This is a genomic window from Glaciihabitans sp. UYNi722, from assembly GCF_040549465.1.
GTDB lineage: Bacteria > Actinomycetota > Actinomycetes > Actinomycetales > Microbacteriaceae > Lacisediminihabitans.
This window is the reverse complement of sequence record NZ_JBEPTL010000001.1, coordinates 57,413-288,098: the sequence shown is the minus strand read 5'-3', so window position 1 is coordinate 288,098 and position 230,686 is coordinate 57,413. Positions and strand designations below refer to the sequence as shown.

The 230,686-nt window shown below is 63.8% G+C and carries 215 protein-coding genes, 6 tRNA genes, 1 other RNA gene and 1 pseudogene (2 of these 223 cut by a window edge); 72 read left to right on the top strand and 151 right to left on the bottom strand.

What is annotated here, in order from left to right; genetic code table 11:
* Positions 1–891 carry the 5' end (the start) of a DEAD/DEAH box helicase gene (locus ABIB56_RS01385; RefSeq protein WP_354566988.1) on the bottom strand. Its footprint begins 912 nt before the window's first position, so only the first 891 of its 1,803 coding nucleotides appear in the window; it begins with the start codon at positions 889–891; its stop codon lies beyond the left edge, outside the window.
* Between the two features lie 191 nt (positions 892–1,082).
* Here ABIB56_RS01385 and ABIB56_RS01380 point away from each other — a divergent pair.
* Both ABIB56_RS01380 and ABIB56_RS01375 read left to right on the top strand, forming a co-directional pair.
* Positions 1,083–1,409, top strand: a pseudogene (locus ABIB56_RS01380) (DNA glycosylase AlkZ-like family protein); the annotation flags it as partial.
* 64 nt (positions 1,410–1,473) lie between these two features.
* Positions 1,474–2,250 carry an SGNH/GDSL hydrolase family protein gene (locus tag ABIB56_RS01375; RefSeq protein ID WP_354566986.1) on the top strand — a complete coding sequence of 259 codons (777 nt, stop codon included), beginning with the start codon at positions 1,474–1,476 and terminating at the stop codon, positions 2,248–2,250.
* A gap of 6 nt (positions 2,251–2,256) precedes the next feature.
* On the opposite strand, the gene ABIB56_RS01370 is transcribed toward ABIB56_RS01375, so the two are convergent.
* From ABIB56_RS01370 to ABIB56_RS01360, 3 genes are all read right to left on the bottom strand, one after another.
* On the bottom strand, positions 2,257–3,357 hold the full coding sequence (locus tag ABIB56_RS01370; RefSeq protein WP_502917521.1) for a fatty acid desaturase family protein: 1,101 nt from the start codon (positions 3,355–3,357) through the stop codon (positions 2,257–2,259).
* Positions 3,358–3,482: 125 nt separating this feature from the next.
* The gene (locus ABIB56_RS01365) at positions 3,483–4,718 is read right to left on the bottom strand and encodes a D-alanyl-D-alanine carboxypeptidase family protein (protein WP_354566985.1); all 1,236 of its coding nucleotides are present in this window, start codon (positions 4,716–4,718) and stop codon (positions 3,483–3,485) included.
* A gap of 51 nt (positions 4,719–4,769) precedes the next feature.
* Entirely contained in the window at positions 4,770–5,573 is an 804-nt protein-coding gene (locus ABIB56_RS01360) for a TrmH family RNA methyltransferase (protein WP_354566983.1), read from the bottom strand.
* Positions 5,574–5,722: 149 nt separating this feature from the next.
* Between ABIB56_RS01360 and ABIB56_RS01355 the strand changes: the two genes are divergently transcribed.
* A complete protein-coding gene (locus ABIB56_RS01355; protein ID WP_354566982.1) occupies positions 5,723–6,577 on the top strand; it encodes a Sir2 family NAD-dependent protein deacetylase in 855 nt (284 codons plus the stop codon).
* Positions 6,578–6,665: 88 nt separating this feature from the next.
* Positions 6,666–7,307, top strand: a complete 642-nt coding sequence (locus ABIB56_RS01350; protein WP_354566981.1) for a histidine phosphatase family protein — start codon at positions 6,666–6,668, stop codon at positions 7,305–7,307.
* On the opposite strand, the gene ABIB56_RS01345 is transcribed toward ABIB56_RS01350, so the two are convergent.
* Positions 7,304–8,377 carry a glycosyltransferase family 4 protein gene (locus ABIB56_RS01345; RefSeq protein WP_354566979.1) on the bottom strand — a complete coding sequence of 358 codons (1,074 nt, stop codon included), beginning with the start codon at positions 8,375–8,377 and terminating at the stop codon, positions 7,304–7,306. The two genes, ABIB56_RS01350 and ABIB56_RS01345, sit on opposite strands and share 4 nt — an antisense overlap.
* Positions 8,374–9,303, bottom strand: a complete 930-nt coding sequence (locus tag ABIB56_RS01340; RefSeq protein WP_354566977.1) for an alpha/beta fold hydrolase — start codon at positions 9,301–9,303, stop codon at positions 8,374–8,376. The genes ABIB56_RS01345 and ABIB56_RS01340 overlap by 4 nt, the downstream gene beginning before the upstream one ends.
* 123 nt (positions 9,304–9,426) lie before the next feature.
* On the opposite strand from ABIB56_RS01340, the gene treS reads away from it, so the two are divergent.
* Genes treS through ABIB56_RS01325 form a run of 3 tightly spaced genes read left to right on the top strand, consistent with a single transcriptional unit; the run spans position 9,427 to position 12,263 of the window.
* A complete protein-coding gene (gene treS / locus ABIB56_RS01335) occupies positions 9,427–11,151 on the top strand; it encodes a maltose alpha-D-glucosyltransferase (protein ID WP_354566976.1) in 1,725 nt (574 codons plus the stop codon).
* Positions 11,152–11,160: 9 nt separating this feature from the next.
* Positions 11,161–11,847: an exonuclease domain-containing protein gene (locus ABIB56_RS01330; protein ID WP_354566975.1), complete on the top strand. Its 687-nt coding sequence runs from the start codon at positions 11,161–11,163 to the stop codon at positions 11,845–11,847.
* Positions 11,847–12,263 (top strand): NUDIX hydrolase, encoded by a 417-nt coding sequence (locus tag ABIB56_RS01325; RefSeq protein ID WP_354566974.1) that lies wholly within the window; start codon positions 11,847–11,849, stop codon positions 12,261–12,263. Before ABIB56_RS01330 ends, ABIB56_RS01325 begins: the two co-directional genes overlap by 1 nt.
* A gap of 81 nt (positions 12,264–12,344) precedes the next feature.
* Here ABIB56_RS01325 and ABIB56_RS01320 read toward each other — a convergent pair whose 3' ends face one another.
* From ABIB56_RS01320 to glgA, 3 genes are all read right to left on the bottom strand, one after another.
* On the bottom strand, positions 12,345–12,593 hold the full coding sequence (locus ABIB56_RS01320; protein WP_354566973.1) for a type B 50S ribosomal protein L31: 249 nt from the start codon (positions 12,591–12,593) through the stop codon (positions 12,345–12,347).
* 205 nt (positions 12,594–12,798) lie between these two features.
* Positions 12,799–13,581: an ABC transporter ATP-binding protein gene (locus ABIB56_RS01315; protein ID WP_354566972.1), complete on the bottom strand. Its 783-nt coding sequence runs from the start codon at positions 13,579–13,581 to the stop codon at positions 12,799–12,801.
* A gap of 44 nt (positions 13,582–13,625) precedes the next feature.
* Positions 13,626–14,810, bottom strand: coding sequence for a glycogen synthase (glgA, locus tag ABIB56_RS01310; RefSeq protein WP_354566971.1), 1,185 nt, complete (start codon positions 14,808–14,810; stop codon positions 13,626–13,628).
* Between the two features lie 45 nt (positions 14,811–14,855).
* Between glgA and ABIB56_RS01305 the strand changes: the two genes are divergently transcribed.
* On the top strand, positions 14,856–16,094 hold the full coding sequence (locus ABIB56_RS01305) for a glucose-1-phosphate adenylyltransferase (protein WP_354566970.1): 1,239 nt from the start codon (positions 14,856–14,858) through the stop codon (positions 16,092–16,094).
* Positions 16,095–16,156: 62 nt separating this feature from the next.
* A complete protein-coding gene (serB, locus tag ABIB56_RS01300; RefSeq protein ID WP_354566969.1) occupies positions 16,157–16,795 on the top strand; it encodes a phosphoserine phosphatase SerB in 639 nt (212 codons plus the stop codon).
* A gap of 18 nt (positions 16,796–16,813) precedes the next feature.
* Here the strand turns inward: serB and fabG are convergent, their stop codons facing one another.
* Entirely contained in the window at positions 16,814–17,524 is a 711-nt protein-coding gene (fabG, locus tag ABIB56_RS01295) for a 3-oxoacyl-ACP reductase FabG (RefSeq protein WP_354566968.1), read from the bottom strand.
* Positions 17,525–17,593: 69 nt separating this feature from the next.
* On the opposite strand from fabG, the gene ABIB56_RS01290 reads away from it, so the two are divergent.
* From ABIB56_RS01290 to ABIB56_RS01280, 3 genes are read left to right on the top strand one after another with little or no spacing between them, the layout of a single operon-like run.
* Positions 17,594–17,908, top strand: a complete 315-nt coding sequence (locus ABIB56_RS01290) for a DUF3099 domain-containing protein (RefSeq protein WP_354566967.1) — start codon at positions 17,594–17,596, stop codon at positions 17,906–17,908.
* Positions 17,905–18,144, top strand: a complete 240-nt coding sequence (locus ABIB56_RS01285; protein WP_354566966.1) for a hypothetical protein — start codon at positions 17,905–17,907, stop codon at positions 18,142–18,144. The genes ABIB56_RS01290 and ABIB56_RS01285 overlap by 4 nt, the downstream gene beginning before the upstream one ends.
* Positions 18,141–18,986 (top strand): SURF1 family cytochrome oxidase biogenesis protein, encoded by an 846-nt coding sequence (locus ABIB56_RS01280; protein ID WP_354566965.1) that lies wholly within the window; start codon positions 18,141–18,143, stop codon positions 18,984–18,986. The genes ABIB56_RS01285 and ABIB56_RS01280 overlap by 4 nt, the downstream gene beginning before the upstream one ends.
* Positions 18,987–18,995: 9 nt before the next feature.
* On the opposite strand, the gene ABIB56_RS01275 is transcribed toward ABIB56_RS01280, so the two are convergent.
* Complete coding sequence (locus ABIB56_RS01275) at positions 18,996–20,594, bottom strand: ABC-F family ATP-binding cassette domain-containing protein (protein WP_354567003.1); 1,599 nt, start codon at positions 20,592–20,594, stop codon at positions 18,996–18,998.
* Positions 20,595–20,704: 110 nt separating this feature from the next.
* On the opposite strand from ABIB56_RS01275, the gene ABIB56_RS01270 reads away from it, so the two are divergent.
* Positions 20,705–21,316 (top strand): biotin transporter BioY, encoded by a 612-nt coding sequence (locus ABIB56_RS01270; RefSeq protein ID WP_354566964.1) that lies wholly within the window; start codon positions 20,705–20,707, stop codon positions 21,314–21,316.
* A gap of 88 nt (positions 21,317–21,404) precedes the next feature.
* Here the strand turns inward: ABIB56_RS01270 and ABIB56_RS01265 are convergent, their stop codons facing one another.
* The 7 genes from ABIB56_RS01265 to ABIB56_RS01235 all read right to left on the bottom strand — a co-directional run bounded on the left by ABIB56_RS01265 (position 21,405) and on the right by ABIB56_RS01235 (position 27,743).
* Positions 21,405–21,734, bottom strand: coding sequence for a metal-sulfur cluster assembly factor (locus tag ABIB56_RS01265; protein ID WP_354566963.1), 330 nt, complete (start codon positions 21,732–21,734; stop codon positions 21,405–21,407).
* Positions 21,735–21,743: 9 nt separating this feature from the next.
* Positions 21,744–22,547 carry a Fe-S cluster assembly ATPase SufC gene (gene sufC, locus ABIB56_RS01260; protein ID WP_354566962.1) on the bottom strand — a complete coding sequence of 268 codons (804 nt, stop codon included), beginning with the start codon at positions 22,545–22,547 and terminating at the stop codon, positions 21,744–21,746.
* Between the two features lie 42 nt (positions 22,548–22,589).
* The gene (locus ABIB56_RS01255) at positions 22,590–22,913 is read right to left on the bottom strand and encodes a non-heme iron oxygenase ferredoxin subunit (protein WP_354566960.1); all 324 of its coding nucleotides are present in this window, start codon (positions 22,911–22,913) and stop codon (positions 22,590–22,592) included.
* Entirely contained in the window at positions 22,910–24,130 is a 1,221-nt protein-coding gene (gene sufD, locus ABIB56_RS01250; protein ID WP_354566959.1) for a Fe-S cluster assembly protein SufD, read from the bottom strand. Before sufD ends, ABIB56_RS01255 begins: the two co-directional genes overlap by 4 nt.
* Positions 24,131–24,165: 35 nt before the next feature.
* A complete protein-coding gene (gene sufB / locus ABIB56_RS01245; RefSeq protein WP_354566957.1) occupies positions 24,166–25,584 on the bottom strand; it encodes a Fe-S cluster assembly protein SufB in 1,419 nt (472 codons plus the stop codon).
* 250 nt (positions 25,585–25,834) lie between these two features.
* The gene (locus ABIB56_RS01240; RefSeq protein WP_354567002.1) at positions 25,835–26,740 is read right to left on the bottom strand and encodes a COX15/CtaA family protein; all 906 of its coding nucleotides are present in this window, start codon (positions 26,738–26,740) and stop codon (positions 25,835–25,837) included.
* Between the two features lie 82 nt (positions 26,741–26,822).
* Entirely contained in the window at positions 26,823–27,743 is a 921-nt protein-coding gene (locus ABIB56_RS01235; RefSeq protein ID WP_354566955.1) for a heme o synthase, read from the bottom strand.
* Between the two features lie 265 nt (positions 27,744–28,008).
* Here ABIB56_RS01235 and tkt point away from each other — a divergent pair, with 265 nt between their 5' ends.
* From tkt to pgl, 6 genes are read left to right on the top strand one after another with little or no spacing between them, the layout of a single operon-like run.
* Positions 28,009–30,102 (top strand): transketolase, encoded by a 2,094-nt coding sequence (gene tkt, locus ABIB56_RS01230; protein ID WP_354566952.1) that lies wholly within the window; start codon positions 28,009–28,011, stop codon positions 30,100–30,102.
* 29 nt (positions 30,103–30,131) lie between these two features.
* Positions 30,132–31,259 (top strand): transaldolase, encoded by a 1,128-nt coding sequence (gene tal, locus ABIB56_RS01225; protein ID WP_354566950.1) that lies wholly within the window; start codon positions 30,132–30,134, stop codon positions 31,257–31,259.
* On the top strand, positions 31,256–32,854 hold the full coding sequence (locus tag ABIB56_RS01220; protein WP_354566948.1) for a phosphoglucose isomerase-related protein: 1,599 nt from the start codon (positions 31,256–31,258) through the stop codon (positions 32,852–32,854). The genes tal and ABIB56_RS01220 overlap by 4 nt, the downstream gene beginning before the upstream one ends.
* 16 nt (positions 32,855–32,870) lie before the next feature.
* Positions 32,871–34,412: a glucose-6-phosphate dehydrogenase gene (gene zwf, locus ABIB56_RS01215; protein ID WP_354566946.1), complete on the top strand. Its 1,542-nt coding sequence runs from the start codon at positions 32,871–32,873 to the stop codon at positions 34,410–34,412.
* Positions 34,409–35,389, top strand: coding sequence for a glucose-6-phosphate dehydrogenase assembly protein OpcA (locus ABIB56_RS01210; protein ID WP_354566944.1), 981 nt, complete (start codon positions 34,409–34,411; stop codon positions 35,387–35,389). Before zwf ends, ABIB56_RS01210 begins: the two co-directional genes overlap by 4 nt.
* Complete coding sequence (pgl, locus tag ABIB56_RS01205) at positions 35,386–36,156, top strand: 6-phosphogluconolactonase (protein ID WP_354566942.1); 771 nt, start codon at positions 35,386–35,388, stop codon at positions 36,154–36,156. Before ABIB56_RS01210 ends, pgl begins: the two co-directional genes overlap by 4 nt.
* 43 nt (positions 36,157–36,199) lie before the next feature.
* Here the strand turns inward: pgl and ABIB56_RS01200 are convergent, their stop codons facing one another.
* From ABIB56_RS01200 to ABIB56_RS01135, 14 genes are all read right to left on the bottom strand, one after another.
* Positions 36,200–36,565 (bottom strand): RNA polymerase-binding protein RbpA, encoded by a 366-nt coding sequence (locus ABIB56_RS01200; RefSeq protein ID WP_354566940.1) that lies wholly within the window; start codon positions 36,563–36,565, stop codon positions 36,200–36,202.
* A gap of 14 nt (positions 36,566–36,579) precedes the next feature.
* A complete protein-coding gene (gene secG, locus ABIB56_RS01195) occupies positions 36,580–36,825 on the bottom strand; it encodes a preprotein translocase subunit SecG (protein WP_354566938.1) in 246 nt (81 codons plus the stop codon).
* 86 nt (positions 36,826–36,911) lie between these two features.
* Positions 36,912–37,709: a triose-phosphate isomerase gene (gene tpiA, locus ABIB56_RS01190; RefSeq protein ID WP_354566936.1), complete on the bottom strand. Its 798-nt coding sequence runs from the start codon at positions 37,707–37,709 to the stop codon at positions 36,912–36,914.
* Complete coding sequence (locus ABIB56_RS01185) at positions 37,697–38,914, bottom strand: phosphoglycerate kinase (RefSeq protein WP_354566934.1); 1,218 nt, start codon at positions 38,912–38,914, stop codon at positions 37,697–37,699. The genes tpiA and ABIB56_RS01185 overlap by 13 nt, the downstream gene beginning before the upstream one ends.
* Positions 38,915–38,927: 13 nt before the next feature.
* Positions 38,928–39,935 (bottom strand): type I glyceraldehyde-3-phosphate dehydrogenase, encoded by a 1,008-nt coding sequence (gene gap / locus ABIB56_RS01180; RefSeq protein ID WP_354566932.1) that lies wholly within the window; start codon positions 39,933–39,935, stop codon positions 38,928–38,930.
* Positions 39,936–40,045: 110 nt separating this feature from the next.
* Positions 40,046–40,672 (bottom strand): superoxide dismutase, encoded by a 627-nt coding sequence (locus ABIB56_RS01175; RefSeq protein WP_354566930.1) that lies wholly within the window; start codon positions 40,670–40,672, stop codon positions 40,046–40,048.
* 121 nt (positions 40,673–40,793) lie between these two features.
* Entirely contained in the window at positions 40,794–41,774 is a 981-nt protein-coding gene (gene whiA / locus ABIB56_RS01170) for a DNA-binding protein WhiA (RefSeq protein WP_354566928.1), read from the bottom strand.
* Between the two features lie 72 nt (positions 41,775–41,846).
* Positions 41,847–42,722: an RNase adapter RapZ gene (rapZ, locus tag ABIB56_RS01165; RefSeq protein ID WP_354566926.1), complete on the bottom strand. Its 876-nt coding sequence runs from the start codon at positions 42,720–42,722 to the stop codon at positions 41,847–41,849.
* 74 nt (positions 42,723–42,796) lie between these two features.
* The gene (gene uvrC / locus ABIB56_RS01160; protein WP_354566924.1) at positions 42,797–44,701 is read right to left on the bottom strand and encodes an excinuclease ABC subunit UvrC; all 1,905 of its coding nucleotides are present in this window, start codon (positions 44,699–44,701) and stop codon (positions 42,797–42,799) included.
* 3 nt (positions 44,702–44,704) lie between these two features.
* Complete coding sequence (gene uvrA, locus ABIB56_RS01155) at positions 44,705–47,647, bottom strand: excinuclease ABC subunit UvrA (RefSeq protein ID WP_354566922.1); 2,943 nt, start codon at positions 47,645–47,647, stop codon at positions 44,705–44,707.
* A 127-nt stretch (positions 47,648–47,774) separates the two neighbouring features.
* Positions 47,775–49,856: an excinuclease ABC subunit UvrB gene (gene uvrB / locus ABIB56_RS01150; RefSeq protein ID WP_354566921.1), complete on the bottom strand. Its 2,082-nt coding sequence runs from the start codon at positions 49,854–49,856 to the stop codon at positions 47,775–47,777.
* A gap of 9 nt (positions 49,857–49,865) precedes the next feature.
* Positions 49,866–53,213, bottom strand: coding sequence for a thiol reductant ABC exporter subunit CydC (gene cydC / locus ABIB56_RS01145; RefSeq protein ID WP_354566919.1), 3,348 nt, complete (start codon positions 53,211–53,213; stop codon positions 49,866–49,868).
* Positions 53,210–54,241, bottom strand: coding sequence for a cytochrome d ubiquinol oxidase subunit II (gene cydB / locus ABIB56_RS01140; RefSeq protein WP_354566917.1), 1,032 nt, complete (start codon positions 54,239–54,241; stop codon positions 53,210–53,212). Before cydB ends, cydC begins: the two co-directional genes overlap by 4 nt.
* A 16-nt stretch (positions 54,242–54,257) precedes the next feature.
* Positions 54,258–55,769, bottom strand: coding sequence for a cytochrome ubiquinol oxidase subunit I (locus ABIB56_RS01135; RefSeq protein ID WP_502917526.1), 1,512 nt, complete (start codon positions 55,767–55,769; stop codon positions 54,258–54,260).
* 159 nt (positions 55,770–55,928) lie between these two features.
* Here ABIB56_RS01135 and ABIB56_RS01130 point away from each other — a divergent pair, with 159 nt between their 5' ends.
* Both ABIB56_RS01130 and ABIB56_RS01125 read left to right on the top strand, forming a co-directional pair.
* Positions 55,929–56,297, top strand: coding sequence for a BlaI/MecI/CopY family transcriptional regulator (locus tag ABIB56_RS01130; protein WP_354566913.1), 369 nt, complete (start codon positions 55,929–55,931; stop codon positions 56,295–56,297).
* A 10-nt stretch (positions 56,298–56,307) separates the two neighbouring features.
* A complete protein-coding gene (locus ABIB56_RS01125) occupies positions 56,308–57,276 on the top strand; it encodes a M56 family metallopeptidase (protein ID WP_354566911.1) in 969 nt (322 codons plus the stop codon).
* Positions 57,277–57,454: 178 nt separating this feature from the next.
* Here the strand turns inward: ABIB56_RS01125 and ABIB56_RS01120 are convergent, their stop codons facing one another.
* The 9 genes from ABIB56_RS01120 to polA form a co-directional block, all read right to left on the bottom strand.
* Entirely contained in the window at positions 57,455–57,799 is a 345-nt protein-coding gene (locus ABIB56_RS01120) for a type II toxin-antitoxin system PemK/MazF family toxin (protein WP_354566909.1), read from the bottom strand.
* On the bottom strand, positions 57,796–58,032 hold the full coding sequence (locus ABIB56_RS01115) for a hypothetical protein (RefSeq protein ID WP_354566907.1): 237 nt from the start codon (positions 58,030–58,032) through the stop codon (positions 57,796–57,798). The genes ABIB56_RS01120 and ABIB56_RS01115 overlap by 4 nt, the downstream gene beginning before the upstream one ends.
* 78 nt (positions 58,033–58,110) lie before the next feature.
* Complete coding sequence (coaE, locus tag ABIB56_RS01110) at positions 58,111–58,722, bottom strand: dephospho-CoA kinase (protein ID WP_354566905.1); 612 nt, start codon at positions 58,720–58,722, stop codon at positions 58,111–58,113.
* 114 nt (positions 58,723–58,836) lie between these two features.
* Positions 58,837–60,288: a 30S ribosomal protein S1 gene (rpsA, locus tag ABIB56_RS01105; protein WP_354566903.1), complete on the bottom strand. Its 1,452-nt coding sequence runs from the start codon at positions 60,286–60,288 to the stop codon at positions 58,837–58,839.
* A 211-nt stretch (positions 60,289–60,499) separates the two neighbouring features.
* The gene (locus ABIB56_RS01100) at positions 60,500–61,468 is read right to left on the bottom strand and encodes an epimerase (RefSeq protein ID WP_354566901.1); all 969 of its coding nucleotides are present in this window, start codon (positions 61,466–61,468) and stop codon (positions 60,500–60,502) included.
* Entirely contained in the window at positions 61,465–62,109 is a 645-nt protein-coding gene (locus ABIB56_RS01095) for a DUF4166 domain-containing protein (protein ID WP_354566899.1), read from the bottom strand. The genes ABIB56_RS01100 and ABIB56_RS01095 overlap by 4 nt, the downstream gene beginning before the upstream one ends.
* Positions 62,110–62,117: 8 nt before the next feature.
* Entirely contained in the window at positions 62,118–63,803 is a 1,686-nt protein-coding gene (locus ABIB56_RS01090) for a DUF885 domain-containing protein (RefSeq protein WP_354566897.1), read from the bottom strand.
* A gap of 62 nt (positions 63,804–63,865) precedes the next feature.
* Entirely contained in the window at positions 63,866–64,135 is a 270-nt protein-coding gene (locus ABIB56_RS01085) for an HPr family phosphocarrier protein (RefSeq protein WP_354566896.1), read from the bottom strand.
* Between the two features lie 75 nt (positions 64,136–64,210).
* On the bottom strand, positions 64,211–66,883 hold the full coding sequence (gene polA / locus ABIB56_RS01080; RefSeq protein ID WP_354566894.1) for a DNA polymerase I: 2,673 nt from the start codon (positions 66,881–66,883) through the stop codon (positions 64,211–64,213).
* Between the two features lie 55 nt (positions 66,884–66,938).
* Here polA and ABIB56_RS01075 point away from each other — a divergent pair, with 55 nt between their 5' ends.
* Entirely contained in the window at positions 66,939–67,364 is a 426-nt protein-coding gene (locus tag ABIB56_RS01075) for a PaaI family thioesterase (protein WP_354566892.1), read from the top strand.
* A gap of 24 nt (positions 67,365–67,388) precedes the next feature.
* Here the strand turns inward: ABIB56_RS01075 and ABIB56_RS01070 are convergent, their stop codons facing one another.
* Positions 67,389–67,994, bottom strand: coding sequence for an ANTAR domain-containing response regulator (locus ABIB56_RS01070; protein ID WP_354566890.1), 606 nt, complete (start codon positions 67,992–67,994; stop codon positions 67,389–67,391).
* Between the two features lie 39 nt (positions 67,995–68,033).
* Here ABIB56_RS01070 and ABIB56_RS01065 point away from each other — a divergent pair.
* The 3 genes from ABIB56_RS01065 to ABIB56_RS01055 all read left to right on the top strand — a co-directional run bounded on the left by ABIB56_RS01065 (position 68,034) and on the right by ABIB56_RS01055 (position 70,370).
* A tRNA-Leu gene (locus tag ABIB56_RS01065) sits at positions 68,034–68,116 on the top strand.
* A 162-nt stretch (positions 68,117–68,278) separates the two neighbouring features.
* Positions 68,279–69,640, top strand: coding sequence for a hypothetical protein (locus tag ABIB56_RS01060; protein WP_354566889.1), 1,362 nt, complete (start codon positions 68,279–68,281; stop codon positions 69,638–69,640).
* 100 nt (positions 69,641–69,740) lie between these two features.
* Positions 69,741–70,370: a DUF2510 domain-containing protein gene (locus tag ABIB56_RS01055; protein WP_354566888.1), complete on the top strand. Its 630-nt coding sequence runs from the start codon at positions 69,741–69,743 to the stop codon at positions 70,368–70,370.
* A 56-nt stretch (positions 70,371–70,426) separates the two neighbouring features.
* Here ABIB56_RS01055 and pyk read toward each other — a convergent pair whose 3' ends face one another.
* The 47 genes from pyk to ABIB56_RS00820 form a co-directional block, all read right to left on the bottom strand.
* Positions 70,427–71,872: a pyruvate kinase gene (gene pyk, locus ABIB56_RS01050; RefSeq protein WP_354566887.1), complete on the bottom strand. Its 1,446-nt coding sequence runs from the start codon at positions 71,870–71,872 to the stop codon at positions 70,427–70,429.
* A 68-nt stretch (positions 71,873–71,940) separates the two neighbouring features.
* Entirely contained in the window at positions 71,941–73,395 is a 1,455-nt protein-coding gene (locus tag ABIB56_RS01045; protein ID WP_354566886.1) for a glutamate synthase subunit beta, read from the bottom strand.
* Complete coding sequence (gene gltB / locus ABIB56_RS01040; RefSeq protein ID WP_354566884.1) at positions 73,388–77,962, bottom strand: glutamate synthase large subunit; 4,575 nt, start codon at positions 77,960–77,962, stop codon at positions 73,388–73,390. Before gltB ends, ABIB56_RS01045 begins: the two co-directional genes overlap by 8 nt.
* Positions 77,963–78,073: 111 nt before the next feature.
* Entirely contained in the window at positions 78,074–79,105 is a 1,032-nt protein-coding gene (gene lgt, locus ABIB56_RS01035) for a prolipoprotein diacylglyceryl transferase (RefSeq protein WP_354566883.1), read from the bottom strand.
* A gap of 37 nt (positions 79,106–79,142) precedes the next feature.
* A complete protein-coding gene (gene trpA / locus ABIB56_RS01030; RefSeq protein WP_354566882.1) occupies positions 79,143–79,928 on the bottom strand; it encodes a tryptophan synthase subunit alpha in 786 nt (261 codons plus the stop codon).
* Positions 79,925–81,136, bottom strand: a complete 1,212-nt coding sequence (trpB, locus tag ABIB56_RS01025; RefSeq protein ID WP_354566881.1) for a tryptophan synthase subunit beta — start codon at positions 81,134–81,136, stop codon at positions 79,925–79,927. The genes trpA and trpB overlap by 4 nt, the downstream gene beginning before the upstream one ends.
* Positions 81,136–81,906: an indole-3-glycerol phosphate synthase TrpC gene (gene trpC / locus ABIB56_RS01020; RefSeq protein ID WP_354566880.1), complete on the bottom strand. Its 771-nt coding sequence runs from the start codon at positions 81,904–81,906 to the stop codon at positions 81,136–81,138. The genes trpB and trpC overlap by 1 nt, the downstream gene beginning before the upstream one ends.
* A gap of 4 nt (positions 81,907–81,910) precedes the next feature.
* Positions 81,911–82,141 carry a DUF6704 family protein gene (locus ABIB56_RS01015; protein ID WP_354566879.1) on the bottom strand — a complete coding sequence of 77 codons (231 nt, stop codon included), beginning with the start codon at positions 82,139–82,141 and terminating at the stop codon, positions 81,911–81,913.
* A 31-nt stretch (positions 82,142–82,172) separates the two neighbouring features.
* A complete protein-coding gene (locus ABIB56_RS01010) occupies positions 82,173–82,766 on the bottom strand; it encodes a Trp biosynthesis-associated membrane protein (RefSeq protein ID WP_354566877.1) in 594 nt (197 codons plus the stop codon).
* 39 nt (positions 82,767–82,805) lie between these two features.
* A complete protein-coding gene (gene hisI, locus ABIB56_RS01005; RefSeq protein ID WP_354566876.1) occupies positions 82,806–83,198 on the bottom strand; it encodes a phosphoribosyl-AMP cyclohydrolase in 393 nt (130 codons plus the stop codon).
* A gap of 2 nt (positions 83,199–83,200) precedes the next feature.
* A complete protein-coding gene (gene hisF / locus ABIB56_RS01000) occupies positions 83,201–83,962 on the bottom strand; it encodes an imidazole glycerol phosphate synthase subunit HisF (RefSeq protein ID WP_354566874.1) in 762 nt (253 codons plus the stop codon).
* A 2-nt stretch (positions 83,963–83,964) separates the two neighbouring features.
* On the bottom strand, positions 83,965–84,804 hold the full coding sequence (gene hisG, locus ABIB56_RS00995; RefSeq protein ID WP_354566872.1) for an ATP phosphoribosyltransferase: 840 nt from the start codon (positions 84,802–84,804) through the stop codon (positions 83,965–83,967).
* Between the two features lie 81 nt (positions 84,805–84,885).
* A complete protein-coding gene (locus ABIB56_RS00990) occupies positions 84,886–85,149 on the bottom strand; it encodes a phosphoribosyl-ATP diphosphatase (RefSeq protein WP_354566871.1) in 264 nt (87 codons plus the stop codon).
* Positions 85,150–85,218: 69 nt separating this feature from the next.
* Positions 85,219–85,593 (bottom strand): FKBP-type peptidyl-prolyl cis-trans isomerase, encoded by a 375-nt coding sequence (locus ABIB56_RS00985; RefSeq protein WP_354566870.1) that lies wholly within the window; start codon positions 85,591–85,593, stop codon positions 85,219–85,221.
* 34 nt (positions 85,594–85,627) lie between these two features.
* The gene (gene rpe / locus ABIB56_RS00980) at positions 85,628–86,290 is read right to left on the bottom strand and encodes a ribulose-phosphate 3-epimerase (protein WP_354566869.1); all 663 of its coding nucleotides are present in this window, start codon (positions 86,288–86,290) and stop codon (positions 85,628–85,630) included.
* 9 nt (positions 86,291–86,299) lie between these two features.
* Positions 86,300–87,712: a transcription antitermination factor NusB gene (locus ABIB56_RS00975; RefSeq protein ID WP_354566867.1), complete on the bottom strand. Its 1,413-nt coding sequence runs from the start codon at positions 87,710–87,712 to the stop codon at positions 86,300–86,302.
* Complete coding sequence (fmt, locus tag ABIB56_RS00970; RefSeq protein ID WP_354566866.1) at positions 87,709–88,638, bottom strand: methionyl-tRNA formyltransferase; 930 nt, start codon at positions 88,636–88,638, stop codon at positions 87,709–87,711. Before fmt ends, ABIB56_RS00975 begins: the two co-directional genes overlap by 4 nt.
* Before the next feature lie 50 nt (positions 88,639–88,688).
* The gene (locus ABIB56_RS00965) at positions 88,689–90,710 is read right to left on the bottom strand and encodes a primosomal protein N' family DNA-binding protein (protein WP_354566865.1); all 2,022 of its coding nucleotides are present in this window, start codon (positions 90,708–90,710) and stop codon (positions 88,689–88,691) included.
* A gap of 2 nt (positions 90,711–90,712) precedes the next feature.
* Entirely contained in the window at positions 90,713–91,921 is a 1,209-nt protein-coding gene (gene metK / locus ABIB56_RS00960; protein ID WP_354566863.1) for a methionine adenosyltransferase, read from the bottom strand.
* Between the two features lie 115 nt (positions 91,922–92,036).
* Positions 92,037–93,221 (bottom strand): bifunctional phosphopantothenoylcysteine decarboxylase/phosphopantothenate--cysteine ligase CoaBC, encoded by a 1,185-nt coding sequence (gene coaBC, locus ABIB56_RS00955; RefSeq protein WP_502917525.1) that lies wholly within the window; start codon positions 93,219–93,221, stop codon positions 92,037–92,039.
* Between the two features lie 53 nt (positions 93,222–93,274).
* Complete coding sequence (gene rpoZ, locus ABIB56_RS00950) at positions 93,275–93,541, bottom strand: DNA-directed RNA polymerase subunit omega (RefSeq protein WP_147782328.1); 267 nt, start codon at positions 93,539–93,541, stop codon at positions 93,275–93,277.
* Positions 93,542–93,578: 37 nt separating this feature from the next.
* The gene (gene gmk / locus ABIB56_RS00945) at positions 93,579–94,511 is read right to left on the bottom strand and encodes a guanylate kinase (RefSeq protein WP_354566860.1); all 933 of its coding nucleotides are present in this window, start codon (positions 94,509–94,511) and stop codon (positions 93,579–93,581) included.
* The gene (gene pyrF, locus ABIB56_RS00940) at positions 94,499–95,392 is read right to left on the bottom strand and encodes an orotidine-5'-phosphate decarboxylase (RefSeq protein ID WP_354566859.1); all 894 of its coding nucleotides are present in this window, start codon (positions 95,390–95,392) and stop codon (positions 94,499–94,501) included. The genes gmk and pyrF overlap by 13 nt, the downstream gene beginning before the upstream one ends.
* On the bottom strand, positions 95,385–98,693 hold the full coding sequence (gene carB, locus ABIB56_RS00935) for a carbamoyl-phosphate synthase large subunit (protein WP_354566858.1): 3,309 nt from the start codon (positions 98,691–98,693) through the stop codon (positions 95,385–95,387). The genes pyrF and carB overlap by 8 nt, the downstream gene beginning before the upstream one ends.
* Entirely contained in the window at positions 98,693–99,880 is a 1,188-nt protein-coding gene (carA, locus tag ABIB56_RS00930; protein ID WP_354566857.1) for a glutamine-hydrolyzing carbamoyl-phosphate synthase small subunit, read from the bottom strand. Before carA ends, carB begins: the two co-directional genes overlap by 1 nt.
* Complete coding sequence (locus tag ABIB56_RS00925) at positions 99,877–100,392, bottom strand: PH-like domain-containing protein (RefSeq protein WP_354566856.1); 516 nt, start codon at positions 100,390–100,392, stop codon at positions 99,877–99,879. The genes carA and ABIB56_RS00925 overlap by 4 nt, the downstream gene beginning before the upstream one ends.
* A complete protein-coding gene (locus ABIB56_RS00920; RefSeq protein ID WP_354566854.1) occupies positions 100,385–101,716 on the bottom strand; it encodes a dihydroorotase in 1,332 nt (443 codons plus the stop codon). The genes ABIB56_RS00925 and ABIB56_RS00920 overlap by 8 nt, the downstream gene beginning before the upstream one ends.
* Positions 101,713–102,696, bottom strand: coding sequence for an aspartate carbamoyltransferase catalytic subunit (locus ABIB56_RS00915; RefSeq protein WP_354566853.1), 984 nt, complete (start codon positions 102,694–102,696; stop codon positions 101,713–101,715). The genes ABIB56_RS00920 and ABIB56_RS00915 overlap by 4 nt, the downstream gene beginning before the upstream one ends.
* Complete coding sequence (gene pyrR, locus ABIB56_RS00910; protein WP_354566852.1) at positions 102,693–103,262, bottom strand: bifunctional pyr operon transcriptional regulator/uracil phosphoribosyltransferase PyrR; 570 nt, start codon at positions 103,260–103,262, stop codon at positions 102,693–102,695. The genes ABIB56_RS00915 and pyrR overlap by 4 nt, the downstream gene beginning before the upstream one ends.
* Before the next feature lie 69 nt (positions 103,263–103,331).
* Positions 103,332–104,066, bottom strand: coding sequence for an ABC transporter permease (locus tag ABIB56_RS00905; protein ID WP_502917524.1), 735 nt, complete (start codon positions 104,064–104,066; stop codon positions 103,332–103,334).
* A 164-nt stretch (positions 104,067–104,230) separates the two neighbouring features.
* Positions 104,231–105,265 (bottom strand): aliphatic sulfonate ABC transporter substrate-binding protein, encoded by a 1,035-nt coding sequence (locus ABIB56_RS00900; protein WP_354566850.1) that lies wholly within the window; start codon positions 105,263–105,265, stop codon positions 104,231–104,233.
* Between the two features lie 20 nt (positions 105,266–105,285).
* Positions 105,286–106,128, bottom strand: coding sequence for an ABC transporter ATP-binding protein (locus ABIB56_RS00895; protein WP_354566849.1), 843 nt, complete (start codon positions 106,126–106,128; stop codon positions 105,286–105,288).
* Between the two features lie 86 nt (positions 106,129–106,214).
* Entirely contained in the window at positions 106,215–106,628 is a 414-nt protein-coding gene (gene nusB, locus ABIB56_RS00890; RefSeq protein ID WP_354566848.1) for a transcription antitermination factor NusB, read from the bottom strand.
* Positions 106,629–106,631: 3 nt separating this feature from the next.
* The gene (efp, locus tag ABIB56_RS00885; protein WP_354566847.1) at positions 106,632–107,192 is read right to left on the bottom strand and encodes an elongation factor P; all 561 of its coding nucleotides are present in this window, start codon (positions 107,190–107,192) and stop codon (positions 106,632–106,634) included.
* 96 nt (positions 107,193–107,288) lie between these two features.
* Positions 107,289–107,726, bottom strand: coding sequence for a type II 3-dehydroquinate dehydratase (locus tag ABIB56_RS00880; protein ID WP_354566846.1), 438 nt, complete (start codon positions 107,724–107,726; stop codon positions 107,289–107,291).
* Between the two features lie 43 nt (positions 107,727–107,769).
* A complete protein-coding gene (locus tag ABIB56_RS00875; protein ID WP_354566844.1) occupies positions 107,770–108,528 on the bottom strand; it encodes an SDR family oxidoreductase in 759 nt (252 codons plus the stop codon).
* Between the two features lie 32 nt (positions 108,529–108,560).
* Positions 108,561–109,634 (bottom strand): 3-dehydroquinate synthase, encoded by a 1,074-nt coding sequence (gene aroB, locus ABIB56_RS00870; protein WP_354566843.1) that lies wholly within the window; start codon positions 109,632–109,634, stop codon positions 108,561–108,563.
* A complete protein-coding gene (locus ABIB56_RS00865) occupies positions 109,631–110,137 on the bottom strand; it encodes a shikimate kinase (protein WP_354566842.1) in 507 nt (168 codons plus the stop codon). Before ABIB56_RS00865 ends, aroB begins: the two co-directional genes overlap by 4 nt.
* A 9-nt stretch (positions 110,138–110,146) precedes the next feature.
* Complete coding sequence (gene aroC / locus ABIB56_RS00860) at positions 110,147–111,361, bottom strand: chorismate synthase (protein WP_354566841.1); 1,215 nt, start codon at positions 111,359–111,361, stop codon at positions 110,147–110,149.
* 36 nt (positions 111,362–111,397) lie between these two features.
* The gene (locus tag ABIB56_RS00855; protein ID WP_354566840.1) at positions 111,398–112,264 is read right to left on the bottom strand and encodes a shikimate dehydrogenase family protein; all 867 of its coding nucleotides are present in this window, start codon (positions 112,262–112,264) and stop codon (positions 111,398–111,400) included.
* Positions 112,231–113,469: an endolytic transglycosylase MltG gene (mltG, locus tag ABIB56_RS00850; RefSeq protein ID WP_354566839.1), complete on the bottom strand. Its 1,239-nt coding sequence runs from the start codon at positions 113,467–113,469 to the stop codon at positions 112,231–112,233. The genes ABIB56_RS00855 and mltG overlap by 34 nt, the downstream gene beginning before the upstream one ends.
* 3 nt (positions 113,470–113,472) lie before the next feature.
* A complete protein-coding gene (ruvX, locus tag ABIB56_RS00845) occupies positions 113,473–113,934 on the bottom strand; it encodes a Holliday junction resolvase RuvX (protein ID WP_354566838.1) in 462 nt (153 codons plus the stop codon).
* 2 nt (positions 113,935–113,936) lie between these two features.
* Positions 113,937–116,591, bottom strand: coding sequence for an alanine--tRNA ligase (alaS, locus tag ABIB56_RS00840; RefSeq protein ID WP_354566837.1), 2,655 nt, complete (start codon positions 116,589–116,591; stop codon positions 113,937–113,939).
* Positions 116,592–116,641: 50 nt separating this feature from the next.
* Complete coding sequence (locus tag ABIB56_RS00835) at positions 116,642–116,866, bottom strand: hypothetical protein (protein ID WP_354566836.1); 225 nt, start codon at positions 116,864–116,866, stop codon at positions 116,642–116,644.
* 58 nt (positions 116,867–116,924) lie between these two features.
* On the bottom strand, positions 116,925–117,290 hold the full coding sequence (locus ABIB56_RS00830) for a DUF948 domain-containing protein (RefSeq protein ID WP_354567001.1): 366 nt from the start codon (positions 117,288–117,290) through the stop codon (positions 116,925–116,927).
* Positions 117,291–117,427: 137 nt separating this feature from the next.
* Entirely contained in the window at positions 117,428–118,057 is a 630-nt protein-coding gene (gene rpsD, locus ABIB56_RS00825; protein WP_354566835.1) for a 30S ribosomal protein S4, read from the bottom strand.
* Between the two features lie 139 nt (positions 118,058–118,196).
* The gene (locus ABIB56_RS00820) at positions 118,197–119,528 is read right to left on the bottom strand and encodes a replication-associated recombination protein A (protein WP_354566834.1); all 1,332 of its coding nucleotides are present in this window, start codon (positions 119,526–119,528) and stop codon (positions 118,197–118,199) included.
* Positions 119,529–119,614: 86 nt separating this feature from the next.
* Here ABIB56_RS00820 and ABIB56_RS00815 point away from each other — a divergent pair, with 86 nt between their 5' ends.
* The 4 genes from ABIB56_RS00815 to ABIB56_RS00800 all read left to right on the top strand — a co-directional run bounded on the left by ABIB56_RS00815 (position 119,615) and on the right by ABIB56_RS00800 (position 122,371).
* Positions 119,615–120,265 (top strand): peptidylprolyl isomerase, encoded by a 651-nt coding sequence (locus tag ABIB56_RS00815; RefSeq protein ID WP_354566832.1) that lies wholly within the window; start codon positions 119,615–119,617, stop codon positions 120,263–120,265.
* On the top strand, positions 120,162–120,425 hold the full coding sequence (locus ABIB56_RS00810) for a peptidylprolyl isomerase (protein ID WP_354566831.1): 264 nt from the start codon (positions 120,162–120,164) through the stop codon (positions 120,423–120,425). Before ABIB56_RS00815 ends, ABIB56_RS00810 begins: the two co-directional genes overlap by 104 nt.
* Positions 120,426–120,476: 51 nt before the next feature.
* Positions 120,477–121,706 (top strand): DUF349 domain-containing protein, encoded by a 1,230-nt coding sequence (locus ABIB56_RS00805; protein ID WP_354566830.1) that lies wholly within the window; start codon positions 120,477–120,479, stop codon positions 121,704–121,706.
* Positions 121,707–121,789: 83 nt separating this feature from the next.
* Positions 121,790–122,371: a type IV toxin-antitoxin system AbiEi family antitoxin gene (locus ABIB56_RS00800; RefSeq protein WP_354566828.1), complete on the top strand. Its 582-nt coding sequence runs from the start codon at positions 121,790–121,792 to the stop codon at positions 122,369–122,371.
* Here the strand turns inward: ABIB56_RS00800 and ABIB56_RS00795 are convergent.
* The 15 genes from ABIB56_RS00795 to ABIB56_RS00725 all read right to left on the bottom strand — a co-directional run bounded on the left by ABIB56_RS00795 (position 122,341) and on the right by ABIB56_RS00725 (position 136,701).
* The gene (locus ABIB56_RS00795; protein ID WP_354566827.1) at positions 122,341–124,605 is read right to left on the bottom strand and encodes a RelA/SpoT family protein; all 2,265 of its coding nucleotides are present in this window, start codon (positions 124,603–124,605) and stop codon (positions 122,341–122,343) included. The genes ABIB56_RS00800 and ABIB56_RS00795 overlap by 31 nt on opposite strands.
* 81 nt (positions 124,606–124,686) lie before the next feature.
* Complete coding sequence (locus ABIB56_RS00790) at positions 124,687–125,025, bottom strand: rhodanese-like domain-containing protein (RefSeq protein WP_354566825.1); 339 nt, start codon at positions 125,023–125,025, stop codon at positions 124,687–124,689.
* Positions 125,022–126,035 carry a protein translocase subunit SecF gene (secF, locus tag ABIB56_RS00785; protein WP_354566824.1) on the bottom strand — a complete coding sequence of 338 codons (1,014 nt, stop codon included), beginning with the start codon at positions 126,033–126,035 and terminating at the stop codon, positions 125,022–125,024. Before secF ends, ABIB56_RS00790 begins: the two co-directional genes overlap by 4 nt.
* Complete coding sequence (secD, locus tag ABIB56_RS00780; protein WP_354566823.1) at positions 126,035–127,762, bottom strand: protein translocase subunit SecD; 1,728 nt, start codon at positions 127,760–127,762, stop codon at positions 126,035–126,037. The genes secF and secD overlap by 1 nt, the downstream gene beginning before the upstream one ends.
* A gap of 105 nt (positions 127,763–127,867) precedes the next feature.
* Complete coding sequence (yajC, locus tag ABIB56_RS00775) at positions 127,868–128,287, bottom strand: preprotein translocase subunit YajC (RefSeq protein WP_354566822.1); 420 nt, start codon at positions 128,285–128,287, stop codon at positions 127,868–127,870.
* Positions 128,288–128,365: 78 nt separating this feature from the next.
* Positions 128,366–129,403: a Holliday junction branch migration DNA helicase RuvB gene (ruvB, locus tag ABIB56_RS00770; RefSeq protein WP_354566821.1), complete on the bottom strand. Its 1,038-nt coding sequence runs from the start codon at positions 129,401–129,403 to the stop codon at positions 128,366–128,368.
* Positions 129,400–130,020, bottom strand: coding sequence for a Holliday junction branch migration protein RuvA (gene ruvA / locus ABIB56_RS00765; protein ID WP_354566820.1), 621 nt, complete (start codon positions 130,018–130,020; stop codon positions 129,400–129,402). Before ruvA ends, ruvB begins: the two co-directional genes overlap by 4 nt.
* Positions 130,017–130,595: a crossover junction endodeoxyribonuclease RuvC gene (gene ruvC / locus ABIB56_RS00760; RefSeq protein ID WP_354567000.1), complete on the bottom strand. Its 579-nt coding sequence runs from the start codon at positions 130,593–130,595 to the stop codon at positions 130,017–130,019. Before ruvC ends, ruvA begins: the two co-directional genes overlap by 4 nt.
* Positions 130,596–130,636: 41 nt before the next feature.
* Positions 130,637–131,401 (bottom strand): YebC/PmpR family DNA-binding transcriptional regulator, encoded by a 765-nt coding sequence (locus ABIB56_RS00755; protein ID WP_354566818.1) that lies wholly within the window; start codon positions 131,399–131,401, stop codon positions 130,637–130,639.
* 54 nt (positions 131,402–131,455) lie between these two features.
* Positions 131,456–132,073, bottom strand: a complete 618-nt coding sequence (pdxT, locus tag ABIB56_RS00750) for a pyridoxal 5'-phosphate synthase glutaminase subunit PdxT (protein WP_354566817.1) — start codon at positions 132,071–132,073, stop codon at positions 131,456–131,458.
* Entirely contained in the window at positions 132,063–132,980 is a 918-nt protein-coding gene (pdxS, locus tag ABIB56_RS00745) for a pyridoxal 5'-phosphate synthase lyase subunit PdxS (protein ID WP_354566816.1), read from the bottom strand. The genes pdxT and pdxS overlap by 11 nt, the downstream gene beginning before the upstream one ends.
* Positions 132,981–133,026: 46 nt before the next feature.
* The gene (locus tag ABIB56_RS00740) at positions 133,027–133,605 is read right to left on the bottom strand and encodes an HIT family protein (RefSeq protein ID WP_354566815.1); all 579 of its coding nucleotides are present in this window, start codon (positions 133,603–133,605) and stop codon (positions 133,027–133,029) included.
* On the bottom strand, positions 133,605–135,581 hold the full coding sequence (gene thrS / locus ABIB56_RS00735) for a threonine--tRNA ligase (RefSeq protein ID WP_354566999.1): 1,977 nt from the start codon (positions 135,579–135,581) through the stop codon (positions 133,605–133,607). Before thrS ends, ABIB56_RS00740 begins: the two co-directional genes overlap by 1 nt.
* A 109-nt stretch (positions 135,582–135,690) precedes the next feature.
* A complete protein-coding gene (locus ABIB56_RS00730) occupies positions 135,691–136,221 on the bottom strand; it encodes a GspE/PulE/PilB domain-containing protein (protein WP_354566814.1) in 531 nt (176 codons plus the stop codon).
* Positions 136,222–136,398: 177 nt separating this feature from the next.
* A complete protein-coding gene (locus ABIB56_RS00725; RefSeq protein WP_354566813.1) occupies positions 136,399–136,701 on the bottom strand; it encodes a hypothetical protein in 303 nt (100 codons plus the stop codon).
* A 370-nt stretch (positions 136,702–137,071) separates the two neighbouring features.
* Here ABIB56_RS00725 and ABIB56_RS00720 point away from each other — a divergent pair, with 370 nt between their 5' ends.
* The 4 genes from ABIB56_RS00720 to ABIB56_RS00705 all read left to right on the top strand — a co-directional run bounded on the left by ABIB56_RS00720 (position 137,072) and on the right by ABIB56_RS00705 (position 139,635).
* Positions 137,072–137,476 carry a hypothetical protein gene (locus tag ABIB56_RS00720; RefSeq protein WP_354566812.1) on the top strand — a complete coding sequence of 135 codons (405 nt, stop codon included), beginning with the start codon at positions 137,072–137,074 and terminating at the stop codon, positions 137,474–137,476.
* Positions 137,473–138,372 carry a sugar transferase gene (locus ABIB56_RS00715; protein WP_354566811.1) on the top strand — a complete coding sequence of 300 codons (900 nt, stop codon included), beginning with the start codon at positions 137,473–137,475 and terminating at the stop codon, positions 138,370–138,372. The genes ABIB56_RS00720 and ABIB56_RS00715 overlap by 4 nt, the downstream gene beginning before the upstream one ends.
* Before the next feature lie 514 nt (positions 138,373–138,886).
* The gene (locus ABIB56_RS00710) at positions 138,887–139,264 is read left to right on the top strand and encodes an ATP-binding protein (protein WP_354566810.1); all 378 of its coding nucleotides are present in this window, start codon (positions 138,887–138,889) and stop codon (positions 139,262–139,264) included.
* A 44-nt stretch (positions 139,265–139,308) separates the two neighbouring features.
* Entirely contained in the window at positions 139,309–139,635 is a 327-nt protein-coding gene (locus ABIB56_RS00705; RefSeq protein ID WP_354566809.1) for a hypothetical protein, read from the top strand.
* A 51-nt stretch (positions 139,636–139,686) separates the two neighbouring features.
* On the opposite strand, the gene ABIB56_RS00700 is transcribed toward ABIB56_RS00705, so the two are convergent.
* The 5 genes from ABIB56_RS00700 to ABIB56_RS00680 form a co-directional block, all read right to left on the bottom strand.
* Entirely contained in the window at positions 139,687–139,956 is a 270-nt protein-coding gene (locus ABIB56_RS00700; protein WP_354566808.1) for a hypothetical protein, read from the bottom strand.
* 246 nt (positions 139,957–140,202) lie between these two features.
* On the bottom strand, positions 140,203–140,988 hold the full coding sequence (locus ABIB56_RS00695) for an Ltp family lipoprotein (protein ID WP_354566807.1): 786 nt from the start codon (positions 140,986–140,988) through the stop codon (positions 140,203–140,205).
* A gap of 647 nt (positions 140,989–141,635) precedes the next feature.
* Positions 141,636–141,707: transfer RNA gene (locus ABIB56_RS00690), tRNA-Val, on the bottom strand.
* Between the two features lie 39 nt (positions 141,708–141,746).
* Positions 141,747–141,817 (bottom strand) — tRNA-Cys (locus ABIB56_RS00685).
* Positions 141,818–141,873: 56 nt separating this feature from the next.
* Positions 141,874–141,945 (bottom strand) — tRNA-Gly (locus tag ABIB56_RS00680).
* 103 nt (positions 141,946–142,048) lie between these two features.
* Here ABIB56_RS00680 and ABIB56_RS00675 point away from each other — a divergent pair.
* The 3 genes from ABIB56_RS00675 (at position 142,049) to ABIB56_RS00665 (ending at position 143,294) form a co-directional block, all read left to right on the top strand.
* Positions 142,049–142,121: transfer RNA gene (locus ABIB56_RS00675), tRNA-Val, on the top strand.
* A 34-nt stretch (positions 142,122–142,155) separates the two neighbouring features.
* Positions 142,156–143,058 carry an alpha/beta hydrolase fold domain-containing protein gene (locus ABIB56_RS00670; RefSeq protein WP_354566806.1) on the top strand — a complete coding sequence of 301 codons (903 nt, stop codon included), beginning with the start codon at positions 142,156–142,158 and terminating at the stop codon, positions 143,056–143,058.
* A gap of 2 nt (positions 143,059–143,060) precedes the next feature.
* Positions 143,061–143,294, top strand: coding sequence for a hypothetical protein (locus tag ABIB56_RS00665; protein ID WP_354566804.1), 234 nt, complete (start codon positions 143,061–143,063; stop codon positions 143,292–143,294).
* Here the strand turns inward: ABIB56_RS00665 and ABIB56_RS00660 are convergent.
* Both ABIB56_RS00660 and ABIB56_RS00655 read right to left on the bottom strand, forming a co-directional pair.
* Complete coding sequence (locus tag ABIB56_RS00660; RefSeq protein WP_354566803.1) at positions 143,270–144,313, bottom strand: hypothetical protein; 1,044 nt, start codon at positions 144,311–144,313, stop codon at positions 143,270–143,272. The two genes, ABIB56_RS00665 and ABIB56_RS00660, sit on opposite strands and share 25 nt — an antisense overlap.
* A gap of 71 nt (positions 144,314–144,384) precedes the next feature.
* Complete coding sequence (locus ABIB56_RS00655) at positions 144,385–145,560, bottom strand: ammonium transporter (protein ID WP_502917522.1); 1,176 nt, start codon at positions 145,558–145,560, stop codon at positions 144,385–144,387.
* A 367-nt stretch (positions 145,561–145,927) separates the two neighbouring features.
* Here ABIB56_RS00655 and ABIB56_RS00650 point away from each other — a divergent pair, with 367 nt between their 5' ends.
* On the top strand, positions 145,928–147,064 hold the full coding sequence (locus ABIB56_RS00650; protein WP_354566801.1) for a Na+/H+ antiporter NhaA: 1,137 nt from the start codon (positions 145,928–145,930) through the stop codon (positions 147,062–147,064).
* Here the strand turns inward: ABIB56_RS00650 and zapE are convergent.
* Positions 147,061–148,083 (bottom strand): cell division protein ZapE, encoded by a 1,023-nt coding sequence (gene zapE, locus ABIB56_RS00645; protein ID WP_354566800.1) that lies wholly within the window; start codon positions 148,081–148,083, stop codon positions 147,061–147,063. The two genes, ABIB56_RS00650 and zapE, sit on opposite strands and share 4 nt — an antisense overlap.
* A 169-nt stretch (positions 148,084–148,252) precedes the next feature.
* Between zapE and ABIB56_RS00640 the strand changes: the two genes are divergently transcribed.
* Together ABIB56_RS00640 and ABIB56_RS00635 are read left to right on the top strand one after the other, a co-directional pair.
* A complete protein-coding gene (locus tag ABIB56_RS00640; protein WP_354566799.1) occupies positions 148,253–149,155 on the top strand; it encodes a sulfurtransferase in 903 nt (300 codons plus the stop codon).
* Positions 149,156–149,238: 83 nt separating this feature from the next.
* Positions 149,239–149,679 (top strand): SufE family protein, encoded by a 441-nt coding sequence (locus tag ABIB56_RS00635; protein WP_354566798.1) that lies wholly within the window; start codon positions 149,239–149,241, stop codon positions 149,677–149,679.
* On the opposite strand, the gene ABIB56_RS00630 is transcribed toward ABIB56_RS00635, so the two are convergent.
* Entirely contained in the window at positions 149,676–150,860 is a 1,185-nt protein-coding gene (locus ABIB56_RS00630; protein WP_354566797.1) for an alpha/beta hydrolase family protein, read from the bottom strand. The genes ABIB56_RS00635 and ABIB56_RS00630 overlap by 4 nt on opposite strands.
* A gap of 22 nt (positions 150,861–150,882) precedes the next feature.
* Here ABIB56_RS00630 and ABIB56_RS00625 point away from each other — a divergent pair, with 22 nt between their 5' ends.
* The 4 genes from ABIB56_RS00625 (at position 150,883) to ABIB56_RS00610 (ending at position 156,118) form a co-directional block, all read left to right on the top strand.
* On the top strand, positions 150,883–151,479 hold the full coding sequence (locus ABIB56_RS00625; RefSeq protein ID WP_354566796.1) for a DUF3000 domain-containing protein: 597 nt from the start codon (positions 150,883–150,885) through the stop codon (positions 151,477–151,479).
* Positions 151,472–152,728, top strand: a complete 1,257-nt coding sequence (locus ABIB56_RS00620; protein ID WP_502917518.1) for a ribonuclease D — start codon at positions 151,472–151,474, stop codon at positions 152,726–152,728. The genes ABIB56_RS00625 and ABIB56_RS00620 overlap by 8 nt, the downstream gene beginning before the upstream one ends.
* 73 nt (positions 152,729–152,801) lie before the next feature.
* On the top strand, positions 152,802–154,001 hold the full coding sequence (locus tag ABIB56_RS00615) for a thiolase family protein (protein WP_354566795.1): 1,200 nt from the start codon (positions 152,802–152,804) through the stop codon (positions 153,999–154,001).
* A complete protein-coding gene (locus ABIB56_RS00610; protein ID WP_354566794.1) occupies positions 154,001–156,118 on the top strand; it encodes a 3-hydroxyacyl-CoA dehydrogenase NAD-binding domain-containing protein in 2,118 nt (705 codons plus the stop codon). The genes ABIB56_RS00615 and ABIB56_RS00610 overlap by 1 nt, the downstream gene beginning before the upstream one ends.
* A 56-nt stretch (positions 156,119–156,174) precedes the next feature.
* On the opposite strand, the gene ABIB56_RS00605 is transcribed toward ABIB56_RS00610, so the two are convergent.
* From ABIB56_RS00605 to dut, 7 genes are all read right to left on the bottom strand, one after another.
* Positions 156,175–157,152, bottom strand: a complete 978-nt coding sequence (locus ABIB56_RS00605) for an aldo/keto reductase (protein WP_354566793.1) — start codon at positions 157,150–157,152, stop codon at positions 156,175–156,177.
* Complete coding sequence (locus ABIB56_RS00600; RefSeq protein WP_354566792.1) at positions 157,149–157,547, bottom strand: MerR family transcriptional regulator; 399 nt, start codon at positions 157,545–157,547, stop codon at positions 157,149–157,151. Before ABIB56_RS00600 ends, ABIB56_RS00605 begins: the two co-directional genes overlap by 4 nt.
* A gap of 48 nt (positions 157,548–157,595) precedes the next feature.
* Positions 157,596–159,542 (bottom strand): 1-deoxy-D-xylulose-5-phosphate synthase, encoded by a 1,947-nt coding sequence (gene dxs, locus ABIB56_RS00595; RefSeq protein WP_354566790.1) that lies wholly within the window; start codon positions 159,540–159,542, stop codon positions 157,596–157,598.
* A 9-nt stretch (positions 159,543–159,551) separates the two neighbouring features.
* Entirely contained in the window at positions 159,552–162,362 is a 2,811-nt protein-coding gene (acnA, locus tag ABIB56_RS00590; protein ID WP_354566789.1) for an aconitate hydratase AcnA, read from the bottom strand.
* A 188-nt stretch (positions 162,363–162,550) separates the two neighbouring features.
* Positions 162,551–163,270, bottom strand: coding sequence for a DUF3159 domain-containing protein (locus tag ABIB56_RS00585; RefSeq protein WP_354566788.1), 720 nt, complete (start codon positions 163,268–163,270; stop codon positions 162,551–162,553).
* Positions 163,270–163,905, bottom strand: a complete 636-nt coding sequence (locus ABIB56_RS00580; RefSeq protein ID WP_354566787.1) for a DUF3710 domain-containing protein — start codon at positions 163,903–163,905, stop codon at positions 163,270–163,272. The genes ABIB56_RS00585 and ABIB56_RS00580 overlap by 1 nt, the downstream gene beginning before the upstream one ends.
* Entirely contained in the window at positions 163,902–164,360 is a 459-nt protein-coding gene (dut, locus tag ABIB56_RS00575) for a dUTP diphosphatase (protein ID WP_354566786.1), read from the bottom strand. Before dut ends, ABIB56_RS00580 begins: the two co-directional genes overlap by 4 nt.
* Before the next feature lie 74 nt (positions 164,361–164,434).
* Here dut and ABIB56_RS00570 point away from each other — a divergent pair, with 74 nt between their 5' ends.
* On the top strand, positions 164,435–164,881 hold the full coding sequence (locus tag ABIB56_RS00570; RefSeq protein WP_354566785.1) for a DUF3093 domain-containing protein: 447 nt from the start codon (positions 164,435–164,437) through the stop codon (positions 164,879–164,881).
* A gap of 4 nt (positions 164,882–164,885) precedes the next feature.
* Here the strand turns inward: ABIB56_RS00570 and ABIB56_RS00565 are convergent, their stop codons facing one another.
* Complete coding sequence (locus ABIB56_RS00565) at positions 164,886–165,179, bottom strand: DUF4193 domain-containing protein (protein WP_147782392.1); 294 nt, start codon at positions 165,177–165,179, stop codon at positions 164,886–164,888.
* A 200-nt stretch (positions 165,180–165,379) separates the two neighbouring features.
* Between ABIB56_RS00565 and sepH the strand changes: the two genes are divergently transcribed.
* The gene (gene sepH, locus ABIB56_RS00560; RefSeq protein ID WP_354566784.1) at positions 165,380–166,429 is read left to right on the top strand and encodes a septation protein SepH; all 1,050 of its coding nucleotides are present in this window, start codon (positions 165,380–165,382) and stop codon (positions 166,427–166,429) included.
* On the opposite strand, the gene ABIB56_RS00555 is transcribed toward sepH, so the two are convergent.
* The gene (locus ABIB56_RS00555; protein ID WP_354566783.1) at positions 166,426–167,517 is read right to left on the bottom strand and encodes an alkaline phosphatase family protein; all 1,092 of its coding nucleotides are present in this window, start codon (positions 167,515–167,517) and stop codon (positions 166,426–166,428) included. The two genes, sepH and ABIB56_RS00555, sit on opposite strands and share 4 nt — an antisense overlap.
* Before the next feature lie 57 nt (positions 167,518–167,574).
* On the opposite strand from ABIB56_RS00555, the gene ABIB56_RS00550 reads away from it, so the two are divergent.
* Both ABIB56_RS00550 and ABIB56_RS00545 read left to right on the top strand, forming a co-directional pair.
* Positions 167,575–170,034 carry a DNA gyrase/topoisomerase IV subunit A gene (locus ABIB56_RS00550; RefSeq protein ID WP_354566782.1) on the top strand — a complete coding sequence of 820 codons (2,460 nt, stop codon included), beginning with the start codon at positions 167,575–167,577 and terminating at the stop codon, positions 170,032–170,034.
* Between the two features lie 57 nt (positions 170,035–170,091).
* Positions 170,092–171,351 (top strand): APC family permease, encoded by a 1,260-nt coding sequence (locus tag ABIB56_RS00545; protein WP_354566780.1) that lies wholly within the window; start codon positions 170,092–170,094, stop codon positions 171,349–171,351.
* Here ABIB56_RS00545 and ABIB56_RS00540 read toward each other — a convergent pair.
* Together ABIB56_RS00540 and ABIB56_RS00535 are read right to left on the bottom strand one after the other, a co-directional pair.
* Positions 171,342–172,889, bottom strand: a complete 1,548-nt coding sequence (locus ABIB56_RS00540) for a carboxylesterase/lipase family protein (protein ID WP_354566779.1) — start codon at positions 172,887–172,889, stop codon at positions 171,342–171,344. The two genes, ABIB56_RS00545 and ABIB56_RS00540, sit on opposite strands and share 10 nt — an antisense overlap.
* Before the next feature lie 50 nt (positions 172,890–172,939).
* Complete coding sequence (locus tag ABIB56_RS00535; RefSeq protein ID WP_354566778.1) at positions 172,940–175,021, bottom strand: DNA gyrase/topoisomerase IV subunit B; 2,082 nt, start codon at positions 175,019–175,021, stop codon at positions 172,940–172,942.
* Positions 175,022–175,246: 225 nt separating this feature from the next.
* Here ABIB56_RS00535 and ABIB56_RS00530 point away from each other — a divergent pair, with 225 nt between their 5' ends.
* Positions 175,247–175,480: a DUF7455 domain-containing protein gene (locus ABIB56_RS00530; protein WP_354566777.1), complete on the top strand. Its 234-nt coding sequence runs from the start codon at positions 175,247–175,249 to the stop codon at positions 175,478–175,480.
* A 55-nt stretch (positions 175,481–175,535) separates the two neighbouring features.
* Here ABIB56_RS00530 and ABIB56_RS00525 read toward each other — a convergent pair whose 3' ends face one another.
* The 7 genes from ABIB56_RS00525 to ABIB56_RS00495 form a co-directional block, all read right to left on the bottom strand.
* A complete protein-coding gene (locus tag ABIB56_RS00525) occupies positions 175,536–176,618 on the bottom strand; it encodes an alanine racemase (RefSeq protein ID WP_354566776.1) in 1,083 nt (360 codons plus the stop codon).
* Entirely contained in the window at positions 176,615–177,334 is a 720-nt protein-coding gene (locus ABIB56_RS00520; RefSeq protein ID WP_354566775.1) for an alanine racemase C-terminal domain-containing protein, read from the bottom strand. Before ABIB56_RS00520 ends, ABIB56_RS00525 begins: the two co-directional genes overlap by 4 nt.
* A gap of 25 nt (positions 177,335–177,359) precedes the next feature.
* A complete protein-coding gene (locus tag ABIB56_RS00515; protein WP_354566773.1) occupies positions 177,360–178,100 on the bottom strand; it encodes a type 1 glutamine amidotransferase in 741 nt (246 codons plus the stop codon).
* Positions 178,097–179,416, bottom strand: coding sequence for a MurT ligase domain-containing protein (locus ABIB56_RS00510; protein ID WP_354566772.1), 1,320 nt, complete (start codon positions 179,414–179,416; stop codon positions 178,097–178,099). Before ABIB56_RS00510 ends, ABIB56_RS00515 begins: the two co-directional genes overlap by 4 nt.
* A gap of 10 nt (positions 179,417–179,426) precedes the next feature.
* Positions 179,427–180,731 (bottom strand): RNA polymerase sigma factor, encoded by a 1,305-nt coding sequence (locus ABIB56_RS00505; protein ID WP_354566771.1) that lies wholly within the window; start codon positions 180,729–180,731, stop codon positions 179,427–179,429.
* A gap of 274 nt (positions 180,732–181,005) precedes the next feature.
* A complete protein-coding gene (locus tag ABIB56_RS00500; protein WP_354566770.1) occupies positions 181,006–182,334 on the bottom strand; it encodes an MFS transporter in 1,329 nt (442 codons plus the stop codon).
* Between the two features lie 40 nt (positions 182,335–182,374).
* The gene (locus ABIB56_RS00495) at positions 182,375–183,304 is read right to left on the bottom strand and encodes a proteasome assembly chaperone family protein (protein WP_354566769.1); all 930 of its coding nucleotides are present in this window, start codon (positions 183,302–183,304) and stop codon (positions 182,375–182,377) included.
* 102 nt (positions 183,305–183,406) lie between these two features.
* Between ABIB56_RS00495 and ABIB56_RS00490 the strand changes: the two genes are divergently transcribed.
* From ABIB56_RS00490 to sucB, 3 genes are all read left to right on the top strand, one after another.
* On the top strand, positions 183,407–184,897 hold the full coding sequence (locus tag ABIB56_RS00490; protein ID WP_354566768.1) for a leucyl aminopeptidase: 1,491 nt from the start codon (positions 183,407–183,409) through the stop codon (positions 184,895–184,897).
* Between the two features lie 102 nt (positions 184,898–184,999).
* Positions 185,000–186,373, top strand: a complete 1,374-nt coding sequence (gene lpdA / locus ABIB56_RS00485; protein ID WP_354566767.1) for a dihydrolipoyl dehydrogenase — start codon at positions 185,000–185,002, stop codon at positions 186,371–186,373.
* Positions 186,374–186,430: 57 nt separating this feature from the next.
* The gene (sucB, locus tag ABIB56_RS00480) at positions 186,431–188,074 is read left to right on the top strand and encodes a 2-oxoglutarate dehydrogenase, E2 component, dihydrolipoamide succinyltransferase (RefSeq protein WP_354566766.1); all 1,644 of its coding nucleotides are present in this window, start codon (positions 186,431–186,433) and stop codon (positions 188,072–188,074) included.
* A 7-nt stretch (positions 188,075–188,081) separates the two neighbouring features.
* Here sucB and ABIB56_RS00475 read toward each other — a convergent pair whose 3' ends face one another.
* The gene (locus ABIB56_RS00475; protein ID WP_354566765.1) at positions 188,082–189,524 is read right to left on the bottom strand and encodes a protein kinase domain-containing protein; all 1,443 of its coding nucleotides are present in this window, start codon (positions 189,522–189,524) and stop codon (positions 188,082–188,084) included.
* Positions 189,525–189,641: 117 nt separating this feature from the next.
* Between ABIB56_RS00475 and lipB the strand changes: the two genes are divergently transcribed.
* From lipB to ABIB56_RS00460, 3 genes are read left to right on the top strand one after another with little or no spacing between them, the layout of a single operon-like run.
* Positions 189,642–190,268 carry a lipoyl(octanoyl) transferase LipB gene (gene lipB, locus ABIB56_RS00470; RefSeq protein ID WP_354566763.1) on the top strand — a complete coding sequence of 209 codons (627 nt, stop codon included), beginning with the start codon at positions 189,642–189,644 and terminating at the stop codon, positions 190,266–190,268.
* Positions 190,265–191,254, top strand: a complete 990-nt coding sequence (gene lipA / locus ABIB56_RS00465) for a lipoyl synthase (RefSeq protein WP_354566762.1) — start codon at positions 190,265–190,267, stop codon at positions 191,252–191,254. The genes lipB and lipA overlap by 4 nt, the downstream gene beginning before the upstream one ends.
* A 4-nt stretch (positions 191,255–191,258) precedes the next feature.
* Positions 191,259–191,972 (top strand): DUF4191 domain-containing protein, encoded by a 714-nt coding sequence (locus ABIB56_RS00460; RefSeq protein ID WP_354566761.1) that lies wholly within the window; start codon positions 191,259–191,261, stop codon positions 191,970–191,972.
* Here the strand turns inward: ABIB56_RS00460 and ABIB56_RS00455 are convergent.
* Positions 191,969–192,397: an RDD family protein gene (locus tag ABIB56_RS00455; RefSeq protein ID WP_354566760.1), complete on the bottom strand. Its 429-nt coding sequence runs from the start codon at positions 192,395–192,397 to the stop codon at positions 191,969–191,971. The two genes, ABIB56_RS00460 and ABIB56_RS00455, sit on opposite strands and share 4 nt — an antisense overlap.
* 135 nt (positions 192,398–192,532) lie before the next feature.
* On the opposite strand from ABIB56_RS00455, the gene glnA reads away from it, so the two are divergent.
* Positions 192,533–193,957, top strand: a complete 1,425-nt coding sequence (glnA, locus tag ABIB56_RS00450; RefSeq protein ID WP_354566759.1) for a type I glutamate--ammonia ligase — start codon at positions 192,533–192,535, stop codon at positions 193,955–193,957.
* A gap of 49 nt (positions 193,958–194,006) precedes the next feature.
* Here glnA and ABIB56_RS00445 read toward each other — a convergent pair whose 3' ends face one another.
* Both ABIB56_RS00445 and ABIB56_RS00440 read right to left on the bottom strand, forming a co-directional pair.
* The gene (locus ABIB56_RS00445; protein WP_354566757.1) at positions 194,007–194,306 is read right to left on the bottom strand and encodes a transcriptional regulator; all 300 of its coding nucleotides are present in this window, start codon (positions 194,304–194,306) and stop codon (positions 194,007–194,009) included.
* Positions 194,299–194,943, bottom strand: a complete 645-nt coding sequence (locus ABIB56_RS00440) for a hypothetical protein (protein ID WP_354566755.1) — start codon at positions 194,941–194,943, stop codon at positions 194,299–194,301. Before ABIB56_RS00440 ends, ABIB56_RS00445 begins: the two co-directional genes overlap by 8 nt.
* Positions 194,944–194,993: 50 nt before the next feature.
* Here ABIB56_RS00440 and ABIB56_RS00435 point away from each other — a divergent pair, with 50 nt between their 5' ends.
* Positions 194,994–195,581 carry an RDD family protein gene (locus tag ABIB56_RS00435; RefSeq protein ID WP_354566754.1) on the top strand — a complete coding sequence of 196 codons (588 nt, stop codon included), beginning with the start codon at positions 194,994–194,996 and terminating at the stop codon, positions 195,579–195,581.
* Here the strand turns inward: ABIB56_RS00435 and ABIB56_RS00430 are convergent.
* The 5 genes from ABIB56_RS00430 to ABIB56_RS00410 all read right to left on the bottom strand — a co-directional run bounded on the left by ABIB56_RS00430 (position 195,575) and on the right by ABIB56_RS00410 (position 204,813).
* Entirely contained in the window at positions 195,575–197,017 is a 1,443-nt protein-coding gene (locus ABIB56_RS00430; RefSeq protein WP_354566752.1) for a UDP-glucose dehydrogenase family protein, read from the bottom strand. The two genes, ABIB56_RS00435 and ABIB56_RS00430, sit on opposite strands and share 7 nt — an antisense overlap.
* Before the next feature lie 32 nt (positions 197,018–197,049).
* On the bottom strand, positions 197,050–198,462 hold the full coding sequence (locus ABIB56_RS00425; RefSeq protein WP_354566751.1) for a glycosyl hydrolase: 1,413 nt from the start codon (positions 198,460–198,462) through the stop codon (positions 197,050–197,052).
* Positions 198,449–199,972, bottom strand: coding sequence for a glycosyltransferase (locus ABIB56_RS00420; RefSeq protein WP_354566750.1), 1,524 nt, complete (start codon positions 199,970–199,972; stop codon positions 198,449–198,451). Before ABIB56_RS00420 ends, ABIB56_RS00425 begins: the two co-directional genes overlap by 14 nt.
* Positions 199,973–200,481: 509 nt before the next feature.
* On the bottom strand, positions 200,482–203,439 hold the full coding sequence (locus ABIB56_RS00415) for a bifunctional [glutamine synthetase] adenylyltransferase/[glutamine synthetase]-adenylyl-L-tyrosine phosphorylase (RefSeq protein WP_354566749.1): 2,958 nt from the start codon (positions 203,437–203,439) through the stop codon (positions 200,482–200,484).
* Positions 203,440–203,457: 18 nt separating this feature from the next.
* The gene (locus ABIB56_RS00410; RefSeq protein ID WP_354566748.1) at positions 203,458–204,813 is read right to left on the bottom strand and encodes a glutamine synthetase family protein; all 1,356 of its coding nucleotides are present in this window, start codon (positions 204,811–204,813) and stop codon (positions 203,458–203,460) included.
* 108 nt (positions 204,814–204,921) lie between these two features.
* On the opposite strand from ABIB56_RS00410, the gene panB reads away from it, so the two are divergent.
* Positions 204,922–205,773, top strand: a complete 852-nt coding sequence (panB, locus tag ABIB56_RS00405) for a 3-methyl-2-oxobutanoate hydroxymethyltransferase (protein ID WP_354566747.1) — start codon at positions 204,922–204,924, stop codon at positions 205,771–205,773.
* A gap of 4 nt (positions 205,774–205,777) precedes the next feature.
* Here panB and ABIB56_RS00400 read toward each other — a convergent pair whose 3' ends face one another.
* The gene (locus ABIB56_RS00400) at positions 205,778–205,948 is read right to left on the bottom strand and encodes a methionine aminopeptidase (RefSeq protein WP_354566746.1); all 171 of its coding nucleotides are present in this window, start codon (positions 205,946–205,948) and stop codon (positions 205,778–205,780) included.
* A 32-nt stretch (positions 205,949–205,980) separates the two neighbouring features.
* On the opposite strand from ABIB56_RS00400, the gene map reads away from it, so the two are divergent.
* The 8 genes from map (at position 205,981) to ABIB56_RS00360 (ending at position 215,645) form a co-directional block, all read left to right on the top strand.
* A complete protein-coding gene (gene map / locus ABIB56_RS00395; protein WP_354566745.1) occupies positions 205,981–206,847 on the top strand; it encodes a type I methionyl aminopeptidase in 867 nt (288 codons plus the stop codon).
* 46 nt (positions 206,848–206,893) lie between these two features.
* Positions 206,894–207,643 (top strand): polyphosphate--glucose phosphotransferase, encoded by a 750-nt coding sequence (gene ppgK, locus ABIB56_RS00390; protein ID WP_354566744.1) that lies wholly within the window; start codon positions 206,894–206,896, stop codon positions 207,641–207,643.
* A 240-nt stretch (positions 207,644–207,883) separates the two neighbouring features.
* Positions 207,884–207,973 (top strand): K(+)-transporting ATPase subunit F, encoded by a 90-nt coding sequence (kdpF, locus tag ABIB56_RS00385; RefSeq protein ID WP_354566743.1) that lies wholly within the window; start codon positions 207,884–207,886, stop codon positions 207,971–207,973.
* Entirely contained in the window at positions 207,973–209,649 is a 1,677-nt protein-coding gene (kdpA, locus tag ABIB56_RS00380; RefSeq protein ID WP_354566742.1) for a potassium-transporting ATPase subunit KdpA, read from the top strand. Before kdpF ends, kdpA begins: the two co-directional genes overlap by 1 nt.
* Positions 209,650–209,651: 2 nt before the next feature.
* Entirely contained in the window at positions 209,652–211,808 is a 2,157-nt protein-coding gene (gene kdpB, locus ABIB56_RS00375) for a potassium-transporting ATPase subunit KdpB (RefSeq protein WP_354566741.1), read from the top strand.
* Between the two features lie 28 nt (positions 211,809–211,836).
* Entirely contained in the window at positions 211,837–212,448 is a 612-nt protein-coding gene (kdpC, locus tag ABIB56_RS00370) for a potassium-transporting ATPase subunit KdpC (RefSeq protein ID WP_354566740.1), read from the top strand.
* Positions 212,449–212,451: 3 nt separating this feature from the next.
* A complete protein-coding gene (locus ABIB56_RS00365) occupies positions 212,452–214,953 on the top strand; it encodes a DUF4118 domain-containing protein (protein WP_354566738.1) in 2,502 nt (833 codons plus the stop codon).
* Entirely contained in the window at positions 214,953–215,645 is a 693-nt protein-coding gene (locus ABIB56_RS00360; RefSeq protein WP_354566737.1) for a response regulator, read from the top strand. Before ABIB56_RS00365 ends, ABIB56_RS00360 begins: the two co-directional genes overlap by 1 nt.
* Positions 215,646–215,670: 25 nt before the next feature.
* On the opposite strand, the gene rnpB is transcribed toward ABIB56_RS00360, so the two are convergent.
* The 5 genes from rnpB to ku form a co-directional block, all read right to left on the bottom strand.
* Positions 215,671–216,052, bottom strand: an RNA gene (gene rnpB, locus ABIB56_RS00355) — RNase P RNA component class A.
* A 22-nt stretch (positions 216,053–216,074) separates the two neighbouring features.
* Entirely contained in the window at positions 216,075–216,815 is a 741-nt protein-coding gene (locus ABIB56_RS00350) for a zinc ribbon domain-containing protein (protein WP_354566736.1), read from the bottom strand.
* A gap of 18 nt (positions 216,816–216,833) precedes the next feature.
* A complete protein-coding gene (locus ABIB56_RS00345) occupies positions 216,834–217,652 on the bottom strand; it encodes a Nif3-like dinuclear metal center hexameric protein (RefSeq protein WP_354566735.1) in 819 nt (272 codons plus the stop codon).
* A gap of 16 nt (positions 217,653–217,668) precedes the next feature.
* Positions 217,669–219,999: a purine-cytosine permease family protein gene (locus ABIB56_RS00340; RefSeq protein WP_354566734.1), complete on the bottom strand. Its 2,331-nt coding sequence runs from the start codon at positions 219,997–219,999 to the stop codon at positions 217,669–217,671.
* A gap of 189 nt (positions 220,000–220,188) precedes the next feature.
* Positions 220,189–221,016: a non-homologous end joining protein Ku gene (gene ku / locus ABIB56_RS00335; protein WP_354566732.1), complete on the bottom strand. Its 828-nt coding sequence runs from the start codon at positions 221,014–221,016 to the stop codon at positions 220,189–220,191.
* 117 nt (positions 221,017–221,133) lie between these two features.
* Here ku and ABIB56_RS00330 point away from each other — a divergent pair, with 117 nt between their 5' ends.
* The 3 genes from ABIB56_RS00330 to ABIB56_RS00320 all read left to right on the top strand — a co-directional run bounded on the left by ABIB56_RS00330 (position 221,134) and on the right by ABIB56_RS00320 (position 224,281).
* Positions 221,134–223,587, top strand: a complete 2,454-nt coding sequence (locus tag ABIB56_RS00330) for an ATP-dependent DNA ligase (protein WP_354566731.1) — start codon at positions 221,134–221,136, stop codon at positions 223,585–223,587.
* A gap of 66 nt (positions 223,588–223,653) precedes the next feature.
* Positions 223,654–223,974, top strand: coding sequence for a DUF7882 family protein (locus tag ABIB56_RS00325; protein ID WP_354566730.1), 321 nt, complete (start codon positions 223,654–223,656; stop codon positions 223,972–223,974).
* A 118-nt stretch (positions 223,975–224,092) separates the two neighbouring features.
* Entirely contained in the window at positions 224,093–224,281 is a 189-nt protein-coding gene (locus ABIB56_RS00320) for a hypothetical protein (protein WP_354566729.1), read from the top strand.
* 20 nt (positions 224,282–224,301) lie between these two features.
* Here the strand turns inward: ABIB56_RS00320 and ABIB56_RS00315 are convergent, their stop codons facing one another.
* Positions 224,302–225,261, bottom strand: a complete 960-nt coding sequence (locus ABIB56_RS00315) for a sigma-70 family RNA polymerase sigma factor (protein ID WP_354566727.1) — start codon at positions 225,259–225,261, stop codon at positions 224,302–224,304.
* A 272-nt stretch (positions 225,262–225,533) separates the two neighbouring features.
* Positions 225,534–226,148, bottom strand: coding sequence for a flavodoxin family protein (locus ABIB56_RS00310; RefSeq protein WP_354566725.1), 615 nt, complete (start codon positions 226,146–226,148; stop codon positions 225,534–225,536).
* Positions 226,149–226,279: 131 nt separating this feature from the next.
* Between ABIB56_RS00310 and ABIB56_RS00305 the strand changes: the two genes are divergently transcribed.
* From ABIB56_RS00305 to ABIB56_RS00295, 3 genes are all read left to right on the top strand, one after another.
* Positions 226,280–226,786 (top strand): hypothetical protein, encoded by a 507-nt coding sequence (locus tag ABIB56_RS00305; RefSeq protein WP_354566724.1) that lies wholly within the window; start codon positions 226,280–226,282, stop codon positions 226,784–226,786.
* Between the two features lie 189 nt (positions 226,787–226,975).
* Positions 226,976–227,659: a hypothetical protein gene (locus ABIB56_RS00300; RefSeq protein WP_354566722.1), complete on the top strand. Its 684-nt coding sequence runs from the start codon at positions 226,976–226,978 to the stop codon at positions 227,657–227,659.
* A 453-nt stretch (positions 227,660–228,112) separates the two neighbouring features.
* A complete protein-coding gene (locus ABIB56_RS00295; RefSeq protein ID WP_354566720.1) occupies positions 228,113–228,598 on the top strand; it encodes a hypothetical protein in 486 nt (161 codons plus the stop codon).
* Between the two features lie 61 nt (positions 228,599–228,659).
* Here ABIB56_RS00295 and ABIB56_RS00290 read toward each other — a convergent pair.
* The 3 genes from ABIB56_RS00290 to ABIB56_RS00280 all read right to left on the bottom strand — a co-directional run bounded on the left by ABIB56_RS00290 (position 228,660) and on the right by ABIB56_RS00280 (position 230,466).
* Positions 228,660–228,735, bottom strand: a tRNA-Val gene (locus ABIB56_RS00290).
* A 304-nt stretch (positions 228,736–229,039) separates the two neighbouring features.
* Positions 229,040–229,513 (bottom strand): peroxiredoxin, encoded by a 474-nt coding sequence (locus ABIB56_RS00285; RefSeq protein ID WP_354566718.1) that lies wholly within the window; start codon positions 229,511–229,513, stop codon positions 229,040–229,042.
* Between the two features lie 83 nt (positions 229,514–229,596).
* Positions 229,597–230,466, bottom strand: a complete 870-nt coding sequence (locus tag ABIB56_RS00280) for an aldose 1-epimerase family protein (protein ID WP_354566717.1) — start codon at positions 230,464–230,466, stop codon at positions 229,597–229,599.
* 161 nt (positions 230,467–230,627) lie between these two features.
* Here ABIB56_RS00280 and aceE point away from each other — a divergent pair, with 161 nt between their 5' ends.
* Positions 230,628–230,686 carry the beginning of a pyruvate dehydrogenase (acetyl-transferring), homodimeric type gene (gene aceE / locus ABIB56_RS00275; protein WP_354566716.1) on the top strand. It continues 2,668 nt past the right edge of the window, so only the first 59 of its 2,727 coding nucleotides appear in the window; the start codon lies at positions 230,628–230,630; its stop codon lies beyond the right edge, outside the window.

The window sequence follows — 230,686 nt, the reverse complement described above, 5'->3', positions numbered from 1 at the left end:
GGCATCCGGGATACCGTGTCGAACCTCGGTGAGCCGACGATTGGCCGCCTTGAGCACCGCCGGCACCCATTCGCCCTCCGGGTCGAGCGCCGTGCGCCAGGCCTGCGCGGTGACATCCTTCGTATCGCCTTCGCCGAGGCGCGCCTCCATCTCGTCGCCGGTGCGGGTGCGCCAGCGCATCTTGCCCGCGTAGGCCATGAAGATGACGGGACGCACCACGCCATCGGCTAGCGCGCGACCGTAGCCATAGGCGTAGTCGGCTTGTGAGGTTCGCACGCCGTGCTCGTCGGGGTAGTAGGTGACGAAAGGGATCGGCGAGGTGTCTGAGCGGAACGGCGTACCGGTGAGCGAGAGGCGGCGCACTGCCGGTTCGAAGGCTTCGCGGATCGCGTCACCCCAGCTGAGCGCATCGCCTCCGTGGTGTACCTCGTCGAGGATGACCAGCGAACGACCGCCCTCCGTCAGGTGCTTGTGCAGGGCGGGCCTGGTGGCGACCTGGGCGTAGGTGACGGCGATGCCGTGGAAGTGCTTGCCATGCCAGCCGTGGCTGTTCTTGAAGCTCGGGTCGAGCCGCACGCCGACCCGATGCGCGGCGTCCGCCCACTGGCGCTTCAGATGCTCCGTCGGTGCGACCACCGTCACCCTGTCGATCTTCTTCTGGGCGAGAAGTTCGGTGACCAGTCGCAGGGCGAAAGTGGTCTTGCCTGCTCCCGGCGTCGCGGCGACCAGGAAGTCTCGCGGCTCCGAGACGAAGTAGGCGTCGAGCGCCTCCGCCTGCCAGGCCCGGAGCTTGTCGGCGGTTCCCCTGGCAGCGCGCTCGGGGAAGGACGGCGAGAGATGTTCGGCTGCCGAGGTGCCAACGGGGTGGCCGAACGACAGGGGGATGCTCATCGCCTTCGACATTACCTGCAACGACCGACCTGACCGCACAGCATGACGGATGTTGTCGCTAGCCAGAGGCCCATCACCTTCGCGGCGCTCGGTCTGCGACTGAAAGAACGTTGGCCTGATCACGACCCCGCTTCGCTCTCCCAGGTGGCCCGCTATTACCTTCCGCTGGTACAGACACCGCCGAGGGTGTCTGGCGTTTGAGCGGCCAGGCGAAGCACAGCACTGTCGAGACCTGGCTCGGCGCATCCGTGGAGGCGACACCGTCGGTCGACGCCATGGTGCTGCGCTATCTCGCGGCCTTCGGTCCGGCATCCGTGATGGATGTCCAGGCCTGGTGCGGCCTGACCCGCCTCGGCGAGGTTGTGGAGCGGCTGCGCTCCCAGCTGATGGTGACCGCCCTGGAGAAGCTGACCGCTCCCGAAAAACGTGCGGTCGAGAAGGAGGCCCTCGCACTGCTGGGCTTCCTGGATACTGATGGGACAGACACGGACATCCGCATCGAGCAGCGACCAGAGTGAGGGCCTCACCGAAAGTGCAACAGGCGCGTTGGCGCGCCGTGAATCTTTGGGGCAGGCTGGAACCATGATTCAGCAACATCCGTGGTCCCGCTATGTCGCGATCGGCGACTCCTTCACCGAAGGAATCGGCGACCCGGAGCCGAAGAGCCCCGGCGGCAGCCGTGGTTGGGCGGATCGTGTCGCCGAGGTGCTGAGCACGCAGACCGACGACTTCGCCTACGCGAACCTGGCGATCCGCGGTCGCCTACTGCGTCAGATCCTCGATGAGCAGGTGGAACCGGCCATGGAACTTCGCCCGGACCTCATCACAATTTCTGCGGGCGGCAACGACATCATCCGCCCCAACACCGACCCGGATGACGTGGCCGAGCGCCTGGAGAAGGGCATCGCTCGCCTGCGCTCCAACGACGCGACCGTCGTGCTCTTTAACGGACCTGACATCGGGATGACCCCCATGCTCGGCCGGATGCGCGGCAAAGTCGCGATCTACAACGAGAACCTGAGAGCCATCGCCCTTCGCCACGACCTCGTCGTCGCCGACATGTGGGCGCTGAGAGAGCTGAAGGATTCACGGATGTGGGCTCCGGACCGCCTGCACTTCTCACCGATCGGCCACAACACGATCGCGCGGATGGTGCTGCTCGCCCTGAACGTGGAGAACGACCTCAAGCCTTACAACCCCGACCAACTCCCGCCACGACCATGGCGCCAGGCGCGCGTGGAAGACATCGGGTGGGCTCGCGAATACCTGGTGCCGTGGGTGCTGCGCCGGGTGCGCCACCAGTCGTCAGGCGACGGGATCACGGCCAAGCGCCCTGCCGCGGGGCCGTACCAGCCCTAGCGGCTTTTAGCGACCGAACTGCACGGCTGCCGGGCAGTCGAATGGATCGCCGCCGGCGGCAAGTCCCACCCTGTTGAGGTATTCGATGACGATGCCGTAGGACTCTGTCAAGGACGTCTCGGTGTAGAGGATGTTGTGGGTGTTGCAGTACTCCCTGGCGATCTCCCGAGCTTTGGCGAGGTGCGGGCGAGGCATGTTCGGAAAGAGATGGTGCTCGATCTGGTAGTTGAGGCCGCCCATGAACGCGGTGGTGCCGAAACCCGTGATGTTGCGCGAGGTGAGCACCTGTCGACGCAGAAAGTCGACCTTGCTGTCGTGGGGCAGCACGGGCATCCCTTTATGGTTCGGGGCGAATGACGCCCCCATGTAGAGGCCGAAGACTGCGAGTTGCACACCGAGGAAGGCGAAAGCCATTCCGACGGGAAGGAACAGGAAGATGGCCGCGACGTACAGGGTAACGCGGGGAATCAGCATCCCGATCTCGAGCCAGCGGCGGTCGACGGGTCCACGGCCGAACACCGTCTTGAAGCCGAGAATGTGCAGGTTGATGCCTTCGAGCGTCAGCGCGGGGAAGAACAGATAACCCTGGCGGCGGGTGGCCCAGGCGTAGAGGCCTGTGGTCGCCGCGGCATCCGCTTCCTGGAAGGAGATGAAGTCCTGTTCGATGTCGGGGTCTTTGCCGATCACATTGGGGTTGGCATGGTGGCGGCTGTGCTTGGTCATCCACCATGAGTAGCTGATGCCGACGAAGAGGTTGGCCAGGGTGCGTCCGACGAGGTCGTTCACCCTGCCGGAGGTGAAGATCTGCCGGTGGGATGCCTCGTGGGCGAGGAAGGCGAACTGGGTCAGGATGACGCCGAGAGCGCCTGCGATAAGCAGCTGGAACCAGCTGTCTTCGAGGAGGATGAAGCCGGTGACCGCTCCGCCGAGGGCCACGACGAGGATCGAGAAGACCATCACGTAAAAACCGGTGCGACGACGCAGCAGTCCGGCATCCCGCACCGTTCGCAGCAGGGCCGAATACTCGGTCGTGGGATTGCTGCGGTTGCCACCGGGCCTTGTCTTCGTAAAAGTCACGACGGGGGCAACGGATACGGAATCGGGCACAATACCTCGCTTAGGTGACTTCCCAGTCGGGGTAGAGAGAGCAGGCGCTCGATGGATGCACTCACTCTAAAGGCTAAAGACCCGTAACCGCATGCATCTATGCGCATACCGGTATACGCGTGTCATCATGGCCGGGTGAGCAGGGGCGCGGGATTGAACAGTCGCCACCACGGACCCGGATCCGTGATCGAGTGATTCAGCACCAGTGGCACCGTCACGGTGGCTTCTCCAGCAGTGAAGGTGACGCTTCCGGCGGAACCGCCCTTTCTCACGAGGCCGACCTCTGTCGTGGGTTCGATCTTCACGGTCACCGGCGTGTCGCTCCAGACGACTGTCGACACGTCTTTCTGGGCGACGGCCTTGACGACGTGCTCCCACGGCGTCGAATAGGAGGCGAAGACCTGGCCCTTCTTCGCAAGAGTGATCTCGGAGAACCCCGATTTCACTGTCGACAGCAGCGACTTGACCGCGCCATACAGGGCATCGTGATCGGACGCTCCGATCACCGCGCCGATCAATCTCACCTCTGTGCCGCCCACCCGGTAGTCCGCAGCAAAGAGCAGCGAGGTGCCGAAGTCCTCGAGGGTGCCCGACTTGATCCCGTCGACCCCGTCCCGCCCGAGCAGCCCGTTGGTGTTGTGGAAATCCCCCACCCCTGGCACCGACACAGTCTTGGTGGACACGATCGTGGAGAGTACCGGGTTGTCCAGCGCGAGTTTGCCGAGGATCAGCAGGTCGGTCGCAGTGCTGGTGTTCTGCGGGTTGATGCCGGTCGGCTCGACGATGGTCGTGTGGTTCATGCCGTGGGCGGACAACCAGGTGCGGGTGGCATCGAGGAAGGCGGGTTGGTTGCCATATGCCCAGGTTGCCAGGGCATCCGCATAGTTGTTCGCGGATGCCACCAGCACGACCCGGAGCAGGTCCAGTTCGCTGAGGGTTGACCCGGTCTTCATCGGCTTGGCCGTGCCGTTCATCGCCGTGTACTTGGCGAACAGGGTGCTGTCGGCGGCGCTGAAGGTGACGGTAGGCCCAGGCTCCCCCACAGCGAGTGGTTTGGCTTCGAGGGCCACCAGCACGGTCACGATCTTGCTGATACTGGCGATCGGAAGCGGGCCGGCAGTGCCGTTCGATGCCAGGGTCTCGGGAAAGCCGACGGCGCTGATCGCGCTCGCGCCGTATCCGGGCCAGCTGAGCGAAGCAGCCACCCGGGTGGGGCTGCTGTACCCAGACACCTCGGCCTGTGCGGGATTGAGCGGCGCCAACAGCGTGAGCGGCAGGTAGATGCCAAGCGCCACGATGACGATCGAGCCGGCGACGATCGCCGAAATCCGACGGATCTTCTGACGACGGTTCACTGGCACCCGCTCATGATACTTACCCGCGCTCGACCCCTCGCGCAGTTGGTCGGTGCGTCAACGAGCACGGAGCGCCCAGAGAGCCACGGCACTGGCGGAGGCGACATTGAGGGAGTCGACGCCGTGCATCATCGGGATCGTCACCACGGAGTCGGCGCCCGCGAGCGCCTCGCGGCTGAGTCCGTCTCCTTCCGCACCGAGCAGGATGGCCAGTTTCTCCGGTGGATCGCTGGCGAGCTGGTCCAGGGTGATGGCATCATCGGCGAGGGCGAGGGCCGCAAGGTGGAAACCGGCGGACTTCAGAATGTCGGCCCCCTCCGGCCACTCCGGCAGCCGAGTCCACGGCACCTGCAGCACTGTGCCCATACTCACGCGCACGCTTCGACGGTAGAGCGGATCGGCGCAGTGCGGAGTCACGAGTACGGCATCGGCGCCGATGCCGGCTACGGCTCGGAAGATCGCCCCGACATTGGTGTGGTCGACGACATCTTCGATCACCACGATGCGAGTGGCACCGTCTATCACCTCCTCGACCGGCGCCAATATCGGGCGATGCATGGCGGCGAGAGCCCCACGATGCAGGTTGTACCCGGTGAGCTTCTCGAGCAGTTCGGCATGACCGACGTAGACCGGAATGTCGAAGTCCGTCAGAAGCTCTTCGACGTCGGGAAGCCACTGTTCCTGTAGCAGCACCGACCGAGGCTGGTGTCCGGCCGCGATCGCCCGGCGCATGACCTTGGTCGATTCGGCGATGTAGAGGCCGCCGGCCGGCTCGCTCAGACGACGGAGCGCGACATCCGTGAGTCCTGAATAGTCGGCGAGCCCCGGGAGGTCGAGCGTGTCGATGGGCACGGTATGCATGAGCTGCTCTTTCCTGCCGACAACGAACAAAAGCTGCCGACAGCGAACAAATGCCAGATTGTGCCCGACACTGACAGCATTTGGAAACATATCCGAAAACTCCGTTGTTTACTCTGTGAGAGCACGACCGATAGTGAGGAGGGTGGTCCATGGCTTCTGTCGCTGCCCTGCGTGAGTGGCCCGCGGCCACATCGAGCGAGCTGGATGCCGCGGCCGACGCACTGCGAGGCCGAAGGGTCGCGGTGCTGACCGGTGCCGGCGTCAGTACCGATTCCGGCATCCCCGACTATCGGGGAGACGGTGCGCCGCCGCGCAATCCGATGACGTTCCAGCAGTTCCTGAGCGATGCGGAATACCGCAAGCGCTACTGGGCCGGTAGTCACCTGGGATGGCGTCGCTTCGACGGTGCACGGCCGAACGACGGCCATCGCGTGCTGGCGTCCCTGGAAAGGGCCGGCGCCATCAACGGAGTCATCACCCAGAACGTCGACGGGCTCCACCTGCGTGCCGGCTCACAGCGTGTGGTCGACCTGCACGGAACCATGGATCGCGTGCGCTGCCTCACCTGCGGCCAGATCTTCGCCCGTGCCGACATCGCAGAGCGCATGACCGATGCGAACCCATGGCTCGATGAGCCCGACTCTTTCGAACTCGGCCCTGACGGCGACGTCGCCTTCACGCAGATCTCCGAGTTCGTCACGCCGTCCTGCACCAACTGCGGCGGCATCCTGAAGCCAGAGGTCGTGTTCTTCGGCGAATTCGTGCCCACCGAGAAGTTCGCCGAGGCCCGTGCGCTCCTGCTGGGCGCGGAGGCACTGCTGATCGCCGGATCGTCGCTCGCGGTCAACTCCGGCATCCGACTGCTTGACCAGGCGACGAAGAAGCGCATGCCCGTGGTGATCATCAATCGCGGAGTCACCAAGGGCGATTCGAGGGCGACCATTAAGATTGACGCTGGTACCTCGGAAACCCTCACGGAACTGGCCGGCCGACTCACCAGCTGACCGGTTTCGCGGGCGCGAGGTGCTCCTTCGCGTGGCGCAGTTCTGCTGTCAGCGCAGGCCTGTCGACCGCTGTGAGGATGCCCAGACCATGACCCTGCTCTACCTGGTTCGCCACGGCGAAACCGACTGGAATCGTGCGCGCAGGATCCAGGGCAGCACCGACATCCCGCTCAACGACACGGGCAGGATGCAGGCCGCGCGAACTGGGGAGCTTCTGAGCCGTCGCAGCTGGGACGGCATCGCCTCCAGCCCCCTGTCCCGTGCCTTCGAAACAGCACAGATCATCGGTCGAACGGTCGAGATCTACCAGATCAAGGTGATCGACGATCTCGTCGAGCGCCGGTACGGCGAGGCCGAGGGTCTCGAGGATCGGGAACTCGCCCGACGGTTTCCCGGCGACACCCCGGTGCCCGGCCGCGAGACCCGTGAGGCTGTGATCGCCAGGGTGATTCCGGCGCTGATCGCTCTCGCCGAGCGCCACCCCGACAGCAACCTGATCATCACGACGCACGGTGGAGTCATCCGTACCGTCCTCAACGCCGTCGCGCCGGAGTTGGCCGGCCATCGCGGAGTGCCGATCACCAACGGATCGGTGCACAGCTTCCGGCATGTCGACGGCGGCCTCGAACTGGTGGCATTCGACGATCCGATCGAAGAAGACTCCATCGCCGATGACTGCGGAGACATCGTCGACCAGAACGCGATCGAGCAGCGAGAGAGCGCCGGTTAGGCTGATTTCTCGCCGACCACCCCGGTCAGAAGCGCCAGCAGTCGCCTGGCCGATTCGTCCCAGCTGAACTCTGCCGCCTGTGTGCGCGAGGCTGCGCTGAGGCGTTTCCACTCCTCGGGGGTGTCGGAATCGAGTACCGTCTTCGCGAAGGCACGAGGGTCCTCGTGGTCGAAGAACACCGCGGCGTCTCCCCCGACCTCGTGATAAAGCGGGATGTCGCTAATGATGAGAGGCGTGCCGACGACCTCGGCTTCGATAAGCGGGATGCCGAACCCCTCGTCGCGGCAGGCGGTCACCATCGCCGTCGCCTCCAGCAGTGCCTCCTGATATTCCTCGTCGGTGACGCCGTTGTCGAAGACGATCGAACCGTCGGGTGCGAGGGCGGCGATCCTGGCACGATCCTCGTCGCTGATGCGGCTGAGAAGGCGAAGCGTGTAGCCGGGCAGATGGTGCATCCCCCTGGCCAGCGTCTCAACGTTCTTGTTCGGCTGGAAGGTGCCCATGTAGAGGAGGATTTTCGACGCCGGATATTCGCGAGGCGGGGTGCCGAGGTCGTCGACTCCCGGGCGGATGACGGTGAGTGGACGGCTGGTGAGCCGCGCTGCCTTCATCTCGCTCTCGCAGTTTTCGGATCCGGTGACCACCGCATCCGCCCGGTGAAGCACCGCTCGCTGCGGCCAGTAGGTCAGATAGAAGCTGCGCCAGATCGCGCGAACGTACCAGCTGTATCCAGCCGGAATCTGGCGGATCCGGTAGAACACCATGTCGTGCACGGTCATCACGAGTTTGTATCTGCGTCCGGTTGCCCCCATGGTCTGCATCGGGCTGAACACGATATCCGGGTTGTGTTTGTTGATCGAGAGCATGCCGATGAACGGTTCGAGCGCGCTGGTTCCCGGTCGTCCCATCACCCATGGCAGGTCAGGCAGCATCGGCAGCTGCCGGGCATCGCTGATCAGCATCGTGACAGGGTGCAGCTTCGAGAAGGCGCCGACCAGGCCCGCGGTGTAACGGCTGATGCCATCGTGGCGTTCGAAACGCGTATAGCGACAGTCGAAAATCACTTTCACGTCGCGCGTGGCTCCTCGATCGCTCCGATGTCGTAGCCCTGGCGTTCGAGAAACTCGCCGATCGCCTTCGCGGCGAGTTCTGGAACCTCGTAGTGGATGAGATGGCCAACGCCCTCGAGAACGGTGAGCGAGACATCCGGCATCTGCTTCACCAGCTCGTGGTGGGCTTGCACGGGCGTGATGTCGTCGAGTTCGGCCGCGACCAGCAGCGTCGGAATGGTGATCTTCGCCGCGAAGTCGCTCACATCGTTGCCGACGGATGCTTCGAAGGCCTCGACGACGGAGTCGCGGCTGGCGAAGTTGTTGAAATAGGTGTGGTGTTCAGCGTGGATCCACTTCCTCAGCTGCTTGTCCTTGGTCTTCGCGAGGGTCGAACTCATGAACTGCACAATGATCCAGCGGCTGAGGAGGAAGTGGCCGACGCGGTTCGGCAGCTTCGCGGCGAGGCGATAGAACGCGACGGTGATCCAGGTCGCGAAGCGGCTCGGTCCGTTGTGGGCGGAGGCGGAGATCGGGTTGACCAGAATCAGCGTGGGCGTCGGCAGGCCGCCCGCGACGGCGTGTGAGGAGATGATCGTGCCGAAGGAGTGGCCGAGCGTGACCGCTGTACCGGTGAGGCCGAGCAGGTCAATGAAGGTCGTGAGCCACTGGGAGAAGCCCGCGACGCTGTGCGGCACTTCGGTGAGAGGTGTCGACTCGCCGAAGCCGGGCATGTCGGGGCCGATCCAGCGGATTCCCGGCAACTGCGCAATGACCGGCTCGAGCCCGTGGTGGTCGCCCCGATAGCCGTGGGCGATCACGATCGTCGTCGCCGCATCCTCCGGGCCGTAGACCCAGTAACGCGTGCTGCTTCCGAGTACGGAGATCTCATGCCGCTCGACGGGAATTCTGTCGAGAAGCGCGGCATAGGGCGAGTATCTGGTCATCGAGTGCAATTCTACGGATGCCACAGTGCCACGGTGTTTCCACCGCACACCTAAACTCAGAGGAGCCATGCGTTTCATCGCCGATCGCTCTTCGAACGAGCACAGGCTCTCGAAAGGAGCACAGTGAGCTTTACCGCACCGATCCAACTGCCCGGTCTCACCCTCGACCCGCAGTGGTACAGACGCTCCGTGTTCTACGAAGTGATGGTGCGATCCTTCGTGGACAGCAACGGCGACGGTTCTGGAGACCTCCAGGGTCTGCTCTCGAAGCTCGACTACCTGCAGTGGCTCGGCGTCGATGCCCTGTGGCTTCCGCCGTTCTACCAGTCGCCGCTTCGTGATGGCGGCTACGACGTCTCCGATTTCAAGAGCATCCTGCCGGAGTTTGGAACCCTCGACGAGTTCAAAGACCTGGTGACGAAGGCGCACGAGCGCAACATGCGCATCGTGATCGACTTCCCGCTCAACCACACCTCCGACCAGCACGAGTGGTTCCAGCTGTCCCGCCAGGAGCCTGATGGCCCCTACGGGAATTTCTATGTCTGGAGCGACACCGACGAGAAGTACCCGAACATCCGCATCATTTTCGTGGACACCGAAGAGTCCAACTGGGCCTTCGACCCTGTGCGCCGCCAGTTCTTCTTCCACCGCTTCTTCTCGCACCAACCAGACCTCAACTTCGAGAATCCTGCCGTGCAGGAGGCCATCCTCGACATCATGCGGTTCTGGCTCGACCTCGGCGTCGACGGCATCCGGCTGGATGCGATCCCGTACCTCTTCGAATCGGAGGAGGGCAACGGCGAGGGCGAAGCACCGACCCACGAATACATCAAGCGCGTCAGGGAGATGTTCGACAGCGAGTACCCCGGTCGCATCATGATCGCCGAGGCGAACCAGTGGCCACGAGAGGTCGCGGCCTTCCTCGGAACAGAGGAGGAGCCGGAGTGCCACATGGCATTCGACTTCCCGGTGATGCCACGCATCTTCTACTCGCTCCGCTCACAGAACGCAGCTGAGCTCACCCGCATCCTCTCGGAGACGACGGACATCCCGAATGCCGCGGGCTGGGGCGTCTTCCTCCGCAACCACGATGAGCTGACCCTGGAGATGGTCTCGGAGGAGTACCGCCAGGCCATGTACGGCTGGTACGCCTACGATCCGCGGATGCGGTCCAACGTTGGCATCCGTCGCAGGCTCGCTCCCCTGCTTGACAACTCGCGCGCCGAACTCGAACTCGCTCACGCCCTGCTGTTCAGCCTTCCTGGCAGTCCGTTCCTGTACTACGGGGATGAGATCGGCATGGGCGACAACATCTGGCTGCCCGATCGGGATTCCTCGCGCACACCGATGCAGTGGACGCCTGATCGTAATGCCGGATTCTCCTCGGCCGATCCTGGCAAGCTCTATTTGCCGGTCGTGCAGTCGCTGGTCTATAACTACAACCTCACGAACGTCGAGTCGCAGTTGGCGCAGTCGCGCTCCCTGCTGCACTGGGTGCGCAACGTCATCCATGTGCGGAAGGCGCATCCGACCTTCGGGCTCGGGGCTCTCATGGTGCTGGAGACGACGCACGAATCGGTGCTCGCCTTCGTGCGCTCCTACGAAGGCGCTGGAACCCAGTTCGGTGACTCCGCGGAGGACGTGCTCTGCGTCTTCAGTTTCGCGCACAATCCGGTGGCCGTCACGATCAGGGCGGAACAGTTCGCAGGTTCCGCGCTCTACGACCTGTTCGGCGGTGGAGAGTTTCCGGCCTTCGACGAGAAAGGCGAGGTCACCCTCACCCTCGCCACCCAGAGTTTCTATTGGTTGCACGTCGGGTCGCCAACCTATGCCGGTGGCAGATCGTAGAGTCACCACGTGGACAAGATCTGGTACGAGACCCTCGGGGTTTTCGACCTCGAAACGACGGGTATCGACACCGAGACGAGCAGGATCGTCTCCGCCTACGTCGGCGTCGTCGACGCGGCAGGCGAAGCGAAGGGAGTCTCCTGGCTGGCTGACCCCGGGGTGGAGATCCCCGCGCAGGCGGCCGCCGTGCACGGCATCACTACCGAACGTGCGCGTGCCGAGGGTCGCGAGGCCCCTGAGGTGGTTGCCGAGATCGTCGCTGTACTCCGTTCACTGCTTGCTCAGAACGTGCCCGTGGTGATCTACAACGCCGCCTACGACCTCACTCTGCTCAATAGGGAGAGCCTGCGTTACGGCATCGAGCCGCTGGACAAGCCTTCCCCGATCATCGATCCCCTGGTGATCGACCGCGCCATGGACCGCTATCGCAAGGGCAAACGAACCCTCGAAGTCGCTGCCGAGTTCTACGGCGTCGATCTCGCCGACGCGCACGACGCCCAGGCGGATGCCGTAGCAGCCGGGCGGGTGGCGCAGGCGATCTCGCAGCGCTACTTCGAGCAGCTCGGCCACGACGTGCACGCTCTGCACGCCCTACAGGTGGTCTGGGCCGCGGAGAGCGCACAGAGTTTCCAGGAGTACATGCGACGTAGCAAGGATCCGGATTTCGTGGCCGATGGCCTGTGGCCGGAGCGTTAGTGACTGGCTCTCCCGCCGTACTGCGGATCGTCGCTGCGCTGCTCGTCGATACCGAAGGTCGTGCGCTGCTGGTGCGCAAGGCAGGCACGACGCGTTTCATGCAACCGGGCGGCAAGCCGGAGGCGGGCGAATCAGCTGCCGAGGCTCTGTCGCGGGAACTCGCTGAGGAACTCGGACTCGCGATTCGTCCGCAGGAACTTCGCTATGTCGGCCGCTTCGCCGCAGACGCCGCGAACGAGGCCGACACGATAGTGGACGCCGAGATCTTCGACGCTCCCGTCATCCTCGGCCCGGTATCCGTCTTCGAGGAGATCGAGGAACTGATGTGGGTCGACCCTGTCGCGCCCGGCGATATCGAACTCGCACCGCTGAGCCGCGACATCCTGCTGCCGCTGCTCGCTGCGCGGCTCACCTGAGCTGTCCGGGTGACGTGATTGGACCGCTGGCGCGAAAATGGCGACCGGCCGGAGCCGATCGCCATTCCCGAAAGAGTGCTACTACGCGCCGAAGCCCTTGTAGCGCGAGTTGAACTTCTCGACGCGTCCTGCGCTGTCGAGGATGCGCTGCTTACCCGTGTAGAACGGGTGCGAAGCGGAAGAGATCTCGACGTCGATGACCGGGTAGGTCGCGCCATCCAGCTCGATGGTCTTGTCGCTCTTCACTGTCGAACGAGTGAGGAAGGTCTCGCCGCTGGCGAGATCGCGGAAGACGACCGCCGCGTAGTCGGGGTGGATGTCAGACTTCATCGTAATTCCTTGTAGTAATAGCTGATGGGCGTGATAGCTGATTGGTGTAATAGCTGATGGGCGTGATAGCTCGTGGGCGTGATAGCTCGTGGTGATGGTGAGATGAGTTCTAACTCAAAAATTGGGCTGTCGGCCAACCACCGACTTTAGCAGATCAGAGCGGTTGATCCCAACCCAGGTTGGTCGTAACGCTGGTCGGCTGGTACTACGCGGCGCGCGCGCTGTAACGACCGTCCTGCACCGTCACCTGCAGCGGAAGGCCGAAAGTCTCGCTCAGTTTCTCGGAGGTGATGACCTCCTCGATCGCACCGGCTGCGGTGATCGCACCATCAGCGAGCAGCAGGGCGTTGCCGAAACCGAGAGGGATCTCTTCCACGTGATGGGTGACCATGATCATGGCCGGGGCCTCCGGCGCACTCGCATAACCGCCGAGCAGTTGCAGAAGCTCTTCGCGTGCGCCGAGATCGAGGCTTGCAGCCGGCTCGTCGAGCAGCAGCAGCTCAGGGTCGGTCATGATCGAACGCGCGATCTGCACCCGCTTCTGCTCGCCGTCGCTGAGATCACCGAAACGGCGCGTTTCGAGGTGGTCGAGCTTCCACTCGGTAAGCACCCGCTGTGCGCGACGCACATCCACCTCTTCGTAGGCCTCGTTCCAGCGACCGGTCACCGAGTACGCAGCCGTGAGCACAACGTCGAGCACCCGCTCGTTGGCCGGGATGCGGCGTGCCATCGCCGTCGACGCGAATCCGATGCGGGGACGCAGTTCGAACACATCGACCCTGCCGAGAACGCCGTCCAGCAGCTGGGCTCTACCGGAACTCGGGTGGATCATCGCTGCAGCCACCTGGAGCATTGTGGTCTTGCCCGCACCATTCGGTCCGAGGATGACCCATCGCTCGTCGCCCTCGACCGTCCAGTTGACGGATTTCAGAATGGGATTGCCTTCTCGAACGATGGAGACATCGGAAAGCTGGAGAACGCTGGCCATGTGTCAACCCTACCTGCGCGCGCGCGCGATCTGCGCTGCCGCGCTCAGCCGAGCACCGAGCGATAGATCTCCTGCGTGCGCTTCGAGATCTGGTCCCACCCGAAGTCTTTCTCGGCCCGCACTCGCCCGGCGGCGCCCATCCGTCTGGCGGTCTCCGGATCGCTGAGGACCTCCGTGAGGGTGCGTGCCAGGTCATCCACGAACTTCTGCGGATTCACCGGGGTACCCGTGCCGTCATCGGCCTGCTCGATCGGCACGAGCCGACCGGTGACGCCGTCATCGACCACCTCGGGGATGCCTCCGGTGGCCGTACCCACCACGGGAGCGCCACAGGCCATCGCCTCGAGGTTCACGATGCCGAGCGGTTCGTAGACTGAGGGGCAGACAAAAGTGGTGGCAGCGGTGAGCACCGCGGAGAGCTCGTGCTGGTCGAGCAGACGTTCGATCCAGACGACCCCGGTGCGCTCGGCCTGCAGCGCAGCGACGCCCGTCCTGACCTCGTTGAGGATCTCCGGAGTATCGGGGGCTCCGGCGCAGAGCACCAGCTGCACGTCCTTCGGCAGCTGCGCGGCGGCGCTGAGCAGGTAGGGCAGTCCCTTCTGTCGCGTGATCCGGCCGACGAAGACCACTGAAGGCCGGTCGGGATCGATCCCGAGTGAGCGCACAAGCTCGGCGTCGTGCACCGGCTTCCAGCGCTCGAGGTCGATACCGTTGTGCACGACGGAGACGCGCTGCTCGTCGAGGGTCGGGTACGAACGCAGGATGTCTTTGCGCATCCCATGGCTCACCGCGATGACCGCATCGGCCGAAGTGAAGGCATCGCGCTCGATCCAGCTCGACACCCGGTAGCCCCCGCCGAGCTGTTCGGCCTTCCATGGACGCAACGGCTCGAGGCTGTGCGCCGTGACGATGTGCGGGATGCCGTGCAGCAGTTGTGCGAGGCGCCCTGCGGCGTTGGCATACCAGGTGTGCGAATGCACCAGGTCCGCACCCGCGACATCCTGGGCGATCTGCAGGTCGACGCCGAGCGTCGCGATCGACGGGTTGGCCCCGGTCAGCTGTGGCGGCACCAGATAGGAGTACACATTGGCTTCGTCGCGCGGCAGCCCAAAAGCGCGAACGACGACATCGATGTCGAGGCGAAGAGCGCGGACCAGTTCGGCAACATGAACGCCGGCGCCGCCGTAGACCTCTGGTGGATATTCTCGGGATATTAGATCGACTCTCACACGTGAACGCTAGTACAGGTACGGCAGTGCCTTTACTCTGGAGAGATGGCATCGAAGAAGATTTTTGGGATTGTCCTCGCCGGCGGAGAAGGCAAGCGCCTGATGCCCCTCACCGCGGATCGCGCCAAGCCGGCGGTGCCGTTCGGTGGCAACTACCGCCTCGTCGACTTCGCGCTGTCGAATCTCATCAACTCCGGACTCCGTCAGATCGTGGTGCTGACCCAGTACAAATCGCACAGCCTCGATCGCCACGTGTCGCAGACCTGGCGGCTCTCCGGACTCACCAACTCCTACGTAGCATCCGTGCCGGCGCAGCAGCGCCTCGGCAAACGCTGGTTCGCTGGTTCCGCGGATGCCATCCTGCAGAGCCTCAACCTGTTGCGTGACGAGAAGCCGGACATCGTCGTCGTGGTGGGCGCCGACCACGTCTATCGCATGGACTTCAGCCAGATGATCGACGCGCACATCGAGTCCGGCGCCGGTGTGACCGTGGCGGCCATTCGCCAGCCCATCTCGCTGGCCGACCAGTTCGGCGTGATCGAGCTGGACAAGGACGACCCGACGCGCATCGCCCAGTTCCTGGAGAAGCCGAAGGACGCGGTTGGTCTCGTCGACTCCCCTACCGAGGTGCTCGCCTCGATGGGCAACTACGTCTTCGACGCCGATATCCTGATCGACGCCGTGCTGCGCGATGGCGAACTGACGACCTCGAACCATGACATGGGCGGCGACATCGTGCCCGACTTCGTCTCCCGCGGCGACGCTGCGGTCTATGACCTCAACCGCAACGAGATGCCGGGCGCCACTGACCGCGATCGTTACTACTGGCGGGATGTCGGAACCATCGAGTCATTCTTCGACGCCCATCAGGACCTCATCTCCGCCCTGCCGATCTTCAACCTCTACAACAGCTCGTGGCCAATCTTCAGCCAGCAGCTCAACTCGCCGCCGGCCAAGTTCGTACGCGATTCAAAGGGAAATCTGGGAACCACCATCGATTCCATCGTCTCGCTCGGTTCCCTGCTCTCCGGGGCGCACATCGAGCGCAGTGTGCTCGGCCCTTGGGCGACCATCGAGTCGGGGGCCAGGGTGATCGACTCCATCGTCTTCGACCGGGTGCGCATTGGACCGGATGCCATCGTGCGTCGGGCTATTCTTGACAAGGAAGTCGTGGTCACAGCCGGGGCAACCGTCGGTGTGGATGCCGAGGCCGACCGGGCCAGAGGATTCACCGTCACCGAGTCCGGCATCACCGTGGTCGGCAAGGGCGTCACCGTCGCCTGACCGCTGAGGTCCGGCTCCGCCCGCTGAGCTCACCCGCTGACACCGAGGATGGCCTGACCCCGATGCCCCGCTTTCTCGTCGTGCTCGACGTCGACTCAACCCTCATCGAGAACGAGGTCATCGAACTGCTGGCGGATGCCGCTGGCGCAGGCGAGGCCGTGGCGGCGATCACGGCTCGCGCCATGAATGGCGAGGTCGACTTCGAACAGAGCCTGCGCGCCAGAGTCGAGACCCTCGCCGGGCTGCCGGAGAGCGTCTTCGCCGGAGTCGCAGAACTCGTCACCGTGACAAAAGGTGTTTCCGAGATGATCGCCGGAGTCCATGCCGGTGGCGGACGCGTGGCCGTCGTCTCCGGTGGATTCCACGAGATCATCGATCCCCTCGCGAAAGAACTCGGACTCGATTACTGGCGTGCGAATCGTCTCGAAGTCGTCGATGGCAGGCTCACCGGCGGCCTCGTCGGCCCGATCGTCGACGCGAATGCCAAGGCCGACGCCCTCACCGAGTGGGCCGCGGACTTCGACGTGCCCCTTGGTCGTACCGTTGCCGTTGGGGACGGCGCGAACGACCTGCCGATGATGGCGATCACCGGGCTCTCCGTCGGGTTCGACGCGAAGGCGCCCGTGCGTGATGAGGCAGCCGTGTTGATGGACCTGCGCGATCTCAGCCAGCTGCTGTCGCTCCTTGGCCTGCGCGGCTAGACGTACTTGGCCATCAGGTCAGTGACCCATCCCGAGGCCACCGTCCACCGGGATGACCGCACCGGAGATGTAGCCTGCATCGTCGCCGGCGATCCAGCTGATCACCTTCGCGACCTCCTCCGGGCTGGCGAAGCGCCCGGCCGGGATCGACTTCTTGTACTCAGCCTGCTGGGCCTCCGGCAACTCCGCGGTCATGTCCGTTTCGATGAATCCCGGCGCGACGACGTTCGCCGTGATGCCGCGGGAGCCGAGCTCGCGGGTGATCGACCGCGCGATGCCCACCAGGCCGCTCTTGGATGCCGCGTAGTTGACCTGTCCGGCTGAACCGAGAAGGCCCACCACGCTGGAGACCAGGACAATCCGGCCATATCGGGCCTTCAGCATCCCTTTCGAGGCACGCTTGATCACACGGAACGCACCGTTGAGGTTGGTGTCGATCACCGAGGTGAAGTCGTCATCCGTCATCCGGAGCAGGAGGGTGTCTTTGGTGATACCCGCATTGGCGACGAGCACCTCGACCGGACCGAGCTCGGCTTCGATCGCGGTGAAGGCCGCATCGATCGATTCGGAGTCTGTCACGTCGGCCCGCACGGTGAGGCTGCCTGCCGGGCCTTCGCCGGAGCGAGCGGTCACCGCGACGTGGTGTCCTTCTGCGATGAACTGCGCAGCGATCGCGTAGCCGATGCCGCGGTTTCCGCCGGTGACGAGAACTGTTCTGGGGGTGGTCATATGACCCTCACTTTCGGCGGTGGACGACGGCAAACTCTCACAATCTTAGACGTAGGCTTGGAGGAACCCATGGCTAAGCAACAGTCGATCACTTCCCTTCCCCGGTCCCCGCAGGACGACCGGCGCAGCCGCATGATCCAGTACACGGTGGCCATGACCATTCGCGTGATCTGCATCGTGCTCTGCCTCTTCGTGCGGGGTTGGTGGCTGCTTCTTCCGGCCACCGGTGCGATCGTGCTTCCCTACATCGCGGTGGTGCTGGCCAATGCCAGCAGCTCGCGCAGCAATCCGATCGGCATCCTCCGCCCGGGTTCTGTGGTGCGCCGCGCGCCCGATGACGAAAGCGGGCAGTCCGACGATCAGGTAAAGGCCGACCACGAGTGATCGGGTTCGATGACGAGACCGACCTTCCGCCGACCTGCTCGCGGGCCGGATGCCGGCTCCCGGCGGTGTGGAACGTCAACTGGCGCAATCCGCGCATCCATGGGCTGGAGCGCGTGAAGGTCTGGCTCGCCTGCGACGAACACCGCGACTACCTGCATGACTACCTCGCCGCCCGGGACTTTCCGGTGATCGTCACGCCGCTCGACCAGCACGTGCCAGAGGGAGCACTGTCGTGAAGAATTGGCGATTCGCCATCAGCAGTCGCTGGTTCGGTTATCTCGGACTCGCAATCGTTTTCGCGATCGTCTGCATCGGACTGTCGAAGTGGCAGGTCGACCGTACCAACGAGACGCGTGCGGCCAATCAGCTCGTCGACAGCAACTATCACAACACCCCTCGCGCGGTGGGCGACATGCTACCGACGCTCACCTCCTACCGATCTGGCCAGGAATGGACCCAGGTCACCCTCACGGGCACCTATCTGATGTCCGACCAGCTCCTGGTGCGCAACCGTCCGCTGAACGGCCAGCCGGGCTTCGAGGTGCTCACTCCCCTGCTGCTCGACAACGGTTCGGTCTTCGTCGTCGACCGTGGGTATGTTCCGATCGGCAACAAGCAGGACAAGCCGGACAGCGTGCCATCTCCCAGGTCGGGAACCGTCACCGTCGTCGTGCACCTGAAGGCCGGCGAGCCAATCCTGGTCGGCCGCACAGCAGGCTCGGGAGAGATCGCCACTGTGCACCTGCCCACTGTCGCGAAACTGGTCGGTAAACCGACCTACACAGCCGCCTACGGCCTCATGGCCTCCGAGAAGCCCGCGTCGGCAACCCGTCCCACTGCGATGCCCAAGCCGGAACTGGATGAGGGACTACACATCTCCTACGCGATCCAGTGGGTGATCTTTGCGATCATCGCCTTCTTCGGACTCGGCTACGCCATCCGCCAGGAGTACCGGCTGCGCAACGCCGACGACCCCGATGAGCAGGAACGCGAGGAGGATCGTGCTCGCCGCAAAGCCGAACGTCCGCTCACCGACGCCGAGATCGAGGACGAGATCCTCGAGGGCACGCGGCGCTGATCATGCCGCTCAGGCCAGGCTGACCAGCTCGGCGTAGTCACGGTTCCAGTGGTCCTCAGTGCCGTCCGGCAGGATGAGCACCCGCTCGGGGTTGAGTGCCTCGACGGCCCCCTCGTCGTGGCTGACCAGCACCACTGCACCCGAGTAGTTCGCCAGCGCATCGAGGATCTCGAGACGGCTCGCCGGGTCGAGGTTGTTGGTCGGTTCGTCCAGAAGCAGCACGTTCGCGCCGGAGACCACGATCATCGCGAGTGCGAGACGAGTCTTCTCCCCACCGGACAGCACGCCGGCCGGCTTGGTGGCGTCATCCCCGGTGAACAGGAACGAGCCGAGCACCCTTCGTGCCTCGGTCTCGGTGATGTTCGGCGACGAGGAGACCATGTTCTGCAGCACGGAGCGCTTGACGTCGATCGTCTCGTGCTCCTGGGCGTAGTACCCGATCCGCAGTCCGTGTCCCGGCTCGATCTGACCGGTATCTGGCTGGTCGACGCTCGCCAGGATGCGCAGAAGCGTCGTCTTGCCCGCACCGTTGAAGCCGAGGATGACGACCTTCGACCCGCGATCGATGGCCAGGTCCACAGCGGTGAAGATCTCGAGTGAGCCGTAGCTCTTGCTGAGGTTCGACGCCATCAGCGGGGTCCTGCCGCACGGCGCGGGATCGGGGAACCGCAGCTTCGCCACGCGGTCGACGGCGCGCACCTCGTCGAGGCCGGAGAGCATCTTCTCGGCACGGCGCACCATCTGGTGGGCGGCCGCGGCCTTCGACGCCTTCGCGCCGAACTTGGCAGCCTGCATCTGAAGCACGCCGGCCTTCTTCTCGACGTTGACGCGCTCCTTTTTGCGGCGCTCCTCGTCGGCAGCACGCTGGCGCTGGTAGTTCTTCCAGTTCATGTTGTAGATATCGATGACCTGGCGGTTAGCGTCCAGGTAGAAGACGCGGTTGACGGTGTCTTCGACGAGTTCGACATCGTGGCTGATCACGATCAGGCCGCCCTGGAAATTGCGCAGGAACTCACGCAACCAGACGACGGAGTCGGCATCGAGATGGTTGGTCGGCTCGTCGAGCAGCATGGTGTCCGCACCGGAAAACAGGATGCGGGCCAGCTCGATTCGGCGACGCTGCCCGCCGGAAAGAGTCGAGAGAGGTTGGTCGAGGATGCGGTCGGGCAGGCTCAGGTTGCTGGCGATGGATGCCGCCTCCGCCTCGGCCGCGTACCCGCCGAGGGCAGTGAACCGGTCCTGCAGGTTGCCGTAGGTCTTCATCGCGGCGGCGCTGATGGCGGCATCTGAATCCCCCATTTCGGCTGCCGAGCGCTCCATGCCGAGCATGATCTGGCCGAGTCCGCGCGCATCGAGGATGCGCGTTCGTGCGAGGTCTTCCGGGTTGCCGGAGCGCGGGTCCTGCGGCAGATAGCCGATCTCACCGGTGCGCTCGATGGTGCCGCCGGTCGCGAGTTCTTCGCCGGCGAGCACTTTGGTGAGCGTGGTCTTACCCGCTCCATTGCGGCCGACGAGGCCGATCTTGTCGCCGCGCTCCACACGGAAGGTGACGTCCTCCATGAGCATGCGTGCGCCAACACGCAGTTCGAGGTCGTGCACGGAGAGCACAGGCAAAGTCCTATTCTTTGGTCGTCTCGCGACAACGGGAGGGAGGGGTAGGCCTCTAGTATAAATCGTGGGCCCACGGTCCGATTCCGTTGCTAGTCAAGGAGAACGATTTGTCCAACCTGACCCTGGCCCCTGGCCGCCCGACACTCGCGGATCGGCTCTTCAGCCACAGCATCGCTACTGACGCGGTCCTGGTCGTCGCCGGTGCAGCACTCACCGCCATCGCCGCCCAGCTCGCTGTACCGCTCTGGCCGGTGCCGGTCACTGGCCAGACCCTCGCGGTTCTGGTAGTCGGAAGCACCCTCGGCGCAGTTCGCGGATCACTCTCCATGCTGCTCTACGCGGTTCTCGGCATCGTCGGCCTTCCCGTTTTCAGCGACGGATCACACGGCCTTGGCGTGGTCGCAGGTCCGACCGGCGGTTACATCATCGGATTCATCTTCGCCGCTGCGCTGACCGGATGGCTCGCCCAGCGTTCGTGGGACCACAAGATCTTCGGCGCGATCGCCGCCTTCGCTGCGGGAACTCTCGTGACCTTCGCCATCGGGCTCCCCTGGCTCGCCTTCACCCTCGGCCTGAATCTCGAACAGACCCTCGAGGGGGGTCTGTACCCCTTCATCATCGGTGGCGCGGTCAAGGCGCTCCTCGCGGCAGGATTTATCCGGCTCGCCTGGTTCGGCATCACGCGTGCTGACAGGCGCAACCGGGATCTCGAGGCCTGAACTCGAACGCCCTAAACTCGAACGCCCTGAACTCGAACGCACAGTGCCCCCGACCGGTCCGGTCGGGGGCACTGTGCGTGAAGGACAACTACATCGAGAATCCGAGGGCGCGCATCATGTCGCGTCCGTCGTCGGTGATCTTCTCAGGACCCCACGGCGGCATCCATACCCAGTTGATGCGGAACTGCTCGACGACGCCGTCGAGAGCCTCGGCGGTCTGCTCCTCGATCACGTCGGTGAGCGGGCATCCGGCTGACGTGAGGGTCATACTGACGATCAGCGCATTGTTTTCATCGTCCCAGGTGAGGTCGTAGATCAGACCGAGGTCGACGATGTTGACGCCGAGCTCGGGGTCGACGACATCCTTGAGCGATTCCTCGACCTGGTCGAAGAGTTGGGGTGCGAGTGCTACGGCCATGGATCCAGCCTACGCTTGGGACGGCTGAGCCGCATCGGCGAGGCTGCTACCGGTGAGATCCCCGCTCGTCAGAAACCTGTCGTAGCCTTCGTTCTCGAGGCGATCGGCCAGCTCTGCTCCACCCTGCTCTGCAATGCGGCCGTCGACGAAGACATGCACGAAGTCCGGCGTGATGTAGCGAAGGATGCGCGTGTAGTGGGTGATGAGCAGCAGGCCGAGTCCGGTGTTTTCCTTCGCACGGTTCACTCCCTCCGCGACGATCTTCAACGCGTCCACGTCGAGGCCGGAGTCGGTTTCGTCGAGCACGGCGAACTTGGGCTTGAGCAGTTCGAGCTGCAGGATCTCATGGCGCTTCTTCTCGCCGCCGGAGAATCCCTCGTTCACGTTGCGGTCCTTGAAGGATGAATCCATACGGAGATTCTTCATCGCCTCGGTAACCTCTTTGCCCCAGGTGCGGATCGAGGGCTGTGTGCCGTCGATCGCGGTCTTCGCCGTGCGGAGAAAGTTGGTAACAGCGACGCCGGGAATCTCCACCGGATACTGCATCGCCAGGAACAGGCCGGCGCGGGCGCGGGCATCCACGCTCATGGCCAGGAGGTCGTCCCCGTCGAGGGTAATCGATCCGCTCTCGACGTGATACTTCGGATGACCGGCGATCGTGTACGCCAGGGTCGACTTGCCCGAGCCGTTTGGGCCCATGATCGCGTGGATCTCGCCCTCATTGACGACGAGGTCGACGCCCTTGAGGATCGGCTTGGTTCCCTGCTCGGTTTCGACGCTCACGTGGAGGTCTTTGACTTCTAGTACAGACATGGGGTGCGCTTTCTTCTGATCTATACCGTCTGATTGGCGCCGTCAGGCGCTGATGACGGGTGTGGGGTCGATGTAGACGTCGCCATCGACGATGCTGACGGCGAACACGGGAACCGGCTCGTACGCCGGGAGGGTGATGGGTTTGCCAGTCACAAGCGAGAACTTCGAACCGTGGGCCCAGCATTCGAGGGTGTCGTCTTCGACGAAACCTTCAGCGAGCGAGATGTCGCCGTGAGTGCAGGTGTCGCCGATCGCGTGAACGGCGCCCTCCGAGTCGCGCACCAGCGCGATCGGGGTGCCGTCGATGACGACACGCACTGCCGAGCCGAGTTCGATCTCCTCTTCCGCGCAGATTCTGATGGTCATTTCTGGCCTCCGCCTTCTACGAGGAGTTCTGCCTCGATCGCTTCCTGGAGTCGGGCCTCGAGCACGGGCGATCCGATCTTCTGCACGATTTCGGAGAGGAATCCGCGCACCACGAGACGGCGGGCATCCTCTTCCGAAATGCCTCGTGCCTGCAGGTAAAAGAGCTGCTCGTCGTCGAACCGACCGGAGGCACTGGCGTGGCCGGCTCCGGCGATATCGCCGGTCTCGATCTCGAGGTTGGGAATCGAGTCTGCACGTGCGCCGTCGGTGAGTAGCAGGTTACGGTTCTGCTCGTAGCTGTCGGTGCCCGCGGCGCTGGGGCGGATGAGGACGTCGCCCACCCAGACGGTGTGAGCGCCGACTCCCTGAAGCGCACCCTTGTAGCTCACCCGGGACCTAGTGTTCGGTGCGTCGTGGTTGACGAAGACCTGCTGCTCGAGGTGCTGTCCAGTGTCGGCGAAGTAGACGCCGAAGAGTTCCACATCGCCGCCCTCGCTGGAGAGGTGCGTCGACGGATTGATCCGTACGACCGAACCGCCGAGCGAGACCACGACGTGTCTGAGACGGGCATCGCGGCCGATCTCGGAAAAGTGGCTGGCCAGATGGATGGCGTCGTCATTCCATCGCTGCACAGTCACGACAGTCAGCTGGGCGCCGTCCTCGAGCACGATCTCAACGTTCTCGCTGAGGACCGCTTTCCCGGAGTTCTGCAATACGACGGTTCCATGGCTGTGATGCTCGGCGATGATCACCGTGTGCGCCGCCCGCGGCTGGTCGCCGAGACCAGACCGGTTCACCAGCACCTCGACAGGCTCTTCACCGGTTACGGTCACCGCCAGAGCCTTCTCGAAGCTGCTCCAGGCGTTGGCGGATGCCCGTTCCTCCGGCTTTCCGGCGCGACCGATCCGCGGGTCGTCACGATCTATCCATTCGACGCGCGCTCCGGCGACCTCCGCTACCTCGACGGGCAGCGGTGAACCGTCGAGCTCGCCGCTGGTGAGTGGTGCGACCTTGGCGACGGGGGTGTGCTTCCACTCCGCTTCCTGGCCGGTCACCGCCTCGAAGTCGTCGACAGCGAAGGAGCTGAACCGTGCGGAACGAACCTGCACGGGCACAAGACCCCAGCCGCCATCGCTGTGTTGTTTCGATCCGAGCCGGGAGTGGTCCGGTCCGCTCGGCTTATCGGGGGACGTCACGAGTGTTACAGGGGCGGACATCTAGCCGACAATTCCTTTCGACGTGAGGAGGCGGGTCATCCGACGCTGCCTTCCATGCCCATCTCGATGAGCTTGTTGAGTTCGAGCGCGTATTCCATCGGGAGTTCGCGGGCGATCGGTTCGATGAAGCCGCGGACGATCATGGCCATCGCTTCGTCCTCAGGCATTCCCCTGGACTGCAGGTAGAAGAGCTGCTCTGCACTGACGCGGGAGACCGTGGCCTCGTGACCCATCTGCACGTCGTCCTCGCGGACATCCGTGGTCGGATAGGTATCGGAACGCGAGATCGCATCCACGAGCAGGGCGTCGCAGCGCACGGTGTTCGCCGAGTGGTGCGCTCCCTCGGCGATGCGGACCTCGCCGCGGTAGCCTGTGCGCCCCCCGCCGCGGGCGATCGACTTGGAGACGATGGACGACTGCGTGTACGGAGCCATGTGTATCATCTTGGCGCCAGCGTCCTGGTGCTGTCCGGGACCGGCGAAGGCCACGGAGAGCGTCTCACCCTTGGCATGCTCGCCGACCAGGTAGATCGACGGGTACTTCATGGTGACCTTGGAGCCGATATTTCCATCGATCCATTCCATGGTGGCACCCTCGTGGGCAATAGCGCGCTTCGTGACCAGGTTGTAGACGTTGTTCGACCAGTTCTGGATCGTTGTATAGCGAACGCGGGCGTTCTTCTTCACGATGATCTCGACCACGGCCGAGTGCAACGAGTCGCTCTTATAGATCGGTGCCGTGCAGCCCTCGATGTAGTGCACGTAGGAACCCTCGTCGGCAATGATCAGGGTGCGCTCGAACTGGCCCATGTTCTCGGTGTTGATGCGGAAATAGGCCTGCAGCGGGATGGACACGTGCACGCCCTTCGGCACGTAGACGAAAGATCCGCCCGACCATACCGAGGTGTTGAGCGCCGCGAACTTGTTGTCGCCCGCCGGGATCACGGTGCCGAAATACTCCTTGAAGATCTCCGGGTGTTCGCGCAGTGCGGTATCGGTGTCGAGGAAGAGAACGCCCTGCTCCTCGAGCTCCTTGTTGATCGTGTGATAGACCACCTCGGACTCGTACTGGGCGGCGACGCCGGAGACCAGGCGCTGGCGCTCCGCCTCGGGGATGCCCAGCTTCTCATAGGTGTTCTTGATGTCGTCGGGCAGATCGTCCCAGGTCTGCGCTTGCTTCTCAGTGGAGCGCACGAAGTACTTGATGTTGTCGAAATCGATACCGGAAAGGTCAGCGCCCCAGGCTGGCATCGGTTTCTTATAGAAAAGTGCGAGTGCTTTGAGGCGATTCTTCAGCATCCATTCCGGCTCGCTCTTGAGCGCGGAGATATCGGCGACGACCTCGGGTGAAATACCGCGCTTGGCGGAAGCTCCGGCGACGTCGGAGTCTGACCAGCCGAATTCGTAGATGCCGAGGCTCTCGAGTTCCGGGCGGTCGATCAGGATGTCTGACATGTGAATACCTCTTTCCTACCTGCACTAACCCGGCAGTCGGGCCGGTCATTCCCCTACATCCGTTGCGTCCTGTACGGGACCGAATGGCTGGGTGCAAGCTGTATACCGTTGTGATACAACCCGTGTTGATCTAACCCGGCGATTGCCCGTGTGGCCTCGAGAGTGGGCCGCGCCGCCCGTTCGTGCGATTACCGACTATTTTTGTCGCACCTCTCGACCGGATAATTCTACAGGGAGAAGAACTGATCGGTCAGGCTTCCACCGGATTGACAGCCACCGCTGTTCGCGCACCCTGGAGCTTCGGAAACAGTCCGGGATTCACATCGAGCAGCACCCGCACGGCGCCGATCCAGACCAGGGCCGATCCGAGCACATGAATGGCCACGAGGGCGGCAGGGATTCCGGTCAGGGCCTGAATAAGCCCGACGAGAGCCTGGGCCACCGCGACGACGACGAAGAACACCACGCGACGACGGGCGAGCTGAGCCTGGGCCGTACCGCGCAGAGAAAGCCAGAGTGCGATCGCCAGCACGATAGTCGCCGAACCGAGGACGCCGTGGACGGCGGTAACGTCGGCCCAGACAAAGCCCATCCGCGGCACTTCGACCGAATCCCCGGAGTGCGGACCGGAGCCGGAGACGAGTGTTCCGACCACGACGAGCACCAGCGTGCAGGCCAGAAGCGACCAACTGAGTACCGCCGACAATCCGGGCTGTGCGACCGGGATTCGCGGAACCTCCCGCGCGCGATGCCAGGTGAGGGTAGTGGCGGTGAGCAATGCGATCGCCATCAGGAAGTGCAGGGCCACGACGTAGGGGTTCAGGCCGGTCAGCACGCTAATGCCGCCCGCGACGGCGTTGGCGACGACCAGCCAGAACTGCGACCACGCCAGTCGGGTGAGATTGCGGTTGCGCGGCTTCTGCAACCTCGCCGCGACGATGGCCCATCCGACGGCCACGATCAGCAGCCCGGTGAGCGCGCGGTTGGTGAACTCAATCAGGCCGTGGATGCCGAGTTCCGGTGTTGTGGTCAGCGAGCCAGCATCGCAGGCGGGCCAGGTCGGGCAGCCGAGACCCGATCCGGTGACTCGCACGACTCCCCCGCCGAGCACGATGAAGACGCTGACCAGCAGGGCCGCGGTGGTCCCCCAGCGCAGCGCGCGGGTTCCGAGGCTATAGCGGCTGGCAAGATACGAGAACGGCGTGACGATGAGCTTCTCTTCCTAATGCTTTCGTGCTCTAGAAGTGCAGCAGCGGGTCGATTCCGATGGCGACGAACAACACGGTCAGATAGCTGATCGAACTGTGGAACACGCGCATCGGCTTCACCTCAGCGTGGCGTATCGACATCGAATACAGCCGGTGGGACTCATAGATGAACCAACCTCCGGCCACCACGGCCGCCACCGAGTAGATGATGCCCATGTGGGCGACGGGGATCAGCAGCAGCGAGCAGGCGATCGTGGCCCAGGCGTAGAGCACGACCTGCAGGCCGACGACGGTGCGCCCACGGACGACTGCCAGCATCGGCACGTTGACCGAGGCGTAGTCGGCGCGGTAGCGCATCGAAAGAGGCCAGTAGTGCGGCGGCGTCCAGAGGAAGACAATGCCGAAGAGGATGACCGGAACCCAGTTGAGCGAGCCAGTGACAGCTGACCAGCCGATGAGCACTGGCATGCAGCCGGCGGCTCCGCCCCAGACGATGTTCTGTGGGGTACGGCGCTTGAGCAGCAGGGTGTAGACAAACACGTAGAAGAGGATGGCAGCGACCGAGAGCGCAGCGGCCAGCCAGTTGACGAGCAGGCTGAGCATCAGCGTGGAGACCACACCGAGCACCCAGGAGAAGACGAGAGCCTCCCGATCGGTCAACTCGCCGGTAACCAGGGGACGCTTGCTCGTGCGCTTCATCACCCTGTCGATGTCGCGGTCGATGTAGCAGTTGAACGCTCCGGCGGAACCGGCGCTCAGCGCGCCTCCGACAAGGGTCCAGAGCACGAGCCAGAGGTTGGGGATCCCACCCTGCGCCAGGATCATGACCGGCGCCGTCGTCACGAGCAACAACTCCATCACCCGAGGTTTGGTGAGAGCGAAATAAGCCCTCGCCTTGCGGACGAAGCCGATGCGTTCGCCCGGCAGCCGTGTATCTACCGCTACGTCCATTGCTCCTCTAACGACAGTGATGTCCTCCCGAAGATTCTAGGCGATCGTGCGGCTCGTGCACGCGCTGGTATACGAGCAATGATGCCCAGCTTTCTCTATACTTGGATGTGCTTGCCAGCTGCAGGCCCCTCCTCATGCGCCCCCAACATCGCGCTGCGAATCGGGCCGCCTGCCGCAATGCCGATGATGTCAGGTGAGCGTGCAACCTCTACAGCGGTACTGCCCATTCGGGCGAAGACCGCGGCAACAGAAGGGTCATCATCTCGTGGCAGCTCTCCAATGGGATCCCATTGACAACAAGGCCGTCGACACCGCTCGTGTTCTCGCAGCGGATGCCGTGGAGAAGGTGGGAAACGGGCATCCTGGCACAGCCATGAGCCTCGCCCCTGCGGCCTACCTGCTCTTCCAAAAAGTCATGCGCCGTGACCCGAGCGACAGCACCTGGATCGGTCGAGACCGGTTCATCCTCTCGGTCGGCCATAGTTCGCTCACTCAGTACGTGCAGTTCTATTTCGGCGGGTATGGACTCGAACTCGACGACCTCAAGGCGCTTCGCACCTGGGGTTCCAAGACACCGGGCCACCCGGAATACGGCCACACCGACGGGGTTGAGATCACCACGGGGCCTCTCGGCCAGGGCATCTCCTCGTCCGTGGGCTTCGCCTACGCCAGCCGCTACGAGCGTGGCCTGTTCGATCCGGATGCCGATGCCGGCACGAGTCCCTTTGATCACTTCGTCTACTTCATCGCCGGCGACGGGGACCTCCAGGAGGGCGTTTCCAGCGAAGCCTCGTCTCTCGCCGGCCACCAAGAGCTCGGGAACCTCATCGGTATCTACGACAGCAACCAGATCTCCATCGAAGATGACACCAACATCGCCTTCACCGAGGACGTCAAGGCCCGCTACGAGGCCTACCACTGGCACGTTCAGGTCGTCGATTGGAAGAAGACCGGGCAGTACGTCGAAGACGTCGCCGCCCTCAACGACGCGCTCGAGGCGGCGAAGGCCGAAACCTCGAAGCCGTCACTGATCATCCTCAAGACAATCATCGGATGGCCGAGCCCGAAGAAGCAGAACACCGGCAAGATCCATGGCTCTGCTCTCGGTGCCGACGAGTTGAGGTCCGTCAAGGAGGTGCTCGGCTTCGACCCGGAGAAGACTTTCGAGGTCGATCCTGAGGTGCTATCGCACACCCGCAAAGCAGTGGATCGCGGCAAAGCGGCGCATGCCGAATGGAACGAGCAGTTCGACGCCTGGGCGACAGCCAACCCGGAGCGCAAAAAACTCCTCGACCGCATCCTGTCCGGTGAGCTGCCGGATGGGGTCGAAGAAGCGCTTCCCGTTTTCGAGGCAGGTAAAGATGTCTCGACCCGTGCCGCGTCCGGCAAGGTTCTCAACGCGCTCGGTCCGGTCATCCCTGAGTTGTGGGGCGGATCGGCAGACCTGGCAGAGTCCAACAACACGACCATCGAGGGCGCGGCATCATTCGTCCCTGTCGAGCGTTCGACTCACGAGTGGACCGGAAACCCCTACGGTCGCGTGCTGCACTTCGGTATTCGCGAGCATGCCATGGGCGCCATCCTGAGCGGCATCGTGCTGCACGGCAACACGCGACCCTTCGGCGGAACCTTCCTGATCTTCAGCGACTACATGCGGCCGGCGGTGCGTCTTGCCGCGCTGATGAAGGCGCCGGCCATCTACGTCTGGACCCACGACTCGGTGGCCCTCGGCGAAGACGGACCGACCCACCAGCCGGTGGAGCAGCTTGCCGCACTCCGCGCCATCCCGGGGCTCGATATTGTGCGTCCTGGCGATGCCAACGAGGTCGCCTGGGCCTGGAAGACTGTCCTGGAGCGTCGCAAGGGACCAGCCGGTTTCGCCCTGACGCGCCAGAACATCCCGGTGTTCGAGCGCGGTGACGACGTCGCAAGCGGCGAGACCTTCGCCGCGGCGAAGCATGTCGCCAAGGGTGCCTATGTTCTTGCCGAGGCCCCGAACGGAACGCCTGACGTGATCTTCATCGCGACAGGGTCCGAGGTACAGATCGCCGTGGAAGCTCGCGAATTGCTGAAGGCCGAAGGTATCAACGCCCGTGTCGTATCGGCACCATGCCTCGAGTGGTTCGAGGAGCAGAGCGACGAGTACCGCGAATCGGTGTTGCCAAAGTCGGTCAAGGCTCGTGTCTCGATCGAGGCCGGTGTGGATCTCACCTGGCGTTCGTACGTGGGCGACGCTGGTCGTAGCGTCTCCATCGAGCACTTCGGCGCGTCGGCCGATTACAAAACGCTCTTCCGCGAGTTCGGCATCACCACCGAGCACGCCATCGCAGCAGCCAAGGACTCGCTCGCAGCCGTCTAGGCCCGGGCACAGGAAAGAAGACAGAAATAATGACTGAGAACAACCCCACAGAAGCTCTCTCAGAGGTCGGCGTCAGCATCTGGCTCGACGACCTCTCCCGCGAGCGAATCACCTCAGGTGGTCTGGCGACGCTGATCGCCGATCGCAACGTCGTCGGTGTGACGACCAACCCGACCATCTTCGCCAGCGCACTCGCCAAGGGCGAGGCCTACGACGCCCAGGTTGCCGAACTTGCCGCTGCGGGCAAGACCGTCACCGAAGCGGTCTTCGAGATCACGACGAATGACGTCGCCAACGCGAGCGACATCTTCCGCCCGGTCTACGATTCCACCGACGGCAAAGACGGACGGGTGTCCATCGAGGTCGAGCCCGGCCTCGCGCACGATGCGGCGGGTACCATCGCCCAGGCCAAGCAGCTCTGGACCAAAGTGGATCGCCCGAACGTGATGATCAAGATCCCGGCAACAATCGAGGGTCTGGAAGCCATCACCGAGACGATCGCCGCCGGCATCAGCGTCAATGTGACCCTGATCTTCAGCCTCGAGCGTCACCGCGAAGTGATCAACGCCTACCTCACCGGACTCGAGAAGGCCAGGGCCGCCGGTCACGACCTCTCCACGATCCACTCTGTCGCCTCCTTCTTCGTGTCGCGCGTCGACACCGAGATCGACAAGCGCCTCGAAGCGATCGGAACTCCGGAGGCCATCGCGCTGAAGAGCAAAGCGGGCGTCGCCAACGCTCGCCTGGCCTACCAGGTGTTCGAGCAGGCCTTCGACAGTGAGCGTGCCAAGGGACTCATCGCCGTCGGAGCCAACCGCCAGCGACCGCTCTGGGCGTCCACCGGTGTCAAGGATCCGAGTCTTCCCGACACGCTGTATGTGACGGAGCTCGCTGTCAACGACGTCGTGAACACGATGCCGGAGAAGACCCTCGAGGCGACCTTCGACCACGGGGCGATCGCAGGCGACCAGGTCACCGGCAACTACGCCGACGCGAACGCCGTACTCGATGCGCTTGCCGCACAGGGCATTTCCTACGACGAGGTCACCGCGCTGCTCGAGAAGGAGGGCGTGGAGAAATTCATCGTCTCCTGGAATGAGTTGCTCGACACGGTCACCGCCGCCCTCGAATCCGCCCAGGCGGGAGGGGTTAAGTGAGCTTCGACATCGCGGTGAGCGGCGCGGCGGCTGAAGCCGTCGATCGCGTCGTACCGCAACTCGTGAGCGACCTCGTCGCGTCGCGCATCACTGACCTCGATCCGACCCTCTGGGGTCCGGATGCCGAGGAAGAGGCTGCAAAGCGCCTTGGCTGGACCGAATCGGTCGTCATCTCCGAGCCACTGATCGACGACATCCTCGCCCTGCGCGACAAACTCCATGGCGAGGGTGTGAACCACATCGTCCTCGGTGGGATGGGCGGATCGTCGCTCGCCCCGGAGGTCATCACCCGCACCGCAGGTGTCGAACTCACGGTCCTCGACTCGACAGATCCCGGCCAGGTGCTCGCCGCGCTGAACGACAGGCTCGAGACGACCGCGGTCGTCATCTCCTCCAAGTCGGGATCGACCCTCGAGACCGCCAGCCAGCGCAAGGCCTACGAGAAGGCATTCCACGACGCGGGTATCGACCCGATCGAACGCATCGTGATCGTGACCGACCCCGGCTCCCCACTCGACACGGACGCCCGCGAGGCCGGCTACCGCGTCTTCAACGCCGACCCGAACGTCGGTGGACGCTACTCGGCGCTGACCGCCTTCGGTCTCGTGCCGTCCGGGCTCGCCGGTGTCGACATCCGTGCCCTGCTCGCCGAAGCGTCGTCCGTCAGCGGACGGCTCGCCGTCGACAGCCCGGAAAATCCCGGCCTCGTGCTCGGTGCCGCCATCGCCGGTACCAGGCCGCTCAAGAACAAGCTCGGCATCGTCTCGGACGGTACCTACATCGTCGGCTTCGGTGACTGGGTAGAGCAGCTCATCGCGGAGTCCACGGGAAAGCTCGGCAAGGGCATCCTGCCCGTGGTACTCGACGTTCACTCCCCCGAGATCGCCGAGAACCTCGACGACGTGCAGATCGTGCGCCTCGTCGAGAGCGCACGAGCTACCGAAGAGGTCGCAGATGGCGAGATCGAGATCAGCGGTACCCTCGGCGCGCAGATGCTCGTCTGGGAATATGCCGTCGCCGTAGCTGGACGCCTGCTCGGCATCGATCCGTTCGACCAGCCGGACGTCGAGAGCGCCAAGGTCGCGACCCGCGCACTGCTCGACTCCCGCCCCGAGCCTGTCGCTCCCTCGTTCGTCTCTGACGGCATCGAGGTTCGCGGTTCCACCGAGCTGCTCGGCGACGTGGACTCGATCTCGGGTGCCATCGACGCCCTGCTCGCTCAGATCGGCCCCGACGGCTACCTCGCCGTCCAGGCCTATGTGGACCGGCATGCCAACCGCGGCCTCGCCAAGCTGCGCGACACCCTCGCTGCCAAGACCGGCCGACCAGTCACCTTCGGCTGGGGTCCGCGCTTCCTGCACTCGACCGGCCAGTTCCACAAGGGCGGACCCGCTATCGGCGTGTTCCTGCAGATCACGGCCACTGCGCCACAGGATCTCGAGATTCCTGACAGCCCCTTCAGCTTCGGATATCTCATCCAGGCCCAGGCAGCCGGCGACGCGAGCGTACTCGCCGAGCACGGTCGACCCGTTCTTACTCTCACGCTGACCGATCCGGCCGCCAACCTCGCCACGCTGTTCAGCGCTGTCGATTAACATCTCTAGGAGCCGAATGTCACCGGTGGAAATCACGCCGGAGTTCAACCCTTTGCGGTTGGCCTCCGACCGGCGTCTCAACCGTATCGCGGGCCCAAGCGCACTGATCATCTTCGGTGTCACCGGTGACCTCGCGCGCAAGAAGTTGATGCCAGCGGTCTACGACCTCGCGAACCGTGGGTTGTTGCCGCCTGGGTTCGCACTGGTCGGTTTCGCCCGGCGCGACTGGGAAGACCAGGACTTTGCGAAGGTCGTTCACGATGCTGTCGCGCAGTACGCCCGCACCCCATTCGATGAGGATGTCTGGAAGCAGCTGGCTGAGGGCATCCGCTTCGTGCAGGGCGAGTTTGATGACGACAATGCGTTCGCCGAGCTTAAGTCGACCCTAGAGGAGCTCGATGTCTCGCGAGGAACGAATGGCAACCATGCGTTCTACCTCTCGATCCCGCCGAAGTCGTTCCCGCAGGTAACGGAGCAGCTCAGGCGTTCGGGGCTCGCGGACCACGTCGAGGGTCGATGGCGTCGCGTCGTCATCGAGAAGCCGTTCGGAAGCGACCTTAAAACGGCTCGCGAGCTCAACGCGGTCGTCGAGTCGGTCTTTCCGCCGGACTCGGTGTTCCGCATCGACCACTATCTCGGCAAGGAGACGGTGCAGAACATTCTGGCGCTGCGCTTCGCCAACGAGATGTACGAACCGATCTGGAACGCCAACTACGTCGATCACGTGCAGATCACCATGGCCGAGGACATCGGGGTTGGCGGCCGTGCCGGGTACTACGACGGAATCGGCGCTGCGCGCGACGTCATCCAGAACCATCTGCTGCAACTCCTCGCCCTCACCGCGATGGAGGAGCCGATCTCGTTCAATGCTTCCGACCTCCGTGCGGAGAAGGAGAAAGTGCTTTCGGCCGTCAAGCTGCCGGACGACCTCTCCAATTCCACCGCGCGCGGGCAGTATGCGAGCGGTTGGCAGGGCGGTGAGAAGGTCGTCGGCTTCCTCGACGAGGACGGCATGAACCCGAAGTCCCTCACCGAGACTTTCGCGGCCATCCGTCTGGATATCGGAACCCGACGCTGGGCCGGTGTGCCTTTCTACCTCCGTGCGGGCAAGCGTCTCGGTCGCCGCGTCACCGAGATCGCTGTCGTCTTCAAACGAGCACCGCAGAACCTCTTCTCGAAAAGCCAGACCGGCACGCTCGGCCAGAACGCACTCGTCATCCGCGTGCAGCCCGATGAGGGCGTCACCATCCGCTTCGGCTCCAAGGTGCCGGGTGCCGGCATGCAGGTACGTGACGTCACCATGGACTTCGGTTACGGCCACGCTTTCACCGAGGCGAGCCCCGAGGCCTACGAGCGGCTCCTTCTCGACGTGTTGCTCGGTGACCCGCCGCTCTTCCCCCGCCACGAGGAGGTCGAGCTCAGCTGGAAGATCCTCGACCCGATTGAGGAATACTGGGCCACCCAGGGCCAGCCGGAGCAATATCAGCCCGGAACCTGGGGCCCGGCATCCGCCGATCAACTTCTCGCCCGCGATGGCAGAGTCTGGAGACGCCCATGATTGTCGACCTCCCCGACACCACCACCAGCAACATCTCCAAGACGCTGGTCAAAATCCGCGAAGAAGGTGGCGCCGTCGCCCTCGGCCGCGTGCTGACCCTGGTGATCTCCACCAAGCTCGGTCACGAGGAGGAAGCCATCGAGGCGGCGAACGACGCCTCTCGCGAGCATCCGATGCGCGTGATCGTGATCTCGACCGGCACCGACGGGCCGAAGACCAGGGACGACCCACGTCTTGACGCCCAAATCCGGGTCGGCGGAGACGCCGGCGCGAGCGAAGTCATCGTGCTCAAGGCCTATGGAGATACCGCATCCGACGAGGAGGGGTTAGTCACCGGTCTCCTGCTCCCCGACGCTCCAGTGGTTGCCTGGTGGCCCGCCGATGCGCCGAAGATCGTCTCGCAGTCCCCGCTCGGACGCATCGCCCAGCGCCGGATCACGGATGCCGCAGCGCAGTCCGATCCCCGCGGCTTCCTGCATCACCTCTCAGACACCTACGAACCCGGCGACACGGACTTCGCCTGGACGAGACTCACCCTCTGGCGGGCCCAGCTCGCCGCAGTGCTCGACCAGCCGCCCTATGAGTCGATCACCGGGATCGAGGTGCACGGGTCATCTGACTCCCCGTCCACGTCCCTACTCGCGGCCTGGCTGCAAATGCAGCTCGACGTGCCCGCGAAGCATGAACTCGTCACTCCCGCGCACGGCTCCAGTGGCATCCAGGGGGTCAAGCTTCGACGCGCTTCCGGCGCTATCGAACTGGAGCGTACCAGTGGAAGCATCGCGACGCTGACCCAGCCGAACCAGCCGACGCACGACATCTCACTCCCCCGCCGCAGTCTTCGCGACTGCCTGGCAGAGGAGTTGCGCCGTCTCGACCCTGACGACCTGTTCGGCGAGGTGATCCAGCGTGGACTGTCGCAGCTGGACGAGCCATCCAAGATCCACTCCAGCAAGTCGAAGGCGGCCAGCAAATGAGCAACGCACGCAGAGTGTTGGTCCATGCCGACAAACAGGCACTCGCCGGATCCGTCGCCGCACGGTTCATCACCAAGGTCGTCGATCTGCTCGACCAGCAGGCAGAGGTCAACGTGGTGCTGACCGGTGGCACCGTCGGTACCGCTGTGCTCGAGGCGATCAACTCGTCGCCAGCCAGGAACAGCATCGACTGGTCGCGCCTCATCCTCTGGTGGGGCGACGAACGCTGGCTGCCGACCGGTGATGCGGAGCGTAACGACACCCAGGCCAAAGCCGCCCTGCTTGACCACGTTGCGCTGCGTCCGGAGAACATCCACTGGTGCCCTTCGCCGGATGTTGTCGATAGCCTCGACGAGGCCGCCCTCATCTACAGCGCGGAGTTGGCAGCGGCCGCTCCGGATGGCGCGGCCTTCCCGCGCTTCGACGTCACTTTCCTCGGGGTCGGCCCCGACGGACACGTCGCATCCCTGTTTCCAGAGTCGCCGGGGATCCTGGTGACGGATGCAACGGTCATCGCCGTGCGTAACTCACCGAAACCTCCGCCGGATCGACTCAGCCTCAGCCTTCCCGTATTGAACAGCTCTGACCGCATCTGGCTCTCGCTGGCGGGCCCTGATAAGGCCTCGGCCCTCGGCCTTGCATTGGCAGGCGCAAGCACACTCGAAGTGCCCGTTGCCGGCATCGAGGGGCGTCTGAGGACGGTCTTCTTCGTCGACAGTGAAGCCGCTGCTGAAGTTCCGGAAGAACTTATCGCGGTCGAATACTAAGTTTCAAGCTGAATCAGCCTGTGACCGCGCTACCCTGTGGGCGCTACTGGGGTGTGAGACGTGCGCGACGTGCGCGCAACTGCTCGAGCGCCTCCGCGAGAAGTGTCGCCGCCTCTTCCTCGGTGCGACGCTCCTTAACGTAGGCGAGGTGCGTCTTGTAGGGCTCGAGCTTGGTGACCGAGGGAGGATTCTCCTTGTCACGCCCGGCGGGCAGTCCGCAGTTCGGGCAGTCGAGGATCTCGGGGATCTCCTCCGGCTCGATCGTCGCGAGGAAGTACGGGCTCAGTTCGTGACCGTTCGCGCACCAGTAGAACACCTGGAGACGCTCGGCGTGAAAACCACGATCCTGCTCGCCCATCGGGCCGGCCCCGACTCGGGACCCACGAATAGCACTGCCACCTGAAGCCACGGTAACCCCTAAATCTACTGAGCGAACTTGGTAATGAGACCGAGGACCACGATGCTGGCAATCCATACCAGCCCAAGAATCACCGTGATGCGGTTGAGGTTGCGCTCTGCGACACCAGAAGCACCGAGATTGCTGGTGACACCGCCGCCGAACATGTCGGACAGCCCGCCACCACGTCCACGGTGCAACAGGATGAGCAGGGTCAGCAGGAGACTCGTGATACCGAGTATCACCTGCAGGATGACCTGAAGAATTTCCACGAAAGCCTCTCTAAGGCGCATCAGTCGCCGATACCGACTGGGCGCTGTTCAGTATAACTTGCGCGTGAACAACAGTCGAAACGGGTTCAGGTTCCGACGTGCTTCTGGAACTGCACGATGCTGGAGAACTCCGCGAGGTCGAGGCTCGCGCCTCCCACTAGCGCGCCGTCGACGTTCGTCTGGCGCATGAATCCAGCGATGTTCGATGACTTGACCGACCCGCCGTACAGGATACGCGTAGCATCCGCAGCCTCCTGGCCGATCAGCTCGACGAGGGCGAGTCGCAGCTGAGCCGCGACCTGCTCGGCCTGCTCGGGAGTTGCAGCCTGGCCGGATCCGATGGCCCAGACTGGCTCGTACGCGACGACGATATCGGCGCCGACCGTGACACCTGCGAGGGCCGCCTTCAGCTGTGCGACGGGTACCGCACTGGGGCCGTGCTTCTCGAGGTCCTCGGCTGTCTCGCCGACGCACAATACGGGGACGAGTCCGTGCTTGAGAGCCGCGGCAACCTTCGCCGCGATCAGCTCGTCGGTCTCGTTGTGCAGCGTGCGTCGCTCCGAATGGCCGATAATCACGTACTGGCAGTCGAGAGCTTTGAGAAAAGCGCCGGAGATCTCACCGGTGTACGCACCGGAATCGAAAGCCGAGACATCCTGGCCACCGAACTTCAACTCATACTTATCTGCCGAGACCAGCGTCTGCACGGAGCGCAGGTCGGTGAATGGCGGAAAGACGGCGACCTCGACGGTCTCGAAGGTGTGCCTAGCATCCTTGAGGCTCCAGGCAAGCTTCTGCACAAAAGCGATGGACTGCAGGTGGTCGAGGTTCATCTTCCAGTTGCCCGCGATGAACGGGGTCCGCTTGCCGGTCACGCTTGCCATCCGAGAACCTCCAGGCCGGGCAGGCTCTTACCCTCGAGGAATTCGAGGCTGGCACCCCCACCCGTTGAGATATGGCCAAATTGGTCGTCATGGAAACCGAGAGCCCGCACGGCAGCGGCCGAATCGCCACCGCCGACTACGGAGAGCCCGGGTACCTCGGTGAGAGCAGCCGCAACCGTCTTCGTTCCGGCAGCGAATGGGGCGAGTTCGAACACACCCATCGGTCCGTTCCAGAACACCGTCTCGGATGCCCCGATCACCTCGGCGAAGCGGGTCGCGGTGTCCGGACCGATGTCCAGTCCCAGACCATCGGCGCCCCACGGTGAACCCTCGATGTCGTCGGCCGCGCGCACCTCGTGCTCCGCGTCAGCGCCGAATTTCGACGCCACGACGACATCGGTCGGCAGCACGATGTCCACGCCCAACTCCTTCGCCGTGGTCAGGTAGCCACGCACCGTGTCGAGCTGGTCATCCTCGAGCAGGCTCTTGCCGACCTTGTGGCCCTGGGCCGCGAGAAAGGTGAAGAGCATACCGCCACCGATCAGCAGCGAGTCGACTCTGGGCAGCAGGTGGGCGATCACGCCGAGTTTGTCGGAGACCTTGGAGCCGCCGAGAACCACGGTGTAGGGCTTCTTCGGCGATTCGGTGAGGCGGTCGAGTACGTCGAGTTCGGTCGCGATCAGCGTTCCCGCTGCGCTCGGAAGAAGCTCTGCGAGTTCGTAGACGCTGGCCTGCTTGCGGTGCACCACGCCGAATCCGTCGGAGACCAAAGCATCGCCGAAAGCTGCAAGGCGTTCTGCGAACGCCTGACGCTCGCCGGCATCCTTCGCCGTCTCCCCCGCGTTGAATCGCAGGTTCTCGAGCAGCGCGACGTCGCCGTCGCCCAGTTCGTCGACGGCGTCCTTCGCGGCAGAACCAACGGTGTCTATGGCGAAGGTCACTCCCTTGCCCAGCAGTTCGCACAGTCGCTGGGCGACCGGAGCGAGGCTGTACTTGGCATCGGGCGCGCCATCAGGTCGACCGAGGTGCGAGATGACCACGACACGTGCGCCGGCGTGGATGAGGGCGTTGAGCGTGGGCAGGGAAGCACGAATTCGACCGTCATCGGTGATCTGACCGTCCTTGAGAGGAACGTTCAGGTCACAGCGGACGATGACCTTCTTGCCCGCGAGCTGACCGAGACTCTCGATTGTACGAAGCGGCATCGACGTGCGCCGTTTAGAGACGCTCGGCGACGTACTCGGTGAAGTCGACGAGACGGTTGGAGTAACCCCACTCGTTGTCATACCAGCCGGCAATCTTCACCTGGTTACCGATGACCTTGGTGAGACCCGAGTCGAAGATACAGGAGTGCGGGTCACCCTGGATGTCGCTGGAGACGATCGGATCCTCTGTGTAGCTGAGGTAACCGGCGAGCGATCCACTCTCGGCAGCAGCCTTGAATGCAGCGTTGACCTCGGCGACGGTGACGTCGCGGCTGGCCTCGATGGTGAGGTCGGTAATCGAACCGGTCGGCACCGGAACGCGAAGAGCGTAGCCGTCGAGCTTTCCGAGAACCTCCGGCACGACGAGGCCAAGCGCCTTGGCGGCACCTGTCGAAGTGGGGATGATGTTGATCGCGGCGGCACGGGCACGACGCGGGTCGCTGTGCGGGCCGTCCTGCAGGTTCTGGTCGGCGGTGTAGGCGTGCACCGTCGTCATCAGGCCACGCTCGATACCGAAGTTGTCGAGGAAGACCTTGACCAGTGGAGCCAAGCAGTTCGTGGTGCATGACGCGTTGGAGAGGATGTGCTGCGTAGCGGGGTCGTAGAGGCCCTCGTTGACGCCCATGACGAAAGTTCCGTCGTCATCGGTGGCTGGAGCGGAGATGACAACTTTCTTGGCGCCGGCGTCGATGTGCTTCTGCGCATCCTTGGCGTTGGTGAAACGGCCGGTGGATTCGATCACGATGTCGACACCGAGGTCGCCCCATCCGAGGTTGGCGGGATCGCGCTCGGCGAGCACCTTGATGCGCTTGCCAGCAACCACGATGAAATCGCCATCGACCGAGACGTCTTCTGCGAGGCGTCCGGCTACGGAGTCGTACTTCAGCAGGTGGGCGAGCGACTTGGGATCGGTCAGGTCGTTGACGGCGACGATCTCGAGGTCAGCGTCCTGCGCGAGAACCGCGCGGAGGTAATTGCGACCAATGCGGCCAAAGCCATTGATACCGATCTTGACGGTCAAGAGAACTCCTGTTGCTGAGGCGCCGAGGCGCTACTTTGTGGGGGTGGCGGCTGAAACCGCGGTGTGGCCAGGGCAGAACCCCGGCCACACATCGCTGGTATGAGCTGGCGCTACGACAGTACCAGCAGGCCGTTGGTCTTTTCGCGAGCGACCTCGAAGCGCTTCTGAACGTTCGCCCAATTCGCGATGTTCCAGAAAGCCTTCACGTAATCGGCACGCACATTCTTGTAGTCGAGGTAGTACGCGTGCTCCCAGACATCCAGAAGCAGTACCGGCACGGTGCCAGCGGCGAAGTTGCTCTGCTGGTCGAAGAACTGCTGGACGAGCAGCTTCTGACCGATCGAGTCCCAGACCAGTGCGGCCCAACCTGAACCCTGCACACCGAGTGCGGCGGCGGTGAAGTGGGCGGTGAACTTGTCGAAGGAACCGAAGTTGTCGTCGATCGCGGACGCGAGCTCTCCGGTCGGCTTGTCGCCACCATCCGGGGACAGATTGGTCCAGAAGATCGAGTGATTGACGTGGCCACCGAGGTTGAACGCCAGGTCTTTCTCCAGCTTGTTCACGTAGGTCAGGTCGCCATTGTCGCGCGCCTCGGCGAGCTGCGAGAGGGCCGCATTGGCGCCGGTGACATAGGCCTGGTGATGCTTCGAGTGGTGAAGTTCCATGATGGCACCACTGATACTCGGTGCGAGAGCTCCGTAGTCATAACCCAGTTCGGGCAGCGTGTAATCAGCCATGATTCGATCTCCTTGTTGTAGAGTCCGGCCCACCAATCGGTGTGAAAACCGGGAGATATTTTCAGTCTAGTAGCGTCAACTCGGCTGTCACCCAGATGCTTCCCAGCCTTCGAAATCAGTGTCAGGCGTCTTCGTAGTCGGGTGGAAGATTGGCGTCGGTGCCCGGGATTCCGAGCTCGGCTGCGCGCTTGTCGGCCATGGCGAGGAGGCGGCGGATGCGGCCAGCGACGGCATCCTTCGTCATCGGCGGATCGGCGTGGTGGCCGAGCTCGTCGAGACTGGAATCGCGGAAGCGCAGGCGGAGATCGCCGGCGTAACGCAGGTGCTCTGGAACGTTCCCTTCCAGAATCTCCAGAGCACGCTCGACGCGCGCGCAGGCGGCCACGGCGGCCTGCGCGGAGCGGCGGAGATTGGCGTCATCGAAGTTGACGAGACGATTGGCCGTGGCGCGTACCTCTCGGCGCTGGCGCAACTCTTCCCAGTTGAGCACTGTCGAATGTGCACCCATGTGCACGAGCATCGCGCTGATCGCCTCGCCGTCGCGGATGACGACCCGATGCACACCGCGTACCTCGCGCGCCTTGGCCGCGATCTTCAATCGACCGGCTGCGCCGACGAGCGCCATTGCCGACTCGTTGCCTGGACAGGTGATCTCGAGGGCAGCGGATCGACCGGGGTCGGTAAGCGAGCCGTGGGCGAGGAAGGCACCGCGCCAGACCGCTGCGAGCTCCTCCCTGCTGCCAGTGGTGAGCTTGTTCGGGAGACCGCGAATCGGTCGGCGGCGGGCATCAAGGAGACCTGTCTGGCGAGCGAGGGTCTCTCCCCCGTCGAGTACGCGCACGAGATAGTGACTTGTGCGACGCAGGCCTGACGCGGACATCACCGAGATCTCGCTCTTCACACCGTAAAGCTCAGCGAGATCTTTGCGCACGCGCCTGGCGAGTTGGGCCGTGTCGAGCTCGGACTCCACAGCGATCCGCCCGGAGATGAGATGCAGTCCCCCGGAGAATCGGAGGATGGTGGCCAGTTCCGCCGCTCGCACTGTGGTCTTGCTCACGTCGATGCGAGCGAGTTCGTCCTTGACGTCGGCGGTGAGAGCCAATCCGGGTTCCTTACTGTTCTGTTCAACGAAATGTTAGACCGCATCGATGGCATTCGATCGAGATACGGAATGCTATTCGCGACCGAGGTCGCGATGTTTCACGCTGACGACGACGCCCGGCTGGCTGCGCAATATGCCGGCCAGCTTCTCAGCCACCGCGACTGAACGGTGCTTGCCGCCGGTGCATCCAATGGCGATCGTAGCGTGTCTCTTGTTTTCGCGCTGGTACCCGGCGAGCACCGGGCTGAGGGCCACGGCATAGTCCTCGACAAACTCCTTGGCGCCTTCCTGCGCGAGCACATAGTCGCTCACCGCGGGGTCCAATCCGCTCAGGGCGCGAAGCTCTGGCACCCAGAACGGATTGGGCAAAAAGCGCATGTCGGCGACCAGGTCGGCGTCGGCAGGCAGGCCGTACTTGAAGCCGAAGCTCAGGACGGTCACCTGGACGCCGGGGGTGTCTTCGCTGGCAAAGGTGTCCGAAATGGTGGTCGCCAGCTGATGGATGTTGAGATCTGACGTATCGATGATGATGTCGCTCGACTCGCGCATCGGCAGCATCCGCTGGCGCTCGGCGGTGATGCCGTCGAGGAGCGTGCCGTCTTCCTGCAGCGGATGTGGGCGACGCACCTGCTCGAAACGGCGGACCAGCGCGGCATCCGTAGCTTCGAGGAAGAGCACGCGCACGGGGGTTCCGGTGCGCAGCGAATCGACGGACTGCTGCAGATCGGCGAAGAGGCTGCCACCGCGCACATCGACGATGGCTGCGATCTTCGGCAGGTTGTTGCCCGCGCGACCCGCGAGTTCGACCAGGGGGCGCAGCATTTGGGGCGGCAGATTGTCGACGACGTACCAGCCGAGGTCTTCGAGGGCGTTGCCGACGGTCGACCTGCCGGCACCGGACATACCGGTCACGATGAGTACCTCTTGGCTGTAGCTGTCTTCAGCCATGGTGTCTTGTTCTCATGCCGGTAGTGCCGCCTTCATTCGATCCGGAGGTTGCCTGGGTCCAGCCTATCGATAGCTCAGTCGCGCAGACCCTCGAAGATCGACTGCGCGAGGGTGGTTCCCACGCCCTTCACCTCGGCGATCGCTTCCACCTCGGCAGCTCTGAGCTGGGTGACGGAACCGAAATGACGCAGCAGCTCCCTGACGCGGGCCGGACCGAGGCCGGGGATCTCGGCCAGTACCGAGGTGACGTCTTTCTTGCGGCGTTGACGCTGGTAGGTGATGGCGAAGCGGTGGGCTTCGTCACGAATCCGCTGGATGAGGAAGAGCGCGTCGCTGTTGCGCGGAAGGATGACCGGGTAGTCGGAGTCCGGAAGCCAGATCTCCTCGAGACGCTTGGCGATGCCGCACAGCGCGATACCTGTCACTCCGGCGTCGGCCAGGGCCCTCGCCGCGGCGGCCACCTGCGGTTGCCCGCCATCGACGATCAGTAGGTTGGGGCGGTAGGCGAATCTCCTGGTCATGGCCGCAGGCGCTTCGACAGGATCAGCGTCCGTGCTCGCTTGCCCTGAGCTTGTCGAAGAGTCCTCGTCGAGGTGGGCGACCCGCCGACTTATGGTCTGATAGATCGACTCGGTGTCATCGGTGGAGTTCGGGATGCTGAATCGGCGGTACTGGTCTTTGCGTGGTAGCCCGTCTTCGAAGACGACCATCGAGGCGACGATGTTGGTGCCGCTCAGATGCGAGACGTCGTAGCACTCCATGCGCAGCGGGGCGTCGTCCATGCCCAGCGCCTCCTGGATGTCGGCCAGCGCCTGCGAGCGCGCAACGAAGTCCCCACTTCGCCTGGTCTTGTAGAGCACGAGGGCGTTCTTCGCGTTGGTGGTCACCGTCTGGGCGAGGGCGGCGAGATCTCCGCGCTGCGCCACCCTGAGCGCGACCCTGCCTGCGGCGCGACGGTCGGTGCGCAGGGAGGTGAGCCAGAGTTCGAGTTCTGCCGCGTCATCCGGAAGCTCAGGCACCACGATCTGCCGCGGGGGCGCAGCTTCGTCGTCATAGGCGTTGTGAACGACCGTCTCGACGAGTTCGGCGAGTTCCAGGTCGAGTTCCTTGTCGACAACCCAGCTGCGCACGCCACGGATGCGGCCGCTGCGCACCGTGAACTGCTGCACCGCCGCCGCGAGCTCGTCGTGCGCGATGCCGAATACGTCGGCGTCCACGTCTTCTGCGAGCACGATGGTGTTCTTGGAGAGCGCGGTCTCAAGGGCGGCCAACTGGTCGCGGAACTTCGCGGCAGACTCGTAGTCCATTGCCGCCGCCGCCGCTTTCATTTTGCGCGCCACATCTGCAGTGTATTTCGAGTCGTTGCCAGCCATGAAGGAGGCAAAGTCGAGGGCGATCGACTTGTGTTCCTCCTTGGTAACTCGACCGACGCATGGCGCGGCACACTTGCCTATATCCCCGAGAAGGCATGGACGGCCGGTCTGTTCCGCGCGCTTGTACGTCGAGTCGGAGCAGCTGCGCATCGGGAAGGCCTTGAGCATGAGATCGACAGTCTCGCGGATGGCCCAGACCTTGGTGTACGGTCCGAAATAGCGCGCGCCCTTGAGATTGCGGTTGCGCGTCACGAGTACCCGCGGCACCGGATCACCGAGTGTGATCGCCAGATAGGGATAGGACTTATCGTCCCTGAACTGCACGTTGAATGGCGGATCGAACTCCTTGATCCAGGTGAACTCCAGCTGGAGCGCCTCGAACTCGGTTCCGACGACCGTCCACTCGACGGACGCTGCACTGAGCACCATGCGACGAGTGCGCTCATGCAGGCTCGCCAGCGGCGCGAAGTAGTTGCTCAGCCGTGCGCGCAGGTTCTTCGCTTTGCCGACGTAGAGCACGCGCTGCCCGGAATCCCTGAAGCGATAGACGCCCGGTTGGGTGGGGATCTCGCCCGCCTTCGGGCGCCAACTGACGGTGTCGACCATGTGCTAGCCGGCTGCGAGAGCCTTGGCGCCCCTGGCCTTCGATCGGGCGGACTTCGTCGTGATCGGGCTCACGTTGGTGCTCGTATCGCCCAACACCTCGCGCAGGAAGATACCGGTGTGGCTTTCTTCGACAGTCGCGAGGTACTCCGGGGTGCCGACCGCGAGAACCTTGCCACCGCCCGCCCCACCCTCTGGTCCGAGATCGATCAGCCAGTCAGCCGACTTGATCACGTCGAGGTTGTGCTCGATCACGATGACAGTATTGCCCTTGTCGACCAGACCGTTGAGCACGAGCAGGAGTTTGCGCACGTCTTCGAAGTGGAGCCCTGTCGTCGGCTCGTCGAGCACATAGATGCTGCGACCCATCGAGCGCTTCTGCAGTTCGGTGGCGAGCTTGACGCGCTGCGCCTCTCCCCCGGAGAGTGTCGTTGCACTCTGGCCGAGTCTCACGTAACCCAGCCCGACATCGACCAGCGTGTTGAGGAATCGGCTGATCGACGAGATCGCCTCGAAGAACTCCGCGGCCTCACTGATCGGCATGTCGAGCACCTCCGCGATGTTCTTGCCCTTGTAGTGCACACCGAGCGTCTCGCGGTTGTACCGGGCGCCGTTGCAGACCTCGCAGACGACGTAGACGTCGGGTAGGAAGTTCATCTCGATCTTGATCGTGCCGTCGCCCGAGCAGTTCTCGCAGCGACCTCCCTTGACATTGAAGCTGAATCTGCCAGGCAGGTAGCCGCGCGACTTCGCCTCGACGGTTTCGGCGAAGAGGTTGCGGATCTTGTCGAAGACGCCGGTGTAGGTGGCCGGATTCGACCGCGGGGTGCGGCCGATCGGAGCCTGGTCGACGTGCACGACCTTGTCGAGGTTGTCGAGGCCGGTGACCCTGGTGTGCTTCCCGGGAATCTGGCGCGCACCGTTCAGTTCGTTGGCGAGAACCTTATAGAGGATGTCGTTGATGAGCGAGGACTTGCCGGAACCGCTCACGCCGGTGACCGCGGTGAAAGTGCCAAGCGGGAATTCGACCGTGACATTTCGTAGGTTGTTGGCCCGCGCTCCCTCGACGATGAGCTTGCGCTTCTGGTCGATGGGACGCCGGGTGGTCGGGGTATCGATCGAACGCCGACCGGACAGGTAATCCCCCGTCATCGACCGCGTGTTGGCCAGCAGGTTCTCATAGGAGCCAGAGTGCACCACCTCGCCTCCGTGCTCCCCGGCACCCGGTCCGATGTCGACGATCCAGTCGGCCGTGCGGATGGTGTCTTCGTCGTGTTCGACGACGATCAGCGTATTGCCGAGGTTCTTGAGCTTGACAAGCGTCTCGATCAGCCGGCGGTTGTCGCGCTGATGAAGACCGATGCTCGGCTCGTCGAGCACGTAGAGCACCCCGGTGAGCCCGGAGCCGATCTGGGTGGCCAGACGGATGCGCTGGGCCTCTCCGCCGGAGAGCGAACCGGCCGAGCGCGCCAGGTTGAGGTAGCTGAGCCCCACTTCGATGAGGAATTCCAGCCGGAGACGGATCTCACGGAGCACCTGTGCGGCGATCTTCGCCTCACGCTCTGACAGCTCGAGGAGGTTCATGAACTCGTAGGCGTCGACGAGGCTGAGCTCGGAGACATCCGCAATGTTGTGGTCGTGGACGGTGACCGCGAGCACCTCGGGCTTCAGGCGCTTGCCGTCGCAGACCGGGCAGTTGATCTCGCGCAGGTAGGCAGCGTAACGCTGGCGTGCCGAATCTGTCTCGGCCTCGAGGAACTTGCGCTCGATGTAGGGCATGACGCCCTCGAAACCCGTTGAGTACTTCATCTCACGACCGAAGCGGTTCTTCCACTTGACCGTCACCTGGAAGTCGTTGCCCTTGAGGATGGCGTTCCTGACCTCGTCGGAGAGGCCGCGCCACGGTGTCGTGAGAGAGAAGTCGAGATCGTGGGCTAGCCCCTCGAGCAGGCGCTGGAAGTAGTTGAACAGCCCTTTGCCAGACTGGGTCCACGGCAGGATGACGCCGTCAGCCAGGCTCAGTTCTGGGTCGCCGAGCAGCAACTCGGAGTCCACCGACATCTTGGTGCCGAGGCCCGAACACTCTGGACAGGCGCCGAACGGTGCGTTGAAGGAGAAGGTGCGCGGCTCGATCTCGGTGAGCTGCACCGGATGCCCGTTGGGGCAGGACAGCTTCTCGGAGAAGTTGCGCCACGCCCTGTCGCCGGTCTCGTCGACGTAGTTGATGCTGACCAGACCGTCGGTGAGGCGCAGGGCCGTCTCGAGCGAGTCGGTGAGGCGGGTGAGGATGTCGTCTGCAGCAACCAAGCGGTCGACGACCACGGAGATGTCGTGTTTGATCTGCTTCTTCAGGATGGGCGGCTCGCTGAGCTGGATCTGCTCCCCGTCGACGATGGCGCGCGAGTAGCCGCTGGCGGCGAGCTCCTTGAAGAGGTCGACAAACTCACCCTTCTTCTGCGAGATGACAGGGCTGACAATCTGGTAGCGCACGCCGGCTTCGAGCGTCATCAGCTGGTCCGCGATCTGCTGCACGGTCTGTCGCTCGATCGGCTCACCGCAGATGGCGCAGTGCGGGATTCCGATGCGTGCCCAGAGCAGCCGCATGTAGTCGTAGATCTCGGTGATCGTGCCGACAGTCGAACGAGGGTTGCGGTTGGTCGACTTCTGGTCGATCGACACGGCCGGACTCAGACCGTCGATGAAGTCGACATCGGGCCGGTCGACCTGCCCGAGAAACTGGCGGGCATAGGCGGAGAGAGATTCGACGTAACGACGCTGGCCCTCGGCGAAGATCGTGTCGAAGGCGAGCGAAGATTTTCCGGAGCCGGAAAGGCCGGTGAAAACGACAAGCGAATCACGCGGGATTTCGAGGTCGACACCCTTGAGATTGTGCACTCGTGCGCCGTGGACGCTCAGTTTTGAGCCGGACTCTACTGGGGTAATTGACACTCCAGAAGTCTACGCAGTGCCACCGACACTCTCGGTTCCGCAGCCGATGCCCTGAGCGAACGACGAAGCGAGAGCGGCCAAGGCCTGGCATGGCATTTGCACGATCACGCGGCATCGGAGCTCTCGATCAGCTGAGGTGGCCGGCCGCTTCCATCTGCCGCAGTTCCTTCTTGAGGTCGGCGACCTCGTCGCGCAGGCGCCCGGCCAGCTCGAACTTCAATTCGCCGGCAGCCTGCAGCATCTGGTCGTTCAGGTCGCGGATGATCGTCTCCAAGTCGTTCGCACCGCTAGCCGCGAGGCCGCCGTGTTGCTTGAGGTTCGGTGTTGGCGATCGTTTACGACCTTCGCGGCCACCGTTAAGAGAACCAAGCAGCGCCGCGGTATCGGCATCCTCACGGTTGAGCTGGTCGGTGATATCGGCGATCTTCTTCCGCAGCGGCTGCGGATCGACACCTCGCTCCAGGTTGTAGGCCACCTGCTTCGCGCGTCGCCTGGTGGTTTCGCCGATCGCCTGTTTCATCGAATCGGTCATGACATCGGCGTACATGTGCACCGCGCCCGAGACATTTCGTGCGGCACGACCGATGGTCTGGATGAGAGATGTTGACGAGCGCAGGAAGCCTTCCTTATCGGCATCCAGGATCGCGACGAGTGACACCTCAGGCAGGTCGAGGCCTTCGCGCAACAGGTTGATGCCCACCAGCACGTCGTAGACGCCCTGCCGCAGCTCGGTGAGCAGTTCGACCCGCCTCAGGGTGTCGACGTCGGAGTGCAGATATCTCACGCGAACGCCGGCCTCGCCGAGGAATTCGGTGAGCTCCTCCGCCATCTTCTTCGTGAGAGTGGTCACCAGCACGCGTTCGTTGATCGCCACGCGCTTGCGGATCTCCTCGAGGAGGTCGTCGATCTGTCCTTTGGACGGCTTGACGACGATCTCCGGGTCGATCAGGCCGGTCGGGCGGATGATCTGTTCGACCACGCTGTCGGTGATGCCCATCTCGTATTTGCCTGGCGTAGCCGACAGGTAGACCTTCTGGCCCACACGGTCGAGGAACTCGTTCCACTTGAGCGGACGATTGTCGAGGGCGCTCGGCAGCCGGAACCCGTGTTCCACCAGGGTGCGCTTGCGCGACGAGTCGCCCTCGTACATGGCACCGATCTGCGGCACCGTGACGTGCGATTCGTCGATCACGACGAGGAAGTCATCGGGGAAGTAGTCGATCAGGCAGTGCGGAGCTTCCCCCGCCTGGCGCTGGTCGATATGCCGCGAGTAGTTCTCGATGCCACTACAGAATCCGATCTGCTCCATCATCTCGAGGTCAAAGGTGGTGCGCATGCGCAGGCGCTGGGCTTCAAGCAGCTTGCCTTCGCGCTCGAGCTGCTCGAGCCGCTCAGCAAGCTCCACCTTGATGGTTTTAATGGCGGCCTGCATGCGTTCGGTGCCCGCGACGTAGTGCGAGCCGGGGAAGACCGATACGGAATCCATCTTCTTGACAACGTCACCGGTGAGCGGGTGCAAGCTGTACAGGCCCTCGATCTCGTCACCGAACATCTCGATGCGAATGGCTAGCTCTTCGTACATCGGAATGATCTCGATGGTGTCGCCCCGCACGCGGAAGTTTCCGCGCGAGAAATCCACGTCGTTGCGCTGATACTGCATCGAGACGAACTTGCGGATCAGCGTCTCGCGATTGATCTTCATACCGACCTGGAGAGCGATCATGGCATCGAGGTATTCCTCTGAACTGCCGAGACCGTAGATGCAAGACACCGTCGACACCACGATCACGTCGCGCCGGCTCAGCAATGAGTTGGTGGTGGAGTGCCGCAGACGCTCGACCTCGGAGTTGATCGACGAGTCCTTCTCGATGAAGGTATCGGTCTGCGGAACGTAGGCCTCAGGCTGGTAGTAGTCGTAGTAGGAGACGAAGTACTCGACGGCGTTGTTCGGCATCAACTCGCGGAACTCGTTGGCGAGTTGGGCTGCGAGCGTCTTGTTGTGCGCGAGCACCAGCGTCGGACGCTGCACCTGCTCGATCAGCCATGCGGTCGTCGCGGACTTGCCGGTACCGGTAGCGCCGAGCAGTACGACATCTGTCTCACCGGCATTGATGCGTGCCGTCAACTCGGCGATCGCGGCGGGCTGATCACCACTCGGTGTGTACTCGCTGATGACCTCGAAAGGGCGCACAGAGCGTGTCGGTTCCATCCTCCAAGCTTAGGCAGCACCACTGACAACGAGCCCGGATTGTGCCATCGGCATAACCTGCCATGCGCCGCCGAGATCGATCCGGATGTCGTCAGGGCGAAGGCCGTGCTGACTGTGGGTCACAAGCACCGTTATCCGGTCTGCGAGGGCGATCCGCAGGTCGGTCATGAGGGACGCAGCCGACTCCTCGTCCAGGTGCGCTGTCGGTTCGTCGATGAGGATGACGTCCGCCCCGGTAAGCAGCGTGCGGGCGACGGCAACGCGCTGCCGTTCGCCGCCGGAGAGGTGCCCGGCTTCGGCGCCGACGAGCGTGTCGAGTCCGGCCGGTAGTCGGTCGAGAAGCGCACCGAGGCCTACCTGTTCGAGCACCGCCGTCATTTCCGCGTCATCCGGTGCTTCGGCCCTGGAGCGCGCGAGAAGGAGGTTGGCACGCATCGTCGAGTCGAAGAGATGGCCCTCCTGCGGGCACCAGCCGAATCGCCGTGCCGACGAACTGAGGTCGAGGCCTGCGGTGTCCTGACCGTTGACGAGGTAGTGGCCAGCCATTGGATCGAGCCGACCGAGAAGAAGAGCGAGCATGGTCGACTTACCAGAACCAGAGGGTCCGGTCACGATCAGCCATTCGCCGCGCTGTACCACCGCGTTCACGGCCTCGAATACCGGTTCACCTGACGGCGTCCATCGTGCGGCGAGTCCTTCCAAGCCGAGCCGTTCGATGGACTGCTCGGGGAACGCGGGTCGAGGCTCTGTCCCGTCCACCGCCGTGGTCCGCGACACTCGCGTGAGAACTTCGCGCAGCGCAGGCGCGAGCTGCACAGCGCCCACGAAGTCCATCAGCGGATCGATGAGGCCGAGTGGCACAAGAGCGAGGACGGCGACGAGTCCGGGGGCGATGTTCCCTGCGGAAGCAAGCAGCGGCAGCATGAGAATCGCGCTGAGAGCACAGACGGCGACCACGATCGCACCTCCCAGCCCCAGGGCACTCGCGCTCCGCTTAGCCGAAACTCCGGCGGCGCGATCAAGGTCGCCAAGTTCACGGCGGATGCGCCCGTCGACGCCGTTTGCACGCAGTTCGTCGGCGGCACCGAGCATTGCGGCGAACCGTCGGAGAACTGTCGATTTGAGGAACTGCTGGCCACGTGAGGCGCGACGATCGGCCCAGAGCGCCGCCAGCGGAGCAACGACTCCTGCGGCGACTCCGAGGATGACCAGCAGAGGGAGCGCGGCCGGAGCGAGGGATCCCAGGGCTGCGATCGTGACGACGAGGGTCGTCACGCCGACGGAGAGTGGTAGCACCACGCGGATCGCCAGGTCTCGAACCTGGTCGACATCGCGCACCAGGCGGTCGAGCGTGCTGCCACCGGTGAGGAGGTCGCGGCGTGCAAAACCCTTGGTCGCCAGGCTCGACCAGAGCCGCATCCGCAGTTCGGTGAGCGCCCTGAAAACTGCGCTGTGACCGAGCAGCCGTTCCGAGTAGCGCAGAACCGCCCTTCCGATGCCAAAGAACCGCACCCCGACGATGGCGACGAGCAGGTACATGATCGGTGGATGTTCGCTCGCCCGTACGATGAGCCAGCCGGACAGCGCGATGAGCGCCAGTGCGAACAGCGCCGCCAGGGTACCGAGGACGATGGTTCCGATGAGCCGACCAGCGACCGGGCGGAGGAATACCGCCAGTTCCCGAAGGGGACGCGAGCCGCCGACGTTCGCCGGGGACCGTCGCGCGCGCGACGGCATCGCTGAGGGGTGCGCCACCGATATCGGAGATTCGGTGCGAACCTTCGACAGGATCACTCGCCGGTCCGCCAACGCTCGCACCGCTGGGTCGTGCGAGGCGACGATCACGGCGACCCAGGGTTTCATCGCCACCATCTCGTCGATCACCGCGCGGGCGCTTCCCCGGTCCAACTGCGAGGTTGGCTCGTCGAGGAGGACGACATTGGCACCGTCCGCGACGCGCATGAGCACGCGGCCGAAGGCCAGCCGTCGAAGCTCGCCTGGACTGACCAGGCTGGGTGAAACATCCGCGAGGTGCGCGAGTCCGAGACGTTCGAGGACGTCCAGCGCCAGGGCAGCGGAGTCGGCGGCAGCCGAGTTGTCCGCAGCTGAGTTGTCAGCGCCGTAGAGCAGCAGCTCGTCGAGCACCGTATCGGCCACGGTGTGCGGATGCTGAGGCAGCCACGCCATCCGCCCGCTCTCGATTCCGCTCACCCGCCCGTCGACGGTGACGCCCTCGCCGGTGACCAGCCGCCCGGCCAGTACCCGGAAGACCGTGGATTTTCCGGTGCCGCTGCGCCCATCGAGCACTGTGATCTCCCCAGGTAGGGCCTGGAAACCGAGGCAGCTCAGGCTGTTCGCACTCCTATCGGTGTACCGGACGCTCAGGCCGACCACCGTCACAGGACCGATACCGGCTTCGACGATGCTGGCTGGTCGAGCCGCGTCGAGAATGGCTCGGGTGCGCGCAATCGCCTCTTTGCCGTTTTGTGAGGCATGGAAGGCTGTGCCGATCTCCCGGAAGGGCGTCATGCACTCGGGCGCGAGGATGAGCACGAGCAGCCCCACCTCGAGTGAGAGGTCCCCCGCGACGAGTCGGACACCGATGAAGACCGCGACGACCGCGACGGAGATGGTGGCGATGAGTTCCAGGGCGAGCGCGGAGAGGAACGCCGTGCGCAGAGTCTGGATTGTCTTCATCCGGTGGCTCTCCGAGATCTTACGGAGCGCAGTCACCTGCTCTGTGGCTCGGCCCAGGCCGACCAGTACCGGCAGCCCTCGCGCCAGTTCGACGAGATGATCGGAGAGCCGATTGAGGGCAGTCGTCGCTTCGGCAACGCGTTCCTGGGTGTGCAGACCGATCAGGGCCATGAAGACGGGGATCAGCGGTACCGTCAGCACGATGATCAGCGCGCTCACCCAGTCGGCGAACAGGATGCGGGCGCCGACGAGGAGCGGCACGGTACCGGCCGTGACAAGCGCGGGGAGGAAGACGGTGAAGTACTTGTCGAGTTCGTCGAGCCCCTGGGTGGCCAGGGTCGCCACCGAACCCGGCTGCACGCCGTTCTCCACGACGCGTTCGGCCAGCTCAGCGCGCAGCCGTTCTTTGCTGCCGAGAAGTGCTCTCGTCGCTACGACACGATGACCCCAGGTCACCAGCGACCGCAGCATCCCCGAGCCAACGCCGATGCCCACGATGGGCAGCAGATCACCATGTCCATCGATAACTGTCACGATCCCCGTCGACAGCGCGGTGGCCAGGCCGATGATGGCCACGGCTTTCAGCCCGCTCAGGAGCCCAAGCAGATAGAGGGTCGGCCGCTCCATGACGGAGATACCTGCGACAGGGGACGTACTCATGATCGGCGCACCGCGGGCTCAACCGGGCGTGCTTCCGGAATGTGGCTGCCGCTGACCCGTTTGCGGAAGACCCAATAGGTCCAGCCCTGGTACGCGAGTACCAGGGGGATGCCGAAACAGGCCACGACCGACATCACCCCGAGGGTGTAGGGCGACGAGGACGCGTTCGAGACTGTCAGATCGAAGGCGTGATCGATGGTCGACGGCAGCACCACTGGGTAGCTCGCGATGAAGATGGATGCGATGCTGGCGGCGAGGAAGACCCCGAAACCGATGAATGACCAGCCCTCCTGGCGATTGCGGTTGGCGATCGAGGCCCAGACGGCTGCCACGACTGCCACGACCGCGATGGTCCAGGTGAGAGCGGTGCCGCGTGTCACCTGGAGCGAGACCATCCAGATCAGAAGCGGCAGCAGTGCGATCGGAGCCACACGGCGGGCGAAAGCGTTAGCTGCGTGACGTACGTCGCCATCCGTTTTCAGAGCCAGGAAGGCGGCTGCGTGAACGAGCGCGAATCCGACGACCGCGAGGCCGCCGATAAGGGCGTAACCACTGAACCAGGCGAATGCTCCGCCCACCCTGTCACCGTTCGCGTTGATCGGCAGCCCCGTCGTGGTCAGGGCAAGGGCGGCACCGATGCCAAAGGCGGTCACCAGCGAGCCGAGACCCAGTGCGATATCCCAGCCGCGTGCCCACCTCATCGACTTGCCCTTGCCGCGGTACTCGATGGCGACGGCGCGAAAGATCAGTCCGAGCAGTACGAATATCAGGGGCAGGTACAGCGCCGAGAAAAGCGAGGCGTACCAGATCGGGAAGGCCGCGAAGGTCGCGCCAGCTGCGGTCACCAGCCAGACCTCGTTACCGTCCCAGACCGGGCCGATCGCGTTGAGCATCACGCGCCGCTGGTTCTCATTGCGTGTTGAGAACAGTAGGTGCATGCCGACGCCGAGGTCGAATCCCTCCAGGAAGAGGTAGCCGGTCCAGAGCACGGCGATGATCGCGAACCAGAGAGTGGGAAGAAGATCCATCATCGATACCTCGGTTTCAGTAGGCGAAGGCGAGCACGTCGTCGGGGCGTGGTCCGTCATCCGACTCGTCCGGATGGTCGCGCTTGTCGAGTTCGGGGATGGCACTGGCAACTCCTCCGCGCACGTAGCGCACCAGGAGCCGCAGTTCGAAGACCATCAGTACCGCGTAGATGAGGGTGAGGCTCACGACCGAGAACAGAATCTCGCCGAAACTCACCCCGGGTGAGACGGCTGCCGCAGTGAACATGAAGACACCATCGACCCCGCTCGGATTCGGTGCCACGACGAAGGGTTGCCGCCCCATTTCGGTGAAGATCCAGCCCGCGGAGTTCGCCGCGAATGGGGCGAGGATGCCCACCACGGCAAGCTGCATGAGCCAGCGCGGGCGCGGTACGGTTCCGCGTCTGGTCAGCCAGAGCGCCACGAAGGCGGCGAATGCGGCGACGCCACCGAAACCGATCATCAGCCGGAAACCCCAGTACGTCACTTCCATCACGGGCAGGTAGTCGATGGTCTCGCCTGCGCGGGCCCCGTACTTCGGGTCGTCGGGAAGCGTGGTGCCGTATTTCTCCTGGTACTGCGGGATCAGCTGGTTGATGCCCTGGATGTCGGTCGTGAAGTCGCCATGCGCCAGGAATGACAGCAGCCCGGGGATCTCGATGACCGGGGTGACGTCATCACAGTTTTTGGAGCCGAGCTTGCCGACGGAGAGCACGGAGAAACTGGTGCCGTTGTGGCATGCGCCCTCAGCCGCGGCCATCTTGAGCGGCTGCTGCTCGAACATGAGTTTGCCCTGCGCATCACCGCTGATCGCGACACCGGCGAAAGCCACCATGGCCACGACGGCTCCGATGCGCAGCGACATCAGCCAGACACCGTGGTCAGCCTTGTCGCGACCGGGAATGCCAGAGGCTTCGCCCACGATCACCCGCTTGTCGGGCCCTACAGCGTCGATGCCGTCGCGGCGGCGCTGCCAGAGCTGGTACCAGGCGATGCCGAGCAGGAAGGCGCCACCGACCCCTAAGGATCCGAAGATCGCGTGGGTGAACGCCGAGATCGCTGTGTTATTGGTGAAAACGGCGACGACGTCAGCCATCACCGGCCGCCCGTTGACGAGGTCGACGCCCACCGGATGCTGCATCCACGAATTCGCGACGATGATGAAATAGGCCGACACCACTGACCCGGCCACCGCTATCCACAGGCAGGCGAGGTGGATGGCTTTGGGCAGCTTGTTCCAGCCGAAGATCCAGAGCCCGAGGAAGGTGGATTCGACGAAGAAGGCGAGCAGCGCCTCCATCGCCAGCGGAGCCCCGAAGACGTCACCGACGAACCGGGAGTATTCACTCCAGGCCAGACCGAATTGGAACTCCTGCACGAGACCGGTGGCCACGCCCATGATGAAGTTGATCAGGTAGAGCTTTCCCCAGAACTTCACCATGCGGTAGTAACGCTCATTGCCGGTGCGATGCCACATCATCTGCATGACGGCGACGATCGGGCCAAGACCCAGGGTGAGCGGCACCATCCAGAAGTGGTAGACCGTGGTGATTCCGAACTGCCAGCGTGCAATCAGGAGCGGGTCGAGCGCGTCCACGTCAATCTCCGATTCGTCTTCTACTGCGGGTAGAACAATTCCTTTCTACACCACGTAGAACTTTATTTCTACGCCGTGTAGAATACACGTATGGCAACACTCGGTGAACTCGAACGTTCCGTCATGGACCTCCTCTGGGACTCGGCGGAGGCTCTCACCGCCGGCGACATCCGCGACGGCCTCTCGCGGGAGAACGCTGCAGGAGCGGGCAAAGACCTCGCCGTGACGACAGTTCTCACCGTGCTTTCCCGTCTCGAGGCCAAAGACTTCGTCACCAGAGATCGCGATACACGCCCGCACCTGTTTCGCGCCTCGACCAGTCGCGCCGCCCATATGGCGGAGCTCATGCACGAGGTTCTCGGCGCGGCCCCCGACAGGGAAGCGGTGCTCGCCCGCTTCGTCGGACAGGTTGGCGCGGGCGAAGCAGCCACGCTTCGACGCATGCTCGACGGCAAGTAATTCGCAGACCGTGACCATCACCTGGGTGGCGCTTGCTGTGCTGGCGGTGGCGCTGGCCTGGCCGGTTCCGATCCTGTTGGCGCGGTCATCCTGGCCGTCCCGCGCCCCCGCCACCGCCCTGATCGTGTGGCAGGCGATCGCTCTCGCGGGCGGGCTGTCGATGCTCGGCGCGCTATTCTCCTACGGACTCGAACCCTTCGGTCCCGATCTCGCCAGCGGACTGGCGGCGTTCCCTGGCTGGGTGCTCAGCGGGTCACTTCCGCCGGGCGCCGGCTTCCTCCAGATGTTCGCGGTGAGCGGCGGCATCCTGCTCGGAGTGCATCTCCTGCTCACCCTCGGGCTCACCTTCGCCAGGGCGGAACGATCCCGGCAACGCCACCACCAATTGGTGCAGCTGTTGAGCACTCCCATGCCAGAACGCCCTGGCATGCGTTTGCTCGACCATGAGGCGCCTATTGCCTACTGCCTGCCAGGGACCACCCGCTCCGTCACGGTGCTCTCTGCCGGTCTGGTCGACCTTCTCGATGACGAACAGCTCCGGGCCGTGATCGCCCACGAAACGGCACACGCCACTCAGCGTCATCACCTGCTGCTGGTCGCCTTCCGCGCCTGGCGAGGATCCCTCCCCTGGTTTCCCATCGCCACGCGCGCGCTCGATGCCGTCACCGTGCTCGTCGAGATGCTCGCCGATGACCGCGCTCGCCAGCAGGTCCCGGATGCAGCTCTCGCATCCTCGATCGCGCTGGTGGCTTCGGCTTCCAATGCTCCCCCTGCGATGTCCAGCCTGAACAGCGCAGAGTCGGATGCCGCGGCCAGCGCTCTCGCCGCAGACGGTGCCTCAGCCGAACGCCGCCTCGCTCGCCTCATCACCCCTGGCCGGCCATTCGGCGCAGCGGCGCGCGCCTTCGCCCTGGTGTGTGGAATCGCGCTTCTGGCGGTGCCGACGGCCCTGATCCTCGCCCCGGCCATCATCGGATGAGCGCTTGAGCGCCCGTTTCGGGGTCTGACCAGTAATAGAAGGGTGATTGGCGCTCAGCAGTAGCTCGGGGCTATCACTCTGTCGACGATACCGCGCGATTGTCGCCTCTTTGGCCATACCCGCATCGCCGTCCGCTGCCGATACGCCTTCGCCTTCGCCAGCGTGCACGACGTTTGGGTCAGAGGTCGAGGAAGTCGCGCAGCCATACCCGCGCCGAGTTGAAGCATCCTGGGGAGACCGCTCCGGCGATCCCGGTGATCCGATCGCGTGAGAGGGTGCGCGGCTGTTCGCTCATGATCCACGACGGCCGATCGAGGCCACTCGGCCCGTCGATCGCAATGTGGTTCGGCCACCCCCGGTCCACCGTCGAGATCGGAAGGACAATCACGAGCGTTGTGACGGCATCCAGATACCCCGTCGAGGCGACCACGAGGACGGGTCGATGGCCGCCCTGCTCGTGGCCACGCACAGGCTCGAGCGTCGCCCAGGCAACAACGCCCGGCCCTAGGTCCAAATCGCTCACGCTGTCAGGTTAGTGAGTTCGGTACGCTCCCACTCGGCGGTCTCGGCGGCGTAGAACACCGCATCCGCATTCGATGTGCGAACGATCGCAGTCTTGAGAGCACTCAACCGGTGCGCGCGGTCGTCCGCGTCGGCGAGACGGGCCAGATGGGCACCCAAAGTCAGGCCATCCCGAGCAGCCTGGATCTTCAAGCGATCTCGCAGCCCGTCACTGACCTTGATCGTAGTAGTCATACTTTAAGTATACCAACGTCATTGCTGCTGGAGTCCGAACTCCATAGGCGCCACCTTAGCGATCGACTCGCGAAGCGCTCAGGCCCGTGAACGAACCCGTTCCCAGAGCGCGTCAGCCTGCCGCAGGGTGTCGTCGAGGGAACCGTTGCTGTCGATCACCACGTCGGCGATGGCGAGCCTGTCCGTGTCGGTCGCCTGCGAGCTGAGTCGGTGAGTCGCCTCCTCGCGGCTGAGGCCGCGCAGCTCGATGAGCCGGGACATCCGAGTTTCTGTGCTGGCATTCACGACCACGACGAGATCGAACTGGTGATAGCCGTCACCCTTCATCGCCTCGACCAGGAGTGGAACGTCGTAGACCACTACGGCGCGAGGGTCGCGTTCCTCCGCCTCGACGAAGAGTTTTTTCGTAAGCTGCTTGATAGCCGGATGCGTAATGCCGTTGAGATCGAGTCTCGCCTCGGCATCGGAGAAGATTACAGCACCGAGTGCGGCGCGATCGAGGGAACCATCCGCGGCGAGCACGCCCGAACCGAAGCGTTCGGCGATCGCTGCGAGTCCCGGAGTGCCCGGTTCGACCACCTCGCGGGCGAGCTGGTCGGCGTCTACATGAACGGCTCCGCGCTCTGCCAGGCGATGTGCGACGACAGTTTTTCCGGAGGCAATGCCGCCGGTGAGCCCGATGAGATACACGCAGGCAATGCTAGCGGGCGGTCGGCGATGGACAAGGACGCCGAAACGGCCGGACCCAATAGAGGGCCCGGCCGTTTCGTGGTGGAACGTTGATGTCGCTCCCTAGCGCAAAAGCTAGTTGTTGGAGGACAGCTTCTCGCGAAGTGCAGCGAGGGCCTCGTCGTCGGCGAGGGTTCCCGCAGACTCGGAGTCGCTCGAGAAGGAGGAGCCGGCAGCCGCAGCTGCGGGCGCGTCGGTGATGTTCTCATCAGCCGTGGCAACCTGCTTCTTGTGGGCTTCCCAGCGAGCCTGGGCCGCAGCGTAGTCCTGCTCCCACTTCTCGCGCTGGGTCTCGAAGCCTTCCTTCCACTCGTTGGTCTCCGGGTCGAAGCCGTCAGGGTACTTGTAGTTGCCCTGGTCGTCGTACTCGGTGAGCATTCCGTAGAGTGCCGGGTCGAACTCGGTGCCCTCGGGGTCGACGCCCTCGTTCGCCTGCTTCAGCGAGAGAGAGATGCGGCGACGCTCGAGGTCGATGTCGATGACCTTGACGAAGACCTCGTCGCCGACCGAGACGACCTGCTCAGCCAACTCGACGTGCTTGCCGGAGAGCTCGGAGATGTGAACCAGGCCCTCAATGCCCTCTGCGACGCGAACGAACGCGCCGAAGGGAACGAGCTTGGTGACCTTACCCGGCGCAACCTGGCCGATGGCGTGGGTGCGGGCGAAGACCTGCCACGGGTCTTCCTGCGTCGCCTTGAGCGACAGGGAGACACGCTCGCGGTCGAGATCGACTTCGAGGATCTCGACGGTGACCTCCTGGCCAACCTCGACAACCTCTGATGCGTGCTCGATGTGCTTCCAGGAGAGCTCGGAGACGTGAACCAGACCGTCGACGCCGCCCAGGTCCACGAAGGCACCGAAGTTGACGATCGAGGAGACGACACCCTTACGAACCTGGCCCTTAGCGAGGTTGTTGAGGAAGGTCGTGCGGCTTTCGCTTTGCGTCTGCTCGAGCAGCGCGCGGCGGCTCAGGACGACATTGTTGCGGTTCTTGTCGAGCTCGAGGATCTTCGCTTCGATCTCCTGGCCGAGGTACGGCGTGAGGTCGCGAACACGGCGCAGCTCGATGAGCGATGCCGGGAGGAATCCGCGGAGTCCGATATCGACGATGAGGCCGCCCTTGACGACCTCGATGACGGAACCGGTGACGACGCCGTCGGCATCCTTGATCTTCTCGACATCGCCCCACGCACGCTCGTACTGAGCACGCTTCTTGGAGAGGATGAGGCGGCCTTCTTTGTCTTCCTTCTGGAGGACCAGCGCCTCAACGCTGTCGCCGACCTGGACGACCTCTGAGGGGTCGACGTCGTGCTTGATGGAGAGTTCGCGAGAGGGGATGACACCCTCAGTCTTGTAACCGACGTCGAGGAGGACCTCGTCACGATCGATTTTGACGACGACACCTTCGATGAGGTCTCCGTCGTTGAAGAACTTCAGCGTCTTTTCGACCGCGGCGAGAAAATCTTCAGCAGATCCAATGTCATTGATGGCGACCTGCTTGGGGCCAGTGGTCGTTACGATTGTCATGTAGTAGTTGCTCCAGGATGGATGTGCTGTTGACCAGCACCTTTCGGGCCGTCGCAGTGTGGTTTGTTTCAAACCGGTTCTGAGTTTCCGCGACAGGCAGGCGGACAGGATGCCACAAATGTGACGTTCTAGCTTAGCTGTAATCTGTTCGGCTCGGCAATCTGTGAGTTCCGGGTTCGTTGCGAGCGGATTTCGTCAGCGATGCGGGTCATCAGGCGTGCTGGCGTCGACCATCCACGATGTCGCGCAGAGTTTCCTCCAACTCGGGATGCTCGAATGCATATCCCGCCACTTCGAGGCGCTCAGGAACCACCCAACGGCTCTTCAGCACGAGCTCGGTCTCGGTGTGGATGACGGCGGAACCGACCTCGAGCATCCAGCGTGGCGCGGGAATGCCGATAGGCACTCGGAGTACCCGGCGGAGAGTGCTCATCACCGTCCTGTTGTCCGAAGGGTGGGGCGAGCTCGCGTTGATGGTGCCGTCGAGGTCGTCCCGAGTGCGGAGAAACCGGATGATCCCCAGCACGTCCGCGATGTGGATCCAGCTGAACTTTTGCGATCCGTTTCGAGCGCGGAACACGTGAAAGGTACCGGCGGCACGCCGCGCTGCCGTCGAAAACCAGCGTCCGTCGAGCTGGGGACCGCCAAGCCCGAACTGCGCGAGACGGATGAGCGGAAGGAGCGCGCTGCCGTCGCCCAGCACGATAGCCATGCGCAGGGCCACTCTGCGCGTGCCGGGGAGGTCGCCGTCGAAGAGTTCCTTCTCCCATGCCCTGGCGATCTCCACCGAGAAACCCTGGCCAAGCTCGCCTGTCGACTCGGTCATCGTACGGTCCTCGGCATGACGGTAGATCGTCGCCGTCGACGAATTAATCCACAGCGGAGGCGGAGCGGCACAGGCCTGGATCGCCGCCGAGAGCTCTCGCGTCGTCTCGACCCGTGATCGAAGGATCTCAGCACGGTTTGCCGGTGTGTAGCGGCAGTTGACGCTCTTGCCTGCCATGTTGATCAGCAGGTCGGCCCCGTCGAGCAGCGCGGTGATGGCTGCGGTGTCGCCCCAGGCAGCATCCGCACCCCGTCGTCCGATCAGCGACACCGTACTGCCCTCTGCGCGGAAAGCCCTGGCGAGGTACCGCCCGATGAATCCCGAAGCGCCGGCGATCACAATGCTGTCGGTCATAGATACTTCTCCCCCGGCCGGATCTCATAACTGAAGCATCCGGAATATTCGTAGAGCCTACCGACGAGTGGTAGCTCCACGGTCACCGAGACCCGCTGCGAATCGCTCTCGTCGTCGAAGCTCTCGAGCAGTGTGACCTTCGGCGCGATGAAGCGCGGAATCCGGATGTGCCCGTTCCCGATACGGATGGCCAGGATCGTCGATGCGAGCCGGAGCGAACCATCGACGACCGCGCAGTCCAGCCCGGCGACGTAGCGACGGACGACGCCGAGATGGTCGACGAGACCGCCGTGTTCTGCCGTGATCGCGTCGCGCATCCTGCGGTCACCCCTGGAGAAATGGAAGGTGCGGATCGCAACGATTGCCGGGTTGCCTCTGGCATCGACGACGGGATGGTTGAACACCGTGAAGGCCAGGTCGTGCTCCCACGCGGGAAACATCACACCCTGTTTACCGAGTACCCAGAGAATCGGCCACAGCCATCGCCGTGGAGTGCCCGCGACATCGAAGGTTCCCGTGCCGATGCCGGAACTCGCGGAGGGAATCGCGGCGAAATAGGTAGCAAGCCGCGGATGCAGTTTCGAGAGTTCGTCGCCGAGGACCGCCTCGTAGGGAGAGAGACGTTGAGGTGCTGGTGGCATCGGGCGCGCTACTTGAGCAGCGCTGCCTTCAGGGTGTCGAGGCCGACACCCCCGATATCCAGGGCTTTCTTGTGGAAGGCCTTGATGTCGAAGGCCGAACCCTCGCGACGCGCGTACTCGTCGCGGAGCTGCTCCCAGATCCGCTGTCCGATCTTGTATGACGGCGCCTGGCCGGGCCAGCCGAGATAACGGTTCACCTCGAACCGAACGAACCCGTCGTTCATGTTCACGTTCTTCGCGAGGAACCCGAAGACGTAATCGCCGGTCCACCGGCCAGAGCCGTCGGGCAGGGTTTTCTCGAGGTGCACGCCGATGTCGAGCACGACTCGCGCCGCACGCATCCGCTGGCCGTCGAGCATACCGAGGCGATCGGCAGGGTCGTCGAGGTAGCCGAGCTGCTCCATCAGGCGTTCGGCGTAGAGCGCCCAGCCCTCAGCGTGCCCGGACGTACCGGCATTCCGGCGCCAGGTGTTAAGCTGCGCCTTGTTGTATACGGCTTGGCCCAACTGAAGGTGGTGGCCCGGAACGCCCTCGTGATACACCGTGGTCAGTTCGCGCCAGGTGTCGAACTCTGTGACCCCCTCCGGCACGCTCCACCACATCCGGCCGGCGCGCGAAAAATCGTCGGTGGGGGGCGTGTAGTAAATGCCACCCTCCTGGGTTGGGGCGATCATGCATTCGAGCTTCTTCACCTCTGCGGGGATGTCGAAGTGTTCGCGCGACAGCTCCTCGACTGCGCGATCACTGGTCTCCTGCATCCACTTCTGCAGCGCATCCGTACCGTGCAGCTTGCGGCTGTCGTCGGAGCCCAGAAACTCGATAGCCTCCTCGACGGATGCCCCCGGCTTGATCTCGCGGGCGATCGATTCCTGCTCCTCTGTCATCCTGGCGAGCTCTTCGATACCCCATTCGTAGGTCTCATCGAGGTCGACTGTCGCGCCGAGGAAGTCACGCGAGGCGAGCGCGTAGATCTCACGGCCCACCGCGTCCCGTTCCGGCGCGTGCTGCGCAAGCTGGTTCCGGAGGAAATCGGCGAGCACCGCGTACGCCGCAGCGGACTCCCTGGCGCCGGTGGCAAGATCGCTCTTCAGCGACTCCGGCAGCTCGGAATCCCCGGCCTTGGCCTCCTCGGCAAGCTGGAAGAAGAATCCGGTGTCGGCGACCTGCTTGCCTGCCTGGACGATGATCTCCCTGACCTGCCGGATGGCGGGAACATTCCCCGCCACGATCCCGCTTCGCAGGGTCTCGATGTAGCCATCCATCGCGGCAGGGAGGTTGTGCAGCCGTGTGGCGATGTGGGTCCAGTCCTCTTCGGATGCCGTCGGCACGAGATCGAATATCTCACGCAGTCCCTGGGCCGGGCTGGCGATCACGTTCAGGTCCCGCTGGTCGAAGCCGGCCTCGTGCTTGTCGATGGAGAGCTGCAGCTCGCGACTCAGATCCATCTTGGTGACGACGTCGATGTCGTCGACCGGCGTTGCGGCCTCGATCTTGACGAGAGTCTTCCTGACCTCCGCGACCGCGTGCTCCGCGCCAGCCGGTGAGTAGTCGGCGTACTCACCCTCGCGCCCAGGGCGTCCAACATAGACGCGATATTCGGGAAAGAGGTCGAGTTCTGTGTCGACCCATTCCTCGGCGATGCTGTCGATAGCTGTGGGGATACGGACCTCGTCGGCCCTGGCTTCATCAGTCATGACACGAGCCTAGGACAGCGATGGGGCCGCCGCCGGATGACCCCATCGACTTAGCCAGATTTCTACGCCTTGTCGAGATCCGTGTTGAGCAGGTCCGCGAGGCCATCGAGCGCGATGTCGGCGTCGTCGCCCTCCGCGCTGATAGTTACCACTTCCCCATGGCCGATACCGAGTGACAACACCCCGAGGATGCTCGCCGCGTTCACGCTCTTGCCTGCGGCGCTGGTGAGGGTCACTGGAACGCCGACTTTGGCCGCGGCCTGGCTGAACAGCGCGGCGGGTCGAGCGTGCAGGCCGACGCTCGAGGCGACGGTGACAGTGCGTTCTGGCATTTCTGGCTCCTTACGGTTCGGTCGTTCACTGGTGGTGACGAGTCTCTGGCTCGATCAGCCAGGTTGGCCTGGTTGTCAGTGCGCGGCGACGTCCCAGTTTTTGCCAGAACCGACCTGAACCTCGAGCGGAACCTTCAGGTCGGCAGCATGCCCCATTCGGTCGCGCACGATGTCCGTGAGCACATCGAGTTCTCCTTCGGCGACCTCGAACACCAGTTCGTCGTGCACCTGGAGGAGCAGCCGAGAGGACAGCTTCTTGCTCGATAGGTCGTGTGCCACACCCAGCATTGCAATCTTGAGGATGTCGGCTGCTGATCCCTGGATCGGCGCGTTCAGCGCCGCCCGCTCCGCGTTCTCCCGCAGAACGCGGTTCGATGATTTGAGGTCGCCGAAGGGACGTCGACGCCCGAAGATGGTCTCGGTGTAACCGTCCTCTCGAGCCTGCTCGACGACGCCGCGCAGATAGTCGCGCACGGCACCGAAACGGGCGAAGTAGTCTCCCATGAGCTGCTTGGCTTCGGCGGTATCGATGCGAAGCTGCTTCGAGAGTCCGAAGGCGCTGAGACCATAGGCGAGCCCGTAGGACATCGCCTTGACCTTGGTGCGCATGACCGGCGTCACCTCGGCCGGCTCGACATGGAAGATGCGCGAGCCGACGAAACGGTGCAGGTCTTCCCCGGAGTTGAAGGCCTCGATGAGCCCCGCATCGCCGGAGAGATGGGCCATGATCCGCATCTCGATCTGCGAATAGTCGGCGGTGAGCAGGGTGGTGAACTCCGGACCGCTTTCGAAGGCCGAGCGAATCTCCTTGCCCACGGCCGCGCGCACCGGGATGTTCTGCAGGTTCGGGTCGGTCGAGGAGATACGCCCCGTGCTCGTGCCTGTCTGGTCGTAGCGGGTGTGCACACGGTGATCGTCGGCGATGGCCTTCTCGAGGGTCTCCACCATCTGGCGGAGCTTGGTGGCGTCGCGATGCTGCAGCAGCAGGTCGAGGAATGGATGCGGATTCTGCTCCTGCAGGTCGGCCAGAGACGCGGCATCCGTCGAGTATCCGGTCTTGTTGGAGCGGGTCTTCGGCATGCCGAGATCTTCGAACAATGCCTGCTGAAGCTGTTTGGGAGAGCCGAGGTTCACCTCCCGGCCGAGCTCGGTATACGCACGGGAGGCGAGATCGGCAGCGGTCTCCCCCAGTTCACGATTGAGACGACCCAGGATCTCGGCGTTCACCGTGATCCCGGTGTTCTCCATCGTGGAGATGACGGGGATGAGTGGTAGCTCGATGGTGTCGAGAACACTGCGGGATCCGGCATCCAGGCGCTCTGCGAGGTATTCGCTGACCCGCAGCACATACCAGGCTTCCGTGGCCGGAGAGGCGGCTTCGACGTCGGGGACGAGCTGGTTCGGGTCGGCCACGGCGAGCCGATCGCCGAGGAAGTCGTAGACCTGGCCAGCAAGATCCTGCGAGTGGCCGCCAGGCTTGAGCAGCCAACTGGCGATCGTGGTGTCGAAGGTGACCCCGCCGAGACTGAGCCCTGCCCTGTCCAGGAGCTTGATCGCGGCCTTCGAGTCGTAGAGATACTTGGGAGCGTCGCCGGAGAGCCAGCTCTCCAATGCCGCGTAATCCAATCGTCCGGATGCCCACGGCACCCACGCGCTCTCATCGATGGAGGAGATGCCGAAGCCCGACAGCCCATCGGGCCCGATGGCCGGCTGCAGGCCGAGCGGAACCGTGCCCTTGCCTGAGGCGCTGTCGAGCCAGTGGCCGAGTTCCTCGTCGACGAGCGTCCTGACGACGGGTAGTCCGAAGGTCGGATCCGAGACCGCCTGTACGGCATCCGGGGTGAGAGTATCGCCTGCGGCGGCCGCGATCTTCAGCACGCGGTCGAGAAGGGTTCTGAACTGCAGTTTGTCGAAGACCTCGCGCACAGCGGTCTCGTCGATCGGTCGGCGTTCAAGGTCTTTCGGCCCGACCGGGAGCTCCACATCCGTGAGCAGCCGGTTGAGCTTGCGGTTGCGGATAGCGTTGTCTTTCTGCTCCCGCAGCTTCTCGCCCACCACACCTTTGATCTCGTCGGCGTGGGCCAGAACCTCGTCGAGGCCGCCGTACTGGGTGATCCACTTGACCGCCGTCTTCTCGCCGACCTTGTCAATACCGATCAGGTTGTCGCTGGTCTCGCCGACGAGCGCCGCGATCTCCGGATACTGGTGCGGCTCGACGCCGTACCGCTCGAAAACAGCATCGCGGTCGTAGCGTTTGAGCTCCGACACGCCGCGCGCGTTGGGGTAGAGCAGGGTCACGTCGTCGTTGACCATCTGGATGGCGTCACGGTCGCCGGAGACGATGAGCACCCGGAATCCCTGCTGCGCCCCCTCGACGGCGAGGGTTGCCAGAATGTCATCTGCCTCGTAGTCCTCCTTCGCGATGGTGGTGATGCCCATCGCGTGAAGCGCCTCTTCGAGAAGCGGGATCTGGCCGATGAACTCCGGCGGGGTCTCACCACGAGTTCCTTTGTATTCGGGATACTCGCGCGTACGAAAGGAGTATCGCGAGATATCGAAGGCCACGGCGAGATGAGTGGGTTTCTCATTCGCGAGCAGGTTGATGAGCATCGCGATGAAGCCGTGGATCGCGTTGGTGTGTTGCCCATCACGGTTCTGAAAGCTGTCAACGGGGAGGGCGTAGAACGCCCGGAAAGCGAGCGAATGCCCGTCGATTACGAGGAGGGTAGGCTTTTCGTTGTCCGGCACGGAGCCAGCCTATCCGTGGCCGCCGACAGGCCGAAGCCCCCCGAGAAGGATGCCCATGACGACTTTTCCCGAGAATCTCGACCCGGAACTCGTCGAACGGTTGATCTCCAGTGGCGGTGGCGAACTCGCCAGGAAGATGGGTATCGAGTTCCTCGAACTCTCCGCTGAGCATTCCGTTGCGACGATGCCGGTGGAGGGCAACACGCAGGTCGTCGGCATCCTGCACGGTGGCGCGCACGTCGTTCTCGCCGAATCGCTCGGATCGGTGTCATCCGCCATTCACGCCGGCCCCGGTCGCATCGCTGTTGGTATCGAAATCAACGCGAGCCACAGTCGCTCGACAACGTCAGGCACCGTGACGGCCGTCTGCACAGCCATCAATCTCGGGCGAACGCTCGCCACCCACGAAATCGCGATCAGCGATGATCAGGGCCGTCGGCTCTCCACGGTGCGGATGACGAACTTCCTCAAGGACAACTGAGCGAACCGCTGGTTCTGCCTCGAGCTATTTCTTCGCGGAGAGCTGCTCGATGATCGCCTGGGCGACATCGTGCATCGTGAGACGACGGTCCATGGACGCCTTCTGGATCCAGCGGAAAGCCTCAGGCTCGGTGAGCCCCATCTTCTCGTTGAGCAGCCCTTTGGCGCGATCGACGAGCTTGCGTGTCTCGAAACGCTCGACCAGGTCGGTCACCTCGGCCTCGAGAGTGATGATCTGCGCGTAGCGGGCGAGGGCAATCTCGATCGCTGGCAGCAGGTCGTTCGGCGTGAACGGTTTGACGACGTAGGCCAGGGCGCCAGCCTCGGTGGCACGCTCCACGAGCTCCTTCTGGCTGAAAGCCGTGAGAAGGACTACCGGGGCGATGTGATTCTTGGTGAGACGCTCAGCCGCGGAGATTCCGTCGAGAAGCGGCATCTTGACATCCATGATGACCAGGTCAGGACGAAGCTCGGTTGCCAGTGCAACGGCTGTCTCTCCGTCGCCGGCCTCGCCGACGACCTCGAAGCCGTTGTCGCGCAATGTCTCCACGATGTCGAGACGGATGAGCGACTCGTCTTCTGCAACAACTACGCGGCGAGGAGTCTGTGCTGGTGTTTCCTGGTCTGTCACGAGCTAAAGCCTACGGTATTCTTGTGCCCGGTAACGTGCGCCGGATTGGCGGAATGGCAGACGCGGAGCACTCAAAATGCTTTGCTCGAAAGGGCGTGCGGGTTCAAGTCCCGCATCCGGCACGGCTGATTTATCTGAGCGCTTCTGGCGGCCGGGCGGTTCGCGGCACCATCCATTAGCATTCAGCATATGTACGGCCCGCCGAGCCCGGTGGGCAGCGCACCCGAGCGTGAAGCGGTGACACGTTCTTCGATCCCGGAGATCGTTCGAGACAAAGGTGCACCATGAGTTGGCTCCGCTTTCTCTCGCTGACGACACCGTCCCGGCGTCGCGTACTGGCCGGCACCGCAGCTGCGCTCTCGCTGTGTGCCGCCATGCTCGCAGTTGCGTCGCCCGCCGACGCGGATACCGGCGCTCCTGAGCCTGGCGCCGTGCTCGGTTCCATCGCCACGCTCGCGCAGTCAGCGGTGGCGGCCAACAACGCGACCGCCATCGAGCGCGGCCATATCCAGGCGGCCATCGCTTCAGTTCACGCCAACTACCCGGACGACGTGAGTCCTTGGAGCGACACGGCCGGCACCAGTACGCCAGCCACATCGCAGGTGTTCTCGGTGAGATTCGACAACGGCTCGGACGGTCAGAGCGGATTGCCGGAGTCGTTCGGCATGCGTGCCGGCGTCCTCACCCGCTCCCCCGTGGGCGACGGATTCGTGGGAACGGTATTCACCGTCGGAGGGCTGAGAATCGTGTGCGGCCTCGACGCCACGATCAATACCGCAGCATTGCTGCTCGCCGCCATAGGAGACGACATGACCTGTCCGGTTGCGTCACTGCCCGTTGCCTCCTCGGTCACGAGCATGTGGGCCTGGGGAAACTCCGTCGATCCCCTGCTGGACAACCGCGGCCTGGGACAGGAGGCCATGACCCCCGAGGCGATCGCCACATTCGCCCATGAGCGCAACCTGTCGAAGGTCTACCTCGGGACGCCGTGGGCTGCTGATCAGGGCGCGATCGGAGTCTGGGTCCTGGCCACTGTCGATGCCCTGCATGCCGAGGGAATTCAGGTCGCGGCCCTCGGGGGCGACTCATCATGGCTTGAGAGGCCAGCCCTGATCGGACAGTGGATAAGCGCTGCGCGGTCTGCGGCGCCCTTCGACGCGATCGAGTTGGATGTCGAGCCGTGGGCCGGACAGCCGGAACCCGATTTCTCGGTCATCACGCCGAAGTTCGTCACTCTGCTCGGAGCGGCTCATGATGCGGCCGGACCGCTGCCTCTCGGGATCGATCTGCCATGGTGGCTCACGACGAAGAACACCGCAACCGGCAACGTCTTCGACACTCTGCTCGGCCACGTCGACTCCGTCGCCATTGTCGCCTTCTCCAACCACGCATCCGGCACCGACGGCATCATTGCGCTCGCCACCCCGGCTGTGCTGGCAGCTACCGCACAGGGCAAACCGTTCACCATCGGGGTCGAGACCGACACGCCGGAGATTGCCGGCGGTTCGCAGTTCACGTTCTTCGATCGTGGGCAGTCCGCGCTCAACATCGAAACCCGAACGGTCCGCGAGGCGTTCGACTCCACTGTCGGATACGCGGGTGTCACCGTCGAGCACCTGCTCTCGTGGAAGAAGCTCGGAAACTAGCTCCCGTACCGGGGCGTCCTCTCGCGGAGCGGTACATCCACGTCATCGACTGGTCGGCAGACGAAGGTCTAGGCTTTGCCAGATGCCTAAGGAGCAAACGATGACGAATACCTCAGGAACGCCTTCCGCCTCGGCCGGCTGGTATCCCGACGGCGACGGCTCGCCGCAGCTCAGATGGTGGAACGGCACCCAATGGACAGAACACACCCATGATCCCGCCGAGGCGGCCTCACAGACGCCATACTCGTTGAATGCCGCGGCTATCCCGACCGTCGGCACGGACAAGCCGGTGTACAACATCTTCATCTGGCTGATCGTTCTGCTGCCGATACTGTCGCTCATCTCGCTTGCCACCTTCGATTTGACCGACTACATGCGGCAGACCGTATCGAATCCCACGCGACCGGGGCCGGTCTTCACCGGTCCGTATCTGCTGCTGTCTGGCCTCGGAATCGTGATCTACCTGGTCTCCGTACTGTTGGCCTACTTCGATCGAAAAAAGCTCGAGGCCGATGGTTTCGTTCGACCGTTCCACTGGGCGTGGACCTTTCTTGGCGGTGTCGTCTACATCATCGGCCGTTCGGTTGTCGCCTATCGCCGAACGCGAAGTCGCGGACTCTGGCCGATCTGGGCCTTCGCGGTGATCTGGGTGGTCTCGATAGTGATCAACTCGGTGAAGCTGGCCGACTCTCTCTCTTCGGTGTTGCCGCACATCACGTCTCGCTCGTAGCGCACGAGAGACGGCGGAGAACCCAGATGGGTTCTCCGCCGTCTCTCGTTACCCGGTTACTGGGCCGCGTAGGCAGGCGCGACCTGGTTGTGAGCGTCGCCCATGCGATGCACGCGCATGTCGTTCGTGCCACCGGAGATTCCGGGAGGGGAGCCCGCGATGACGACGACCTTCTCGCCGAGCGCCGCCCGCGCGTGGCCGAGCAGCACATCGTCCACCTGTCCGAACAACTCGTCAGTGTGGGTCTTGCGGTCCACCAGGTAGGTTTCGGTGCCCCATACCCACGCCAGGCGATTGCGGATGCCGTTCTCCGGCGTGAAGGCAATGATCGGAATGCCATGGCGCAGTCGGGACATCCGACGCACGGAGTCCCCGCTCTCGGTGAACACGCAGAGATACCTGGCCTCGACGAACTCTGCGACCTCTGCGGCGGCCAGGGTGATCGCGCCGCCCTGGGTGCGCGGCTTCGTGCCGAGTGGGCCGATGCGCTCGAGACCGTGCTCCTCCGTGGAGGTGATGATGCGAGCCATGGTCTGCACGGTGACAACCGGGTACTCGCCGACGCTGGTCTCACCACTCAACATCACGGCATCCGCACCATCCAGAACGGCGTTGGCGACGTCGGAGGTCTCCGCGCGGGTCGGGATGGGACTGGAGATCATGGATTCGAGCATTTGCGTGGCGACGATGACCGGCTTGGCCATGCGGCGGGAAAGCTCGACGGCACGCTTCTGTACGATCGGAACCGCCTCGAGCGGCAGCTCCACGCCGAGGTCGCCCCGCGCGACCATGATGCCGTCGAAGGCATCGATGATTGCCTCGAGGTTGTCAACGGCTTGCGGCTTCTCGATCTTGGCGATGACGGGGAGCTTGACGCCCTCCTCTGCCATGATTTCGTGCACGCGCACGATGTCTTCGGCATCCCGCACGAAGGAGAGCGCGATCAGGTCGGCGCCGAGCCTGAGGCCCCAGCGGAGGTCTGCCTCGTCTTTGTCGGAGAGCGCAGGAACGTTGACCGCAACACCCGGGAGATTGATGCCCTTGTTGTTGCTCACGGCGCCAGCGACGACCACCCTGGTGGTGACCACGGTTCCGTCGGTCGAGATGACCTCGAGCTTGACCTTGCCATCGTCGATGAGCATCGGGTCACCGGCCTTCACGTCGTGGGGAAGACCTTTGAAGGTGGTGCCAGAGATATCTTTGTTGCCGACGATGTCTTCGATGGTGATCTTGAAGATGTCGTCGACCGCGAGATCGTATGGGCCGTTCTCGAACTTGCCGAGCCTGATCTTCGGGCCCTGCAGGTCGACCAGCACCGCGACCGCGCGACCGGAGTCAGTACTCGCCTTACGGACGTTCGCATAGACCTCCTCGTGCACGTCATAGCTGCCGTGGCTGAGGTTCATACGGGCCACATCGACCCCGGCGTCCACGATCGCCCGGATATTCTCATAGCTCGCGGTTGCTGGGCCGAGCGTGGCGACGATTTTTGCGCGTCTCATCTGTTTCTTTCTCTTGGGGTTCGTAGTCGCGGATGACGGGGCCTTGGCACTGTCGTCGCGCGCAGGCTTTAGATGTTGATTGCCCGATCCGTAGGACGAACCGGCGAAGGAAGTTCTGTCTTTCCCTCGAGGTAGCTGTCGACAGCCGCGGCCGCCGCGCGGCCCTCGGCGATCGCCCAGACGATGAGCGACTGGCCGCGTCCGGCGTCACCGGCGACGAATACGCCCGCCTCGCTGGTCTGGTAGTCGGCGTCGCGCTCGACGTTGCCTCGGTCCATGGGAACGCGCAGCTGGTCTTCGAGTTCGTCGCTCTCGGTGCCGGTGAATCCGAGTGCGAGAAGCACGAGGTCCGCAGGGATTTCACGCTCGCTGCCGGCTTTGGGCACACGACGACCGTCGAGGTACTCGGTCTCGGCGACGCGGATGGCGCGCACCTCTCCCACCTCGTTGGCGAGAAATTCGACGGTGGAAGCGAGATAGACCCGCTCGCCGCCCTCCTCATGCGCGCTCGACACCTCGAAGAGTGTCGGCGATATCGGCCATGGCTGATGCTCCGGGCGTTCCGAGGGTGGCTGGATGCCGATGGCGAGGTTGGTGACGGACAGTGCTTGCTGGCGGTGCGCAGTGCCGATGCAGTCTGCTCCGGTGTCGCCGCCGCCGAGAACCACGACATGCTTGCCTTCAGCGGTCAACTGGTCGATGACCGTGTCACCGGCTCCCACGCGGTTCTGCTGCACGAGGTATTCCATGGCGAAGTGCACGCCGGAGAGATCGCGGCCGGGAATCGGGAGGTCGCGCGGCTTGAGAGCACCCGTGGCGACCACGACGGCGTCATAGCGCCCGCGCAGTTCGTCCCAGGCGATATCCACGCCGATGGTGACACCGGCACGGAACCGGGTGCCCTCGGCCTGCATCTGCTTGAGACGCATCTCGAGGTGCTTCTTTTCCATTTTGAAGTCCGGGATGCCGTAGCGCAGCAGCCCGCCGATGCGATCGTCCCGCTCGAAGACGGCGACTGTGTGGCCGGCACGGGTGAGTTGCTGGGCTGCCGCAAGACCTGCAGGTCCGGAACCGACCACAGCGATCGTTTTGCCGGTGAGGCGCTCTGGCGGATGCGGCTCCACCCAGTCGTTCGCAAAGGCCTGGTCGATGATCGACACCTCGACCTGCTTGATGGTGACCGCAGGCTGGTTGATCGCCAGGACACATGAACTCTCGCACGGTGCCGGGCACAGCCTGCCGGTGAACTCAGGAAAGTTGTTGGTGGCGTGCAGTCGGTCGATCGCCTGCCGGCCTTCGCCGCGCCAGGTGAGGTCGTTCCACTCCGGGATCAGGTTGCCGAGAGGGCAGCCGTGATGGCAGAACGGGATGCCGCAGTCCATACAGCGCCCCGCCTGCTTGCGCGTGGTGGCCGCGTCACCCTGCTCGTAGACCTCTTTCCAGTCCATGAGCCGAAGCGCGACCGGGCGACGTGCAGGAAGCTCTCGTTCCCTGGTCTTCAGGAATCCCTTCGGATCAGCCACCGGTCACCTCCATGATTCGATTCCATACGACATCGCCGTCAGGGTCCAGTCCTTCTTCCACCGCAGTCGCACGCGTCGCCAGTACGGCAGCGTAATCGCGTGGCAGCACCTTGACGAATCGAGCGATGGTCGCATCGAAATCGTCGAGCATCCGCCTGGCGACTTCTGAGTCGGTCTGTGCGAGATGCTGCTCCAACAGGTCTTTGACAATCGCGATGTCTCCGGCTCCGAGCGGAAGCAATTCGAGCTCGCCGGTGGCGAGAGAATCGCGGTTGACGCGTTCCGGTTTGAGGTCGTAGATGTAGGCGGTTCCGCCGGACATGCCTGCCCCGAGGTTGCGGCCAGTTCCGCCGAGGATCAGCGCGAGCCCACCGGTCATGTACTCGAGGGCGTGATCCCCCACCCCCTCGACCACCGCGGTCGCACCCGAGTTGCGCACCAGGAAACGCTCACCGACGATGCCACGCAGGTACATACTGCCCTGGGTTGCGCCGTAGCCGATGACGTTGCCTGCAATGACGTTGTGCTCGGCTTCGAAGCCGCTCCTCGCATCCGGGCGGATGATGATCTGCCCACCACAGAGGCCCTTGCCCACGTAGTCGTTGCTATCGCCTTCGAGCCGCAGGGTGATGCCGCTTGGCAGGAATGCGCCGAAGGACTGGCCTGCGGTGCCGGAGAGCTTCACGTCGATGGTGCCGGTAGGCAGGCCGTTCTCGCCGTGCCGGAGTGTCACCTCGTGGCCGAGCATGGTGCCGACGGCCCGTTCGGTGTTGCGGATTGGCAACGAGATCGACACCTGTTCGCCATCCTGCAAGGCGCTGGAGCTCTGACGGATCAGTTCCACATCGAAGTGCTTGTCGAGCTCATGCTCCTGCTTGGTGACGTTGGAACGCGGCTCTTCAGGACCGAATACCGGACCCTGCAGAATCGGTGACAGGTCGAGCCCGTCCGCCTTCCAGTGCTCGATCGCGCGGTTCACATCGAGCAGCTCTGCGTGACCGATGGCCTCTTCGATCGACCGGAATCCCAGTTCTGCCAGGTACTCGCGCACCTCCTGGGCCAGGAACTCGAAGAAGTTGACGACGAATTCCGGCTTGCCGGAGAAACGCTTGCGGAGCTCCGGGTTCTGCGTGGCAACGCCAACAGGGCAGGTGTCGAGGTGGCAGACGCGCATCAGGATGCATCCGGAGACGACGAGAGGCGCCGTGGCGAAACCGAACTCTTCCGCGCCGAGCAGTGCCGCGACAATCACATCGCGACCGGTCTTCATCTGGCCGTCGACCTGCACCACGACCCGACCGCGCATACCGTTCAGCATGAGCGTCTGCTGGGTTTCTGCAAGACCCAACTCCCATGGTGTTCCCGCGTGCTTGAGCGAGTTGAGCGGGCTTGCACCCGTACCACCGTCGTGACCTGAGACGAGCACGACATCAGCGAGAGCCTTCGTCACACCGGCGGCAACCGCACCGATACCCGACTGGCTCACCAGCTTGACGTGCACGCGGGCATCGGGGTTTGCCCTTTTCAGGTCGAAGATAAGTTGCTTGAGGTCTTCGATCGAGTAGATGTCGTGGTGCGGCGGCGGGCTGATGAGTCCGACGCCCGCTGTCGCGTGACGAGTGCGCGCGATCCACGGGTACACCTTGGCCGGGGGCAGCTGACCACCTTCTCCGGGCTTCGCGCCCTGCGCCATCTTGATCTGGATGTCCGTGGCATGGGTGAGGTACATGCTCGTGACGCCGAAACGGCCAGAGGCTACCTGCTTGATCGCGCTGCGACGAGAGGGGTCGAGCAGCCGCGCGGTGTCTTCGCCACCCTCACCCGTGTTGCTCTTGGCGCCGAGCTGGTTCATGGCGATCGCGAGAGTCTCGTGGGCCTCCGCGCTAATCGAGCCGTAGCTCATTGCGCCGGTGGAGAACCGCTTGACGATGGATGCCACCGACTCCACCTCGTCCAGCGGCACAGCCGGCCTCACACCCTCACGCAGCCTGAACAGGCCGCGAACGGTCATCAGCTGTTCGGCCTGGTCGTCCACGAGCCTGGTGTAGTCGCGGAAGATGTCGTAGCGGCGCGACCTGGTCGCGTGCTGCAGTCGGAAGACGGTGTCCGGGTTGAACAGGTGCGGCGGGCCATCTCGCCGCCACTGGTACTCGCCACCGGTAGCGAGGCGCTCGTGGGCGCTGATCGCCTCATCCTCCGGGTACGCGGCAGCATGCCTGGATGCCGACTCCGCAGCTACGACGTCGATGCCGATACCGCCGAGCAGGCTGGATGTTCCGGTGAAATACTGGTCGACGAACTCCTGGCTGAGACCGACAGCTTCGAAGGCCTGGGCGCCGGCATAGGAACCGACGACGGAGATACCCATCTTCGACATGATCTTGAGCACACCCTTGCCGAGGGCCTTGATCAGGTTCTTCACGGCCTTCTCGGGCGTGAGGCTGGTGATCATGCCGCTGCGCACGAGTTCCTCTGCGGATTCCATCGCCAGGTACGGATTGATCGCCGAAGCGCCGTAGCCGATCAGCAGCGCGATGTGGTGCACCTCGCGCACATCGCCAGCCTCGACGATGATGCCGACCTTCATGCGATTCTGCGACCGGATGAGGTGGTGGTGCACCGCAGCGAGCATCAGCAGTGACGGAACGGGTGCCAACTCTTTGTTGGAATCACGGTCGGAGAGCACGATGAAGAGTGCGCCGTCTTCGATGGCGCTGTCGACCTCGACACACATCGCCGCGATCCGCTGCTCCATGGCCTTTGGACCCTGGTCGACGCGGTAGAGACCCCTGATCGTGCGAGTCGGGTTGAATCCCGCCCGCGACGTCTTGGGTGCGATGTGCTGGATCTTGGCGAGTTCATCGTTGTCGATCACCGGGAAGTCGAGGATTACCTGGCGCGCGTGTTCCGGTGTCGCGTCCAGCAGGTTGCGCTCCGGGCCGAGCCCCAGCTTGAGCGAGGTGACGACCTCTTCACGGATGCTGTCCAGTGGCGGATTCGTCACCTGGGCGAACTGCTGGGTGAAGTAGTCGAACAGCAGGCGCGGGCGCTTGCTGAGTACGGCGATCGGAGTGTCGGAGCCCATAGCCCCGAGCGGCTCCGCTCCATTCTCCGCCATCGGCCGCAGCAGGATGCGCACCTCCTCCTCGGTGTAACCGAAGATCCGCTGGCGGCGGGTGACCGACGCCGGCGTGTGCACGATGTGTTCACGCTCAGGAAGATCCTTGAGGTTGATGCGACCCTTGTCGAGCCACTCGCCCCACGGCTCCGCAGCAGCGAGTTCGCCCTTGATCTCGTCGTCTTCGATGAGGCGACCGGCCTCGGTGTCGACGAGGAACATCTTGCCGGGGCGGAGACGGCCCTTGCGGACCACCTTGCTCGGGTCGATGTCGAGCACGCCGATCTCGCTGGCGAGCACGACCAGGCCGTCGTCTGTGACCAGGTAGCGTCCCGGGCGCAGACCGTTGCGGTCGAGCGTCGCACCGACGAGTGTGCCGTCGGTGAAGACGAGGGCGGCCGGGCCGTCCCACGGCTCCATCATCATCGCGTGGTACTCGTAGAAGTCGCGGCGGGCATGGTCGATGTCGACCTGGTTCTCGTAGGCCTCGGGAACCATCATCATCATCGCGTGAGGCAGCGAGCGTCCGCCGAGGTTGAGGAGTTCCACGACCTCGTCGAAGGAGGCGGAATCGCTGGCACCGGGGGTAACGATCGGGAAGATCGGCGTCAGATCGCCGAGCAGGTCGGATTCGAGCTGCGACTGGCGCGCCCGCATCCAGTTGCGATTGCCCTGAACGGTATTGATCTCACCGTTGTGCGCGATCATGCGGAACGGTTGAGCGAGAGGCCACGATGGGAAGGTGTTGGTGGAGTAGCGCGAGTGCACCAGGGCCAGTCGTGAAGCGAAGCGCTCGTCGGAGAGGTCGGGGTAGAACGGCTCGAGTTGCAGCGTGGTGACCATGCCCTTGTAGACCAGAGTGCGGCTCGAGAGCGAGGGGAAATAAGCGTTGAGTTCGCGTTCAGCTCGCTTGCGCAGCCGGAAAGACTGCCGGTCGAGGGCGATTCCGGCGACGTCGTCACCGTGGGTGCTCTTCAGGAAAACCTGCTCGAAGAACGGCATGGCCTCGCGAGCCAGGTTGCCGAGTCCTTCCGGGCGCACCGGAACCTCACGCCAGCCGAGAACCTCGAGATGTTCCTCGGTGGCGAGGGCCTCGATACCGTCCTTGATGGCTGCGCGCTCGGCGTCGTGGGTCGGCAGGAAGGCGGTGCCAACGACGTAATGCCCGACGGCGGGCAACTCGAAGTCCACGACAGCGCGGAAGAAGTCGTCGGGAATCTGCGTGACGATGCCTGCGCCGTCGCCGGTACCGGCATCCGAGCCGATAGCGCCGCGGTGCTCGAGGTTGCGAAGAGCGCCGAGGGCGGCGTCGATGATGTCGTGACCTGCCGTGCCACGCAGGGTGGCGACCATGGCGAGACCACAGGCGTCGCGTTCACGGCGCGGGTCGTACATGCCTGAGGCAGCGGGAACCGCGCTGAAGCGGGAAAAGGTTGGCGTGAGAGCCATTGTCAACCGTCCTCACGAAGAAAATGGTGCGTGGGGGACTACGGCGGCCCGGAAGGATGAAGGCAGGTGAGCTTCGGATCCGGCCCGCTACCTATTGTGATGTCGCTTTCGCTACGACTGTGGGCCTGCCCCGCTTGTGACGGACTTCTCGGCTTTCTTCGATCCGGACATGGTTGTGGTGACGAGTTCAGCGTCATTGCCGTCATCATCGATGTCCGAATACGTGTCGTCAGAGTCTACCTCAGCCGTCGGCGACCATTCACGTCCGGGAAGATAGACGCTCGGTTCGAGGCCGGGGTGACGACGCGTCTGCACGATGAAGATGATGAGTCCGATCACGATCGCTGCCCAGGCTGCCCAGACGTTGGTGCGCACCCCGAGGAAAATCAGGCTCGGGTCGATGCGCACGGATTCGAAGTAACTGCGGCCGAGTCCGTACCAGATCAGGTAGACCGCGAATACCTTGCCCCACTGGAGTTTGAACCTGCGCTCGAGGAACAGGATCACGGCGACGCCGACGACATCCCAGATGATCTCGTAGAGAAAAGTCGGCAGGAAGAGCGTGTCCGATGGCAGTCCGGCCGGAAAGGCCGGGTTGGACGACGCGATCTTGAGACCCCACGGAAGATTGGTCGGCACCCCGAAGAGTTCGTGGTTGAAGTAGTTGCCGAAGCGTCCGAAAGCCTGCGCGAGCAGAAGACCGGGCGCGAGAGTGTCGGCGAAACTCCAGAAGCGCACCCCGGCGAGCTTGCAGCCGATATAGGCCCCGATCGCCCCTCCGATGAGCGAGCCGAAGATGGCGATGCCGCCCTCCCAGACGTAGAGGACCTTCAGCAGGTCTTTACCGGGCCCGAAATAGTCGTCGGGGTGGGTGAGCACGTGGAAGGCACGGGCGCCGATGATGCCGAGCGGCACCGCCCATAGAGCGATGTCGAGCACGACGCCGCCGTCGGCGCCTCGGTTCTTCAGACGCCGTGCCGTGAGGATGGTCGCCACGACGATACCGACGAGAATGCAGACAGCATAGGTGCGGATATTGATGTCGAAGGGAAACCCGGTGAGGCCGATATCGCGGAGCCACTGGCCGAGGTTGAAGTTCGCCCAGGCGTCACTGGGGCTCGGAATGCTCAGGGGTAAAACCACAGTCCTGGTTGCCTTTCGTACTGGAGCTCAGCGTGAACTAGCTAAGCGTACTGCCCGTCGCCAACTGGGAAGCTGTGGCTGCGACGGCCTCCACTCCCCCGTCAGCGAGGGCTTTGACGAGTGCCGAACCGACGATCGCGCCGTCCGCGTACTGCAGAACCTCGCGCACCTGTTCGGCACTCGAGATGCCGACGCCGACACAGGTGGAGGTGGCGCCGGTGGTGCGCAGGCGCGCGACGAGAGCCCTGGCCGCGACATCCACATCACTGCGGGCACCGGTGATCCCCATGGTGGAGACCGCATACACGAAGCCGCGGCTCTTCTCCACCGCCTGGTGTAGTCGCTCGTCGGTGGATGATGGGGCAGCGAGGAAGATACGGTCGAGGCCCGTGCGTTCCGAGGCGTCGAGCCAATCGTGAGCCTCGTCTGGGATCAGGTCAGGTGTGATCAAACCTGCTCCCCCGGCAGCCGACAGCTCATCGGCGAATCGATCGACGCCGAACTGCAGCACGGGATTCCAGTAGGTCATGAGTAGCACTGGTGTGTCGACCTGCGCGCTGATCTCACGGATGGCGGTGAATGCGTCCCTGATGCGGAAGCCGGCCTTCAGCGCTGTCAATGTGGCCGCCTGGATGACCGGGCCGTCCATGACCGGATCGGAGTACGGCAGACCGAGCTCGATGACGTCGACGCCGTTCTGCGCGAGCGCGACCGCAGCGTCGATGCTCGTGGTGAGGTTGGGAAACCCGGCGGGCAGGTAGCCGATGAGGGCGCCGCTACCAGCAGTCTTGCGCGCCGCGATGACCGTCTCGACCGAGGTCATGACTGCTCGGCCCCGGCGTCGAGAATGTCGAAGTATCGACCGGCGGTCTCCATGTCTTTGTCGCCACGACCGCTCAGGTTCACCAGGATGATCGCCTCCGGCCCGAGCTCCTTGCCGAGTGTGATGGTTCCCGCGAGGGCATGCGCCGACTCGATGGCGGGGATGATTCCCTCTGTTCTCGAGAGTAGGCGGAGCGCACTCATGGCCTCGTCATCGGTGATCGGGAGGTAACTGGCGCGACCGATATCGGCGAGCCATGCATGCTCTGGGCCAACGCCCGGGTAGTCGAGACCGGCGGAGATGGAGTGGGACTCGACAGTCTGGCCGTCTTCGTCCTGCAGCATATAGCTGCGTGCGCCGTGCAGCACGCCGGGGCGGCCCTTGGTGATCGTGGCCGCATGATGCGGCGTCTCTGCGCCCTCGCCCGCTGCCTCGTAGCCGTAGAGCGCGACCGAGGGGTCGTCGAGGAAGGCGTGGAAGATGCCCATCGCGTTCGAGCCGCCGCCGACGCAGGCCGTGACGGCATCCGGAAGTCGTCCGGTGAGGTCGAGAACCTGCTGGCGCGCCTCCTCGCCGATGATCTTGTGGAAGTCGCGCACCATGACGGGGAACGGATGCGGCCCAGCGACCGTGCCCAGCAGGTAGTGGGTGTTTCCGACATTGGCGACCCAGTCACGCAGCGCCTCGTTGATGGCGTCTTTCAAGGTGCGGGACCCCGCGGTCACCGGGATGACCTCGGCGCCGAGCAGCCGCATCCGGGCCACATTGAGGGCCTGACGCTCTGTATCGACCTCGCCCATGTAGACGACGCACTCCATGCCGAACAGGGCGGCGGCCGTCGCGGTGGCGACGCCGTGTTGTCCGGCACCGGTCTCCGCAATGAGACGGGTCTTACCCAGGCGCCTGGCCAATAAGGCCTGCCCGAGCACGTTGTTGATCTTGTGCGAACCGGTGTGGTTGAGGTCCTCGCGCTTGAGGATGACGCGAGCGCCGCCGGCATGTTCGGCGAACCGTGGCACCTCGGTGATGATCGACGGCCGGCCGGTGTAGGTCGCATGGAGCTCGGCAAGCTCGGCCTGGAACGACGGATCGGTCTTCGCCGCCGTGTAGGCCGCATCCAACTCGTCGAGGGCCGCGATCAGCGACTCCGGCACGAAGCGCCCACCGTACTCGCCGAAGTAGGGCCCGAGTTCGTCGCGAAGGGCCATCAGAAGCCCAGGAATTCTGCGAGAGTGCGCACGGGATCTCCTGTGACGAGTGCTTCGCCGACGAGCACGACGTCCGCACCCGCGTTGCGATAGTGGGCGACATCCGCCGCCGTCTTGACTGCGGATTCCGCAACCCGGATGACGCCGGACGGAATCTGGTCGGCCAGGCTTCCGAAGAGGTCCTGGTTGAGTTCAAAAGTGCTCAGGTCACGGGCGTTCACGCCGATCAACCCTGCTCCGATATCGAGAGCGCGGGAGACCTCCTCCGCGTTGTGGGTCTCGATCAGAGCCGTCATCCCGAGCTGGGTGGTGAGTTCGAAAAGACTCGAGAGCGTCTGCTGGTCGAGGGCTGCGACGATGAGCAGCAGAATGTCGGCGCCGGATGCCCGTGCCTCGACGACCTGGTAAGGATCGGCGATGAAATCCTTACGCAGTACGGGCAGCTGCACCGCCTCACGCACGGCTTCGAGGTCCGCGAGCGAACCGCCGAACCTGCGCTGTTCTGTGAGCACACTGATCGCGCTCGCGCCACCGGTCTCGTAGGAGACGGCAAGTGCGGCCGGGTCGGGAATGTCAGCGAGTGGACCGCGGGAGGGACTCGACCGCTTCACCTCGGCGACGATCCTCACCCGGTCCGCCGGGGCGAGCGCCTCAAGAGCGTCGATAGCGGCCGGACGTGCGAGAGCGGCTGCCTCGACCTCGATGAGGCTGCGTGCAGCACGACGTTCCGAAGCATCCTGCAGGGCTCCGGCTACCAGATCGGAAAGCACCCTGCTAGTGCTCTTTCGCCGTGTACTTGGCGCCGGATACGCCGTAGCCGAGCCTGGCGAGGACACCGCCGACGATCAGGCCAATGATGAGGAGGCCGACGGAGGCCCAGACCACGATGACAACGTCGAAGAAGAAGGCGATGGTGCCTACGGTGAATGCCACCAGCATGATGATCACAGCGGTCCAGGCAGCCGGCGAGTTGCCGTGACTGGTGTCTGAGGTCTGATCGCTCACAGGTCTCCTTTGTGGGTGTTCGGTTGAAAGTCTAGCGTGAGGTCGGATCGCTGCCGCCGCTCAGCGTGTCCCAGTCGGAGACCGGATTGGCGCCCGGTTCCGCCGGCTCGGAGCCGGCAGGCTGGTACCGACGGGAGGACCCAGGCCAGTGTCGGGAGGTCACCAATACGAAGATCCCGAGGGCGAGAGTGAGCAGGCCGATGATCGCGGCGAGCCACGGCCACGCCGTCTGCGTGTACGAAGCGACGAGGCGCGCTACCGACTCCTTGCCGCTCACACCCGTGGCCGCAGTGACTACAGAAGTCGATGCCGCGATGGGGTCACCGATGGCCAGGATGCTGGAGAGGCCTACGGTGAATCCAATCAGCACCTGAACGACCCCGAGAACCGCGCGAAACACCGGCCCCGCGATCGCGAGCGCTGCAACCAGGGCGAGCCCGGCCAGAGCGAGGGCGACGAGTCCTGGCGCCGCCGCTTCACCGGTGACGGTGAGCGGTGCATGGCCCTTCTCCGAGCCGCCGAGCGTGAGGGTGAACCACTGGCTGGTCCAGGACAGCAGGGTGAGTCCGCTGAGCACGATGGCTCCCAGCAGACTGATGTTCTTGAGACGGCGCGAGCCCTTCATTGACCGACCCTCCAGTCGACCTGCTCGCGAGTCGCGGTCTCACTCATCCGGGCCGCCCAATGGTGGACTGCCGATGACCGGTGCCAGCGGATCGACGTCGAAGCAGGCGTGCGCGCCGGTGTGGCAGGCGTTGCCGATCTGCTCGACACTGACGAGAAGGGTGTCCGCATCGCAGTCAAAGGCGGCAGCACGCACGTACTGGGCATTACCGGAGGTGTCACCCTTGCGCCAGTACTCCTGGCGCGACCGCGACCAGAAGGTGACCCGACCCTCGGTGAGCGTACGTCGCAGGGCTTCGGCGTTCATGTAGCCGAGCATGAGTACCTCGCGGCTGTCCCACTGCTGGATGATCGCCGGCAGCAGACCGTCGCTGTTGAAGGTGGCCCGTCTGAGAACGGAATCGATATCGACGCGGTTCGTTGAATCAGTCATGGTTACCTCACCGAGATACCCGCCGCAGCGAGTTCCCTCTTGACGTCGCCGACGGTCAGCTCGCCATTGTGGAATACGGATGCCGCGAGCACGGCGTCAGCACCGGCCTCGATCGCCGGGGCGAAGTGCTCGACAGCACCTGCGCCCCCACTAGCAATCACCGGTACGGGGGACAGTTCGCGCATGAGTCGCACCAGCTCCAGGTCGAAACCGTGCTTGGTGCCGTCGGCGTCGATCGAATTGACGAGCAGCTCTCCCGCTCCGCGCTCCACGACCTCACGCGCCCAGTCCAGCGCGTCGAGCTCGGTCTCCCGGCGGCCGCCGTGGGTGGTCACGACGAAACCCGACTTCGTGGCATCCGATCGCTTCACGTCGAGGGACAGCACGAGTACCTGCGCACCGAAACGGTCGGCGATCTCTCCGACGAGTTCTGGTCGCATGATCGCGGCGCTGTTGAGGCCCACTTTGTCGGCGCCACTGGCGAGCAGCCTGCTCACGTCGTCAGGACCGCGCACTCCCCCGCCGACAGTCAACGGGATGAAGACCTGCTCGGCTGTCGCGCGCACCACGTCGTAGGTGGTCGCGCGATCGTCGACGGTCGCTGTCACGTCGAGGAAGGTGATCTCGTCGGCACCCTGCTCGTAGTAGCGGCGGGCGAGTTCCACCGGATCACCCGCATCTCGCAGGTTCTCGAAATTCACGCCCTTGACGACGCGACCGGCGGCCACATCGAGGCATGGGATCACACGCACGGCGACAGGCATGATCAGATCCGCGCTGCGTGAATCGGGCTGACCAGTATCGCCCTGGCCCCGATGTCGTAGAGCTGGTCCATGATGTGGTTGGTGTCGTCTCGTCGCACCATCACTCGCACCGCGACCCAGTCGCTGTCGCGCAGCGGAGAGACCGTCGGAGATTCGAGGCCGGGCGTGACGGCGGATGCCGCCTCAAGCAGAGCGACAGGAAGGTCGTAGTCCATCAGCACGTACTGCCGCGCGACCAGCACACCCTGCAGCCGACGCTGGAGGGTGGTGATTCCGGGAATCTCGCGTGCGGCACTGATGAGCACAGCACTCGACTCGAGGATGACCGGACCGAAGATCTCGAGGCCCTGGGCGCGCAGGGTCGAACCGGTGGACACGACGTCGGCCACCGCATCCGCAACGCCGAGACGTACGGCGGATTCGACGGCGCCGTCGAGGGAGACCAGCGTGGCCTCGACCCCCGCCCGTGCAAGGAACGCGCCGACCAACCCCGGGTAACTTGTGGCCACCCGTACGCCGGCCAGGTCGGCCAGATCGGTGAAACGGCCGGCGATGCCAGCGAATCGGAAGGTGGATGCCCCGAAGTCGAGGCTCTCGATCTCCACGGCCGTCGATCCTGAGTCCAGCAGGAGGTCACGCCCGGTGATGCCGACGTCGAGTGCGCCGGATCCCACGTAGGTGGCGATATCGCGGGGGCGCAGATAGAAGAACTCGACGTCGTTGCGCTGGTCGACGACGTTGAGGGCTCGGGGGTCACGGCGGCCGACGTATCCGGCTTCCGAAAGCATTTCGGCTGCGGTCTCGCTGAGCGATCCTTTGTTGGGCACTGCGATTCGTAACATGTCAGGTCCCTCGTTGTGCAATTGCGGAGTACTCGCTGTCAGAGCAGCGTGGTCGATGGGAGGAAGGGAGGGATGGCGAACTCACAGATGTCGGTAGACATCCGCAGTCGTCAGGCCCCTCGCGACCATCAGTACCTGCAGGTGGTAGAGCAGTTGGGAGATCTCTTCCGCAGTCTCGTCGAGAGACTGGTATTCGGCGGCCATCCAGACCTCGGCGGCCTCTTCGACGATCTTCTTGCCGATGGCGTGCACACCGGCATCGAGCTCTGCCACGGTGCCGGAGCCTGCGGGCCGGGACACGGCCTTCTCACTCAGCTCCACAAAGAGATCGTCGAACGTCTTCACGGTTCAAGGCTACCGGTGTTCGGAGGTCTGGCCCGCCGGAACCCGACGGGCCAGTTCAGCTGACGGGGCTCAGCTCACGCCGAGCAGGTCGATCACGAAGATGAGGGTGCGGCCTGAGAGCTGGTGACCGCTTCCGGCAGCACCGTAGGCGAGCTCCGGCGGCACGACCAGTTGGCGGCGACCGCCGACCTTCATACCGGGGATGCCCTGCTGCCAACCGGCGATGAGGGCAGCCAGTGGGAAGTCGACCGACTGCCCACGGCTCCAGGAGGAGTCGAACTCCTCACCAGACTCGAGGTCGACCCCGAGGTAGTGCACGTCGACCTTGTCACCGGGTTTAGCCTCGTCGCCGGCCCCCTCCTCGATGTCGGTCATCACCAGGTCGGTGGGTGCTTCGCCGTCGTAGAAGTCGATCTCGGGCTTGGTCTTGTTGAACTCAGTCATGACTCAATTCAACCAGACCAAGACGGGCGGTGTGTCAGTGGAGATGGGTGGCGGCGGCGGCCCGTAGCGACTCGATCTGAGCGGCAGGGTCAGCCGCGTTGAAGACGCTCGAGCCCGCGACGAAGGTATTCGCTCCGGCTTCGGCCGCGGTGATTATCGTCTGCTCGTTGATGCCGCCGTCGACCTGCAGCCAGGTGTCGAGACCGCTCCTGGATGCGGCATCCCTGAGCAGGCCGAGTTTCGGCATGACGGACTCGATGAAGGACTGCCCGCCGAATCCTGGTTCCACGGTCATCACGAGCACCTGGTCGAACTCGGGCAGTAGCTCGAGGTACGGCTCGATGGCGGTGCCTGGTTTGACGGCGATGCCTGCCCTGGCGCCGATACTGCGTAGTCGCCGAGCCAGAGGCACAGGATCGGCGGCCGCTTCGGCGTGAAAAGTCACCGAGAATGCGCCAGCCTCAGCGTATCCGGGAGCCCAGCGGTCGGGGTCGTCGATCATCAGGTGCACGTCGAGCGGGAGGGGCGTGACGCGCTGGAGCGATTCCACCATCCGCTGGCCGAACGTGAGGTTGGGAACGAAATGGTTGTCCATCACGTCGACGTGGACGAGGTCCGCGCTGGCGATGCGCCCGAGTTCGTGCTCGAGGTTCGCAAAATCAGCGGTCAGGATGCTCGGGTTGATTCGCACGGCCATCTGTTCAGCCTAGAGGGAGCGAGTCAGCAGGCAGATGAACATGGCGTCCGTGCCGTGCCGCTGCGGCCAGAGTTGCACGTGGCCGTCATCGGAACTCTCCCCCAGGTCGAGCGCGCGCTTGGTGACCTCCGCGAGCACGGCGGGCGTGTCCATCCGGCTGACACCGTCGGTGTTCCTGAGCACGGTTTCCACGATCGCCTTGGTCTCCGCGAGGTGAGGCGAGCAGGTCACGTAGGCGAGAATCCCACCGGGTTTCAGCGCCTTGAGCCCCGACTCGAGCAGTGCAGTCTGCACGCCGGCCAGCTCTGCAACATCGCGTGGCTGTTTGCGCCAGCGTGCCTCTGGTCGTCGGCGCAGCGCGCCGAGTCCTGTGCATGGCGCGTCGATGAGGATGCGATCGAACTGGCCAGGCAGTTGGTCGCCGATGAGCCTGCCATCCTGCACCAGCACCTGTGGTGGATCGTCGAACACCGAGAGAGCTCTGCGAACGAGTTCTGCCCGCGCCGGTGTGATCTCGTTGGCTACCAGCGTCGCACCGCCCTCTCGAGCCTCTGCGGCGAGAAGTGCGGCCTTGCCTCCCGGTCCGGCGCAGAGGTCAAGCCACCGTTCCCCTGCCACGACGGGCCGCGCCCGGCTGAGTGCCAGCGCCGCGAGTTGGGATCCTTCGTCCTGCACGCGAGCACGCCCCTCGTGGACCGCGGGCCAGAGTGCGGGGTCGCCACCATCGCTTACCGCGGCGACCGGTGAATACTTCGCCTTCTGGGTGCCACGGATCTCCGAGATCGTGGCGAGGCCCGGTAGCGCTACCAGGCTGACCCGCGGCGCGAAATTGTCGGCGATGAGCAGGTCTTCCAGCTCGTCAGCGCGACCCTCGGCAGCCAGCGCCTGGCGAAACGCCCGCACGATCCAGAGTGGATGCGAGTGCTCGAGTGACAGGCGTTCGTCGTCATTGCGGGGTGTGCTCATGACCCGTTCGTGCCACTCTGCGGGTTCGCTGCGCGTGATGGTCCTGAGCACGCCGTTCACGAATCCGGTTGCCGAGCGGGAGCCGACCTCCCTGGCGAGCGAGACCGCCTCGTCGACGGCGGCGTGCTGGGCAACCCGCATCGAGAGTAACTGGTGGGTTCCGAGCCTCAGAACATCCAGGATGGGCGAGTCGATCTCATCCGTCGGTCGCTTGGCCGCCAGCTCGATCACGGCGTCGTAGTAGCCCTGCTGCCGGAGCGTTCCGTAGGTCAGCTCGGTCGCGAGGGCCGCATCCTGCGGGTTGAGACGAGCACGCTCGAGCTTCACCGGCAGCAGCAGGTTGGCGTAGGCATCCGATTCCCGCACCGCCATGATGACTTCGAGGGCCACACGGCGAGCCGGCTGCACGCGCGCGGTCGGCGCCGCACGACGCGGTTCGGCCCTGCGGTCGCTCATCTGGCCACCGCCGCAGGTTCGGCACCGCGTCCGCGCCACCAGTCGGCCGCTGTCATCGGCTTCTTCCCTGCTGGATGCACAGTGATCAGGTGCAGCGGTTCACTCGCTGTTCCGACCAGCACGCGCCCACTACCCAGCATGAGATGACCAGGTTGCACTGCGGCTTCGTCCTTGGCGATGGCCGCCTCGAGGATCTTGATTCGCACATCGTCGACAGTGGTGAAGGCGCCGGGTTCCGGGGTCACGCCGCGAATACGATTGAAGACGGATGCTGCGGGCTCCGTCCAGTCGATGTGGCCGTCTTCGAGCTCCAGTTTCGGCGCGAGCGTCACATCCCCGCGCTGCTCTTCGGCCCGTGCGGTACCGTCGGCGATCGCGTCGACCACGCGCACCAGGAGTTCCGCACCCGAGACCGCCAGTGAATCGAGCAGGTGGCCGGCAGTCTCCTGTGCGCCGACGGTCTGGCTGACATGCCCGAACACGTCACCGGCATCGAGTTCCGGCACCAGCTGGAACACCGAGGCGCCGGTGATCTCATCGCCCGCAATGAGCGCCCGCTGCACGGGAGCGGCACCGCGCCAGCGTGGGAGCAGCGAGAAGTGCAGGTTGATCCATCCCAGTCGGGGCGTGCTCAGGAGCGGTTCGCGCACCAGACCGCCGTAGGCGACGATGACTCCGAGATCGGGAGCCAACCGCTGTACCTTTTCGGTGGCGGCCCCCGCCAGCCGGTTCGCTGTGATGATCGGTAGCACCAGCTCATCGGCTGCTCGGGCCACCGCCGTCGCGGTCAGCTCGCGCTTACGGCCCTGTGGCGAGTCCTCGCGGGTGATCACCGCGGCAATATCATGACGGCTCGCCGTGAGCGCCTGGAGACTCGGGACGGCAGCGGCCGGGCTCCCGGCAAAAACGATGACGAGGTCAGACATGGCGTCGCGCGTCGGATGGTGTGCTGCTCGTCATTCCGGCCTTTCGAAAGTCACGCCCGTGATGATGAGGCGGCGTCCTGTTCGGTGTTGTCGAACGACAGGGCGTCGTCGAAGCGTACTTTCAGTGTAGGCAGTGCGGCGCTCCTCGCGGCTCCGCCCGCACGTTTGCGCCTGCTGGTCGCGGCGCGAATCACCTCGGCCCGAAGAGTGGATGCCACGACAGCTCCCTCCCCGTAATCGAATCGCACGATCGCCCGCACGCCGCCCACCGAAAGCTCCACCGGGCCGAGTACGTCCACCCGATCGATCCCCGCGATCGAGACCACTGCCCGCTCCACCGCGTCGACGGAACCGCTGACCGTTGCCACCCGCACGGCCGGCGGAAAGCGCAGCCGTCGGCGATCCTCGAGCTCGGAGTGCGCGTAGTCGGCGCGCCGCCAGGTGGCCATGGCCGAGGCGAGCGCTCCACCGACTCCGACGAGCACGCTCGTCGCTCCCGGAGCGGCGAGCGCGACCGCGTTGGACCACCAGCGTAGGCAGTCCTCGCCGACACGCAGGCTTTCCCTGGTGACCATCCGCTCACCGTCGAGCAGCAACACCGCACGATATCCTCCCGCCGCAACCGGCTCGGCACCCCGAGTCGCGATCACCAGGGCGGGTTCTGCCCCGACGGTGAGGATCGGCCGCTCACCATCGGCGATGATGACGCGCACGCCGGGGAATGCACGTCCGAGGTCTTCGGCGGTGCGACCCGCGCTATGCCCGACGAGCCGGAGTTTGGTTCCTTCGCAGTTGGAGCACGACCAGTCCGTCGCCAGAGCACCGCACCATCCGCAGGCCGGGGTGGATCGTGACGACCTGAGGCCGAGCGGACCCTCGCAGCGCTGGCAGCGTGCCGACTGGCCGCAGCTCGCGCAGGCCAGCCGCGGCGCATAACCCGGCCGTGCGACCTGCACCAATACGGGTCCATGTTCGAGGGCTGCGCGTGCCTCGCGCCACGCCGAGGACGGTATCCGCGCCTGGGCAGCCAACCGATCCTGGGATGCCTGCTGGGCTGTGGGAATCACCTTCGGTGAGTATGCCTTCGATGGCGACAGCACCGACAGCCAGCCGATCTCGACGAGCCGCTCCACCTCGGTGCTGCGCGAGTGTCCGAAGAACAGAAGCGCGCAGACCTGGGCCTCCTGGCGCACCAGCGCAACATCGCGGGTGTGCACGTAGGGACTCAGCGGCTCGACGTGCAGCGGATCGCCGTCGTCCCAGATAGCGATGAGTGCGAGACGCTTCGCCGGCGCATAGACCACCGAGCGGTTGCCGACGATCACGAGCGGCACGTCGCGCAGGCAAGCAAGCAGAGCGCGATAACGATCGGGATTCGACTGTTTTGCGTCGAGATGCACGATGCGCTCAGCCGGGAGCACGGCCTCGAGGGCGGAAACGAGTTGCTCCTGGTCGCGGTAGTCGGGCACTGCCAGGATCGCGGAACCGCCCCTGGCCAGCGCATGTGTTGCCGCGGCAGCCATTTCGGTGGCCCAGTGGCCCACCCAACGACCGCCGGGAACCTCGGAGACGAGCGGAACGGAGTCGACGACGAGCCGTGCCGCCGATGCGATCGCGGTCTCGAATTTCGACGAGTCGAACCCCGGTACGTCGACCGTGTGCACCGAGGTCGGCTCGCCGGGGGGTTCCTCAGCCAACCACGCCTTCTCGACCCGCACCTGCCGCTTCGGTACTGCGAGTCGCACGATGTCACTCGCGCTCCCGGCCGCACGATCGGCCATTCGGCGCGCCAGTGTCCACACTTCCGGAGTGAGCACCTGCACCGGAGACACCACGGATTCGAGATCACTGAGTGTGCCGGTGAAATCCCCGGAGTCCGCGACCTCGATGAGAAACCCGTCAGCCACGCGGCCGGCGGAGCGCAACGGAACGCGAACACGTACGCCGGGTACGGCGTCCTCGACGAGAGAGGGAGGTATCCGGTAATCGAAGAGCCTGTCGAGCTGCGGCAGGGACGAGTCGATGAGAACCCTGGCCACAGTCCCGGACGGAACCGCTTCCGGGGCTGGCATGCTTACAGCCCGGCGACGCTGCGCAGTGCGTCCACGCGGTCGAGACGCTCCCAGCTGAACTCGGGGAGTTCACGACCGAAGTGACCGTACGTCGAGGTCGCCGCATAGATCGGGCGCAGGAGGTCGAGGTCGCGGATGATCGCGGCAGGACGAAGGTCGAACACCTGCTGGATCGCATCGATGATCGAGGCCTCGTCGACATGCGCGGTGCCGAAGGACTCGACGTAGAGACCGACGGGAGCGGCCTTGCCGATGGCATAAGCAACCTGGACCTCGAGCCTGTCGGCAAGGCCAGCGGCCACAACGTTCTTCGCCACCCACCGCATGGCGTAGGCAGCCGAACGGTCCACCTTCGACGGGTCCTTTCCGCTGAAAGCACCACCGCCGTGGCGGCTTGCCCCACCATAGGTGTCGACGATGATCTTGCGGCCGGTGAGACCGGCGTCGCCCTGTGGGCCGCCGATCTCGAAGCGGCCGGTCGGGTTGATCAGGATGCGGGGGTCGACGCTGTCGAGGTCGACCTTCGAGAGCACCGGGCGGATCACGAGCTCCTCGATCTCCGCGCGGAGTTGCTCCGTGCTCACCTGGGGCGAGTGTTGGGTGGACAACACCACTGTCTCTACGGTGCGCGGCACGATGCCGTCGTAGCCGATGGTGACCTGGGTCTTGCCGTCAGGACGCAGGTAGTCCACATCCCCGCCCTTGCGCACCTCGGCGAGGCGCTCAGCGAGTCGGTGAGCGATCCAGATCGGCACCGGCATGTACTCCGGGGTCTCTGTCGTCGCGTAACCGAACATGATGCCCTGGTCGCCAGCACCCTGGCGATCGAGGTCGTCGATGCTCGACTCCTCGCGGCTCTCGAAGGCATCGTTCACGCCCTGGGCAATGTCGGGTGACTGTCCGCCGATCGACACCGAGACGCCGCAGGAGCGGCCGTCGAACCAGACGTCCGAAGAGTTGTACCCGATGTTCCAGATGCGGTCACGCACGATCGACGGGATGTCGACGTAGCCAGACGTGGTCACCTCGCCGGCGACGTGCACGAGGCCGGTGGTGACAAGCGTTTCGACGGCGACGCGACTGTGCGGATCGACGGCGAGCAGGGCATCCAGGATGCTGTCAGAGATCTGGTCGCAGATCTTATCGGGATGGCCCTCGGTCACCGACTCTGAGGTGAACAGGCGTAGTGGTGTTTGCGAAGCTGCGCTCATGGTGTGTTCCAGTTGACGTTGAGGATGTCGTGCCGACGGTGCTGCACACGAACGATTTCTGTGCCCGGTCGTATCGCGCCCGGCTTATCGTGCACGTGTTATCGTGCACGTCTTGTTATGCGCGGGCCAGCACGTCGAGCAGTTTGTCAGCCACGGCCGACTTACTGCCTGAGGCCTCCATCACTATATCTCCGCGTCCGTCGAGCATCACGACGCTGTTGCCATCCGTGGCAAAACCTTCGTTCCAACCGACCCTGTTGACGAGGAGATAGTCGCTTCCCTTTCGCTGGACTTTGGCACGGCCGAGTTCGAGCAGCGCTGCGTCGTCTGGCTCCGTCTCCGCTGCGAAACCGACGATAATCTGGCCCGGACGACGGGACCGTGCAAGGCCCGTGAGGATGTCGGGGTTCTTCACCAGCTCGAGACTCAGCCTGTCGCCCTGGGTCTCCTTCTTGATCTTCGATTCCGCTATCGACTCCGGCCGATAATCGGCCACTGCGGCGGCCATGATCACGATGTCGGCGTTCTGCGAGGCGGCGTCGACGGCATCCGCCAATTCGAGTGTGGTGACGACGTGCTGAACGTGCACTGAGGCCGGCGCCGCCACCTCGAGGTTCGCGCCGACGAGGGTGACATCCGCTCCCCGCGCCGCCGCGGCCAGCGCGATGGCGATGCCCTGTTTGCCGCTTGATCGGTTGCCGATGTAACGCACGGGATCGAGTGCCTCACGGGTGCCGCCCGCAGTGACGACAATTCGGCGCCCCTCGAAATCCTGGGGGCGACGCACCGCCAGCGCGGCGGAGACGATCTCGTCGGGCTCGACCATGCGCCCGGGGCCGGAGTCGGTGCCGGTCAGCTGCCCGACGCCCGGGCCGACTACGGTCACTCCTCGCGAACGGAGAGTCATGATGTTCGCGACGGTCGCCGGGTTCTGCCACATCTCGGTGTGCATCGCGGGGGCGATCACCACCGGGGCCTTGCTCGCGAGCACGGTATTGCCAAGCAGGTCGTCAGCGAGCCCGGCCGCTAGTTTCGCGATCGTATTGGCGGTCGCCGGTGCGATGACGATGAGGTCAGCTGCCTGACCGATCGCCACGTGACGCACCTGGGCAACGCCCTCGTAGAGGTCCGTATCGACGGTGTTGCGACTGATGGCCTCGAGTGTCGGCTTGCCGACGAAGCGCAGCGCAGCATCCGTCGCTACGACGTGGACATCGTGCCCGGCCAGAATGAGCGCACGAATAACGCCGACGGCCTTATAGGCCGCGATGCCGCCGGTGATGCCGACAACGATATTCAGTTGATTGGTACCGGGTTGGCTGCCACCGAGTCGAGCGCTCATGCCCGTAAGAACTACTCGGCGGGTTCGGCCAGCGCCTTCACGACGAGCTTGTCTTCGTTGATCTCGTGCATCGCGACGGAGAGCGGCTTGTCATCGATGGTCGAGTCGACGAGTGGTCCGACGTTGTCGAACAGGCTGCCCTCGTGGAGGTCGGCGTAGTAGTCGTTGATCTGGCGGGCACGCTTCGACGCGAAGATCACGAGAGCGTACTTCGAGTCGACCTTCGACAGCAGCTCGTCGATGGGCGGATCGATGATGCCCTTGGCGCGTTCAACCATGCGTGATACTCCTTGACGTTCGTGAATCCGGCGAATGTTAAAGTCTTGACGACCGAGACGAGCTCGGGGTGTGTGGGATTGCCATCAATTCTACAACCTCGCGGGCCGCCTGGCCGACTTCGCGGTTGACGACGCGATGATCGAACTCGTCCTGGGCCGCAAGTTCCACCTTCGCGGTCTCCAGCCTGCGCTGCTGTTCGATCGAATCCTCGGTCCCTCGACCGATGAGTCGGCGCACCAGTTCCTCCCAGGTCGGGGGTAGCAGGAAAACGAGCACAGCCTCTGGCATAGCAGCCCGAACCGATCGCGCGCCCTGAAGATCGATCTCGAGAAGCACACTCTTGCCCTCGGCAAGGGCGACATCGATCGGGGCACGCGCAGTGCCATAGCGGAAGGCGTTGTGCACAGTGGCGGTCTCGAGCATCTGTCCGGTCTCGATCAGTCTGTCGAACTCGTCGTCGCTCACAAAGAAGTAGTTGACCCCGTCGACTTCGCCAGGCCGCGGCGCACGGGTCGTCGCCGATACCGACAGGTGTACGTCTGGATAGTTCTCGCGGATGAAGGTCGATACCGTGCCTTTGCCGACAGCGGTGGGCCCGGCGAGCACCACGAGCCGCGAGGGCGACGCCGGGTGGCCGCGATTCTCGCGCTGTTCGAACCACTCGAGCAACCTGCGGCGCTGACGCACACCGAGACCGCCGACCCGTTTCGACTCCGCAATGCCCAGCTGCTCCATGGCTTTGGCGACGCGCGTCGGTCCGAGGCTGGGGATGCTGGTCAGCAGTTCTCGCACTCTGAGGGTCGCTTCGGCCGCGGCTGTGGGGTCGTCCCAGGCCGTCGTGGCTACTTCGAGCGCGGTGCGCGAGCGGTCATGGATCGACTGTTTCACGGCGGCGCGTGCTCGCCTGGCCGCGACCGCTGCGCGTGCGGCAGCCGCGCGATCGACATCGGGAGGAGCTATGCGCGGCATTCCCACACCTCTCGAGCCTGGGTGCGAACGGCGTCGGCAATGCCGTGCGGGCCGGCCTGCAGGATGCTGCGCGACGCGCTGACGACAACCAATGGAGCAGCCGGGCCGTAGAGGGCGTCGAGTTCGGAATACTGGGCGCCCTGGTGGCCGAAGCCTGGCCCGAGTACCGGAATTGATGGCGAATCGGTCAGCGAAGCCAGGTCGATGCCGTGCTCGTCAAAATCGACGGTCGCTCCGAGCACCAGCCCGATCGAGCCGTTCGCCCCCGCCGACAATTCCGCATTCCACACCGCCACGTCCTCGACGATACTCGAGGCGACGCTTCCTCCGCGGCTCACTTTCGCGGTCTGGATGTCGCGAGCTTCCGGATTCGACGTCGCCGCGAGGACGAACAAACCCTTGCCGTTCGCGTAAGCCAGGCGAATCGGTGCTTCGATGGACCCGACGCCCTGGAAGGCGCTGATTGTCATCGCGTCGACCTCCAGTGGGCTCCCCGGCGTCAGCCAGGCCTGCCCGTACGCCTCCACGCTGGTACCGACATCGCCACGCTTGACATCCGCGATCACCAGAAGGCCTGACTGGCGAGCGAGGTCGAGCACCTCCTCGAGCGCCGCATAGCCGCCCGAGCCATGTCGTTCGAAGAATGCGACCTGGGGTTTGATGATGCCGACCTGACCGGCCGCTGCATCCACCACCATCGCTCCAAACTGCAGGAGTCCGGACGGGCTGTCGGGAAGGCCCCATGATTCGAGCAGGTAGGGATGTGGATCGACGCCGACGCACAGCTGCCCGAGTGTGTCGAAGACGGTGCGCAGGCGATCGCCGAACCCCTCGACAGGCCCCCCTTCGACAGGCTCAGTGACCGCAGCAGCCTCAACCAACCAGTGCCCCCAGCCGCTCGGCACGCTCGATCGCGTAATCCTGAAGCGACTTCACCTCGAAGCCGTCCCTGATCGCTTCCACCGATGCCACAGCGGCTCCCAGCTGCGCGATCGTCGTGAAGAGCGGAAGATCCGCAGCGACAGCGGCCGCGCGGATTTCGTAGCCATCGACGCGGGCGCTGCGGCCGCTGGGGGTGTTGATCACGACATCCACCTCGCCGCGATTGATCAGGTCGACGATCGACGGCTCGTCTTCGACCGAGACCTCACCCTGGTCGTACTTGCGCACCACCCTGGCGGTGATGCCGTTGCGCGAGAGTATTTCCGCAGTTCCGATGGTGGCGAGAATCTCGAAGCCGAGCTGCTGCAGGCGCAGTACCGGAAGGATGATCGCGCGCTTGTCGCGATCGGCAACCGACACGAAGACACTGCCCTTCGTCGGCAGACCACCGTAGGCGGCCTCCTGACTCTTGGCAAAAGCCTTCGGGAAGTTGGAGTCGATGCCCATGACCTCGCCGGTCGAGCGCATCTCCGGCCCGAGCACCGAGTCGACGATGTGGCCGTCCTTGGTGCGGAACCGCTTGAAGGGCAACACGGCCTCCTTCACAGCGACCGGCGAATCCATCGGTACGCGGGAGCCGTCGGCAGCCGGCAGCATTCCACTCTCGACGAGCGATCGGATGCTCTGGCCCACCATGATCAGCGAGGCTGCTTTGGCGATCGGAAGCCCGAGCGCCTTCGCGACGAAGGGAACGGTGCGGGAGGCCCGAGGATTGGCCTCCAGCACGTAGAGCACGCCGGCTCCGATCGCGAATTGGACATTGATCAGCCCGCGCACCCCGATGCCCCTGGCGATGGCACGCGTGGCCTCGACGACCTGCGCGATCTGCTCGCGACCGAGGGTGACCGGTGGAAGGGTGCAACTCGAGTCGCCGGAGTGGATGCCTGCCTCCTCGATGTGCTCCATCACGCCACCGACATAGAGCTCCGTTCCGTCGTACAGGGCATCGATGTCGATCTCGATGGCGTCGTCGAGGAAGCGGTCGACCAGCAACGGATGGCCCTCGCCGATGATGCCCTGGCCGTCCATGCGGTGGAAGTAGTCCGCCAGTGACGGGCTGTCGTAGACGATCTCCATGCCGCGCCCGCCGAGCACGTAGGAGGGACGTACCAGCACCGGGTAGCCGATCTCCTCGGCGACGCTGACGGCGCCCCGGTAGTCGATCGCGGTGCCGTTGCGAGGGGCCACGAGGCCCGCGGCATCCAGGATGCCCTGGAACAGCCCGCGTTCCTCAGCCAGGTCGATCGCCTCAGGCGTCGTGCCCAGAATCGTCACGCCCGCAGCCTTGAGCCCCTTGGCCAACCCCAGCGCTGTCTGGCCGCCGAGCTGCACGACCACGCCGACCAGCTCGCCACTGCGGCTCTCGGCATTGATCACCTCGAGAACGTCTTCGAGGGTGAGTGGCTCGAAGTAGAGGCGATCCGAGGTGTCGTAGTCGGTAGAGACCGTCTCGGGATTGCAGTTGATCATGATCGTTTCGTAGCCGGCATCCGACAGCGCGAAGGACGCGTGCACGCACGAGTAGTCGAACTCGACGCCCTGCCCGATGCGGTTCGGACCTGAGCCCAAGATGACGACCTTGCGCCGATCGCTCGGGGTGACTTCCGTCTCCTGGTCGTAGCTGGAGTAGTGATAGGGAGTGAGGGCGGGGAACTCCCCCGCGCAGGTGTCGACAGTCTTGAACACCGGCCGCACCCCGAAGTTGTAGCGAATGGCGCGAACCTCGTCTTCGGTGATCCCCCGCAGCGCACCGATCTGGATGTCGCTGAAACCGTGGTCCTTCGCGAGACGGAGCAGCGAGGCATCCAGCGCTCGGAAGGAGCCGATCTCGTCGGCGACCTCGTTGATCAACACGATCTGGTCGATGAACCACGGGTCGATCTTGGTGGACTCGAAGACCTCGTCGATGGTGGCGCCCGCGCGCAGCGCCTGTTGCGCGGTGACGATACGGCCGTCGGTGGGCACCGCGGCGATGGCCAGCAATGCGTCCTTGTCGCCGGGCTCGCCGTCCCAGTGGAAGCTCGACCCCCGCTTCTCGAGCGACCGCAGCGCCTTTTGCAGCGCCGTCGAGTAGTTGCGTCCAATCGCCATCGCCTCGCCCACCGACTTCATGGTGGTGGTGAGTGTCGGATCGGCAGCAGGGAACTTCTCGAAGGCGAAACGCGGCACCTTGACGACCACGTAGTCGAGGGTCGGCTCGAAGCTCGCCGGCGTGACCTTCGTGATGTCGTTCGGGATCTCGTCGAGGCGATAGCCGATCGCGAGTTTTGCCGCGATCTTCGCGATCGGGAACCCGGTGGCCTTCGACGCGAGGGCGCTCGACCGCGATACCCGGGGGTTCATCTCGATCACGATCACCCGACCGTCTGCCGGGTCGATCGCGAACTGGATATTGCAGCCGCCGGTATCGACGCCCACCGCGCGGATAATGTCGATACCGATGTCGCGCAGATTCTGGTACTCGCGGTCGGTGAGGGTCAGCGCCGGAGCGACAGTGATCGAGTCGCCGGTGTGCACGCCGACGGGGTCCACGTTCTCGATGGAGCAGACGACCACCGTGTTGTCGGCCGTGTCGCGCATCAGTTCGAGTTCGTACTCCTTCCATCCGAGGATCGACTCCTCGAGGAGCACCTCGCTGGTCGGGCTCTGGTGCAGGCCGTCGGTGACCATGCGGATGAGTTCGTCAGGCGTGTAGGCGAATCCTGAACCGAGCCCGCCCATGGTGAAGGACGGGCGGATGACCAGCGGGTAGCCCAGATCCTCGGCGAAGTCGATGGCTTCGCCGACAGTGTGGGCGATGTGACTGCGGGCGACATCCGCGCCCACATCCAGCACGAGCTGCTTGAAGATCTGGCGATCCTCGCCCTTGTTGATCGCCTCGAAGTTGGCACCGATCAGCTCGACGTCGTACTTCTCCAGGATGCCGTGGTGATGAAGGTCGATCGCCGCGTTGAGTGCGGTCTGGCCGCCGAGGGTCGGCAGGATCGCATCCGGCTTCTCTTTGGCGATGATGGTCTCGATGACCTCCCAGGTGATCGGCTCGACGTAGGTGGCGTCGGCGAAATCGGGGTCGGTCATAATCGTCGCCGGGTTGGAGTTGATCAGGATGACGCGCACCCCCTCCTCACGGAGCACGCGGCAGGCCTGAGTGCCGGAGTAGTCGAACTCGCAGGCCTGGCCGATGACGATCGGGCCTGAACCGATCACCAGGACGGACGTGATGTCTTCGCGCTTGGGCATTACTTGCTTTCCTGGTCGGGAGTCGTGGCGTCGCTGTGCCTGCCGATGCGCTGCGAGGAGCGCCCGGCGATCACCATGTCGCGGAACCTGTCGAAGAGATAGTTGGCGTCGTGCGGACCCGCCGCTGCCTCAGGGTGGTACTGCACCGAGAATGCGGGAATGTCGAGGGCGTTGAGGCCTTCGACGACATCGTCGTTGAGGTTGACGTGGCTCACCTCGACGCGACCGAATCCGGCCGGAGAATCGAAGACGCCCTCGCGCGGCGCGTCAACGGCGAAGCCGTGGTTGTGGGCGGTGATCTCGACCTTTCCGGTGCTCCTGTCGACGACGGGCTGGTTGATACCGCGATGGCCGAATGGCAGCTTGTAAGTGCCGAGGCCGAGCGCGCGTCCGAGGAGCTGGTTGCCGAAGCAGATGCCGAAGAACGGCAGCCCCTCGCGGAGTACCGCCTGCAACAGTTCGACGTGATCGTCGGACGCCGCGGGGTCGCCTGGGCCGTTCGAGTAGAAGACCGCATCCGGCTTGATCGCCAACAGATCGTCGGTGGTCACATTCTGTGGCAGTACATGAACGTCCAGCCCGCGGGCAGCCAGGTAGCGGAGCGTCGAATCCTTGACCCCGAGGTCGAGCACGGCGACGGATCCGATCCGCTCCGACGTGGCGGGGATGGTGACCTGCTCGGAGACGGAGACCTCCGCGGAGAGGTTGAGGCCAGACATCCGGGCCCCCGCACGCACGATCTCGAGCTGCTCACTCTCGCCGAGGGCGGCATCCGGTCCGGAGAAGATGCCGGAGCGCATGGCGCCGGCATCCCTGAGGCGCCTGGTGACGGCGCGGGTGTCGATCCCGCTGATACCGACGACGCCCTCGGCGACCAGCTGGTCGTCGAGACTGCCCGTGGCGCGGTAATTGGACACGACCCGTGACGGATCGCGGACGACGAAGCCGGCGACCCAGATACGACGGGACTCCGGATCTTCGTCGTTCACGCCGGTGTTGCCGATGTGCGGCGCCGTCATGAGAACGATCTGGCCGGCATAGGACGGGTCGGTGATGGTCTCCTGGTATCCGGTCATGCCGGTGGCGAAGACCGCCTCGCCCAGGCTCCTGCCTCTTGCGCCATAAGCGTGGCCGTCATAGCGGCTGCCATCTTCGAGCACGAAGACGGCTGGTTCGAAGCGGGTCACTGTGTCTCACTTCCCTGGGTTGTCGATGGATCGAGCAGGCTTTCGACCGCGTCGATGAGAGGTCTGGGGTCAGCGGGGTCCGCGACCCTGAGGTAGCTGTCGACATCCTTGTCGCCGAGCGTCCACGCGATGAGCACGAGACCGCCCCTCTCGACGACGCGGTCGATGGTCCAGGTGGCCCGTTCCACGCCGCGGATGTCGCCGGCGGGAATCCAGGCGTCCGGTTCGTCGGCGATCGAGAGTACGAGTCCGTGATCGAGCACTGCGACTGTCGCCTTGGATCGGAATCCAAGGCCGCCGACAGCGATGCGGTTGAGCGGATCCCCGGCGACGGTCGTAGCGACGTAGAACACGTCGGCGGCGAACAGCTCGCTTCCGGCATCCGCGGGAACCACCGAGGGCCTCGGCAGCGTGGACTGTCGCCGCCGCCTCGCGCGCCATCCGAAGTACATGCCCACAAAGGCCAGCAGGATGACGACGATGACGATCGCGGTCGAGGTTGTTCTATCCATGGTTGGCTGCTCCCGCGTGGCGTGCGATCGTCTCGACGTCGATCAGTTCACCGTCGAGCACTGTGGCGTAACCGCCGTGAATGGTTGCGACGACCTGTCCGGGGAGGGTCGTCGACAGGTAGGGAGAGTTCACACCCTTACCTCGCAGCTGGCCGGTGTCGAAGACGCGGCTGGCATCCGGGTTGTAGAGAGTGAACTCCGCCGGTGCGCCGACCGCGATGCCGCGGTCGTAGCCCGCCAGTTGGCCGATCCGGGCAGGAACCCGTGAGAACACCCGCGCCACATCGGCCCAGTCGAGCATGCCGGTGTCGACAACCGATGCCTGCACGACGGAGAGCGCGGATTCGAGACCAACCATGCCGAAGGCGGCAGCCTCCCATTCGCACTCCTTCGCCTCGACAGGATGCGGTGCATGGTCTGTGGCGACGATGTCGATCGTGCCGTCGGCGAGCCCTGCCCGCACGGCCTGCACATCTTCGTCTCGACGTAGCGGCGGATTGACCTTGTAGCGCGAGTCATAGCCTCCGACAAGCTGCTCGGTGAGCAGCAGATGGTGCGGTGTGACCTCGGCAGTGACGTCGATGCCCCTGGCCTTCGCCCAGCGAACCACTTCGACGGAGCCTGCGGTGGAGAGGTGGCAGACGTGAAGCCGAGCGCCGACGTGCTGGGCGAGCAGCACGTCGCGGGCGATAATGGCTTCCTCGGCGACCGCCGGCCAACCGGCAAGCCCGAGCTGCCCCGAGAGCGTGCCCTCGTTCATCTGTGCGCCCTCGGTGAGGCGCGGCTCCTGCGAGTGCTGGGCGATCACACCGCCGAAAGTCGCCACGTACTCGAGTGCGCGACGCATCAGCAAGGCATCTGACACGCATTTTCCGTCGTCGGAGAAGACCCGCACCTTGGCACGACTGTTCGCCATGGCACCGATCTCGGCGAGCTGTGCGCCCTCAAGCCCCACCGTGACCGCACCGATCGGACGCACGGTGACATAACCCGCCGCGTCGCCGAGCGACTTGACCTGCTCGACGACACCGGCCGTGTCGGAAACCGGCGAGGTGTTCGCCATCGCGTGAACCGCCGTGAAGCCGCCAATCGCCGCCGCCCGAGAACCGGTCAGCACCGTCTCGCTCTGCTCGAAACCGGGCTCGCGCAGGTGAGTGTGGAGGTCGATGAGACCGGGAAGGGCGAGGAGTCCAGCGGCATCGATCACCCTCTCGGCGGATGCTGTGACAGCGCCGAGCTCCGCGATCACGCCGTCCTTCACCAGGATGTCGACCGATGTGCCATCGGCGAGCCGTGCCGACCTCACGAGGATGGTTTCGGTCATGACACGGTCCTTTCATCGGTGACGACTGTTTCGCCACCCTGGTGCGTTCCGTAGAGCACCAGGTACAGCACCGCCATCCGCACCGAAACTCCGTTCGCGACCTGCTCGAGCACTGTCGACTTCGCCGAATCGGCGGCGCGAGACGAGATTTCGAGACCGCGATTCATCGGCCCGGGGTGCATGACAATGCTATCCGCGCCCAGGGTGGCGAGACGTTCGTCATCGAGGCCCCACTGCCTCGAATACTCGCGCGCGTTGGGAAAGAACGCGGCGTGCATCCGCTCGGACTGGATGCGCAGCATCATCACCACGTCGGGCCCCGCCGCGAGAGCGGCATCCAGGTCGTAGCTCACGGCGACCGGCCATTCTCCGATCCCGATGGGCAACAGGGTGGCCGGTGCGACCAGCGTCACCGATGCTCCGAGCGTGGCTAGCAGCCAGACGTTCGAGCGCGCGACTCTCGAGTGCAGGATGTCGCCAACGATCGTGACGGTCACTCCATCGAGTGCCCTACCGCGCGCCGCCTTGCCGTGCATCCGGCGGCGCATCGTGAATGCATCCAGCAGCGCCTGGGTTGGATGCTCGTGCGTGCCGTCCCCGGCGTTGACGACGGCCGCATCGATCCAGCCCGATTCGGCGAGAACGAGGGGCGCCCCTGAGGAGTGATGGCGAATGACCACCGCGTCGGCTCCGATCGCGGCAAGCGTCTGCGCCGTGTCTTTGAGGCTCTCACCCTTGGAGACGCTCGAGCCCTTCGCGCTGAAGTTGATGACGTCGGCGCTCAGGCGTTTGGATGCCGCCTCGAACGAGATGCGGGTGCGGGTGGAATCTTCGAAGAACAGGTTCACCACGGTTTTGCCGCGCAGGGCGGGAAGCTTCCTGACCTCACGATCCGCGACCTCCGCCATGTCTTCTGCGACATCGAGAATGGCGATGGCTTCGTCTCGGCTCAGGTCGCGTGTGCTGAGCAGGTGTCTCATGAGCTGGCCTCCCCTGGACTCTGCTCTGAACCGTTCAATTCTTCGATGGTCACGAACTCGTCGCCGTCGATCTCGGCGAGATGCACGTTGATCCGCTCGTTCTGGGCCGTTGGCAGGTTCTTGCCGACGAAATCAGGTCGGATCGGTAGTTCGCGATGTCCGCGGTCGATCAGGGTGGCGAGGCGCACAATGCTCGGGCGTCCGATCACGCCGAGTGCGTCGAGGGCCGCGCGGATGGTACGACCGGAGTAGAGCACATCGTCCACCAGCACCACAGTCTTGCCGTCGATGCCGCCAGCGGGTACCTGTGTCGGAGAGGGGGCGCGAGTGGGATTGCGACTGAGATCGTCGCGGAACATCGTCACGTCGAGGGATCCGAGGGCGACAGGGGCACCCGCGAACTGCTCGAGCAGAGTGGCCACGCGATCGGCGAGAATCACACCGCGCGTGGGAATCCCGAGAATCACGAGACCCTCTGGGCCACGGTTGGACTCCAGGATCTCATGGGAGATACGAGTCAACGCCCGGGTGATATCAGCTTGCTGAAGCACAGTATGTGCGGGCAATCTGACCTCCTTCCCCGCCTCACAGGACAGAATTTAAGGATGTCTATTTCCACCACTATAGCGTCGGAGTCAGCTCCAGCGGCGCAACAGGAAGCGCTCGAGCAGGCCGATCACGGCATCCGTCAGCTTGCCAAGAACGGCGAGCAGCACGATGGCGACGAACAGCCTGTCGATGCGCCCGTTGTCCTGCGAATCCTTGAGCAGGAAGCCGAGACCGATGGATGACGCGATCAGCTCGGCCGCGACCAGAAACAGCCAGGCCTGCGCGAGTGCCAGCCGCAGGCCGGAGACCACCGTCGGCACGATCGCCGGGAGTTGCACCGTGAGCAGCAGGCTGAGGCGCTTGAGCCCGTAGGCGCGTCCGACCTCCACGAGGTGCGCATCAACGTGACGCAGTGCACCGGCGACTGTCGTATAGACAGGGAAGAACGCACCGATCGTGATCAGCAGCACCTTCGAGTCCTCGTTGATCCCGAGGTACAGGATCAACAGCGGCACCCAGGCAAGCGAAGGCACCGCACGGAAAGCTCCGACGGTCGGCGACACCAGCAGGCTCGCCCAGCGGGAGAGGCCGATGATCGCTCCGACGACGAGTCCCACGATCGATCCGAAGACGAAGCCGAGAATAACGCGCTGGGTGGAGATCGCGACGTCGTTCCAGAGCAGTCCACGCTGGGCGAGGTCGACGCCCGCGAGAAACACCGAGGTCGGGGACGGCAGTCGATAGGCCGGAATCAGGCCCGAGGTGGACAGCAGCTGCCACGCGATCAACAGCAGCAGCGGCAGGACTGCGCCCCACAGCACCGTGAACCAGCGTGGGCGCCCGCGTTGCTGGGCAGGCGTGCCGGTCGCCGTGCCTGCAGCGGAATACCCGTAGCTCGACGCATACTGCACGAGCGTCGCTGAGGACCCGTTACCCGAGCCCTCAGCAATCCGTTCTGTCTGGTTCGACACGGTGTCCTGGTTGGCTATTTGAGAGCCGAAGGATCGGCCTTCGTGACGTAGGTCGTGTCATAGAGGCTCTTCAGCGCGTCGTCGATGAGCCCCTGGTTGGCGACGTCGCCTGAGTCCACGAAGATCGGACCGATCACCTTGAGCACCTTGGTCTGGGTGGCTCCTGGCGCGGGATCGATGTCCAGTTTCGTGCGGTCCTTGATCACGGATGCCGCGATCTTCGGGTCGATGCCTGCGACGTCGGCGAGGATTTGGGCATCCTTGTCCGGATTCTTCAGGGCATAAGCACGGGCCTTCTCATAGGCGTCGACCACGACCTGGGCGAGGTCGGGCGACTTGGCGAGGAAGCTCTCGGTGGCGTTGAGAAAGCCGTAGCTGTTGAAGGAGGGGTTGTCGTAGATGATCTTCGAACCGGCGTTCACGACACTGCTCGAGAGCAGCGGATCGAGACCCGACCATGCATCGACCGAACCGCCCTCGAGGGCGGTCTTGCCGTCGGCGTGGGCGAGGTTCTGTACTGTGACCGCGGACAGCGGCACGCCCGCCTTGGCGAGGGATTGCAGCAGGAAGAAATAGGGATCGGTACCTTTGGCCGCTGCTACCGACTTGCCCGCGAGGTCTTTGACAGACGTGATCGAGGAGTCAGCTGGTACAAGGAGCGCCGACCAGTCAGGCTGCGAATAGACGTCGATGGTCTTGATCGGCGAACCGTTCGACCGTGCAAGCAAGGCGGCGGAACCCGCGGTGGAGCCCACGTCGACGGCACCGGCGAGCAGCGCCTGGTTGGCCGCGCTCGACCCGGCCGACTGGATCCAGTTGACCTTGACCTTGTCGCCGAATTCCTTCTCGAGCCATCCCTGGTTCTTGATGATCAGGCTCAGCGGGTTGTAGGTGGCGAAATCGATGTTGAGTACGTCCGAGCTCCAGCCGTCAGCCGCCTTCTGCACTGGCTTTGCCTGGAGGGCGGAACCCTCCCCCTGTGCGCAACCGGCCAACAGCATGGCCGCCGCCGTAACGACAGCGGCGATGCCGATGATCTGTCTCCTCATGCTGAAAGTCCCTAACTCTTCTACTGTGAATGGGTGTGTGATGAAGGCGCGTGGTGGCTGGAGACGCCGAGACCGTCCAACAGCTCGACCCGAAGCTCTGCGAGTGCCTGGTCGGAACGGTCGCGCGGTCGATCGCCGGGTACCCGGATGATCCTGCGGATGCCCGAGCCGCTGTTCGGCTCGGCTCCTGCCTCCTGGCCGAGCAGCACGACTCGATCGGACAGGTAGAGCGCCTCGTCCACATCGTGGGTGACCAGGATGATCGTGGCAGGCTCGAGCGAGTGGATGTCGAGCAGCAGATCCTGCATCGTGAGTCTGGTCAGTGCATCCAGGGCTCCGAACGGCTCATCGAGAACGAGAACCCCCGGGCCCCGGGCGAGTGCCCTGGCGAGAGCGGCACGCTGAGCCATTCCGCCCGATACCTGTCGCGGGCGCAACTGGCTCGCCTCGGCGAGTTGTACCAGACGCAGCAGTTCGTCGACTCGTGCGCGCCCTGTCGCCCGTGCGGTGCCGCGGGGAAGCCCGAGTTCGATGTTGCGGGCGATACTGCGCCACGGCAGCAGGCGCGGCTCCTGGAAGGCGATCGCGCAGCGCTGGTCAAGTCCGACGAGCTCCCTGCCATCGATGCGGAGGTCGCCGAGGTCAGGAGAGTCGAGGCCGCTGATTTGGCGTAGAAGAGTGGATTTGCCGCATCCGGACGGCCCGATGAGGGCGATGATCTCCCCCGGCGCGATCTCCAGGTTCACATCGCGCAGCACCCTGCGAGGTTCGGTGTCGCGCCCCTCGGCCGCGAAGCTGCGGCTCACACCGCGCAGTGAGACCGAAAGCGCGGGCGCGCTCGTAGTCGTCAGGGTTGCGGGCATATACCGAAGTTACGGGCAGCGCACAGCTACCTGCGAACTGGAACGTAATGCGGCGACATGTTCCGCAACAATCTCGCCGAGTACGGTCAGACCCTGGTCTGGGCGATACGACCGAGCAGGCCGTTGACGAAACTGCCGGAGTCCTCCGTGCTGAGTTCCTTCGCAGCCTCGACGGCCTCGGAAATGGCCACCGCATCCGGGACCTCGTCGTTGAACATGACCTCCCAGATACCGATGCGCACGATCGCGCGGTCGAGAACCGGCATGCGGTTGATGGTCCAGCCCTGGGCGTAGGTCTCGATCAGCTCGTCGATCTCGTCGCCGTGCTCGGCGATGCCCTCGACGATGGTGCGGGCGTAGGCCCAGGACGCCGAACGCGTCGGTTCCTTCAGAGCCCGCTCGGCCTCGAGGGCAATGGCGGCGTTGAGGGAGATCTCGCGCAGATCCGCCCCGTAGAGCAGGTCGATTGCGCGCTTACGAGCCTTGGTGCGAGCACTCATCGACTAGTTGACGCGACCGAGGTATGAACCGTCACGCGTGTCGACTTTGACCTTTGTGCCCTGCTCGAGAAACAGCGGAACCTGGATCTGGTAGCCGGTTTCGACGGTCGCGGGCTTGGTTCCGCCGGTGGAGCGGTCGCCCTGCAGGCCGGGCTCGGTGTAGGTGATTTCGAGGATGACGGATGCCGGCAGCTCGACATAGAGCGGCGCATCGTTGTGCAGCGCTACAGTGACCGACTGGTTCTCGAGCATGAAGTTGGCGGCGTCGCCGACCTGGGCCTCGGTGAGGGTGATCTGGTTGTAATCGGCGGTGTCCATGAACACGAAGCCGTCGCCGTCCTTATACAGGTACTGGAAATCGCGGCGGTCGACGGTCTCGGTTTCGATCTTGGCACCGGCGTTGAATGTGCGGTCCACGACCTTGCCGCTCATGACGTTCTTCACCTTGGTGCGCACGAATGCGCCACCCTTGCCCGGCTTGACGTGCTGGAATTCGATGACGGTCCAGAGCTGGCCGTCCATGTTGAGAACGACGCCGTTCCTGATATCAGCGGTTGAAGCCATGGCTGTAGAAATCCGTTCTGGAAGGGAGGTAGGCGGGCGCGACGGCGCCGAAGCCTCGAGTTTACCGGCTCAGCCCACCCCGAAGGCACAACGAGGCTAGGACCGTCTCTTAATGAGGTCAAGGGCCAGCAGGTATGAGTCGAAACCGAAGCCGGCAATCACGCCGGTGGCGACGCCGGAGATGACGCTGGTGTGCCGGAACTCCTCGCGCGCGTGCGGGTTGGAGAGATGCACCTCCACGAGGATCAGGCCGGCCTTGGTGACGAGAGCCGCGGCATCCCGAAGCGCGTAGGAGTAGTGCGTGAAAGCGGCTGGGTTCAGGATCACCGGACTCGCGGTGTCGACGGCCTCGTAGAGCCAGCCGATGAGTTCGGCCTCGTCATTCGTCTGGCGCAGGTCGATGACGTGGTCGGAAGGGACTTCGCGGTCGAGTTCTGCGCGGAGTTCCGCGAGCGTGCCGCTGCCGTAGACATCGGGTTCCCGGCTGCCGAGACGCCCGAGGTTCGGACCGTTGAGAACGAGGATGCTGGCCATGGTTGTTGAGCTTATCGCTGCGGGGCGCGTGCCCTTGGTGTCGTCATCCCGGCGCGCTGAAGCCGCCGTCGGACTTCAACAGCTGGCCGTTGATCCACTGGCCGTCCTCCGACAGCAGGAAGGCGACGAGAGAGGCCGTGTCGGCTGGCTGACCACCTCGGCCAGCCGGCGTGCGATCGCGAACCCAGCCACGCACCTCATCCGTCATCCAGCCGGTATCGACTGGCCCGGGATTGACGGCATTGGAGGTGATGCCGAGTTCGGCGAATTCGCGGGCAGCGGCGAAGACAATCCTGTCGAGAGCGCCCTTGCTGGCGCCATAGGGAACCTCGTCGGTGATCGCGTCACTGGTCAGGGCCACGACGCGTCCGGTGCCGCGCTCCCCGGTGAAGCGCGCTGCGAATTCACGGATCAACAGCCAACTGGCTCTGGCGTTCACCGCGAAGTGGCGATCGAAGCTCTCCACCGTCGTGCTGAGAATCCCGGAGTTCACGCTCTCGGCATGGCTGAGCACCAGCGCGGTCACCCGCCCGAGGGTCTCAGCGATATCGAGGGCGGATGCCGCCACCTCGACATTCCCGAGATCAGCATCGATCCCGACCACTTCGGCGCCCAGCTCACGAAGTCGTCCTTCTATCTCAGCAATATCTCCCGCGCCACCGTTGGCTCGATCGTCGTAATGCGAGGAGTAGACGAAGGCGATATCCCAGCCGTCGGCAGCCAGTCGCTCGGCGATTCCGGCCGCGATGCCGATGCGACGTCCGAGGCCGGTCAGCAACACCACGGGACGAGAATCACTCATCCAAAGAACCTAGCAGTGCGGCAGCGACGGGGTCAGATGCCGATCTCCTGGTAGGCGGCGAATAGCAGGCTCTCATCGGGGCCGGTCAGAGTGGTCGGCTTCGCGACGTCGTCGAGCACGATGAACCGCAGCATGCTGCCGCGAGCCTTCTTGTCGCGCTTCATCACGGAGAGCAGGGTGCTCCAACGTCCAGCGGGGTAACCGATGGGCAGCTGCAGCGAGGTGAGGATGCTGCGGTGGCGATCGACGACCTCGTCGGAAAGTCGACCGGTGAGCCGACCCAGTTCCGCCGCGTAGACCATTCCGATCGCGACGGCCGCACCGTGACGCCACTGGAACCGCTCCGCATATTCGACGGCGTGCCCCAGCGTGTGACCGTAGTTCAGGATCTCGCGCAGTCCGGCCTCCCTGAAGTCCTCACCGACCACGCGCGCCTTGATGCGGATCGAGAGCTCCACCATGCGACGGAACTCCTCGCTCTGCGAGTCGGTCGCGACATCTACGTCCCGCTCGATGATGTCCAGGATCTCGGGCTCGGCGATGAAACCGTACTTCACGACCTCGCCGAACCCCGCGAGGATCTCCATCTGGCTGAGTCCGGTCAGGGTGTCGAGATCGACGATCACCCCGGCCGGCGCGTAAAAAGCTCCGACGAGATTTTTGCCCTCCGCCGTGTTGATGCCGGTCTTGCCGCCGATCGCGGCGTCCACCATGCCGAGAAGCGTCGTCGGCAGCTGGATCAGGCGGATGCCGCGCAGCCAGGTCGCGGCGACGAATCCGGCGACGTCGGTCACCGATCCCCCGCCGAACCCGACGACGGCGTCGGTTCGGGTGAAATCGGCCTGGCCCATGACCTGCCAGCAGAACGCGGCGACCTCGACCCGTTTGCCCGCCTCGGCATCCGGGATCTCGGCCAGCAACACCTCGTAGTCTCCGACCAGCGATTCGCGCAGCGCAGCAGCACGGGCGCCGAGCGTCGGCGGATGAACGATCAGCACCTTCTGAGCGTTGGGTCCGATCAACTCAGGCAGCCGATCGAGGATGCCTCGGCCCACGAGTACGTCGTAAGGTTCCGTGCCGGACACGGTGATTGTGGTTGTGCTCATCGTTCTTCCTTCGTGACCCAGCCGGCCATCTCGGCGGCGATCTGGTCGATCGGTCGATGGGACGTATCCCAGGTGCGGGTTGCGAGTCGTTCGTAGATTTCTCGTCGCGTCTCGACGAGGCGGGTCCACGCGTCGATTCCGCCCGCGACGAGGGGACGACTGGATCCGGCGATCCGGGCCTCGACGGCCTCGGGGCTCACCGTGACGAGCGCGATGCGGTGCAGCGCGAGATCGGCCTGCGTACCGGGGTCGAGCACGGCCCCTCCGCCCAGCGAGATCACGGCGGGTTCGGCGAGAGCACGAGTGACCTCCGCCCGTTCGAGACGACGAAAGTGCGCTTCGCCGTAGGTCGCGAAGATCTCGGCGATCGGTCCATGGGTCGACACGATCCGTCGATCGGTGTCGATGAAGTCGGCGCCGATCAGGCGGGCGACCTTCTTGCCGAGTCGGGTCTTCCCCGCGCCGGGTGGACCGATCAGAACGAGATGCGGAGCAGGGCTCATGCGAACGCGTTACCGGCCGAGGCGCGGATCGGAGACCGATCCGGTGCGCAGGTTTTCGGGAATGGCCGCGACGTACGCGTCGAAGTTGCGCTTCGTCTCGACGATCGAGTCGCCACCGAATTTCTCCAGCACGGAATTCGCCAGCACGAGTGCGACCATGGCTTCGGCCACAACGCCAGCGGCGGGTACCGCGCAGACATCGGAACGCTGGTGGTGTGCCTCAGCGGCACCACCCCCCGCAATGTCGACGGTGCGCAGCGCGTGGGGAACCGTCGAGATCGGCTTCATGGCGGCGCTCACTCGCAGCACCGTCCCGGTGCTCATACCACCCTCGGTGCCGCCGGCACGGTCGCTCGATCGCACGATGCCGTCGTGGGTCTTGAACAGTTCGTCGTGTGCTTCGGAGCCTCGACGTGCGGCTGTCGCGAAGCCGTCGCCGACCTCGACGCCCTTGATGGCCTGGATGCCCATGAGGGCGGCAGCCAGCTGCGAGTCGAGGCGGCGGTCCCAGTGGGTGTAAGAACCGAGTCCCGGCGGAAGGTTGTAGGCGAGAACTTCTACGACCCCGCCGAGAGTGTCGCCGTCCTCGTGAGCCCTGTCGACCTCCGCCACCATGAGCGCTGAGGTCTCGGAGTCGAAACAGCGCAGCGGATCGGTGTCGAGAGCCGCGACATCCGCGGGGCCGGGAAGCGCGCGACCCGCCGGAACACGCACCGATCCGATCGACAGGGTGTGCGACACCAGGCCGATACCGAGTTCGGCGAGAAACGATCGTGCAACCGCACCGAGAGCCACACGCGCGGCCGTCTCCCTGGCGCTCGCGCGCTCCAGGACGTTGCGTGATTCCTCGAAGCCGTACTTCTGCATGCCTACCAGGTCGGCATGCCCTGGGCGGGGGCGGGTCAGTGCCGCTCCGCGACCCTTGGGCAGGGTGTCGAGATCGACCGGAGCGGCGCTCATCACCTCCACCCACCGTGGCCATTCGGTGTTGCCGATACGCAGGGCAATCGGGCTGCCCATGGTGAGACCGAAGCGCACACCACCGCTGATCGTCAGCTCGTCCTGCTCGAACTTCTGCCGTGCACCGCGTCCGTAGCCGAGCGTGCGGCGGTAGAGGTCGGCCTGGATCGCGCCCATGGTCACCGGCACGCCGGCCGGCATCCCCTCGAGAATAGCCACCAGTTCCGGGCCGTGCGATTCGCCTGCGGTCAACCATCGGAGCATGTAAAGAATCCTCCCACAGCCTCCGAGCCGCCGAATTCAGTTCGGGAGGTCGACCGCCGCGCGCATCGCCGCGAACACGGCGGCCTCGTCGTCGAGAGCGGTATCCGGATGCCCGTTGACGAAGATCCGCACTTGGATGAGCGCCTGGTGGGCCAGCATCTCCAGTCCCCGGATGACTGTGCCTCCCGTGGCGATCCAGTTCGCGGCGAGGGCTGTCGGCCACGGTTCGTAAGCAACGTCGAACAGCACAGACCTCCGGTAGGACTCCTCGCCGAGATCCAGGTCGATTTCCACACCGTTCGGCAGCGTGCTCACGACAGCGTCTGGCACAAAATCACGATCGATCGCCGTCAGCGGTTCGTCGCCGAGTTCGAGTTCGAGTTGCTCAGCCAGCGCGATGAGCGGTCCGAGCTTCTCCGGAGCCCGGGTGGCGATCACGACGCGACGGGCGCCAAGCCGTGTGACAGCCACCAGCACCGATGACGCCGTCGCTCCGCCGCCGAGCAGTCGGACGGTGGAGAGACTGTGAACCCCCGCGGCACGAAAAGACTCCGTCACACCGTAGACATCGGTGTTGAACCCGTGCAGCATCCGGCGTTCGGTGTCGAACAAGACGGTGTTCGCCCCGCCGGTGAGTTCCGTGAACTCATCCATTGCTCCGAGGAACGGCATCACGTCGCGCTTGAGTGGCATGGTGAGGGACAGGCCACGCCATTCCGCATCCCTGCTCTCGATGAAGGCGGGCAACGCATCCGAGGTCACATCAATCGCCTCGTAGACCCATGGCAATCCGAGCGCCGCGTAGGCAGCGGCGTGAAGGGCCGGAGACTTGGAGTGCGCGATCGGATGCCCGAGCACCGCGAGCCGCATCAGTTGCAGCCGCCCGGATGCTCCTTCTGCCACTGCCCGAGCTGCTTGTTTGCCGCCTCATGCTGGGCGAGCGTGTCGGAGAATGCGGTCTCACCGGTCGAACAGTTGACCACCACGAAGTAGATCCACGAGCCGTCAGCCGGATGAAGGGTCGCGTCGATCGCCGCTTGACCGGGGTTCGAAATCGGTCCGACCGGTAGCCCGGGGTTGGCATAGGTGTTGTAGGGGTTGCTCTTGTCGGCGCGCTGGGCGGCTGTGGTCTCGAGGGTAGTACCTCCGACGCCATAGCTCACCGTCGCATCCGACTGCAGGTTCATTTTGTCGGCGATGCGGTTGTCCCAGACCCTGGCGACCTTGAGGAAGTCGGCGGTGCTTCCGCCCTCTTTCTGCGTGAGGGCGGCGAGGGTGAGGATACGGTGGCGGTCCGCGGGCGCGACGCCCGCGGCATCCAATCGCTTGAACGTCTCCTTGACGAAGGTGTCAAGGATCTGGTGGGCGCTCAGGCCCGGATTGACATTGTAAGTGGCCGGAAACAGATAGCCCTCGAGACTCGGGGCTTCGGCCGGGAGCCCGAACGACTTATAGTCGGCGGCGGCAGCCTCCAGCTGTTCCCTGGTGACACCGGTGCTCTGGCTGATGTCGGAGAGCCTGGTGATGACGCCCTTCACTGTGATGCCCTCCGGGAGGATCACGCGGGTCAACACCTTATTCTTGGGATCGGTGATGGCAGCGAGAGCAGACTTGGCACTCATCTGCTTCTTCAGCTGATAGCTGCCGGGCTGGAACTGCACGCTCGGCGTCTTGAGCAGCAGGCCGTAGAAGGCGTCATAGGTCTTCGTCACACCGGAGGCGGCCAGCGTCTTGGCCACGTCGCCACCGATCTGGCCGTCCTTGACCGTGACGATGACCTTGCCAGAGCCACTGCCGACGTAGTCGTTCGAGTCTTCCCAGCCCAGTACGTGCCTGATCTGCGGTTCGAAAGTGAACCAGACGGCGGTGGCCGCACCACCGAGGACGACGACGAAAACCAGCAATACCCAGAGCCAGCCGAGCCTGCGCTTCTTTTTCTTCTGCGGAGGAGGCCCGTACTCATCGACGCGTCCTTCGCGCACGCGCTTCGGCTGGCGTTCGCGCGCCTCGCGGCGGGACTGCGGCGCGGGTTCCGGAGTCGGGTCGGCATTCTCCCCCGTACGAGGCTGGGAGTTGAAAATATCGTCCCAGCTGGGATCATCTACCACGAGTTACTGTCCTTCGTCCGGTTCGACGACCGCACCCGGAGGGTTTCCACCAGAGCGCTCGACATCGAGGGCGTGCTGCAAAATTATAACCGCGGCCACCTGGTCGATCACAGGACGTGAGCGTTTGGTGTTTCGTCCGGATGCCTGCATCGCTCGCTGCGCGGACACCGTCGACAGCCGCTCATCCACCATCCGTACTGGCAGCGGCGTGGCGGAGGCGATCCTGTTCGCGAAGGCGCGGGCATCCTGCGTGGATGCCGTCTCTGTTCCTGAGAGGGCAAGAGGAAGACCCACGATGACCTCGATCGCATCGAGTTCCGCCGCGTGTTCGAGAATGATCCGAACGTCGCCGTCACCACGCGGCACCGTCATCACGGGAGTTGCGAGCATGCCGTACGGGTCGCTGCGAGCCAGTCCGATGCGGACCTTGCCCACATCGACGCCGAGACGAACGCCCACCCGCACTGCTACGGCCAGAGCGAGCGGGAGATGGCTTCGAATGCCGCCGGAATCGCACCGAGATCGGAACCGCCACCCTGGGCGAGGTCATCCTTGCCACCGCCTCCACCACCGAGAACTCCGGCCGCGACTTTGGCCAGCCGGCCAGCCTTCACGCCGTGCTGACGCGCTGCCTCATTCGTACCGATGATCACCGCGGGCTTACCGCCCACGTTCGCCGCGAGAGCGACGACAGCTGCGTCGGTGCCGATTCGACCGCGCACGGTGGTCACGAGCGAACGGAGGTCGTCGGAGGACTTCAGGGCTCCGACATCCTTGATCAGCACGCGCAGGTCGCCGATTGTCTCGATCTCAGCCAGCAGCGCCGGAACACGCTCGACGAGCGCGGCAGACTCGAATTCGGCGATGCGTTTCTCCGCCGCTTTCAGGCTGGCGAGCAATTCGGAGATACGCTCTGGCAGCTGTTCTCGCGGCGTCTTGAGATTGGATGTCAGTTCGTTGACGATGGCGCGCTCGGTGGTGAGATCGTTGAACGCCTCGATGCCGACGAGCGACTCGATGCGCCGGTTGCTCGAACCCACAGAGGATTCGCTGATTACGTTGATGAGCCCGATCTCCGAGCTGCGAGTCACGTGAGTTCCCGCGCAGAGTTCGAGCGACCACGGACCACCGATCTCGACCACCCGCACGGTGTCGCCGTATTTCTCGCCGAACAACGCCATCGCACCGAGGGCTCGAGCGTCATCGAGCGGCATGATGCGGGTCGAGACCTCGAGATTCTGTCTGACGGCGTTGTTAGCGATGCCTTCGATCTCGGTTCGAGTGGCGGCAGAGAGCGGCTTGTTCCAGTTGAAGTCGAGTCGCATGTAGCCGGCGCGGTTGTCTGAACCGGCCTGATGAGCCTCCGGGCCGAGAACCTCACGGAGAGCGGCATGGATGAGGTGAGTCGCCGAGTGCGCCTGGGTCGCGCCGCGACGGTACTCACTGTCTACGACGCTGGTCGCGGCATCTCCCACTCCTACCTCGCCGGAGCGCACCCGCACACGGTGACTCACGAGACCCTTCACCGGGCGCTGCACGTCGAGCACCTCGAGGTCGAAGCCGTTGCCGACGATGCTGCCGGCATCCGCTTCCTGCCCACCGGACTCCGGATACAGCGACGTCTCGGCCAGGATCACCTCGGCGATGTCGCCGATCACGGCGCTACTCACCGAGACACCGTCGACGATGAGACCGAGCACCGTGGTGTCGGTGTCGAGGTAGTCGTAGCCGGTGAAGATCGTCTCGCCCTTGGCACGGAAGGCGCTGTAGACCGACAGGTCGGCCAGCAGGGTCTTCTTGGCCTTGGCGTCGGCCTTGGCCATCGTGCGCTGATCGAGCATCAAGGAATTGAAGGCGTCACGGTCGACGGTGAGCCCCGCCTCCTCGGCCATCTCCAGCGTGAGGTCGATCGGGAATCCGAAGGTGTCGTGCAGCAGGAAGGCCGTATCGCCCGCCAGCTGCTTCACGCCGGCATCCTGGGTCTTCGAGACGGCGAGGTCCAGGATGCTGGTACCGCTCGCGAGCGTGCGGAGGAACGTCTCTTCCTCGTTGAACGCCAGATTGTGGATGCGGGTGAAGTCGCTCTCCACCTCCGGATAGGCCGCCTTCATCGCATCCCGCGATGCGCTGAACAGTTCGGTGAAGGTGGGCGCATCGACGCCGAGAAGCCTCATGGACCGCACAGAACGACGCAGCAGGCGTCGCAGGATGTAGCCCCGCCCTTCATTCGACGGCGTGACACCGTCCGACATGAGCATCAGGCTGGAGCGGACGTGGTCGGCGACGACGCGCATACGCACGTCATCGTCCTGGTCGACGCCGTAACGCCGTCCTGAAAGCTCCGCCGCACGATCGAGTACCGGGCGGATCTGATCGATCTCGTAGATGTTCTCGACGCCCTGCTTGAGAAAGGCGACCCGCTCTAGCCCCATACCGGTGTCGATGTTCTGTTTCGGCAGGTCGCCGAGGATCGGGAAGTCGTAACCGGTCCCCTCGCCACGCAGGTACTGCATGAAGACCAGGTTCCAGATCTCGACGTACCGGTCGTCGCCGGTTGCCGGACCACCGTCGGCTCCGTAGGCCGGGCCGCGGTCGAAGAAGATCTCCGAGTCGGGCCCAGCGGGCCCCGGTTGCCCGGTCGACCAGTAGTTCTCGTCCTTGCCGAGACGCTGGATGCGGTACTCGGGCAGGCCGGCGATGCGACGCCAGAGATCGAAGGAGACGTCGTCTTCCTCGTAGACCGTGACCCAGAGGTCTTTCTCGTCGAAGCCGTATCCGCCGTCGGACTCCGAGGTGGTCAGGAGCTCCCATGCGTAGGTGATGGCTCCCTCTTTGAAGTAGTCGCCGAACGAGAAGTTGCCGTTCATCTGGAAGAAGGTGCCGTGGCGCGGAGTCTTCCCGACCTCCTCGATATCGAGGGTGCGGATACACTTCTGCACACTCGTGGCGCGCGGATAGGGTGCGGGCACCAAACCCGTCAGGTAGGGCACGAACGGCACCATGCCGGCGACTGTAAACAGCAGGGTGGGATCGTCACTGACGAGCGACGCCGAGGGAACTACGGTGTGGCCGCGGTCGCCGAAGAAGTCGAGCCAGCGCGCACGGATATCAGCAGTCTGCATGGTGTCCTGGAATTAGGGCAGGGTTGATGCCCGGCCGAGAAAGAGTTGTTCTACTTCTTGCTACGGAGGTCGGCGATGACATCCTCGGCGTCTGCCACGGCCGCGCGCAGCTCCGCCTCGCGTGCCTTATAGCCGTCCACGACGGCATCGCTGAATTCCCGTGCGCGGTGGTCGACATCCTCGAAGAACCGCTGGCCCTCTGGTGTCTTGTTGATCTGGTGTGCGGCGATGAAGCCGACGCCGACGCCGACGATGAGCCACAGTAGTTTCTTCATCTGGTTACTCCCTGCTGAGTGTGAAACGGATGGTGCAGTCCAAGTCTGAGAATCAAGCTTACTTCGTGCGCCCCTTGGGCTTCAGCCCGGTCATAGCCGCGCGGACGGCAGCCGAGAAACCGGCGAGCTTGATCAGTGGACCACCAACGGTCGCCGCGAACAGGGCGATCAAAGAGGTGATGTTGCCGGTCGCCTCTGCGACGCCCTTCGTGATCGTGTCGACACGCGCGAGCTGCTTGTTGGTCTCGCTGATCGTCGTGGTGGCTTCTTCGAGCAGCGGCGTGACGTTGGTGCTGAGATCGTGGATCGCGCCCCGTGTCTCGTCGAACACGCGACCGAGTTTCACCAACGGGATAGCCAGAAGTCCAACGAGAACGGCGAATACCGCGGCCGCAATCAGTCCGGCGATGTCGCCACCACTCATGTCATCCACCCATCAATCACTAGGGAGCGCCCGCTCAGGCACTGTCCAACCCTATTGGACCCACTGGGCAAGTCGAACCCGTTAATCGAAGGAAGGGCCCCGGCACAAGCCGGAACCCTTCCTGACGAACGAAACGCTTAGCGAGCCGCGTAGTACTCGACGACGAGCTGCACTTCACAGGTGATCGGAACCTCGGCGCGCTTCGGGCGACGCACCAGGCGTGCCTGCAGCTTGTCGAGTTCGACCTCGAGGTAGCCGGGGGTCTTCGGCAGGACGTCGGCGTGACCGCCGGCGGCTGCGACCTGGAACGGCTCCATGCCTTCGCTCTTGGCATGCACGTGGATCAGCTGGCCCGGCTTCACGCGGAAGGATGGGCGGTCGACACGCTGACCATCCACGAGGATGTGGCGGTGAACGATCAGCTGGCGAGCCTGGGCCGTGGTGCGGGCGAACGCTGCGCGAACGATGAGGGCATCGAGACGCATCTCGAGCTGCTCGACCAGGTTCTCACCGGTCAGGCCAGCGGCACGACGTGCTTCTTCGAACTGGATCTTCAGCTGGGCCTCGCGGATGCCGTACTGGGCACGCAGACGCTGCTTCTCACGAAGACGGACGGCATAGTCGCTGTCGGTCTTGCGCTTGGTGCGGCCGTGCTCCCCCGGAGGGTACGGGCGCTTCTCGAGGTATTTGGCTGCTTTCGGGGTGAGCGGAATGCCCAGCGCCCGCGACAGGCGGGTCTTGCTCCGTGTACGTGACTTGGTAGACACGATTTCCTTTCGATTCTCTTCGCCCCTCGACACGGATGTGCATCGGAAGGGCTCGCGCGTGAGCGCGAACAAATGGGAAGAGGGGTGTGGCGGAGGGAAAAGACCTCACGACCACGGAAGATCCTAACAGAATTGGCGATTACTCGCCGCGGATGATGCGGCGCAGCTTCTCCAGTCGTGCCTTCACGTCCCGCTCGTTGCCGTGTTCTGTCGGTTCGTAGTATCGCGTGGACAGCAGTTCGTCGGGCAGGTACTGCTGTTTCACCACGCCGAGGTCCGAATCGTGGGAGTACCTATATCCCTTGCCGTGCCCCAGCTTCTTCGCTCCGGCGTAGTGGGCGTCACGCAGGTGCTTCGGCACGCGACCGATCTTGCCCGCGCGCACGTCGGCGATCGCGGCATCCAGGGCCATATAAGCGGCATTCGATTTTGGCGCGGTGGCGAGATAGACCACGGCCTCTGCTAGCGGGATGCGCCCCTCTGGCATGCCGACGTACTGCACTGCATCCGCAGCGGCCACGGCGATCACCAGGGCCTGCGGGTCGGCGATACCGATGTCTTCGGCGGCACTGATCATCACGCGGCGGGCGATGAACCGCGGATCCTCGCCCGCTTCGATCATGCGGGCCAGATAGTGCAGCGCGGCGTCCACGTCGGAGCCACGCACAGATTTGATGAAGGCACTGATCACGTCGTAGTGCTCGTCACCGTTGCGGTCGTAGCGCAGCAGTGCGCGGTCGACGGCCATCGCCACGATGTCTTCTGTGACCACCGGCTTCTCCTCGCCGGCGGTCGACGTTGCCGACAGTGCACCGGCCTCGAGAGCGGTGAGCGCCCGTCGTGCGTCGCCGGACGCCAACCTGATGATCGCGGCTCGGGCGTCAGGCTCGAGCACCACCTTGTCGTTCAGCCCGCGGGGGTCGGTGACCGCCCGATCGACGAGCACCCCGAGATCCTCGTCACTAAGCACGTTGAGGGTGAGCAGGAGCGACCGCGAGAGCAGCGGCGAGATGATGGAGAACGACGGGTTCTCGGTCGTCGCGGCGACGAGGATGACCCAGCCGTTCTCGACGCCGGGCAGTAGAGCGTCCTGTTGGGCCTTGGAGAACCGGTGGATCTCGTCGAGGAAGAGCACTGTGGAGACGCCATAGAGGTCACGGGCCGACATCGCGGCCTCCATGACTTCGCGGACATCCTTCACCCCGGCGTTCACCGCCGACAGTTCGATGAACTTGCGCCCGGAACTGTGGGCTATCGCCTGTGCCAGCGTTGTCTTGCCGGTGCCCGGTGGGCCCCACAGGATCACGGATGCCGAGCCCTGCTCCCCCGTCTTGTCCGAGGCGAGACTCACGAGCGGCGACCCAGGCCCGAGCAGATGCTTCTGGCCTGCCACCTCGTCAAGGCTGCGCGGTCGCATCCTCACCGCGAGGGGCGTCGCACCGCCACGAAGGCCTAGCTGGGCATCCACCATGAAGGCAATGCTAGTTGCGACGACCGATAACTCCCCTTCCGATACAGTGCATGGGGGCATTCCAGCAGGCCCGATGGAGGACACACGTGGCACCGAGCAAAAACGCCGAGCGCGACGCACGTGAGGCGCGGGATCGCCTGCGTCGTTACAACGCCCGGCAGGCCGTGCACGCCCACCAGGTCACCCGCCGTCGGCGCGACAACATCATCGCCATCGTCGGCGTCGTGGTGGTCGCAGCGCTTGCCACGCTCACCCAGGTGTTCTACTTCACCGCAGGCCCCGGCACTCCAACTGCCTCCCCGTCGCCGTCGCCGTCGGCCAGTGCCTCGGCACCCGCACAAGGATCGAACGTCGGAGACGTGCCATCCGCCGCAATCGCACAAGGACGCATCTGGACGGGTCAGCTCGACCTCAACAGCGTCAAGCTCGGCATCCAGTTGGATGGCGCGAAGGCACCGCAGGCCTCCTCCGTCTTCATCTCGCTGGCCCAGAAGGGCTTCTATACTTCGACCGGCAGCACCTGTCACCGTCTCACCAATAGCGACTCGGCCAAGCTGATCCAGTGCGGTTCGGTGGATGGCAAGGGGAGTGGCGACGTCGGATTCAGTTTCGGTCCGCTCGAAAACGTGCCGAGTGGCGGTATCTACCCCGCAGGAACGATCGCGATGGCGCGCGGTACCGATCCCTACAGGCCAGAGCAGCCAGTTCTTCATCACCTACGGCGACACCACGCTTGACTCCTCGACCGGCGGCTACACCGTCTTCGGCACTGTCACGAGCGGCCTTGACAAGTTCATCAGCTCGATCGCCACCGGAGGTGTCACACCCGGCGCGAACAGCGCGAATGATGGCGCTCCGGTCATTCCCACGAAGATCACCCAACTGACTGTGCAATAGGCTGGTGCCCGGTCATTTCTCGAGATGGCCCGAGCAGCAAGGGTGAGGCTTTTGGCGACAAACGATCAGGCTCCATGGGGCCGCGTTGATGAGACGGGTACCGTCTTCGTTCGCGAGGGCGATTCAGAACGCGCCGTCGGACAGTATCCGGACGGCACGCAGGAGGAGGCGCTGGCCTACTTTGAGCGTAAGTATGTTGAACTCGCCGGCCAGGTGACGCTCCTCGAGCAGCGCATCAAGCGAGGCACTGCGGCGGCCGATGTGGCGAAGACCATCACCACGCTCAAGGGCACGGTCAGCACAGCCAACGCGGTCGGCGACCTGCAGTCTCTGGTCACGCGGCTTGATGCCCTCGATGGCGCCGTCGGGGAACTCACCGAGAAGCAGACCGCAGAGACCAAAGCCGCGACGGATGCCGCGCTGGCCGAGCGCGAAGCCCTGGTCGTCGAGGCGGAGACCTTGGCGGCACAGGACCCGGCGAAGGCCCAGTGGAAGCAGGTGAGCGCCACACTCGACGACATCTTCGCGCGCTGGCAGAAGCACCAGCAGGATGGCCCGCGCCTGCCGAAGAACGAGAGCAACGACCTGTGGAAGCGATTCCGCGTAGCCCGCACCACGATCGAGACGCACCGCAAGGCCTTCTTCGCCGAACTCGATTCGGTACACAAAGATGCCCGCAACAAGAAGCAGGAACTGGTGGAGAAGGCTGAAACGCTGATCCCCAAGGGCCTGGATGGCATCCCGACCTATCGCTCGCTGCTCGACGAGTGGAAGAACGCCGGGCGCGCCGGTAAGAAATTCGACGACGCACTCTGGGCAAAGTTCAAGACGGCGGGCGACGCCCTCTACGCGGCCAAGTCCGAGATCGACGCCAAAGAGAACGAAGAATTCAGCGCCAATCTGGAGCTCAAGCTCGCGCTGCTCACCGAGGCCGAACCGCTACTCGCCGAAACCGACCGCGGCAAGGCCAAAGACGCACTGCTCTCGGTCCAGCGTCGCTGGGATGCTATCGGCAAGGTGCCACGCGACAGGGTCAAGACGATCGAGGATCGGCTCCGCAAAGTCGAGACCGCCGTGCGCAAGCTTGACGAGGACCACTGGCAGAAGAGCAACCCCGAACGGATCGCGCGTGCCGAAGGGCTCACCGGCCAGCTGCAGGATGCCATCGCCAAACTCGAGAAGGAGCTTGCCGAGGCGAAGACCGGCGGCAACGCCACCACGGTGAAGGACGCCGAGGAGGCGCTCGAAGCCCGCAAGGCATGGCTCAGGGCGATCGGTTAGTCCACAGCTCTTCCCGGTCGTCGCTTATCCACAGATAACGAATACAGCCATCGGCATCTGTCGCCAGCCACGACCATGGGTGGATGCCACAGCGCCTGCCACCCGTCCTCTCCCGTTTCGACCTGCCAGAGGCAGAGTTGCACGCCGCCCGCCTGGACGGGGAGCTCTACGCGGTGGACGACTGTTTCAGCCCCATCGACGAGATCGACCGGCGTGCTACGCGCGCCGCAGCGCTCTCGGCGCTGTTTCCCACGCGCCTGATCGCCGAGCAGCGAACGGCAGCCTGGGTGCTCGGCGTGCTGGCGAGGCCACCCGTCAAGCACCAGTTCTGCGCCGATGTCTCCGCCAGGGCCCGCCCGATGGGAACCGCCCGGTTCTCCCTGCGCGAGGTGGTGCTCGACGAATCCGACCTGCTCGACTACTCAGGACTCCGCGTCACGACGCCGCTCAGGACTGTCGTGGACCTGGCGCGTTTCAGCCCAGCGTTCGGCGAACAGGAGGTTCGCATGACCAACGCGCTGATGCGGCTCGGCCGGTTCGGTGTCGGCGAGTGTGTCGCCATGCTCGACAGGCGTCGCAACCTCCCCGGCAAGCGACAGGCTCTCGCCCGCATCATGGCAGCGGACGACTATTCTCAGCCGCCAGACACCCTGTATACGTCGTAGACGGTGTCGATACGGCGCACGGCGTTCAGGACGGCGTCGAGGTGGGTGGTATCCCCCATTTCGAACACGAAACGACTGAGGGCCAGGCGGTCGCTCGAGGTCGACACGGTCGCCGAGAGAATATTCACGTGGCTCTCTGAGAGCACGCGGGTCACATCCGACAGAAGACCCGCACGATCGAGCGCCTCCACCTGGATCTGCACCAGGAACACGCTCGACGAGGTCGGCGCCCATTCAACGTCGATCATTCGCTCCGGCTCGTTGAGCAGCGAGGCGACGTTGTGGCAGTCCGCCTGGTGCACCGAGACGCCAGCGCCGCGGGTCACGAAGCCCACAATGGGGTCGCCAGGCACAGGCGTGCAGCACTTGGCCAGCTTGACCAGGATGTCCGGCGCTCCTCGCACGAGCACGCCAGAGTCGCTGTTGCGCAGCGGCTTACTGCGCCCCTTGCTGGGGAACGGGATTTCGGCATCCTCGGTCTCCGCCTCGGTGTGCAGAGTCGCCAGAACCTTCTCGATCACCGACTGAGTCGAGACGTGGCCTTCGCCGACCGCCGCGTAGAGCGCGGAGATGTCGTCAAAACGCATCTGCGATGCGACCTCGCTGAACGAGTCCTGGTTCATCAGCTTCTGGAGCGGTAGGTTCTGTTTGCGCATGGCACGAGCGATGGCATCCTTGCCCTGCTCGATCGCCTCGTCACGACGTTCCTTGGTGAACCACTGCTTGATCTTGTTGCGGGCCCGCGGACTCTTGACGAAGTTCAGCCAGCCCTGGCTTGGTCCGGCATCCGGATTCTTCGACGTGAAGATCTCTACCACATCGCCGCTGCTGAGCGTGCTCTCCAGGGGAATGAGGCGACCGTTGACTTTCGAACCCATGGTGCGGTGGCCGACCTCGGTGTGCACGGCGTAGGCGAAGTCGACAGGCGTCGCGCCGGCAGGCAGACCGATCACTTTGCCCTGTGGCGTGAAAACGTAGACCTCTTTGGCACCGATCTCGAAGCGGAGCGAGTCGAGGAACTCGTTCGGATCGACGGTTTCGGCCTGCCAGTCGGAGATGTGCGCTAGCCATGCCATGTCGCCGTCGTCATTGATATCGACGTTCTTGCCACCGTTGACACGTTCCTTGTATTTCCAGTGAGCCGCGACGCCGAATTCCGCGCGCTGGTGCATCTCGTCGGTGCGGATTTGGATCTCGACAGCACGGCCCTTCGGCCCGATCACTGTCGTATGCAGCGACTGGTAGAGGTTGAACTTCGGGGTGGCGATGTAATCTTTGAAACGGCCGGGGATCGGATTCCAGCGTGCATGGATCGAGCCGAGCACGGCGTAGCAATCCCGCACGGAGCCGACGAGAACGCGGATGCCGACCAGGTCGTAGATCTCGTCGAACTCGCGGCCGCGCACCACCATCTTCTGGTAGATCGAGTAGTACTGCTTCGGCCGGCCGGCGACCTTGCCCTTGATCTTCGACGCCTTGAGGTCGTTGTTCACGGCGTTGACGACCTGCTGCACGAATTCCTCGCGCTGCGGGGTGCGCTGCTTGACCAGGCTCTCGATCTCGACGTAGAGCTTCGGATAGAGCACGGCGAAGGAGAGGTCTTCGAGCTCCCACTTGATCGCCTGGATTCCGAGGCGATGCGCCAGCGGCGCATAGATCTCCAGGGTCTCCTGCGCCTTGCGGGTGGCGTTCTCGATGGGCATGAAGCCCCAGGTGCGGGCATTGTGCAGACGGTCGGCGAGCTTGATCACCAGCACCCGGATGTCCTTAGACATCGCGACGACCATCTTGCGAACGGTCTCGGCTTGGGCGCTGTCCCCGTATTTCAGCTTGTCGAGTTTGGTGACCCCATCCACCAGCATCGCGATCTCATCACCGAAGTCGTCGCGCAGCTGATCGAGCGTGTACTCGGTGTCCTCGACGGTGTCGTGCAGAAGTGCTGCGGCGAGCGTCTTCGGCCCGATGCCGAGGTCGGCCAGAATCTGGGCGACGGCAACAGGGTGAGTGATGTACGGCTCGCCACTCTTACGCAGCTGGCCGCGGTGGGCGGTCTCGGCCGTCGTATAGGCACGCTCGATGATACTGACGTCGGACTTGGGATGATGCAACCTGGCGGTCTTGATCAGCCTGTCGACGGCACCCGTCGGCTGTGCTTTGGAGAAGATCCGCGGAAGAAGAGTGCGGAGCGACGCGGTGCCGGGCGTCGGAGAGTTCGGAGCTGTCGTCTCGGTCATCGTTCCTCCTCCCTCCGCAAAACTATCACCGCGCCAGGAGCCGTCCTGCCGGGTTCGCTGAGGGCGCGAACGGGCACCCGATCAGCCGACGCGAGGTTCGTCCGAACCTTCTGAGACGAGTTCGCCGCCGGCTTCGGCCCAGGCGAGCATGCCGCCGGCCACGTTGACGGCGTCGTAGCCCGCATCCTGCAGCGCCTTCGTAACGCGCAACGAACGCGAGCCGGCATGACAGATGACCAGAACGCGCTGGCCCGTCGGAACTTCAGGCAGGCGCTCGGTCATCGCGGACATCGGCAGGAGATGGGTCAGGGGCGAATGACCGCGATCCCACTCGTCCTGTTCGCGCACGTCAAGCACCCAGGTACCGGCTTCTGCGAGTTGGATTGCTTCGGTCGCCGTGACTTCGGGTAGTCCGCTCATGATGTTGCTCCCGCACTGTTCGTCGCGCCTGCGCTGCGCGTACGAGCGGCGATGGTGCGCCGATCGTTAGCGCTGATGTCCTTTTCCTTCTCGCGCAGTTGCGCGTAGAGCGGGGCCGCGATAAAGATCGTGGAGTAGGTGCCGACGACGATACCGACGAGCAGGGCGAGCGAGATGTCTCGCAGCGTGTCCGCCCCCAGCACGAATGCTCCGATGAAGAGGATCGAGGCGACAGGCAGTGCCGCTACGACACCCGTATTGATGGAGCGCACAAGGGTCTGGTTCACCGCGAGGTTGACGGCCTCACCGAAGGTGTATCGGGACTCCGCGCCCAGGCGCGACGTATTCTCGCGAATCTTGTCGAACACCACGACAGTGTCGTAGAGCGAGAACCCGAGGATGGTCAGGAAGCCGATCACCGCGGCCGGCGTCACCTCGAAACCGGTTGCCGCATACACACCGGCCACGATGATGAGGTCGTGGAGAAGAGAGACGATCGCCGCGATCGCCATCTTCCAGGTGCGGAAATAGATGGCCATGGCAATGGCCGCGAGAACCACGAACACGATCAGTGCACGGAGCGCCTGCGAGGTGATGTCCGCGCCCCAGCTCGGTCCGATGAACGAGGTCGCGACATCCTTCACCGGAACGCTATACGCCTTGGCGAGGGCGTCCGTAACCTGCTGCGTCTCCTTGTCGGTGAGCTGGTTGGTCTGTACGCGCACGCCGGCTGTTCCGACGCTGCTCACGTGCGCGACCTCGTTGGGAACGATGCTCTGCACGGCATCGATCGCCGGTTGTTGTTTGATGCTCGACGCCTGGGTGATCTGGAACTGCGATCCGCCGCGAAACTCGATGCCGAAGTTGAAGCCTCCATTGACCAGGGGAACAATGGCGGAAGCCACGATCAGGACGATCGCAATGGCATACCAGATCTTGCGCTTGCCGACAAAGTTGACCGAACGGGCACCCGTGTAGAGGTCGTTGCCGAATGTGACCAAACTGGGCATCAGGACTTCTTTCCCTTGGTCGATCCAGACTTTTTCTCGCTGGAGCTCTCCAGCTCTGCGGCCTTCCGTTCGGCGATGGTCTGCCGACGGACTGCTTCACGACCCGCACCGGCCACCCTGGGTCCGGATGCGACCGGCGCACGAAACTGGGCACGCCCGCGATAGACGGCCCCTAGCGCGTTCGGATCGAGTCCGCTGAGTGGATGTCCGCTCGAGAAGAACGGCGTATTCGCCAGCAGCTGCAGCACCGGATGGGTGAACAACACCACCACGAGGACGTCGATGATTGTCGTGATACCGAGGGTGAGGGCGAACCCCTTGACATTTCCGATAGCCAGCACGAACAGCACGGCCGCGGACAGCAGGTTCACTCCCTTGGCGGCGAAAACCGTGCGCAGCGCGCGTTTCCAGCCCGCCTCCACAGCGCTGACCAGAGCACGCCCCTCCCTCAGTTCGTCACGTATTCGTTCGAAGTACACGATGAACGAGTCGGCGGTGAATCCGATGGCGACGATTAGACCAGCGACTCCGGCGAGCGACAATCGGAATCCTTCTCGCCACGACAACACCGCGATCACCAGGTAGGTCAGCACGGCGGCGACCACGAGGGACGCGATGGTCACCATGCCGAGCAAGCGGTACTGGAAGAGCGAGTAGATGAAGACCAGCAGCAGCCCGATCACTCCGGCGATCAGGCCGCTCAACAACTGGGTCGTTCCGAGCGTCGCCGAGATAACGTCACGGCTCTGCACAGTGAAGCCGATCGGCAGTGCACCGAACTTGAGCTGGTCGGCGAGGGTCTTGGACGAGGCCTGGGTAAAAGATCCGCTGATCTGCGGCTTGCCATTGGAGATCACGGCATTAGTCGTCGGTGCCGAGATGATGCGTCCGTCGAGCACGATCGCGAACTGGTTCTTCACGCCGGTGAGCGCGTTCAATCTCGTCGTCACATCCGAGAACTCTTTGGTGCCCTTGCCGTTGAAGACGATGTTGACAGCCCACTGACCGGTACTGGCGCCCTGGCTGGTGGAAACCAGGCCGTTGGTGGCGTCGCTGATGGTCTCACCGGCGACCTCTACCGGCCCGAGGATGTACTTGTACTGACCGCGATTGTCGCAGGTGACGAGCGGCTTCGCGGCCGGAGCGACGTTCGCCTTCTGCAGGTTGGCCTCGGTGCAGGTGAAGTCGGTGAACTGCTGCTGAAGGGCCGGCGTCACCCAGGCGTCATCGCTGCCATTGGTGGGGCTCACGCTCGGCGTCGATGCGAGCGGTACGTCGGAGGAGGGACTCGGCGTCGGACTCGCAGAGCCGCCCACCGCGCTGGTCGGAGCGGCATCCGACTTGAGGACCGCTCGGAACTCCAGCTTTGCCGACGATTCGATGCGATTGATCGTCGACTTGTCCGGCGTTCCCGGAAGGTCGACCACGATGTTCTGGTCGCCCTGGGTATTGATCTCAGCCTCGGAGACCCCGCTCGCGTCGATGCGCTGGCGGATGATCGACACGGCCTGCTGCAACTGCTCAGCCGTAGGCTTCGCAGCACCATTAGCCACCTGCGGGGCGAGGATGATCTCGGTCCCACCCTGGAGGTCGAGGGCGAGCTTCGGTGCCCACGAACCTCCGGCCCAGAGCACAGCGCCACCGTTGAGGGCGGTGAGTCCGGCGACGATGACCAGCAGCCAGGTGAGTGAGCGCCAAGCCTTCCTAACAGGTGTAGTTCGTGCCACCGGGGAAACTCAGCTTTCTACGAGTGGTCGCGGCACGCAGCCGGGAACTCACGGAGGACATCGCCGCGCGCAACGGTCGCACGCGGGCAAACATCAGGTTAGTGGCTACTCGCCGACCTTTTTGGTGGACTTGCGAACCGGCTTCTTCTCGTCGGGATCGATACGCTCGCCGAACTCCGGCTCGCCAGCGACGATGGCATTGTCCTGGTTGAGTTCGGTGATCGGCGTCTCCTCCACTTCAGCGTCGTCGCTCACCTCTGTCGTCTCGTCCTCAACGGGCTTGAGAATGGTCTGGCGGTGAATCTTGAGAACCGTGCCTGGCGTGGTCTCGATGAGGGCGACGTTCGTGTCTTCATCGATCGAGAGGATCGTGCCGTAGAGGCCATAGTTCGTCATGATCTCGACGCCGGGAAGAATCGCCGCCTGGCGCGCCGCAGTCTCTTTGGCGCGCTTACGGGAGCTGCGGAACTGGAAGAAAACGAATACGGCCAGCGCAACCGCGACAACAATGAGAATTGGATCCATGGGTCGAACAAACCTTCCGAGGGTGCATAGGGGAGAACACGGGGAGTCTAACCCTGCGCACTGTGAGACCAACTTGAATCATAGGTCATCCCCGAAGAGCGCTCCGTCGGCCCTGTTGATACCGAAGTGCTTCCAGGCGGCTCGCGTGGCCACTCGCCCGCGCGGCGTACGGGTGAGAAGACCGATCCTCACGAGAAAGGGTTCGACGACGGCTTCGATCGTCTCAGCCTCCTCGCCGACAGAAACGGCCAGGGTGTTCAAACCCACCGGTCCCCCGTCGAAACGGCTCAGAATAATGTCCATCACCGCACGGTCGAGGCGGTCGAGTCCCAGTTCGTCGACGTCGTACAGCTGCAGTGCGGCATGCACCGCCTCGAGGCCCGCGGAGTCATGCACGAGGGAGTAATCGCGCACCCGTCGCAGCAGTCGGTTCGCGATTCTGGGAGTTCCCCGGCAACGTCCCGCGATCTCAGCAAGCGCTTCACGATCGATGGGGAGGTTGAGCAGCGCGGCTGCACGAGACAGCACCTGCTCAAGCTCTGACTCCGCATAGAACTCAAGATGTGCGGTGAATCCGAAGCGGTCACGCAGCGGGTTCGGCAGAAGGCCCGATCTGGTGGTCGCCCCGACCAGCGTGAACGGGGCGAGATCAAGCGGGATGGATGTCGCGCCCGCTCCCTTACCCACCATGATGTCGATACGGAAATCCTCCATCGCAAGGTAGAGCATCTCCTCAGCGGAGCGTGCCATCCGGTGGATCTCATCGATGAACAGGATCTCCCCCGGCACCAACGACGAGAGCACGGCGGCGAGATCTCCGGCGTGCTGGATAGCGGGGCCGCTTGACATCCTGAGCGGTCGTCCGCTCTCCTCGGCCACGATCATCGCGAGGGTGGTCTTGCCGAGTCCTGGCGGGCCGGCGAGGAGGATGTGGTCCGGCGTGCGGTTCTGCAGCTTTGCCGCCTGCAGCAGCAGCTGCAGCTGTGCACGCACCTTGGACTGGCCGACGAACTCGGCCAGGGTCTTCGGGCGCAGCGCGCCCTCGAAAGCGAGTTCGGCGTCCGATTCAGGCGTGGGTAGCACGATCGCGACCGATGGGTCATCCAACTCGCTCATCGGAGGCTCGACCCTGCCTGTTGCGGACCCAGCTGGGTGAGCGCGAGGCGGAGCAGCGCGGGCACGGTGGCCGCTTCGTCGCTGGGTGTCGCCGCCACAGCATCGTCGACAGCCTGTGCGGCGACCTTCTCAGACCATCCGAGCCCGACGAGAGCCACCAGTACGCTGTCGCTCACGGTCGCCCTGGCGATCGGTACCCGTGCGGCAGAGGTGGGAGCGATCTGCATCTTGCCTGCCAGCGACAGCACGATCAGCTTGGCGGTCTTGGGTCCGATACCAGAAACCTTACGGAATGCTCCGTCATCCTCGGTCGCCACAGCAGCCGCGACCTGACCGGGACTCATCGCGGCGAGAACGCCCATGGCGGATTTCGGACCGACCCCGGTCACGCCGCGCAACAGGTCGAAAACGGCGAGTTCGTCGGAGTCGACGAAACCGAACAGCGACAGGTCGTCGTCTCGGACGATCAACGCCGTGCGTACCGTTGCTTCTGCTCCGACGCGCAGGGAGAGCGCGTGCTGTGGGGTGACGGTGACCGAGAATCCGACTCCCCCGACCTCGATGAGCGCTGTCGTTCCAGCGACGCCGAGCACGGTGCCACGGACAGAAGAGATCATGGAGCAAGCCTACGTTTGGGGGCCGACTTCCCTGCGGAGCGCTCCGCGGCGAGCCACGCTTCCTGCGCGGGCGTGAGGGCGCCTGCAGGTCCCGCGACGGCAGCACTGCGTTTCCACGCATGACAGATGGCGATCGCCAGGGCATCGGATGCGTCCGCCGGCGTCGGCAGCACGGCGAGACCGAGAACCCTCGCGACCATGGTGGCGACCTGCTTCTTGTCCGCCGAACCGTATCCCGTGATCGCAGCCTTCACCTCGGAAGGCGTGTGCAGCCCGACGACAAGCCCACGCTTCGCCGCGAGATGGAGGGCGACACCGCTGATCTGGGCGGTGCCCATCACCGTACGCAGGTTGTGCTGTGCAAACACCCTCTCGATCGCCACAGCGCCTGGCTGATGTTCGTCGAGCAGTCGCTCGATCTCGTCGCCGACGTGCAACAGACGCTGTTCCAGCGGCATCTCGTGGGGGGTGCGGATGACCACGACATCGACGAGTGTCGCTTTACGCGTCGACGTGACATCCACGATCCCGACGCCGCACCGCGTGAGGCCGGGGTCGATGCCGAGTACCCGAATATTGGCCGCCGCTGCTGTGCTGGCCAAGCTAGCCGGCCGACCTAGTCTTCGTCGTCGTCGAGCGTCGCCTGTACGTCGGCCGGCACCTCGAAGTTGCCGTAGACGTTCTGCACGTCGTCATCATCATCGAGTGCGTCGATGAGGCGGAATATCTTGCGGGCCGTCTCGACGTCGACCTCGATGGTGAGACCTGGCACGAACTCGATGTCCGCCGAGTCGTAGTCGATCCCGGCATCCTGAAGCGCTGTGCGCGCGGCGACCAGGTCGCTCGGCTCGGTGACGATCTCGAAACCTGCGCCACGATCGTTGACTTCTTCTGCACCGGCATCCAGCACGGCGCCGAGGATGTCGTCTTCAGCCACGGCGTCGGTTTTCGTTACCGAGATGACGCCTTTGCGGCTGAAGTTATAGGCGACGCTGCCCGGGTCGCCCATGGTGCCGCCGTTGCGGCTCATGACAGTGCGCACGTTTGCGGCCGCGCGATTCTTGTTATCTGTAAGGCACTCGATCAGCAGGGCGACGCCGCCCGCCGCATAGCCCTCATACATGATGGTCTGGTAGTCGACTGCTACACCAAGCTGGCCGGAACCACGCTTGACCGCCGAGTCGATGTTCGAGTTCGGCACCGAAGTCTTCTTCGCCTTCTGGATGGCGTCCACAAGGGTCGGGTTACCGGCGAGGTCTGCGCCGCCCAGCTTGGCGGCGACTTCGATGTTCTTGATGAGCTTGGCGAACGACTTGGCACGACGCGAGTCTTTGACTGCTTTTTGGTGCTTGGTGGTTGCCCATTTGGAGTGGCCTGACATGCTGAACATTCTAACCAGCCGTTCCGGCATCGCTCGTGCGCCGCGACCCGGATGCTAGCGCGCTGACACCCTGTCGAGGAAGTACTGGTGGAATCGGGTGTCGCCAGTCATCTCGGGGTGGAAGGAGGTGCCGATGAGATTGCCCTGCTCCACGGCGACCACGCGTCCATCGCTCAGAGTGGCGATCGCGCGGACTCCGGGGCCTACCTCCTCGACGATCGGCGCGCGGATGAACACCGCGTGCATGGGCGGCGCTCCGAGTTCCAGGATGTCGAGGTCTGTTTCGAAGGAGTCAAGCTGTGAGCCGAAAGCGTTCCGTCGCACCGAAATGTCAAGTCCGCCGAGGCTCTGCTGACCGGCGATGGCGTCGAGCACCCGGTCGGCGATCATGATGAGTCCCGCACAGGTTCCATAGACCGGCATCCCCGATGCGATGGCGGCCTTGAGCGGTGCAGCAAGGCCGAAAGCACGCGACATCTTGTCCATCACGCTCGACTCGCCGCCGGGGATGACCAGGCCGGCCACCTCGGCCAGCTCTTCGGGGCGCCTGATGGGCAGGGCATCCGCGCCCAGGGAACGGAGCACAGCGATGTGTTCGCGAAAGTCGCCCTGGAGAGCGAGTACGCCGACTATCGCCGCGTTCTTCGATAAGCCCAGCGGCTTACCAACCACGTTCGGAGAGGCGGTGGGGGGCGGCGAGGTCAGAGACGTTGATGCCGACCATCGCTTCGCCGAGACCACGTGAGGTTTCGGCGATCACGGCCGGGTCGTCGAAGAAGGTAGTGGCCTTCACAATCGCCGCGGCACGCTGGGCTGGATTGCCCGACTTGAAGATTCCCGATCCGACGAACACACCGTCGGCACCGAGCTGCATCATGAGCGCCGCGTCGGCAGGGGTCGCAACGCCACCGGCAGTGAAGAGCACGACGGGAAGCTTGCCGGTGCGAGCGACCTCGAGCACCAACTCATAAGGAGCCTGCAGGTCTTTGGCCGCCACGTAGAGCTCGTCGTGGGTCTTCGACGACAGCGCGGCGATCTCGGATTTGATGGTGCGGATGTGTTTGGTCGCTTCTGAGACGTCGCCGGTGCCGGCCTCGCCCTTCGAGCGAATCATTGCGGCGCCCTCGTTGATGCGACGGAGAGCCTCGCCGAGGTTCGTCGCGCCGCAGACGAAGGGCACCGTGAACGGCCACTTGTCGATGTGGTTGACGTAGTCGGCCGGGCTGAGCACCTCGGACTCGTCGATGTAGTCGACCTTGAGGGCCTGCAGAACCTGCGCTTCGACGAAGTGACCGATGCGGGCCTTCGCCATCACCGGAATGGAGACTTCGGCGATGATGCTGTCGATCAGGTCGGGGTCGCTCATGCGCGCCACACCACCCTGGGAGCGGATGTCGGCCGGAACCCGCTCGAGGGCCATGACGGCGACCGCGCCGGCATCCTCGGCGATTCGCGCCTGCTCTGCGGTGACGACATCCATGATGACGCCGCCCTTGAGCATCTCAGCGAGGCCGCGCTTGACACGGCTCGAGCCCAACTCGGTAGACGGGGTGCTGGGGGTGGATTCTGTGTTGCTCACAATTGCCTCTCTGGTGTCCCGCTGCTTCTGCGGGACGATAGCCATTCTATTCGGGCGCGGCCACAGGCCAGCCTGCGGCGATCGCCTCGCGCGTCTCGCCGAGCAGGAAAGGGATGGCCTTGGTTTCGGCGATGATCGGGAAGAAGTTCGCGTCCTGCGCCCAGCGCGGCACGATGTGCTGGTGCAGGTGCCCTGCGATCCCCGCGCCCGCGATACTCCCCTGGTTCATGCCGATGTTGAAGCCGTCGCAGTGCGAGGTCGCTCCGAGCACTCGCATGGCCGTCTGGGTGAGGCTCGCCATCTCGGCCACCTCCTCATCCGTCGCCTCGTCGTACCTGGCGACGTGCCGGTAAGGGCAGACCAGCAGGTGACCGGAGTTGTAGGGAAACAGATTGAGCAACACGTAACAGTGCACGCCGCGCGCGACGATGAGCGCCTTCTCATCAGTCATCGACGGTGCGAGACAGAACGGGCACTCGTGCTTCTCCGGCTGCTGGCCGTTCTCGATGTACGCGATGCGATGCGGCGTCCAGAGACGTTGGAACGCGTCGGGCACCGCCGCGAACTCAGCGGATGACTCGGCGTCGACACCGTCGAATTCGTCTGGGGCGTAGTTCTTCGGCATTACACCTGCGCCCTGGTCGCGATCGCGGTCGTGATCCTCTCGACGGCCTCTGCCACCGGGATGCCGTTCTCCTGGCTTCCATCCCGGTAGCGGAAGCTGACCGCGCCAGCAGCGCGATCCTCTTCGCCGGCGATGAGCTGGTATGGCACTTTCAGCTTGGTGTGCGTGCGGATCTTCTTCGGCATCCGGTCGCTCGAATGGTCGACCTCGGCCCGCACCCCAGCAGCCTTGAGCTGCCCGATGACGTCGTCGAGGTATGGGCCGTACTCCTCAGCGACCGGAATGCCGACGACCTGCACCGGGGACAACCAGACCGGGAAGGCACCGGCGTAGTGCTCGGTGAGCACACCGAAGAACCGTTCGATCGATCCGAACAGCGCGCGATGGATCATCACCGGACGCTGGCGGGATCCGTCAGCAGCGGTGTACTCGAGCTGGAACCGTTCCGGCAGGTTGAAGTCGAGTTGCACTGTCGACATCTGCCAGGTGCGACCGATCGCGTCGCGAGCCTGAACGGAGATCTTCGGTCCGTAGAAGGCGGCTCCGCCTGAATCAGGAACGAGTTCGAGTCCGGATTCCTGTGCGACCTCGGCGAGGGTTGCCGTCGCCTCTTCCCAGACATCGTCGTCTCCCACGTACTTGTCCGGATCCTTCGTGGAGAGCTCGAGGTAAAAGTCGGTGAGGCCGTAGTCACGCAGCAGCGACAGCACGAAATTGAGTGTGCCGGTGAGCTCCTCTTTCATATTCTCTCTCGTGGTGAAGATGTGGGCGTCATCCATCGTCAGTCCACGCACACGGGTGAGGCCGTGGATCACGCCCGACTTCTCGTTGCGATAGACGGTGCCGAACTCGAAGAAGCGCAGCGGAAGATCCCGATATGACCGACCGCTTGAGCGGTAGATCAGGATGTGCATCGGGCAGTTCATCGGCTTGAGGTAGTAGTCGGCGCCCTGGCGGGTGATCTCCCCCTCCTCGTTGCGCGCCTCGTCGAGGTGCATCGGCGGGAACATCGCCTCTTTGTACCACCCGAGGTGGCCGCTCACTTCGAACAAAGACGCCTTGGTGATATGCGGCGTGTTGACGAAGGAGTAACCCTCCTGCTCGTGGCGGATGCGTGAGTAGTTCTCCATCTCCCGGCGGATGATGCCGCCCTTGGGATGGAATACCGCAAGGCCCGAACCGATCTCGTCGGGGAACGAGAAGAGGTCGAGTTCCTGGCCGAGCTTGCGGTGATCGCGCTTGGCGGCTTCCTCCTGTCGAGCCTGGTACGCGCGCAGTTCGTCCTTGGTGGGCCACGCCGTGCCGTAGATGCGCTGCAGTTGCTTGTTCTTCTCCGAGCCGCGCCAGTAGGCGGCAGCGCTGCGAGTGAGCGCATAACCGTTGCCGATCAGGCGGGTGTTCGGCAGGTGCGGGCCACGGCAGAGGTCTTTCCACACCGTCTCACCGGTCTTCTGGTCCACGTTGTCGTAGATGGTCAGCTCGGAGCCGCCCACCTCGACGGACTCGTTGTCGCCGCCATCCGCAGCTGCTCCCTTGAGACCGATCAGCTCCAGCTTGTAGGACTCATCGGCGAGCTCGGCGCGCGCCTCGTCATCAGTGACCACTCGGCGCACAAAGCGCTGGCCGGAGCGGATGATGCGCTCCATCGCCTTATCGACGACCTTGAGATCCTCGGGGGTCAGGGGGGTATCCACGTCGAAGTCGTAGTAAAAGCCGTCGGTGATCGGTGGACCGATCCCCAGCTTCGCCTCTGGATTGATCGACTGGAGGGCCTGCGCGGTAACGTGCGCCGCGGAGTGGCGAAGGATCTTGAGACCGTCTGGAGACGAGATGTGCACCGGCTCCGCGGTCTCCCCGGCGGTGACCTCCGCGGCCATGTCGCGCAGATCACCGTTGACACGAACCGCGACGATTCCCCGGTCGGTGAACAGTTCGAACCCTGTCGTTGTCTCCGCCGCCGTGATCGACTCGAGAATGGACTCGTTGCCGGCGCGCGATTCAGACACGACGAAGGTGCTCCTTAACTACGAACGATGGTGCCTACAACATTAGCGTTGCGGCACGGGGAGCTCCGCGCCCACCCTGTCAGCGCACGAGTGCGCTGCGATCCCTGTCGCGCCGCAGGATTCTCAGTCCGGCGAGCACCGCGCGATTACCCTCGGGCACGAACGCGCGAAGCACGGCGGTTCTGATATCCGACGAGGTGGCCGCGACGAATTCCACCGGGTTCTGGAGTACGGAAGCGATATGTGCGGCCCGCTCCGGATCGGGGATGCGAGCGGTAGCGACGAGGACGGTGCCGTTCGCCTGGTCTCGCACCGGCATCCAGTTCTCGGCGAGATAGCGCTGACCGGGCCAGTGGTGCACAAGCTCTTTGTCGACACGCGTTCGCGCCAGGTGGATCGGCGGCAGATGCCAGGCGCGTGACACGACCTTCAACAGTGCGTCAGCCGCGATAACGCCGCGGGCCACGAGGATCTCGTCGAGCAGCAGTCCGCTGTCGGGTTGCGTTGCACCCACAGTTGCCAACTCTTCGGCAGAGACCAGACCCGATTCGATGAGCAGCTCGAAGAACGCGGCATCCTGCGCAGGAGGATCGCCCTCCGTCGTGTTCATCCGTCCATCGTGGGGGAAGTCTCGCGAGCCGAATAGTCCCCCGTTCACGCGCCACAGTGTTCTTCGCATGGCGATCTGGCCGCGTCCGTCGCCTGCTCGATCCTTAGAGATGTAAAGCCCCGAAACTTGTTCAGGGCCTTACTTGTGTCGTATTTCATCCATAACCCGAAGAGCGCCTCAGTGCGCGTCCTTCGGTAAGCCGCACGTGGCACGCACCCCGGTCGTCATGAGTGTCTCCCAGTAATCGTGAAAGAACGTGCCCGGCCCTTCGTAGTTGCAGCGCCAGGAGCCCCTGTGGCGTTTGTACTGCGTCGTGTTCGTCTCGGCTTCCTTGTAACGCTCAAACGGCACCACGACGATCGTTTGCCGAGCGGCCGGGGCCACATTGTGCCGAACGGACAGGGGGAGATAGTGCTGTGGCAGCTCGATCATCAGGTCGTCAAGGGGTTCGTGGATGGTCGCGGGCAGAAGCGACTGCATGTAGCTGGTCGAACCGAAGGGGCTGCCGCCAGACGGGCGACTTCGGCCTCAGGACCCCGAAGAAATTCGGGAACACAATGTGCTCCTTCGTTTGGTGATGAGTGGATGGACGATCTGAAAGTTGTGGGGGCCGCAGGGTTCAGGAGAGGAAGACCTCGCTGCGTGGGGCAACAGGTCATCGGAGTATGGGCGATTTCGAATGGAGGAAGAGTTTTTCTTCTCACGGAACTACCGCAGCACTCTGTGCTTGATTGCGTGACCTGGAGGGTCAGCCAGTGGTTTGTTTCAGTACGTCCGGACCGACTCAAGCTGTGCGTACGTTCCTTGGCGCCGCCCCACTATCGTTAGATTCCTCACACAAGGCGCGACCATGATTCCCGAGATCGTTGCTGAGCTCGATCGGCAGCTGTCGGAGCAGCGCGCCAGCGCCGAGTCGCTAGCAACTCGTTCTGGGCTACTGATCGCCGCATCGGCGGCAATTCTTGGGTTTGCAGCCGCGGGCAATGCCTCGTTGTCGCCCGTGGGCTACTGGATTCTCGGCATCGGGATGGTGCTCGGGGTAATGGTCTTCTGGATGGCTCGAGTGGGTTGGGGTCCGAATCTTTCGGTCGCAGTCTCCAAGAACGACGCAAAATCACTGGCTAGATCGAAGTTGATCCTTGTCGAAGCAAACAAGAATGTCTTGACGAGAGCACAAGTCATTTTCACGTTGCAGGTACTCCTGACGATCCTCGGCATCGCAGTGCTTGCACTAGTTCTTTGGCGGTTGCCATGACGCTCTCACATATGGATGACTACCCCCAATTTCGCCGCAACCGCAATGTCCTGCCATTGCCGGTGCAGCCCGACGCGGCAGATCGCGAGCCCGAAGGGTTCGACTCACTCGACGAGTGGGATGTTGAAGCGGCGCGACGACTCTTGGAGCCGCGGAGTCGATTGGGTCCGCTCTTCGGGTTGACTCAGAAGGACCTCAATCGCGCGTCTGAGCGTATCGAGATCTTGACTCAGAGGGACTTGGGACTCGGAGTTGACCTTTTCCAGATGGGCGTGTCTCAACGGCTTGCCGCTCGGTTCGGTAAGCGCACACTAGATGTGGTGCTGTCGGGCCTGGCTCTTATCGTGCTGGCACCGCTCTTTTTATTGATCTCAATATTCGTCCGGCTCGATAGTCCGGGTCCGACCTTCTTCCGACAAAACCGAGTTGGCCTATACGGCCGTGAGTTTCCGATTCTCAAATTCCGCTCAATGGTTGCGACCGCCGAGCAGGATCTGTATGCGATTCTTGCCCGAATCAACGAGGAACAGGATTCGGGACTGCTCTTCAAGATGAGACATGACCCGCGAATCACCAGGGTCGGCAGGGTTTTGCGTAAATACTCTCTTGATGAACTGCCGCAGCTGTGGAACATCTTCGTCGGTGACATGAGTATCGTCGGCCCGCGTCCTCCTCTGCCTTTCGAGGCGGGTCAGTACGTAGACCATCAGCAGCGACGCCTCTATGTCAAGCCCGGCTTGACGGGCCTGTGGCAAGTCAATGGACGGTCCGCCCTCACCTGGGAGCAGAGCATGAGACTGGATCTCTACTACGTGGAGAACTGGTCGGTTCTGGGAGACCTGATCATCATGTGGCGCACTCTTCGAGTGCTCACACGCCCGGTAGCCGATTACTAATAAGGATTCGCTGCGCGGGGCACACAAATGACGACCATAGTCCACGTAGAAAGCCGCGGCCAGGTCCCGGCTCGATGGCGATGACCTCAGTAGTACTTATGAGATCGTCATCCGGCCCTCGGCGTCAGTGCGCTAGGAGCTGCTACCTACGATCGACTCAAAGCCGCGGAGCTAGTGTTATTCCGAACTGCTCGCGTCAGACAGGCTCACGGACCCTGAGTGCAGCAGGTGATCGTGATTCGGTCGACTCCAAATCTCCTTGTCGCAGAAGCGATGAATTCACGAGATACGGATAGACGGTCATAACGCCCCTGTCCGCCGAGATCGAGTAGCCCCACATGGCGCAACGCTCCAGCCCCGATTGAGTGAGCTGGGGGCATGAGTGGGATTCAGATGAGATCACCACACGGCGATTTTTGCGAGGAGCGAACAAGTTTGCGCCTAGGGCATCATCACTAAGCTCGTCTCATGTCAGACCAATTTCCATACATCGTCCAAGCTTTTGGGTTGGATCGTGAAAAAGATCGCTGAGTCCGGTATTCGGAACATTTTCACGCCGCATCAGCCAATTGCTGAGTCGGATTTGCTCTTTGGGCGCGAGGCGGAGGTCCGAAGTTTAATCGAGACTCTGAACACGCCTGGTCAGCATGTGCTTCTGTATGGTGAGCGAGGAGTGGGGAAGAGTTCGATCGCGAACGTGACCTCGTCCGTTGTCTCAGTCCTTCTCAACAGGAATGTCTACGAGAAGAGATGCGACAACTCCGACACCTTTGAATCCATCCTGAAAGGACCGCTAGCTGAGGTCGGTGCTGACCTGACGCTTACAGAGGTTATCGAACAGAATGACACTTCTGGTGGCATGGCATGGGATGAGATAGTCGACCACCTCTAACGCCGATCCTTTCGCAGCGACCTTGGTTCTGCCAGACTCAGCGCATGTCCGATCCATCGCAACTGCCACCACCGCCTCAACCGGTGGACGTGCAGTACGCGCAGGCCCAACCGACGAACTCCCTGCCCGTGGCAGGTTTCGTTCTGGGGATCATCTCCGCCACGTTTGCACTCTGCTTCGCCCTGATCGGTGTATTTATTGGCTTCGTGCCGGCCGTGCTTGCGATCGTATTCGGCTTTGTGGGTCAGAGCGCTGCGAAACGAATGGGCGGTCTGCACATGAGGATCGCGAAGTGGTCAGCAGGATTGGGGATCATCACATTCGTGCTGCCACTGGCGCACGCGGCTCTGTCGAATGGGTCGATCCTCTAGTGCCGACAATTTGATGCCGCTGCCTCCATAACAGGAGCGCCGGTGGTTTATCTACAAGTACGGTTTGCAATCGTTCAGTAGTTCAAATGATGCTGCCTTGAAGTCGGTGAATTGCACGGTCTTGGCGCCCTTTCCTTCCAAAGCGGCCTTGAAGTCTCTCAGCGGACCTTCGGTCGCTTCGATATAAGGAATCAGTTTCGAATCGGCGGTGCTCGCTGCTTCTTCGAGGCTCGAAATCGTCGTACCCAATTCCGCGACGGTGACCGTTGACAGATCTGGATTGGCAACAAACCTTGTCACTATGTCGGCTGCGTCTGCCATCGCTCCATCGACATGAGTGCCATACAGAAGGACACACGTCGTTGCCGTTGACACCTTCGGCAGGGTGGATGGGCTCGCAGAGGCGGTAAGCGTGTGCCTAGCGGTCGGCGTTGAGGCCGTGTCTGGCCCGAGCCGCATCCAGTGAGAAGCAATACAGTCACAGCCGTGAGCAGAATTCGTTTCTTCATGGTGGTCAGAGCATAGTGACCCTCGAGGTTGTCAGATACACCCCAATCGGGGAATAGATCAATCGTTCAGATGCTGGACTGCGTAGTCGGCTTCCGCGGGGAGGAACTTCTCTCCGTATTGGCTTGTGAGCTGATCGTGAATCGCTGCCGGCGACATCGCCATGTTTTCCTGATAAGACTTGGCTTTCGCAAGAGCGTTGGCGTTCCAGTCAGCCTGCACATTGTCTATTCCGTATTGCCCCGCTTCTGGCGAGAATTTCTCTCCATACGCCGACGTGAGTTGGTCGTAAATTCCTGCCTTGCTCATGAACAAGTTATTGGCATAGCTAGTTGCCTTCGCTAGTGCGGACTTGAATTCGACAGGAACCGCTGGTGCGGGAGGCGCTACGGGCACCGCAGCCTGGGTCACCGTCGGCTCCGGGGCGGGCGAGGTGGCCTCTTGCGCTTGCGACGACTCTGAAGCGAGAGGGACCGGCTTGTTCTCCGACACGTTGTTCACGGCAGCGCCTATGCCGAAAGTCATACTTATGGAGGCGACGATCGCGACTCCGCCGAGGACGATTCCGGTAATCGCCATACCTTTTGATTGCTGCTTACTCAGAGCGAGGATCCCCACCACGAGCGCGGCGATTCCGATAATTGCGCCGAGAACCGGTACGAGTCCGGTCAGGAAGGCTACGATTCCGACCACCAAGGCCGCGACTGCGAGGCCGCCGATCGTTTTTGTAGTAGGCAGCAGCGGCGTCGTCGGAGGAGCGCCCAATTGGGTTGGGGTGGATTCTTGATTTATAGAAGCAGGGGCAGGCGCTTGAGGGGCGGTACCGGAGGGCTCGGGTGTGATCATTGGTCGAGTCTCACAGATTCACGGCGTTGAAATAACTCCCCGTTTAGGGTTCAATGTCCCGCGTTGGCACCCCCAATGATGGCGTCATCGCCGTCTGCCCAGCGTGGGCAGACCACCTGAAATAGTCCACACGCTTCGGCGAACTCGCGCCTTGTCTCGTTGCGCGTCTGTCGGAGTCTTGCCGCCCTTGCACCAATGCCCAGTTTCAGATTTTTGGTGCGTTTGTAGGTCGATGCCGGACAATTGAACGCTTCGGCCGCATACCGGCATTCCACGGCCGGCCGGCTTTTCGATGCTTTAGGTTTCTGCTTCGGTTTTGCAGCACGACGCTCCGCCGCAGCGGCTCGCTCAGCGGCCTCACGTGCCCGCTGAGCCATTCTTTTGGCAGCCTTGGCGGTCGGTTCTATCGAAGCCGACTTGCCTCCAGAATGAGCCGTGCGGACGAAGCTACAAGCCTATCCCCCGGCCTGGTGCTTCTGGACATACCCGTGCGACAGCAGACGGACGGTGGCGCCGCATTTGAGGCACGTGATGTGAACAGCCATGCGTCATGGTGTTGCAACGTATTTCTGGGCCGCAACTTGAACGCGTATTGCACGGATGTCCCCGGACAAAGAAATAGCCCCGGAAAACCGGGGCTATTCTTGTGAGCGATACTGGGATCGAACCAGCGACCTCTTCCGTGTCAGGGAAGCGCGCTACCGCTGCGCCAATCGCTCAAAACTCTTCTGCATTTTACAACACGCTATTTTACCTCGAGGTGGCGACGGGATTTGAACCCGTGTGGACGGCTTTGCAGGCCGCTGCCTCGCCTCTCGGCCACGCCACCATATGTGGGTCCCCGTAACTGCCCTGAATTTCCAAGAAAGCACAAGACCTCACTCGAGCGGATGACGAGATTCGAACTCGCGACCCTCACCTTGGCAAGGTGATGCGCTACCACTGCGCCACATCCGCATTGCTCGCATTTCTGCGCGCGTCCATGACTCTATCCGATGCCAACGCTCTGAGCCAATTCCGTGACGGAGCGGCGCGGCGGTATGGCAGGATTGTCTGGTCAGGGCGATTGGCGCAGTTGGTAGCGCGCTTCCTTCACACGGAAGAGGTCATCGGTTCGAGTCCGGTATCGCCCACAACAGCAGAGTCGCGTTCGAGAAAGGCGGCATCATGGCAAGCCTCGCTAGCAGGCTGATGCCTGTGGTCATGACAGCCCGCGGGTCGAAGAAACGCTTCAGTTCTGTGGACGCGACACTCGCCAATCTGAAGCAACTCCAGTCGCGACCGGCGAGTTCCGCTCCCCCGTCGCAGATCAACAAAATCGTGGACGTCAGTCTGCACACCGTGAACGGCTGGATGGTCTACAAGATCAGTCCGCGCGATATCACCGCGCCGAGACGCGCGCTCTACCTGCACGGTGGTTGTTACGTCTACGAGATCGCCCTTCAGCACTGGCTGTTGATCGCAAAGCTGGCGGTCAGCACGTCCGCGACGTTCGTGGTGCCGATCTATCCGCTCGCCCCCACCGAGACGGCGTCCAGCATCGTGCCGCGGGTCACCGAGATGGCCGCGGAGCTCATTGACGAGGTCGGAGCAGACCTGGTCAGCATCCTCGGAGATTCTGCCGGCGGCGGGATGGCACTCGCTGTCGCCATGCAGTTGCGCGATCGCGGATTACCCGCGCTTCACCAGACCGTGCTCATCTCGCCGTGGCTGGACATCAGTGGAACAGACCCGGCGCTGGCCGCGATCGCTCCCCGTGACCCATGGCTGGCGATTCCTGGCACGCACGCTGTGGGCGCGATCTACCGCGGCGAACTCGCCGAAAATGACCCGATCGTCAGCCCGATCTACGGCGACCTCACCGGCCTCGGACCGATCACGATGTTCAGCGGCACCCGCGACATCCTGAACGCGGATGCCAGAAGGTTCGCCCGCAAGGCGCGCGACGCTGGTCTCTCCCTCGACTATCACCAACTGCCGGGCATGATCCACGTCTATCCGCTGCTGCCGATTCCGGAGGCCACGGAAGCCCAGCGCATCATCACCCGCGCCATGACCAGGCGCAACTAGCGATGGCCGGCAAGCGGAACGTGGATGCCAGGGGTCGCCTTGTCGACGATCCGTTCGACTTCAGCTCGACCAAAGGCGGACAGGTGATGATCAGCCGGGGCGGCCGCGTGGTCGTCACTCTTGGCGGGGACACGGCGAGCAGGCTTCTGAAAGCACTCGAGAAAGCCGACGAGCGTCAAGCGCAGCTTCTGCTCGCGAAGGCCACCGGAGACTACCGTCGCGGCAACGAGCGCTGAGAGCCGTCCAGACGTCGTAGAAGCCACCACAGGGTTGCTCCGACCAGGAAACCGAGGACCGCGCTGGCGGCAACAGCCGCGAGCTGGCCGAAGAAAACCTCCGGCTGCCCGGTGTAGATGAAGGCGAGATCCTTCGCGAAGAATCCGAGCAACAGCAGGCTCGATCCTCCGGCGATCAGCGCCGTTGCCAGAATCGCCTTGGCACCGGCACCCCTGCTCGACGGCGTCAGCAGTGTGCTCAGTCCCCCGGCGATCATGGCCGTGATCACCGCCAGGGTCGGCTCGAGAAATGCGCACGTGGCTGCGGCCGCTATTGCCCCACCCAGGAACCCCAACGCCAGGCCGCGTGGCGTCGTCGAACGGTGGCGGATCCGTTCGACAGCCAGCCCCGCGATCACGCCGACAACCGGCATGAGGATGGCGTTCAGCACGATGGTCGACGTCGAGTCATCGATCGCCAGCTCCAATCCGACCAGCCAGCCGATCCAGGCGAACCACAGGGCCGCAATCAACGAGACAACCGGCCACCATCTCATCCGGACGGTTGTGACTTCCGAGCGTCGCTGGAACACGAAGGCGCCTATGCCGACGCTTCCGGCAGCGACGAACTCGGGCAGTGACGCACCGAGATCGATCAGCCCGGCGCTGGTGAAGAGGAAGTCAAACGCCGATCCAAACACCGCGACCGACGCGGGCAGAAATACTAAGCCGGTCGAGATCGCCGAAAACAGCCCCTGCACCAGCCGCGAGTGATATCTGAGTGGTGAGGTCGCCACACTGGCGAACAGCGCTCCCAGTCCGGTGATCGGCCCGGCGATGAGCGCGGGGATGCCGCTCACACCACTCGCCCAGAAGGCCAGGGCGACAAGGCCACCGAGACCTGCCGAGAGAACAATCCCCGGCCACAGCCCGGACATGGAGTGCCCGGCCAGACGCTGCTGCAGGAGAGCCAACAGCGGGACGACTGCGAGCACGGAGATCGTCGCCAGGGCGCTCAACCCCAGGTTCATGACATCCATTCGACCTCCTGGAGCAAGAGTATGGGGTGCCGTCCCGAAGGACGACACCCCATACCGCTGTGCTTACCTGGTTACACGGTTTCGAGCGCGTAGCCCTCTTCACCATGGACCGTCGTGTCGACGCCTGCCGCCTCATCCTCGTTCGTGATGCGGAAACCGATCGTCTTCTGAATGACGGTGCCGATGATCCAGGCCAGACCGAAGGAGTAGATCGCGATGCCGAAGGCCGCTACCGCCTGAACACCGAGCTGCTTGATGCTGCCGGTGTCGATAAGGCCGATGCCGCTGCCGAAGATACCGATGTACAGGGTTCCGAGCAGACCACCGACGAGGTGGATGCCGACGACATCGAGCGAGTCGTCGAAGCCGAGCTTGAACTTGAGGTCAATCGCGAGAGCACATACGGCACCGGCGAGGATGCCGAGCACGATCGCCCAACCCGGGGTCAGGATGTTGCAGGCCGGGGTGATCGCGACGAGACCCGCGACCGCACCGGATGCAGCGCCGATGGAGGTCGGCTTGCCGTCCTTGATCTTCTCCACGATCAGCCAGCCAAGGATGGCGGCGGCGGGGGCGGCGAGCGTGTTGATCCAGGCGATTGCCGCCACACCATCGACGGCGGCCTCAGAGCCCGCGTTGAAGCCGAACCATCCGAACCAGAGGAGCGCCGCGCCGAGAAGGGTGAGCGGAACGTTGTGGGGCTTGGAGAGCCCCTTACGGAAACCGACGCGTTTTCCAAGAACCAGCGCCAGTGCGAGACCCGCAGCTCCCGCGTTGATGTGCACGGCGGTTCCACCGGCGAAGTCGTTCACCTTGAGGAGGGCCGGGGCCCAGCCGTCAGTGAGGTTGAAGACCCAGTAAGCCACCGGGAAGTAGACGATGGTGGCCCAGACGCCGGCGAAGATCAACCAAGAGCCGAACTTGGCGCGGTCGGCGATCGCACCCGAGATCAGCGCGACTGTAATGATGGCGAAGGTTGCCTGGAAGCCGGCGAAGGCGAGGCCATTCAGATCGGGCGACATGGCGCCATCTTTACCGATGCCGATCAGCTTGCCGAGGCCGAGTGAGCCGTCGAATGGATTGCCGAGCCAGTGAGGGATGGCCGGGCTTCCGAACGCGAGCCCGTAGCCGTAGAGCACCCAGAGGACACCGATGAGGCCCATGGCACCGAAGCTCATCATCATCATGCTGATGACGCTCTTGGCTCGGACCATGCCGCCGTAGAAGAACGCGACTCCGGGGGTCATGATGAGAACGAGTGCTGCTGCCACGAGGAGCCACAGCGAATTCAGATTGAGCGTTATGCCGTCAGTCGTGGCATTTGTAAGGACCGACAATGCGACCATGGGTGGGGTTGCCTCTCTCTTTTTTCACAGGACTCCCTTCGGCGACAACACACGACCTGAAGAACGGCCTCGGTCGGGACCCGCCTCGGGGATGTGGCAAGTTTGCTGGGTCGATATTTCGGAAGCGGTGTCACCGTGTTTCCCAACTGTTACGCGCTGGCCACCTATGTAAACATCGTGTTTCGGGACTCTGCCGGTCTGCTCGGTATCGACCACCACCACCGCCGATCGGGCCTCCTAGACTGGGATGCATGCCGAGCGACATCCGATGAAATTTTTAAGGAACGAGCGCTACTCGGCTTTTTTGCTGCTGGGAGCCGCAATTCTCGGTGTCATCCTCGCCAATACGGCCCTGGGACCTGGCCTGCAATCCATTCGTGACACGCACCTCCCGATCCCCTGGCTCGGGCTCGATCTCTCCGTCGGGCACTGGGTCACCGATGGCCTGCTCGCGATTTTCTTCTTTCTCGCAGCGATCGAACTGCGCCACGAACTCTCCCACGGCGAACTCGACAGCCCTCACAAGGCGTTGATTCCGACGGTCGCGGCCGTCGGCGGCGTTATCGTACCAGCGGCGATATTCCTGCTGATCGTGCGTGAACCCGGACTCTCAGATGGATGGCCGATTCCTACCGCGACCGACATCGCCTTCGCACTCGGCGCTCTCGCCCTCGTCGGCCGGGCGCTGCCCACCCGCATTCGTGCGCTGCTGCTCGCCCTCGCGGTGATCGACGATCTCATCGCGATCCTGATCATCGCCTTCTTCTTCACTGATGGCTTACAGCCTCTGCCCCTGCTCGCAGCGGTTCCCGTCGTCCTGGTGTTCGGCTGGCTGAGCGGTCGTGCCCGTACCGCGCCGGTCGTGGCGATCCTGATTGTGCTCGGGATCGCGGCCTGGGTGCTCGTACACCTGTCCGGAGTCCACGCGACGATCGCTGGCGTCGCCCTCGGACTGATCATGGCGAGCAGGAGCGCCGGAGTGACCCGTCACGCGCTCGAGCCGTGGAGCAACGGCATCATCCTGCCGGTCTTCGCTTTCGTCGCTGCCCTCGTGACGTTGCCTGCGGTGGGCTTGTCAGAGCTGAGCCCGGTGTTCTGGGGGATCATTGTGGCGCTCCCGGTCGGCAAACTCATCGGCATCACCGGTGGAGCTGTGATCGCCAATCTGATCGCCGGCCTCTCCTCCCCGAAGACGCCGATCGGTGACATACTCGCGGTTGCCGGGCTCGGAGGTATCGGCTTCACCGTCTCGCTTTTGATGAATGAGCTGGCCTTCGCCAGCAACCACGAGATCGCCGTCCAGGGAACGCTGGCCGTACTGGTCGCTTCACTGCTGGCGGCGATAATCGGAATCATCCTGACAGCGATTCGGGCACGACACTACAAAGCGATGAACGCCGCTTAAACCTTGCCGGAGGTGAGAGCGATGATGCGCGAGATCGCTCTCAGATACTTCTTGCGATAACCACCCGACAGCATGTCGTCGGCGAAGATCTGGTCGAGCGGGATTCCCGTGGCGAAGATGCGAACCTGGGCGTCGTAGAGGCGATCCACGAAGGCGACGAAGCGGAGGGCATCCGTCTGGTTGGAGAACTGATGAACGTCCGTCAGGGCGATTCCGTCGAGACCATCGACGAGCTTGACATAGCGGGAGGGATGAACGGTGCCCAGGTGTTTCAGGACGGCGTCGAAGGCGTCGACGGTCACTTCGCCGTCGACAGTGTCGACAGCAGCCATCAGATCCACGTGGGCCAGGGAGACCGCGTGACCCTCGACATCGCGACGACGGTAGTCGAGCCCGTCGACGCGGATGGTGGTGAACTTGGCCGACAGCGCATCGATCTCACGGAGGAAGTCCTGTGCGGCGAAACGTCCCTCGCCGAGAGCATTGGGCGGAGTGTTCGACGTCGCCGCGATCCTCGACCCTGACGCCACCAGTTCGGAAAGCAGGCGCGACATCAGGCGCGTGTCCCCCGGGTCGTCGAGTTCGAACTCGTCGATGCAGACCAGCGAAGCTCCCTTGAGCAGTTTCACCGCCGACGCATAGCCGAGCGCCCCGACCAGCGCTGTGTACTCGATGAACGTGCCGAAGTATTTGCGACCGGGAGCCAGGTGCCAGAGCGCGGCGAGCAGGTGGGTCTTGCCGACGCCGAAGCCGCCATCGAGATAGACGCCGGGAAGCGCGGGGGCGGTCCGGCGTCGGGAGAACAAGCCGCCGGACCTGGTGGTCCAGACCGCGGCGAAGGTACGGATCGCGGCTACCGCGGCGCCCTGGGATTGGTAATCACGATCGGGGCGGTAAGTATCGAGACTCGCTGTCAGGAACTGCCGCGGTGGCGTCAGGTATTCGACGATTTCTTCGCCGCTCAGGGTTGGCTGCCTGTCGACCAGTCTGGCGTGGTCTCGCAGGGGCTCGGCTGTCACGTGAAAGCTCAACCTTTGGCTCGAAACTCGGTAACGATCTTTGTGTCGAAGTCTTACGAAACGCGCCGCCAGGGCATACCTGTTGCGTAGATTCGTTAAGGGCCGTATAAGCCTAACTCCCGAATACTGGCTCATCATCGCCCTCAGCGGGCGCCAACTGGAGGTTTTCATGACCGTCGAGGTCGATTCATCCGCGAAGTTCACCGAGTACGCCCACCCCGAACGGCTGGTGAGCACCGATTGGCTTCAAGCACACCTTGACACGCCCGGCCTTGTAGTCGTCGAATCCGATGAGGATGTTCTGCTCTACGAGACAGGGCACATTCCCGGTGCCGTCAAGATCGACTGGCACACCGACCTCAACGATCCGGTCGTGCGCGATTACATCGACGGTGAAGGCTTCGCACAGCTGCTCGGTTCGAAGGGCATCTCCCGCGACACCACCGTCGTCATCTACGGCGACAAGAACAACTGGTGGGCGGCCTACGCGCTGTGGGTATTCACGCTGTTCGGCCACGAAGATGTCCGTCTGCTGGACGGCGGGCGGGCGAAGTGGGAGGCGGAAGGTCGCGAGTACACGACGGATGTCGCCACTACCACCGCGGTCGACTACCCGGTGGTTGAGCGTAACGACGCCGCCATCCGCGCGTATAAGGATGACGTGCTCGCGCACCTCGGAAACCCGCTCGTGGATGTCCGCTCGCCCGAGGAATTCAGTGGGGAGCGCACGACTGCTCCTGCCTACCCAGAGGAGGGCGCGCTGCGCGCCGGTCACATTCCGAGCGCCCAGAATGTGCCGTGGGGCAAAGCCGCTGCTGAGGACGGGACGTTCCGCAACCTGGCCGAGCTCAATGCCCTCTACCGGGAGGGCGCCGGTCTCAAGGACGGCGACAGTGTCATTGCCTACTGCCGTATCGGCGAGCGTTCCAGTCACACCTGGTTCGTGCTCACGCATCTGCTCGGATTCGAAGGCGTACGCAACTATGACGGGTCATGGACCGAATGGGGTTCCGCCGTCCGCGTGCCGATCGTCACGGGCTCAGAGCCCGGAACTGTGCCCGCCGCACGTTAGCGACTACCCGGACGACCTCGGATCGGTCGGAGCCCCCTGGGCATCCGGCCGGTTCGCGTGGATGAAGTGGAATACTGATTTCGATGACCAACAGCGAACTTCCCCAGGCTCTCGCCCAAATCCAGGAGGACTTTCTCGGCCTTGACAAGCGGGACCGGCTCCTCCTGCTGTTGGAGTTCGCCAACGAGCTCCCCGAGCTTCCCGCGCGGTATTCTGAACACCCCGATCTCCTGGAGCGGGTCGAGGAATGCCAGTCACCCGTCTTCATCTTCGTAGAGGTCGACGATGCCAAGATCGTGCACCTCTATGCGACCGCGCCTAAGGAAGCCCCCACCACCCGAGGATTTGCTTCCATCCTCGCCCAGGGGCTCACCGGGCTCACCGTCGACCAAGTGCTCGACGTGCCTGATGACTACCCGAACACCATCGGCCTGACCGAAGCCGTCAGCCCGCTGCGTATCCGTGGCATGACCGCCATGCTCGGTCGGACCAAGCGACAAATCCGCGAGAAGATCGCCGCTTAGTCGACGGCGCTGTCCAGCCAGCGCGCGATCGCCGTGTTCCAGCGTCTGCGATCGTAGTTCCACAGTTTCGTGTGCGCGGCGACGGTGAAGGCCTCATAGGTCACGATGTCCGGCCTGACCTCGGCCAGCGCATGCGACGCGGTCGAGGGAACGAATCCGTCGTCGTCGCTGTGCATGAGCAAAATGGGCAGCTGCAGTTCCCCTGCGCGCCGCACGAAATTCAGGCGGGGCAGATCGATCGGTGAGAGCTGCCCGGTGAGTCGTCTCGCCCATCCCTGGCCGATGAGCACCAGCACCGCCGACCGGATCGGGTTGGGCAGGTTGCGAAGCTCTCCCTGATAGCGGAGCGCTGTGATCCAGTCCACGACCGGCGAGTCGAGGGCGATGCCGCGCACCACGCCGGCGAGGTCTGAGCGAGTCGCGGCCTGGAGTACGGTGGCTCCTCCCATCGACCAGCCCATCAGCACGACATCCGTGGCACCGTGGTCGACGGCGTATTGCAGCGCCGCATCGACGTCGTGCCATTCGGTGTCGCCGAGGCCGTAACGCCCGTCTGGGCTGGCCGGCGCGTTCTGATCGTTACGGTAGGAGATGAGCAGCGAGCTGTAACCCGCGTCGCGAAAGACCGGGATGGCCCTCAGCGTCTCCTCACGACTCACCGCGCGACCGTGCACCTGGATCACCCAGCGTCCGCTCGGCTGCGCGGCCGGTACGAGCCAGGCAGGGGCGGGGCCGAGCTCTGTCTCGATCTCGACGTCGGTGAACGGATGCCCGAACTCCCCCGGCTCGAGATAGAACCATCCACTCAGCCGACCGCGGCGTGCCGTGGTCAGGTCGCCGAAATCCACCGTGATCACCGTCCTGGTAACCGACACGCCGGTTTCGCCGACGATGTCGCCGACACGAGCGTGACCTGCGCCGCCGGTGAACCACAGGCTGTATTCCCCGGGAAGCAGCGCATCCAGCGACCTGCTCAGGGTCACGGTAGCCGCATCAGGGTCGAAGGAGATTACGCGGGTATCGTCGGCTCGACGTTTCGGCGGAATCACCACTGTGCGTGCGACGAAGAGCGTCAGAGACGCGACGGCGAGGGTTGCGAGGGCCACAAGCACTCCTGTCACCACGAGGGCGACCGCCCACCATCGATATCCCCGGACGGCGTGCCTTCGAGAAACTGCCACACTCGAACTTTAGTCTTTGCTCGTGCCCGAAAACGTCGCAGGACCATCGGTGCCGGCAGCATTCACCGCCGCACTCCACGCTGTGCGGCGCGCGAACCTTCGGTCCGAACTCGTATTGAACGAGATTCCCTCCCCTGGCAATCTCGCTCCCTACAGCGTCGCGCTCTCCGCAGATGTCACGCCGGCCCGCCACAACACGGATTCCGAGCTGGGTACCGGGCGCTTCATCCTGCTCTACGACCCGTCGTCTCCCGAAGCCTGGGGCGGCCAGTTCCGGGTGGTCTGCTTCGTGCAGGCGCCACTCGAGACCGACATCGGCCTCGACCCATTCCTCGCCGATGTCGCGTGGTCATGGCTGGTGGACGCCCTTGATGCCCGTGGGGCCCACTACGCCGCCGCATCCGGCACCGCGACCAAGATCCTCTCCACCGGATACGGCGAGTTGGCCAGCCAGGGAGACGGCGCTCAGATCGAACTCCGCGCCTCCTGGACGCCCCTCGACCACGATCTCTCCTCACATGTGGAAGGCTGGGGTGAGTTGTTGTGCATGCTGGCCGGACTTCCGCCAGTGGTCGAAGGAGTCAGTTTGTTAGCCGCCCGTCGAGCCGGACGTGAGTAGCGCGGAGCAGAACGCGACGCCACCCGTCGAAAACCACGGTGAGCAGTCCCTGCACGCCCTCGTTTCGGCGATAGAGAACCGCGAGGACTATCTGGATGCCGTGGCCGCCATAGCAGCCGGCACCGGTCCCATCGCCATCGACGCCGAACGCGCGTCCGGCTTCCGTTACTCTCAGCGTGCCTACCTGATCCAGATCTTTCGCCGTGGCGCCGGAGTCTTCCTCTTCGACCCACCAGCGATCGGCAGCTTCGCCGAACTCAACGAAACCATTGCTTCCGAGGAATGGGTGCTGCACGCAGCCAGCCAGGATCTCGCCTGTCTGCGTGAGGTGGGGCTGGATCCGACCCATATCTTCGACACGGAACTCGGTGCACGACTGGCAGGACTCCCCCGCGTGGGACTCGGTACCGTCGTGGAAGACCTACTCGGCATCCATCTCGCAAAGGAGCACTCAGCCGCCGACTGGTCGACCAGGCCGCTCCCGCAGTCCTGGCTGGTCTATGCGGCACTCGATGTCGAACTACTCGTCGACCTGCGGGACGCGATGGCCGGTCTCCTCGAAACCGGGGGCAAGACGGAAATCGCCCATCAGGAGTTCGCAGCAGTGCTCGCCCGTGAGGCCAAGCAGGTGAAAGGCGAGCCGTGGCGCAGGCTGTCCGGCCTCCACTCCCTCCGAGGCGCGCAGAACCTCGCCGTGGCCCGTGAACTGTGGGAGGCACGCGACAGCTTCGCCCGCGAGACCGATACAGCGCCCGGCCGCCTCGTACCCGATGCGTCACTCGTCGCGGCAGCCAAGGCAATGCCGGAATCAAAGCACGCCCTCGCTGCACTGCGCGACTTCAACGGCCGCGCCAGCCGATCGGAACTCGCCCGCTGGTGGGCCGCGATCGACAAAGGCAGAACGACGGAAGACCTCCCTGCGCTGCGTGTCGCCGGCGACACCATGCCGCCGCCGCGTGTCTGGTCGGATCGCAATCCGGAGGCCGACAAGAGATTGAAGAGGGCTCGGGCGGCAGTCACCATCGTCTCGACCGAGCAGAACATCCCCGTTGAGAATCTCCTCACTCCCGAACTGCTGCGCCGCCTCGCCTGGACTCCGCCTGATCCGCTCGATCTCAGCGGTGTGCGAGATGGTCTCTCTGATCTGGGAGGTCGGCCGTGGCAGGTTGACGCCATCTCACAGGTAATCCTCGATGCCTTTGTCGAAGCCAGCCAAACGATCGAAAGCCCTGCGGAACCGGCTTCGTAGAAAGAAGCAAACGATTCTCTGGCCAAAACTGCGAGCCTAGGATCGGATGCGGACCTGAGACAGTGGAGGCATTGTGGCCGAGAGACATGAAGTTGTATTCGTCGATGGGGTTCGCACCCCGTTTGGACGCGCTGGCGAAAAAGGAATGTACTGGAACACCCGGGCGGACGACCTGGTGGTCAAGGCGATGGTCGGACTGCTCGAACGCAATCCGAACGCGCCGAAAGACCGCATCGACGATGTCGCCATCGCCGCGACGACTCAACAGGGCGACCAGGGCTTGACCCTTGGCCGCACTGCAGCGCTGCTGGCCGGTCTGCCCAAGTCCGTGCCGGGCTTCGCCATCGACCGGATGTGCGCCGGCGCAATGACCTCGGTCACGACGCTTGCCGGCGGCATCGCCTTCGGAGCCTACGACCTCGTCATCGCTGGAGGCGTCGAGCACATGGGTCGTCATCCGATGGGATTCGGCGCCGACCCGAACCCGCGATTCCTCGCCGAGAAGCTGGTCGGTGAAGACGCCCTCAACATGGGCTCGACCGCAGAGCGCATCCACGATCGTTTCCCGCAGTTCACGAAAGAACGTTCCGACCGTTTCGCCATGCGCAGTCAGCAGAAAGCTGCTGCGGCCTACGAGAACGGCAAGATTCAACCCGACCTGATTCCGGTCGCTATCCGCAGCGAAGCCGGTTGGGGCCTCGCAACCCGTGACGAGGCGCTGCGACCCGAGACGACAATGGAGGGCCTGGCCGGTCTCAAGACGCCGTTCCGCCCGCACGGCCGTGTCACGGCGGGCAACTCCTCAGGGTTGAACGACGGTGCCACCGTCAGCCTGCTGTCGAGCGAGGCAACGGCCAAGGAGCTCGACTTGACCGCGAAGATGAAGCTCGTGAGTTTCGCCTTCGCCGGCGTCGAGCCGGAGATCATGGGCATCGGCCCTGTTCCGTCGACCGAGAAGGCCCTCAAGAAGGCCGGACTGAGGATCGACGATATCGGACTGTTCGAGCTCAACGAGGCATTCGCCGTGCAGGTACTGTCGCTGCTCGATCACTTCGGAATCGACGACGAAGACCCGCGGGTCAACCAGTGGGGGGGCGCGATCGCGATCGGGCATCCGCTGGCGTCATCCGGCGTCCGGCTGATGATCCAGCTCGCGGCCCAGTTCGCCGAGCGCCCCGACGTGCGTTATGGCCTCACCGCCATGTGTGTCGGTCTCGGCCAGGGCGGATCGGTCATCTGGGAGAACCCGTACTTCGATGGGACGAAAAAGTGATGGCACAGTTCGACGAACTCACGGCACTGTCAGAAGACGAGGTCGTCACCCACTCCTACGTGCGTGACGTGCCGCTGACCGGCGGTAGGGTCCTCGCACTCATCACGCTCGACAACGGTCGCGATCACACCCGTCCGAGTACGCTTGGCCCGGTCACCCTGCTCGAGCTCGCTGATGTGCTCGACGCCCAGAAGGAACGGGCGTCGCGAGGAGAGATCGCCGGTGTCGCCATCACCGGCAAGCCGTTCATTCTCGCTGCGGGCGCCGATCTCAGCAAGGTCAGCGACATCCCGAACAAGGCTGTCGCCAAGCAGATGGCCCAACTCGGTCATTTCACGCTCGGCAAGTTGAGTGAACTGGGCGTGCCATCGTTCACCTTCATCAACGGCCTGGCTCTCGGCGGAGGGGTGGAGATCGGGCTGAACTCCGACTACCGCACTATCGACCGCAACGTGCCGGCCATCGCCCTGCCCGAGGTGTTTCTCGGCATCATCCCCGGGTGGGGCGGGGCGTGGCTGCTGCCCAACCTCATCGGCATCGAGAACGCTCTCAAGGTAATCATCGAAAACCCGCTGAAGAACAACCGCACTCTCAAGGGCCAGGAGGCCTTCGATCTCGGTATGGCGGACGCGATCTTCGACTCGGTCAGCTTTCTCGAAGAGTCGATCATCTGGGCCGATGGCGTGATCTCGGGCAGGATCAAGGTCAAGCGCCCCAACGAGCCTGGCAAGATCGAGCGAGCCGTCAAATGGGATGTGGCAATCGGCATCGCCACCAAGATGCTCGAAAGCCGCATCGGTCGGGTCGCGAAATCTCCGTACAAAGCGCTGGAGCTTCTCAAAGCCGCGAAGAACACCGATAGGAAGACCGGTTTCGCGGCGGAGGATGAAGCTCTGGCCGAACTCATCTCTGGCGATCAGTTCAAGGCCAGCATCTACTCGTTCAACCTGGTGCAGAAGCGTGCCAAGCGCCCGGCCGGAGCGCCGGACAAGAAGATCGCCAAGCCGGTCACCAAGGTCGGCGTCATCGGTGCCGGGCTCATGGCCAGCCAGTTCGCCCTGCTGTTCGTTCGTCGTCTCAAGGTACCCGTGGTCATCACTGACCTCGACCAGGCCCGCGTCGACAAGGGTGTCGAGTACATCTACGGTGAGATCGACGCGCTGCAGGGCAAGAAGCGAATCTCGCCAGACGAGGCGAACCGGCTGAAGGCTCTCGTCACCGGAACGACGAACAAGGCGGACTTCGCCGACGCGGACTGGGTGATCGAGGCTGTCTTCGAAGAGCTCGGTGTGAAGCAGGATGTCTTCGCGGATGTCGAGCAGTATCTCTCCGACACAGCCGTGCTCGCGACGAACACCTCGTCGCTCTCGGTCGAGCAGATCGGTGCGAAGCTCAAGCATCCGGAACGTCTTGTTGGGTTCCACTTCTTCAACCCGGTGGCCGTCATGCCGCTGATTGAAGTCGTGAAGACTCCTGCGACGGATGACGAGACGTTGAGCACCGCCATGGTCACCGCCGCGAAACTGCACAAGAACGCCGTCATCACTACGGACACCCCTGGATTCGTCGTCAATCGTATCCTCGCCAAGGTGCTGGGCGAAGCGATGCACGCCGTCGACACCGGAACCCCCTTCGAGGTGGTCGAGGAGTCGACGAAGCCCTTCGGCCTGCCGATGACCCCGTTCGAGCTTCTCGAACTGGTTGGACTCAAAGTCGGGGCTCATGTGCTGGACACTCATCACGCAGCTTTCCCGGAGCGCTTCTTCGAGAGCGAGAACCTGCACAAACTGGCCGATCTCGGTCACATCTTCGAGCGTGACTCGAAGGGCAAGATCAAGGGAATCGATAAGAAGGCACGGGAGATCGTCGCAGGCGGCACCTTACCGATGACGGCTGAACAGCTGCGCACGCGCATTGAAGACGGCCTGGCTGACGAGATCCACCGCATGCTCGAAGATGGTGTGGTCTCGGCACCGGAAGACATCGACCTGTGTCTCATCCTCGGCGCGGGCTATCCGTTCCAGATGGGCGGGGCGACGCCCTACCTCGACCGTGTCGGCGCATCCGAGCGCGTTTTCGGAGCCACCTTCCACAACCCGCCCATCCGCGGCGTCTAGGAGCAGGCAATGAAAGAGGGCGGGCACCGATCGGTGCCCGCCCTCTTTCATTGATACTACTTGTTGAGCGGGCTCATGTCCGCGTAACGGTCACCAACGGGAGCCGCCACCGCGTCGAGCGCTGCCAGCTGGTCGACGCTCAGCTCGAGTGCCTCCGCGGCTACGTTTTCCTCCAGGTAGCCGACCCGCTTCGTTCCGGGAATCGGCACGATGTCGTCGCCCTGGGCAAGTAGCCAGGCGAGCGCGACCTGGCCTGGCTTCGCGCCGAGTTCGGCTGCCACAGCATCCACCTCCACCACGATACGGATGTTCGCCTCGAGGTTCTCACCCTCGAATCGCGGGTTGCTGCGGCGGAAGTCGGTGGCTTCGAGCTGATCAAGCGAACGGATCGTGCCGGTGAGGAAGCCACGACCGAGCGGCGAGTATGCCACGAAACCGATGCCGAGCTCGCGGACCAGTGACAGGATCTCGGCCTCCGGATCCCGCGACCAGAGCGAGTACTCGGTCTGCAGGGCAGTCACCGGATGTACGGCATTGGCCCGACGGATCGTTTCCGGGCCCGCTTCCGACAGCCCGTAGCCCAGTATCTTGCCTTCTGTGATCAACTCGGCCAGAGCGCCGACGGTCTCCTCGATCGGTGTACCGGGGTCCATACGGTGCTGATAGTAGAGATCGATGTGATCGGTGTTCAGCCGCGAGAGCGAACCTTCAACCGATAGTCGAACGTTTTCCTCGCTCCCGTCGAGTCCACGACTACCATCTCCACGATGCAGCAGCGTGCCGAACTTCGTCGCGATCGTGACCTGGTCACGCTTGCCATCGAAGGCCCTCGCGAGCAGTTCTTCGTTGATGTACGGACCGTACATCTCAGCAGTGTCGAAGAGCGTGACGCCGAGATCGATCGCACGATGGATCGTCGCGATCGACGCGGTATCGTCCTGTCCGGCCCCGCTGTAAAAGGCAGACATGCCCATGCAACCGAGGCCGAGGCGTCCGACCTCGAGTCCGTTCGTTCCGAGTGTGATGTGTTTCATTCCGTTGGGGTCCTTCCCTGGTAGGTCGCGATCTTGAAGTCGATCGCGGCTAGGCTCTGGGTCATCTCATCGAGCCCTGCGGCGACGTTCATGCGATGGATGAGAAGCAGTTCGAGGCGGTCGCCGATCGTGTCATCGCCGTGCCGCGCGAGGTCGACGTACTGGCGTATCCGCGCTATCGGCATGGATGTCGAGCGAAGCTTGGTGAGGAAGCCCACCCATCCCACATCCTGCTTCGAATAGCGTCGATGTTGGGACGATGCCCGGCTGATTGGCGCGAGCATTAGGCCGGCCCGCTCGTAGTAGCGCAGTGTGTGGGCCGACAGCCCGGTCAGCTCAGCCACCTCTGAGATCGAGAGTTGCTCGTCCTCGGTTGTCACTCGTTCAACTGGCATAACCACAGGCTAGAACTTAGAGCGCACTCTAAGTCAAACCCGGATGCACTATTGGCGGTCAGCACCCAGCCGGCGCTGTTCCTCAAGGTCGTCGGGCAGCGGTCGCGCAACCGGAATCTTGCTACCGAGTACCTGCGCCACCACGTCGCGGGCGATACGTTGCGGAGTGAGACCTACCTCTTCGAGGATCTCCGACCGCGAGGCGTGCTCGAGGAATTCATCGGGCAGGCCGAGCTCCGTGAGCGCCGTGTCGACACCGGCGGCGCGCAGGTCCTGACGGATTCGGGTACCGATACCCCCGACGCGGATGCCGTCCTCGATACTCACGACGAGCCGGTGTTCCGCCGCGAGGCTGATCACGCTCTCCGGCACCGGGATCACCCAGCGTGGATCGATGACTGTCGCTCCGATCCCCTGGGCTGCGAGACGGTCGGCCACTTGGAGACCGATCTCGGCCATCGGACCGACGGTGACGATGAGCACGTCTCGGTGCGGCGCTTCGCGCAGCACGTCCACACCGTCATCCGTTCGGCGAACGGCGTCGAATTCGGTGCCTACAGTGCCCTTGGAGAAGCGAACAACCGTCGGCGCATCAGTCACCGCCACGGCCTCTGCGAGTTCCTCACGCAGGCGAGTCGCATCGCGTGGTGCGCTGAGCCGGATGTGCGGCACGACCTGCAGGATCGACAGGTCCCACATCCCGTGGTGGCTCGGGCCGTCTGGACCGGTCACGCCGGCGCGGTCGAGCACGAAGGTAACGCCCGCATGATGCAGCGCGACATCCATCAACACCTGGTCGAAGGCGCGGTTGATAAAGGTGGCGTAGAGCGCGACGACGGGATGCAGGCCACCATAGGCAAGCCCTGCGGCAGAGGTTACCGCGTGCTGCTCGGCGATCCCGACGTCGAAGACGCGTTCCGGATATTTCGCCGCCAGCCGGTCGAGGCCGGTGGGTCGCAGCATCGCCGCGGTGATCCCAACGATCGTCGGGTCATTGTCCGCCAGTTTCACAATCTCATCGGAGAAGACCGAGGTCCACGACGGACGGTCCGAGCCGCCGATCGGCTCACCGGTCTCCGGATCGATATGCCCGACAGAGTGGAACTGATCGGCCGTGTCGAGCACAGCAGGTTCGAAGCCCTTACCCTTCTCGGTAATGACGTGCACGATGACCGGGGCGCCATAGTTCTTGGCCTGCTTCAGCGCCTCTTCCATGGCGCGCTCATCATGGCCATGAACCGGGCCGATGTACTTGATGTCGAGGTTGGAGTAGAGCGCCTCGTTGTTGGCGAAGCGGCTGAGGAACCCGTGAGCACCACCGCGGATGCCGCGATAAAACGCCCGGCCCGGACCTCCGAAGAAGTCGAACAGGCGGCGACTGGAGTCGTAAAGGCTCCGATAGGAGCGCCTGGTTCGCACGTCGCTGAGGAACCGCGCCATCCCGCCGATTGTCGGCGCATAGGATCGGCCGTTGTCGTTAACGATGATCACCAGATTGCGGCTGTTGTCGTCACTGATGTTGTTGAGAGCTTCCCAGGTCATTCCACCGGTGAGCGCGCCGTCGCCGACGATCACGACGACGTGACGGTCTTTCTGTCCGGTCATCTTGAAGGCACGAGAGATTCCGTCCGCCCAGCTCAAGGAGCTTGACGCGTGCGAACTCTCCACGATGTCGTGGATCGACTCCGAGCGCTGCGGGTAGCCGGCAATGCCGCCCTTCTCGCGAAGATGGCTGAAATCCTGTCGCCCGGTGAGTAGCTTGTGCACGTAGGCCTGGTGCCCTACATCGAAGACGATCGCATCGTGCGGGGAGTCGAAGACCCGGTGCACGGCCATCGTCAACTCGACGACGCCGAGGTTGGGACCCAGGTGTCCGCCGGTCTTCGACACCGCCGTCACCAGGAACTGTCGTATCTCGATGGCCAACTGCGTGAGCTGGTCTTGGGTGAGAGCATCCAGGTCTCGCGGACCATGGATGCTCTCGAGAAGACTCATTGAGTCAGCCTAAACCAGCGACCTCAGAACATACTGGAGGATGCCACCGTTGCGGTAATAGTCGGCTTCACCCGGTGTGTCGATGCGGACCACCGCGTCGAATTCGACGGTTGCCTTGCCTTCGGGCGAGTTGTCGCTCGGGGCCGCAGTGACATGAACCGTCTTCGGCGTCGTGCCGTTGTTGAGCTCTTCGATACCCGCGATGCTCACCACCTCCGTGCCGTCGAGGCCAAGCGACGCCCAGCTCTCCCCAGCCGGGAACTGGAGCGGCACGACACCCATTCCGATGAGGTTCGAGCGGTGGATACGCTCGAAGCTCTCCGTGATGACGGCCTTGACGCCGAGGAGGCTGGTTCCCTTAGCCGCCCAGTCGCGGGACGACCCTGAGCCGTACTCTTTACCGGCGAAGATCACCAGCGGGGTACCGGCGGCCTGGTAGTTCTGCGAAGCATCGTAGATGAACGACTGCGGTGCATCCGGCTTGGTGAAGTCGCGGGTGTAACCACCCTCGACACCGTCCAGCAGCTGGTTTCTGAGACGGATGTTCGCGAAGGTCCCGCGGATCATCACCTCGTGGTTTCCGCGACGCGAACCGTAGGAGTTGTAGTCCTTGCGCTCGATGCCGTGCTCTTCGAGGTACTGACCCGCTGGGCTGTCAGCCTTGATGTTGCCGGCTGGGCTGATGTGGTCAGTGGTCACCGAGTCGCCGAGCTTGGCGAGCACACGCGCGCCGACGATGTCGCTGACCGGCGTGGTCTCCATGGTCATGCCGTCGAAATACGGGGGCTTGCGCACATAGGTCGACTTCGGGTCCCATTCGAAGGTGGAACCTGTCGGGGTGGGAAGCGAACGCCAGCGCTCGTCACCGTCGAAGACACCGGCGTACTCATGGGTGAACATCTCGGTGTCGATCGAGGAGTCGATGGTGGCCTGTACCTCTGCGGCATCGGGCCAGATGTCCTTCAGGAACACGTCGTTGCCCTCGGTGTCCTTGCCGAGCGAATCGACCTCGAAGTCGAAGTTCATCGATCCGGCGAGGGCGTAGGCGATCACCAGCGGAGGCGAGGCCAGGTAGTTCATTTTCACGTCGGGGTTGATGCGACCCTCGAAGTTGCGATTGCCAGAGAGAACCGCGGTGACGGCCAGGTCGTTATCCTGTACCGCCTTCGAGATCTCGTCCTCGAGCGGACCGGAGTTGCCGATGCAGGTCGTGCAACCGTAACCGACGAGGTAGAACCCGAGGTCTTCCAGGTAGCCGTTGAGACCGGCCTTCTCGTAGTAGTCGGTGACGACTTTGGAACCCGGTGCCAGGGTGGTCTTGACCCACGGCTTCGACCTGAGGCCCTTCTTGCTGGCGTTGCGGGCCAGAAGGCCAGCGGCGAGCATGACCGACGGGTTCGAAGTGTTGGTGCACGAAGTGATCGCGGCGATCGCGACCGCACCGTGGTCGAGTACGAAGTTGTCGCCGTTCGCGAGGGTCACATCCGAGGGCTTCGACGCGTGCGACGGGCTCGGGCTCGTGTGCGACAGACGGTGAGCCGTCTCCTCATCCTGCGAAGTGAAGCCGACGGGGTCGGAGGCCGGGAATGTGCCTTCGAGCGCGGCGTCGATCTCGGAGCGGTCGGTATCGGCGTACGCGCCGAGGTCGAGCTCGAACTGGGATTTGGCCGAACTCAACTCGACGCGGTCCTGCGGGCGCTTCGGACCGGCGATCGACGGAACCACTGTTCCGAGATCGAGCTCGAGGTACTCACTGAACGACGGTTCGACGGATACGTGGTGCCAGAGCTTCTGCAGCTTCGAGTAGCTCTCAACCAAAGCGACCTGCTCCTCGCTGCGGCCGGTGAGCCGCAGGTAGTCGAGGGTCACGTCATCGATAGGGAATATGGCTGCGGTCGAGCCGAACTCCGGGCTCATGTTGCCGATGGTGGCGCGGTTCGCGAGCGGCACAGCCGCCACGCCCTCGCCGTAGAACTCGACGAACTTGCCGACCACACCGTGCCTACGCAGGATCTGCGTGATTGTGAGCACGACATCCGTCGCCGTCACGCCAGTGGGGATAGATCCGGAGAGCTTGAAACCGACCACCTTGGGGATGAGCATGGAGACCGGCTGGCCGAGCATGGCCGCCTCGGCCTCAATACCGCCGACACCCCAGCCGAGCACGCCGAGGCCGTTGACCATCGTCGTGTGCGAGTCGGTGCCGACGCAGGTGTCGGGGTAGGCCTGCAGCACGCCGTCGACGGTGCGAGTCATCGTGACACGGGCGAGGTACTCGATGTTGACCTGGTGCACGATTCCGGTTCCCGGTGGCACCACCTTGAAGTCATCGAAGGCCGTCTGCCCCCAGCGAAGGAACTGGTAACGCTCGCCATTGCGTTCGTACTCGATCTCGACGTTGCGCTCGAAGGCGTTCTCGGTGCCGAAGAGATCGGCGATCACCGAGTGGTCGATCACCATTTCGGCTGGGGCGAGAGGGTTGATCTTCTTCGGGTCGCCGCCGAGGCTCGCTACGGCCTCGCGCATGGTGGCGAGGTCGACGATGCACGGTACGCCGGTGAAGTCCTGCATCACGACGCGAGCCGGCGTGAACTGGATCTCGGTGTCAGGGTCTGCGGCCGGAACCCAGGAGCCGAGCGCCTCGATCTGCGACCTGGTGACGTTGGCGCCGTCCTCCGTGCGGAGGAGGTTCTCGAGCAACACCTTGAGGCTGAACGGGAGTCGCTCGTGACCCGGAACCTTGTCGATGCGGAATACCTGATACTCCGAGGAACCGACTTTCAGGGTGTCCTTCGAATCGAAGCTGTTGACCTGCGACATTGCGCGTCTCCCTTACTAAGCTCTGCCCGCTCTGACGGGCTGCTGTCGTTGCCAATCCTCCCCGTCGACCGGACCGGTTGCCAGCAAGGCAAGCCTAAGTTTTTTGAGGTCGATCGGAAAGATCAGGAAGTCAAAAGTATCTTGACGTCAAGATAAATATAGCACCACGAAAGACCTGCGGATGCGAGCTATTCGGCTTTGCTGGCAGTGCTGCGTCCATAAACGGCGCGGACCAGAAGCCAGGTGACCCACAGCAGTCCCGCGTAGAGCGGCACACCGAGCAGCAGCTTGGTTCCCGCAAGCCACTCGGCCTCATGGGCCAGATAAAGCGGCACCTCCACCACCAGCCGCAGCGCAAAAAGGGCCGCCCACAGCCAGGTCGCCAAATACAGCACGCGACGTTTGGGCTTGCTGGTGCGCCACGCGACGCCCTCGTTCGTTAAAAAGCCCACAATCACCCCGATAAGAGGCCAGCGCACAACGATGCTCAGAAGGAGTACCGCAAGGCTCCCGGCATTGAAGAAGATTCCGGGCAGGAAGTTCGTTTCGGCGCGGCCCGTGATGAGAGCGAGGATGGCGGATGCCGCGAGAACGGCGATCCCACCGAGCGCCTGCGTTGGTCCGCTCTTCGTCACCAGGCGGATGACAACGAAGATCACCGAAAGCGCCAGCGGGATGAGAACGCTGAGCAGCAGGTTCTGCCCGCTGAGCGAATAGACCACAAGGAACGCCAGTCCAGGCACGATCGACTCGATCAGCCCGCGCACTCCCCCGATGGCCTTGAGAAGCGACTTGCCGGTCGGGACCTCGCCCGGCGCAACCTGGCCGAGACCGGTCTTACGCATGGCGTCGCCGAAGCTCTCCCTGAAGCTCGGCGGCTGCTCATCCTGGCCGCCGGACGTCGACATCAGACTGTGGGGGCCGACGGAGCGTCATCGGCATTGGTGGCGCTCTTTGGCATGTGAAGTGGGATGAGGTCACGGGGCGGCATCGGGGTCTTGCCGCGCACGACGACCACGCTGCGGAAGAGTTCTTCGATCTTCGCCGCTGCTTCCTGGTCGACGGCACCCTCGCCGGCGATGACACCGCGGAGGAACCAGCGCGGGCCGTCGACGCCGACGAAACGCGCGAGTCTCTTTGAACCCGGCTGGCCGGCAACGGTGGCGGGAATCTCGGCAAGCAGTTCCGGACCAAACGGGCCGACTGTGAGCTTGGTCGTGCCGCCCTGCCTGGCGATCTGGTCGGCGATCTGCGCCCGGATCTCGTGCCAGAGACCCGAAGTCCTCGGCGCTGCGAAGGGCTGCACCTGGAGCGTGGAACCCGCGTAGTCGAGCCCGACGGCGACCACGCGCTGGCTGCCCTCCTCCACTTCGAGGCGGAGCTGCAGTCCGTCCCGCGGCAGGATCTTGACTCCCCCGAGGTCGACGTAAGGACGAACCGGGTTGGCCTCCGCTTCATCGAGCGGACCCTTGGTGGCGCGATCTGATGGCGCGGACTTTGCCTGCTCGGCATCGTCGGGAACTGATGAAGTGATGTCGCTCACGCGCCGTCTCCTTGCTTGTTGTCGCGGTAACCTGTCGACCCGAATCCGCCGTCGCCCCGATGGCTTCCCGGAAGTGTCTCGACCGGCACGAACCTGGCTCGCGTCACCGGCATGATCACGAGTTGAGCGATCCGATCACCGACTGCCACAGAATACGGCACAGAGTCGTCGGTATTCAGAAGGGTGACGCGGATCTCCCCGCGGTAGCCGGCATCCACCGTTCCGGGGCTGTTCACGATCGTGATGCCATGCTTGGCAGCGAGACCGCTTCGTGGGACGACGAATGCCGCATAGCCGTCGGGCAGCGCGATCGAGACTCCCGTACCGACAGTCGCTCTCTGGCCTGGTGCCAGCTCCACCGACTCGGCTGCCGTGATGTCGGCACCGGCATCACCGGGATGCGAGTAGACCGGAACCGAGTCGGCGACAATAAGGACTTCAACGCTTTCGGGCACGTCACGAGGGTAGTGCAGAACGGCTGGACGCCACACGGGCACAGCGCACAGCATTTATCTGATCGAATAGGACCATGACGATTTACCGCGAGCGGTTGTGGGCCTCGGCCTGGGTGTTCATCTCGACCGCTCTGGTCATTCCGGCGAGCCTGATGGTGTTCCTGCCGATCAACATCGGCGTGGGAGTGATCGTCGCGATTGTTCTCTACGGTGGCTGCGTATTCCTCCTGATCGCCACGGCGCCCGTCATCGAGGTCACACCAGAAGAGTTCAGGGCCGGAAGGGCACGGCTGCCCATCCGCTTCCTCGGGCCCATCGAAGGATTCCGGACGGAAGAGGCAACGCTCGAGCGAGGACAGCGCCTCGACTCGCGAGCCTGGTTGCTAATCAGGGGCTGGGTTGGGCCCATCGTGCGAATCGACGTCCTCGACGAGAACGATCCGACCCCATACTGGGTCGTTTCGACTCGTCATCCAGAGGACGTCGTCGCTGCCGTCGCCAGGGCGCGCGCAACGGCGTGAGCCGTTAGGCCGCGCACTCCTGGCAGATCGGACCGAGCTTCTCTTCGTGGTCCAGTTGCGAACGGTGCTTCACCAGGAAGCAGTTCACACAGGTGAACTCGTCTGCCTGGGGCGGAAGTACCACCACGTCGAGGTCGAGGTCAGAGAGGTCTGCGCCTGGGAGTTCGAAACCGCCAGGGTTGTCGGCGTCATCGACGTCGACTACACCTGACATTTTGTCCGGAACGCGCTCTTTAAGAGCCTCGATCGACTCTGAGTCGTCGTCGGTCTTACGAGGTGCGTCGTAGTCGGTTGCCATGCCCATCCACTTCTTATCTGCATCAATTGTTCTCAATCGGCGGCCATAGTTTGCATCAATAGTTTGCGAATAGCAAACCACTGCGAACCAGCCGTGAATCCGACGTCTGTGCAACTTGCGGCACGCCCGGGTTATTCCCGCAATATCGACCTTCGGCATGTCACTCTAAAGAACACCAGTGACCGCGAAAGGCGTTCAGAATGCAAGACCTGAGAGTTATCGGAGTGGAGAACGGCGCACTCCTCGTAGCGTCCGACGAAGGCACCCGGTTCCGCGTCGCGATCGACGAGGTTCTGCAGTCGAAACTTCGCCAGGCCATCCCCGACCCCGGCGCGGGCAGAAAGCTCGCGCCCAAAGAGATTCAGGCGCACATCCGATCGGGGATGTCCGCGCAGGACGTCGCGTCGATCACCGGCGTTCCACTGGACTACATCCAGAAATTCGAGGGCCCAGTGCTCGCCGAACGCGAGTTCGTGGTGACCTCTGCGCTCAACGTGCCGGTGCACACTGCGATGGAGTCGGACCCGCTCGGCGGCGGATCAACCTTCGGCACGGTCATTCGTGAACGTCTTTACGACCTCGGCGCCATCAATGAACGCTGGGCCAGTTGGAAAGAGGTCGGTGGTGAGTGGATCGTGAAGCTCGCGTTTACCGCAGAGCAGATCGATCACGATGCCCGCTGGCGCTTCGAACCCAAGAAAGCCGCCCTCGCACCGCTCAACAGTGAGGCGATCACGCTATCCCAGCAGGGTGAGATGGCCGGAGCGCTCGTACCGCGGCTTCGCGCGGTCGGTGACGAGGAACGCCACCCCGACCAGTCACGTTTCGACAGCGGCGCGTTCACCGAGAACGAGCTCGCGGAGGGTGCGGTGCAGCCCGCCGTCTACGGTCGCCTGGACGATGCGCCCGCTGCCGTAGCGGATGCCGCGATCAATCGCGCCCCCGCGGCAGAAGAACCGGAGTCCAACCAGACCGCCGACCTGCTCGAGGCACTGCGCCGCAGGCGCGGGGAACGCGAATCGGCGAACTTCGCCGAGGAGGAAGAGTCGAGGGCGGCTCATCCGTCGACCGGTTCGATCCGTCTCGTCGATATTCCGCTCGAAGATTTCCGCGATGATGAGGACGGTGCCCTCAGCAACACGGCCCCGCAGCCCAATGTGTTCCACCACAGGTCGAGCAAGAAGGCTCGCGCCTCGATGCCGAGCTGGGATGAGATCGTCTTCGGCGCCCGTTCTGACGACGATCTTTAGGCGAAGTCGCCGAACCTGAGCAATGGGATGGTGGTCTCCTCGGGGGACCACGACCCGTGTTGGCCCACCATCGAGCGTCCGTGCTGCGCCGCTGCCCGTGAATCGTAATAGGCGATGTTCTTGCGAGCGGCGACGAGCAGGTCACCGATCCGAGGAATGACCTCGGGGTCGACGACGCTTCCGAACCATCCCGACTCGACGGCTTCGGCCCGGCTCACCACCCAGGAACGACCTCCCTCTGCCTCGCGCCAGCGCTGGAGAACAGTGGCCCGGTGCGATTCGCTCGCATCCGGTTCGAAGTGCAGTTGGAGCGCTCGCGGCTCTCCCGCGACATGACGGATGCCGTCGACCAGGCCCGCGTTGGTATCGAACAGCACGTGTGAGCTCTCCGGCACGTCCAGTACGCCGTGATCCGAGGTCAGAAGCATGCCTTCGCCGCGACGGAGCTGCTCGGTGAAGCGACGGACCGCTCCATCGAGCTCCTCCAGTGCGGCGGTCCACAGCGTGGACTGCCAGCCGGCGGCGTGCGCCGTCTGGTCGAGTTCCGGCACATACACGTAGACCAGGCCGCTATCGATCCCGTCCAAGGCGCGCCGGGCCTCGTCGAACCGGTCGGCGATGGTTATTCCGCTGCGATACTCGGCGCCGCGGAGAATCGCCTTCGTGAAACCGGATGACCGATAGCGCTCTGCGCCGACGGCGAACGACGGCAGGCCCGCATCCTTCGCTTTCTCAAACAGGGTCGGCACCCGTTGCCAGGTCGCCGGATCAAGCCGTGAGTCCCAGCCGCTGAGCTGGTTGACGACCCTGTCGTTGGCTGCATCCAGCACCGTATAGCCCACCAGGCCGTGGATTCCCGGCAGCTCCCCCGTCGTCAACGTGGCGAGAGCCGCAGCTGTGGTCGTAGGAAATTTGGCGCCGATAATGCTCGCAGGCGTGAGGAGGGGAGCGAGCGAGCGAGCGTGTCCAGCCCTCGCCGCGAGTACAGAGGCACCGAGGCCGTCGACGAGCAGCACAATAGCCTTCCGTACCGGCGGGAGCGAGAGCTGGTTGGGCTTACCGTCGACGGCGAGAAGGGAACTTGGCACGACATCGGCAAGGCTAAACCGGTGTGATTTGGTGGCCGGTAGCATGGTGGCAATCTTATGACTACTCCCGAAAACCCCTCCGAGACGACCCACGGCGAACGCATCGACAGCGTCGATGTCTCCTCCGAAATGGAGGGGTCGTTCCTCGAGTATGCCTACTCCGTCATCTATTCCCGCGCCCTTCCGGATGCCCGCGACGGTCTCAAGCCCGTCCAGCGTCGCATCCTCTACCAGATGACCGAGATGGGCCTGCGACCCGACCGCGGCCACGTGAAGTCCGCACGCGTCACGGGCGAAGTGATGGGCAAGCTACATCCCCACGGAGACAGCTCCATCTATGACGCGATGGTGCGACTGTCGCAGGGCTTCATCATGCGCGTGCCGCTGATCGACGGCCACGGCAACTTCGGCACACTGGATGACGGTCCTGCCGCTGCGCGTTACACCGAAGCTCGCCTCACCCCGGCAGCCATGGCGATGACAGAGAATCTCGACGAAGATGTCGTCGATTTCGTCCCCAACTACGACAATCAGCTGGTGCAGCCTGAGGTACTTCCCTCAGCTTTCCCCAACCTGCTGGTCAACGGCGCGAGTGGAATCGCTGTCGGGATGGCCACCAACATGGCGCCGCATAATCTCATCGAGGTGGTCGGCGCCGCGCGGCACCTGATCGAGAACCCCGACGCATCCCTCGACGACCTGATGTCGTTCGTACCAGGGCCTGACATGCCGACCGGAGGCACGATCATCGGTCTTGCGGGCATCCGCGATGCCTATGAGACCGGGCGCGGCAGTTTCCGCACTCGGGCCAAAGTGTCGGTCGAGAGCATCACCGCCCGCAAGGTCGGACTCATCATCACCGAGTTGCCTTTCATGGTCGGCACCGAAAAGGTGATCGAGAAGATCAAGGATGGCGTCAACTCCAAGAAGCTCAATGGTATTTCCGACGTGACCGATCTCACCGATCGAAAGCACGGTACGCGCCTGGTTGTCGGCATCAAGACCGGATTCAGTCCGGACGCGGTACTCGAGCAGCTCTATCGGTTCACCCCGCTCGAAGACTCGTTCAACATCAACAACGTCGCCCTGGTCGAAGGTGGGCCGCGCACACTCGGCCTTCGCGAGCTGCTGCAGGTCTATATCGACCATCGGATCTCCGTGGTCACCCGTCGCAGCCAGTACCGTCTCGCCCGCAAGAAAGAGCGACTGCACCTGGTCGAGGGCCTGCTCATTGCGATCGTCGACATCGACGAGGTCATCCAGGTCATCCGTACCAGCGATGACACGGAACAGGCACGCTTAAGGCTCATCGACGTCTTCGACCTGAGCCAGGTGCAGGCGGAATACATCCTCGAGTTGCGCCTGCGCCGACTCACCAGGTTCTCCCGCATCGAGCTGGAGACCGAGCGTGACCAGCTGCGGGCCGAGATCGACGAGTTGGAGCAACTGCTCTCGGTGCCGCAGCGCGTGCGCCAGCTGGTCTCTGATGAGCTCGAGGAGGTGGCTGAGCGCTTCGGCACACCCCGCCGCACCCTGCTGACCGAGGCACGACCGAGTATCGCCACATCTTCGTCGTCGCGCTCCGCCGCCCCGGTGCTCGAGATCGCGGATGCACCCTGCATCGTGTACCTGTCGACCACGGGCCGCGCGATCCGTGTCGATCTGCCTGAGATGCCGTCTGAGCTGCCGGTCAGGGCCGCCAGGCGGAGTAAACACGATGCGATCCTGTCCACGGTGGTCACCACGAGCCGCGCGGAGCTGGGCGCCGTCACCACGCTCGGGCGTCTAGTGCGACTCTCCCCCGTCGACCTGCCTGTCGTTCCGGAGAACTCCATCCAACTTGCAGCAGGCGTCAGGATCGCCGACTATCTGGCGCTGGACTCGAAGAAGGAGCGTGTGCTCGCGCTCGTCTCCCTCTCATCCGACCAGGCAATCGCTCTCGGCACGCGCCAGGGTGTCGTCAAACGCCTTACCCCCGGTGATTTCGCCAATCGGCCGGACTTCGAGATCATCAGCCTCAAACCCGGCGACCAGGTCGTCGGCGTGCGCCAGGGCGGCGACGGAGACGAACTGCTCTTCGTGACATCCGAGGCACAGCTGTTGCACTTCTCCGCCTCCGCCGTGCGTCCTCAGGGACGCTCCGCCGGGGGCATGGCGGGCGTCAACCTCGGCGCCACAGCCGAGGTGGTGTTCTTTGGATCGGTCGATCCGACCGCTGAGAATGTGGTCGTCACGGTGTCAACCAGTAGCGGAAAGATCGCCGGAGCTGATCCGGGGCGAGCGAAGGTCTCGCATCTTGCAGAGTTCCCTGGCAAGGGTCGTGCGACAGGCGGTGTGCGCGCGCACACCTTTCTCAAGGGCGAAGACGTGCTCGCGGTCGCCTGGGCGGGTTCGGCACCGGCGTTGGCCGTCGGCCCGGATGGTGCTGTCCGCACTCTTCCCGATGCCGGGGCCAAGCGGGATGCGTCCGGCATGCCGCTGGATGCGGTGATCGGGTCGATCGGCACCGGCCTGTAGCATCGTCCGTCGCTAGCACGAATCCCGTTGTTCTCCTTCGTGTCCTAGGCTGCGCGGGTGACAACGCCGCCGACGCTCGCCCGGAGGCTCGGCCTGCTCGACGCGATCGTCATCGGTCTCGGCTCGATGATCGGTGCCGGGATCTTCGTCGCCTTCATACCCGCGGCCCAGGCGGCGGGATCCGGCCTGCTTCTGGGACTCGTGGTGGCGGCGGTGGTGGCATTCTGCAACGCGACATCCTCCGCGCAACTGGCCGCGCAGTACCCTTCGTCCGGTGGCACCTACGTCTACGGACGTGAACGGCTCGGCCACTGGTGGGGTTTCCTTGCGGGCTGGAGCTTTGTCATCGGCAAAATTGCCAGTTGCGCAGCCATGGCGCTGACGTTCGCCGCCTACGCCGCGCCATCCGGGTGGCAACGCCCGATAGCGGTTGCCGCTGTGGTCGGCCTGGCAGCCGTGAACTATTTCGGCGTCACCCGAACCGCGTTCGTCACCAGGATGATCGTCGTGGTCGTACTGCTGAGCCTGGCCATAGTCGTCGCTGCGGGAATCGGCACCGGTCTTCCCCAGGGCGGTTCGGAACTCGGCGACCTCTTCGCGCATGGCTGGTACGGCATCCTCCAGTCAGCAGGCCTGCTCTTCTTCGCCTTCGCGGGCTACGCGCGGATCGCCACCATGGGCGAGGAGGTACGGGATCCGGCGACCACGATTCCACGAGCGATCAGCATCGCGCTCGCGGTGGTCGTTGTCGTCTACGCCGTCATCGCGATCACCGTGCTCGCGACCCTCGGCGCCAGTCGTGTCGCCGAATCGACAGCACCACTTGTCGACGTCGTTGCAGCCGGTGGATGGACGTGGGCGGCGCCCATCGTACGGTTCGGAGCCGCTGCCGCATCGCTCGGTGCCCTGCTCGGACTCATCGCGGGGATTGGCCGCACGACCCTGGCCATGGCACGCCAGGGTGACCTGCCGCGCTGGCTGGCAGCGGTGCATCCGAAATTCGCGGTTCCTCACCGTGCGGAGGTCGCCGTCGCGATCATCGTGACCATTCTGGTAGTGAGTGTCGATCTACGCGGTGCCATCGGGTTCTCGTCGTTCGGGGTGCTGCTGTATTACTTCGTCGCCAACATCGCGGCGTTCACCCAGATTCGCGAACAGCGTCGGTATCCGAAAGCCCTGCAGGTGATCGGAGCGCTCGCCTGCGTCGCGCTTGTGATTACCCTCCCACCCGTGGGCATCATCGTGGGTGTCCTTGTGATACTTGTGGGTGTCGCCTACCGGATCGTGGCACGACGTCTGGTCGACGCTCAGACGTGAGGTACGAACTCCTGCCAGGCCCGACGACGCTCGCCACGCGGATCCTCCTCGACGCGGTCGACGGTGTCGATGATGATCGTCCGGCGTCGCCGATCGGTGTACTTCGGCCACGACTCGTCCACGGTGCCATCGTGCGCGAAGCGCAACCAGTTCCTTCGCATCCGCGCTCCGGCGCGCTTGAATGCCGCACGCCCGCCCAACGCGCCCATCGTGCGGCCGAATGCGTTGTCCATGCGATCGAACAGCGCGAAGAGTTCCAGGCCGTGGGTGGCGTCGAAACCGGCGAAGCGCACCAATCTCGGTGCGATATCGAAGCGATAGAAGTGAACACGTGCGTAGTGGGCGTGCCGCTCAGCCACCTTGATCGTCGGATACCAGAAGGCGTAGTCACCGCCGAAGTCGGCCGCGGGCCGTCTCGCGGGCAGCCCGGGGTACTGCGCTTTGAGCGCCTTACGCGCCTTCTTCTTCGTCTTAGCGAAGATGGCCCGGATGCGGGACGGCGTCGTCGCGAGAATGTCCAGTCGGCCCCTGAACAGTGAGCCCTCCCGATCATTGGTTCCGATGATAAGCGGAACCGGATGCGCCCGCCCGTGCTTGAACGCGTCCAGTGGGCGCTCAGGCAGGAAGTTCCCGTCGATCACCGGACAGAGGCTGATCGTGCCCGGCGCGTGGTCGGGGGTGCGCAGCTGCATCCGTGTCGTGGCCCGCACGAGATCCTCGACATCGGAGGACAGGAGCAGGTCGGCCGCCTCCTCACTGCTGGTGCTGTCGGTGCTCGAATCGTCGACCTCTTCACTGAGCAGTTCGAGGTATTCCTGGGCCCACTCTGCGGTGATTTCGGCCGGGTAGACCGCGTTCGGTGGCGAACTCTGGGCGATCACCCGCGCGAAGAGTCCTCGCGCGCTCGGGACTGTCATGAGAGTGGTGACTGCGTTGCCGCCGGCGGATTCACCGAAGAGCGTCACGTTGTCGGGGTTGCCGCCGAAGGCAGGGATGTTGTCGCGCACCCACTGCAGCGCGGCGACCTGATCCCGCAAGCCCAGATTGCTCTCGAACCTGCGCGAGGGGGTGGAGAAGCGGGTGAAGTCGAGATAGCCGAGCGCGCCCAGCCTGTAGTTGAAGTTCACGAAGATCACGTCGCCCTCGGTAGCCAGTCCCTCACCCTGGTGGGGCATCTCGCGCGATGATCCGACGCTGTAGGCGCCGCCGTGGATCCAGACCATCACAGCACGCGGCGCATCCGATTCCGCCAGTGGTGCTATCACGTTGAGGGTGAGGCAGTCCTCCGACGTTACGACGTTCGTGCCAGGGCCGAGGAACTGCCCCTTGCGATCCTGGGCCGCGACCGGGCCGAACTCGAGGGCGTCACGGACGCCCTCCCACGGGTCGACCGGTGCGGGAGCGCGGAAACGCAGGTCACCGACGGGCGGTGCAGCATAGGGAATGCCACGCCACATCCGAAGACCGCGCCTGACGCCGCCTGCAATGGTGCCCCCGGTCACCGCCACCCGCAGCGCGTGGGAAGTAACTACAGCCATTCGCCGAATACTACGTGCCGCGAGTTAACCGCAGCAGTCAGGCATGAGAGTTAGACGTCGATGCGCTCGCGCGACAGCCCGTCGGATCCCGCAATAATGAAGTCCTTGCGAGGCGCGACGTCATTGCCCATCAGCAGTTCGAACACGCGCTCGGCGTTGATGGCATCCCTGATCTCCACCCGTCGCAGGGTGCGATGGCGGCGATCCATCGTGGTCTCGGCGAGCTGATCGGCATCCATCTCACCGAGGCCCTTATAGCGCTGGATCGGATCCTGGTAGCGCTTGTTGGAGCGCTTGAGCCCCGCCAGTACCCCGTTGAGTTCCTGCTCCGAATAGGTGTAGATCGTCTCATTGGGCTTCGAACCGGGGTTCATCACGATCACCCTGTGCAAGGGTGGCACGGCGGCGTAGACCCTGCCATCACGGATCATGTCGGGCATGTAGCGGAAGAACAGCGTGAGCAGCAGGGTACGAATGTGGGCACCGTCGACATCGGCGTCACTCATAATGATGACCTTGCCGTAGCGAGCCGTCGGCAGATCGAAGCTACGGCCGGAGCCGGCACCGATCACCTGAATGATCGAGGCGCACTCGGCATTCGACAGCATGTCGGAGACGGACGCCTTCTGCACGTTGAGAATCTTGCCGCGAATCGGGAGCAACGCCTGATATTCGCTGTCGCGGGCGAGCTTCGCCGTGCCGAGAGCGGAGTCGCCCTCCACGATAAACAGCTCGCTGTTGGTGACATCACTCGAACGGCAGTCGACGAGTTTGGCAGGCAGCGACGAGTTCTCGAGAGCGTTCTTGCGGCGCTGCGTCTCTTTGTGGACGCGAGCCGAGACACGCGACTTCATCTCGGCGACGATCTTGTCAAGCACCAGCGACGACTGGGTCTTGTCATCGCGCTTGCTCGAGGCGAACCTTGCCGCCATCGTCGCGGCGACGACGTTCGCCACGATGTTGCGCACCGCCGGCGTTCCGAGGATCTCCTTGGTCTGTCCCTCGAACTGCGGCTCAGGCAGGCGCACGGTTAGCACTGCCGTGAGTCCTGCGAGAATGTCGTCCTTCTCGAGTTTGTCGTTGCCGACCTTGAGACGCCGCGCATTCTGCTCTACCTGCCCGCGGAGGAACTTGAGCATCCCCTGCTCGAAACCCGTCTGGTGGGTCCCCCCCTTCGGCGTCGCGATGATGTTGACATAGCTGCGGAAGACCGTGTCGTATCCGGTACCCCAGCGCAGGGCGATGTCGACCTCGCACTCGCGTTCCAGTTCCGTCGGCACCATGTGGCCCTTGTCGTCGAGCACCGGAACCGTCTCGGTGAACCTGCCATCGCCGGTCATCCGCCAGGTCTCGGTGAGCGCGTTGTCGGGGGCGAGAAAGTCGACGTACTCGGCGATGCCGCCATCGAATTTGAAGGTCTCGTGGGTCGTCTCTGAGCCGCGTTCGTCGGTGATGTCGATGCCGAGACCGCGTACGAGGAAGGCTGTCTGCCTGGCCCGGGTGAAGAGTTCCTCGATCTGGAAGGTCGTTCCCTTGCTGAAGATCTGCGGATCGGCCCAGTAACGTACTCGCGTACCGGTTACGCCGCGGGCGACTTTGCCCGCTACGCGCAACTCGCTGTTCGAGACGAAGGGAGTGAACGCGGCGTCCGGTCGAGCCTCGCCCTTGTCGGCGAAGGTGCCGGGTTCCCCGCGATGGAAAGACATCGCCCAGGTCTTGCCATCACGATCGACCTCGACGTCAAGCCGCTCGGACAGCGCGTTGACCACCGATGCGCCCACTCCGTGGAGGCCACCGGATGCGGCATAGGAGCCGCTGCCGAACTTGCCCCCGGCGTGGAGTTTGCTGAACACGACCTCGACCCCGGAGAGTCCAGTCTTGGGTTCGATATCGACAGGGATGCCACGGCCACGGTCTATGACCTCGACACTGCCATCCTTGTGCAGGATCACGCTGATGTCGTCACCGTTGCCGCCGAGGGCCTCGTCGACCGAGTTGTCGATGATCTCCCACAGACAGTGCATGAGGCCGCGTGAATCGGTCGAGCCGATGTACATGCCGGGACGCTTGCGCACGGCTTCGAGGCCTTCCAACACCGACAGGTGCCTGGCCGAGTAATCCGAACTCGCCACAATCTCTCCTTTTACGCGCGGCCGACGCCCCCTTCATTGGGGAATGGATGGTGGGCGGGCCGTGTTCCAGACTAATGAAACAGGATGCTGCCGAATGTATCCGACACCCCTCGCCACGATTGCTACGCGTTCAGCGAAATACAGGCCTTTTGTAGTCCCGTTGTAACACCGCCGTGTTTGTATAGAGACAAGATTTATTTAGCCAAGAAACTGGAGGAGCATCTCATGTCACAGATCGCACCCGAAACGTCTGCCATTGATGAGCTCGAATCCAGCCACCAACTCACCGCCTCAGACCGCTGTGACAGCTGTGGGGCGCAGGCCTATATTCGTGTGGCCATCGGTTCTAGTGGACTGCTGTTCTGTGCTCACCACGGCAAGAAGTACCAGGACAAGTTGTCGGCCGTCGCGAGCGACTGGCACGACGAATCTGACCGTCTTCTGCAGGACAACCGCTAGTCCCCAACAGATTCGACAGGAACGCCTCCGGCTCACGCCGCGGGCGTTTTCTCGTTCAGGAGACCGCGCCTCGATAGTGACGACGGATACTGGACCCCAAGCGCGTGACGATCTCCTCGCCGATGGTGTCGGTGGCGTCCGCCCACTCCTGCAGGGTCGCCTCGCCCTCGCTGCCGGTTCCGAAGAGAACCGCCCGGTCGCCCCGCGTGACGAGGTTCGCATCGACACGCACACCGATCCAGTCGAGCCCCATCTCGACGATCGGATAGCGACGGCCAGCGATCGCTATCGACACCCGGTTCACCGCCGCACTCGAGATGCCATTCCCTGTTCCGATCGCAAGGTACGCCGTATCGTCCCGCACGGAGCTTACGGGTGCGGTGAGCGTCATCACCGGCACGAGTCCGAGCTCGGCCGCCGACACTCCCCCGCCGGGCGAGATGCCGTAGCTGAACGCTCCGACCCGCACGAGATCGAGCCGGGAGTCACCGCGAGCGAATGCGGCCGCACTCGCCGCCAGGTGGCGTACCTGCAGTTCTGCACCGGCGCGCTGGGCCACACCGACTGCCTCGTGGAACCGAGAGATAGCGGCCGTGTCCTCATCATCCGATGCCTCGGCGATATGGGTCCAGGCACCCACGAGGTCGATGCGATCTTTGAGAGCGACGGCACGTTCCACCACAGGTCCCCACTCTTCGGGGCTCAGTCCGTTGCGATGCAGACCAGTGTCGATCTTCAGGTGAACCCGCGCACGGCGCTTGTCGACCATCGCCGCGATCGCCTCCAACTGCTCGACTGATGACACTCCGAGATCGACGCCCGCGACCACTGCCGCTTCGAGATCGTCCCCTGTGGCCAAAAGCCACGCGAAAATCGCCGTCTCGTCCCCGATTCCGTTGTCACGCAATCGCAGGGCCGTGTCGATGTCGAGGGCTCCGATCCAACCGACCCCGGCGTTGACAGCCGCTCGCGTGATCGGCAACAGGCCGTGGCCGTAGGCATCCGCCTTGACCACGGCCATGAATTCTGCCGGCGCAACCCGTGAGCGCAACACGCGCAGGTTCTGGGCGTAAGCATCGAGATCGATGATCGCCACGGCGGGCATCGTTTCGAACCAGGCATCCGCGGGGTCGTTCATGCGTAAACCCTCGGCAGCCTGTTGCCGAATACGGCGACGACCTCACTCGCCGGACGGCCGAGTGAGGCCGCCCAGTCCTCTACGCCCGGTTCACCCCTGGCTGCGTCACCGAAGAACACCGCCTCGTCGCCGACCTCGGCTGCGTCGTCACCGAGTTCCAACACGAGCGCGTTCATGGCGACCCTGCCGGCGACGAGTCTCGCGCGGCCGCGAAGGCTGACGGATGCCAGGTTGCCTGCCGACCGATCGACGCCGTCGGCATAGCCGATGCCGACCAATGCCAGGTTCGTGGCGGCCGACGCACGGTAGGTATATCCGTAGGACACGCCTTCGCCCGCCGCGATCGTTTTGGTCGCTACCACTGTCGAGCTCACCGTCATCGCCGGCTTGAGCTGTGGATCGTTCCCCAGGCCGTAGAGCTGCGCACCGGCCACGACGTAGTCGCCGGACGCCGACATCCGCGAGAGACCAGGAAGCACATACCGATCCGCCTCGATCCGCCTCAGCGCATCGACATCCCACGGATTCGTGACGCCGAGTACGCTCGCGCCAGCCTCGACGGCGGACTGCGCCACGCGATGCGCGCCGTGCCCATAAGCGTCTGCCGAGACATCCGCCAGAAGTGGACGACCCTGCGCGCGCGTCAGTAACACCCGGGTGTTGTGGCGGATCGCCTCGAGATCTATTCTCGCGACGTGCCTTGGTTCGACGCTCACGGTTCCAGTCTGCCGCAGGGAGGAGCTAGATCCGGGAGAAGACGTGCTTGGCGTTCGCGACCATCACAGCGCGGGCCTGCTCGGCAAAACGATCGAGCGAGAAGTGCTCGGTGCCGACCGCGTAATCGAGGCCGCGACGAGTCGCTATCGAAGCGATCAGGCTGTCGCTAAGCAGAGGGTTCAGCGGCAGCACCGGTCCACCCACCTGCGTCGCAATCGACGAGTCGAGCACGACACCTTCGTGAGCTCCGTCACCATTCCCACCGCCCGCTACGAGAGTGCCGAAAGCCGCAGCCCCGGCATCCAACTGCCACAGAGAAGCATTGTCTTCGAAACCCACGACCTGGCCGTGAGGCGTGTCGACGATCACGTAGCCGACCTTGCGCTCGATGACCCGCGTGGTTCGGAAGGGAAAGAGGCCGAAACCATCGAGCACCGTTCCGTCCAGGAGCGTGATGTCGTGTCCGAGCAGCTCGGCGCCGGATCCATAGGCGAAGATCGGAACGCCGTCGCCCTCAAGCTGCTTCAGCGCGGGCGCTGTGGACCGGAGGTCGTCGTAGATATTGCGGATGGCAGATAGCGGTCCATTGCCGACCAGCACCAGATCCACCTCGGTCGGGAGCGAATCCCCCACGCGATGTTCGACGACAGAGACGGTCATGCCTGCCCGCGACAGGCGCTCACGCAGGGCCATGACATTGCCACGGTCACCCGCGACGCCCAGCTCCTCTGGGTAGAGCTGCACGATGGTCACTGTGTCGCTCATCGCTGGTTCTCCAGTTCGAGGAAACCGATCTGCTTTCTGGCGAGCATCATGATCTCGTAGTTGACGATCCAGGTCTTCATCCCGGCCTTCGGCTTCGGCATCGCCCTCATGAGGTCGATCGCCTTGCGCAGGTCGGGTTCGACGACGCCGATCCTGATGCCCTCGTGCTCGAGGCGCAGAGCGATTTGCCAGGCCTTGGCCCCGGTGATCAGATCGACGTGGTCGAGTGCGGCGAAGTCGATGTCGTAAATCCAGGAGATGTCAGGAGTGCCCTCGTCGATGGCGAGCAGCACCTGCTCCGGCGGTTCTGGCAACGCGTCGAGATTCAGTTGCAGGCTCGCGGCGTTCTTGAACATCACAAACTCGACCTGCTCCTCTTCACCATTCTTGTTGGTGATGGCGAGCAGTTCTCCGCGGCCATAGGCGGGTTTCATCGCGGCGAAGGCCTTCGCGGCGGATGCGCCGCTGAAGTCCTCGCCGAGGATGATTGCCGCAGTGGCCATCGCCGCGGTCGCATCGATGCCGTAGTGGAGGCCTTTGGCGGGCAGGACCACGTCGACCACGTCGCCGCGCACGGTGATGGAGGCGCCGGCGCGATCGGTGGCGACCAACTCGGCCAGCGGGGCATGAGTCTCGGGCGCCGCATCGGCATCCCGATAGTCGGTCGCATTGAAAAGACCGTGCGGGGCGTTTGCGATGACCTCGTCGGATGCCCCGAAGTAGGTGATGTCGGGTGCGATGGTCGCATCCCCCGCCGGATATCGCTTGGCTATTTTGCTGAGATAGGGATCTTCGCGATTCGTCACGATGTGCAGCTTCGCCTGCTGGGCGGTGTCGAGCATCATGTCGGCCACCCGCTCCGTCTCATAGAAACGGTAGAGCTGGTCGACCTGGGTGTTGAGCACGAGCACGGTGGACGGAGGTACGGTGGTGGCGAATTCGAGAGCGAAAGCCTCATCGATCTCCAGCACGCCGATGTCGGCGTCAAGCTTTCCGAAGACACTCGACTCGGCGAGGATGGACGACGCGATGCCCTGAGGCAGGTTGGCGCCCGACGGATTGGTGAACACCGTAAGCCCGTGACCACGCAGCACCTCGGTGAGCATGTGCGTCGTCGTGGACTTGCCGTTGGACCCGAGCACGTAGACGATTCCGTAGCGGAACTGCCCGGTCACGTCTTCCAGAAAGCGCGGGGCCAGCTTCGTCGTGACGTAGCCAGGAAAGGCGGAGCCACCACCGCGAATCTTTGCGAGGGTGCGCACCGCCTTGCCCAGTACGACAGGAACGAAGTACTTGAGGCCTGAGGGCTTATTCAACCCGGAATTTCTACTCAAGATAGTCGCGCAGCGACTGCGACCGCGACGGGTGGCGGAGCTTCGCCATCGTCTTGGACTCAATCTGGCGGATACGCTCTCGAGTGACCCCGAAGGTGTCACCGATCTGGTCGAGCGTCTTCGGCATTCCATCGCCGAGACCGAAGCGCATACGGATGACTCCTGCCTCGCGCTCTGACAGCGAATCGAGCAGCGACTCCAACTGCTTCTGCAGCATGGTGAAGCCCACGGCATCCGCGGGAACGACAGCCTCGGTGTCCTCGATCAGGTCACCGAACTCGCTGTCGCCGTCCTCGCCGAGCGGGGTGTGCAGTGAAATCGGCTCGCGCCCGTACTTCTGCACCTCGATGACCTTCTCAGGGGTCATGTCCAGCTCGCGGCTGAGTTCTTCAGGCGTAGGTTCGCGACCGAGATCCTGCAGCATCTGACGCTGCACACGAGCGAGTTTGTTGATGACCTCGACCATGTGCACCGGGATACGGATGGTTCGCGCCTGGTCCGCCATGGCACGGGTGATCGCCTGGCGAATCCACCACGTAGCGTAGGTGGAGAACTTGAAGCCCTTCGTGTAGTCGAACTTCTCGACGGCACGGATGAGGCCGAGGTTGCCCTCCTGGATGAGGTCGAGGAATTGCATTCCGCGGCCCGTGTAGCGCTTGGCGAGAGAGACGACCAGGCGGAGGTTTGCTCCGAGCAGGTGACTCTTCGCGCGCTGTCCGTCTTTGGCGACCCAGGACAACTCGCGACCGAGCTGTGACTTGAGTCCGGCCGGCGACATCTGGGACAGCTTGTCTTCGGCGAACAGGCCTGCCTCGATACGCATGGCGAGTTCGACCTCTTCGGCAGCGTTCAGCAGGGCGACCTTACCGATCTGCTTCAGGTAGTCCTTGACCGGATCGGCCGTCGCGCCGGTGATCGCGGAGGAGTAGACCGGAACCTCGTCGTCGTCGTCGACGAGCGAGAGGACCAACGCTCCGCTGGGGAGCACCTCGTCCGCCTTCGGCTCCTTGTCGTCCTTCTCGTCGGTCTCGTCGTCCTTGACCTCGTCGGTGTCTTTGGCGTCGTCGACGACCACGACCACCTCGTCCTCGGCCGAGTCATCCGTTTCGTCGGCATCGCCTGCGGTCGCCTTCGAGGCGCGCTTGACCGGGGCCTTCTTCGCACCGGCTTTCGCTGGCGCCTTCTTTACTGCTGCTGCCTTCTTTGCGGCGGCCTTGGCGGGCGGAGCGGAGTCAACGCTGACCTCGTCTGCTGCCTCTGGCTCGGCGAGGGCTGTTGCTTTGGTTCGGGCGGCCATATCGGGACACCTTTCACATAGTTTTGTTTGCGGGTACAACACTGCTGTGGACGCTGTACTGCCGCTCGGATCGGTTACTTCTTGGGTCAGCACCGCGTTGTGGATGCCGATGCTGTTTTCCGGGAGGCACTTGGATTTCCGGGCAGCACTAAGACCCATGTCAAGTCCAGATCCGTTGCGCAACGAATGTGCAACGGAACCACGCGAACCTGAACGGGTCTTACGTCAATTATTGCACGGATTATGGATGCCCCTTGCCAACGGCGACGAATCGCTATAAGTTGCCCCGCCGCCGTGCCCTGACCAGTGCAACCCACAGCGGGGGTACCTGTATTCCCTCGTCTTCGTGCATCCGGCGACGGGTGCGGCGTCTCGCGATCACCAAGAACACGACGCCCGATCCAACGATCAGATATTGAACGAGAAGGGCGATGCGAAAGGAGTCCCAGGAGAAGACATCGCTCGGCGCGCCGCCAGCCACGCGCGACTGGTCGAGGAGGTCCAGCACCAGACCGATCAGGTACATCATCACGAAACTGGCGAGGAATCCGCCCACGTTGACGATGCCGTTCGCCGAACCGAGACTGCGCAGCGGATTGAAGGTTCGAGCGAAGTCGAATCCGATCAACGAGCCGGGGCCCCCGACTCCCAGCACCACGACCAGCGTCACGACGAGCCAGAGCGGCGGATGCCCTGGCCAGAGCAAAACCACTGTCCAGACCACTCCGATGGCCGCGACGATCAGCAACACCAGATTGGAACGTCGGAGCGGGAACCGAGCGATTAATATCCCCAGGATGGGCCCGCTGATCACGCCGGCCACGACGATCAGGGTGAGCATCTCCGACGCGACGGCAGGACTGAAACCGAGCCCCGAGGTCAGCATCGGGAATCCCCAGAGCAGGCTGAACACCGTCCCCGAGGACTGGGTCGTGAAATGCGACCAGAATCCCAATTGGGTGCCGGGTCTGCCGAGCGATTCCCGCAACTGTTTCATGGCACCGCGCCAGCTCGATACGCGTTCGTTCCAGGCCACATCCGACTGGCCATTGGACAGCAGGAGAACCACCAGCACGAGGGCGAGCGCCGACAGGGCCGCCGCGCTGAGGAAGGCCGTAGTCCAGCCATACCGGTGCAGAACGAGCGACAGAGGGATGGCGGAGAGCACCTGCCCGAGCTGCCCGATGTTCCCCGTCCACTGCGAGACCTGGGGCAGCAGTCGCCCGCGGAACCAGGACGCCAGCAACCGGATGACCGAGATGAAGGTCATCGCATCCCCAGCCCCGACGAGGATGCGACCGAGGATCGCGATCCCGATGCTGGGTGCGACAGCGAGCACCACCTGGCCACCGACCATCAGCAGCGCGCCAGCGGCGATGAGGAATTTCGGACCGACCCTGTCGAGGACGATGCCGACCGGGATCTGCAGGGCCGCGTAGACGATGAGCTGCACGACGGCGAGACTCGACAGCAGAGACGCCGAGACGTCGAACCGATGCGCGGCCTCCACCCCGGACACACCGAGGGAACTGCGTTGGAGAACGGCGACGATATAGGCGAAGGCGGCAACGCCCCAGACAATCCAGGAGCGTCGAGAGTTCACTCCGTCACTGTAGCGCCGGGGCTAACCGGGCTGGCCTCCGCTAGAGCAGCGTGGGTGGTTCGTCTTCTCCACTACGACGGATGGCGAGGAAATTCTCGAGCTCCGCTGCGATCTCGTCTGCCGAGGGAAGTTCGCCGTCTTCGTCGGTGAGCTGCGAACGCAGCGGATTTCCCGCCATGTAGGAGTCGTGACGCTCCTCGAGGGCGCCGACGAGCCGCGCAAGTTCCGCGTTCGTCTCCACCTGCGCATCGATTTTGGAGAGGAACTCGCGCCCCTCGTCCCGGAAGTGGTCGGCGGGGAAGATGAGGCCGGTCGCCGCACCGATGCTCTCGAGGGCCTTGACCGCGGCATCCGGATATTCGGTGTCGGCGAGGTAGTGCGGGATCAGGAGAACGAAGCCGACCGTCGGATGGTTCATCTGCTGCAGGCGATATTCGATCAGGTGCAGTGCGTTGGCAGGCACCTGGGTGTGCGGCTTCCAGACGGACATGGCGTCGATCAGTTCAACACGGTTACCGCTGACCGTGACTCCGATAGGACGGGTGTGCGGTGTCGGCATCGGGATCGCGTGCACCCACGTGGTCGTCTTTACCCTGTACCTGGCGATGAGTCCGAGCACCGCTGCACTGAAACGCTCCCACTGGAAGTCGGGCTCGAAACCGGTGAGGAACAGGAACTGCTGCCCGATCTCGTCGGTGGCCAGATAGAGGGCGAGCCGCGACGGACGGTAATCGGTGACGTGGTCCTGATCGAAGTAGATGGTGGGCCGCCTGGCCCGATAATCGAGAAGGGTGTCGGTGTCGAAGGTGGCGACCACGCGCTGGTCGAGGGTGTCGACCAGATACTCGCTGAGCTGAGTCACCGCAGATCCGGCATCGGCGAAACCGGTGAGTCCCGCGATCAGGTGGAGGCCTTCCGGCACCTCCGTGACGTCCGGGTTCAGTTCGTACAGGCCCTCTGGATCTTGCATGGTTTAACTCTAATCACGGCCCTCGAGAGCCAGCCCCGGTTCGGGCATCCTGCCTTCATGCCGTGAGCGAACACGAGGAATCCCGGCGGATACGATGGCGGGATGACTGTCCCCTCCCTCTCGCTCAGCAACGAATCGATCACCTCCGTCTCCGCCGATGTGCTGGTGTTAGGGGTTGGATCCTCGGATGGTGGACCCATTCTTCACACGGACGATCCCGCTTTCGACGGGTTGCGATCGTCACTCGCATCGATAGCAGTCACCGGCGGGAAGGACGAGGTGGTCCGCCTGCCGGCCGAGAATATCGCCGCGGGCAGCATCGCCCTCGTCGGCCTGGGCTCAGGGTCTGCGACAGTCGACTCGCTCCGCTATGCGGCGGGAACGGCCACCCGCAGGGTCACCGGCATCGACACCCTCGCGCTCGCACTTCCGATCAGCACGCCGGCGGAGTTGCTCGCCGTGCTGGAGGGCGCGGCGATCGGTAGTTACGCCTACACGGAGTACCGCTCCTCGTCACTGGAAGCGACCAAGCTTCCCGCACCATCTGTCACTGTCGTGACCGCGATAACGTCCAACTCCGCGCTGTCGCGCGCTGGCGCCGTAGCGACCGCGATCCACAGCGTGCGAAACCTGGTGAACGCGCCGCCCTCCGACCTCTACCCTGAATCCTTCGCCGACGCGGTGGTCGAACTCGCCGCAGACTTGCCGGTGACGCTGGAGGTCCTGGACGAAGCCGCTCTCGAGGTGGGCGGTTTCGGCGGCATCCTCGGCGTGGGCGCCGGTTCCACGCGTGGTCCTCGGCTCGTCAAGATCAGTTATTCCCCCGCGGAAGCCACCCGACATCTCGCGCTGGTCGGCAAGGGCATCACTTTCGACACGGGCGGACTCTCGTTGAAGCCCGGGGCATCCATGGTCGGGATGAAATACGACATGACCGGTGCGGCCACCGTCATGGCCGTCGTTTTCGCTGCGGCGGAGCTGGGCCTCGACCTCCGCCTGACCGCGTGGCTGTGTATTGCGGAGAACATGCCGAGCGGCTCCGCGATACGACCGAATGACGTACTCCGTATTCGTGGCGGCACGACCGTTGAGGTGCTCAACACGGATGCCGAGGGGCGGCTCGTGATGGCAGACGGCCTGGTCGCCGCCGGTGAAGAACACCCCGACGCGATCATCGATGTGGCGACGCTCACCGGCGCGGCGCGAGTTGCTCTCGGCGACCGGTACTCGGGCGTGATGGGAGACGACGAACTGGTCGCCCAAGTGGTCGCGGTTGCGAAAACCGAGGGAGAGCTCTTCTGGCCGATGCCGCTCCCTGGCGAGCTGCGTTCCCTGCTGAATTCCGATGTTGCCGACATCGCCAACGCCAAGATCGGCAATACCGCGGGCGGAATGCTCCTCGCCGGAGTGTTCCTGCAGGAGTTCATCGGTACTCGCGAGGCACCGGAGACGGGCAGGATCCCGTGGGCGCACATCGACATCGCGGGTTCGGCAAACAATTCGGGCGCCGGATACGGCTTCACGGGCACGGGGCCGACCGGTGTGGCTGTGCGGGCGCTCCTCGCACTGGCCGAGGACATTTCCCACGCGTAGTAAGGTCATTGTGGCTGGAAAAAATCGAGCCTTTGCAGTCTGCCGCCCATCACGCTGGCGGGACTAACGCACTGAATCCTGGGAACCAAAGGGAGCCGCTGAGTGTCGGAACAGAACTTTGACATTGTGATCCTCGGAGCAGGAAGCGGCGGCTATGCCGCAGCCCTGCGCGCGAGCCAATTGGGCTTCTCCGTGGCCCTCGTCGAAAAAGGAAAACTTGGCGGCACCTGCCTCCACGTCGGTTGCATTCCGACCAAGGCACTCCTCCACTCCGCCGAGGTCGCGGATGTCACGCGCGAGTCCGCGAAGTACGGGGTCACCTCCACCTTCGACGGCATCGACATCGGCGCGGTCACCGCGTATCGCGAAGGCATCGTCTCCAGCAAGTACAAGGGTCTTCAGGGCCTCATCAAGGCACGTGGCATCACGGTGATCGAGGGCGAAGGGCGTCTCGTCTCCGCCAACTCCGTCCAGGTCGGCGATGACACCCTGGTCGGTAAGAACGTCATCCTGGCGACCGGCTCCTACTCGCGCTCGCTGCCCGGCCTCGAAATCGGCGGTCGGGTCATCACCTCGGAGCAGGCGCTCGAACTCGACTTCGTGCCCAAGAAGGTCCTGGTTCTCGGTGGTGGCGTCATCGGCGTCGAGTTCTCCAGCGTCTGGAAGAGCTGGGGCGCCGAGGTGCAGATCATCGAAGCCCTCCCCCACCTCGTCCCGAATGAAGACGAGTCGATCAGCAAGCAGTTCGAGCGCGCGTTCCGCAAGCGCGGCATCAACTACAGCCTCGGTGTGCGTTTTCAGAGCGTTGCACAGAACGACGAGGGCGTGGTCGTCACTCTCGAAGACGGACAGACCTTCGAGGCCGAACTCCTCCTCGTGGCCGTCGGCCGCGGGCCGTCGACCGCCAACCTGGGCTACGAAGAGGTCGGCGTCAGCATGGACCGAGGGTTCGTTCTGACCAACGAGCGCCTCGCGACCAACGTCCCCGGCGTCTATGCGGTCGGCGACATCGTGCCAGGACTCCAGCTCGCACACCGTGGATTCCAGCAGGGAATCTTCGTTGCCGAAGAGATCGCCGGACTCAACCCGATCGTCATCCAGGATGTCAACATCCCGAAGGTCACCTACTCCGACCCGGAGGTCGCGTCCGTCGGACTCTCCGAGGTCAAGGCACAGGAGCAGTACGGCGCGGACAAGGTCAGCAGCTACGACTACAACCTTGCCGGCAACGGAAAGAGCCACATCATCGGCACTTCCGGGTCGATCAAGGTCGTGCGAGTAAACGACGGCCCGGTCGTCGGCGTGCATATGATCGGCGCCAGGGTCGGCGAGTTGATCGGCGAAGCACAGCTCGCCGTGAACTGGGAGGCGTACCCGGAGGATGTTGCTCCACTCATTCACGCGCACCCCACGCAGAACGAGGCGCTCGGCGAAGCTTTCCTGCACCTGGCAGGCAAGCCGCTGCACGCCCTCTGATTTCCGCCGCAGCGAACTAAGCTAAACAAATAGAACCGGTCTAAAGGAGCAACACTGATGAGCGAATCCGTCAACCTTCCGGCACTCGGAGAGAGTGTCACCGAGGGTACGGTAACCCGCTGGTTGAAGAACGTGGGCGACCACGTCGAGGTCGACGAGCCACTGCTCGAAGTCTCGACCGACAAGGTCGACACCGAGATCCCGTCGCCGATCGCCGGCGTGATCGAGGCGATCCTCGTGGCAGAGGATGCCACCGTCGAGGTCGGCACCGCGCTCGTCACCATCGGTGATGGCTCGGGCGGCGGACAGCCCGCTGATGCTCCGGCCGCCGAAGCGCCAGCCCCGGAAGCTCCGGCTGCAGAGGCTCCTGCCGCCGCCGAGGCACCGGCTGCCGAAGCGCCAGCCCCGGAAGCTCCGGCTGCCGAGGCACCGGCTGCCGAAGCTCCGGCACCGGAGCAGCCTGCTGCCCCGGCTGAGCAGCCGACCGCTGAGGCCCCTGCCCCCGAGCAGCATGCCGAGGCAGCCCCGGGCGCCGAGGTTCCTTCGACGGATGCTCCAGCTCCCGCTGAGGAGGCACCGACCGCTCCGACTCCGCCGGCTCCAGCCGCCGCCGTGGACCCTGCACCCGCAACTGCACCCGCAACCGAGGCCGCCCCACAGCCCGATGCCCCGGTCGCTGAGGCTCTCGCGCCAGCCGAAGAGGCACCCGCTGTCGAAGCGCCAGCCGCCGGCCAGGCCACGCCCGTTTCCGAAGCGCCGGCCGCTCCCGCAGCGCCAGCCGTGGCCGACTCGTCCAACGCCGGTTATGTGACCCCGCTCGTTCGCAAGCTCGCGCATGAGAAGGGCATCGATCTCTCCAGCCTCACCGGTTCCGGGGTGGGCGGTCGCATCCGCAAGCAGGACGTTCTCACGGCGGGAACCCCCAGCGACACCGAGACCGTCGAGGCGCCAGCCTCCGCCGCTCCGGCAGCCGTCGAAACGTCGCCGTTGCGCGGCACCAGTGTTCCGATGTCCCGCCTCCGCAAGGTGATCGCGGAGCGTGCCGTCATTTCGATGCAGACCTCAGCACAGCTCACCTCGGTCGTCGAAGTCGACGTGACTCTCGTCGCCAATTTCCGCACGAAGGTGAAGGACGACTTCCTCGCCAAGACCGGCCAGAAGCTGTCATTCCTTCCGTTCTTCGCCCTCGCCGCCGCTGAGGCGTTGAAGGCCTACCCGATCGTCAACGCGACGATCGATGGCGACACCATCGTGTATCCAGCGCAGGAGAACATCTCCATCGCCGTCGACACGGAACGCGGACTGCTGACCCCGGTGATCAGGGACGCGAGCTCGCTGGATCTGGCCGGCCTCGCCGCACAGATCGCCGACCTCGCGGCTCGCACTCGTGACAACAAGCTGAAGCCAGACGAGCTGGCCGGTGGTACGTTCACTCTGACCAACACAGGTTCGCGTGGTGCGCTGTTCGACACTCCGATCGTGTTTCTCCCCCAGTCGGCCATCCTCGGCACCGGTATCGTCACCAAGAAGCCGGTCGTTATCACTAACGACGGACTGGACTCGATCGCGATCCGCTCGACGGTGTACCTTGCGCTGTCTTACGACCACCGCATCGTGGATGGAGCGGACGCCGCTCGTTTCCTCGTCGCCGTCAAGAACCGCCTCGAGGGCGGCGACTTCACCGGCAACCTCGGAATCTGATCACGCACTAATCCAGGATCAGGTCCCTGATCCTCCACCCGGCATCGCTCTTCATCATGAGGAGCGATGCCGGTTGTGCATCGTCCCCGGGAAGCGTGAATCCGACAATTGCCGAGTCCCCCAGCCGCTGGACCGGCTGGAGTTGCACATCGTCGAGCGACTCGTCCGGTGATGCGTCTTTGCCCTGCTGCAAGCGGCGGATGAGGCCGACATCTGCGTCCATCGCGGCGGATTCTTTCTGGTTCACTCCATCGAGGCAGGTCACCGACCTTCTGGACAGGCAGGAGCGACGCACCTCGAGCAACTGCTCCGCTGCGCCAAGCGGATCCTCGCCGGTGATCTTCTCCGTGGCGACGGGCTGAGGTTTCGACTTCGTCGGCTGGGCGCTGGCAGACCGGCTCGGCTCGGCTCCGTTGGACGCCGCCTTTGTCCCCTGACCTGCGGGCAGGATCACCAGGGCTGCGATCACTGCCGCAACGCCTATCCCACCCATAATCCAGACAGAGCGCCGCACCGGCGCGAGGGCCCGAACCAGACGCGCGCGAAGCGCGGCAAGTGGATGCGACTCCAGAGAGGCATTCATCACGTCCTCAATCCATTCAGGCACGTGAATGCCCGCCAGGTGCACTCGAGCGGCATCGTCACGGTTCTCCTGAGCCGATGAACTCAGCGAGGCTGTGCGCAGCGGTATAACTCGACCGGTGCCTTCCGGCGACGCGTTCCGCAGTACCAGAGGTCGGGCTGGTGCAAGGTCGAAGAGCCGTTCCGAGAGTTGAGTTCCGAAACTGCCGGGGATGACCCCAGGAAGTGTTTCATCGATCCACCGACGCAGATCGCTGACGGCAGGAGTCTGCCCGTCGATTCGTTCGAGCAGAGCGCGTGTCATCCCGGCAAGATCGGCCAGGTCACCCAGCACTTCGTCGTTCTCCTCCAGCTGCGCCGGGGTGAGGCTGCTTCCGGTCTCGCCGGGCGGAAACGGCCCGATCAGTCGCGCGAGACCGAACCCCGCGAGGACGGGCGTTCCCGTTGCGTCGAGCAGCACCGCCGAGAGCTGCACTCCGCCGTGTGCGACGCCGACTCTGTGCAGTTCGTCGAGCGCGGTGGCGATCGGCGTGATGGCGGTCACGACCTCCCCGGCATCGAGCCACGACCTTGTGTCGACGAGGCGCGCCAGGCTGCCGGAACCGAGTCGTGGCAGCACCAGGCTGGGAAGCCCATCGGGGGCTATCGCGAGATCCTGAAGGTCGAGCAGATGCCGGGAGGATGCACGGGCCAAAGCCTCGATTTCGGTGTCGATGCTCTCCGCCGAGGTCGTCGAGCGATAGACCTTGACGGCCGCAATGCGTTCCGCGTCGTCAAGGCCCCCTGATCCGGCGTGGCCGAGATAAACCTCGGCTCGCTCTCCTTCGCCGAGCTTGCGCACCAACCGATACCCGCCGACGACATCCACAGGCCAAGAATGCCCATCATTCTGCACGATCGCGGGTCGATTGTGCCATCTGTGGATATCTACGGTGAGATGACCTGGTGGAGGAGATGCCGTCTGTTTGCGGGTTAGGCTGTCACAGTGGTCGACTTTGTCGTCGCGGGGCTAAGCGCCAACTCCGTGCCGTATCTGCAAGCTCTTGAGCTGCAACGCGCAACCCATCGTTCCGTCAGCGACGGAACCTCACCCGACACCGTGCTCCTGCTCGAGCATCCGTCGGTCTACACCGCAGGGAAACGCACGGAGCAATCCGAGCGGCCAGTCGACGGCACACCGGTCATCGACGTCGATCGCGGTGGCAAGCTCACCTGGCACGGGCCAGGGCAGCTCGTCGGCTATCCGATCCTGCGCCTCCCTGAGCCGATCGACGTCGTCGGGTACGTCCGCCGTCTCGAGGCGATGCTCATCGATGTCCTGGCCGAGCTCGGGGTGAAATCCGGGCGAGTCGAAGGCCGCTCCGGCGTCTGGATCGACGGCACGGACAAGATCGCGGCGATCGGCATCCGTGTGGCTGAGGGTGTGACTATGCACGGATTCTCACTCAACTGCAGCAACGACTTCGCCGCCTACGACTCCATCGTTGCCTGTGGCCTGGCGGATGCGGGCGTCACCTCGATCTCGAAGATCCTGAGCAGGCGCGTCGATCCGACCGACCTGGTGCCGCTCGTCGAACAGCACTTCGCCACCGTCGTCGGAGCACGAGTATGACCGCCGCTCCAGACGGACGCCGGATGCTGCGCCTCGAAGTCCGCAATGCCGAGACACCCATCGAGCGCAAACCCGACTGGATCAAGACCCGCGCGAAGATGGGACCGGAGTACCTGCAGCTGCAGGAGCTGGTGAAGGGCGAGAACCTGCACACAGTGTGCCAGGAGGCCGGCTGTCCGAACATCTTCGAATGCTGGGAAGATCGAGAGGCCACCTTCCTCATCGGCGGATCGCAGTGCACGCGCCGCTGCGACTTCTGCCAGATCGACACCGGCAAGCCGGCAGACTACGACAGGGACGAACCACGGCGGGTCGCGGAGTCGGTCGTGGCCATGAACCTGCGCTATGCCACGGTCACCGGGGTGGCCCGTGATGACCTGCCCGACGAGGGAGCGTGGTTGCACGCCGAGACGGTGCGGCAGATCCATGCCAAGTCCCCCGGCACAGGAGTCGAGATCCTCGCCACCGATTTCTCCGGCAATCCCGACCTGCTCGGCGAGGTCTTCTCCTCCCGACCAGAGGTATTCGCCCACAACGTCGAAACGGTGCCACGGATCTTCAAACGGATCCGCCCCGCGTTTCGCTACGAGCGATCACTCGACGTTCTCACCCAGGGTCGCGCAGCTGGCCTCATCACCAAATCGAACCTGATCCTCGGCATGGGCGAGGAGCGCGCAGAGGTCAGCCAGGCGCTTCACGATCTGCATGACGCAGGCACGGACATCATCACGATCACCCAGTACCTGCGCCCGAGTCCCCGCCATCTTCCTGTTGCGCGCTGGGTTCACCCGGAGGAATTCCTCGAGATGAAGGTTGAAGCCGAGGAGATCGGTTTCCTCGGTGTGCTCGCCGGACCACTGGTGCGCTCCTCCTACCGGGCCGGTCGGCTGTGGGCCAAGTCCATGGTCACCAAGCAGCGTGAGGTTCCTGAGTCGCTCCGCCACCTGGCAGATGCTTCGCTCGGCTTTGCTCAGGCCGTATCCTAGACACATGGCACGTACCTCAACTTCGGCTCCCAAGCCAGCGAAAGAGCCCGGTCGTCTGAAGCAGATGTACCAGGTCTTCCAGATGACCCGTCGGCAGGATTCGACAGCGATCTGGTGGATGGCCCTCGCGTTCTTCGCACCGGTGCTCCTCGGAATCGTGGCCGGCATCATCCTGTCCGGCGAAGCAGTCTTCGGTTTCGTCCTGTGGATTGTCGCCGGCGTTCTCGCCGGTGTACTGCTCTTCCTGATCGTGCTCGGCCGCCTGGCCGAGAAGGCCGCCTATTCGCAGATTGAGGGTCAGCCCGGTGCTGTCGGCGCCGTTCTCAAGAGCTCTCTCCGCCGTGGCTGGACCGCTAGCGAAATGCCGGTAGCCGTCAGCCCGAAGACCCAGGATGCTGTCTACCGAGCCGTTGGCAACGGCGGTGTCGTGCTGATCGGCGAAGGCCCGAAGTCACGCACGCAGAAGATGCTCGACGAGGAGCGTAGGCGAGTCACCCGCATCCTGCCGAACGTCGCGGTCAACTTTCTGCACGTCGGACCGGATGACGACTCCGTGCCGCTGCATAAACTGGCCGGCCGCATGGCGCGTCTCAAGCGCTCGCTCAACAAGTCCGAGATCTATGCCGTGAGCAATCGCCTGAGCTCTCTCGGCAAGAATCAGCTGCCGATCCCCAAGGGCGTCGACCCGTTGCGGGCACGCGCGCCGAGGCCCCGCTAGCGCCTGACGAGCACCGTTCCGGCGATCTTGTCGTGTAGCCCGCGCTGATCACGGTCCCAGATCAGCGCCGGAACCACGATGCACAGCAGAACTGTGCGCAGCGCCGGACGCCACACACCGATCCATCCGCTCGCCAGCGGCACAACTCGCAAACCGACGAGCAGGTGACCGATGCTTCCGCTGAGCAGGGTGATGAAGACCACCTGGAGAATCGCGAGAATGGCGAGAATCGCCCAGGCGTCGTAGTTGAAGAAGGCGAAGGCGATCAGGTCGGCGATGGCACCGTCGATGGCCAGGGCTGCGATTCGTCGACCAAGTCGACCCACGGACCGCGGTCCGATCTCCGGCAGCCCGAGCCTCTTGCCCGGCCAGTCAGCAGCATCGGTATGGGTTCCCGCGGAATCAGACGAACGCGGGCCAGCCATGCCAGTATTCTACGTGGAGGGTCAGCCGTAACATGCCGGAAACAATAGCGACACCATGGCGAAACTCCCCACGTCTAACCTCACAATGGCTGCGTTTGCCGCCGTACCAGTACCAAGCTCATTGGAGTCCTTCACATGTTCAGTGATTCTTCAGAGGTGCTCAAGTTCATCAAGGACAATGACATCAAGTTCCTTGATATTCGCTTCACCGATCTTCCCGGTGTGCAGCAGCACTTCAACATTCCCGCCTCCACCGTCGACGAAGAGTTCTTCTCCGTCGGCCAGCTTTTCGATGGTTCCTCCATCCGCGGCTTCGCATCGATTCACGAATCGGACATGCAGCTCATCCCGGACGTAACCACCGCGTACGTCGACCCCTTCCGCAACGAGAAGACGCTGATCATGGTCTTCGACATTTATAACCCGCGCAATGGTGAGATCTACGCTCGCGACCCGCGCCAGGTTGCTAAGAAAGCGGAGAAGTATCTCGCCTCCACCGGCATCGCCGACACCGCATTCTTCGCCCCAGAGGCCGAGTTCTACATCTTCGACGATGTGCGTTACGACGTCAGCCAGAACTCCAGCTCCTACTTCGTGGACTCTGAAGAGGGCGCATGGAACTCCGGACGGGTCGAAGAGGGCGGCAACCTCGCCAACAAGACTCCCTACAAGGGCGGCTATTTCCCGGTTAGCCCTGTCGACAAGCAGGCCGACCTCCGCGACGACATCAGCCTCAAGCTGATCGACGCAGGACTGATCCTCGAACGCGCTCACCATGAGGTGGGCACCGGCGGCCAGGCAGAGATCAACTACCGCTTCGATACGATGGTGCACGCGGCCGACGACATCCTCAAGTTCAAGTACATCGTCAAGAACACGGCGCTCGAATGGGGCAAGGTCGCGACCTTCATGCCGAAGCCGCTGTTCGGTGACAACGGATCGGGCATGCACACGCACCAGTCGCTCTGGGCCGACGGCAGTCCGCTGTTCTACGACGAGAAGGGCTACGGCGGACTGAGCGACATCGCACGCTGGTACATCGGCGGACTGCTCAAGCACGCTCCGGCTGTGCTCGCGTTCACCAACCCGACGCTCAACTCCTACCGTCGCCTGATCCCCGGCTTCGAAGCCCCGGTCAACCTGGTCTACTCGGCCGGTAACCGCTCAGCCTCGATCCGAATCCCGATCACGGGCACCAATCCGAAGGCGAAGCGCATCGAGTTCCGCGCGCCCGACGCGTCAGGCAACCCGTACCTCGCCTTCGCGGCACAGCTCATGGCGGGCCTCGACGGCATCAGGAACCGCATCGAGCCCCACGAGCCCGTCGACAAGGACCTCTACGAGCTTCCTCCAGAGGAGGCGAAGAACATCCCGCAGGTTCCCGCCTCGCTCGAAGAGGCGCTCGTCGCCCTCGAGAAAGACCACGAGTTCCTCACCGCGGGCAACGTGTTCACGCCAGACCTGATCCAGACCTGGATCTCGTACAAGCGCGAGAAGGAGATCATCCCGGCCGCCCAGCGTCCGCACCCCTTCGAGTACGAGCTGTACTTCAGCGTCTAACAGCGTCGACAAACGATGGCCGTACCCTCCCGGGTGCGGCCGTCGTCCGTTAAGAAGCGGATGCTTCGAGCAGCGTCATGAGGGCAACGCGATAGGCGCGGAATGCGGTGCGGCCCTCAGGGCTGAGCCCGAGGTAGGTCACGGGAGAACGACCGGCATGAGCCTTGGTGACCGTGACGTAGCCGGCATCCTCCAGTTTCCTGAGATGTGTCGCCAGATTGCCGCTGGTCATCTCGAGCACGTCCTGCAGTCGCGGGAAAGCGATCGAATCGCCGACGCCAAGGGTGTCGAGAACCGTGACGACACGCAAGCGCGCCTGGGCGTGAATGACCGGATCGAGTTCATCCATTGTCGACAGTCCAGAGAGCCGACGACAGCACGTTCGGACGAACGGCTGCGACCACTACGGTCGCGACGAAGGATGTGCCCGCGATACAGGCAATCACCAACAGGTTGAACGGGGTGGGCGCGATGAGGCTTCCGAATGCCGCCAGCAGAATCGCGGCTCCCATCACCAGGCTGTTGCGATCGTTGAAGATGGCGGCAGCGGAGAAATAGAGGATGCCGAGCACGAGGCAGGCGACCGCCGGAAAATAAAGCATCAGGACGACGGGCGTCGCGCCCTCGAGACCGAGCCGCAGGCCGATCACCGTGAGAATCACGAAGCCAAGGCCGTTAGCGGCGCCGAAGATCCCTCCCTGGACGGTGGAGGGACCCTTAAGGCCCGCGCCACTTCTTACTCCCGTCACGGTACCTACGATCATCGCGACGACGAAGAGCGCCGTGGCAACGACAGTGGCCACCCAGAGCGGCAGCGCCGATCCCGGCAGGAACGCGAGAAACAGCACAAACGGAGCGACAAGCCAAAAAGTGCCCCAGATTCCATTGAGGAGAACCAGGTTCGGGGTGAGTACGCGAACCGCACGCTCTCTATCCCGGTCTATTCCCTCGAGTATCTCCGCCAACGTGCTCGACTCGTCCGTCATGATCTTCGACCTCCCGTTGCACTGCTTTGCGTTACAAAGTAGTTTGCAATGTGAAAAAAGGCAAGCATGAAACGACATTGGTGCGACGGATCGCCGCACTACTGCTCGACTACCTGGCGATCCTCGCCTGGATAGCCATACTGCTCGTCGCTACCGTGACGATCGACTTCGCCCTGTTCGGGCGCATCCCCGACCTGCTCGGTGACGTAGGGATCGCTGCCAGTGAGGCCATTGGATTCACCTGCCTCACGCTGCCTGTGGGTCTCTACCTCTTCCTGACCGAGTCAGGCAGCGCTCAGGCGACATGGGGCAAAAGACGAATGCGACTGAGTGTCCCGCGTGGACGGCAGTGCGCCATCCCACTCCCCGGTGCTCCTGCGGACCGTCATCAAACTGCTGCCATGGGAGTTCGCCCACTTCTTTGTGTTCCAGGCCGCCTGGTATTGGATTCACGCCGGCGTACCCGACGTGCCGGCTGGATCGCCGCTGGACTGACAGCGGCCAACATCATCCCCGTGTTCTCTCTGGCCATGGTGATTCTTACGCCGTCGCGGCAGGGCCCGCACGACTTCGCGGCCGGCACGCGGGTGAGCTGGACCCCGAACGACGATCGGGGCCCAGCTCGACAATCTCAGTGAGCGCCGACCAGGGCGGCAGGCTTACGTGCAAGGCGGGATGCCGGGTACTCGAAGGCGGGCGCTGGCGACGTGCCGAGCCCGGTCAGCAGCCATCCGGCCGCCCTCCACTTCTCAGCGTCCAGGCAGTTGCGGGCATCGATGACAATCGGAGACGCCACCAGCTCGATCAGCTCCGTCGGATCGCTCGCCGCGAATTCCTTCCACTCGGTGAGCACGAGCACCGCATCGGACCCCGAGACCGCTTCGCGCACGGAGTCCGCATAGGTGAGCGTCGGGAACATCCGCTGCGCTGTCTCGTTGGCTTCGGGATCGTAGATCACGACCTGTGCGCCCCGCAGATGGAGGGCCGCGGCCACGTTCAGTGCCGGCGAATCGCGCACATCGTCGGTAAGCGGCTTGAAGGCTGCGCCCAGCACGCCGATGCGGCGGTTGAGCACGGAGCCGCCGCAGGCCTCGATCGCGAGATCGATCACCCGCTGTCGCTGGGACATGTTGATCTCATCCACCTGCTGCAGTAGCGACGCGGCCTTGCGGGCACCGAGTTCGCTCGATCGGTGGATGAGCGCACGGATATCTTTCGGCAGGCATCCCCCACCGAATCCAAGGCCGGCATTCAGGAACTGTCGCCCGATCCGCACGTCGTAACCGAGAGCGTCAGCCAGCACCTTGACGTCGGCTCCCGCTGCTTCGCACACTTCGGCGATCGCGTTGATGAAGGAGATCTTCGTGGCCAGGAAGGCGTTCGCGCTCACCTTCACCAGTTCCGCGGTCGGCAGGTCGCAGACGACGATCGGCGTGCCAGTGGAGAGCGGACCGGCGTAGACCTCGCGCATCAGCGCTTCCGAGCGGTCGCTCGTGCCGCCGATGACGATGCGGTCGGGTGTGAGCGTGTCTTCGACAGCTTTGCCTTCGCGCAGGAACTCCGGGTTCCAGATGAGTTCCACGTCGATACCGTCGGGCACATTCTCCGCGACAAGCGCACGGAGCTTCTCCCCCGTCCCCACCGGCACCGTCGACTTCCCCACGATGATGCCGTCATGCGTCATGTTACGTGCCACCTGCCTCGTCGCCTCTTCGACATAGCTGAGGTTGGCCGCGTTGCTGCCGCGCTGCTGCGGGGTTCCCACGCAGATGAAGTGCACATCCGAGAAGGCCGTGGCCTCCGCGATATCCGTTGTGAAGCGCAGGCGACCGCTCTCCACGTGCCGCTTGATCAGCTCCGGCAGCCCTGGTTCGAAGAACGGAACCCTGCCTTCGCTGAGCGCTGTGGCCTTCGCCGCATCGTTGTCCACACCGATGACCTCGAACCCCATCTCGGCCATCGCCGCGGCGTGTGTCGCACCGAGATACCCGGTACCGATCACGCTAATGCGGGGAGACTGCGGCGGGTGTTCTGCGGAGACGATCGGCTGCTGCTCTTCTTCGTTCTTCTTCATGGTGTCCTCCTGATCGTGGTTGTGGACGAAAGTCAATTGGGGGTGAGTACGAACCGGCTGCCCGGCATAGTCAGCCCCGCGGCGAAGGCTGCGAGACTGTCCGGACGGGATTCGATGCGCCAATCATTGGTGGCCAGCTCCCCCTCCGTGTAGGTGGTCACGGCGAGGTTGAACCAGGAGAATCCGATGATGTCCCTGTTCTCCGGTTTAGCGAGTGCCGTGAAGAAACTCGTGATCCAGCCGGCCTTGTGGCCGCCGGTTTCGGATGCCCCGACCTCCGCGAGGAAGATCTGTTTGGCAGTGATCTTCCGCAACTCCTTGAGGCTCGACCCAAAGGTGTAGTCGAAAGTGAAGTCGTTGTCCTGCTTGTAGGCCGGACGCAGGTATCCGGAAAGTCCCACCAGGTCTACGTACTGGTCGCCTGGATAGAGACCGTTGAGATAGGCGCTGGTCTTGTGGCTGGCCGGAAGATTGTTCACGATGTTCGGTGCCCAGATCCAGACGACGAGACTGTTCGCACCTTCCTGCTCGAAGACGTCGTGCACGTGCTGCCACATCTTCGCGTAGTCGCCCACGCGGTTGCCGTTGATCGGGTTACCGTTTCCGTCGACCTCCGACCAGGGGTACCAGATCCCATTCATCTCGTGATCGAGACGGATGCCGAGTGGTAGACCTGTCGCCACGACATCCCTGGCGTACTGGTGCAGGTAGGCGTCATAGCGACCGGCGACTCCGGCAGCGGTGTCCCCGATGATCTGCGGGAGTGTGTAGTCCGGCTCCTCCAGCTGGCCGTTACCGGAGCCGATCGGGCGCGACTCCCAGGTGAGAATCGGGAGGCTGTTGCGCTTCCAGGCCGAGGTGACCGCATCACCCCGGTAGGTCTGGTCCCAGCCGCCGAAGTATCCGACGACGTTGGGAGCGCTGCCGATCCTGGCCGCAGTCGCGTCGTAGCTGGCGAAGTTGAACGGTGCCTGCTCTGTGTAGAGGCCGAAATACGGGGATGTCGGATTGAGGATCTGCGCCTTAGACGGGGCCGAGACCACTGCCGCAACTGCGCTACCGGATGGTTTCCTGGTCGGAGCCTTCGCCGGCTTACCGGACGCCGCCGCCGCATCGAGCTGCCCCTGCGCTGACCAGAGTTGCTGCTGGATCTCCGCCAGCTGCACCTTGGTTGCGGTGAGATTGCCTTTACTGCCGTCGAGCTGCTTCTGCAGCGCGACCACCTGGCTGAGTAGCGAATTGCGTTCCTTCACCACCTTGTCCATGGCAGTCGGTTGGTTCGAGATGGATGCGATGGCCTGGTTCACCGGGTTTGCCGGCGAATTCCATACGATTACGCTCGTCGCCAGGAGCGCGAGCACGATAGCCGCTGCTCCGACGGCGGTGAGACGGGCGCGGGCGCTGGAGAGCGCCCACCAGCTGCGTGTGCGATTAGTAATTGACAATGAAGAAAGCCTCCAGCGCGAAAATGGTGAGCCCGATCACGTAAGGCCAGGCTGCCTTGGGGTTGAGACGACGACGCTTGGGTGCCTGCGGCACGGCGACTCTGGTGGCCGCGGCGCGACGAGGTGACGCCTCGAGCACGGCAGACGTGTGCGAATTGGACGAAAGCGGGCGGTAGTCGAGCTCGGTCGATTCGTCGCGGTATTCGGTCTCGTCGACGAGAGGGTCCTGGCCCAGTTGCTCCATCAGCGAGTCGTTCGAGGAACCACCGCCGTAAGCGCCCGCGCGGGTTCCCCAGCCGCTCGCGTGGCCCATCCGAAAAAATCCGATCAACCGCACCGGCATCAGGAACAGCGTCGAAACGATGATGAAGATCGGGAGGCGGAAAAAGTCGGTCGGCTTCTCGGAGAGATGACGGATCTGTCGGATAGCCATGCTGAGCACCGAGGAGACGATCATGAGGCCAATCACCAACGCGACTCCGCTCTGGACGCCGTATTCCTTGAGTATGCCTTCGTAGAAGTTGTAGCCCTGGCCGGTGAACGCCCGGTAAACCCAGCCACCGATGACCCCGGCGAGAAGGAACGGCAGGATGATGTCCATCACGAAGAAGAGCGCGAGCACCGGCGCGTGGCCGAGCATCCATGGCAGCATCCGCAGCGTGTTGTACTGACTGCCGCGCGCCCAGCGCAGTTGCTGCTTGAACAGTTTTTTGATCTGCAGTGGCGCATCCGTGTAGACCAGCGAGGTGTACTGGTACACCGTGCGGTAGCCCTCTTTGAGGGTCAGGTTCGTCAGGGTGCGGTCGTCGCTCACTTCAAGGAAGACTCCCATGAACCGCTCGGTCATGAATTTATCCATCACGCGCACCAGGATCGAACGTCGGAAGGCGATGGTGCGTCCCGGAAGGCATCCGACCTGGCCGAGGACGCTCTGGGCCGGCATCGAGTAGAGAGCCCGCGAGTTCTCCAACCAATCGGCCCAGCGGGTGATCCAGCTGCGTTCGGGCTCGAGGATGCGCTGGCGGGTGGTGACGCCCCCGATGGAGTCGTCGGCGAAAGGTTTTACGAGTTCGGAGAGAGTGTTGTCAGTCCAGACAGTGTCCGAGTCCACGAGTACCGTGATCTCGCCGTTCGACATCTCGGTGCCGATCATCACCGCGTTGCGCTTGCCGGGAATCGGGGTGTGAACCCAGCGCACCAGTGGGCCGAACTCCTCACAGACCTCCTGGAGCGGGAGGTTCACCGCGCCGTTGATAACCACAATGATCTCCCCCGGCTGTTGCTCGACCATGCGACCGAGCACGTCACGGAACAGATCGAGCGGCTCGTCGACCACCGGCACGACGACACTCGTCGTTCCGTCGAAGGTGCCTTTATAGGGCTTATAGCGACTCGAGATGATGAGTTTAATCAGCCACAGAGCCCAGATGAGCCCCGAATAGACCGCGAAGGTATAGACCTCCGGATGGCCCTCGATCATGTGCCGAATTTGCAGGATGAAAATGAACACTGGTGCCTCGTTCGCTGCGACTGTGCTGACTTCCGCGACACTGAGGAATTGGTCATTTCTTCGGGTGGTTTGATTATTGACATGGACAGGAAGCGGACGCAAGCGGGCTGCAACGCGCACTCCCGCATCGAGTCGGAGCTTGCGATTTTTGCTCACGCAATGGTGTCGGCACTTAGGCCGACGTACCCCGTGACGGCATAAGTGCGGACAGCGCGTGGGGTCCGAACAATTCGCTGCCTACAACGTATGAGAATCGATCTGCTCGACTAATATGCAGGTCAGAAGGTTGCTTCGGTACCCGGAGATCCTTGGATTAACGCTTCCACGCATCGCAGACCGAACGCCGGAATCCGTGGGTTGTACCTCGACGGGGTCCGAGCTGACCTATGGAATGGGGTACAAAGAACCCTCATTCGGGGTACGCGATCGAGCACCTCAAGTTGGGTCAAAATTAACCTGCAGGAAACGTTCTCCCGACCCGAAACGGGTCGGGAGTCATGATCAGGGAGTCAGGCCGTGGTCGGCGCCGGATGCTCGTCGGAGCCGTAGAAACGCTTCTCGAAGACGGCGCGAGCCAATCGCGTGACGCGCAGATAGTCCTCTTCGAGCTGGGTCGCGGATCCTGGCGGATACTCGAGCACACGAGCGACGCCCTCGAGCTGCTGGCGATCGGTCGGCAGCACGTCGGTGGTGCGCGCCGACCACAGGGTGATGGCCGAGCGGGCCCGGGAGGCGAGTACCCATGCGTCGCGGAGCTTCGCTGCCTCGGCGGGCAGAATATATCCCTCCGTGCACGCGACATGGAGCGCCGTCAGCGTCGAGGTCGTCCGGAGTCCCGGGATCTTGACACCGTTCTGCAGTTGGATCAACTGCACGAACCACTCGACGTCGCTGAGCGAACCGCGTCCGAGTTTCAGGTGCCGTGATGGATCCGCCGCCTGCGGTAGTCGCTCCGACTCCACCCTGGCCTTGATCCGCTTGACCTCGCGCACGTCTTTGTCCGGGATCGCTCTGGGAAAACGGACCATGTCGGCGAGCGTTTCGAAATCGGTCATGAGGGTGACATCCCCCACGGCAGCACGGGCGCGGAGCAGGGCTTGCGCCTCCCAGGTCAGCGACCAGCGCTCGTAGTAGGCGCGATAGGAGTCGAGCGAGCGAACGACGGCGCCATTCTTGCCCTCCGGCCTCAGATGGATGTCCAGGTCGAGCGGCAGTCTGAGATCCTCGGTCAATCGGGCGAGTTCAGCGACGATCGCCCGCGCCCGGGACTGTGCCTCGTCATCGCCGGCCGTCGTCGAACGGTAGACGTACATGACATCCGCATCCGAGCCGAAACCGAGTTCCTGTCCTCCATACCGTCCCATGGCGATGATCGCAAACTCGATGCCATCGTCGGAGCTGCGGATGGCGCGGAGCACTCCGGCGAGCAGGGTCGTGGTGATATCGGAGAGCGCCCGACCCAGCTCCTCGACATCGATCACGCCGAGAATCGCCGAGATCGCCAGGCGGAGCACTTCCCGCCTCCTGGCGGTTCGCAGTGCAAGGGCTGCCGCTGCCGGATCGTCGTGGCGGGCTACCGTGGCGAAGGCCTCGTCGAGGAGGGCCTCGGCGGTTCTCGGACGAAGTTCCTCCTCGCGGTCGACCCAGGCGGCGGCCTCGGGTATCCGCTCGAGAAGCACTCCGACGAATCGTGAACTCGACAGCACGTTCGTCAGTCGTTTGGCCGCGCCAGACGAATCGCGCAACATCCGCAGGAACCAGTACGACTCACCGAGATCGTCGCTGAGTTTGCGGAAGGCCAGGAGACCGTAGTCCGGATCGGCACCGTCGGCGAACCATTGCAGCATCACGGGAAGGAGGTGGCGCTGGATGGCTGCACGCCGTGACACACCCGACGTGAGCGCGCCGATATGAGCGAGAGCTCCACGTGGGTCCAGGAATCCGATTGCCGCGAGACGCGCGACAGCCTGGTCGCTGCTGAGGGCGAATCCTTCCTCCGGCAGAGCCGCCACCGCCGAGAGCAGCGGGCGGTAGAACAGCCGTTCGTGCAGGCTGCGCACCTCGATCTTGGTTCTGGTCCACTGTTCGGTGAGGTCGGCGGCGCTTGTCGCCAGTCCACTCGCTCGAGCGAGCACGCGCAGGGCGTCGGAGTCGCTCGGCATCAGGTGGGTCCGCCGCAGTTGGGAGAGCTGCAGGCGATGTTCGAGCAGCCGGAGGAAGCGGTAGTCGCGAGAGAACTTGGCAGCTTCAACCCGACCGATGTAACCCTGTTCGGCCAGAGACGCCAGGGCGGATAGCGTGGCCCGCTGCCGCACCACGTCATCGGTCTGGCCGTGGACGAGCTGGAGCAACTGGATGGTGAATTCCACGTCACGCAGGCCGCCCGGCCCGAGTTTGAGCTGGTAGTCCAGTTCTTCGCTCGGAATGTTGTCGGTGACGCGCTCCCGCATTCGCTGAACCCCCTCGACGAAGTTCTCTCGCGAGGCGCTGCTCCACACCTTCGGTGCGACGCTTTGCACGTAGCGCTCCCCCAGCTCGCGATCGCCGGCCAGCGGTCGCGCCTTGAGCAGTGCCTGGAACTCCCAGCTCTTCGCCCAGCGGTCGTAATAGGCGAGGTGGGATTCGAGAGTTCGCACGAGAGCGCCGTCTTTGCCTTCCGGGCGCAGGTTGGCGTCGACCTCCCAGAGTTCCGGTTCCATGGCCAGATCGTGGATGCCGTGCATCGTCGCCATGGCCAGTCGCGTCGCGATCTCCACGGCCCTGTCGTCCGACAGGCCGTCGGCACCCTCTGCGACGAAAATCACGTCGACATCGCTCACATAGTTGAGTTCTCGCGCTCCGGCCTTACCCATACCGATGATCGCGAGGCGGGTCGCGGCGACGTCGTCGGCCGCGAAGCTGCTGTAGCGCTTCGCGACGAACAGGGAGGCGTTGAGAGCGGCGGCCGCGAGGTCGGCGAGCGCCGCGGCGACACGATCGAGGGCGGCGAGTGGATCGGCCTGGCCGAGGTCCCATGCCGCCAGCTGGGCGAGATGACGGCGATAGCGGATGCGGAAGGCGTTCCACGATGCCTCTTCGGTGCCCGTCTCACGATCACTGACCGCGGCGAGCAGGTCATCGCTGTACCACTCGGCAGAGAGCGGACCGGCGAAAGGCTCGGCCAGGGCGACCAACTCCTCCGGTCGCCGCAGGAAGAAGTCCGCCAGTCCGCGCGACGCTCCGAGAACACGGATGAGGCGGTGGCCGGCGTCCGAGTCGCGCAGAAGTGCACTGACCTCGTCCGGCGACTGCCTCAGGAGCTCGAGGAGGCATCGCAGCGCCTGGTCCGGATCCGCTGCGTCGGCGAAGAACTGCAGCAACTCGCCGGCCCGCTCCTCACCGAGCTCGGCAAGCAGTCCGGTCGTGGAGTCTAGCTCTGCGAAGCCGAGTCTCGCCAACTCGGTCAGAGTGGTCTGTGCGCGCGCCATAACGTCACCGCGATCCGGTTACAGCATCTCCAGGTTGCTCTTGAGTTCGTAAGGAGTGACCTGGGCACGATACTCGCGCCATTCCTGCCGCTTGTTCAGAAGAACGAAGTTGAATACCTGCTCGCCGAGGGTCTCTGCAACGAGTTCCGAATCCTCCATGAGCGACACGGCATGGTCGAGGCTCGCAGGAAGCTGGTTGTAACCCAGCGCGCGCCGCTCGGCGTCGGAGAGTTCCCAGACGTTGTCCTCGGCCTCCGCCGGAAGCTCGTAGCCTTCCTCGATGCCTTTGAGACCGGCGGCGAGCAGTAGAGAGAAGGCCAGATAGGGGTTTGCGGCCGAGTCGATCGCACGATACTCAACGCGCGCACTTTGACCCTTGTTCGGCTTATAGAGGGGTACCCGCACCAGGGCGGAGCGGTTGTTGTGCCCCCAGGTGACGAAGCTCGGCGCCTCGCCGAGCTTGTTCTGCGATGCACCGCCCCAGAGACGCTTGTAGGAGTTGACGAACTGGTTGGTGACGGCGGTGATCTCCGGCGCATGCCTGAGTAGTCCGGCGATGAACTGGCGGCCGATCTTGGAGAGCTGGTACTGGCCGCCCGCGTCGAAGAACGCGTTCGAGTCGCCCTCGAAGAGCGACATGTGAGTATGCATTCCGGAGCCCGGCTCGCCGGACAGCGGCTTCGGCATGAAGGTCGCGTAGACGCCCTGCTCGATCGCCACCTCCTTCACCACCGTGCGGAAGGTCATGATGTTGTCGGCAGTGGTGAGGGCGTCCGCGTAGCGCAGGTCGATCTCGTTCTGGCCGGGGCCAGCCTCGTGGTGGCTGAACTCCACGGAGATGCCGAGGTCTTCCAGCATCCGCACGGAGCGGCGACGGAAGTCGTGCGCGGTACCGCCAGGCACGTTGTCGAAGTAACCCGCGCGGTCGACGGGCTCTGGACCCTCCGTGCCGAACTGTGCGCTCTTCAGGAGGTAGAACTCGACCTCTGGATGCGTGTAGAACGTGAAGCCGCGCTCAGCAGCCGTCGCGAGCGTGCGCTTGAGTACATTGCGCGGGTCTGCCACAGCAGGCTGGCCATCAGGAGTGGTGATGTCGCAGAACATGCGGGCTGTCGGGTCGATCTCCCCGCGCCACGGCAGGATCTGGAAGGTCGCAGGGTCCGGATGCGCGAGCACGTCGGCCTCATAGGAGCGGGTGAGCCCCTCGATGGCGGACCCGTCGAACCCGAGTCCCTCCGCGAAAGCACCCTCGACCTCTGCCGGAGCGATCGCGACCGATTTCAGCGTACCGACGACATCGGTGAACCAGAGGCGGATGAACTTGACGCCACGCTCTTCGATAGTGCGGAGAACGAAGTCACGCTGCTTGTCCATTTGCTCCTCTAACTGGTTCGTCCAGGCCGTTCGATCTCGACGATTCGGCCCGACTATTAGGCTAGTGGCTCTGCCTCGACTCCGCTCCATCCTGAGTAGGCTTCAGGCATGACCGACCCCACCGCTGCGGCGACGCAGGCGAATACAGTGCCACCCAACCACAAACGCGTTCGTACCAGGCACTTTCAGAGTGCCAAAGAGAACGGCGTGAAAATCACCGGCCTCACCAGCTACGACCAGCTGACGGCATCCATCTTCGACGCGGCGGGAATCGACTTTTTGCTCGTCGGCGACTCGGCTGGCAACAACGTGCTCGGCTACGACACGACCCTCCCGGTGAAAGTCGACGACCTCATCCCGCTCACGCGCGCCGTCGCTGGTGCCGTATCGCGGGCCTTCGTCGTCGCCGACATGCCTTTCGGCTCCTACGAGACGGGGCCGGACGAAGCCCTGCACACAGCCTTCCGTTTCATGAAGGAGACGCACGCCCACGCTGTCAAGCTCGAGGGCGGCGTGCGCAGCGCGGAGCAGATCCGCCGCATCGTCTCAGCCGGCATCCCGGTCATGGCGCACATCGGATTCACGCCGCAGAGCGAGCATGGGCTCGGCGGACACATCATTCAGGGCCGGGGGGAGGGCGCAGAACAGCTGCTCGCCGACGCCCACGCGGTCGAAGAAGCCGGCGCCTTCGCCGTTGTGCTCGAGATGGTTCCGTCGCATGTGGCGGAGCAGGTCACCAGGGAACTCCGAATCCCCACCATCGGGGTTGGGGCGGGCCCCCACGTCGATGGACAGCTGCTGGTCTGGACCGACTGGGCCGGCCTCACGACGGGTCGCATCCCGAAGTTCGTGAAGAAGTACGCGAACCTCAGCGAGGTGCTCACGGACGCGGTGAAGAGCTATATCTCAGACGTGTCCGACCACGCATACCCTGCCCCGGAACATGAGTACGAGGACTGACTAATTAGTCGTTCCTGGCGTCGTCCTCGGCCCATTTGCGCGAGCGTTCGGCGATGATCTCCGGCGCCCGAGCGGCATCTTCCTTCGATTCGAAGGGGCCATCGACCTCTGAGGCGAGCGACTGCCTGCCCTCTTCGACCTCGCCAGTTCGGTTGTTGTAGTACCACTCGGTCATGAAGACTCCCATCGCCAACTAAAATCGATCCTATGCCCAGGGATTCGAGCGGACACCTCGTACCGGGACACGTCTCTCCCCGGCGATCGGTGCCGCAGCACATCCCGCGTCCAGAGTACGTCGGCAAGGCGGCTCCTTCGCGGTTCGCCGGGTCAGACATCTATTCGCCTGAGGCGGTCGCGCGCATCCGTGAGTCGGGCAGGATCGCCGCCGATGCCATCGCCCTTGTCGGTGCCAGCGTGCGACCAGGCGTCACGACCGATGAGTTGGACGCGATCGGCCACGACTACATGGTCGCCAATGACGCCTATCCCTCGACCCTCGGCTATCGCGGCTATCCCAAGTCGCTGTGTAGTTCGGTGAACGAGGTGATCTGCCATGGCATCCCGGATGACACGGTGCTGGAAGACGGCGACATCGTCAACATCGACATCACTGCTTTCAAGAACGGCGTGCACGGCGACAGCAACCGGACATTCACCGTCGGAGAGGTGACTACGGAAATCGCAGACCTGGTCGATCGCACCCGTGAGTCACTCAACCGCGGCATCAAGGCCGTGGCCCCCGGACGCCAGGTGAATGTGATCGGCCGCGCTATCGAGTCCTACGCTCGCCGCTTCGATTATGGCGTGGTGCGTGATTTTACCGGTCATGGCGTCGGCGAGGCCTTCCACTCCGGGCTGATCATCCCGCACTACGACTCGGCCCCGCAGTACTCGACAGAGATCGAGCTCGGTATGGTCTTCACCATCGAGCCCATGCTGACCCTCGGTTCGATCGAGTGGGAGATATGGGCGGATGACTGGACCATCGTGACCAAGGATCGCAGTATCACCGCGCAATTCGAGCACACCATGGTCGTGACGGAGTATGGCGCAGAAGTCCTCACGCTCCTCTAATCTCAGACAACGACGGATTCGGCACAACACGCAGAAAGAATGACGCATGGCTAACAAGGCAGTAGGCATCGACATCGGCGGAACCGGCATCAAAGGAGCTGTGGTCGACGTGTCCAACGGAAAACTGCTGAGCGATCGCGTGAAGATCCCGACGCCGGTGGGCGGCGAGCCTGACGCAATCGTCGAGACCGTGCAGCAGATCATCAAGAAGCTCGGCGGCGTCGACAAGAAGGAGCCGGTGGGCGTCTGCTTCCCCGCGGTGGTGGTCAATGGCACCACACTGTCCGCCGCCAACGTGTCGAAGAGCTGGATCGGCCTGGAAGCCGAGAAGCTGTTCGAGAAGAGCCTCGGCTGCGACATCCGGTTCGTTAACGATGCGGATGCCGCCGGCTATGCCGAGACCCTCTACGGTGCAGCGGAAAAGGCCAAGGGCCTCATCATCATGACGACCCTCGGCACCGGGATCGGCACCGCCATCATCTACAAGGGTGTGCTGGTGCCGAACGCTGAACTCGGACACATCGAGTTGGAGGGCGTGGACTACGAGACGAAGGCCTCCTATGCGGCCAAGGAACGTGAAGACCTGAGTTGGGGCGACTGGGCGGCCCGCCTGCAGAAGTACTACTCCGCTCTCGAGGCGTATTTTCACCCCGACCTGTTCATCGTCGGCGGAGGCGTCTCGAAGGAGTACAAGGACTTCCTCCCCCTGCTGAAACTCGACACCCCCATCGTGCCGGCCACCCTGCGCAACAACGCCGGGATTCTCGGCGCCGCCGCCTTGGCCGCAGGAAAATAGCCTCCGCAGCAGTGCGACGCGTTAGCGTTTGATCCCTCGCCGTTAGGGATCCGTTAGGGCGCGGTATTCGTAGCGCCCTCGGGTGTGGACTCTTCCTTCGTACAGGAATGTCGCTGCGTGCCCGCTTGGCCGCAGTCGGTCGCTTCAGCGGAGGATTCTTTTGCTTGATCTCGTCTATCTGATTGGCGTGGTAGCTCTTTTCGCTATCGTCGCCCTTGTGGCCTGGGGGGTCGAGAAGCTGTGATCTTCCTCACCATCCTCAGCCTCGTGCTCGGAGTCGCCGCGCTGGTCTATCTGGTCTTCGCGCTGATCAAGCCGGAGCGCTTCTAATGAGTAACTCCTGGCTATTCATTTTGCAGGTCGCGACCCTCACGCTCGTTCTCGGACTGATCTATCGTCCCCTCGGCGACTACATGGCTCGCGTCTACACCGGCCGGAAGAACTTGGCCCTCGAACGCGGCTTCTACCGACTGGTCGGCGTTAATGCCTCTTCAGAGCAGACCTGGTCGGTGTACCTGCGCAGTGTGCTCGCATTCTCGGCGATCGGCGTGCTCCTCGTTTACCTTGTGCAGCGGATCCAGGAGATCCTGCCCTACTCCCTCGGCCTGCCGCCTGTTGAGCAGTCACTGGCCTGGAACACCGCGATCTCCTTCGTCACCAATACGAACTGGCAGTCCTACTCTCCCGAACTGACCATGGGATACACCGTGCAGCTCGTGGGCCTCGCCGTGCAGAACTTCGTGTCGGCCGCCGTCGGCATCGCCGTAGCCATCGCTCTCATCCGGGGGCTCGCTGCCCGCAGGTCCAGGACAATCGGCAACTTCTGGGTGGATCTCACTCGTGGTGTCGTCCGCATCCTGCTACCGCTCTCGCTGGTGGCTGCCGTCGTGCTGATCATCGGTGGCGTCATCCAGAACTTCTCCGGCTTCCAGCATGTGGCGACGCTCACCGGTGGGGCGCAGTCGATCCCTGGCGGTCCCGTCGCATCCCAGGAGGCGATCAAGCTCCTCGGCACCAACGGCGGCGGCTTCTTCAACGTCAACTCTGCACACCCCTTCGAGAACCCGAACGCATGGACGAACCTCTTCGAGATCGTGCTCATGCTGGCGATACCGTTCTCCCTCGCCCGCACCTTCGGGCGGATGGTCAACGATCACCGCCAGGGCTACGCGATCCTCTCCGTCATGGGCATCATCTGGATCGTCTCCGCCTCCCTCCTGACCCTGCTGGAGTCGCTGGGCAACGGAACAGCAAGCCAGCTGGCCGGCGGAGCTATGGAGGGCAAAGAAACCCGGTTCGGCATCGTTGGATCGACGATCTTCGGATCGACCAGCACCCTCACATCGACGGGTGCGGTCAACTCGATGCACGACAGCTTCACCTCCCTCGGCGGTGGTCTCGCCATGGTCAACATGATGCTCGGCGAAGTTGCTCCGGGAGGTGTGGGAGCGGGTATCTACGGCATCCTCATCATGGCGATCATCGCCGTCTTCGTGGCCGGCCTGATGGTCGGTCGCACACCGGAGTACCTGGGCAAGAAGATCGGGGCGCGGGAGATCAAACTCGCCAGCCTCTACATCCTGACGACGCCGACCATTGTCCTCGCCGGCACGGCGCTCAGCTTCGCGATACCGGCGGTGCGTGAATCGGTGGTCGGAACCTCCATGGCCAATAGCGGCCTTCACGGATATTCGGAAGTGCTCTACGCCTTTACCTCGGCGGGAAATAACAACGGATCGGCGTTCGCCGGAATCACCGCGAACACCCCGTGGTTCAACACTGCTCTCGGTGTGGCCATGCTCCTCGGACGTTTCCTCCCGATCGTGTTCGTGCTCGCCCTTGCCGGATCATTCGCCGCTCAGGACAAGATTCCGACAACCGCGGGTACGCTGCCAACCCATCGTCCGCAGTTCATCGGGCTGCTCATCGGAACTGTCGTCATCGTCTCCGCACTCACCTATCTCCCCGTTCTAGCGCTAGGCCCCCTGGCAGAAGGACTCAAGTAGTCATGTCAACCACACTCATCACGCCCACCGGAACACCCGCGGCGAGCACTCGCAAGAAGTCGTCGGCGTTCAGTGCCCGACAGCTGGTGGCCGGCCTGCCCGGCGCCTTCCGCAAGCTCGATCCGCGGCTCATGTGGCGCAATCCCGTCATGTTCGTCGTCGAAGTCGGAGCTGCTCTCACCACCGTTCTCGCTCTCGCACAGCCGTTTCTCGGCGAGTCGACTACCTCAACTGCCTCCCCCACCTCGCTCGCCTTCATCTGGGCGATTGCGGTTTGGCTCTGGCTCACGGTTCTCTTCGCGAACATGGCGGAATCTGTGGCTGAGGGGCGCGGAAAGGCCCAGGCTAAGAGTCTCCGCGACAGCCGCACCAGCACCATGGCGAACAAGGTCACCTCCTACGACGAGGCGACGGATGTCGGTGCAGAACGGGCGACGATCGCCCAGGTAGCCTCGGCAGAGTTAACCCTTGGCGACACCGTCGTCGTATCGGCCGGAGAGCCCATTCCCGGCGACGGGGACATTATCTGGGGAATCGCATCGGTGGACGAGTCGGCGATCACCGGAGAATCGGCACCGGTCGTGCGTGAATCCGGCGGAGATCGCAGTGCCGTCACCGGTGGCACCCGCGTACTCTCCGACCGAATCGTGGTGCGGATCACCAGCCGTCCTGGTGAGACGTTCGTCGATCGCATGATCAAGCTCGTCGAGGGTGCGTCCCGGCAGAAGACCCCGAACGAGATCGCGCTCAACATCCTGTTGGCGAGTCTCACGATTATCTTCGTGATCGTTGTGCTCATTATCAATCCGATTGCGGACTACTCACACGCCTCGCAGAGCATTCCCGTACTCGTCGCACTTCTGGTGTGCCTGATCCCCACCACCATCGGCGCGCTGCTCTCCGCGATCGGCATCGCCGGTATGGACCGCCTCGTGCAGCACAACGTGCTGGCTATGTCCGGACGAGCCGTCGAGGCAGCGGGAGACGTGACAACCCTGCTGCTCGACAAGACAGGCACCATCACCTACGGCAATCGTCGCGCTGCCGAGTTCGCGGCCCTGACCGGGGTGAGTATGGAGCGGCTGGCCACAGCCGCCGCGACATCTTCGCTCAGCGATCCGACGCCGGAGGGCAAATCGATCCTCGACCTGGCGAACGAGCAGGGTTTCGCGATCCCGTCCTCCGTCGAGGGCACCGTGGTCCCCTTCACCGCGCAGACCAGAATGAGCGGTGTCGACTACGCCGACGGCAGCCAGGTGCGCAAGGGCGCCGGGTCGATGGTCGCCGGCTGGGTCGGCTCGCTCGGATCGAGGGAGCAGCAGGAGCTCGATGAGATCGTCACCCGTATCTCGGAGGCCGGTGGCACACCGCTCGTCGTGGCCGAGAGGAACGCCGAGGCTGCGGCATCGGGCGGAGCTGGTCAGGTACTCGGTGTCGTCTACCTCAAAGACATCGTCAAGGCCGGTCTCGCCGAACGCTTCGCCGACCTCCGCCGGATGGGCATCCGCACCGTGATGATCACGGGAGACAACCCGCTCACCGCGAAGGCAATAGCCGCCGAGGCCGGCGTCGACGATTTCCTCGCCGAGGCGACGCCGGAAGACAAGATGGAGTTGATCAAACGCGAGCAGCAGGGCGGCAACCTCGTCGCGATGACCGGTGATGGAACCAACGATGCTCCAGCGCTCGCCCAGGCGGATGTCGGGGTCGCGATGAACACCGGAACCTCGGCCGCGAAGGAGGCCGGCAACATGGTCGACCTCGATTCCGACCCGACGAAGCTGATCGACATCGTCGCCATCGGAAAGCAGCTGCTCATCACCCGCGGCTCACTCACGACGTTTTCAATCGCCAACGACGTCGCCAAGTACTTCGCCATCATCCCCGCGATGTTCGTGGCGAGTTACCCAGGCCTTGCGGCGCTGAACTTCATGCACCTGCACTCCCCGGCATCGGCCATCCTGTCGGCCGTCGTGTTCAATGCGCTGATCATCCTGGTGCTGATCCCGCTCGCACTGCGCGGCGTGAAGTACCGGGCCACCTCGGTCTCGAGCATCCTCGGCCGGAACCTCTGGATTTATGGCGCCGGCGGCCTGATCGCCCCCTTCATCGGCATCAAGGTCATTGACCTTGTGATCTCGCTGATCCCCGGCTTCTAAGCACCACAGAATCGAAACGGATAAGAAAATGAGTCAACTACGCGGCACCACCCGGCAGTACTGGGTCGCCATCAGGGCGATGATCGTGCTCACGATCGCCCTCGGAATTGTCTACCCGCTGGTCGTCACCGGCATCGGACAGCTGGCCCCGGCGCAGGCCGGAGGATCGCTCGTGCACGTCGATGGCACGGCTGTCGGCTCGAGCCTCATCGGCCAGAGTTTCACCGATAAGAAGGGCACGGCCCTTCCACAATGGTTCCAGTCCCGTCCGTCCGCGGCAGGCGCCGGCTACGACGGAGGAGCGTCGAGCGGAAGCAACCAGGGCACCGAGAGCAAGGACCTGATCAGGACGATCAAGGACCGACAGGCCGCCATCGCCAAGAGCGACGGCGTGGCCGTGGGAGCGATCCCCGCCGAGGCGGTAACCGCATCTGGTTCCGGACTCGATCCGCAGATCAGCCCGGAGTACGCTCGAGAACAGGTGGCCCGCGTCACCACCACCAGAGGACTCGAGGAGTCGGATGTCGCAGCTCTCATCGAATCGATGGTGCGAGGCCGTGCACTCGGCTACCTCGGCGACCCGACAGTCAACGTGCTTCAGCTCAACATCGCCCTCGCTCAACTGGACCGGAACGACTAGCGCGTGAACGCGGGGTTCCTGCAGGTCTATCTCGGCGCTGCTCCGGGTGTGGGCAAGACATTCTCGATGCTCGAGGAGGGTCGGCGGCTCCAGGAGCAGGGCCATGATGTCGTTGTCGGACTCGTCGAAACCCACGGACGCGAGGAGACGGCCCGCATGACCGAGGGGCTTGAAATCCTGCCGCGGCGGGCAGTTGAACATCGGTTGGTGCAACTCGAGGAATTCGACCTTGACGGTCTGCTTGCGCGGCATCCGGAATGGGCGTTGATCGACGAACTCGCTCACACGAATGCGCCGGGTTCCGCTCACCTGAAGCGCTGGGAGGATGTGCGGCAGCTCCTGGATGCCGGCATCAACGTGATCTCGACAGTCAACATCCAGCACATCGAGTCGCTCAACGACGTGGTGCAGTCGATCACCGGCGTGACCCAGCGCGAGACGATCCCGGATTCCGTGCTGCGCGCCGCGGACCAGATCGAAGTGGTCGACCTCGCCCCTGAGGCCCTTCGCACCCGCCTCTCCGGCGGAAAAGTCTATCCGGCCGGCACTATCGACGCCGCCCTCTCCAACTACTTTCGCCTCGGCAACCTCACTGCCCTCCGCGAACTCGCGTTGCTCTGGCTGGCCGACGAGGTGGATGTCGCGCTCCAGTCCTATCGCAACGAGCACGGCATCACCGGCAAATGGGAAGCTCGAGAGAGGGTGGTTGTCGCTCTGCCGGGCGGCGCAGAGGGCGAGACCTTGATCCGCCGCGGTGCGCGGATCGCGGCTCGATCCAGCGGCGGCCAGTTGCTCGTCGTGCACGTGGCCAGTTCCGATGGGCTGGCCGAGGCGAATCCGGCCGCCCTCGTCGCTCAGCGGTCCCTCGCCGAAAGCCTCGGCGGCAGCTATCACCAGGTGATTGGCGACAACACGCCGACTTCGCTCGTTGAGTTCGCCCGCGGCGTTAACGCCACGCAGTTGGTGATCGGTGTCAGCCGCCGCAGCCGACTCACTGCTTTCCTCACCGGCCAGGGCATCGGGCAGACGGTGATCCGCGCTTCCGGCGACATCGACGTACATATCGTCTCGCACGCGGCAGCTGGCACCGTGCAATTGCCCAAGTCGCGCGGATCGTTGACGCTGCGCCGCAGGCTGATCGGCTTCGCGTTGGCCATCGGCGGACTCCCCTTGCTCACCTGGCTGCTGAGCTCTCTGCGCAACGGTGAATCGCTGGTAAGCGACGTGCTTGCCTTTCAACTGCTGGTGGTCATCGTGGCCCTGGTCGGCGGCATCTGGCCGGCCGTCACCGCCGCCGTCATCGCCGGAGTCGCCCTTGACTTCTTCTTCGTCGCCCCCCTCTACACCGTCACTATCAATGACCCGCTGCATCTGCTCGCGCTCCTGATCTTCCTCATCATCGCCATCCTGGTGAGCCTCGTGGTCGACCAGGCGGCGAGCCGCAGCCGCGCGGCCCGACGTTCGGCCGCGGAGGCTGAGACCCTCGCGAATGTCGCGGGAAGCATCATCCGCGGCGAGAACGCCGTTGAAGCACTGGCCAACCGCATGCGCGAGGTCTTCGGGATGAGCAGTATCACCGTCACCTACCGGGGTGCGCAGCTCTATGAGGCCGGCGCGGTAGCTGGCGGCCCGGAGGTTCCTCGCACCGTGGTGGAGCTGAGCGCCAGCGGAAGCGTCGTGTTGCGTGGACGCGACCTGCAAGCCTCCGACCGGCGGATACTCGACGCTTTCGTCTCGCAGATCGAAGTGGCGCTCGTGCAGCGCGAGCTCCGGACGGCCGCGCAAGGCATCCGCCCGCTCGAAGAGGCCGATCGACTGCGCACTGCACTGCTGGCGGCAGTGGGTCACGACCTCCGCACGCCGCTCTCCTCCGCCACCGCAGCGGTCTCCAGCCTGCGCAGCACCGATGTCACCTGGAGTGAACAGGATCGTGATGAGCTGCTGGCCACCGCCGAGCTGTCCCTGCGCCGCCTCGCCGATCTCGTGAATGACCTGCTCGACGCCAGCAGGCTGCAGGCGGGGGTGCTCCCCATCTCGCTCTCCACCGTCGGACTGGACGAGATCGTTCCGCTCGCACTCGACGAACTTGACGTGCCTTTCGGACGCATCAGTGTGGATGTCGCCCCGGACCTCCCCGCGACCAGATGCGACCCCGTGCTCGTGCAGCGAGTACTGGTGAACCTCATCGCGAACGCCCTGCGCTACTCGCCCGACGAAGCACCGCTGCTCATCACGGCGAGCAGTTTCGGCGGCCGCGTCGAGCTTCGCGTGATCGATCGCGGTCCTGGTATCCCGCAGGCAAAGCTCTCCGAGGCTTTCCAGCCCTTCCAGCGCCTCGGCGATACTGACAACTCAAGCGGTGTCGGGCTCGGGCTGGCACTGTCCAACGGCTTCATGGGGGCGATGGGTGGTGCTCTGGAGGCGGAGGACACTCCCGGCGGCGGACTCACCATGGTGATTTCGCTGCCAGCTGTCAACGCATCCTCAATGGGAGGAAAGGTCTGATGCGCATACTGGTGGTCGATGACGACGCGCAGATCCTCAAGGCGCTCCGCATCAACCTGGTTGCTCGTGGCTACGACGTGTCACTCGCCAGGTCAGGGCCGGAGGCACTTGATGTCGCGGCGAAATTGAAACCCGAACTCGTGGTGCTCGACCTCGGCCTGCCGGGGTTCAGCGGCATCCAGGTGATCGAGGGGCTTCGCGGCTGGACGGACGTGCCGATCCTCGTCGTGAGCGGCCGCTCGGATTCCGCCGACAAGGTCGACGCCCTCGATGCAGGCGCCGACGACTACGTCACGAAGCCATTCGCTATCGACGAATTGCTCGCCCGTATCCGTGCTCTCAGCCGCCGTTTGCTCGCCGAGCCGGAGGAACCGATCACCAGCTTCGGCGATATCACTGTCGATCTCGCGACTCACATCGTCACCAGGACGGATGCCGAGGGGCTCGGCACCGCTGTCAAGCTCACCCCCACCGAATGGCACATTCTCGAGGTTCTGGTGCGCAATCCTCGCCGGCTCGTGACCAAGCATCATCTGCTCACCACCGTGTGGGGGCCGGCCTATGGGAACGAGGACGGCTACCTTCGGCTCTACCTCGCGCAGTTGCGCAAGAAACTCGAACCGGAGCCATCCCGACCTCGCTATCTGCTCACCGAGCCCGGCATGGGCTACCGGTTCTCGCCGGACGCCTAACGTAGTCCGTTTCCCAGCTGGGAAGCGAATGGGCCGGCTGTTACGCCGGGTTCTGTCCCGGTACTCGCGTACCTTCGACGGTCATCTATCTACGATGTACGTTGCCGCACACCTCTAGCGGTCTACCCGGAAACTGGGCGAGCCGCCCGTAACGTTTCCTGTTCGACCTTGCTCCGGGCGAGGTTTACCTAGCCGACCCGATCACGCGGGCCGCTGGTGGTCTCTTACACCACCGTTTCACCCTTACCGCTGTGCGTCGCCTCTCGGAAACAGCACAGTGGCGGTCTGCTTTCTGTTGCACTTTCTCGCGGGTTACCCCGGGTGGGTGTTACCCACCGCCCTGCTCTGTGGAGCCCGGACGTTCCTCGGCGCTTCTCTCGAAGCGACGCGACCGTCTTGCCGACCCATTCAGCGCAAGCTTAGCCGTGCCTAGAGCCCGGATTCGGAGGTACGCACCAGGATCGCGTTGCTGTCCGGACACAGCACCACGTCATCAGGAGCTGCGGCCCGGATAACGGCCATGTCGCTCTCGTTCAACTTCACACCGCTCGCGCCGGATACGCCGCCGCGCAGCAGCGATGCGCCCGCGCCGTAGCGCTGGCGCTGGCGTTCGTAGAGGGCGAGCAGGTCTTCTGGCAGCTTGCTCGCGATGGTGGAACGGTTGGCCTCGGAGTGGGTGCGCTCACTGGTGATGGTCCCGAGAGCGGCATCCCGTTCCGCCGTGACCTCCGTGATCGTGGCCTGAAGCGCATCGCTCGTCGCGCGGAGTTCGGCTGTTGCGGCTTCGAGGCCTTCGAGTCGCTCCATCACCGTCAGTTCGATCTCTTCGAGGTCAAGCTGGCGCTTGCGAAGGCCGGCAAGCTCGCTCTCGAGGCCCGCGACATCCTTGACAGAGGACGATCCCTGGAGACGATCGGTGTCGCGTTTGACGCGGGCCTCCACGACGGCGACATCGCTTTCGATGCGCGACAGTTCCAACTGTGCATCCTCGACGGCGCCCGTGGCGCTGAGGCGTTCGACGCGCAGCGCGTCGGCGTCACTGGAGAGTCCAGCGAGCGTGGAACCCTCCGGCAGGGTCCTGGCCCTGTGGTCGAGCTGCTGCAGACGGGTATCGATGGCCTGGAGTTCCAGGAGATGCGCCTGGTCGTCGGGACTGGCTTTCAGTGGCATGTGGCCCTCACTTGCTGGTTATTGGACAATCGTGAAATCCCATGGATCGGTGCGCACGTCGCTCACCGTGATCCGGATGCCGGGCAGGGCAGCCCGCAATTCCTCGGCGGCGATATCGAGCCACAACCATTCGCTGGCCCAGTGCGACACGTCGATCAACGCTGGGCCACCGGCGACGCCGGCGTTCTCTCGAGATTCGGAGGCCGGATGATGACGCAGGTCGGAGGTGATGTACACATCGGAGGCGAGCACCGCCGCCTCGCCCAGCAGGGAGTCTCCGGCTCCCCCACAGAGCGCAATCGTCTCGACGGTCTGGTCATACTCACCGGAGACCCGGATGCCGGACGCGGTTGCCGGCAGGATCTCACCGAGCAGCCTGGCCAGTCGGCCGAGCGTGGTCGGCTCAGCGAGTCGTCCGACGCGGCCGATGCCGCGAGTCGGCGTCTCCCCCGCGACGATGGGCAGCGCATCGACGAGGCCGAGGCGTGAGGCCAGGACGGCCGAGGTTCCGGTCTCCACGACATCCGCGTTCGTGTGGGCGGCGATCAGCGCGCAGTCCCCGCGGATGAGGCGCGCCAGCACCGCACCCTTGTACCGGTCTTCGGCGACAGTCGTGACGCCACGAAGCAGCAGGGGGTGGTGAGCAAGCAGAAGATTCGCACCGGCGGTGACCGCCTCATCCGCTACCTCGACGACAACGTCGACGGCGAGATGGATGGACCCGACAGGGGCCGCAGGATCGCCGGAGAGAAGCCCTGGGGCGTCCCACCCCTCGGCGCCAGACATCGGCCAGAGCCGTTCGACGGCGGCGCAGATGTCAGCGACGGTGTGAGGCATGTGGCCCAGTCTAGTTTCAGGCGCGATCGAGCTCTTGTCGTCGAATAGCCGGAACCCCGGCGACGAAAGGCGTGAGCAGACCGAGTACGAGCGCGACGAGAACGCCGATGTCCGTGCCGGCGAACTCGCCATTCAGCGGGACTCTGAAGGCCGAGAAGAGATATCCCTCCCAACCGAGCCAGTTCACGGTGGCCGTAGTGAATCCGAGCCCGATCGCGGATGCCACCACCAGCATCGAGAGGTTGACCCAGTTCACTGCGGGATAAGCACCACCCCTCGCAAGCAACGACAGAGCGTCGAAGCGACGACGACGGATCATCATCTCGGCGGCGAAAATGCCGACCCAGGCGGCGACCGGCACGGCGAGCGTGGTCGCGATGTCCCGGAAGATGGGTACGAGGTCATCCACAGTGAAGGTCATGACGAGAGCTGCGGCGAAGAGCACAGCGCCCACCAGTACCGTGCCCCATTCACGTGGGAGTCTCAGCCCCGCCGATTGGAGGGCGAATCCCGCCGAATAGATGCTCAGCACCACACCGGAGAGAAGGCTCAGCACCGCCGCGGCCAGCAGCGGTATCGGAAACCAGGCGGGCAGCATGTCGCCGATGGTGTCGAGTGGATTCGTGACGAGACCTTTCGCAACCGTCGGGTCGGACGCGGCCAGGAGCGCTCCGTAGGCGATGAGGAGGAAACCGGGAAGAGTCGCGCCGAACGATGCCGACAGCATCGACGCCGCACCGGAGCTGCTCGGGCGCTGGTAGCGGGCGAGATCGGCACTGCTGCTCGCCCAGGCCAGGCCGATGAAGCTGAAGACCAGGACAACGCCGGTGACCACGAGAATCCATTGGCCGTCGCCCACGGTGAGGGCCTTGGAAATACTCACCGACGGCCAGGTGGCGACGACGACGGCCACGAGAAGAATGGCGGAGACGATAGTCAGCACCAGCTGGATTCGCGCAAACAACCGATAGCCGAGAAAGGCGATGACGAGGGCGATCACGAAACCGACGGCCATCGCCAACAGCGTGAGTTGCAGTTCGGTGAATGAACCTCCGAGCTTCGCGCCGGTCAGGATCCGACCTGCCGAAGCGGCAATGATCCAGAGCAGCACCGCACCCCAGAACAGGCGGACGATGACGGCGAGTACGGCCGGCACGATGTTGCCGACGAGCCCGAAGGTCGCTCGAGAGATCACCATGGTTGGTTGCCCGCTCCACTTGCCCGCGAGAGTGCCGAGGCCGAGAGGAATGAAGGAGATGGCAACGCCGATGAATGCCGACACGATCGCCTGGCGCAGGCTCATCCCGAGCGAGAACAGCGCGCCGCCGAACGCGATGCTGAGCACTGATGAATTAGTTGCGAACCAGAGCCAGAATAGTCGCGTCGACCGTCCGACGCGATAGTCGAGCGGTGTCGGTTCGCTTCCGCTCACCTCCAGGCTGAAGATCGACAGTGGGGTCGCGGATGTCGCGACACTCGCGATCTCATCGAAAGGCAGGTGTGCCGGCGCGCTGACGACCGGCTCTTCTGGAACGTCAGAAGCCTCCTCGTCTGAGCCGGTCACCAGGGAATCGAAGTCCGAGGATGCCGCAGGCTGCGGAGCGAAGCGTGAGTAGGCCTGGGGCGGCTCGACCAGCGGAGGCGGGTTCGTCGGGGGGACTGGCGCTGGAACAGGCTCGACAGCGACCGGAACCTCAGGAATCACCTCGATGAAACCGGTCTTCACCTCTTCGATATAGTCGAGCGCCTCTGGCGTACCGATCGCCTGCACCGTGTTCTCCCACTCCTGAAACGTCCGCGCCTCCTGCTGTCGCAGGCGCAGGTGCTCCTCGAACTTGTCGAACACGCTGGCGATCCCGTTAGGTTGGCGGGATTCCTCACTCAGCGATCGAACCAGTTCGTCGTCGGGCAGGGACGTCCGTGCCGGCGGACTGGGGAAGGCCGCTGGGGACTGCATCGAGGGGACGGCTGCGCTGAGTTCGGCGGGAGGGTCGTCGGTCTCAGCTGCGGGAGGCTCAGGAGTCGGAGCGTCAGCCGGGTCAGGTTCTGGACGCTGAACGGACGGTCCGGATGGCGCCGGCAGTTCGGCAAGCGGAACCCGGGCGACAGCGGTGACGGGGCGGATGATCTGGATCGGTCCGGAATAACCAAGTCGAACCGCCTCGTCGGCCAGAGCATCGGCCAGAGCGTCGTCGTCGTAATCCCGCTCATCATCGGAAACGATCGACTCGTCCGGCTGCCTCGAAGCGACCGCCGGTGGCGGCGCGAATGTGGAGCGTCGGGGTCCTGTGGGAACCGACGGCGTCGCAGCGGAGGATCTCTCGCCGGCGTCGTCGTGGTTAGCCATGCCCACATGATATTGGCGCGCAGCAATTTCTCAGGATGACGGGCCGAAGGCAATGAAACATTGGTCTCAAACTTCCGAATCGCTATCGCTGCCGACGGCGTCCTGGCCTTCGATTTCGAATCCGATCGTCACGGAACTCCTCATAGAGCTTCGGATCCTTCAGTCGCGGGTTTCGTTCACCGGGCATCGCTATCCCTTCTTCCGTGAGGTCTTCTTCGCCGGGGCACTGCTGCGGTTCTTCTCGACACTCTTGCGGAGCGCCTCCATCAGGTCGATCACCTCGCCGCCGCCTTCCTCCGGCTCCTCTTCCTCACCGAAAGTCTTCGCGGTATCGAGCGCATCGCCCTCCTTGAGCTTGGCGTCGATGAGCTTCTTCAACTCCTCCTGGTATTCGTCGCTGAACTTCTCCGGGCTGAAATCCGATGCAAAACTATCGACGAGCGCCGACGACATCTCGAGTTCCTTGGCCGACACCCGTGTCCGTTCCTCGAGCGCGGGAAACTTCGCTTCGCGCACCTCGTCGTCCCAGAGCAGCGACTGCAGCATGAGCACGTTGTCATGCACCCGAAGGGCGCCGAGTCTCGTCTTCTGCCGCAGGGCAAAGTGCACGATGGCCGTGCGATCTGTCTCTTCGAGAGTTCTTCGCAACAGCGCGTAGGCCTTCGGCGACTTCGAATCCGGTTCGAGAAAGTAGCTTCGGTCGAACATGATCGGATCGAGCTGATCGCTCGGCACGAACTCGACCACCTCGATCTCGCGGCTTCGCTCCGCAGGGAGAGTCGACAGGTCGTCGTCGGTGAGCACGACCGTCTTGTCGCCGTCATCGAAGGCCTTGTCGATGTGGTCGTAGCTCACGATCTTGCCGCAGATCTCGCACCGACGCTGGTACTTGATGCGACCGCCATCCTTGTCGTGCACCTGGTGCAGGGAAAGGTCATGATCCTCGGTCGCGCTGTACACCTTGACGGGTACATTCACGAGACCGAAGGTGATCGCGCCGGTCCAGATTGCTCGCATATTCCTATTCCACACCAGGCGGCCCTCCGTGCGCGCGGGGCTTGACCCTTTCGCGTTTCGGAGTAGGTTTTGGGCAGTCCCGGCCTTTCTAGCGCCCGGCGCTGCGAGCGAGGACAGATGGCATCCGAATCACAAACCGAGAAAGTCACTGTCGACGGTCACCGCATCACGCTGACGAACCTCGACAAGGTGCTCTACCCCTCGACCGGTACGACCAAAGGCGATGTTCTCGCCTACTACGCGGAGATCGCCACTGTTCTGATCCCCCATGCAGCCAACCGCCCGGCCACGCGCAAACGCTGGGTTCACGGGGTGGGGACTGCGGATGACCCCGGCCAGATGTTCTTCCAGAAGAACCTCGACGATTCAACGCCGTCCTGGGTCAAGCGCCGCACCATCGAGCACAAGGACCACAGCAACGACTATCCGCTCGTGAACGATACGGCGACACTCATCTGGCTCGGTCAGATCGCAGCCCTCGAGATCCATGTTCCGCAGTGGCAATTCGGCCGCACCGGAACACCGCGTAACCCCGACCGCCTCGTGCTCGACCTCGACCCTGGCGAGGGCGCCGGCCTTGCAGAGTGCGTGGAGGTCGCGAAGCTGGTTCGCGACATCCTCACCGACATGGGACTCTCCGCCATGCCGGTGACCAGCGGCAGCAAAGGCATCCACCTCTACGCCGCACTGGACGGAAAGCAGACCTCTGACCAGGTCTCAGCCGTCGCCCACGAACTCGCTCGCTCCCTCGAAGCCGATCATCCGGATCTCGTGGTCAGCGATATGAAGAAAGCCCTCCGCCCGGGCAAGGTACTGCTCGACTGGAGCCAGAACAACGGTTCGAAGACCACCATCACGCCCTACTCGCTGCGTGGCCGTGAATTCCCCATGGTGGCCGCACCCCGTACCTGGCGGGAGCTGGCGAGCAAGGATCTGGTCCAGCTCGACTACCGCGAAGTGCTGCGCCGTGTGAAGAGACGCGGCGACCCACTCGCCGACCTGACGAGCGGGCACCTCGACTCACTCGAACCAACAGAGTCGCACCTGCGAGACTTCGCCGCGACGCCGACGGCCGCCGACCGGCTGGAGAAGTATCGAAGCAAACGTGACGCCGCGAAGACGCCGGAGCCGGTTCCGCAGGAACGCGCGACTTCGAGCGACGGAAAGTCCTTTGTGATCCAGGAGCATCATGCCCGCAACCTTCACTACGACTTCCGCCTGGAACATGACGGCGTGCTGGTGAGCTGGGCACTTCCGAAGGGTATTCCGACCGATTCGAAAGGCAACCATCTCGCGGTCCAGACCGAGGATCATCCGCTCGAGTACGGTGCCTTCGAAGGCATGATCCCCGCCGGAGAGTACGGCGGCGGCGAGGTGAAGATCTGGGACGCCGGACACTACGACCTGGAGAAATGGCGAGACGACGAAGAGATCATCGTGACGTTGCACGGGGAGAAGAAGGGCGGACTGGGCACACCACGACGTTTTGCGCTGATCCATACCGGCGGCGACGGCAAGGCCGCCCAGAACTGGCTGATCCATCTCATGAAGCCGGTCGCGACATCCGCCGACATCACGCGGCCCAGGACAGTCGCGCCCCGCGCGAAAACCACGGACTTCTCCCCCATGCTCGCGACCCTCGGCACGGCGAAGGACATCACCGCTGAGGAGGGCTGGGCATTCGAAATGAAGTGGGATGGCATCCGCGCGATCGCCCGTGTTCAAGATGGGAAGGTCACGCTGACCAGCCGCAATGGTAAAGATCTCACAGCCACCTACCCGGAGTTGAAAGTCCTCACAGATGTCGTCTCGGTCGACAGCGCTACTTTCGACGGTGAGATCGTGGCCTTCGATAAACGCGGCCGACCCGACTTCGGCCTGCTGCAGAACCGCATGAATCTCAGTTCCCCACGCGATGTGGAACGGGCAGCCAGATCAGTCTCAGTGAACTACCTCGTCTTTGACGCCCTGGAGATCGACGACGAGTCGCTCCTCACCACAGCCTACGACGACCGGCGCGCGGCGCTCGAGGGTATCGTCTCCACGACGCCTGGCGCCGTCGTCCAGGTGCCCGCAGCCTTCGCTGGTGACCTCGAGCACGCCATCAAAACCAGCAAGGAACTCGGACTCGAGGGAGTCGTAGCCAAAGAGCGCGACAGCCGCTACGCGACGAGCCGCCGATCTCATGCCTGGATCAAGATCAAGCACCACCGTACCCAGGAGGTGGTGATCGGCGGCTGGCGGCCGGGCAACGGTCGACGCAGCGACGGCGTCGGTTCGCTGCTCATGGGCGTGCCGCAGGATGGGCATCTTCGCTATGTCGGTCGTGTCGGCACCGGCTTCAGCGATAAACAGCTCGACGAGCTTCACGCCAGGCTCGCGCAGCGATCCCGCACGACGACACCGTTCGAAGATGTGCCGACGGCCGACGCCGCCGACGCCCACTGGGTGACGCCGGACCTCATCGGAGAGGTCGAATTCGCCGAATGGACGGCCACCAGACGTCTTCGCCAGCCCTCGTGGCGTGGTTGGCGCCCCGACAAATCTGCGGACGACGTGCGATTGGAGTGACGCGTAGTAACCTTCGAATCAGACCACGAGAGGAGCACCTCTCGCACCACGAAAGCAGGCGTCCCGTTGGGAAAATTACTGTACGGCCCGACCATCGAGATCATCTTCGACGACCGCGTTCTCGCGCACCTGCAACTGGTGATCGGTGCGAAACTGCGTCGTGACGAAAGCTTCTTCTTCTCCTGGCGCGATGAGCAGAGTGTCGGCGACGGACGCAGCACGATCTGGCTCGACTCGGCCATCCCGATGGTGTTCCGTTACAACGGCGGACGGATGCCCAAGATCAACCGTGAGTGGCTCGAGTTGCTCACCCAGTCCTCCAACAGTGCTGCGGGTCTTCAGCTTACGGAAGAGGTCGGTGCGCTGGGAAAGACCAGCGAGGAATAGGCGCCTACACGCGACACGAGTTGCGTCAAGGCCTTGAGGCTCGATCGGGGTGGGCCTACCGTCAAACAATGCCGAGACGACAATGACGTCTAGGAGGGTGAGAGGGGGATTCCCTGCAATGCCAGAGAATCGAGATCGGTACCACGAGTACACCAGCGTCGGACCCGAAGACGAAGAAGCGAAAGAGAAATACGAAGAACACGTTGATCCCGAGGCATTGGTTTCTGAAAAGCCTCCGAGTGAGAATGACGACATCTCGTTCGAGCAAGCCCAGGAAGAGCAGGAAAATCCCGAGTTCAGCGACTGAAGTGGCGGGGTCGGGTTCGCTCAGGCGAGGTATGACTTCAGATCGGCGCTGCGCAGCCTCTTGAGGCTGCGCGTCTCCAGCTGGCGCACCCGCTCGCGGGTGATGCCATACAGTTCTCCAACCTCATCGAGGGTGAGGGCCTTGCGGCCTTCCAGCCCGAAACGGAGACGGATGACTGTGGCATCTCGCGGCGGCAGCGCGTCGAGCTTGCGGCGAATGTCGTCATAGCGCAGGCCGAGTTCGACGCTCTCGAAAGGCTCCGGAGTGTCGGCGTCCTCGATCAAGTCGCCGAGTTCCGTACTGCCATCGTCACCGATGGGCAGGCCGAGCGAGATGGTGTCGTGGTCGGTCTTGTCGAGCCTGAGCACTTCTTCCACGCTCACCTGCGCGGCATCCGCCACCTCGACGATCGTGGGGGTGCGTCCGAGTTCAGCCCCCAGGTCACGACGCACCCTGTCGAGCTTGTCCATCTTCTCGACGGTGTGCACCGGAATGCGGATGATGCGGCTCGAGTCGGCTATTCCGCGCAGTACCGACTGCCGGATCCACCAGGTCGCGTAGGTGGAGAACTTGTTGCCGATCGTGTAATCGAACTTCTCGACCGCGCGCACCAGACCGAGATTGCCCTCCTGGATCACATCCATGATTGGGAGCCCTCGCCCGGCGTAACGTTTCGCGATGCTCACGACCAGTCGCAGGTTGGAGCAAATGAAGGTGTCGTAGGCACGATCGCCGTCGCGAGCGAGCCACTGCAGCTCACGCTTCAGCTTCGCATCGAGGTCCGGCTCGTTGGCGATTCGTTCGTCGGCCAGGACGCCGATCTCGATACGACGGGCCAGCGAAACCTCTTCGTCGGCTGTCAGCAGTGGGGTACGACCGATCTGCTGCAGGTAGTCGCGGAGCGGATCGCTCGAGACCCGCGCGTCGCCACGCGCTTCGATGATATTTGCTTCAGAGACTTCGTATGCGGTGATACTCATTTGTGACCCCCAAAGTGGTTGGAACAAACCTATTGACCGAATTCCCTCAGCGGGAGGGGTTGACAAGCCGCCGAAAAATATGGCATAAAACACTGCGATCGTCGTACTGGGCGCGGCCGAGGAAAATCGTAGAACCGTCTCTCCTGCACCAGTCATCAAGAAGCATGCTGCGCTATACGAGACGGTCTCGTCTCGCTTGCTGCATCTGAGAAAAGGCTAAATCAGCTGCGACAAAAAAGTAGGGGCTTGACAGGGGTCGCGAAAAAGTGCCATTAAGACGCGGGATAGTTCGAAGCCTTGAGAGCCCGAGCGAGATGGGCGGCATTAGCCGCCATCGCGCTCGTCGCGCTTGCCACCGGGTCCGGTGTCGAATCGAGGTCTTTGTAGTCGACGGTCTGCATGGCCTCACCGTTCCAGTACGTGCCGCCCTGGGCAGGGATAGTGAAACCGACGTCGTTCAGTGCCTGGAAGAGATCCGCTGTCGCTTTGTGCGCGCCGTCTTCATTGCCGACAACGGAGACGATCGCGACCTTGCCGTAGAGATGTGGACGACCGGCAGCGTCGGTGAAGGAGAGCTCGGCGTCGAGTCGCTCCATCACGACCTGGGCCAGACTTGAGGCATGTCCCATCCAGATCGGCGTCGACACCAGCAGGATGTCTGAAGCCAGGATGCGGTCGCGCAGGGCGGGCCATCCATCTCCGCTTCCCATATCCGTCTCCACCCCTGGCGTGATCGACTGGTCGATGATGCGAACACTCTCGCCGGGCACTCCGTGGGCAGCGAGTTGCTCGAGTACCTGCGTTGCCATCAGCTCGCTGCTCGAGGGCTTGGGCGAGGGCGTGAGAGTGCAGACGAGTGCGATGGCGGTGAGCGGGGAGGGGTTCATGAACATCACTAGTACTCGCCAGCGCTCGGGTGATCGGTGGCGTCCAGCAAACTCCCAGAGGTACCGCGACAGGCGGCGCGGACGCGCGTCGAAGATGCGAAGCAGGTGGCGGCTGTGCAACGATCGAGCGCATGGGATTCTTCGACGCATTCAGGAGCAAGCCAAAGACGACGGCTCCCGACGATCCGCAGACGGGCTGTCACGCCCATCCGGTTGAGCCCTCAACTCACGAATCTCGCGCCGCCAAACCGCAGAGTGAGTGGACCCTCGAAGACCACGCGGCACAGCGTGCTGAGGAAGACGAGGCCGCCCAGTTCAGGGGCAAGCCCTACGTCGACTGGGTGCCGCAGCTCGACAAACTCCGCAGCGAGAAGCGTGATGACGAGTTGCTCGAACTGCTAGTCGGAATTCTGGATGCGACCGACAGGCACGCGACGGTCACCGGGCAGGAACCGGCACAGGGCTATTACAAGCAGGCCGCCATCCTTTACCGGCGTCGAGGAGACATCCCCGCCGAGATCGAAGTGATCGAACGCTGGGAGCGCGCCTGCCCTCCTGACTACCGTCCGGGCCTTGACGGCTGGTCCACCGTGCGCAAGGCACGCGCCAGGGAACTGCTCGCCGGCGACCTTGAGTAGAACCTGCCTCCCGACGTGACACCTTGCCCCTCGGGCCAGGGTTTTCGATGGTTTTCGAGAGGTGAGGATGATGCGAATCAGCGAGGTCGACCCGGCCAGCATCGGCCCCCTCAATGCCAGAAAAGAGCCTCTGGTAAACTTCGTTATTCCTGCCGCTGGCATTCCTACCGACGCAGGAAACGCAGCCCTATGACTCTCACCCATCGAATCCCCACTGGCCGTCGCGCAACAGCGAAGCCCTCTCGACCGCTGGGACGGGTAAGGAGGGGCCTTGCCGTCGGTGCAGCTGTCGCGGCCCTGGCTCTCGCGGCTACCTGCGCCATCGCGCCGGCGGCTCCCCCGAGTGCAGCCGAGCAGTTGAATGCCTACATCGCTCACCATGGCCAGACACTCACCGTGTCCGACCGCGGAATGCTCTCGGTGACCCGTGATGCCTACTCGACCACCGCAGGCGTGCAAACGTTGTCTGCGAATGGCACCAACTACGACTGGGCCAAAGTGGTGCTGATGTCGGGTGGCTGGCCGACGACCGACGACAACGTGACAGTCCTTGTACGGTGGATGCGGCAGGAGAACGGCCCGGACAACTGGTGGAACCGCAACAACCCGATGAACAACGGATACGGCTCCGGCGGTGGTGGAGGAACGGGTTCGTACGCGAACCTCGTGATCGCCGCACAGAAAGCCGCCGAGAACCTCCAGCGCAACCCGAGTTTCAGCGCGATCGTCACTGCGCTTGCCACCGCAGCGCCGACGAGTATCACGGAACAGGCCATCTGGGCCTCGCCGTGGGCGAGCAGCCACTACGGTAACGGTTCACGCTGGCATTACACCCCGGTGCCCGTCGTGACGGCGCCGTCCTCTGCCTGGTAACCAATCCGCGCCGACAAAGGTTCGATGGCGATAGCACTACCCGAGCAGCATATCCTTAACGAGGAGTCTTCACTTAAACGCGAGGTGATCTCTTGAGCACAAGCAGAATCAAGGCAAACCCAGCTTCACGTGAACGACCTGAGGAGCGCTTGGTGAGCGTCGAAAGGCCGCCCGGGATCCTCGCCATCAGAAGTGGAACGCCCGCGCCCCTCGGCTGCAGTCGACACCGACACCGATACTTGTTCTCGGCTTCACCCTTCTCATTGTGACGCTCCTCGGATCAATGACCGCCGGTTCCATCGTGCTCCCGCCGCCACGAATCAACTTCGAGACCGACCGCGTACGGGAAATGACAATCAATGTTATCGCAGCCATTGTCACCATCGTTTCGACGCTGGGTGGAATGGCGCTCCCGGATGGGGATCCGAGGACACCCGCAAGCAGGCATGGCAATTGCACATCGCCTCCGCCGTTCTGCCGGTTATCGGACTGTTCAGAGCGGCTGTCACCCGCGTGCGCGAGCCCGCAAGCTTTACGAATGTCAGCATCGGCCTGTGGATCGCATGGGCCGTCACCAACGTTTTGGTGGTCATTCTGACGCTCGTCGGAGCCGCCGTGAGGGCGCGGCGGGTGAGCATGCTCGTACCAGTGAGCCCGGCCGATCCGGACGTCGAGTACGTCGTATCGACAGCCGCCGCCAAGTCGCGAACACTCGTGGAGATGGAGGCGCTGAAAACCGTTCACGCCACTGAGATCACCGCAATGGATGAAGCGTGGCGAGCTGCGATCGCCGACGCGCGACGGAACGGGAGACTCACCGCACGGACCGCCGATCACGCGACCCCAATCTCAGCGCTCCGCTGGCTGGTCGAGATGGCGGCCGACCCGGACTTCGTTCTGGCGGACCGCCCCAACGGGCAAGGACCGGTCTGGCGCTGATGCTCCGCCGTTAGCGGCCCACGAGCGACCCCGTCAAATATGTCGCTGAACAACGCTTTAGTGGTGGGCCCTACCGGGCTCGAACCGATGACATCCACGGTGTAAACGTGGCGCTCTACCAACTGAGCTAAAGGCCCGCAGCGGTTGCCACGAGGGCTTCCCGGCTACGACGAAACTTCATCGTACAGGCATCCGGCCATTCGTCGCGCACCGACCTACACTCGCACCGTGACCAAGACCAGCCCGACGAAGAGCGCCCAGAAGAAGACCGTCAAGACGCCAGGATGCCATCGCCGCTGCGCTCTCGAAACACGACTACCAGACGAATGTGGCGTCCAAGAAGGACATCGAATCGCTTATCGAAATTAATAACCGTCAACTGGTGATGATCACCGAACCGCAGAATATTCTGGGCCAACTCGACCCGGAAAAGAAGAAGGTTTAGACGGCGACCGGGGTCAACTCGGTGAGAGCAGCACGGTAGTCGGCTATCGATCGAGCCTCGCCAGGCGCGGTGACGAAGCTGGCACGGATGATGCCGTGGGAGTCGATGAGGAAGCTGGCGCGATTGGCGTAACCCTTCTCCTCGAGAAAGACGCCGTACTCTTTGGCGACCGAGCCATGCGGCCAGAAGTCAGCGAGCAGGTTGAACTCGTAGCCCTCCTTCTCCGCGAATGCACGCTGGGTGGCTTTGGAATCCACGGAGATGCCGATGAGTTCGATGCTCTTGTCGTTGAACAGCGCGAGGTTGTCACGCAGATCGCAGAGCTCCGTCGTGCAGGTGCTCGAAAAAGCCAGGGGGTAGAACACGAGAGCTACCGGCCTCTTGTTGCGGAAGTCGCTGAGCCTGATGTGCTCTCCGAACTGGTTCGGCAGTTCGAAGTCGGGTGCCTGGGTGTCATTCTCCAGAGCCATGATCATGTCCTTTCAGCCGAGCACGTGAACGCCCGGTAAACACGAGTGGCAATACTACGCCTGCGCCTAGCACATTCATGCAGTCAGGGCTGCTCGATGGTGATGCTGTAGGTGAACACACGGGATTCGCCGCCATGCAGCATGAACTGTGCGGGTTTCGTGTCGTATTCGCCCTCGAAATCCTCCGGCGCCGTCATACCGAACCACGGCTCGATGCAGACGAAGTCGCCCGGCGATTTCGACCACACGCCGAGTAGCGGGAAGTCGGCGAAATCGAGGGTGATACTCGGCGTGCCAGGCGCCGAGTAGAGCACCGAACGGCTGGCGAGCCCGTCGAAGATGATGGCATCCTCAACGAACAGGGACTTCTCGAGTTGCAGAGTTCGCCCCACCACCGGTGTCGGGCGGGCATCGGGCAGCAACAGCCCGTCAACGATCCGGCGGATGGGCGCCTTCTCGTCCACAGCGAACTCGAGGGTGTGCGCGTCTGGCGCGACACCGGCGGCGAGCGGCCACGCGAAGGCCGGATGCGCACCCAGCGACGCCGAGAACGCCTGGCCCCCCGTGTTCGAGACAGTGTGTCGCAGAATCAGCACGTTGCGGTCGACGCTGAAATCGACATCGAGCCGGAATGGGAACGGGAAGTGCGAGCGCGTCTCGTCGGTGTCCACAAGGGTGAAGACCACCTGGCGGTCGCTGATCCTCTCGGCTGCAAACTCTGAGTCGCGAGCGAAGCCGTGCTGGCCAATCGGGTAACCGGTTCCGTCGTGAATGAGCTGGTCATGCGGCATCCGTCCGACTATCGGAAACAGAACGGGTGCTCGCCGATGCCACGGGTCGCCACCCTGCCAGAGAAGTTCTCTCCCGTACTCATCGCGGAGGCCGCTCAACTCGGCGCCGCGGGAGTTCACCGAAACGGACAGCGCGCCACTGTCGAGGTCGAAAATGCTCATGGCCCCGACGCTACTCTCCGCCTGCCGAACGGGACTCGCGTACGACACACCCCGTCACGAGAACTAGAATCATTAAGGCTCTGCACACCAAGACCGACGGTCGAAACCCGATTGCGGTCGTGCGGGTCATAGTTTGTCCGCGAACAAGAACGAGGTCAACGTTGACGGTGAACGACCAGGATCCTTACTCGGTGAACCACACTGACAGAGACCCTGAGGA

What these genes read in the sequence shown, in the direction of transcription:
- ppgK (WP_354566744.1), top strand. Translation starts at nt 206,894, where the DNA reads ATGGCTAACAAGGCAGTAGGCATCGACATCGGCGGAACCGGCATCAAA.
- cydC (WP_354566919.1), bottom strand. Translation starts at nt 53,213, where the DNA reads ATGAGTACGTCCCCTGTCGCAGGTATCTCCGTCATGGAGCGGCCGACC.
- ABIB56_RS00650 (WP_354566801.1), top strand. Translation starts at nt 145,928, where the DNA reads ATGAAATTTTTAAGGAACGAGCGCTACTCGGCTTTTTTGCTGCTGGGA.
- ABIB56_RS00835 (WP_354566836.1), bottom strand. Translation starts at nt 116,866, where the DNA reads ATGAAGAAACTACTGTGGCTCATCGTCGGCGTCGGCGTCGGCTTCATC.
- carB (WP_354566858.1), bottom strand. Translation starts at nt 98,693, where the DNA reads ATGCCCAAGCGCGAAGACATCACGTCCGTCCTGGTGATCGGTTCAGGC.
- ABIB56_RS01100 (WP_354566901.1), bottom strand. Translation starts at nt 61,468, where the DNA reads ATGACCGACAGCATTGTGATCGCCGGCGCTTCGGGATTCATCGGGCGG.
- ABIB56_RS00445 (WP_354566757.1), bottom strand. Translation starts at nt 194,306, where the DNA reads ATGGATGAACTCGATCCGGTCATTCACGCCCAGGCGCGCTTGCGTGTC.
- ABIB56_RS00490 (WP_354566768.1), top strand. Translation starts at nt 183,407, where the DNA reads ATGACTGTCCCCTCCCTCTCGCTCAGCAACGAATCGATCACCTCCGTC.
- serB (WP_354566969.1), top strand. Translation starts at nt 16,157, where the DNA reads ATGCCCCGCTTTCTCGTCGTGCTCGACGTCGACTCAACCCTCATCGAG.
- ABIB56_RS00695 (WP_354566807.1), bottom strand. Translation starts at nt 140,988, where the DNA reads ATGATCACACCCGAGCCCTCCGGTACCGCCCCTCAAGCGCCTGCCCCT.
- rapZ (WP_354566926.1), bottom strand. Translation starts at nt 42,722, where the DNA reads ATGGCTGAAGACAGCTACAGCCAAGAGGTACTCATCGTGACCGGTATG.
- zwf (WP_354566946.1), top strand. Translation starts at nt 32,871, where the DNA reads ATGTCACCGGTGGAAATCACGCCGGAGTTCAACCCTTTGCGGTTGGCC.
- ABIB56_RS00640 (WP_354566799.1), top strand. Translation starts at nt 148,253, where the DNA reads ATGACCGTCGAGGTCGATTCATCCGCGAAGTTCACCGAGTACGCCCAC.
- ABIB56_RS00820 (WP_354566834.1), bottom strand. Translation starts at nt 119,528, where the DNA reads ATGGTGGATGCCCAGCTAGGCCTTCGTGGCGGTGCGACGCCCCTCGCG.
- sepH (WP_354566784.1), top strand. Translation starts at nt 165,380, where the DNA reads ATGCAAGACCTGAGAGTTATCGGAGTGGAGAACGGCGCACTCCTCGTA.
- ruvA (WP_354566820.1), bottom strand. Translation starts at nt 130,020, where the DNA reads ATGATCTCTTCTGTCCGTGGCACCGTGCTCGGCGTCGCTGGAACGACA.
- hisG (WP_354566872.1), bottom strand. Translation starts at nt 84,804, where the DNA reads ATGTTACGAATCGCAGTGCCCAACAAAGGATCGCTCAGCGAGACCGCA.
- secF (WP_354566824.1), bottom strand. Translation starts at nt 126,035, where the DNA reads ATGCCCAGTTTGGTCACATTCGGCAACGACCTCTACACGGGTGCCCGT.
- ABIB56_RS00830 (WP_354567001.1), bottom strand. Translation starts at nt 117,290, where the DNA reads ATGAGTGGTGGCGACATCGCCGGACTGATTGCGGCCGCGGTATTCGCC.
- trpB (WP_354566881.1), bottom strand. Translation starts at nt 81,136, where the DNA reads ATGGCCCTTCGCGACGAACTCGGGCCCTACTTCGGCGAGTACGGTGGG.
- ABIB56_RS00635 (WP_354566798.1), top strand. Translation starts at nt 149,239, where the DNA reads ATGACCAACAGCGAACTTCCCCAGGCTCTCGCCCAAATCCAGGAGGAC.
- ABIB56_RS00915 (WP_354566853.1), bottom strand. Translation starts at nt 102,696, where the DNA reads ATGAGACACCTGCTCAGCACACGCGACCTGAGCCGAGACGAAGCCATC.
- ABIB56_RS00670 (WP_354566806.1), top strand. Translation starts at nt 142,156, where the DNA reads ATGGCAAGCCTCGCTAGCAGGCTGATGCCTGTGGTCATGACAGCCCGC.
- kdpB (WP_354566741.1), top strand. Translation starts at nt 209,652, where the DNA reads ATGTCAACCACACTCATCACGCCCACCGGAACACCCGCGGCGAGCACT.
- ABIB56_RS00655 (WP_502917522.1), bottom strand. Translation starts at nt 145,560, where the DNA reads ATGACCCCCGGAGTCGCGTTCTTCTACGGCGGCATGGTCCGAGCCAAG.
- ABIB56_RS00530 (WP_354566777.1), top strand. Translation starts at nt 175,247, where the DNA reads ATGTCACAGATCGCACCCGAAACGTCTGCCATTGATGAGCTCGAATCC.
- ABIB56_RS00895 (WP_354566849.1), bottom strand. Translation starts at nt 106,128, where the DNA reads ATGCCCGCAACCCTGACGACTACGAGCGCGCCCGCGCTTTCGGTCTCA.
- ABIB56_RS00410 (WP_354566748.1), bottom strand. Translation starts at nt 204,813, where the DNA reads ATGGACAAGCAGCGTGACTTCGTTCTCCGCACTATCGAAGAGCGTGGC.
- ABIB56_RS00720 (WP_354566812.1), top strand. Translation starts at nt 137,072, where the DNA reads ATGATTCCCGAGATCGTTGCTGAGCTCGATCGGCAGCTGTCGGAGCAG.
- ABIB56_RS00975 (WP_354566867.1), bottom strand. Translation starts at nt 87,712, where the DNA reads ATGAGCGACCGCAGGGCCGAACCGCGTCGTGCGGCGCCGACCGCGCGC.
- ABIB56_RS00585 (WP_354566788.1), bottom strand. Translation starts at nt 163,270, where the DNA reads ATGTCGACGTCCGGCGGCCAGGATGAGCAGCCGCCGAGCTTCAGGGAG.
- fabG (WP_354566968.1), bottom strand. Translation starts at nt 17,524, where the DNA reads ATGACCACCCCCAGAACAGTTCTCGTCACCGGCGGAAACCGCGGCATC.
- ABIB56_RS01075 (WP_354566892.1), top strand. Translation starts at nt 66,939, where the DNA reads ATGACGACTTTTCCCGAGAATCTCGACCCGGAACTCGTCGAACGGTTG.
- ABIB56_RS00965 (WP_354566865.1), bottom strand. Translation starts at nt 90,710, where the DNA reads ATGCCAGCCCCGGAAGCGGTTCCGTCCGGGACTGTGGCCAGGGTTCTC.
- ABIB56_RS01265 (WP_354566963.1), bottom strand. Translation starts at nt 21,734, where the DNA reads ATGGCCGTAGCACTCGCACCCCAACTCTTCGACCAGGTCGAGGAATCG.
- ABIB56_RS01060 (WP_354566889.1), top strand. Translation starts at nt 68,279, where the DNA reads ATGAGTTGGCTCCGCTTTCTCTCGCTGACGACACCGTCCCGGCGTCGC.
- metK (WP_354566863.1), bottom strand. Translation starts at nt 91,921, where the DNA reads ATGAGCGCAGCTTCGCAAACACCACTACGCCTGTTCACCTCAGAGTCG.
- kdpA (WP_354566742.1), top strand. Translation starts at nt 207,973, where the DNA reads ATGAGTAACTCCTGGCTATTCATTTTGCAGGTCGCGACCCTCACGCTC.
- ABIB56_RS00660 (WP_354566803.1), bottom strand. Translation starts at nt 144,313, where the DNA reads ATGGATGTCATGAACCTGGGGTTGAGCGCCCTGGCGACGATCTCCGTG.
- glnA (WP_354566759.1), top strand. Translation starts at nt 192,533, where the DNA reads ATGTTCAGTGATTCTTCAGAGGTGCTCAAGTTCATCAAGGACAATGAC.
- ABIB56_RS00705 (WP_354566809.1), top strand. Translation starts at nt 139,309, where the DNA reads ATGTCCGATCCATCGCAACTGCCACCACCGCCTCAACCGGTGGACGTG.
- ABIB56_RS00985 (WP_354566870.1), bottom strand. Translation starts at nt 85,593, where the DNA reads ATGACTGAGTTCAACAAGACCAAGCCCGAGATCGACTTCTACGACGGC.
- ABIB56_RS00800 (WP_354566828.1), top strand. Translation starts at nt 121,790, where the DNA reads ATGCCACAGCGCCTGCCACCCGTCCTCTCCCGTTTCGACCTGCCAGAG.
- efp (WP_354566847.1), bottom strand. Translation starts at nt 107,192, where the DNA reads ATGGCTTCAACCGCTGATATCAGGAACGGCGTCGTTCTCAACATGGAC.
- ABIB56_RS00600 (WP_354566792.1), bottom strand. Translation starts at nt 157,547, where the DNA reads ATGCCAGTTGAACGAGTGACAACCGAGGACGAGCAACTCTCGATCTCA.
- ABIB56_RS00790 (WP_354566825.1), bottom strand. Translation starts at nt 125,025, where the DNA reads ATGAGCGGACTACCCGAAGTCACGGCGACCGAAGCAATCCAACTCGCA.
- ABIB56_RS01010 (WP_354566877.1), bottom strand. Translation starts at nt 82,766, where the DNA reads ATGAAGGGCTCGCGCCGTCTCAAGAACATCAGTCTGCTGGGAGCCATC.
- dxs (WP_354566790.1), bottom strand. Translation starts at nt 159,542, where the DNA reads ATGAGTCTTCTCGAGAGCATCCATGGTCCGCGAGACCTGGATGCTCTC.
- pgl (WP_354566942.1), top strand. Translation starts at nt 35,386, where the DNA reads ATGAGCAACGCACGCAGAGTGTTGGTCCATGCCGACAAACAGGCACTC.
- fmt (WP_354566866.1), bottom strand. Translation starts at nt 88,638, where the DNA reads ATGTCTGACCTCGTCATCGTTTTTGCCGGGAGCCCGGCCGCTGCCGTC.
- ABIB56_RS00865 (WP_354566842.1), bottom strand. Translation starts at nt 110,137, where the DNA reads ATGAGCCCTGCTCCGCATCTCGTTCTGATCGGTCCACCCGGCGCGGGG.
- ABIB56_RS01320 (WP_354566973.1), bottom strand. Translation starts at nt 12,593, where the DNA reads ATGAAGTCTGACATCCACCCCGACTACGCGGCGGTCGTCTTCCGCGAT.
- ABIB56_RS01210 (WP_354566944.1), top strand. Translation starts at nt 34,409, where the DNA reads ATGATTGTCGACCTCCCCGACACCACCACCAGCAACATCTCCAAGACG.
- ABIB56_RS00310 (WP_354566725.1), bottom strand. Translation starts at nt 226,148, where the DNA reads ATGAACCCCTCCCCGCTCACCGCCATCGCACTCGTCTGCACTCTCACG.
- ABIB56_RS00880 (WP_354566846.1), bottom strand. Translation starts at nt 107,726, where the DNA reads ATGGCCAGCATCCTCGTTCTCAACGGTCCGAACCTCGGGCGTCTCGGC.
- ABIB56_RS00740 (WP_354566815.1), bottom strand. Translation starts at nt 133,605, where the DNA reads ATGCCGAAGAACTACGCCCCAGACGAATTCGACGGTGTCGACGCCGAG.
- rpoZ (WP_147782328.1), bottom strand. Translation starts at nt 93,541, where the DNA reads ATGGTTGAACGCGCCAAGGGCATCATCGATCCGCCCATCGACGAGCTG.
- yajC (WP_354566822.1), bottom strand. Translation starts at nt 128,287, where the DNA reads ATGGATCCAATTCTCATTGTTGTCGCGGTTGCGCTGGCCGTATTCGTT.
- aroB (WP_354566843.1), bottom strand. Translation starts at nt 109,634, where the DNA reads ATGAGCACAACCACAATCACCGTGTCCGGCACGGAACCTTACGACGTA.
- ABIB56_RS00540 (WP_354566779.1), bottom strand. Translation starts at nt 172,889, where the DNA reads ATGGCTGTAGTTACTTCCCACGCGCTGCGGGTGGCGGTGACCGGGGGC.
- gltB (WP_354566884.1), bottom strand. Translation starts at nt 77,962, where the DNA reads ATGGCTCTCACGCCAACCTTTTCCCGCTTCAGCGCGGTTCCCGCTGCC.
- ruvB (WP_354566821.1), bottom strand. Translation starts at nt 129,403, where the DNA reads ATGAGCGAGTTGGATGACCCATCGGTCGCGATCGTGCTACCCACGCCT.
- ABIB56_RS00515 (WP_354566773.1), bottom strand. Translation starts at nt 178,100, where the DNA reads ATGAGCGACACAGTGACCATCGTGCAGCTCTACCCAGAGGAGCTGGGC.
- ABIB56_RS00665 (WP_354566804.1), top strand. Translation starts at nt 143,061, where the DNA reads ATGGCCGGCAAGCGGAACGTGGATGCCAGGGGTCGCCTTGTCGACGAT.
- ABIB56_RS00300 (WP_354566722.1), top strand. Translation starts at nt 226,976, where the DNA reads ATGACTCTCACCCATCGAATCCCCACTGGCCGTCGCGCAACAGCGAAG.
- ABIB56_RS00505 (WP_354566771.1), bottom strand. Translation starts at nt 180,731, where the DNA reads ATGGCCGCCCGAACCAAAGCAACAGCCCTCGCCGAGCCAGAGGCAGCA.
- ABIB56_RS00460 (WP_354566761.1), top strand. Translation starts at nt 191,259, where the DNA reads ATGGCACGTACCTCAACTTCGGCTCCCAAGCCAGCGAAAGAGCCCGGT.
- ABIB56_RS01085 (WP_354566896.1), bottom strand. Translation starts at nt 64,135, where the DNA reads ATGCCAGAACGCACTGTCACCGTCGCCTCGAGCGTCGGCCTGCACGCT.
- pyk (WP_354566887.1), bottom strand. Translation starts at nt 71,872, where the DNA reads ATGAGACGCGCAAAAATCGTCGCCACGCTCGGCCCAGCAACCGCGAGC.
- ABIB56_RS00305 (WP_354566724.1), top strand. Translation starts at nt 226,280, where the DNA reads ATGGGATTCTTCGACGCATTCAGGAGCAAGCCAAAGACGACGGCTCCC.
- ABIB56_RS01360 (WP_354566983.1), bottom strand. Translation starts at nt 5,573, where the DNA reads ATGCATACCGTGCCCATCGACACGCTCGACCTCCCGGGGCTCGCCGAC.
- alaS (WP_354566837.1), bottom strand. Translation starts at nt 116,591, where the DNA reads ATGCAGACTGCTGATATCCGTGCGCGCTGGCTCGACTTCTTCGGCGAC.
- ABIB56_RS00550 (WP_354566782.1), top strand. Translation starts at nt 167,575, where the DNA reads ATGACTACTCCCGAAAACCCCTCCGAGACGACCCACGGCGAACGCATC.
- ABIB56_RS01185 (WP_354566934.1), bottom strand. Translation starts at nt 38,914, where the DNA reads ATGCCGCTTCGTACAATCGAGAGTCTCGGTCAGCTCGCGGGCAAGAAG.
- ABIB56_RS00320 (WP_354566729.1), top strand. Translation starts at nt 224,093, where the DNA reads ATGCCAGAGAATCGAGATCGGTACCACGAGTACACCAGCGTCGGACCC.
- nusB (WP_354566848.1), bottom strand. Translation starts at nt 106,628, where the DNA reads ATGAGTGCTCGCACCAAGGCTCGTAAGCGCGCAATCGACCTGCTCTAC.
- hisI (WP_354566876.1), bottom strand. Translation starts at nt 83,198, where the DNA reads ATGACTGATTCAACGAACCGCGTCGATATCGATTCCGTTCTCAGACGG.
- ABIB56_RS01315 (WP_354566972.1), bottom strand. Translation starts at nt 13,581, where the DNA reads ATGGCCAGCGTTCTCCAGCTTTCCGATGTCTCCATCGTTCGAGAAGGC.
- sucB (WP_354566766.1), top strand. Translation starts at nt 186,431, where the DNA reads ATGAGCGAATCCGTCAACCTTCCGGCACTCGGAGAGAGTGTCACCGAG.
- ABIB56_RS00565 (WP_147782392.1), bottom strand. Translation starts at nt 165,179, where the DNA reads ATGGCAACCGACTACGACGCACCTCGTAAGACCGACGACGACTCAGAG.
- ABIB56_RS01175 (WP_354566930.1), bottom strand. Translation starts at nt 40,672, where the DNA reads ATGGCTGATTACACGCTGCCCGAACTGGGTTATGACTACGGAGCTCTC.
- ABIB56_RS00570 (WP_354566785.1), top strand. Translation starts at nt 164,435, where the DNA reads ATGACGATTTACCGCGAGCGGTTGTGGGCCTCGGCCTGGGTGTTCATC.
- ABIB56_RS00360 (WP_354566737.1), top strand. Translation starts at nt 214,953, where the DNA reads ATGCGCATACTGGTGGTCGATGACGACGCGCAGATCCTCAAGGCGCTC.
- gmk (WP_354566860.1), bottom strand. Translation starts at nt 94,511, where the DNA reads ATGCCGCGCATAGCTCCTCCCGATGTCGATCGCGCGGCTGCCGCACGC.
- ABIB56_RS00340 (WP_354566734.1), bottom strand. Translation starts at nt 219,999, where the DNA reads ATGGCTAACCACGACGACGCCGGCGAGAGATCCTCCGCTGCGACGCCG.
- ABIB56_RS01130 (WP_354566913.1), top strand. Translation starts at nt 55,929, where the DNA reads ATGGCAACACTCGGTGAACTCGAACGTTCCGTCATGGACCTCCTCTGG.
- tpiA (WP_354566936.1), bottom strand. Translation starts at nt 37,709, where the DNA reads ATGGCAAGCGTGACCGGCAAGCGGACCCCGTTCATCGCGGGCAACTGG.
- ABIB56_RS01055 (WP_354566888.1), top strand. Translation starts at nt 69,741, where the DNA reads ATGACGAATACCTCAGGAACGCCTTCCGCCTCGGCCGGCTGGTATCCC.
- ABIB56_RS00755 (WP_354566818.1), bottom strand. Translation starts at nt 131,401, where the DNA reads ATGTCAGGCCACTCCAAATGGGCAACCACCAAGCACCAAAAAGCAGTC.
- ABIB56_RS00350 (WP_354566736.1), bottom strand. Translation starts at nt 216,815, where the DNA reads ATGCCACTGAAAGCCAGTCCCGACGACCAGGCGCATCTCCTGGAACTC.
- ABIB56_RS01235 (WP_354566955.1), bottom strand. Translation starts at nt 27,743, where the DNA reads ATGGACGTAGCGGTAGATACACGGCTGCCGGGCGAACGCATCGGCTTC.
- ABIB56_RS01355 (WP_354566982.1), top strand. Translation starts at nt 5,723, where the DNA reads ATGGCTTCTGTCGCTGCCCTGCGTGAGTGGCCCGCGGCCACATCGAGC.
- ABIB56_RS01375 (WP_354566986.1), top strand. Translation starts at nt 1,474, where the DNA reads ATGATTCAGCAACATCCGTGGTCCCGCTATGTCGCGATCGGCGACTCC.
- uvrC (WP_354566924.1), bottom strand. Translation starts at nt 44,701, where the DNA reads ATGGTCGACACCGTCAGTTGGCGCCCGAAGGCGGGCGAGATCCCCACC.
- sufD (WP_354566959.1), bottom strand. Translation starts at nt 24,130, where the DNA reads ATGTCCGCCCCTGTAACACTCGTGACGTCCCCCGATAAGCCGAGCGGA.
- rpe (WP_354566869.1), bottom strand. Translation starts at nt 86,290, where the DNA reads ATGGCCGTGCGAATCAACCCGAGCATCCTGACCGCTGATTTTGCGAAC.
- ABIB56_RS00345 (WP_354566735.1), bottom strand. Translation starts at nt 217,652, where the DNA reads ATGCCTCACACCGTCGCTGACATCTGCGCCGCCGTCGAACGGCTCTGG.
- ABIB56_RS00715 (WP_354566811.1), top strand. Translation starts at nt 137,473, where the DNA reads ATGACGCTCTCACATATGGATGACTACCCCCAATTTCGCCGCAACCGC.
- hisF (WP_354566874.1), bottom strand. Translation starts at nt 83,962, where the DNA reads ATGCCTGTCGCCGTGCGTGTGATCCCATGCCTCGATGTGGCCGCCGGT.
- rpsA (WP_354566903.1), bottom strand. Translation starts at nt 60,288, where the DNA reads ATGACAATCGTAACGACCACTGGCCCCAAGCAGGTCGCCATCAATGAC.
- ABIB56_RS00315 (WP_354566727.1), bottom strand. Translation starts at nt 225,261, where the DNA reads ATGAGTATCACCGCATACGAAGTCTCTGAAGCAAATATCATCGAAGCG.
- ku (WP_354566732.1), bottom strand. Translation starts at nt 221,016, where the DNA reads ATGCGAGCAATCTGGACCGGCGCGATCACCTTCGGTCTCGTGAATGTA.
- ABIB56_RS00440 (WP_354566755.1), bottom strand. Translation starts at nt 194,943, where the DNA reads ATGACGGACGAGTCGAGCACGTTGGCGGAGATACTCGAGGGAATAGAC.
- lipA (WP_354566762.1), top strand. Translation starts at nt 190,265, where the DNA reads ATGACCGCCGCTCCAGACGGACGCCGGATGCTGCGCCTCGAAGTCCGC.
- ABIB56_RS01290 (WP_354566967.1), top strand. Translation starts at nt 17,594, where the DNA reads ATGGCTAAGCAACAGTCGATCACTTCCCTTCCCCGGTCCCCGCAGGAC.
- ABIB56_RS00725 (WP_354566813.1), bottom strand. Translation starts at nt 136,701, where the DNA reads ATGCAGTCGCTTCTGCCCGCGACCATCCACGAACCCCTTGACGACCTG.
- ABIB56_RS00400 (WP_354566746.1), bottom strand. Translation starts at nt 205,948, where the DNA reads ATGACCGAGTGGTACTACAACAACCGAACTGGCGAGGTCGAAGAGGGC.
- ABIB56_RS00415 (WP_354566749.1), bottom strand. Translation starts at nt 203,439, where the DNA reads ATGGCGCGCGCACAGACCACTCTGACCGAGTTGGCGAGACTCGGCTTC.
- sufB (WP_354566957.1), bottom strand. Translation starts at nt 25,584, where the DNA reads ATGTCAGACATCCTGATCGACCGCCCGGAACTCGAGAGCCTCGGCATC.
- ABIB56_RS00875 (WP_354566844.1), bottom strand. Translation starts at nt 108,528, where the DNA reads ATGAGTGATTCTCGTCCCGTGGTGTTGCTGACCGGCCTCGGACGTCGC.
- panB (WP_354566747.1), top strand. Translation starts at nt 204,922, where the DNA reads ATGACCGACCCCACCGCTGCGGCGACGCAGGCGAATACAGTGCCACCC.
- ABIB56_RS00280 (WP_354566717.1), bottom strand. Translation starts at nt 230,466, where the DNA reads ATGAGCATTTTCGACCTCGACAGTGGCGCGCTGTCCGTTTCGGTGAAC.
- ABIB56_RS01255 (WP_354566960.1), bottom strand. Translation starts at nt 22,913, where the DNA reads ATGACCATCAGAATCTGCGCGGAAGAGGAGATCGAACTCGGCTCGGCA.
- ABIB56_RS00455 (WP_354566760.1), bottom strand. Translation starts at nt 192,397, where the DNA reads ATGGCTGGCCCGCGTTCGTCTGATTCCGCGGGAACCCATACCGATGCT.
- aroC (WP_354566841.1), bottom strand. Translation starts at nt 111,361, where the DNA reads ATGCTCCGATGGTTGACCGCAGGCGAATCGCACGGCCCGGAACTGGTG.
- map (WP_354566745.1), top strand. Translation starts at nt 205,981, where the DNA reads ATGCCCAGGGATTCGAGCGGACACCTCGTACCGGGACACGTCTCTCCC.
- uvrB (WP_354566921.1), bottom strand. Translation starts at nt 49,856, where the DNA reads ATGGAACCGACACGCTCTGTGCGCCCTTTCGAGGTCATCAGCGAGTAC.
- ABIB56_RS00700 (WP_354566808.1), bottom strand. Translation starts at nt 139,956, where the DNA reads ATGGCAGACGCAGCCGACATAGTGACAAGGTTTGTTGCCAATCCAGAT.
- tal (WP_354566950.1), top strand. Translation starts at nt 30,132, where the DNA reads ATGACTGAGAACAACCCCACAGAAGCTCTCTCAGAGGTCGGCGTCAGC.
- ABIB56_RS00430 (WP_354566752.1), bottom strand. Translation starts at nt 197,017, where the DNA reads ATGAAGAAGAACGAAGAAGAGCAGCAGCCGATCGTCTCCGCAGAACAC.
- ABIB56_RS01340 (WP_354566977.1), bottom strand. Translation starts at nt 9,303, where the DNA reads ATGACCAGATACTCGCCCTATGCCGCGCTTCTCGACAGAATTCCCGTC.
- ABIB56_RS00330 (WP_354566731.1), top strand. Translation starts at nt 221,134, where the DNA reads ATGGCATCCGAATCACAAACCGAGAAAGTCACTGTCGACGGTCACCGC.
- ABIB56_RS00285 (WP_354566718.1), bottom strand. Translation starts at nt 229,513, where the DNA reads ATGGCTCTGGAGAATGACACCCAGGCACCCGACTTCGAACTGCCGAAC.
- ABIB56_RS00920 (WP_354566854.1), bottom strand. Translation starts at nt 101,716, where the DNA reads ATGACCGAAACCATCCTCGTGAGGTCGGCACGGCTCGCCGATGGCACA.
- trpA (WP_354566882.1), bottom strand. Translation starts at nt 79,928, where the DNA reads ATGACCTCGGTCGAGACGGTCATCGCGGCGCGCAAGACTGCTGGTAGC.
- ABIB56_RS00605 (WP_354566793.1), bottom strand. Translation starts at nt 157,152, where the DNA reads ATGAAACACATCACACTCGGAACGAACGGACTCGAGGTCGGACGCCTC.
- ABIB56_RS01095 (WP_354566899.1), bottom strand. Translation starts at nt 62,109, where the DNA reads ATGCCACCAGCACCTCAACGTCTCTCTCCCTACGAGGCGGTCCTCGGC.
- ABIB56_RS01090 (WP_354566897.1), bottom strand. Translation starts at nt 63,803, where the DNA reads ATGACTGATGAAGCCAGGGCCGACGAGGTCCGTATCCCCACAGCTATC.
- ABIB56_RS00525 (WP_354566776.1), bottom strand. Translation starts at nt 176,618, where the DNA reads ATGAACGACCCCGCGGATGCCTGGTTCGAAACGATGCCCGCCGTGGCG.
- ABIB56_RS00795 (WP_354566827.1), bottom strand. Translation starts at nt 124,605, where the DNA reads ATGACCGAGACGACAGCTCCGAACTCTCCGACGCCCGGCACCGCGTCG.
- ABIB56_RS01350 (WP_354566981.1), top strand. Translation starts at nt 6,666, where the DNA reads ATGACCCTGCTCTACCTGGTTCGCCACGGCGAAACCGACTGGAATCGT.
- acnA (WP_354566789.1), bottom strand. Translation starts at nt 162,362, where the DNA reads ATGTCGCAGGTCAACAGCTTCGATTCGAAGGACACCCTGAAAGTCGGT.
- ABIB56_RS01115 (WP_354566907.1), bottom strand. Translation starts at nt 58,032, where the DNA reads ATGACTACTACGATCAAGGTCAGTGACGGGCTGCGAGATCGCTTGAAG.
- ABIB56_RS00925 (WP_354566856.1), bottom strand. Translation starts at nt 100,392, where the DNA reads ATGGATAGAACAACCTCGACCGCGATCGTCATCGTCGTCATCCTGCTG.
- ABIB56_RS00495 (WP_354566769.1), bottom strand. Translation starts at nt 183,304, where the DNA reads ATGCAAGATCCAGAGGGCCTGTACGAACTGAACCCGGACGTCACGGAG.
- ABIB56_RS01135 (WP_502917526.1), bottom strand. Translation starts at nt 55,769, where the DNA reads ATGGTGCCGCTCACCCTGGGTCTTGGCCCGATCGTCGCCGTCATGCAG.
- ABIB56_RS00730 (WP_354566814.1), bottom strand. Translation starts at nt 136,221, where the DNA reads ATGAACACGACGGAGGGCGATCCTCCTGCGCAGGATGCCGCGTTCTTC.
- ABIB56_RS00900 (WP_354566850.1), bottom strand. Translation starts at nt 105,265, where the DNA reads ATGAGGAGACAGATCATCGGCATCGCCGCTGTCGTTACGGCGGCGGCC.
- sufC (WP_354566962.1), bottom strand. Translation starts at nt 22,547, where the DNA reads ATGTCTGTACTAGAAGTCAAAGACCTCCACGTGAGCGTCGAAACCGAG.
- ABIB56_RS01305 (WP_354566970.1), top strand. Translation starts at nt 14,856, where the DNA reads ATGGCATCGAAGAAGATTTTTGGGATTGTCCTCGCCGGCGGAGAAGGC.
- kdpC (WP_354566740.1), top strand. Translation starts at nt 211,837, where the DNA reads ATGAGTCAACTACGCGGCACCACCCGGCAGTACTGGGTCGCCATCAGG.
- cydB (WP_354566917.1), bottom strand. Translation starts at nt 54,241, where the DNA reads ATGGATCTTCTTCCCACTCTCTGGTTCGCGATCATCGCCGTGCTCTGG.
- ABIB56_RS00610 (WP_354566794.1), top strand. Translation starts at nt 154,001, where the DNA reads ATGGCACAGTTCGACGAACTCACGGCACTGTCAGAAGACGAGGTCGTC.